The organism is Solwaraspora sp. WMMD937 (assembly GCF_029581175.1).
Taxonomy (GTDB): Bacteria; Actinomycetota; Actinomycetes; order Mycobacteriales; family Micromonosporaceae; genus Micromonospora_E.
This window is the reverse complement of the sequence record NZ_CP120738.1, coordinates 2,533,581-2,764,266: the sequence shown is the minus strand read 5'-3', so window position 1 is coordinate 2,764,266 and position 230,686 is coordinate 2,533,581. Positions and strand designations below refer to the sequence as shown.

The 230,686-nt window shown below is 71.0% G+C and carries 186 protein-coding genes, 1 tRNA gene, 5 pseudogenes and 1 riboswitch (2 of these 193 only partly in view); of the genes and pseudogenes, 87 read left to right on the top strand and 105 right to left on the bottom strand.

Translation table 11 applies throughout. The features are described from left to right. A protein-coding gene (locus O7621_RS12005) for a hypothetical protein (protein ID WP_282234032.1) crosses the window boundary here: on the bottom strand, positions 1-594 show its 5' portion. The gene continues 225 nt to the left of window position 1, outside the view; the window shows 594 of its 819 coding nt (coding positions 1-594); it begins with the start codon at positions 592-594; its stop codon lies beyond the left edge, outside the window. A 198-nt stretch (positions 595-792) separates the two neighbouring features. Between O7621_RS12005 and O7621_RS12000 the strand changes: the two genes are divergently transcribed. Both O7621_RS12000 and O7621_RS11995 read left to right on the top strand, forming a co-directional pair. Then, positions 793-1,644: a hypothetical protein gene (locus O7621_RS12000; RefSeq protein ID WP_282234031.1), complete on the top strand. Its 852-nt coding sequence runs from the start codon at positions 793-795 to the stop codon at positions 1,642-1,644. 131 nt (positions 1,645-1,775) lie between these two features. Then, a complete protein-coding gene (locus tag O7621_RS11995) occupies positions 1,776-3,719 on the top strand; it encodes a galactose oxidase-like domain-containing protein (protein ID WP_282234030.1) in 1,944 nt (647 codons plus the stop codon). A 12-nt stretch (positions 3,720-3,731) separates the two neighbouring features. Here O7621_RS11995 and O7621_RS11990 read toward each other — a convergent pair whose 3' ends face one another. Next, positions 3,732-4,799 carry a glycoside hydrolase family 6 protein gene (locus tag O7621_RS11990; protein WP_282234029.1) on the bottom strand — a complete coding sequence of 356 codons (1,068 nt, stop codon included), beginning with the start codon at positions 4,797-4,799 and terminating at the stop codon, positions 3,732-3,734. A 147-nt stretch (positions 4,800-4,946) separates the two neighbouring features. Between O7621_RS11990 and O7621_RS11985 the strand changes: the two genes are divergently transcribed. Together O7621_RS11985 and O7621_RS11980 are read left to right on the top strand one after the other, a co-directional pair. Next, positions 4,947-6,962 (top strand): glycosyltransferase family 2 protein, encoded by a 2,016-nt coding sequence (locus O7621_RS11985; RefSeq protein ID WP_282234028.1) that lies wholly within the window; start codon positions 4,947-4,949, stop codon positions 6,960-6,962. A gap of 60 nt (positions 6,963-7,022) precedes the next feature. Then, entirely contained in the window at positions 7,023-10,820 is a 3,798-nt protein-coding gene (locus tag O7621_RS11980; protein ID WP_282234027.1) for an RICIN domain-containing protein, read from the top strand. Positions 10,821-10,889: 69 nt separating this feature from the next. On the opposite strand, the gene O7621_RS11975 is transcribed toward O7621_RS11980, so the two are convergent. From O7621_RS11975 to O7621_RS11965, 3 genes are all read right to left on the bottom strand, one after another. Further along, positions 10,890-10,966: transfer RNA gene (locus O7621_RS11975), tRNA-Met, on the bottom strand. 148 nt (positions 10,967-11,114) lie between these two features. Continuing rightward, positions 11,115-14,117, bottom strand: coding sequence for a UPF0182 family protein (locus tag O7621_RS11970; protein ID WP_282234026.1), 3,003 nt, complete (start codon positions 14,115-14,117; stop codon positions 11,115-11,117). Positions 14,118-14,226: 109 nt separating this feature from the next. Continuing rightward, on the bottom strand, positions 14,227-15,252 hold the full coding sequence (locus O7621_RS11965) for a PDZ domain-containing protein (protein ID WP_282234025.1): 1,026 nt from the start codon (positions 15,250-15,252) through the stop codon (positions 14,227-14,229). Positions 15,253-15,356: 104 nt separating this feature from the next. Between O7621_RS11965 and O7621_RS11960 the strand changes: the two genes are divergently transcribed. Then, positions 15,357-16,622 carry a zinc-dependent metalloprotease gene (locus tag O7621_RS11960; RefSeq protein WP_282234024.1) on the top strand — a complete coding sequence of 422 codons (1,266 nt, stop codon included), beginning with the start codon at positions 15,357-15,359 and terminating at the stop codon, positions 16,620-16,622. A 31-nt stretch (positions 16,623-16,653) separates the two neighbouring features. Here the strand turns inward: O7621_RS11960 and O7621_RS11955 are convergent, their stop codons facing one another. Both O7621_RS11955 and O7621_RS11950 read right to left on the bottom strand, forming a co-directional pair. After that, a complete protein-coding gene (locus O7621_RS11955) occupies positions 16,654-17,250 on the bottom strand; it encodes a hypothetical protein (RefSeq protein ID WP_282234023.1) in 597 nt (198 codons plus the stop codon). Positions 17,251-17,306: 56 nt separating this feature from the next. After that, positions 17,307-17,837 (bottom strand): M48 family metallopeptidase, encoded by a 531-nt coding sequence (locus O7621_RS11950; protein ID WP_278167200.1) that lies wholly within the window; start codon positions 17,835-17,837, stop codon positions 17,307-17,309. A 484-nt stretch (positions 17,838-18,321) separates the two neighbouring features. On the opposite strand from O7621_RS11950, the gene O7621_RS11945 reads away from it, so the two are divergent. The 3 genes from O7621_RS11945 (at position 18,322) to O7621_RS11935 (ending at position 21,192) form a co-directional block, all read left to right on the top strand. After that, positions 18,322-18,489, top strand: a complete 168-nt coding sequence (locus O7621_RS11945) for a DUF5679 domain-containing protein (RefSeq protein WP_233606684.1) — start codon at positions 18,322-18,324, stop codon at positions 18,487-18,489. 257 nt (positions 18,490-18,746) lie between these two features. Next, entirely contained in the window at positions 18,747-19,853 is a 1,107-nt protein-coding gene (locus O7621_RS11940) for a hypothetical protein (protein WP_282234022.1), read from the top strand. A 10-nt stretch (positions 19,854-19,863) separates the two neighbouring features. Beyond that, on the top strand, positions 19,864-21,192 hold the full coding sequence (locus tag O7621_RS11935) for an AarF/ABC1/UbiB kinase family protein (RefSeq protein WP_282234021.1): 1,329 nt from the start codon (positions 19,864-19,866) through the stop codon (positions 21,190-21,192). A 322-nt stretch (positions 21,193-21,514) separates the two neighbouring features. Here the strand turns inward: O7621_RS11935 and O7621_RS11930 are convergent, their stop codons facing one another. The 3 genes from O7621_RS11930 to O7621_RS11920 all read right to left on the bottom strand — a co-directional run bounded on the left by O7621_RS11930 (position 21,515) and on the right by O7621_RS11920 (position 24,732). Next, a complete protein-coding gene (locus O7621_RS11930; protein WP_278167197.1) occupies positions 21,515-21,919 on the bottom strand; it encodes a WhiB family transcriptional regulator in 405 nt (134 codons plus the stop codon). Positions 21,920-22,057: 138 nt separating this feature from the next. Then, positions 22,058-22,435 (bottom strand): hypothetical protein, encoded by a 378-nt coding sequence (locus tag O7621_RS11925; protein WP_282234020.1) that lies wholly within the window; start codon positions 22,433-22,435, stop codon positions 22,058-22,060. 92 nt (positions 22,436-22,527) lie between these two features. After that, entirely contained in the window at positions 22,528-24,732 is a 2,205-nt protein-coding gene (locus tag O7621_RS11920; protein ID WP_282234558.1) for an ATP-dependent DNA helicase UvrD2, read from the bottom strand. A 162-nt stretch (positions 24,733-24,894) separates the two neighbouring features. On the opposite strand from O7621_RS11920, the gene O7621_RS11915 reads away from it, so the two are divergent. The 4 genes from O7621_RS11915 to O7621_RS11900 all read left to right on the top strand — a co-directional run bounded on the left by O7621_RS11915 (position 24,895) and on the right by O7621_RS11900 (position 27,209). Next, positions 24,895-25,140, top strand: coding sequence for a mycoredoxin (locus O7621_RS11915; protein WP_282234019.1), 246 nt, complete (start codon positions 24,895-24,897; stop codon positions 25,138-25,140). Between the two features lie 161 nt (positions 25,141-25,301). Next, entirely contained in the window at positions 25,302-26,453 is a 1,152-nt protein-coding gene (locus O7621_RS11910; RefSeq protein WP_282234018.1) for a helix-turn-helix transcriptional regulator, read from the top strand. A gap of 45 nt (positions 26,454-26,498) precedes the next feature. Further along, positions 26,499-26,735 (top strand): DUF397 domain-containing protein, encoded by a 237-nt coding sequence (locus O7621_RS11905; RefSeq protein ID WP_278167193.1) that lies wholly within the window; start codon positions 26,499-26,501, stop codon positions 26,733-26,735. Between the two features lie 234 nt (positions 26,736-26,969). Further along, positions 26,970-27,209, top strand: a complete 240-nt coding sequence (locus tag O7621_RS11900) for a hypothetical protein (protein WP_282234017.1) — start codon at positions 26,970-26,972, stop codon at positions 27,207-27,209. 78 nt (positions 27,210-27,287) lie between these two features. Here O7621_RS11900 and nudC read toward each other — a convergent pair whose 3' ends face one another. From nudC to O7621_RS11875, 5 genes are read right to left on the bottom strand one after another with little or no spacing between them, the layout of a single operon-like run. Next, positions 27,288-28,301, bottom strand: a complete 1,014-nt coding sequence (gene nudC / locus O7621_RS11895; RefSeq protein WP_282234557.1) for an NAD(+) diphosphatase — start codon at positions 28,299-28,301, stop codon at positions 27,288-27,290. After that, entirely contained in the window at positions 28,288-29,670 is a 1,383-nt protein-coding gene (locus tag O7621_RS11890) for a pitrilysin family protein (protein WP_282234016.1), read from the bottom strand. Before O7621_RS11890 ends, nudC begins: the two co-directional genes overlap by 14 nt. After that, a complete protein-coding gene (locus tag O7621_RS11885; protein WP_282234015.1) occupies positions 29,667-30,974 on the bottom strand; it encodes a pitrilysin family protein in 1,308 nt (435 codons plus the stop codon). Before O7621_RS11885 ends, O7621_RS11890 begins: the two co-directional genes overlap by 4 nt. 46 nt (positions 30,975-31,020) lie before the next feature. Then, complete coding sequence (locus tag O7621_RS11880) at positions 31,021-31,968, bottom strand: hypothetical protein (RefSeq protein ID WP_282234014.1); 948 nt, start codon at positions 31,966-31,968, stop codon at positions 31,021-31,023. Between the two features lie 60 nt (positions 31,969-32,028). Further along, a complete protein-coding gene (locus O7621_RS11875; RefSeq protein ID WP_278167188.1) occupies positions 32,029-32,226 on the bottom strand; it encodes a hypothetical protein in 198 nt (65 codons plus the stop codon). A 366-nt stretch (positions 32,227-32,592) separates the two neighbouring features. Here O7621_RS11875 and O7621_RS11870 point away from each other — a divergent pair, with 366 nt between their 5' ends. Beyond that, on the top strand, positions 32,593-34,518 hold the full coding sequence (locus O7621_RS11870; RefSeq protein WP_282234013.1) for a glycoside hydrolase family 15 protein: 1,926 nt from the start codon (positions 32,593-32,595) through the stop codon (positions 34,516-34,518). After that, a complete protein-coding gene (locus O7621_RS11865) occupies positions 34,515-35,915 on the top strand; it encodes a glucose-6-phosphate dehydrogenase (protein WP_282234012.1) in 1,401 nt (466 codons plus the stop codon). Before O7621_RS11870 ends, O7621_RS11865 begins: the two co-directional genes overlap by 4 nt. Positions 35,916-35,997: 82 nt before the next feature. Here O7621_RS11865 and O7621_RS11860 read toward each other — a convergent pair whose 3' ends face one another. From O7621_RS11860 to O7621_RS11835, 6 genes are all read right to left on the bottom strand, one after another. Then, positions 35,998-37,335, bottom strand: coding sequence for a DEAD/DEAH box helicase (locus O7621_RS11860; protein ID WP_282234011.1), 1,338 nt, complete (start codon positions 37,333-37,335; stop codon positions 35,998-36,000). 163 nt (positions 37,336-37,498) lie between these two features. Next, a complete protein-coding gene (locus O7621_RS11855) occupies positions 37,499-37,702 on the bottom strand; it encodes a cold-shock protein (protein ID WP_123605346.1) in 204 nt (67 codons plus the stop codon). Between the two features lie 242 nt (positions 37,703-37,944). Beyond that, entirely contained in the window at positions 37,945-41,295 is a 3,351-nt protein-coding gene (locus O7621_RS11850) for a UvrD-helicase domain-containing protein (RefSeq protein WP_282234010.1), read from the bottom strand. Beyond that, positions 41,292-44,678, bottom strand: a complete 3,387-nt coding sequence (locus O7621_RS11845; RefSeq protein WP_282234009.1) for an ATP-dependent DNA helicase — start codon at positions 44,676-44,678, stop codon at positions 41,292-41,294. The genes O7621_RS11850 and O7621_RS11845 overlap by 4 nt, the downstream gene beginning before the upstream one ends. Positions 44,679-44,760: 82 nt before the next feature. Next, positions 44,761-45,306 (bottom strand): TIGR00730 family Rossman fold protein, encoded by a 546-nt coding sequence (locus tag O7621_RS11840; protein ID WP_282234008.1) that lies wholly within the window; start codon positions 45,304-45,306, stop codon positions 44,761-44,763. A 5-nt stretch (positions 45,307-45,311) separates the two neighbouring features. After that, positions 45,312-46,232 (bottom strand): TIGR00730 family Rossman fold protein, encoded by a 921-nt coding sequence (locus tag O7621_RS11835; protein ID WP_282234007.1) that lies wholly within the window; start codon positions 46,230-46,232, stop codon positions 45,312-45,314. 233 nt (positions 46,233-46,465) lie between these two features. Between O7621_RS11835 and O7621_RS11830 the strand changes: the two genes are divergently transcribed. Next, a complete protein-coding gene (locus O7621_RS11830) occupies positions 46,466-46,618 on the top strand; it encodes a hypothetical protein (protein WP_282234006.1) in 153 nt (50 codons plus the stop codon). A 21-nt stretch (positions 46,619-46,639) separates the two neighbouring features. Here the strand turns inward: O7621_RS11830 and dapE are convergent, their stop codons facing one another. Beyond that, positions 46,640-47,713 carry a succinyl-diaminopimelate desuccinylase gene (gene dapE, locus O7621_RS11825; RefSeq protein WP_282234005.1) on the bottom strand — a complete coding sequence of 358 codons (1,074 nt, stop codon included), beginning with the start codon at positions 47,711-47,713 and terminating at the stop codon, positions 46,640-46,642. A gap of 108 nt (positions 47,714-47,821) precedes the next feature. Between dapE and dapD the strand changes: the two genes are divergently transcribed. Continuing rightward, on the top strand, positions 47,822-48,778 hold the full coding sequence (gene dapD, locus O7621_RS11820) for a 2,3,4,5-tetrahydropyridine-2,6-dicarboxylate N-succinyltransferase (protein WP_282234004.1): 957 nt from the start codon (positions 47,822-47,824) through the stop codon (positions 48,776-48,778). Positions 48,779-48,878: 100 nt separating this feature from the next. Here the strand turns inward: dapD and O7621_RS11815 are convergent, their stop codons facing one another. The 5 genes from O7621_RS11815 to fdxA all read right to left on the bottom strand — a co-directional run bounded on the left by O7621_RS11815 (position 48,879) and on the right by fdxA (position 57,902). Continuing rightward, on the bottom strand, positions 48,879-52,292 hold the full coding sequence (locus O7621_RS11815; RefSeq protein ID WP_282234003.1) for a S8 family serine peptidase: 3,414 nt from the start codon (positions 52,290-52,292) through the stop codon (positions 48,879-48,881). Between the two features lie 154 nt (positions 52,293-52,446). Next, entirely contained in the window at positions 52,447-55,569 is a 3,123-nt protein-coding gene (locus O7621_RS11810; protein WP_282234002.1) for an EAL domain-containing protein, read from the bottom strand. 192 nt (positions 55,570-55,761) lie between these two features. Beyond that, positions 55,762-56,424: an SIMPL domain-containing protein gene (locus O7621_RS11805; RefSeq protein WP_282234001.1), complete on the bottom strand. Its 663-nt coding sequence runs from the start codon at positions 56,422-56,424 to the stop codon at positions 55,762-55,764. Between the two features lie 9 nt (positions 56,425-56,433). Continuing rightward, complete coding sequence (dapC, locus tag O7621_RS11800; RefSeq protein WP_282234556.1) at positions 56,434-57,507, bottom strand: succinyldiaminopimelate transaminase; 1,074 nt, start codon at positions 57,505-57,507, stop codon at positions 56,434-56,436. Positions 57,508-57,575: 68 nt separating this feature from the next. Beyond that, positions 57,576-57,902 (bottom strand): ferredoxin, encoded by a 327-nt coding sequence (gene fdxA, locus O7621_RS11795; RefSeq protein ID WP_233606480.1) that lies wholly within the window; start codon positions 57,900-57,902, stop codon positions 57,576-57,578. Between the two features lie 80 nt (positions 57,903-57,982). On the opposite strand from fdxA, the gene O7621_RS11790 reads away from it, so the two are divergent. Further along, complete coding sequence (locus tag O7621_RS11790) at positions 57,983-59,029, top strand: GNAT family N-acetyltransferase (protein WP_282234000.1); 1,047 nt, start codon at positions 57,983-57,985, stop codon at positions 59,027-59,029. Here the strand turns inward: O7621_RS11790 and O7621_RS11785 are convergent. From O7621_RS11785 to mshB, 3 genes are all read right to left on the bottom strand, one after another. Next, entirely contained in the window at positions 58,998-59,462 is a 465-nt protein-coding gene (locus tag O7621_RS11785) for a hypothetical protein (protein ID WP_282233999.1), read from the bottom strand. The genes O7621_RS11790 and O7621_RS11785 overlap by 32 nt on opposite strands. A 115-nt stretch (positions 59,463-59,577) precedes the next feature. Further along, positions 59,578-60,054: a hypothetical protein gene (locus O7621_RS11780; protein WP_282233998.1), complete on the bottom strand. Its 477-nt coding sequence runs from the start codon at positions 60,052-60,054 to the stop codon at positions 59,578-59,580. Continuing rightward, entirely contained in the window at positions 60,051-60,944 is an 894-nt protein-coding gene (gene mshB, locus O7621_RS11775) for an N-acetyl-1-D-myo-inositol-2-amino-2-deoxy-alpha-D-glucopyranoside deacetylase (RefSeq protein ID WP_282233997.1), read from the bottom strand. Before mshB ends, O7621_RS11780 begins: the two co-directional genes overlap by 4 nt. Positions 60,945-61,022: 78 nt before the next feature. Between mshB and O7621_RS11770 the strand changes: the two genes are divergently transcribed. The 7 genes from O7621_RS11770 (at position 61,023) to O7621_RS11740 (ending at position 71,353) form a co-directional block, all read left to right on the top strand. Next, positions 61,023-63,209, top strand: coding sequence for a prolyl oligopeptidase family serine peptidase (locus O7621_RS11770; RefSeq protein ID WP_282233996.1), 2,187 nt, complete (start codon positions 61,023-61,025; stop codon positions 63,207-63,209). Positions 63,210-63,268: 59 nt separating this feature from the next. Beyond that, positions 63,269-64,705: a TldD/PmbA family protein gene (locus tag O7621_RS11765; RefSeq protein WP_282233995.1), complete on the top strand. Its 1,437-nt coding sequence runs from the start codon at positions 63,269-63,271 to the stop codon at positions 64,703-64,705. 14 nt (positions 64,706-64,719) lie between these two features. Beyond that, the gene (locus tag O7621_RS11760; RefSeq protein ID WP_282234555.1) at positions 64,720-66,111 is read left to right on the top strand and encodes a metallopeptidase TldD-related protein; all 1,392 of its coding nucleotides are present in this window, start codon (positions 64,720-64,722) and stop codon (positions 66,109-66,111) included. Positions 66,112-66,533: 422 nt separating this feature from the next. Next, positions 66,534-67,340, top strand: a complete 807-nt coding sequence (locus O7621_RS11755) for a hypothetical protein (RefSeq protein WP_282233994.1) — start codon at positions 66,534-66,536, stop codon at positions 67,338-67,340. Positions 67,341-67,353: 13 nt separating this feature from the next. Continuing rightward, a complete protein-coding gene (locus O7621_RS11750) occupies positions 67,354-69,291 on the top strand; it encodes a fumarate reductase/succinate dehydrogenase flavoprotein subunit (protein WP_282233993.1) in 1,938 nt (645 codons plus the stop codon). Beyond that, on the top strand, positions 69,291-70,343 hold the full coding sequence (locus O7621_RS11745) for a succinate dehydrogenase/fumarate reductase iron-sulfur subunit (protein WP_282233992.1): 1,053 nt from the start codon (positions 69,291-69,293) through the stop codon (positions 70,341-70,343). Before O7621_RS11750 ends, O7621_RS11745 begins: the two co-directional genes overlap by 1 nt. 227 nt (positions 70,344-70,570) lie before the next feature. Further along, positions 70,571-71,353: a hypothetical protein gene (locus O7621_RS11740; RefSeq protein ID WP_282233991.1), complete on the top strand. Its 783-nt coding sequence runs from the start codon at positions 70,571-70,573 to the stop codon at positions 71,351-71,353. A gap of 20 nt (positions 71,354-71,373) precedes the next feature. Here O7621_RS11740 and O7621_RS11735 read toward each other — a convergent pair whose 3' ends face one another. Next, positions 71,374-72,036 (bottom strand): NAD(P)-binding oxidoreductase, encoded by a 663-nt coding sequence (locus O7621_RS11735; protein ID WP_282233990.1) that lies wholly within the window; start codon positions 72,034-72,036, stop codon positions 71,374-71,376. A 118-nt stretch (positions 72,037-72,154) separates the two neighbouring features. On the opposite strand from O7621_RS11735, the gene O7621_RS11730 reads away from it, so the two are divergent. After that, a complete protein-coding gene (locus O7621_RS11730; RefSeq protein WP_282233989.1) occupies positions 72,155-73,147 on the top strand; it encodes an AraC family transcriptional regulator in 993 nt (330 codons plus the stop codon). A gap of 16 nt (positions 73,148-73,163) precedes the next feature. On the opposite strand, the gene O7621_RS11725 is transcribed toward O7621_RS11730, so the two are convergent. After that, complete coding sequence (locus tag O7621_RS11725) at positions 73,164-73,625, bottom strand: (deoxy)nucleoside triphosphate pyrophosphohydrolase (RefSeq protein WP_282233988.1); 462 nt, start codon at positions 73,623-73,625, stop codon at positions 73,164-73,166. A gap of 155 nt (positions 73,626-73,780) precedes the next feature. Here O7621_RS11725 and O7621_RS11720 point away from each other — a divergent pair, with 155 nt between their 5' ends. After that, entirely contained in the window at positions 73,781-74,092 is a 312-nt protein-coding gene (locus O7621_RS11720; protein ID WP_281553362.1) for a 4a-hydroxytetrahydrobiopterin dehydratase, read from the top strand. An 87-nt stretch (positions 74,093-74,179) separates the two neighbouring features. Next, positions 74,180-74,542 (top strand): PH domain-containing protein, encoded by a 363-nt coding sequence (locus O7621_RS11715; RefSeq protein ID WP_123605368.1) that lies wholly within the window; start codon positions 74,180-74,182, stop codon positions 74,540-74,542. A gap of 333 nt (positions 74,543-74,875) precedes the next feature. Here the strand turns inward: O7621_RS11715 and O7621_RS11710 are convergent, their stop codons facing one another. Further along, a complete protein-coding gene (locus O7621_RS11710) occupies positions 74,876-75,115 on the bottom strand; it encodes a winged helix-turn-helix domain-containing protein (RefSeq protein ID WP_278174364.1) in 240 nt (79 codons plus the stop codon). Between the two features lie 163 nt (positions 75,116-75,278). Between O7621_RS11710 and O7621_RS11705 the strand changes: the two genes are divergently transcribed. Together O7621_RS11705 and O7621_RS11700 are read left to right on the top strand one after the other, a co-directional pair. Beyond that, positions 75,279-75,575 (top strand): hypothetical protein, encoded by a 297-nt coding sequence (locus tag O7621_RS11705; protein ID WP_282233987.1) that lies wholly within the window; start codon positions 75,279-75,281, stop codon positions 75,573-75,575. 139 nt (positions 75,576-75,714) lie between these two features. After that, positions 75,715-76,299 (top strand): Uma2 family endonuclease, encoded by a 585-nt coding sequence (locus O7621_RS11700; protein ID WP_278167158.1) that lies wholly within the window; start codon positions 75,715-75,717, stop codon positions 76,297-76,299. Between the two features lie 54 nt (positions 76,300-76,353). Here O7621_RS11700 and O7621_RS11695 read toward each other — a convergent pair whose 3' ends face one another. From O7621_RS11695 to O7621_RS11675, 5 genes are all read right to left on the bottom strand, one after another. Beyond that, a complete protein-coding gene (locus tag O7621_RS11695) occupies positions 76,354-76,749 on the bottom strand; it encodes a PIN domain-containing protein (protein WP_282233986.1) in 396 nt (131 codons plus the stop codon). Next, positions 76,746-76,985, bottom strand: a complete 240-nt coding sequence (locus O7621_RS11690; RefSeq protein ID WP_123605371.1) for a hypothetical protein — start codon at positions 76,983-76,985, stop codon at positions 76,746-76,748. The genes O7621_RS11695 and O7621_RS11690 overlap by 4 nt, the downstream gene beginning before the upstream one ends. A gap of 111 nt (positions 76,986-77,096) precedes the next feature. Then, complete coding sequence (gene ychF / locus O7621_RS11685) at positions 77,097-78,182, bottom strand: redox-regulated ATPase YchF (RefSeq protein ID WP_282233985.1); 1,086 nt, start codon at positions 78,180-78,182, stop codon at positions 77,097-77,099. A gap of 33 nt (positions 78,183-78,215) precedes the next feature. After that, on the bottom strand, positions 78,216-78,722 hold the full coding sequence (locus O7621_RS11680; protein ID WP_282233984.1) for a hypothetical protein: 507 nt from the start codon (positions 78,720-78,722) through the stop codon (positions 78,216-78,218). 83 nt (positions 78,723-78,805) lie between these two features. Next, the gene (locus O7621_RS11675; protein WP_282233983.1) at positions 78,806-79,276 is read right to left on the bottom strand and encodes a hypothetical protein; all 471 of its coding nucleotides are present in this window, start codon (positions 79,274-79,276) and stop codon (positions 78,806-78,808) included. Positions 79,277-79,588: 312 nt separating this feature from the next. On the opposite strand from O7621_RS11675, the gene O7621_RS11670 reads away from it, so the two are divergent. From O7621_RS11670 to O7621_RS11650, 5 genes are read left to right on the top strand one after another with little or no spacing between them, the layout of a single operon-like run. Next, positions 79,589-80,791, top strand: coding sequence for an MFS transporter (locus O7621_RS11670; protein ID WP_282233982.1), 1,203 nt, complete (start codon positions 79,589-79,591; stop codon positions 80,789-80,791). 55 nt (positions 80,792-80,846) lie between these two features. Further along, positions 80,847-82,307, top strand: coding sequence for an AlkA N-terminal domain-containing protein (locus O7621_RS11665; RefSeq protein WP_282233981.1), 1,461 nt, complete (start codon positions 80,847-80,849; stop codon positions 82,305-82,307). Beyond that, complete coding sequence (locus tag O7621_RS11660; RefSeq protein ID WP_282233980.1) at positions 82,308-82,835, top strand: methylated-DNA--[protein]-cysteine S-methyltransferase; 528 nt, start codon at positions 82,308-82,310, stop codon at positions 82,833-82,835. Positions 82,836-82,865: 30 nt separating this feature from the next. Beyond that, positions 82,866-84,650, top strand: a complete 1,785-nt coding sequence (locus O7621_RS11655; protein WP_282233979.1) for an ABC transporter ATP-binding protein — start codon at positions 82,866-82,868, stop codon at positions 84,648-84,650. Next, positions 84,647-86,623, top strand: coding sequence for an ABC transporter ATP-binding protein (locus O7621_RS11650; protein ID WP_282233978.1), 1,977 nt, complete (start codon positions 84,647-84,649; stop codon positions 86,621-86,623). Before O7621_RS11655 ends, O7621_RS11650 begins: the two co-directional genes overlap by 4 nt. On the opposite strand, the gene O7621_RS11645 is transcribed toward O7621_RS11650, so the two are convergent. Next, complete coding sequence (locus tag O7621_RS11645; RefSeq protein ID WP_282233977.1) at positions 86,616-87,443, bottom strand: class I SAM-dependent methyltransferase; 828 nt, start codon at positions 87,441-87,443, stop codon at positions 86,616-86,618. The genes O7621_RS11650 and O7621_RS11645 overlap by 8 nt on opposite strands. Before the next feature lie 141 nt (positions 87,444-87,584). Continuing rightward, on the bottom strand, positions 87,585-90,992 hold the full coding sequence (locus O7621_RS11640) for an IPT/TIG domain-containing protein (protein ID WP_282233976.1): 3,408 nt from the start codon (positions 90,990-90,992) through the stop codon (positions 87,585-87,587). Positions 90,993-91,353: 361 nt separating this feature from the next. Between O7621_RS11640 and O7621_RS11635 the strand changes: the two genes are divergently transcribed. Continuing rightward, complete coding sequence (locus O7621_RS11635; RefSeq protein WP_282233975.1) at positions 91,354-92,106, top strand: SGNH/GDSL hydrolase family protein; 753 nt, start codon at positions 91,354-91,356, stop codon at positions 92,104-92,106. A gap of 50 nt (positions 92,107-92,156) precedes the next feature. Here the strand turns inward: O7621_RS11635 and O7621_RS11630 are convergent, their stop codons facing one another. Together O7621_RS11630 and O7621_RS11625 are read right to left on the bottom strand one after the other, a co-directional pair. After that, on the bottom strand, positions 92,157-92,774 hold the full coding sequence (locus tag O7621_RS11630; RefSeq protein ID WP_282233974.1) for a hypothetical protein: 618 nt from the start codon (positions 92,772-92,774) through the stop codon (positions 92,157-92,159). 60 nt (positions 92,775-92,834) lie between these two features. Continuing rightward, positions 92,835-93,587: a hypothetical protein gene (locus O7621_RS11625; protein WP_282233973.1), complete on the bottom strand. Its 753-nt coding sequence runs from the start codon at positions 93,585-93,587 to the stop codon at positions 92,835-92,837. An 89-nt stretch (positions 93,588-93,676) separates the two neighbouring features. Between O7621_RS11625 and O7621_RS11620 the strand changes: the two genes are divergently transcribed. Both O7621_RS11620 and O7621_RS11615 read left to right on the top strand, forming a co-directional pair. Further along, positions 93,677-94,897 carry a DNA recombination protein RmuC gene (locus O7621_RS11620; protein ID WP_282233972.1) on the top strand — a complete coding sequence of 407 codons (1,221 nt, stop codon included), beginning with the start codon at positions 93,677-93,679 and terminating at the stop codon, positions 94,895-94,897. A gap of 172 nt (positions 94,898-95,069) precedes the next feature. After that, complete coding sequence (locus O7621_RS11615) at positions 95,070-98,327, top strand: S8 family serine peptidase (protein WP_282233971.1); 3,258 nt, start codon at positions 95,070-95,072, stop codon at positions 98,325-98,327. 136 nt (positions 98,328-98,463) lie between these two features. On the opposite strand, the gene O7621_RS11610 is transcribed toward O7621_RS11615, so the two are convergent. Both O7621_RS11610 and O7621_RS11605 read right to left on the bottom strand, forming a co-directional pair. Next, positions 98,464-98,928 carry a hypothetical protein gene (locus O7621_RS11610; protein ID WP_282233970.1) on the bottom strand — a complete coding sequence of 155 codons (465 nt, stop codon included), beginning with the start codon at positions 98,926-98,928 and terminating at the stop codon, positions 98,464-98,466. A gap of 5 nt (positions 98,929-98,933) precedes the next feature. After that, positions 98,934-99,941, bottom strand: coding sequence for a 4-hydroxy-3-methylbut-2-enyl diphosphate reductase (locus tag O7621_RS11605; protein WP_282233969.1), 1,008 nt, complete (start codon positions 99,939-99,941; stop codon positions 98,934-98,936). A gap of 133 nt (positions 99,942-100,074) precedes the next feature. Here O7621_RS11605 and xseA point away from each other — a divergent pair, with 133 nt between their 5' ends. From xseA to O7621_RS11590, 3 genes and pseudogenes are all read left to right on the top strand, one after another. Next, positions 100,075-101,304, top strand: a complete 1,230-nt coding sequence (gene xseA, locus O7621_RS11600; RefSeq protein ID WP_282233968.1) for an exodeoxyribonuclease VII large subunit — start codon at positions 100,075-100,077, stop codon at positions 101,302-101,304. A gap of 93 nt (positions 101,305-101,397) precedes the next feature. Continuing rightward, the gene (locus O7621_RS11595) at positions 101,398-101,601 is read left to right on the top strand and encodes an exodeoxyribonuclease VII small subunit (protein ID WP_282234554.1); all 204 of its coding nucleotides are present in this window, start codon (positions 101,398-101,400) and stop codon (positions 101,599-101,601) included. A 432-nt stretch (positions 101,602-102,033) separates the two neighbouring features. Further along, positions 102,034-103,590, top strand: a pseudogene (locus tag O7621_RS11590) (carbohydrate-binding protein); the annotation flags it as partial. A 524-nt stretch (positions 103,591-104,114) separates the two neighbouring features. On the opposite strand, the gene O7621_RS11585 reads toward O7621_RS11590, so the two are convergent. Further along, complete coding sequence (locus O7621_RS11585; protein WP_282233967.1) at positions 104,115-104,810, bottom strand: GntR family transcriptional regulator; 696 nt, start codon at positions 104,808-104,810, stop codon at positions 104,115-104,117. Between the two features lie 83 nt (positions 104,811-104,893). Continuing rightward, complete coding sequence (locus tag O7621_RS11580; protein ID WP_282233966.1) at positions 104,894-105,448, bottom strand: DUF4245 domain-containing protein; 555 nt, start codon at positions 105,446-105,448, stop codon at positions 104,894-104,896. 180 nt (positions 105,449-105,628) lie between these two features. On the opposite strand from O7621_RS11580, the gene glpX reads away from it, so the two are divergent. After that, a complete protein-coding gene (gene glpX / locus O7621_RS11575; protein ID WP_282233965.1) occupies positions 105,629-106,663 on the top strand; it encodes a class II fructose-bisphosphatase in 1,035 nt (344 codons plus the stop codon). 12 nt (positions 106,664-106,675) lie between these two features. On the opposite strand, the gene O7621_RS11570 is transcribed toward glpX, so the two are convergent. From O7621_RS11570 to O7621_RS11550, 5 genes are all read right to left on the bottom strand, one after another. Then, positions 106,676-107,323 carry a rhomboid family intramembrane serine protease gene (locus tag O7621_RS11570; protein ID WP_282233964.1) on the bottom strand — a complete coding sequence of 216 codons (648 nt, stop codon included), beginning with the start codon at positions 107,321-107,323 and terminating at the stop codon, positions 106,676-106,678. Positions 107,324-107,468: 145 nt separating this feature from the next. Next, complete coding sequence (locus tag O7621_RS11565) at positions 107,469-108,149, bottom strand: lytic transglycosylase domain-containing protein (protein ID WP_282233963.1); 681 nt, start codon at positions 108,147-108,149, stop codon at positions 107,469-107,471. A 382-nt stretch (positions 108,150-108,531) separates the two neighbouring features. Further along, a complete protein-coding gene (locus O7621_RS11560) occupies positions 108,532-109,974 on the bottom strand; it encodes a PhoH family protein (protein ID WP_282233962.1) in 1,443 nt (480 codons plus the stop codon). 446 nt (positions 109,975-110,420) lie between these two features. Then, positions 110,421-110,777 (bottom strand): hypothetical protein, encoded by a 357-nt coding sequence (locus O7621_RS11555; RefSeq protein ID WP_282233961.1) that lies wholly within the window; start codon positions 110,775-110,777, stop codon positions 110,421-110,423. A gap of 22 nt (positions 110,778-110,799) precedes the next feature. After that, positions 110,800-111,144 (bottom strand): hypothetical protein, encoded by a 345-nt coding sequence (locus O7621_RS11550; RefSeq protein ID WP_278167105.1) that lies wholly within the window; start codon positions 111,142-111,144, stop codon positions 110,800-110,802. A 264-nt stretch (positions 111,145-111,408) separates the two neighbouring features. Here O7621_RS11550 and O7621_RS11545 point away from each other — a divergent pair, with 264 nt between their 5' ends. The 3 genes from O7621_RS11545 (at position 111,409) to otsB (ending at position 113,327) form a co-directional block, all read left to right on the top strand. Continuing rightward, entirely contained in the window at positions 111,409-111,849 is a 441-nt protein-coding gene (locus O7621_RS11545) for an XRE family transcriptional regulator (RefSeq protein ID WP_282233960.1), read from the top strand. A gap of 174 nt (positions 111,850-112,023) precedes the next feature. Continuing rightward, on the top strand, positions 112,024-112,398 hold the full coding sequence (locus O7621_RS11540) for a hypothetical protein (RefSeq protein ID WP_278167102.1): 375 nt from the start codon (positions 112,024-112,026) through the stop codon (positions 112,396-112,398). 104 nt (positions 112,399-112,502) lie between these two features. Beyond that, positions 112,503-113,327, top strand: a complete 825-nt coding sequence (gene otsB / locus O7621_RS11535) for a trehalose-phosphatase (protein WP_282233959.1) — start codon at positions 112,503-112,505, stop codon at positions 113,325-113,327. A 31-nt stretch (positions 113,328-113,358) separates the two neighbouring features. Here the strand turns inward: otsB and O7621_RS11530 are convergent, their stop codons facing one another. The 4 genes from O7621_RS11530 to O7621_RS11515 are packed head-to-tail and all read right to left on the bottom strand — an operon-like array spanning position 113,359 to position 118,153. Beyond that, on the bottom strand, positions 113,359-114,129 hold the full coding sequence (locus O7621_RS11530) for an isoprenyl transferase (protein ID WP_282233958.1): 771 nt from the start codon (positions 114,127-114,129) through the stop codon (positions 113,359-113,361). A gap of 10 nt (positions 114,130-114,139) precedes the next feature. Next, a complete protein-coding gene (locus O7621_RS11525) occupies positions 114,140-115,312 on the bottom strand; it encodes a geranylgeranyl reductase family protein (protein WP_282233957.1) in 1,173 nt (390 codons plus the stop codon). Positions 115,313-115,325: 13 nt separating this feature from the next. Then, positions 115,326-116,285: a hypothetical protein gene (locus O7621_RS11520; RefSeq protein ID WP_348775299.1), complete on the bottom strand. Its 960-nt coding sequence runs from the start codon at positions 116,283-116,285 to the stop codon at positions 115,326-115,328. A 20-nt stretch (positions 116,286-116,305) separates the two neighbouring features. Next, a complete protein-coding gene (locus tag O7621_RS11515) occupies positions 116,306-118,153 on the bottom strand; it encodes a phosphoenolpyruvate carboxykinase (GTP) (RefSeq protein WP_282233956.1) in 1,848 nt (615 codons plus the stop codon). Positions 118,154-118,503: 350 nt separating this feature from the next. On the opposite strand from O7621_RS11515, the gene O7621_RS11510 reads away from it, so the two are divergent. The 3 genes from O7621_RS11510 to O7621_RS11500 all read left to right on the top strand — a co-directional run bounded on the left by O7621_RS11510 (position 118,504) and on the right by O7621_RS11500 (position 120,299). Then, positions 118,504-119,040 carry a GtrA family protein gene (locus O7621_RS11510; protein WP_282233955.1) on the top strand — a complete coding sequence of 179 codons (537 nt, stop codon included), beginning with the start codon at positions 118,504-118,506 and terminating at the stop codon, positions 119,038-119,040. A 68-nt stretch (positions 119,041-119,108) separates the two neighbouring features. After that, entirely contained in the window at positions 119,109-119,792 is a 684-nt protein-coding gene (locus O7621_RS11505) for a GtrA family protein (protein WP_282233954.1), read from the top strand. 9 nt (positions 119,793-119,801) lie between these two features. After that, the gene (locus O7621_RS11500) at positions 119,802-120,299 is read left to right on the top strand and encodes a MaoC/PaaZ C-terminal domain-containing protein (protein WP_278167091.1); all 498 of its coding nucleotides are present in this window, start codon (positions 119,802-119,804) and stop codon (positions 120,297-120,299) included. A 55-nt stretch (positions 120,300-120,354) separates the two neighbouring features. On the opposite strand, the gene O7621_RS11495 is transcribed toward O7621_RS11500, so the two are convergent. The 3 genes from O7621_RS11495 to O7621_RS11485 form a co-directional block, all read right to left on the bottom strand. Continuing rightward, positions 120,355-120,951 (bottom strand): PH domain-containing protein, encoded by a 597-nt coding sequence (locus O7621_RS11495; protein WP_282233953.1) that lies wholly within the window; start codon positions 120,949-120,951, stop codon positions 120,355-120,357. Between the two features lie 95 nt (positions 120,952-121,046). Beyond that, positions 121,047-121,949 (bottom strand): biotin--[acetyl-CoA-carboxylase] ligase, encoded by a 903-nt coding sequence (locus tag O7621_RS11490; RefSeq protein ID WP_282233952.1) that lies wholly within the window; start codon positions 121,947-121,949, stop codon positions 121,047-121,049. Between the two features lie 22 nt (positions 121,950-121,971). Then, on the bottom strand, positions 121,972-122,505 hold the full coding sequence (locus O7621_RS11485; RefSeq protein ID WP_282233951.1) for a hypothetical protein: 534 nt from the start codon (positions 122,503-122,505) through the stop codon (positions 121,972-121,974). A gap of 161 nt (positions 122,506-122,666) precedes the next feature. On the opposite strand from O7621_RS11485, the gene O7621_RS11480 reads away from it, so the two are divergent. Beyond that, positions 122,667-124,259: an acyl-CoA carboxylase subunit beta gene (locus O7621_RS11480; protein ID WP_282234552.1), complete on the top strand. Its 1,593-nt coding sequence runs from the start codon at positions 122,667-122,669 to the stop codon at positions 124,257-124,259. Positions 124,260-124,299: 40 nt separating this feature from the next. Here O7621_RS11480 and O7621_RS11475 read toward each other — a convergent pair whose 3' ends face one another. The 3 genes from O7621_RS11475 to O7621_RS11465 form a co-directional block, all read right to left on the bottom strand. Continuing rightward, the gene (locus O7621_RS11475; protein ID WP_282234551.1) at positions 124,300-125,028 is read right to left on the bottom strand and encodes a M50 family metallopeptidase; all 729 of its coding nucleotides are present in this window, start codon (positions 125,026-125,028) and stop codon (positions 124,300-124,302) included. Between the two features lie 39 nt (positions 125,029-125,067). Beyond that, positions 125,068-125,313, bottom strand: coding sequence for a hypothetical protein (locus O7621_RS11470; RefSeq protein ID WP_282233950.1), 246 nt, complete (start codon positions 125,311-125,313; stop codon positions 125,068-125,070). Positions 125,314-125,384: 71 nt separating this feature from the next. After that, positions 125,385-127,619, bottom strand: a complete 2,235-nt coding sequence (locus O7621_RS11465; protein ID WP_282233949.1) for a serine/threonine-protein kinase — start codon at positions 127,617-127,619, stop codon at positions 125,385-125,387. A gap of 172 nt (positions 127,620-127,791) precedes the next feature. On the opposite strand from O7621_RS11465, the gene O7621_RS11460 reads away from it, so the two are divergent. The 3 genes from O7621_RS11460 to O7621_RS11450 are packed head-to-tail and all read left to right on the top strand — an operon-like array spanning position 127,792 to position 129,370. Continuing rightward, positions 127,792-128,013, top strand: coding sequence for an acyl-CoA carboxylase subunit epsilon (locus tag O7621_RS11460; protein ID WP_282233948.1), 222 nt, complete (start codon positions 127,792-127,794; stop codon positions 128,011-128,013). Positions 128,014-128,053: 40 nt separating this feature from the next. Further along, positions 128,054-128,698, top strand: coding sequence for a Maf family protein (locus O7621_RS11455; RefSeq protein ID WP_282233947.1), 645 nt, complete (start codon positions 128,054-128,056; stop codon positions 128,696-128,698). A gap of 18 nt (positions 128,699-128,716) precedes the next feature. Then, the gene (locus O7621_RS11450; RefSeq protein WP_282233946.1) at positions 128,717-129,370 is read left to right on the top strand and encodes a class I SAM-dependent methyltransferase; all 654 of its coding nucleotides are present in this window, start codon (positions 128,717-128,719) and stop codon (positions 129,368-129,370) included. Between the two features lie 136 nt (positions 129,371-129,506). Here the strand turns inward: O7621_RS11450 and O7621_RS11445 are convergent, their stop codons facing one another. From O7621_RS11445 to O7621_RS11435, 3 genes are all read right to left on the bottom strand, one after another. Continuing rightward, positions 129,507-130,271 carry an ABC transporter permease gene (locus O7621_RS11445; protein ID WP_282233945.1) on the bottom strand — a complete coding sequence of 255 codons (765 nt, stop codon included), beginning with the start codon at positions 130,269-130,271 and terminating at the stop codon, positions 129,507-129,509. Between the two features lie 30 nt (positions 130,272-130,301). Then, positions 130,302-131,261, bottom strand: coding sequence for an ATP-binding cassette domain-containing protein (locus O7621_RS11440; RefSeq protein WP_282233944.1), 960 nt, complete (start codon positions 131,259-131,261; stop codon positions 130,302-130,304). Positions 131,262-131,384: 123 nt separating this feature from the next. Beyond that, complete coding sequence (locus O7621_RS11435) at positions 131,385-132,032, bottom strand: PadR family transcriptional regulator (protein ID WP_282233943.1); 648 nt, start codon at positions 132,030-132,032, stop codon at positions 131,385-131,387. A 107-nt stretch (positions 132,033-132,139) separates the two neighbouring features. Between O7621_RS11435 and O7621_RS11430 the strand changes: the two genes are divergently transcribed. Then, positions 132,140-133,891, top strand: coding sequence for a biotin carboxylase N-terminal domain-containing protein (locus O7621_RS11430; RefSeq protein WP_282233942.1), 1,752 nt, complete (start codon positions 132,140-132,142; stop codon positions 133,889-133,891). Positions 133,892-134,035: 144 nt separating this feature from the next. Here the strand turns inward: O7621_RS11430 and O7621_RS11425 are convergent, their stop codons facing one another. From O7621_RS11425 to O7621_RS11410, 4 genes are all read right to left on the bottom strand, one after another. Next, entirely contained in the window at positions 134,036-134,344 is a 309-nt protein-coding gene (locus tag O7621_RS11425) for a hypothetical protein (protein ID WP_282233941.1), read from the bottom strand. Next, positions 134,341-134,655, bottom strand: a complete 315-nt coding sequence (locus O7621_RS11420; protein ID WP_282233940.1) for a hypothetical protein — start codon at positions 134,653-134,655, stop codon at positions 134,341-134,343. The genes O7621_RS11425 and O7621_RS11420 overlap by 4 nt, the downstream gene beginning before the upstream one ends. Before the next feature lie 578 nt (positions 134,656-135,233). Beyond that, a complete protein-coding gene (locus O7621_RS11415) occupies positions 135,234-135,671 on the bottom strand; it encodes a hypothetical protein (protein ID WP_282233939.1) in 438 nt (145 codons plus the stop codon). A gap of 63 nt (positions 135,672-135,734) precedes the next feature. After that, positions 135,735-146,807 carry a LamG-like jellyroll fold domain-containing protein gene (locus O7621_RS11410; protein ID WP_282233938.1) on the bottom strand — a complete coding sequence of 3,691 codons (11,073 nt, stop codon included), beginning with the start codon at positions 146,805-146,807 and terminating at the stop codon, positions 135,735-135,737. 277 nt (positions 146,808-147,084) lie between these two features. Here O7621_RS11410 and O7621_RS11405 point away from each other — a divergent pair, with 277 nt between their 5' ends. Next, positions 147,085-148,521: a GuaB1 family IMP dehydrogenase-related protein gene (locus tag O7621_RS11405; RefSeq protein ID WP_282233937.1), complete on the top strand. Its 1,437-nt coding sequence runs from the start codon at positions 147,085-147,087 to the stop codon at positions 148,519-148,521. Positions 148,522-148,557: 36 nt separating this feature from the next. Here the strand turns inward: O7621_RS11405 and O7621_RS11400 are convergent, their stop codons facing one another. The 8 genes from O7621_RS11400 to O7621_RS11365 form a co-directional block, all read right to left on the bottom strand. Next, entirely contained in the window at positions 148,558-149,421 is an 864-nt protein-coding gene (locus O7621_RS11400; RefSeq protein WP_282233936.1) for a transglutaminase family protein, read from the bottom strand. Then, positions 149,418-150,371 carry an alpha-E domain-containing protein gene (locus O7621_RS11395; RefSeq protein WP_282233935.1) on the bottom strand — a complete coding sequence of 318 codons (954 nt, stop codon included), beginning with the start codon at positions 150,369-150,371 and terminating at the stop codon, positions 149,418-149,420. Before O7621_RS11395 ends, O7621_RS11400 begins: the two co-directional genes overlap by 4 nt. Beyond that, positions 150,365-151,999 carry a circularly permuted type 2 ATP-grasp protein gene (locus tag O7621_RS11390; protein ID WP_282233934.1) on the bottom strand — a complete coding sequence of 545 codons (1,635 nt, stop codon included), beginning with the start codon at positions 151,997-151,999 and terminating at the stop codon, positions 150,365-150,367. Before O7621_RS11390 ends, O7621_RS11395 begins: the two co-directional genes overlap by 7 nt. 306 nt (positions 152,000-152,305) lie before the next feature. After that, positions 152,306-152,503, bottom strand: a complete 198-nt coding sequence (locus O7621_RS11385) for a hypothetical protein (protein ID WP_282233933.1) — start codon at positions 152,501-152,503, stop codon at positions 152,306-152,308. Continuing rightward, the gene (locus tag O7621_RS11380; protein WP_282233932.1) at positions 152,500-152,763 is read right to left on the bottom strand and encodes a hypothetical protein; all 264 of its coding nucleotides are present in this window, start codon (positions 152,761-152,763) and stop codon (positions 152,500-152,502) included. The genes O7621_RS11385 and O7621_RS11380 overlap by 4 nt, the downstream gene beginning before the upstream one ends. Beyond that, positions 152,760-152,933, bottom strand: coding sequence for a hypothetical protein (locus tag O7621_RS11375; protein WP_282233931.1), 174 nt, complete (start codon positions 152,931-152,933; stop codon positions 152,760-152,762). Before O7621_RS11375 ends, O7621_RS11380 begins: the two co-directional genes overlap by 4 nt. A 298-nt stretch (positions 152,934-153,231) precedes the next feature. Then, positions 153,232-154,443: a helix-turn-helix transcriptional regulator gene (locus O7621_RS11370; protein WP_282233930.1), complete on the bottom strand. Its 1,212-nt coding sequence runs from the start codon at positions 154,441-154,443 to the stop codon at positions 153,232-153,234. Positions 154,444-154,868: 425 nt separating this feature from the next. After that, complete coding sequence (locus tag O7621_RS11365) at positions 154,869-156,272, bottom strand: NAD(P)H-quinone dehydrogenase (RefSeq protein WP_282233929.1); 1,404 nt, start codon at positions 156,270-156,272, stop codon at positions 154,869-154,871. A 133-nt stretch (positions 156,273-156,405) separates the two neighbouring features. Between O7621_RS11365 and O7621_RS11360 the strand changes: the two genes are divergently transcribed. Then, the gene (locus O7621_RS11360) at positions 156,406-156,861 is read left to right on the top strand and encodes a gamma-glutamylcyclotransferase family protein (RefSeq protein WP_278167063.1); all 456 of its coding nucleotides are present in this window, start codon (positions 156,406-156,408) and stop codon (positions 156,859-156,861) included. Here the strand turns inward: O7621_RS11360 and O7621_RS11355 are convergent. Genes O7621_RS11355 through O7621_RS11345 form a run of 3 tightly spaced genes read right to left on the bottom strand, consistent with a single transcriptional unit; the run spans position 156,826 to position 159,276 of the window. Continuing rightward, positions 156,826-157,623, bottom strand: coding sequence for a hypothetical protein (locus O7621_RS11355; RefSeq protein WP_282233928.1), 798 nt, complete (start codon positions 157,621-157,623; stop codon positions 156,826-156,828). The genes O7621_RS11360 and O7621_RS11355 overlap by 36 nt on opposite strands. A gap of 55 nt (positions 157,624-157,678) precedes the next feature. Beyond that, on the bottom strand, positions 157,679-158,635 hold the full coding sequence (locus O7621_RS11350) for a hypothetical protein (protein WP_282233927.1): 957 nt from the start codon (positions 158,633-158,635) through the stop codon (positions 157,679-157,681). Positions 158,636-158,646: 11 nt separating this feature from the next. Beyond that, a complete protein-coding gene (locus tag O7621_RS11345) occupies positions 158,647-159,276 on the bottom strand; it encodes an MBL fold metallo-hydrolase (RefSeq protein ID WP_282233926.1) in 630 nt (209 codons plus the stop codon). A 127-nt stretch (positions 159,277-159,403) separates the two neighbouring features. Here O7621_RS11345 and O7621_RS11340 point away from each other — a divergent pair, with 127 nt between their 5' ends. Beyond that, positions 159,404-160,510, top strand: coding sequence for a DUF4349 domain-containing protein (locus tag O7621_RS11340; protein WP_282234550.1), 1,107 nt, complete (start codon positions 159,404-159,406; stop codon positions 160,508-160,510). A gap of 8 nt (positions 160,511-160,518) precedes the next feature. Here the strand turns inward: O7621_RS11340 and O7621_RS11335 are convergent, their stop codons facing one another. Next, positions 160,519-161,778 carry an amidohydrolase gene (locus O7621_RS11335; RefSeq protein WP_282233925.1) on the bottom strand — a complete coding sequence of 420 codons (1,260 nt, stop codon included), beginning with the start codon at positions 161,776-161,778 and terminating at the stop codon, positions 160,519-160,521. Positions 161,779-162,250: 472 nt separating this feature from the next. Between O7621_RS11335 and O7621_RS11330 the strand changes: the two genes are divergently transcribed. The 4 genes from O7621_RS11330 to O7621_RS11315 all read left to right on the top strand — a co-directional run bounded on the left by O7621_RS11330 (position 162,251) and on the right by O7621_RS11315 (position 169,250). Beyond that, on the top strand, positions 162,251-164,305 hold the full coding sequence (locus O7621_RS11330; RefSeq protein ID WP_282233924.1) for a protein kinase: 2,055 nt from the start codon (positions 162,251-162,253) through the stop codon (positions 164,303-164,305). 667 nt (positions 164,306-164,972) lie between these two features. Then, complete coding sequence (locus tag O7621_RS11325) at positions 164,973-166,697, top strand: phospho-sugar mutase (protein WP_282233923.1); 1,725 nt, start codon at positions 164,973-164,975, stop codon at positions 166,695-166,697. A gap of 56 nt (positions 166,698-166,753) precedes the next feature. Further along, the gene (locus tag O7621_RS11320; protein WP_282233922.1) at positions 166,754-168,730 is read left to right on the top strand and encodes a hypothetical protein; all 1,977 of its coding nucleotides are present in this window, start codon (positions 166,754-166,756) and stop codon (positions 168,728-168,730) included. A gap of 28 nt (positions 168,731-168,758) precedes the next feature. Further along, positions 168,759-169,250 (top strand): 8-oxo-dGTP diphosphatase, encoded by a 492-nt coding sequence (locus O7621_RS11315; RefSeq protein ID WP_278167049.1) that lies wholly within the window; start codon positions 168,759-168,761, stop codon positions 169,248-169,250. 10 nt (positions 169,251-169,260) lie between these two features. On the opposite strand, the gene upp is transcribed toward O7621_RS11315, so the two are convergent. Continuing rightward, positions 169,261-169,893: a uracil phosphoribosyltransferase gene (upp, locus tag O7621_RS11310; protein ID WP_282233921.1), complete on the bottom strand. Its 633-nt coding sequence runs from the start codon at positions 169,891-169,893 to the stop codon at positions 169,261-169,263. Continuing rightward, positions 169,874-171,175 (bottom strand): glycosyltransferase, encoded by a 1,302-nt coding sequence (locus O7621_RS11305; RefSeq protein WP_282233920.1) that lies wholly within the window; start codon positions 171,173-171,175, stop codon positions 169,874-169,876. The genes upp and O7621_RS11305 overlap by 20 nt, the downstream gene beginning before the upstream one ends. Positions 171,176-171,317: 142 nt before the next feature. Between O7621_RS11305 and deoC the strand changes: the two genes are divergently transcribed. The 5 genes and pseudogenes from deoC to O7621_RS11280 all read left to right on the top strand — a co-directional run. Further along, positions 171,318-172,301, top strand: a complete 984-nt coding sequence (deoC, locus tag O7621_RS11300; protein ID WP_282233919.1) for a deoxyribose-phosphate aldolase — start codon at positions 171,318-171,320, stop codon at positions 172,299-172,301. A gap of 5 nt (positions 172,302-172,306) precedes the next feature. Next, the gene (locus O7621_RS11295; protein WP_282233918.1) at positions 172,307-173,737 is read left to right on the top strand and encodes an aldehyde dehydrogenase family protein; all 1,431 of its coding nucleotides are present in this window, start codon (positions 172,307-172,309) and stop codon (positions 173,735-173,737) included. Next, positions 173,730-174,572 carry an aldehyde dehydrogenase family protein gene (locus O7621_RS11290; protein WP_282233917.1) on the top strand — a complete coding sequence of 281 codons (843 nt, stop codon included), beginning with the start codon at positions 173,730-173,732 and terminating at the stop codon, positions 174,570-174,572. The genes O7621_RS11295 and O7621_RS11290 overlap by 8 nt, the downstream gene beginning before the upstream one ends. Positions 174,573-174,827: 255 nt before the next feature. Then, positions 174,828-175,073: a hypothetical protein gene (locus O7621_RS11285; protein ID WP_282233916.1), complete on the top strand. Its 246-nt coding sequence runs from the start codon at positions 174,828-174,830 to the stop codon at positions 175,071-175,073. Further along, positions 175,067-175,153, top strand: a pseudogene (locus O7621_RS11280) (DNA-binding response regulator); the annotation flags it as partial. The gene O7621_RS11285 and the pseudogene O7621_RS11280, both read left to right, overlap by 7 nt. 46 nt (positions 175,154-175,199) lie before the next feature. On the opposite strand, the gene O7621_RS11275 reads toward O7621_RS11280, so the two are convergent. The 3 genes from O7621_RS11275 to O7621_RS11265 all read right to left on the bottom strand — a co-directional run bounded on the left by O7621_RS11275 (position 175,200) and on the right by O7621_RS11265 (position 176,670). After that, positions 175,200-175,484 carry a hypothetical protein gene (locus O7621_RS11275; RefSeq protein WP_282233915.1) on the bottom strand — a complete coding sequence of 95 codons (285 nt, stop codon included), beginning with the start codon at positions 175,482-175,484 and terminating at the stop codon, positions 175,200-175,202. A gap of 29 nt (positions 175,485-175,513) precedes the next feature. Continuing rightward, the gene (locus tag O7621_RS11270) at positions 175,514-175,720 is read right to left on the bottom strand and encodes a ribbon-helix-helix domain-containing protein (protein ID WP_123605452.1); all 207 of its coding nucleotides are present in this window, start codon (positions 175,718-175,720) and stop codon (positions 175,514-175,516) included. Positions 175,721-176,067: 347 nt separating this feature from the next. Continuing rightward, complete coding sequence (locus O7621_RS11265; RefSeq protein ID WP_282233914.1) at positions 176,068-176,670, bottom strand: hypothetical protein; 603 nt, start codon at positions 176,668-176,670, stop codon at positions 176,068-176,070. 166 nt (positions 176,671-176,836) lie between these two features. Between O7621_RS11265 and O7621_RS11260 the strand changes: the two genes are divergently transcribed. The 8 genes and pseudogenes from O7621_RS11260 to O7621_RS11225 all read left to right on the top strand — a co-directional run bounded on the left by O7621_RS11260 (position 176,837) and on the right by O7621_RS11225 (position 181,073). Continuing rightward, positions 176,837-177,691, top strand: a complete 855-nt coding sequence (locus tag O7621_RS11260; RefSeq protein ID WP_282233913.1) for a helix-turn-helix transcriptional regulator — start codon at positions 176,837-176,839, stop codon at positions 177,689-177,691. A 25-nt stretch (positions 177,692-177,716) separates the two neighbouring features. Continuing rightward, positions 177,717-177,914, top strand: coding sequence for a DUF397 domain-containing protein (locus O7621_RS11255; RefSeq protein WP_282233912.1), 198 nt, complete (start codon positions 177,717-177,719; stop codon positions 177,912-177,914). Positions 177,915-177,943: 29 nt separating this feature from the next. Further along, positions 177,944-178,278 (top strand): annotated as a pseudogene (locus O7621_RS11250) (HAD domain-containing protein); the annotation flags it as partial. 110 nt (positions 178,279-178,388) lie between these two features. After that, the gene (locus tag O7621_RS11245) at positions 178,389-178,601 is read left to right on the top strand and encodes a DNA-binding protein (protein WP_282233911.1); all 213 of its coding nucleotides are present in this window, start codon (positions 178,389-178,391) and stop codon (positions 178,599-178,601) included. A 16-nt stretch (positions 178,602-178,617) separates the two neighbouring features. Further along, on the top strand, positions 178,618-179,253 hold the full coding sequence (locus tag O7621_RS11240) for a GNAT family N-acetyltransferase (protein ID WP_282233910.1): 636 nt from the start codon (positions 178,618-178,620) through the stop codon (positions 179,251-179,253). Positions 179,254-179,270: 17 nt separating this feature from the next. Further along, positions 179,271-179,945: a nucleotidyltransferase domain-containing protein gene (locus O7621_RS11235; protein ID WP_282233909.1), complete on the top strand. Its 675-nt coding sequence runs from the start codon at positions 179,271-179,273 to the stop codon at positions 179,943-179,945. A 15-nt stretch (positions 179,946-179,960) separates the two neighbouring features. Beyond that, positions 179,961-180,107: pseudogene (locus O7621_RS11230) on the top strand (RNA polymerase subunit sigma-24); the annotation flags it as partial. Between the two features lie 63 nt (positions 180,108-180,170). Continuing rightward, a complete protein-coding gene (locus tag O7621_RS11225) occupies positions 180,171-181,073 on the top strand; it encodes an ADP-ribosylglycohydrolase family protein (RefSeq protein ID WP_282233908.1) in 903 nt (300 codons plus the stop codon). A 92-nt stretch (positions 181,074-181,165) separates the two neighbouring features. On the opposite strand, the gene O7621_RS11220 is transcribed toward O7621_RS11225, so the two are convergent. Next, positions 181,166-182,029 carry a tetrahydrofolate dehydrogenase/cyclohydrolase catalytic domain-containing protein gene (locus O7621_RS11220; protein WP_282233907.1) on the bottom strand — a complete coding sequence of 288 codons (864 nt, stop codon included), beginning with the start codon at positions 182,027-182,029 and terminating at the stop codon, positions 181,166-181,168. 13 nt (positions 182,030-182,042) lie between these two features. Next, a riboswitch (ZMP/ZTP riboswitch) is annotated at positions 182,043-182,122 on the bottom strand. A gap of 556 nt (positions 182,123-182,678) precedes the next feature. Between O7621_RS11220 and O7621_RS11215 the strand changes: the two are divergent. The 3 genes and pseudogenes from O7621_RS11215 to katG all read left to right on the top strand — a co-directional run. Continuing rightward, positions 182,679-183,785, top strand: a pseudogene (locus O7621_RS11215) (endo-1,4-beta-xylanase); the annotation flags it as partial. Positions 183,786-185,133: 1,348 nt separating this feature from the next. Beyond that, the gene (locus O7621_RS11210) at positions 185,134-185,589 is read left to right on the top strand and encodes a Fur family transcriptional regulator (protein WP_282233906.1); all 456 of its coding nucleotides are present in this window, start codon (positions 185,134-185,136) and stop codon (positions 185,587-185,589) included. Continuing rightward, positions 185,586-187,862, top strand: coding sequence for a catalase/peroxidase HPI (katG, locus tag O7621_RS11205; RefSeq protein ID WP_282233905.1), 2,277 nt, complete (start codon positions 185,586-185,588; stop codon positions 187,860-187,862). The genes O7621_RS11210 and katG overlap by 4 nt, the downstream gene beginning before the upstream one ends. Before the next feature lie 74 nt (positions 187,863-187,936). Here the strand turns inward: katG and O7621_RS11200 are convergent, their stop codons facing one another. The 7 genes from O7621_RS11200 to O7621_RS11170 all read right to left on the bottom strand — a co-directional run bounded on the left by O7621_RS11200 (position 187,937) and on the right by O7621_RS11170 (position 197,919). Continuing rightward, a complete protein-coding gene (locus tag O7621_RS11200) occupies positions 187,937-189,643 on the bottom strand; it encodes an FAD-binding oxidoreductase (RefSeq protein ID WP_282233904.1) in 1,707 nt (568 codons plus the stop codon). Between the two features lie 327 nt (positions 189,644-189,970). After that, positions 189,971-192,007 (bottom strand): beta-galactosidase, encoded by a 2,037-nt coding sequence (locus tag O7621_RS11195; protein WP_282233903.1) that lies wholly within the window; start codon positions 192,005-192,007, stop codon positions 189,971-189,973. Then, on the bottom strand, positions 192,004-192,693 hold the full coding sequence (locus tag O7621_RS11190; protein WP_282233902.1) for a hypothetical protein: 690 nt from the start codon (positions 192,691-192,693) through the stop codon (positions 192,004-192,006). Before O7621_RS11190 ends, O7621_RS11195 begins: the two co-directional genes overlap by 4 nt. Beyond that, a complete protein-coding gene (locus O7621_RS11185) occupies positions 192,686-194,233 on the bottom strand; it encodes a xylan 1,4-beta-xylosidase (RefSeq protein WP_282233901.1) in 1,548 nt (515 codons plus the stop codon). Before O7621_RS11185 ends, O7621_RS11190 begins: the two co-directional genes overlap by 8 nt. 61 nt (positions 194,234-194,294) lie before the next feature. Beyond that, positions 194,295-195,944: an extracellular solute-binding protein gene (locus O7621_RS11180; RefSeq protein ID WP_282233900.1), complete on the bottom strand. Its 1,650-nt coding sequence runs from the start codon at positions 195,942-195,944 to the stop codon at positions 194,295-194,297. A gap of 59 nt (positions 195,945-196,003) precedes the next feature. Beyond that, on the bottom strand, positions 196,004-196,930 hold the full coding sequence (locus O7621_RS11175) for a carbohydrate ABC transporter permease (protein ID WP_282233899.1): 927 nt from the start codon (positions 196,928-196,930) through the stop codon (positions 196,004-196,006). Next, positions 196,927-197,919, bottom strand: coding sequence for an ABC transporter permease subunit (locus O7621_RS11170; protein WP_282233898.1), 993 nt, complete (start codon positions 197,917-197,919; stop codon positions 196,927-196,929). The genes O7621_RS11175 and O7621_RS11170 overlap by 4 nt, the downstream gene beginning before the upstream one ends. 297 nt (positions 197,920-198,216) lie before the next feature. Here O7621_RS11170 and O7621_RS11165 point away from each other — a divergent pair, with 297 nt between their 5' ends. The 3 genes from O7621_RS11165 to O7621_RS11155 all read left to right on the top strand — a co-directional run bounded on the left by O7621_RS11165 (position 198,217) and on the right by O7621_RS11155 (position 202,076). Next, positions 198,217-199,290: a LacI family DNA-binding transcriptional regulator gene (locus tag O7621_RS11165; RefSeq protein WP_282233897.1), complete on the top strand. Its 1,074-nt coding sequence runs from the start codon at positions 198,217-198,219 to the stop codon at positions 199,288-199,290. A gap of 39 nt (positions 199,291-199,329) precedes the next feature. Beyond that, on the top strand, positions 199,330-200,322 hold the full coding sequence (locus O7621_RS11160) for an acetylxylan esterase (protein WP_282233896.1): 993 nt from the start codon (positions 199,330-199,332) through the stop codon (positions 200,320-200,322). Between the two features lie 176 nt (positions 200,323-200,498). Next, entirely contained in the window at positions 200,499-202,076 is a 1,578-nt protein-coding gene (locus O7621_RS11155) for a S8 family peptidase (protein ID WP_282233895.1), read from the top strand. 82 nt (positions 202,077-202,158) lie between these two features. Here the strand turns inward: O7621_RS11155 and O7621_RS11150 are convergent, their stop codons facing one another. Together O7621_RS11150 and O7621_RS11145 are read right to left on the bottom strand one after the other, a co-directional pair. Further along, positions 202,159-203,277: a GDSL-type esterase/lipase family protein gene (locus tag O7621_RS11150; RefSeq protein WP_282233894.1), complete on the bottom strand. Its 1,119-nt coding sequence runs from the start codon at positions 203,275-203,277 to the stop codon at positions 202,159-202,161. A 644-nt stretch (positions 203,278-203,921) separates the two neighbouring features. Continuing rightward, positions 203,922-204,614, bottom strand: a complete 693-nt coding sequence (locus O7621_RS11145; RefSeq protein ID WP_282233893.1) for an ElyC/SanA/YdcF family protein — start codon at positions 204,612-204,614, stop codon at positions 203,922-203,924. 75 nt (positions 204,615-204,689) lie between these two features. Here O7621_RS11145 and O7621_RS11140 point away from each other — a divergent pair, with 75 nt between their 5' ends. Beyond that, on the top strand, positions 204,690-206,072 hold the full coding sequence (locus O7621_RS11140) for a PQQ-binding-like beta-propeller repeat protein (RefSeq protein WP_282234549.1): 1,383 nt from the start codon (positions 204,690-204,692) through the stop codon (positions 206,070-206,072). A 47-nt stretch (positions 206,073-206,119) separates the two neighbouring features. On the opposite strand, the gene O7621_RS11135 is transcribed toward O7621_RS11140, so the two are convergent. The 5 genes from O7621_RS11135 to O7621_RS11115 form a co-directional block, all read right to left on the bottom strand. Next, positions 206,120-207,154 carry an iron-siderophore ABC transporter substrate-binding protein gene (locus tag O7621_RS11135; protein WP_282233892.1) on the bottom strand — a complete coding sequence of 345 codons (1,035 nt, stop codon included), beginning with the start codon at positions 207,152-207,154 and terminating at the stop codon, positions 206,120-206,122. A gap of 73 nt (positions 207,155-207,227) precedes the next feature. After that, positions 207,228-208,283, bottom strand: coding sequence for an iron chelate uptake ABC transporter family permease subunit (locus tag O7621_RS11130; RefSeq protein ID WP_282233891.1), 1,056 nt, complete (start codon positions 208,281-208,283; stop codon positions 207,228-207,230). After that, on the bottom strand, positions 208,280-209,281 hold the full coding sequence (locus O7621_RS11125) for an iron chelate uptake ABC transporter family permease subunit (RefSeq protein WP_282233890.1): 1,002 nt from the start codon (positions 209,279-209,281) through the stop codon (positions 208,280-208,282). The genes O7621_RS11130 and O7621_RS11125 overlap by 4 nt, the downstream gene beginning before the upstream one ends. A gap of 72 nt (positions 209,282-209,353) precedes the next feature. Continuing rightward, positions 209,354-211,573, bottom strand: coding sequence for a glycoside hydrolase N-terminal domain-containing protein (locus O7621_RS11120; protein ID WP_282233889.1), 2,220 nt, complete (start codon positions 211,571-211,573; stop codon positions 209,354-209,356). A gap of 23 nt (positions 211,574-211,596) precedes the next feature. Beyond that, entirely contained in the window at positions 211,597-212,499 is a 903-nt protein-coding gene (locus tag O7621_RS11115; RefSeq protein ID WP_282233888.1) for a nucleoside hydrolase, read from the bottom strand. Between O7621_RS11115 and O7621_RS11110 the strand changes: the two genes are divergently transcribed. After that, positions 212,482-212,808: a hypothetical protein gene (locus O7621_RS11110; RefSeq protein ID WP_282233887.1), complete on the top strand. Its 327-nt coding sequence runs from the start codon at positions 212,482-212,484 to the stop codon at positions 212,806-212,808. The genes O7621_RS11115 and O7621_RS11110 overlap by 18 nt on opposite strands. Positions 212,809-212,860: 52 nt before the next feature. On the opposite strand, the gene O7621_RS11105 is transcribed toward O7621_RS11110, so the two are convergent. Together O7621_RS11105 and O7621_RS11100 are read right to left on the bottom strand one after the other, a co-directional pair. Then, entirely contained in the window at positions 212,861-213,841 is a 981-nt protein-coding gene (locus tag O7621_RS11105) for a sulfite exporter TauE/SafE family protein (protein WP_282233886.1), read from the bottom strand. A 92-nt stretch (positions 213,842-213,933) separates the two neighbouring features. Further along, entirely contained in the window at positions 213,934-215,352 is a 1,419-nt protein-coding gene (locus O7621_RS11100; protein ID WP_282233885.1) for a GH1 family beta-glucosidase, read from the bottom strand. Positions 215,353-215,641: 289 nt separating this feature from the next. On the opposite strand from O7621_RS11100, the gene O7621_RS11095 reads away from it, so the two are divergent. From O7621_RS11095 to O7621_RS11085, 3 genes are all read left to right on the top strand, one after another. Next, positions 215,642-216,010, top strand: coding sequence for a metalloregulator ArsR/SmtB family transcription factor (locus O7621_RS11095; protein ID WP_282233884.1), 369 nt, complete (start codon positions 215,642-215,644; stop codon positions 216,008-216,010). Positions 216,011-216,040: 30 nt separating this feature from the next. Then, positions 216,041-216,727, top strand: coding sequence for a phosphodiesterase (locus O7621_RS11090; RefSeq protein ID WP_282233883.1), 687 nt, complete (start codon positions 216,041-216,043; stop codon positions 216,725-216,727). 205 nt (positions 216,728-216,932) lie between these two features. Then, positions 216,933-218,132: an RtcB family protein gene (locus O7621_RS11085; RefSeq protein ID WP_282233882.1), complete on the top strand. Its 1,200-nt coding sequence runs from the start codon at positions 216,933-216,935 to the stop codon at positions 218,130-218,132. 112 nt (positions 218,133-218,244) lie between these two features. On the opposite strand, the gene O7621_RS11080 is transcribed toward O7621_RS11085, so the two are convergent. After that, the gene (locus O7621_RS11080; protein ID WP_282233881.1) at positions 218,245-219,276 is read right to left on the bottom strand and encodes a glycoside hydrolase family 11 protein; all 1,032 of its coding nucleotides are present in this window, start codon (positions 219,274-219,276) and stop codon (positions 218,245-218,247) included. A gap of 526 nt (positions 219,277-219,802) precedes the next feature. On the opposite strand from O7621_RS11080, the gene O7621_RS11075 reads away from it, so the two are divergent. The 4 genes from O7621_RS11075 (at position 219,803) to O7621_RS11060 (ending at position 222,960) form a co-directional block, all read left to right on the top strand. Beyond that, positions 219,803-220,261, top strand: coding sequence for a hypothetical protein (locus O7621_RS11075; protein WP_282233880.1), 459 nt, complete (start codon positions 219,803-219,805; stop codon positions 220,259-220,261). A gap of 46 nt (positions 220,262-220,307) precedes the next feature. Next, a complete protein-coding gene (locus O7621_RS11070) occupies positions 220,308-221,333 on the top strand; it encodes an ADP-ribosylglycohydrolase family protein (protein WP_282233879.1) in 1,026 nt (341 codons plus the stop codon). Next, the gene (locus O7621_RS29165) at positions 221,273-221,734 is read left to right on the top strand and encodes a DUF397 domain-containing protein (RefSeq protein ID WP_348775298.1); all 462 of its coding nucleotides are present in this window, start codon (positions 221,273-221,275) and stop codon (positions 221,732-221,734) included. Before O7621_RS11070 ends, O7621_RS29165 begins: the two co-directional genes overlap by 61 nt. Before the next feature lie 554 nt (positions 221,735-222,288). After that, on the top strand, positions 222,289-222,960 hold the full coding sequence (locus tag O7621_RS11060; RefSeq protein ID WP_282233877.1) for a cellulose binding domain-containing protein: 672 nt from the start codon (positions 222,289-222,291) through the stop codon (positions 222,958-222,960). A 122-nt stretch (positions 222,961-223,082) separates the two neighbouring features. Here the strand turns inward: O7621_RS11060 and O7621_RS11055 are convergent, their stop codons facing one another. Further along, positions 223,083-226,724 carry a hypothetical protein gene (locus O7621_RS11055; RefSeq protein ID WP_282233876.1) on the bottom strand — a complete coding sequence of 1,214 codons (3,642 nt, stop codon included), beginning with the start codon at positions 226,722-226,724 and terminating at the stop codon, positions 223,083-223,085. Positions 226,725-226,752: 28 nt separating this feature from the next. Continuing rightward, on the bottom strand, positions 226,753-230,686 hold the 3' portion of the coding sequence (locus tag O7621_RS11050) for a hypothetical protein (RefSeq protein WP_282233875.1). Its footprint extends 728 nt past the window's final position; only the last 3,934 of its 4,662 coding nucleotides appear in the window; its start codon lies beyond the right edge, outside the window; the stop codon is at positions 226,753-226,755.

Here is a 230,686-nt window from a genome sequence, read left to right as displayed (position 1 = left end):
CACAGCCGCGATGACCGTCGTGGCCAGCACCACCACTGCGGGCATGTCGGACAGTCGTCGTGCGAGGTCGCGCCCCCGGGGCGGTTGCAACCTCCGAACCGTGGAGGCGGCGAGGACGGCCATCAGAACGGCGTTGAGAATCTGACCCAGCAGGGCTGCGGCCTGGGGCTCGCAGACACCTGACCCATCCGCCGCCCGGAGGGTCGCAATGTCGGACGTACCGTTCACCAGGTAGTAGTAGGCGAGAGCGGGCCCGATCACCACGGTGAAGGCCCGTCCGATCCGCACCAGCAGTCGCCCCATCCGACCTGCGATCAGCAACAGCGTGATGCCTTGGAAGAGCATCACCGCTGCCATGCCGAACGGCACTCCGTCGATCAGTCGCATGCTGTGGGCCCGCTGCGACGCGTCCGCAGGCTCACCTGCCAGCAGCGAGTAGTTCAGGGTCGCCACGACAAGGGCAATGAAGGCGGCGAAGAGCGCCGCCAGGACCGGTTCGTCCTTCCTTCCCATCTCGGCTCGTTCGTCCACCTGGACGGGACTGAGGAGAACCACCATGGCGGTGAACGCGAATCCAGCCAGTACGCCGGTCATCTGCGCGTAGAACCCTGCGATCTGGGTGACGTCGGTGACGGGGCACTGTTGCATCGGCATCTGTTCGCTCTCCTGTCGACCAGCCTGGCAGGTGCTACACACCTAGCTGACGGACCGGTGTTGAGCGATGACACAGCGTCCTGGATGCGGAACTGACCCCGGGCTGAAGCCGGCAGCGACCCGGTGAATGATGGCCGGGTGAGCGAGTACCAGTACTACGACTTCCGTGCCATCGACCGGCCACTTGACGAGCAGCAGATGGCTGAGCTCCGTACGCTGTCCACCCGGGCGGAGATCACCCGTACCAGCTTCACCAACGTGTACCACTTCGGCAACTTCGGCGGCGATCCGCTGGCCATGGTCGAGGAGTACTTCGACGCGCACCTCTACATCACCAACTGGGGCACCCGGCAGCTGGTGCTGCGGCTGCCGCTGCGGCTGCTCGACCTGGGGACCGCCCAGCAGTACTGCTGGGCAGAGCCGGCCGAGGCGTACCAGTCGGGTGACAACCTGATCCTGAACTTCTTCCGCGAGGACCCCGACGGCGTCGAGGACTTCGACCGCGACGGTGAGGGCTGGCTCGCCAGCATCGTCGGCGTCCGCGACCAGCTCGCGGCCGGCGATTACCGTGCCCTCTACCTGGCCTGGCTGTTCCTCATCCAGGACGGGGAGTTCGGCGACGAGGCGACCGAACCGCCGGTGCCGGCCGGGCTCGGTGACCTGACCGGCGCGCTGTGCGAGTTCGCCGAGTTCCTGCTGATCGACCCCGCCCTGATCGCCGCCGCGGCGCAGGGCAGTGCACCGGAGGCCGCGGGCGCCGCCGCTGACCCGGCCCGGCTGGCCGACTGGATCGCTCAGCTGCCCGCCGCCGACAAGGACACCGCGCTGCTCGGCCTGCTGCAGGGCGACGGGCTGGCCGTCACCGCCGAGCTTCGGCAGCGGTTCCGGGCCGACACCGGCACGGCGGCGGCAGACCCTGCCGGTAGCAAACCGCGCACCATCGGCGAGTTGCTCGACGTGGCGGAGACGATCCGGGAGCAGAGCGAGTAGTTCGACCGGGTGTAGTCCCAACGGCCGACCACGACTGGGCCGATGACCCACCGCCGCTGCGGCGGGCGGTCGGGCTCGCCGGCCCGGTCGGCCGCTCCACAGTGGCGATTGGGGCAGCTAGCGTGCAGCGGGTGAAGTGGCCTACCCCCGCAACCCTGCGCCACCGCGTCCTGCTACCCGTACTCGGCGTAGCGATACTACTCAGCGCAAACGTGCCACCACTGTACGGTTTTACCAGTGACTGGCTGCACGAGCGCAAGCTCAACAGCGTCGAGTACCAGCGGGAGCACGGCTACTGGCAGGTCCTCGAACTCCCCGAGGACCAGCGGGTCAACGCGATCCACGCCGCGCTGCTGCCCACCGGCAAGGTGCTGCTGATCGCCGGCTCAGGCAACGACCGGGAGCAGTTCGACGCCGGCACGTTCAGGACCCTGCTGTTCGACCCGGCGACCGAACGGACCGAACTCGTGCCGACCCCGGAGGACCTGTTCTGCTCCGGGCACTCGTTCCTCGCCGACGGCAACCTGCTCGTCGCCGGCGGCACCCAGCGGTACGAGGTCCTCGAACCCGACATCGACCGGGCCGGCGGCACCATGCTGGTCAAGAACGAGTCCCCGGACGGCGGTCCGCGCAGTTTCGTCAAGGGCACCGAGTTCGTCGCCCCGGACGGGCGGCGCTACTCCGCCGGGCACGACTTCGTCGTACCGCCGGCCACCAAGACCGACGGACCGGCGGGCCGGGTCGTCGTCACCGCAAGCGAGACGGAGGTGTGGGTCGACGCTGCCGGGTTCGGCGACGAGTACGTCGTCGAACGGCAGATTCAGTACCGGGTCAACGGCCTGGTCGGCGACGAGGTGCAGGACATCTACGGCCTGGCCGACGCGATCACCATGGACAAGCAGGACTACCAGGGACTCGACGCCGCGTTCGAGTTCAACCCGTGGACCGAACGGTACGAGCGGGTCGACGACATGCACGTCAAACGCTGGTACCCGACGCTGACCACGCTGCCCGACGGGCAGGTGCTCACCGTGGCCGGGCTCGACGGCAGCGGCCAGGTCCTCGACGGCACGCAGCACGAGATCTACGACCCGCAGACCAGGAGCTGGACCCTGCGACCCGACCTGGAACGGTACTTCCCGACGTACCCCAGTCTGTTCCAGACCGCAACGCCCGACCTGCTGTTCTACACCGGATCGAACGCCGGCTACGGACCCGACGACCAGGGCCGCGAACCCGGCCTGTGGGACCTGAGCGACAACACGTTCACCGAGGTCGACGGGCTACGCGACACCGACCAACTGGAAACCAGCATGAGCGCCTGGGCCGGCCCGGTGCAGGAGCAGCGGATCATGGTCGTCGGCGGCGGCGGGGTCGGCGAGTCGGCCCTGTCCAGCGACCGGATCGACCTCATCGACCTGGCCTCGGACAACCCCCGGTTCACCCCCGGCCCGGACCTGCCGGACGGGACCCGCTACCCCAACCTGGTGCAGCTGCCCGACGACACCGTGCTGATCACCAACGGTGCCAGCGACTACCGGGGTCGCGGCCTCAGCGACAACCACACCGCCCGGATCTTCCACCCGGACAGCAACACTCTGACGGTTGCCGCCGACCCCCATGTCGGTCGTAACTACCACTCGGCGGCGTTGCTGCTGCCCGACGGCCGGGTGCTCACCGTCGGATCCGACCCGCTGTTCCGCGACGCCAAGAACAGCATCAGCGGTGAGTTCGAGCAGCGGCTGGAGCTGTACTCCCCGCCGTACCTGTTCGGCGGTGTGCGTCCGGTCCTCGGCAGCGTGCCGGAGCGGATCGAACGTGGCGGCAGCGTCACAGTGATCAGCCCGCACGCCGACCGGATCGACCGGGTGCGGCTGATCCGGCCGGGTGCCGCCACCCACATGCTCAACAACGAGCAGCGGTCGGTGGCGGTCGACTTCACCCCTGCCAGCACGGGACGACTGGAGCTGAGCCTGCCGGAAGAGGCGACGATCCTGCCGTCCGGGCCGTACCTGCTGTTCGCCATCGACACCGACGGGGTGCCGTCGGTCGGCGTACCGGTGATGGTGCGCTGAGCGGGCGGTCACTCACCCCGCCTTGCCGAGCAGTTCGAGGGCGTACTCGGGCCACCACCCGCCGGCGGGCGGCTCGCCCGGCCGGCAGTCGCCGTCGGACTCGCCCGGACGTTTGATCCACAGCAGGGCGTCGACCCGGTCCAGTCCGGTCGTCGTAGTCGGTGATTCCCCCAGTGACCGGCCGGGCGGGTTGCACCAGGACGGACCACCGTCGACGGTGGCACCGTCGACCGGCCCGGCGCCGTTGCGGCTGGTGTCGACGACGAACCTGGTACGCCCGTCGAGTTCGTCGGACAGCCGCCGGCCGTAGTCGACGTTCTCCTGCGTACCGATGAAGTTGGAGACGTTCAGTGCGAAGCCGTCGGCTTGCCCGATCCCGGCCCGGCGCAGCGCGTCGGCCAACCTCGGCAGGTCGGCGACCCAGCGGGCATGGCCGGCGTCGAGATACACCTGGGCGCTGCCGGTCTGCTTGAGCACGGCGACCGCATCGGCGAGCAACGCCAACCGTTCGTCGGCGGAGCCCGCGCCGCAGCTGTCCAGGCTGTGCGCCACAGCGTCCGGTTCGACGATCACCGTGACCGGACGACCGGCGATTCCGGCCGCGAACTCCCGGACCCAGGCCCGGTAGTCGTCGCCGTCGACCGCACCGCCGCCGCTGAAGCTGCCGCAGTCCCGGTCCGGGATGTGGTACGCCACCAGCACCGGCATGCCGCCGGCAGCGTCGGCCCGGGTCAGCACGGTGTCGACGCCGGCCCGTACCGCGGTGGTGCCGCTGGTGACCCAGACCGCTGTCGGCTGCTCACTGATCCGTCGGAGCCGGTCGGCGTCACCGGTGCGGCCGGCCGCCACCCAGGCGGTGACCTGGTCGGCGGCGGCTCCCGTCGGGTCGACGAACAGCTCCGCTCCGGCGAGCGGCACCGCGACCGGCGGGCCGCTGGCGCCAGTGGTGCGGGCATCGGTGATCTGGTCGCCGAGATCACCGGCCGGCTCCGTCGGGGCTGTGCCGCAACCAGCCAGCAACGCCAGGAGCGAGCCGACGGAAAGCGCGGACGTCGCCCGGCGGACCATCGACCACAGCACCGTTCGTCCTCCGTCAGTGGCGTAAAGCACGGCCGAGACTAGCTCAACTGGCTGATTCGGGCAGACTTCCCCGGTGCCATAGGATCGACGAAACCGTCGGTCGGGGCGTGCGGCCGGTGGGCACGACTGCGGGGCGGCTTGCTGCTTGTGGCGGAACCATTCGACATCCCGGTGTACGGCCGGTCCTGGGCTCGACTCGAATCCTATAGCCGGCTCGCTGGTTCGCTGACCGATCCGCCGGAGGGCGTGCCGTACCGGGTCCGCTACCGCAGCATGCATGGAGCGCACGGTAGCCGGCAGATCGTCACCGCGGTACTGATCGCGCTGGCGAACATCTGCTTCGAGGTGTTCTTCTTCGTCTGGCTGCTGCAGCCGGGGCACTTCGCCGACACCAATCCCGGTCCGGTGGCCGAGGCTGCCCGGGTCGCCAATGTCTTCGTCATCTGCTCCATTGCCGTCGTCGAGGCGTTACGGCTGGTCAACGTACTGTCGCTGTCGCTGGCCTCGGTGATCGCGCGGGATCCGGTGCCGGTGGTCCCGCCCCGAGGGCTGCGGGTCGCCTTTCTCACCACGATCGTGCCGAGCAAGGAACCGGTCGCGGTGGTACGCGACACGCTGCGAGCGGCGAAGCGGATCCGGCACCGGGGCGTCTTCGACATCTGGCTGCTCGACGAAGGCGACGACGCCGAGGTGAAGGCGATGTGCGACCAGCTCGGCGTGCGACATTTCACCCGCAACGGCATCGAGCGGTACAACCAGCGGCGCGGACCGTTCCGGGCGAAGACCAAGCACGGCAACTACAACGCCTGGGTCGACGCGCACGGCGACGGCTACGACGTCTTCCTCTCCGTCGACCCCGACCACGTGCCGCTGGCCAACTTCGCCGAACGGATCCTCGGCTACTTCCGCGACCCGGACGTGGCGTACGTCGTCGGCCCGCAGTGCTACAAGAACGGCGAGGCGTTCGTCACCCGGGCCGCCGAGTCGCAGCAGTTCCCGTTCCACAGCGTGATCCAGCGAGCCGCCAACGCGTACGGCACGTCGATGCTGGTCGGCACCAACAACGCGGTACGGATCAGCGCGTTGCGCAGCATCGGAGGGTTGGCCGACTCGATCACCGAGGACATGGCGACCGGGCTGGCCGTGCACACCACCCGCAACCCGTCGACCGGCCGTCGGTGGAAGTCGGTGTACACCCCGGACGTGCTCTCCGCCGGCGACGGCCCGGCCAGCTGGAGCGACTACTTCTCCCAGCAGCGGCGCTGGTCGCGGGGCACCTTCCAACTGCTGGTCGGCCGCTACTGGCTGCGCTTCCCCCGGCTGTCCGCCGGTGGGATGCTGCACTACACCCTGATCACCACCTTCTATCCGTCGATGGCCGTCGCCTGGCTGCTCGGCATCGTCAACGCGGTGCTGTTCCTGGCTCTCGGCGTCAGCGGCATGACGATCTCACCGCAGATCTGGTTCGCCCTCTACACCGACGCCACCGCCTTCTCGCTCTGGCTCTACCTGCACAACCGGCGGTACAACGTCAGCCCGTACGAGGCCCCCGGTTCCCGCGGGCTCAAGGGCATGCTGATGTCGATCATCTCGGCACCGATCTACGCCGGGCAGCTCGTCAGTACACTGTTGCGTCGGCCGGCCCGGTTCGTGGTCACCCCGAAGGGGGCGCACAGCAGCAGCGACGGCTTGTACACGTTCCGGGCGCACCTGGGCTGGTTGGCGGTGCTCGCCGCGGCGGTCGGGGTCGCCGTTGCCCGCGACTACGCCAGCCTGCCGTCGCTGCTCTGGCCCGGCGTGGCGCTGCTGATCTGCCTGCTACCGGTCGCGCTGTGGCGACGGGACCTCCGCCGGCGTTCCCACCCGGTGCCCACGGGTGACAGCGGTAGCGACGGCGGACCACCGACGATCGAGGAGGTACGTGGTCCGGACCGGGCCGGGGACATCACCATGGAGATCCCACGAGCGCTGCTGGCGGCGCATCTGGCCAGCCGGTCGGTCGACGACCAGCCCGACGACGTCTCCGCCACGATGATCCTGCCCCGGATCGAGGTACCCCGGCAGGCCGGTCCGCCCGCCGTCGAGCAGACCAGGCCGCACGCCGTCGAGCAGACCAGGCCGCACGACCGATCGCCTCGGGACGACGACATGGGGAGCCGGTGAGCCGACGGACCGGGACGAACACCCGCAGTCGACGAATGGTGAACATACACCCTGCTACTGATGACTCACGGGCAGTTGCCGGACAAGGCTGGCCGGGTGATGACACCCCGCTTGTTGCTAGCCGCCGCACTCGCGGCCGCGCTCTCCAGTCCGACATGGAGTCCACAGCTGATGGCGCAGGCCGGCACACCGGCGACCGCCACCGGTGCGACCACCGTCAGCGCCGCAGCGACCGCGATCGAGCCACAGTCGACCAGTCGCCCGGACCTCAGCATGTCCAACCGGGTCCGCGGCGGCGTCGACGGACTGCCCGACTGGTCGCGGGTGGGCTACCAGGGCGGACACCCGCTTCCCGGCGAGCACCTGATCACCGCCGACGCGGCCTGCCGCCTCGACCCGAGTCGCCTGGCCGGCGAGTTCGGCGTGGTCGCCGACGACGGCCTCGACGACACTGCCGGCCTGCAGGCCGCCATCGACCACGTCCGCGCCGCCTGCTCGCCGTCGGCCAACTTCCACAAGCTGTCACTGATCAACCTGCCGGCCGGCCGGATAGACGTGTCCCGGCAGATCTACGTCGACGCGAACTTCCTGACACTTCGTGGCCAGGGTTCCGGTGCCGGCGGCACCCAGGTGGTGTTCCGGCCGGACACCGACACCCGCTACGACACCCTCAGCACCGACGGTAGCCGTTGGGATCCGAACGGGATGAGCTACGGCAGCGGCAACGACATCGGCAAGGGCGGCTGGATCTGGCCGGGCCGGGCACTGTTCAAGGTGCAGACCCGCGAGGTAGCGAGCCGCTACCAGAACGAGTGGCAGTCGGCACCGACCAACCGTAAGGACCTGTTCGAGGGCTCCGTCAACCAGCACTGGGTCTCCGGGCAGAAGCTCGCCAGCCGCAGCGACGACCCGGGCTTCTCCGCCCGCTCCGGGCAGAGCGTCATCCACCTGGCCAGCAACACCAACATGTCGAAGTTCTCCCCCGGCGGCTACATCTGGGTCGGCGCAGCCAACAGCGTCAACTTCTACGAACAGCAGGGCGTCACCTACGCCGAACACGCCAGCATGATGGAGAACCTCCATATGCGACAGCAGATGTTCCGGGTGACCCGGGTGGACTCGTCAGCCAAGACGATCACCCTGGACCGACCACTGGAGTACGACCTACCGGTCGACTCGATCTCCGACGGCTCACCGCCGTTGCCGGCCGGGACAACGTTCGCCAGCAAGGTCACCCCGCTGACCGCGGTCGAGGGCGTCGGACTGGAGAACTTCGCCTTCACCCAGGAAATGACCGGGCTGCCCAAGCTCGGCGGCGGCACCTACGCCCTCGACCCGGCCGACGCGGTGCACAACTACGGCAACCTCGCCCCCGAGTACGCCATGAACGGGGTGCTGTTCAAATGGGCGGCCAACAGTTGGGTCCGTGGCCTCACCGGCACGATGACCGGATCCCACCCCATCGTCACCGAGGTCGCCCGCAACCTGCAGATCGAGGACAACACGTTCGACGGGGCCTGGAACAAGGGCAAGGGCGGCAACGGCTACCTGCGCGGCAGCCGCGTCTGGAACTCGCTGTACGCGTACAACACCAGCCGCAACCTGCGGCACTTCACCTTCCAGTGGTCGGCCAGCGGCAACGTGGTGTTCCGCAACGACTTCGACTCCGATCTGAACCTGCACGGCGGCTGGGAACGGTACAACCTGTTCGAGGACAACACCGTGCGGGTGCCGTACGAGCACAGTTCGGGCAGCTGCACCGCCAACTGCGGGGGCGAGGGCGGCCAGGTCGACGAGGGCACCTGGTATCCGATCTGGTGGGCGGCTGGACCCAAGGCGATCAAATGGTCCGGGTCGGCCGGACCGCAGAACGTCTTCTACCACAACGAACTGTCCAAGCAACTCACTCCCGGCGGTCCGTACACAACCTACGAGCCGTACTCGGTCACCGGCACCACCAACCCGTCCGAGACGGTATACCACTTCGGCTCCGACCCGGCCCACCCGCGCCAGTTCCGCCACCTCAGCGCAGCCGGGTCGGTGATCCCCGACTGGTCAGGCCGGGAAACCCTCGACTACACAAGCGGCCAAGGTGTCGTCGCCGTGACCGGGCACCGCCAACCATCACTGTTCCTGACCAATGTCGGGCAGCTCGACCCACGCTTCGAGGAGGTCCGCCAGGCGGCCACCTGGAACATGCAGGGCGCTGGCACGTCCGGCGGCTGGAGCGGCCAGGACGGCGAGTACGAGGACAAGTACGCCAACGGAGTCCTGCCGCTGGCCGTGACCGGCGGTGCCACGGTGATCGCCCTGCAGGAGGCCGGTGCACCACCGCCCAGTGCCGGGCCGCCGACCGACCACCAGCAGGCCGACTTCCAGCGGGCCAACGGGACGTTCCCACCGGTGCGGGAATATCGCCACGGCGGGACCGCCCGCCGCCCTCAGGGCTACCTCTACTGGCTGCACACGGACACCTCGGCGAACGGGCCGGGCCGGGTCAACCTGGCCATCGCCACCCGCAGCCAGGTGCCAGCGGACGGGATATTCGTGGTCGCCTCGCCGATGGGCGGCCGGCCGGCGCTGGGGGTCAACGTGGGCGGCACGGTCTTCTTCACCGTGCACGGCTTCTCCGGCAACGGAAACGACATGCCCGGTCTGCTAGGCGCGATCCGACAGCGGATGCTCACCGCCGGGCCGGGCAACCAGCCACTGGACTGGGTCGCGATGGGCGACTTCAACCGCGATCCGGACAGTCTGGCCAACGCCCTGCCCGCCGGGCAGTTCCGGGTGCACGCCCCGCCTTCACCGACCCACCCGACCGCAGATCCACAGCGGTACCTCGACTACGCGGTCGTACCGGACGCCGGCAACATACCCCGGATCACCGGCTCCGAGACTCTGTCACAGGTCCTGTTGTCGGATCATCTGCCGGCCCGGTTCCGGCTGGTCCTGGAAGCCGCCGCCGACCCGCCGGAACTCGTGGCGCAGCCAACCCCACCCGGAAACGCGGTGCTGCGCAACGCCGGCACCACCAACGTCGCCGACATCGACCCCTTCCGCATCGGCAACGCCATCCTCGACATACCGTTCCATTCGGGTTCCCAGCAGCCGTGGTGGTTGGACGAGAGCACGGAGTTCCCGTCCTACTACCGGCTGGTCCACCCGGTCACCCGCAACTTCATGGGCCAGGAGGGCGGGGCAGCGGACGCGTCGGTGGTGCAGTGGCCCCACGAGGCGGCGGATCAGCTCTGGCGGCCCGACTATCAGGGCGACGGCACGTGGACGTTGCGCAACATGGTCACCCGGCAGATGCTGACGGCGGTGCCCGGCGCACGCTCGGTCGCCGGGCGGGACTGGGACGGCTCTGCCGAGCAACGCTGGTTCTTCCAGACCACGCAGTCCATGTCCGACCTGCGGGAGATCAACCACTTCCCGCCGCTGCAGCAGACCGACCTGGTGGTCGACATCGCCGGCGGAGGCACCGCCAACGGCACACCGGCGATCCTGCACGCTGAGAACGACGGCGACAACCAGCGGTTCAGCGTCATTCCCGCCGGGCAGACCGACGGCCAGAACTGCTCCTATCTGGTCAACTCCGGCGGCTACCTGAGCGCCGCGCCGACCGGGGTGTCCGTCGACGGGGCGGCGGTGGCGCTGCACCACTTCCGGGGCAACACCGACGGCTACCTGTGGTGCGAGAGCCAGCAGTCGATGTCGATGACGCTGGCGAACCGTACCGTCGTGGCCGGGGTGCCACAGGACCTGTACCTGTCCGATCATGGTGTCGGCAATCAGCTCACGGTCGAACAGGGCGACCCGCAACTGATCCAGACGTGGCTGTGGGAGGCGGCAAGCTGATCACCGAGCTGGGCGGGAGTCCGGTACGCGAAACGGCCCGCCAGGGATTCCCTGGCGGGCCGTTCACCGTGGTAGCGGGGACAGGATTTGAACCTGCGACCTCTGGGTTATGAGCCCAGCGAGCTACCGAACTGCTCCACCCCGCGGCGATGAGTTAACCCTAGCGCATACCGTCAGCCCGCCGCAAAACGACCCCCGTACTGACCGACTGACCTCGGTGATCCCACCCTGGTCCACCCACAAAAGCGGACAAGTCGGGATCACCGAGGCCGGTTCGGCGTCAGTCAGTTGGCGTCAGCCGGTCGGTGACGGGTCGGCACTCGGTGACGGGTTGGTGGACGGCGGCTGGGCACCACCCACCCCGGCCGCCTGCTGCGCCGCCTGGAACGCCGTCATCGCGGCGTCCAGCCGGGCCAGCGCCTCCCCGTACCGCTGGAAGTCACCGGCCGCCTGCGCGGCGCGGGCCTCGTCGATCGCGGCGCTGACCTCGGCGGCGGCCGCCTGCAGCTCCGGGGTCACCAGGCCGGGGTCGACCGGGGTCGACGGCGTCGGACTCGGGGTGCCGCCGGGCTCCTCGCCCTCACCCTCACCCTCGCCTTCGCCCTCTGGCGGGGTCGTCGGCGCACCACCCGCCTCCGCCTGCTCGATCAGCTGCCGGATGCCGTCCTGCACGCTGTTGGCCAGCACCACGTACGAGCCGCCGTCACCGTAGGAAAGCAGCACCCGCTGCAGCAGCGGGTACGCGTTGGTCTGGTTGCTCTTCACGTAGACCGGCTCGACGTAGAGCATGCCGTTTCCGAACGGCAGCGACAGCAGGTTGCCGTACTGCACCTGCGCCTGGTTCGACGACAGCAGGTTCAGCTGCTGACGGATGGCCGCGTTGTTGGTCATCCGCTGGTGCACCTGCACCGGGCCGGAGATCGCCGTCTGGTCGGGCAACTCCAGCACCTGCAGCTGCGGTTGCCCGTCGACGTACGACCCGGAGATCAGCGCGGCCAGGTTCTGCCGGCCGGCCGGGGTCACCGCCGAGGTCAGCTGGAACCGTGGCTCGTCCTGCTCCGGCAGCTGGGTCATCAGGTAGTACGGCGGCTGCTTGACCCCGCTGTCCGGCGAGTCCGGGACGTTCGGCACCTCCCAGAAGTCCTGCCCGGAGAAGAACTCGGCCGGGTTGGTGACGTGGTAGCGGGCCAGCAGGTTGCGCTGCACCTTGAACAGGTCCGCCGGGTAGCGGAAGTGGTCGACCAGCTCCTGCGGCGTCTCCGCCTTCGGGATGACCAGGTCACCGCCGAACGCCGCGTTCCACGCCTTGAGCACCGGGTCGTTCTCGTCGAACTCGTAGAGCCGGACGGTGCCGTCGTACGCGTCGACGGTGGCCTTGACCGAGTTGCGGATGTAGTTGACGTTCTCCCGGGCCAGCACGAAGGTGCCCTGGCCGGTCAGCTCGTCGGCGGTCTCCGCCTGCAGATTCACCCGCTCTGAGTACGGGTACGTCGCCGAGGTGGTGTAGCCGTCGACGATCCACTGGATCCGGCCGTCGACCACCGCGGGGTACGGGTCGCCGTCCATGGTCAGGAACGGGGCGACCTTCTCCACCCGGTCCCGTGGGTTGCGGATGTACAGCAGCTTGGAGTTCTCGTTGACCGCCTCGGAGAGCAGGAAGTTGGTCTCCTGCTCCTTGATCGCGTACAGCAGTTTGCGGCCGAACGAACCGACGTCGACCCCGCCGGTGCCGGTGTAGGTGTAGTACTGCTCGCCGCCGCTGGAGGTCGGCCGATCAAACTCGACGTTGCTGTCGCCGGGCGAGCCGACGATGGCGTAGTCGGTGCCGTCCATCTGCTCGCCGTAGTAGATCCGCGGCTGCTCGACCGGAATCTCCTCAGTGGCCGAGGAGCACTGCTCCTGGGCCTGGTCGCCGAGGAAGCCGGAGACGAAGTACGGCTGCCCGCCGCAGACCACCCGGTTGGCCGGCGCGCCGACCATGCCGTACCCGTGGGTGAAGACGGTGTGCCGGTTCAGCCAGTTGCTCTGCTGTTCGGTCAGCTCGCCGTAGTTGATCTCCCGCATGCCGACGACGTAGTCCTGCCTCTCGTCGTCGATGGTGTAGCGGTCGATGTCCAGCTTGGTGCCGAAGTCGTAGAAGCCACGCACCTGCTGCAGCTGGGTGTATGTCTCGGAGACCAGCTGCGGGTCGAGCAGCCGGATGTTGGGCACCACCGCGGTGTCGGTGGCCAGGCTCTCCGGCGGGGTCAGGTTCGTCGCCGGGTACGGCGTCTGCTGGCTGATGTCCAGCCCGAACGCGTCCCGGGTGGCGACGATGCCCCGTTCGATGTACGCCGATTCCTTGTCCCGCAGGCTCGGGTTGACCTCGAAGGTCTGCACCGCCCACGGGTAGATGCCGCCGATCGCCACGGCGGAGATGCCGAGCAGCGCCAGCGAGATGCCCGGCCAGACCAGGTTACGCATCACCGCGTTGGAGAACACGATGATCGCGATCGCCACCACGATCGAGATGTACGCCAGGATCTCCTTCGCCGGCAGCAGCGCGTTGATGTCGGCATAGCCGGCACCGTAGATGCGTGCCTGCTCGTTGTACTCCAGCAGCATGCCGCGCCGGTCCAGCACGTACGCGACCGCCTTGAGCAGTACGAAGACGGCGACCAGGGTGGTCAGGTGGGCCCGTGCGGCGGTGGTCATCCGGTCGCCGATGCCCTGCAGCCGTACACCGCCGTAGAGGTAGTGCACGGCGAGCGCGCCGATCACCGACAGCACCACGGCGGTGAACGCCAGGCCGAGCAGGTAGCGCAGGAACGGGTACTCGAAGACGTAGAAGCCGATGTCGATGCCGAACTCCGGGTCGGTGACGCCGAACTCCTGGGAGTTGCGGAACAGCAGCCACTGGCTCCACCGGTTCTGCGCGGACAGCCCGGCGAAGACACCGACCAGCGCCGCGGCCGCGGTGATCCAGATGCCGATCCGGGGGCTGAGCAGCATCCGGTAGCGCTCCAGGCTGACCTGTTCCGGCGAGTGCGGTCGCAGCGCCGGCCGCAGCCGGTACGCCAACCACAGGTTGGCCGCGACCACCAGTGCCATGGCCAGGCCAACCGCCGCGAACAGCAGCAGCCGGGTGAACAGCACGCCGGTGAAGACCTGGGTGTAGTCGACCTCCTCGAACCACAACCAGTCGGTCCATGCGTTCACCCCCCAGCCGAGCAGGGTGAACAGAAGGAAGATCCCGATGAGTACGCCGACGGTGACCCGGCCACGTCGGCTCATTCCGGGCATTGGGCTGCTACGCATGACCACGACTAGCTACTCCGCACGTTGGTGTGATCCGCTGGGCGATCAGGCACCAAGACTACGGGGTGTGTCCACCTCAAGGCCGGTTGAGGTGGACCTGACCGGGGTGTCAGTCGCTGCCGCAGAGCGTCGGCTTCTCGCCGGTACGCAGCCGGGCCAGCGTGTCGAGCGCCTCGTCGAGGGTGGCCACCCGCAGCAGCGGCAGGTCGGGTACGGCGTTCGCGACCGCTTCGGCGCAGTTGGCCTGCGGGACGAGGAAGGCGACCGCACCTGCTTCCTTGGCGCCGACCAGCTTCTGCGGGATACCGCCGATCGCGCCGACGTTGCCCTCGTTGTCGATGGTCCCGGTCCCCGCGATGATCTTGCCGCCGGTGAGGTCCTCGGGTTCGAGCTTGTCGATGATGCCGAGGGCGAACATCAGCCCGGCGCTCGGCCCGCCGATCTCGTCGAGGTCGATGGTCAGCTCGAATGGCCTGGGCTGCTCCTCGGTGATCTCGATGCCGATCCGGGGTGGGCCGCCGTCGCTGGCCCGGGTGGTGATCTCGGCGGTGGCCGACTGGCCGTCGCGGGTGTATCCGATGGTAAGCGTGCTGCCTTCCGGCTCGGCCCGGATCAGCTCGGTCAGCTGGGTCGCCGAGCTGACCGGCGTGCCGTCGACCGAGGTGATCACGTCGTCGACGTCGAGCAGCCCGACCGACGCCCCGTCCGGGGTGACCGCCCTCACCAGCACCTGCACCGGGTAGCCGAGCTGGCGCAGCGCCGCGGTCTCGGCGCTGGTCTGCGACGCCGCGAAGTCCTCGGCGTTGCGCTCCTCGACCTCTTCCTGGGTCTGCCCTGGCGGGTAGATCACCTCGTACGGCACCACCGCTTCGGCGTCGCTGAACCAACCGGCGACCGCCTCCCGCAGCCCCACGTTGGGGCGCACGCCGACGGTGGTGAGCCGCAGCTGCCCGGCCGAGGTCGAGGTGTCGGTTCCGGTGATCTGGATGACGTCCGCACCGTCGTCGGTGCCGAGTGTGTCGACCGTCGGGCCGGGGCCCAGCACCACGTACGGGACCGGTGCGGCGAGCACGGCATAGGCGAGCAGTGCGGTGAGCAACGCGCCGAGGATGACCGTGACACCGCGACGTCTCATGCGCCTGAGCGTACCGACTGCAGTCGGGCCTGTGACGCGGAGCTTCGCGCTCAGCGCAACGCACCGGCGGCGTTGCGGCCGGTGGCCCGCGTACCGTGGAGGGCGTGCCTGATATTCCGTTCGGCTTCCAGCTCCCCGGCGGCCAGCCTCCGGACCCCAATGACCCACGGCAGATGCAGCAGTTCATGGCTCAGCTGCAGCAGCTGCTCGCCGCCCCGGGCAGCGGTCCCGTGAACTGGGACCTGGCCCGGCAGGTGGCGGCCAGCCAACTCGCCGCCGAGGGTGACCCGTCGGTCAACCCGCACGAGTGGCACACCGTCGAGGAGTCGCTGCGCGTCGCCGATCTCTGGCTTGAGTCGTCGTCGACGTTCCCGTCCGGGACCCGCACGTCGGCGGCGTGGAACCGCAACGAGTGGATCTACCGGACGCTCGACGTGTGGCGCAAGCTCTGCGACCCGGTGGCCGGTCGGATGGTCGGCGCGATGGGCGACCTCGTTCCGCCGGAGGCCCGCAGCCAGCTCGGCCCGATGCACGCCATGATGACCACTCTCGGCGGGGCCCTGTTCGGCGGTCAGCTAGGCCAGGCGCTCGGCTCGCTCGCCACCGAGGTGCTGTCGGCGAGCGACATCGGGCTGCCGCTGGGCCCGGCCGGCACCGCCGCGCTGCTGCCGGCCAACATTCGGGCGTACGGATCCGGCCTGGAGCTGCCCGAGGAGGAGGTCCGGCTGTACGTGGCGCTGCGGGAGGCGGCTCATCAGCGTCTCTTCGAGCATGTGTCATGGTTGCGGGGCCACGTGCTGGCCGCAGTGGAGACCTACGCGTCCGGGATCACCGTAAATCGGGAGGCGATCGAGAACGCCCTCGGCCGGGTCGACCCGATGAATCCGGAGTCGATGCAGGAGATCGCCATGGAGGGGATCTTCACTCCGGAGGACACCCCCGCCCAGCAGGCATCGTTGGCCCGGATCGAGACGGTCCTGGCGCTGATCGAGGGCTGGGTGAGTCACGTCGTCGACAGCGCCGCCGGGGACCGGCTGCCGAACATCGTGAAGCTGGCCGAGGCGTTCCGGCGTCGGCGGGCGGCCGGCGGGCCGGCGGAGCAGACCTTCGCCGCCCTGGTCGGGCTGGAGTTGCGGCCCCGCCGGCTGCGCGAGGCGGCCGCGCTGTGGGCCGCGCTGGACGCCCACCGTGGGGTCGACGGCCGGGACGCGCTGTGGAGCCACCCCGACCTGCTGCCATCGGACGACGACTTCGCTGACCCGGAAACGTTCGCCCAGGCGAAGACCGACTTCGACCTCGGTGACATCGACTTCGGCGGCGACCCGCCGGAGCCGCCGCAGCCGGAGCCGCCGGCCGACGGGCCCCGCTGACCGACCGGCCCGGTTGACCGACCGGCCCGGTTCAGCCGGCGGTCAGCAGTGCACGGGTGGTCTCCCAGCCTTCGACGGCCGGGTTCAGGGCCGCCAGGTCCGCCGGGCCGCGCAGCCGACGCCAGGGTGGCGTGACCGCCACCTGCCCCGGGTGCGGTGCCGCCGCCCGCACGGCCTGCGGATCGGCGGCGAGGTCCAGCGGCGGCAACCAGCTCGGCGCGGGCAGTTGGGCCGCCACGCCGAGCAGTCCCCCGCCGTCACCGCCGGCCGGTGCCACCGCCACCGGCCGGGTGGTGACCGGCCGCAGCAGCTTGCCGATCAGCAGGCCGGGCAGGTCCGGCGCGTCGGCGGCGAGCACCGCAGCCTGGTCGTAGCCGTCTGCTGCGGCGGCGGCCAGCGCCGCGTTGACCGAGATCTCCGGCAGCTGGTGGATCGGCATGTCGGGCCAGGCGATCGACCTGGCCAACGGCAGGTCGGCTGCGGCCGCGGCGATCGCCGGTTCCACCTGGCTCAGGGTGGCCAGCAGGTCGACCAGGTCCTCGGCCAGAGCGGCCCGCCAGGTGGCGGGGTCGGTGCCGGGCGGGGACCAGTCGACCGGGTGCAGGAGGATGACCACGGCGCGGCGCATCTGACCCACTCTAGCGGCGGCGCACTCGGCAGGGTCGGCGCACTCGGCAGGGTCGGTCAGTCGGCCAGGACGAAGCCGCTGGCCGCCGCCACTCCTTCCAGATAGCCGCGGGCCCGTTCCGCCTTGGGGTAGCGGCCGACGAGCTCCCAGAACCGGGCGTTGTGGCTCGGTACGACTAGGTGCGCCAACTCGTGCAGCAGGACGTAGTCGATGACCCAGTCCGGCATTTCCTGGATCCGGTGGGATATCCGGATGGTCCGGTCCGCCGGGGTGCACGACCCCCAGCGGCTGTTCTGGTTGGTCACCCACCGGACGCTCGCCGGGACCACGACCCGGGCGTGTTCCGGCAGGTAGCGGTCGACCAGCCGGCGGGCCCGGCCGATCAACTCACTGTCCGACCGGCGGAGGCGTTCCTCGCGGGCCGCAAGCCGGGCGAGCATCCGGTCCACCCATTCGGTCTCCTCGGCCCGGGAGAACTGGTCCGGGATCAGGATTACGACGCGTTCGCCCTCCCGGTACGCGGACACCGTCCGGCGTCGGCGCTGGCTGCGCCGCACCTCGACGACCGGCTTACGCGCCCCTGCCATCAGCGGCCCGCGCAGCCCCGGGTTTCGCTCACGATGGCACGCTAATCCGTACTGACCAGGGGAACGCAAGAGGCAATACGGCGTAGCGAGGGTGAATCACCCCTTTTGGGGCCGATTGTCGCGAAAAAAGTTACCCACTCGACCGCCGTACGTCGCGCCCGAGCCGCTCAGGGTCACCGTAGGCGATCACGAAGAAGTTTTCACCTCCACCCCCCGGCCCACGATCGCCTGCGGATCTTCTCCCGGCGTGTCACTGCGAATCTGACTTATCCGATCTATTGCGGCATGCACACTCTCGACGTCGACTTACTCACAGTGTCGGTGAATTGTTGACATGGAACCGCCCAGTCCTGGGTAGGGTCCGCGGACCGGCGGTCAACAGTGGCCGCGGAGAAAATCCCAGCGCGCGGCGCCGCCGACGGTCGCCGCGAGCGGGTGCACGCCGGGTCTGCAACCACCCGGCGAGGAGACGAGGAGGGGCACCGTGGCCGACCAGGCCCAGACCTACAACGGTTACTGCGTGAAGTGCAAGGAGAAGCGCGATTTCGAGGGCACCGTCGAGGTGTCGAAGACCGGCATGAACATGGCCAAGGGCAAGTGCCCGGTCTGCGGCACAACAGTCAACCGGATCTTGGGCAAAGCCAAGGTCTGACTCGCGGCGCTGCGTCGAAGGGGCGGCTACGGCCGCCCCTTCGACGCGTGGCCGGCCCCGCCCGACGGCCCACTACTAGGCACCCGACCAACATCGAGTGGTACACCGATCTACGCTGCGTCATGTCCGAGCCGCGACACCACCCCGACAGGGCTGTGGAAAACTCGCCGGAACCTGTGGATAACCGAGGATGTGCGGGGCACAGGCTGTGGATAACGAACCAACGAGCGTTCCGTTACGGTGACAGTCTGTTGTTCATGCCCACCAACCCCCTGCTCAGGCCGACTTTGTTGCCCGGCCTGGCCCGCCTCTGGCGGGACCGCGCCACCCTGCAGCTCGGCTCGGATCCGGCGCACGCCGTACTGCTCGACCTCACCGACCCGGCACAGTCCCGGCTGCTCGACCTTCTCGACGGCAGCCGGTCGACCCGCGCTGTACTGGACCACGCCGCCCGGCTCGGCCTCCCAGCCGACCAGGCCCGGCATCTGCTGGACATGCTGATCGCCCGGGGCCTGATCGTCGGCGCGCACACTCTGCTGCCAGCGAACCTGCCGGAGCACGCCCGGCACCGGTTGACCCCCGAGGCGACCGCCCTGGCGCTGCGCCGCGACGAGCTTCCCGGCACCCCGGCGCAGATCCTGCGACGACGTGCCGCCGCCCGGATCGTGCTGACCGGCCGGGGCCGGCTGGCCCGGCCGCTGGCCGTCGCGGTGGCCGAGGCGGGGATCGGCCACGTAGCCATCGACCTGACCGGTACGCGCGATGCCCGCGACGCCGTCGCCACCGCCGTCAGCCGGGCCGTCCCGGGAGTCGAGACCCGCCCGGTACGACGCGGCCAGGCCACCCTGACGGTGCTGCTCGGCGCCGACCGGCCGGCCAACCTGCTCGCCGCGAGCTACGCCCGGCACCGGCAGGCCCACCTGCTCGTCGACATCCGGGACCGGACGCCGGTGGTCGGCCCGCTCGTGCCGCCGACCGGTACCCCCTGCCTGAACTGCTTGGACCTGCACCGTCGGGACCGGGATCCGGGCTGGCCGCAGCTGGCGTCCCAGTTGTGCGCGATCGGCCCGGCGACGATCTGCGACTCGGCGACCCTGCTGGCCGCGGTGAGTGTCGGGACGGCCGAGATCCTGGCGTTCGTCGACGGTGGGAGCCCGGAGACGATCGGGACGGCGATCGAGGTGCACGCCCCGGCCCGGCTGCGGCGCCGGGCCTGGCCGGCCCACCAGGGTTGCCACTGCCACCGGCGCCGGCCGCGCCGCTGCACACCGGTGCGGAGCCCCGCCGATGGCGTGGGCCACATGCAGGGGGCCGGTGGCATGAGCCACGCTCAGGGAGGGGTCACGGTACGCGATCGTCGGTAACAATGGCCAGGTGACCGAAATCCCGCGCTGGGCCGTGTCCAGGACCGCCAAACTCGCCGCGCTGCCGATCGGCTTCGCCGGCCGCACCGTCCTGGGGCTGGGCAAGCGGGTCACCGGGCTCGCCTCCGACGTGATCTCCACCGAGATCCAGGAACGCACCGCCGAGCAGCTGTTCAGCGTACTCGGGCAGCTCAAGGGTGGTGCGATGAAGGCGGGACAGGCGCTGTCGGTGTTCGAGGCGGCGCTGCCGGAGGAGCTCGCCGCCCCGTACCGCCAGGCTTTGACCAAGCTGCAGGAGGCCGCTCCGTCGTTGCCCGCCGGATCGGTGCACAAGGTGCTGGCCGAGCAGCTCGGCGCCGACTGGCGGGAACGGTTCGTCGAGTTCGACGACCGGCCGGCCGCCGCGGCCAGCATCGGCCAGGTTCACCGGGCGGTGTGGCGCGACGGCTCCGCGGCGGGGCGGCCGGTGGCGGTCAAGGTGCAGTATCCGGGGGCCGGCGACGCCCTGCTCGCCGACTTCAAGCAGTTGTCCCGGCTGAGCACCATGTTCCGGGCTATCCAGCCCGGACTGGACATCAAGCCGCTGCTCAGCGAGCTACGGGACCGGCTGGCCGAGGAGCTGGACTACGAGCTGGAGGCGGAGTCGCAGCGGGCGTTCGCCGTCGCGTACGCCGACGACGACCAGATCATGGTGCCGGCGGTGCTCGCCGCCGCGCCCCGGGTGCTGGTCAGCGAGTGGATCGACGGCGTCCCGCTTTCAAAGATCATTTCTTCCGGTACGGCGGACCAACGCGACCGGGCCGGGCTTCTGATGGCGGTGCTGCACTTCTCCGCGCCGGCTCGGGCCGGGCTGCTGCATGCCGACCCGCATCCGGGCAACTTCCGACTGCTCGACGACGGCCGGCTCGGCGTGGTCGACTTCGGCGCCGTGGCCCGGCTGCCCGGCGGGCATCCCGAGCCGATCGGCCGGCTGGTCCGGCTGGCGCTCGACGGGGACTCCGACGCGGTGGTGGCCGGGCTGCGCGACGAGGGTTTCATCAAACCGGACGACCCGATCGACGCCCCGGCGGTGCTCGACTTCCTGCTGCCGATGCTGGCGCCGCTGGCGGCCGAGGAGTTCCAGTTCACCCGGCAGTGGCTGCGCGACGAGGCGGCCCGGTTGGCCAACCCGAAGTCACCGGCGTACCAGCTGAGCAGGCATCTCAACCTGCCGCCGGCCTATCTGTTGATCCACCGGGTGACGCTCGGCTCGATCGGGGTGCTCAGCCAGCTGGAGGCCCGGGCCCGGTACCGGGACGTGGTGCGGCGCTGGCTGCCGGGTTTCGCCCCGGCCCGCTGACCGCACGGACGGCCGGAGCCGTGGTCAGACCCTGATGGCCTGGTAGACGGATGGTGCCCGGTCCCCGCTGTGTTCAGCGGGGACCGGGCTCGGTCAGCGCCCGCTCAGGCTGCGGGCCCAGAGGTGCCGGGCCTGCATGGCGACGGTGCGGGCGGATCGGGGTGCCTCAGTACGCGCGGTGCCGAACTGAGGCGGTTGCATTCGCGCCCGGGAGAGCGCTTCGTGGAGCAAGTGCATGACGGTTTCTCCTGTGATGGTCGGTGCTGCGGTGTGGGTTGTCTGTGCCGGCGCCCGGCCGGTGGTCGACGTGATTCGATGCATGTCAGGCCGCCAGCCGGACGGTGCCGCGGGAGCCGGCGACCCCGTTGGCCGCCATGCGTGCCTCGACCTCGCCCCGCAGGGCGGCGTCGCGGGCCAGGTCCTCCTTGCGTGGCCGGCCCCGGGGCCGCTTGCGCGGCACGACCGCACCCCGCTCGAAGATCTCGCCGCCCCAGACGCCCCACGGCTCGGCCCGCTCGATCGCCCCGGCGAGGCACTCCACCCGCAGCGGGCAGTCCACGCAGAGCGACTTGGCCAGCTCCAGCTCCGTCGGGGAGTCGGAGAACCACAGGTCAGGGTCGAACTTCCGGCACGGCAGCTCCGCCACGACGTCCGGCTGGCCCGTTGCGGCCGGCCGGCACCCCGGCTGGTAGTCGCTGCGGTCGAGAGTGGCAAACGCCAGACTCATCGCCCGGTCACCTCTTTCTTTCGTTTCGATCTCGTGGATCGCTTCCGACTTGCTCGTACCTGTGCGGCGGCAAAAACTAAGGCCGCGGATCCCGGTTGCGGGTTCCGCGGCCTCGAGGTGAGCCGGTGTGGTCTGGTGTCAGACCGGCCTTCCTCGAGGTGGAACACCGCGGGCAGCATCCATGAACGGCTTCTTGGCCGCCGGGATGGTGGTGCGAACGCTGCCTTCGGAGCTGCTGGTGCCATTGGTCGCCGCGACTACGGACGCACCCCGGAGCCGGACCCAGCCCTGATCGACGCCAGCCCACCCGGTGACCGTGCGGTGCTGCCCGGTCGGACCGGCGGGCACCGTCGTCGGCACGGCGAGCCGGAGCCGGTGGCTCTGCTCGACCTGGATCTGGATCTGGTGCGCCCCTGCCGAGTGACCGATGGGCGCGACGGCGGCCAGATAGCCACCGACCGTCGGAGCGCAGGCAGCGGTCAGCGTCAACGGCACGGAAGTCTCGTAGCTCAGCACCGTCGTCACCTCCTGCCTGGACTCGTCACGGAAAACCCTCCACCCCGGCGGAGCAGCGAGAACGCCCACTGCTCGCGAGGTGTGACCTGAGGCTAAGCCTCTTGCGACGCCGGGGGCAAACCATTTTCCGGGTCGGATTCCGAACTTTTTTGCCACTCAAGATCATCTACGGCCGCGCCGCCCACCAGAGCGTGCACCGACGGACCGTAGAGCCCCAGCTTGCGGGGACCGATCCCGGCGATCGCCAGCAGCTCAGCGTCGCTGCCGGGCCGCCGCTCAGCGATCGCCAACAGGGTCGCGTCGGTGAACACCACGTACGCCGGCACCCGCTGCTCGCCGGAGACCCGCGACCGCCATGCCCGCAGCCGGTCCAGCAGCTCCTCGTCCAGATCCGACGGACAGGTGGCGCACCGGCCCAGCTTGCGGTCGACGCCGGCCAGCAACGTGGTCCCACAGACCCGGCAGGAGACCGGCTGGCCGCGGCGGCGATCGCCGGAGCGGCCCGCCCCCGGGCCGCCGCGCTGAGCACCGCCGGCACCACCGCCCGAGCGGTCCAGCTGCGGCAGGAACCGGCAGGGCCGGCGGGCCCGCCCGCCCGGCGACCGAGCGGCACCATAGGACAGCCACAGCCACTGCCGGGCCCGGGTCACCCCGACGTAGAGCAGCCGGCGCTCCTCCTCCAGCTGCTCGGCGGTGCGGGCGTACGTGGTGGGCAGCGTCCCGTCGGCGAGCCCGACCAGGAAGACCGCATCCCACTCCAGGCCCTTGGCCGAGTGCAGCGACGCGAGGGTGACCCCGGCGACCGTCGGCACGTGCTGCGCCGCCGCCCGCCGCTGCAGCTCCGCGCAGAAGTCGGCGAGCGGGACCGGACGTTCGCTGACCGCCGCCTCCCCCACCGGCACCAGCACCGGCTGGGCGCCGAACTCCTCGGCCAACTGGACCAGCGCGGCGAGCGCCTCCCAGCGTTCCCGCGCCGCCCCGCCGGGCGGCGGCTGGTCCGGGGTCCAACCCACCGCAGCGAGCCCGGCGGTGACCGCCTCGGCCAACGGAGTCTCCCCGGGCGTCGACCGGACCGCCGAGCGCAGCGCCACCATCGCCTGCCGGATCTCGGCGCGTTCGAAGAACCGCTCCGCGCCCTGCACCACGTACGGCACCGCCGCCTCGGCGAGAGCCTTCTCGTACGCCTCGGACTGGGCGTTGGTCCGGAACAGCACGGCGATCTCGGCGGCCGGCGTACCCGCCGCGAGCAGCTCGGCGCAGCGCGCCGCGACCGCCGCCGCCTCGGCCGGCTCGTCGGTGAAGATCCGCACGTCCGGCTCCGGACCGGGCTCACGCTGGCCGACCAGCTCCAGCCGCAGCCGGGCCTCGGTGCCCCGGGCCTGTTTGATCACCGTGTTGGCCAGCCCCACCACCTGCGGCGTCGACCGGTAGTCGCGGACCAGTCGGACCACCACCGCCGCCCGGCGCCGACGGGCGAAGTCGACCAGGTACGCCGACGTGGCCCCGGTGAACGAGTAGATCGTCTGACTCGCGTCGCCGACCACGGTCAGGTCGTCCCGCTCCCCCAGCCAGGCGTCGAGCAACCGCTGCTGCAACGGGTTCACGTCCTGGTACTCGTCCACCACGAAGTGCCGGTACTGGGCCCGGACCTGCTCGGCGACGTCCGGGTGCTCCTCGATGCCCCAGATCGCCGCCCGCAGCACGTCCTCGAAGTCGATCACGCCGTTGCCGCGCTTGATCTGCTCGTACCCGGCGTACACCTCGGCCACCTTGGCCGGCTCGTGCGGTGTCTCCCGCAGCGCCTTCGCCGCCGCGACGGCGTACTCGGACGGCTCCACCATCGACGACTTCGCCCACTCGATCTCACCGGCCAGGTCCCGGGCGGCGGCCCGGTCGGTGCGCACCCCGACCCGACCGGCGGCGAGGGTGACCAGCCGGACCTTGCTGTCCAGCAGCTCCGGCATCTCCCGGCCGCCGAGCAGCCGGGGCGCGAAGTAGCGGACCTGGCGCAGCGCCGCAGCGTGGAACGTCCGTGCCTGCACCCCGCCCACGTCCAGCGCGCCGAGGCGGGCCCGCATCTCGGCGGCGGCCCGCGCGGTGAAGGTGACCGCCAGCACGTGCCGGGCGGCGATCTCGCCGGAGAGCACCCGGTAGGCGATCCGGCTGGTGATCGCCCGGGTCTTCCCGGTGCCGGCGCCGGCCAGGATGCAGACCGGCACGGCCGGAGCGGTCACCGCCGTACGCTGCTCCGGGTCCAGCCCGGCGAGCACTCGGCCTGGTCCTGCGTCTGAGTTGATGTCGGCCGCCACGGGTAGGAATCATCGCAGCCTCGCCCGACGTTGCACCGGCTAGCCCGGGTGCCGCCCGGGCCGGAACTACTGTGCCCTGGGCGCCGCCCGGGGCCGGCGACCCGGCGGGCGAGCGCCCGCCGTGGCCCGACGACCGCGGAGGACCTGCTGATGTTGACCATGTATTCGACCAGTTGGTGTGGTTACTGTCACCGGCTCAAGTCGCAGTTCGACCGGGAACGGATTCCGTACGAGGTGGTCGACATCGAGCAGGACACCGAGGCGGCGGCGTACGTGATGGGGGTCAACGGCGGCAATCAGACGGTTCCGACGGTCCGTTTCCCGGACGGTTCGGCATTGACGAATCCGAGTATCGTTCAGGTTCGGCAGCGGCTCAGCGAGCTCGCGGCGAGCTGAGTCGCACTCACGGTCCGTCCGCCGCCGTGCACAACGTCGCATTTGGCTAACACGCCCACCAGAGGACCCCACCGAGGCAGCAATCGGGCCATACTGTTTCGGGCCGTGACCCACATCGCCGCGACATTGGCGGTCACCAAACGGATCGGGGGTGGTTTCCGGTGCAGCCCGAGGAGCCCGAGCAGCCCATACCGAGCCCGAACCTGCGTCGTCGTCGTCTCGGCGGCGAGCTGAGGCGGCTGCGGGAACACGCCGGACTGACCGGTGAGCAGGTGATCGAACGGGTGAAGTGGGCGTCCGCGTCCAAGCTCTCCCGGCTCGAGAACGGGCGCAGCCGGCCGGGGGTCGGCGACGTGATGGACCTGCTCGACCTGTACGGCGTGACCGGCACCGAACGCGACGATCTGGTCGGCATCGCCCGCGACGCCGGCAACACCAGGGCCTTTCTGAACTCGTACGCGGTGATGACCAGCCTCCAACGGGCGTACGCCGAGTTGGAGGCTGGTTGCACCGAGATCCAGGAGTACGGCGCGGTGATCATCCCGGGCCTGTTGCAGACCTCCGCCTACGCGAAGGTGCGCATCCTCTCGGCGCGTCCGTTGGTGGAGATGGTCGACGAGCGGACCGCCGGACGCCGGACGATCCTGCAGAAGGCGACCAACCACCGGACCGCCAACCAGAAGCGCAACGCCGACGACCCGGACACCGAGGTCGCGGCCCGGCAGTCCCGGCAGTCGATGCTGCTGCGTGGCAACGGGGCACCGAAGTACACCGCGGTGCTGGAGGAGGCGGCGGTCAGCCTGCGCTGCGGCCCGCCCGACGTGATGGTGGCGCAGCTGAAGCATCTGCTCACCATGGCGCAGCTGCCCAACGTCACCCTGCGGGTGCTGCCCCCCAACGCCACGGTGGCCTCCTGGTACCTGTCGGAGACCGCGTTCTCGATCTACCACTTCGCCGACCCGGAGGACCTGAGCGCGGTGGCGATCGAGACGCTCGCCGCCGACATGATCGTCAACGACGTGCCGGTGCTCGAACGGTACGGCCAGGTCTTCGACTGGCTCTGCGAGGCCGCCCGCAGCCCGCAGGAGTCGATCGACTGGCTCAGCGACGCCATCGCCCGGCACGTCGCCGCCGGCGCCACCGAGCTCGACTCCGTGCCCGACGGCACCGCCCCCTCCTCCGCCACCACCCCTGCCCCGCTGTCCCCGCCCACCGCGGGCGGGGCAGGTCCCGGCCGACCGGCCGGGCCGCCGATCCAGCGTGGACCGCACGAGCGGACCACGCGCCGGACCGACCAGGCGATCCCGGACTGACTGACGGTCCACCCGCCCGGTCCGCTTGACCAGCAAGGAGCAGGAATGAACCCAGCAGATCAGTCCAGCGTGCGCGTCCCCGGTCCGACCCCGCCCGCCTGGCGCAAGAGCAGCCGCAGCCAGAGCACCAACTGCGTCGAGGTCGGGGCGATCGCGGGTCATCGCGCACCGGTGCTGATGCGCGACAGCAAGGACCGCAGCGGGCCGGTGCTGTCGTTCGACCGCACCACCTGGCGGGACTTCATCGACAGCGCCAAGGACGGCGAGTTCGACCTGGTCTGACCCGCCGGCACCGGACGGCAGGTCGAGCCGGGTGGCCAGTGCCACCCCGACCCGGCTCGACCCCGGCACCGCCTCCACCGAACGGACATCAGGATCGATCCGTTCGTCAGGTTTGACCGGCCACCACAACGGGTTCTCCTCCTGCGGAGACAACCGATGGAATTCCCAGCAGGAGCCTGTCCGACCTGAGCCATCGGCCGTCCTACCCAGGTCACCGGTTGCTCGGAGTCGTTCATGCGATACCTGATCGTCCGCACGGAGATCCGCGCGGTGGCACACGACGAACTCATCGCCGCGGTCCGCACCGGCCAACGCATTCGCGACGAGCGGACCGCACCCGAGCCGCGCCGGCAGACGGTCTGCGCGGAGAACCTCGAAGCGGCCCTGCACCTGGCCCGTGCACTGTCCACCGTCGGTTCGGTCCGCTCCGGCCGGCAACGGGTGAAGGTAGTGCCAGTCCCGCCCATCGGCTGACCGGCACAGACCCGCCCGGCGCCCCCCCGGCGCGCACCCGACCACGGCACCACACCCCGGCGGAGTCCGGCTCAGCGGTCACCGGCCAAGATCCGGCGCGGTCCCCGCCACCCAGCTGCGGATCAGGAAAGCGGCAATCGACGCCGGTGGCGCGAGCCGGACCCGGTACCCGTCGCCGGAATCGAGCCGCTCACCCGCCAGCCCGGCGGCGACCTCGGCCCGGGTGAACCAGCGCGTCCGGATTATCTCCTCCGGGTCCGGCCGCAGCCGCTGCTCCGGGTCGACCCGGCCCAGGTAGCCCAGCATCAAAGTGCCCGGGAACGGCCAGGACTGGCTGCCGACGTACCGCATCGCGGTCAGCGTCAGACCCACTTCCTCGGCCACCTCGCGGGTGACCGCCGATTCGGCCGACTCGCCGGGTTCCACGAACCCGGCCAGACAGGAGTAGAGCCGGCTGGACCCGTCCCCACGCCGGGCGTGGTGGTTGGCCAGCAGGCACCGCCCGTCCGGGCCGGAACCGCCGTCAGTCAACAGCATGATCACCGCCGGATCGGTCCGAGGCCAGCTCCGCGTACCGGTGTCGTCGACGCGCGACCAGCCACCATCGGTCGCCCGGGTCGGCAGACCGGACGCCGCCGAGTAGCGGTGCCGGGCGTGCCAGCTGACCATCGCCGCGGCGGTGGTGAACAGCCCGGCGTCGCGGTCCGACAGCAGATGGCCGACCTCCCGGACAGTCACCGACCGCAGCTCCGGCTCAGCTACCGACGACACCGCCACGGACGACGGTGGTACGGCGTCGACCGCGAAGACCGGGGTGCCGTCATCGACCGTACCGATGAAAATGCGGTCGTGGACCGCGACGGCGGGTGCCTGGTCCGGACGCACCAGCACCAGGGCGGTCCCGTCGGCGCCGTCGCGCACCAGCGCCCGGCCACCCGCCGCGCCGTCCACCACCAGCACCAGCGAACGTGGCCAGGCCTGCGTCAACCACTGCGGATCCCGGCGGTACGGCGCCGCCCGGTCCATCGCGGCGCGGGCCAGCGGCGGCTGCGTACCAGCGGGCGGTCCGACGGAAATGTCACCCGGCGGCATCGGGGACTGCCGCACCAGGCCCGACTACGCCGGTGACCGACGCGTCGGACGTTTCGACCTCGGTCAACGCGGCGACCGGACCGGCGATCCGCGCCACGTCGCCGAGCACCACCCCCATCGTCAGCGCCGGTGCCAGGTAGCGGGTCGCGGCGGCCGCCACCTCGTCGCGGGTCGCCGAGGCAAGTCGCGCGGTGTGCTCGGCGAGAAACTCCAACGGCAGGCCGAACCCGGCGTAGGTGCTGGCCAGCCCGGCCAACCCGGCCTGCGTCGACATGCCCAGCTGCAGGCTGCCGACCGCGTACTGCCGGGCCTGTTCGAGCTCGTCGGCGTCGGGCGGCAGCACCGCGAGTCGGCCCAGCTCGTACAGGGTCTCCAGCAACGCGGGCGCGGTCACCTCGGTCGCCACGTCGGCGGCGAGCATCAGCGCCGATCCGGCCACCGAGTGTTCGACCATCGAGTACGGGCCGTAGCTGTAGCCCTTGTCCTCGCGGATGTTCTCCACCCAGCGGGACGAGAAGTAGCCGCCGAACACCATGTTGGCCAGTTGCAGGGCGGCGTGGTCCGGGTGCCGCCGGTCCACCGCCGGCAAGGCGATCCGCATCGACGACTGAACCGACCCGGGCCGGTCGACCAGCAGCAACGGGGCCGGACGCGGCGCGGGTGCCGCCGGCAGCGTCAACTGCCGGCCACCGGCCGGCCAGCCACCGAGCACCTGCTCGGCGGTGTCCAACGCCCTGGCCGGTGACACGTCGCCGACCAGCACCAGGTGCGCCCCGGTCGGCCGGACCCGGTCGGCGTGCAGAGCGCGCAGCCCGGCCGGACGGACGGAGCGGACCTGGTCCACCCCGGGCACCGATTCGGCGTACGGGTGCCGGCCGTACATCCGCCGGGACAGCGCGGCGCGGGCCAGGTGCGCCGGCTGGCTCAGCGCCACCTGGATCCGGTCGGTCAGCCGGGCCCGCTCGATGGCCACCTCGTCGGCCGGGTACGTCGCCCCGGTCAGCACCTCGCCGAGCAGTTCGAGCATCCGCCGCAGCCCGGTGACCAGCCCGGCACCGGCGACCAGCAGCCGGTCGGCGTCCACCCCGGCGGACAGACCGCCGCCGACCGCCTGCAGCTCGGCGGCCAACTCCACGCCGGACCGGTCGACGGTGCCGGAGAACAGGGTCTGCGACAGCACCGTCGCCCTGGCCAGCGGGGCCCGCGCGAACGGCACCCAGAGCCGGATCTCCACCAGCGGCACCGACGGCCGGCGGATGGCGATCACCCGCAGCCCGTTGTCCAGCGTCCGCTCGGCCACCTTGGGCAACGGCGGTCGACGGGTCGGTCCGAGCGGCGGCAACGGCCGCCGGGTGGGGGCGGCGGTCACTGGGCTCCTCCGGGGACGACCTCGATCGTGGCACGCCGGTGCGGGCGCAGGGTGGCGGCGGCCGCACGGACCTGTGCCTCGGTGACCGTGCCGAGCATCCGCGGCAACTCGTTGAGCAGCTCGGGGGTGCCCCGCTGCTGCTCCAGCACCGCCATCCGCAGCCCTCGGCCGAGCACCGCGTCGGTGTCGCGCAGCAGGTGGGTCGCCATCCGGGCCTGTACCCGGGCCAGTTCGCCCCGGGCGAAGCCGTCGACGGCGAGCCGGTCGAGCTCCTCGTCGACCGCGCCGAGCACCTTGTCGACGTCGCCGCCGGGCGGCAGGTGCGCCTGCAGGACCAACGCCGACGGGTCCCGTACGTCGAACGGCTCCCCCTCGAACGACAGGTAGCCGCCGAGGCCGGTCACCGTACGGTCGCCACGCACCAGCCGCTCCACCAGCCGGGCCGCGTCACCGTCGGTGAGCACCTCGGCGAGCACCACGTACGGCAGGTAGCCGGCCAGGTCGTCGACCGGGTCCGGCACCCGCCAGGCGGCGGCCACCGCCGGCAGCGGCGCCAGCGGATCGGGGTACGCGGTACGTCGCTCGGTGGTCAGGTCCGGCTCGGCGAAGCTGGGACGGGCCGGCGCCGGCCGGGCCGGGACGTCCCCGAAGTGCCGCTCGATCAGGCCGGTCGCGGTGGTGACGTCGAAGTCACCGGCGACGGCGAGCACCGCGTTGCCGCTGGCGTAGTAGCGGGTGAAGAACTCGGCCGCCTCCCCGACGGTGGCGCTGTCCAGATCGGCGAAGGAACCGTAGCCGTCGTGCGCGTTGGGGAAGGTGTCGAACAGCACCGGCGGCAGCCGCAGCCAGGGAAACCCGCCGTACGGCCGGTTGAGCACGTTGACCCGGATCTCCTCCTTGACCACGTCCACCTGGTTGCGCAGATTCTCCTCGGTCAACTGCGGACCGCGCATCCGGTCGGCCTCCAGGAACAGCGCCCGCTCCAACGCGTTGCTCGGCAGCACCTCGTAGTAGTCGGTGTAGTCCAGGTGGGTGCTGCCGTTGAAGGTGCCGCCGGAGCCCTGCACATGGCGGAAGTGCGCCAGCTTCTCGAGGTTCGCCGAACCCTGGAACATCAGATGCTCGAACAGATGCGCGAACCCGGTACGCCCCGGTGGTTCGGACCGGATCCCGACGTCGTAGACGACCGCGACGCCGACCACCGGCGCGCTGCGGTCGGGCGCCAGGACCACCCGCAGGCCGTTGGGGAGGGTGAACCGCTCCACCGGGTACGCGGTCGCCGGGATCCGCACTGTACGCGCCACGCACCGACCCTAACCTGTCGTCGACAGTCCTCGGCGCACCGCCGGATCATTCGACGCGTACGGATGCGTACAGGTCGTCGACCACCCAGTCGAGCTGGCGGTGGGTGCCGGGAATGGAGACGAACAGCACTGCGGCGGTCGGGCGTCCGACGTCGATACAGGCGACCGCCACCAGTTCGTCGGTGGCCTGCAGGCCGGGCTGGGTGAAGTGCAGCCGGAACACCGTGAGCCAGGCGGGTCGCCCACCGATCGGGGTCCGCTCGTCGCGGATCAGGTCCATCCGGTTGGGCTGCGGGTAGTACTCGGCACGGACGTCGGCGGCCACCTGCCGGCCGACGCACTCCAGGTCGAGGGAGAGCGCGTCGTTGTCGGCGGCCGGTACGGCGGCGGACAGGATCGAGGCGTGGTAGTCGCTGAACCCGTTGTAGTCCGCCTCGGTCACAAAGTGCTGTCCCACTTTGTACGGCACCTGCAGCGCCCCGGCGTTCCACACCGTCGACCACGGCCGCCACGGTTCGCCGTACTCGGTGTACGAGATGCCGGCGTCCGGGTCGACGGTGCGCGGCCCGGACGGTTCGGGCAGCGCGGGAGCCGGCGTCGGGTCGGCCGGCGAGGGTTGCCCGCCCGGTCCTGCACTGGGGCCGGGGCAGAGCTGGGCCAGCGGCGGCCGGACATCCGGTGGCGGGTCCGGGCTGCCGAACGGGTCCGGGTTGCCGCTGAGCACCAGCGCCAGCACGGCGACCAGTCCACCGGCGAGCACCACGGCGGCGGCACCGCCGAACCACCACAGTCGTACCCCGTCCCGGCCGCCGCGCCGTGGGTCGGTCGGCGGTGGCCCCGACCCCCCGGCACCCGGGCCGGTCGGCGGCCCGGTGGGCGGGCCCGCACCGGCACCGGCTGCCGGGTACGGGCGGCCAGACCGGGTGACCGGCCCGGCGGACCAGTCCACGGCGGTCCCGGACGTTGACCGGTCAGACGGCAGCGGAGCAGACATCTCTCCAAGTGAAGCACTTGACGGCGGGAAAACCGGCAGCGCCCCGTCCGGTCCGGTGGGTCAGCGCGGGGCCGCTTCGATGTCGGTGGACCGTACCGGCGGGTCGGGTGCGTGCAGTTCGACGACGACCGGCCCGGCGCCAGCGGTCGGACCGGTGTACCAGGGAGTGACGACAGAGGCCAGGGCCAGCAGCACGCCGAGCATCGCGACGCCGACGACGAGCAGGATCTCCCTCGTCGCGCTGGTCTCGGCTGTCATCTCCACCCGACCTCTCTGCCCGGGGCGTCCCGGCGGCCGTGTGTCGTCCGCCACGCAAAGGATCCCGGCGGCGGGCGCGACGTGCAGTCAGCCATCGGACGAAAAGCGTGGATGTCTCGCGGATGCCGCCGCCCGTACGGACGACCCTGCTCATCCATACGGGCGTCACCGTCCGTCGACACCGGCGGCTCCGCTAGAACGTACGGCCGGCCGCGACGACAAAGGGACGTCGGACGGCGCGGCCACCGGCTCCGTCGCAGGCGTCAACCGGCCGGGCACCGGGTAGAGGGACCCGCGTACCTGTCGGCACCACGGCTCACCGGGGAGAGTGGTGCCGGACGGACCCACCATGCGGAGGAGACACCAGTGACGGACCATCTGGCGGAGATCAAAGCGCTGCCAGTGCCCGAACTCACCGACGGCTATCCGGCCATCGCCGACCACGGCCTGATCGGCGACGGCCAGACCGCCGCGCTGGTCGGCGTGGACGGCACCGTACGGTGGCTCTGCCTGCCGAGATTCGACGGCCCGGCGCTGTTCGCGGCACTGCTAGACGCCGACCGGGGCGGTGCCTGGACGCTGCGGCCGGCCGGCCTGCGCGCCGTCCGGCAGGAGTACCTGCCGGACACTGCCGTGCTGCGTACCGAACTGCACACCGCCACCGGACGTCTAGAGATCCGCGACGCGCTGCTGATCACCGCCGCGTCAAGCGAGCCGGCGGATGAGCCGGCCGACGGGGGCGGCGGGCGGCGCGACGGGGCCGGACCGGTCAGCGACCGGCCGCTCGGCACCGAACTCGGGGCGGCCTGCGGCGAGCTGGGCCGCCTGGTCACCGTCATCGACGGCACGGTCGACCTGGAGATCGGACTGACCGGCCGGGGTGGGCTGCGGACCACCCCCACCGCCGAGGAGATCGGCATCGAGTTCCTGGCCGGGGACGGCGGCGGCCGGCTGCGGCTGACCGCCAGCCGGCCGGTACCCGGCCTGGACCGGCTGGCCGGCCGGATCCGGTTGACCGCCGGCGACCGGCTCGGCCTGGTGCTGCGCTGGGCGCAGGGTCCGACCCGGCACCGCGACGACGATCAGCTCGCCGCCGCGCTGGACCGCACCGCCGCGGCCTGGCGGACCTGGAGCCGCCAGGTCAACTACACCGGACGGCACGCCGACCTGGTCCGCCGCAGCGCCATCACGCTCAAGCTCTGCGACGACCACGACAGCGGGGCGGTGGTCGCCGCCCCCACGTCGTCGCTGCCGGAGGCGATCGGCGGCCGCCGCAACTGGGACTACCGGTTCACCTGGGTACGCGACGCCGCGTACACCGTCTACGCGCTGCGCCGGGTCGGGATGGCCGCCGAAGCCGAGTCGTTCCTGTCCTGGGTGTTGCAGGCCTGCACCCGCGACGGCCGACCGCACGTGCTCTACACCCTGGACGGCACCCGGCCGGCCCCCGAACGGATCGACCCGGACCTGTCCGGATACCGCGGTTCCCGGCCGGTGCGCTGGGGTAACGCGGCGGCCGATCAGGTCCAGCACGACGTGTACGGCGAGATCCTCGACTGCGCCTGGCAGTGGGCCCGGGCCGGCGGTGCGGTCGACGATCGGCGGTGGTCCCGGCTGACCCGGCTGGGCCGCTCGGCGTTGCAGCACTGGCGTACTCCGGACCACGGCATCTGGGAAATTCGCCACGAGGGCCGCCCGTTCACCTACTCGGTGGCGATGTGCCAGGTGGCGGCGGACCGGATGGCCCGGCTGGCGACCGCCACCGGCCGGCGCGACGAGGTCGAGCAGTGGCGGCGGGCGGCCGAGGAGATCCGCTCGGCGCTGCTGACCGAGGCATGGGACGACGACAACGGGCACTTCACTGAACACCTCGGCCAGCCCGGTACCGTCGACGCCAGCCTGCTCGCCCTGCCGCTGCGCCGGGTGGTCGACCCCGCCGATCCCCGGATGGTCGCCACCGTCGACGCCGTCCAGCAACGCCTCGGTGCCGGCGGCGACCTGCTCTACCGCTACCTGCCGGCCGAGTCGCCGGACGGGGTCGGCGGTGGTGAGGGAGCCTTCCTGCTCTGCTCCTTCTGGTGGGTGGACAACCTGGCCGGCAGCGGCCAACTGGACCGGGCCCACGAACTGTTCGAACAGCTCTGCGGCCGGGTGAACCACGTCGGGTTGCTCCCCGAGCAGATCGACCCCGCGACCGGCGCCTTCCTGGGAAACTTCCCGCAGGCGTTCAGTCACATCGGGCTGATCAGCAGCGCGGTCAACCTGGCCCGGTACGGAAGGATGCGGACGTGACAGCGAACGTGATCGTGCTCGGCGCCACCGGCGACCTCACCACCCGTTATCTGTTGCCCGGCCTGGCCCAGCTACGTGAGCTCGGCCGGCCGGCCGGCGGGATGCGACTGATCGGGGTGGCCCGCGACGAGCTCGACGACCGTGGCTTCCGGCACCGGGTGAGCGCCGCGCTGCGCGAACACGCCCCCGGAGTGGCAGCCCGGGCCCGCAGCGAACTCGCCGAGACGGCCAGCTACGTCCACGGTGACGTGACCGACCCGGAGGTGCTGGCGACGGCGCTGCGGATCGCCCGGGACGGCGAGCGGGCCAGTCACGGCGACGACGCGGTGGTGGTCTACCTGGCCCTGCCGCACCGGCTGTTCGAGCCGGTCGCGATCGCGCTGGGCCGCTGCGACCTGCCGGCCGGCATCCGGCTGGTGGTGGAGAAGCCGTTCGGCGAGGACCTGGCCAGCGCCCGACGGCTGAACACGGTGCTGCACCAGGTGCTGCCGGACGACCGGGTGTTCCGGGTGGACCACTTTCTCGCCAAGCAGACCGTGCTGAACCTGCTCGGGCTGCGGTTCGCCAACCGGGTGCTGGAGCCGCTGTGGAGCAACACGCACATCACCGGAGTCGACATCGTCTTCGACGAGACGGTCGACGCCGAGGGCCGGTCCAGTTACTACGACCACGCCGGCGCGCTGCGCGACATGGTGCAGAACCACCTGCTGCAACTGTTGACGCTGGTCGCGATGGAGCCGCCGCTGACCGTCGACCCGGCCGACCTGGCCGTGCGCAAGCTGGACGTGCTGCGGGCGGTCCGCCCGATCCGGGCCGCCGACGTGGCCGACTGCACGGTACGCGGCCGGTACACCGCCGGGGTGGTCCAGGGCCGACGCGGCGAGCAGAAGGTGGCCAGCTACGTCGACGGCACCGGGGTCGACCCGGCCCGGAACACCGAGACGTACGCCGAACTGACCGTCCACATCGACAACTGGCGGTGGTCGGGAGTGCCGTTCAAACTGCGTACCGGCAAGGCGTTGGCCGCCGACCGGCGCGAGATCGTGATCCGGTTCGCCGACGTGCCACACGCGGTCTTCACCAGCCGGAACAGCCCGTGCAACGAGCTGCGGCTGCAACTCGACCCGGACCGGATGTCGCTGCGACTCAACGTCAATGGCATCGGCGACCCGTTCGACCTGGAGCCGGTCGAGATGGTCACCGAACTGGCCCGGCAGGCACCGAGCCCGTACGGGCAGTTGCTGCTGGCCATCATCGAAGGTGACACCCGGCTCAGCGCCCAGGCGCAGGAGGCCGAGGAGAGCTGGCGAATCATCGAACCGGTGCTCGCCGGCTGGGCGCAGGGTCGGACACCGCTGCGCGACTATCCGGCCGGCAGCACCGGCCCACGGCTCTGACCGGCCGGACCGCATCCGGGTCCCGGTCGGGTCGGACCGCATCGAGGTCCGGCCCGGTCCGGGCCTGATCCGGGTCGACCGGTCAGCGGGCCGCCGGCCGGCGGGCCGGGCGACGCCGGCCGCCCGGTCGGCGCCCGGGGCGCCGACCGGTACCGGTGCCACCGGCGGTGCCGGCCGGAGTGTTCTTCGCCGCCACGGCCCGGGTCGGCGTGGGCAGCGTGACCGGCACCCCGGACGGGGTGCGGGCGCCGGTGACCCGGGCCAGCTCCGTGTCCGCCGGGCCGACCGAGCTGCGCTGTGGCCGGATCTTCGCGGCGGCCATCAGGCGGTCCATGTCCCGCCGCTGCTCGGGCAGGACCAGGGTGGCCACCACGCCGGCGGCACCGGCCCGGGCGGTACGCCCGCCCCGGTGCAGGTAGTCCTTGTGGTCCGCCGGCGGGTCGACGTTGAGCACCAGGTCGAGGTCGTCGATGTGGATGCCGCGGGCCGCGACATCGGTGGCGACGAGCGCGGTGACCTGACCGGTCTTGAACTGCTCCAGGATGCGGTTGCGCTGCCCCTGGGACTTGCCGCCGTGCAGGGCCGCCGCCCGTACCCCGCTGGCGAGCAGCTGGCGGGCCAGCCGGTCGGCGCGGTGCTTGGTGCCGATGAACATGATCACCCGGCCGTCCCGGGCGGCGATGGCCGCCGTGGTCGCCGGCTTGTCGGCCGCGCTGACATGCAACAGGTGGTGGCTCATCGCGCCGACGGTGGCGGTGGACGGGTCGACCTGGTGTGACACCGGGTCGGTCAGGAACTCGCGGACCAGCCGGTCCACCCCACGGTCCAGAGTGGCCGAGAAGAGCATCCGCTGCCCGCCCGGCGCGACCTTGCGCAGGATCATGGTGACCTGTGGCAGGAAGCCCATGTCGGCCATCTGGTCGGCCTCGTCGAGCACCGCCACGGTGACGTCGTCGAGCTGGCACGCGCCCCGGTTGACCAGGTCGTTGAGCCGGCCCGGGGTGGCGACGACGATCTCCGCGCCGGAGCGCAGCGCGTCGGCCTGGCGTTGGATCGACAGGCCGCCGACGACGGTGACGCAGCGCAGCCGCACCGCCCGGGCGTACGGCTCCACCGCGGCCGTCACCTGCTGGGCCAGCTCACGGGTGGGGACCAGGACCAGGGCCAGTGGCCGGCCGGGGCGGGCGCGCCGCCCGGCGGTACGGGCCACCAGCGGCAGCCCGAAGGCGAGGGTCTTGCCGGAGCCGGTGCGGCCGCGGCCGAGGACGTCGCGGCCGGCCAACGAGTCCGGCAGCGTCGCCGCCTGGATGGGGAACGGCTCATTGATGCCGTTCGCGGTCAACGCGGCGAGCAGGCTCGCCGGCACACCCAGGTCGGCGAACGAGGGCGTCTGGACGTGAGGAATCGTGGTGGTGCTCATCTGACCGGATCGGCCTTCCGCTAGCTAGGTGGCACGTAGCGAGGAAGGCGCCGGGCGGTGGGGTCGCCAGCAGCGGGTCACAAGCACGAACCAGGGTAGGACTTGCTGCGGTCCGGCTCCCGCCGCTCAGGCGGCGGGAGCCGGACCGTTCGTACCGAACAGCTCAGAGCGGGCGGATGTTGGCCGCCTGCGGGCCCTTCTGGCCCTGGGTGATCTCGAACTCGACCCGCTGGTTCTCGTCCAGGCTCCGGTAACCGGAGGACTGGATGGCGGAGAAGTGGGCGAACACGTCGGCACCGCCCTCATCCGGGGTGATGAAACCAAAACCCTTGTCCGCGTTGAACCACTTGACGGTGCCTACTGCCATGTAACTCTTCTCCTTGATGGAACGATCGGACCCGAGACTGCCTGCGGGCCGATGTGAGATCCGCGCTTACTACGCGGACCGGCGTCGCGGTGCTGATCGCCCCATCCGGAACAGAGCCCGGACACAACAAAGAGCGCCTGGGCCGAGACCCCACAGGCGCTCGCACTGTCACTGTGACCGGCCGGCCGGCGGGTAGCACCGGGGGCGGCACGGGGAACCAATACTGCAACGGCGTCAGGATATCACGAATCCGGCGCGTCACCCAGCAACGGCAGATCACTGATCAGCTTCGCCAGCCCGGCCCGGTCCAGCAGGTCCGCCGGGCGCACGGTGACGCCGTCGCGCACGTAGTGGAACGCCGCCCGGACCTGCTCCACCGGCACCCCGGCCAGGTCCGCCCAGGCCAGCCGGTACGCGGCGAGCTGCACCGCCGCCGCGGCCTCGGCCACCCCGGTCGGTTGCCGGCCGGTCTTCCAGTCGACCACGTCGTAGCGGCCACCCGGGCCGGCGAACACCGCGTCCATCCGGCCACGGACCACCACCCCGGAGATCACCGTGGCGAACGGCACCTCCACCTCGACCGGCACCCGGCCGGCCCACTCGCTGGCCAGGAACCGCTCCTGCAGCTCCAGCAGGGCGTCGTCGGGTGCGGCGTCGGCGTCGGCGGCACCGGGCAACTCGTCGACATCCAACAGCCGGTCCGCGCCGAAGCGCTGCTCCAGCCAGGTGTGGAACGCCGTGCCCCGTCGGGCGTACGGATCCGGTCGACCGGGCAGCGGCCGGCGCAGCGTGCGGGCCAGCCCGAACCGGTCCCGACGCAGGGCCACCAACTGCGACACCGACAACTGGTCCGGCAACGGCACGTCAACCGGCCCGACCCCGTGCGCCAGCCGGTCCCGCTCGGCGAGCAGGATCCGGGCCTCCGCCCACCACCCCGCCGGCGGCCGATCGTCCGGCGGGTCGACCGGCCGGTCCATCGCCTGGCGGACCAGGTTCGCCGCCTCCCACATCCGGGGCCGCTGCGCGCCCAGCGGGTCGGCCGGCCACTCGGCCCGTACCGTCACCTCGTCGACCGGGTTCGCCGCACCCGGCAGCGGCTCCGGTGCCCAGTGGTCCACCACCCCCGCGCCGGCCAGGCAGTCGTCGTAAATCTCCTTGAGGAACACCGACGGCCCGCGGTGCCGTTTCACCCCGGTACCCCACCAGTAGCCGGAGCAGAGCAGCAGCCGGCGCGGCCGGGTGACCGCCACGTACGCCAGCCGCCGCTCCTCCCGCTCGTCGTGCTCGCGCCACCGCTTGCCGAACTCGGTCAGCTCCCGCTCCACCGCCTTCTGGTCCTCGGCGTCGTCGAGGTTCAACGCCGGCAGGCCGTCCGCGTCACCGCGCAACGGGAACGGCAGCACCCCGAGGCCGTACAGGTAGTGGTCCGAGCCACGCACCGCCCCCGGCCAGACGTCGCGGGTCAGCCCGGCCACCGCCACCACGTCCCATTCCAGGCCCTTGGCGGCGTGCGCGGTGAGGATCTGCACCGCGCCGGACACCACGTCGATCTCGCCGGGGCTCAGCCCGCGTTCCTCGTCCTCGGCGGCGTCCAGGAACGCCAGGAACGCCGACAGGGTCGCGCTGTCCGACTCACCGGCGAACCGGGCGGCGACGTCGCCGAGCGCGTCCAGGTGCCCGCGGGCCAGCCCGGCGTCACCGCCGCCGGCCCCGCCGGCCCGCACCGCCACCTCAACGTCCAGGCCAGTGGTCCGCTCGACGTCAGCGATCAGGTCCGGCAACGACTGGTCCAGGCGTTGCCGCAGCAGGGCCAGCTCCCGGCCGTACCCGCGCAGCCGGGCATAGCCCTCCGCCGAGTACAGCTGGGCCGGCCCGGGATCGGCCAACGCCTCGACCAGGCTGGCCTCGTCGAGGCGGTCGACGACGATCTCCGGCTCGGCCGCCCCGGCCCGGGGCAGCTCCCGCCGGGCGTCGGCGATTGCCCGGGCCCGCCGGTGCAGCGCCACCAGGTCCCGGGGGCCGATCCGCCACCGGGCCCCGGTCAGCAGCCGCAGCAGCGCCGCGCCGTCGGTCGGGTCGGCCAGCACGCGCAGCGTACTGACGACGTCGCGGACCTCCGGGGTGTCCAGCAGGCCGCCGAGACCGACCACCTCGACCGGCAGGCCGCGGGCCCGCAACGCCGCCTCGACCGCCGGGATCTGGCTGCGCACCCGGACCAGCACCGCACTGGTCGGCCGGGCGTCGACCGGGATCTCGTCGCCGCGACCCGGCTCGACGCCGGCCGCCCCCCGCCAGGCCGCCAACATGCCGTCGGCGATCCACTCGGCCTCGTCGAGCACCGTTTCCAGCAGCGCGCAGTGCACCGTCCCGGCCGGCGCGCCCCGGGCCGTGCGGCCCGGAATCGGCGGGGCGACCTTCGCGGCGGCGGCCAGCGCCGCCACCCGGGCCCCGGCGGTCCGCAGCGGGCCGGACAGCTGGTTGGCGACGCTGAGGATCTCCGGCCGATTACGCCAACTGGTGGTCAGCGTCAGCGACCGGGCCGGGGTGCCGTCGGCACGGGCGAACTCGCCGGGGAACCGGTCCAGGGTGCCGGCGCTCGCCCCGCGCCAGCCGTAGATCGACTGGCACGGGTCACCGACCGCGACCACCGGATGCCCGCCGCCGAACAGCGACCGCAGCATCACCACCTGGGCGTGGCTGGTGTCCTGGTACTCGTCGAGCAGCACCACCCGGTAGCGGTCCCGCTCCAACTCGCCCACCGCCGGATGGTCCCGGGCCACCTGCGCCGCCCGGGACATCTGGTCGGCGAAGTCCATCGCCTCGAAATCGGCCTTGCGCTGCTGGTACGCCCGGACCAGTGGCAGCAGGCGCAGCCGGATCTGCTGGATGGTCAGCGCCCGCCGCACGTCGGCGTACACCCGGCCGGGCCGGGACTGCACCTCGGCGAAGAACCGGCCGGTCCAGCCGGCCAACTGGTCCGGGGTGACCAGGTGCTCGGCCAGCTCCCCGGCGAGCGCCAGCACCGCGTCGGTGACCGTGCCCGGCGCCCGGTCCACCTCGGACATGTCACCGTCGTAGTTGCGGACCAGGAAGTCGACGATCTGCCAGCGGGACGCCTCGGTGAGCAGCCGGGCCGACGGCTCGTACCCGGCCCGCAGCCCGTGTTCGGTGACCACCCGGGCGGCGTACGAGTGGTAGGTGGCCACCATCGGCTCGCCGGCCAGCGGATCCTCCTCCGCCCGGCGGCCCTGCCGGCCGAGCTGGCGGACCAGCTGTCCCAGCCGGGTCCGGATCCGGTGGGCCAGCTCACCGGCGGCCTTACGGGTGAAGGTGAGGCCGAGCACCTGCTCCGGGCGTACCTGGTCGTTGGCGACCAACCAGACCACCCGGGCGGCCATCGTCTCGGTCTTGCCGGACCCGGCCCCGGCGACCACCAGCAGCGGCTCCACCGGGGCGGCGATGATCGCCGCCTGCTCCGGGGTCGGTGGCGGCAGTTTCAGCAGCCGGGACAGCTCCTGCGGGGTGTAGCGCGGCCCGGCGTCGGGGCGGCGACGCGGCGGCGGAGCGGCGGCGAACAACGACTGCTGCGTCATTCGTGCTCCGCTGGTGGTTCGACGACCTGCCGGCCCTTGCCGGAGACCGGGCAGCTGGTCTTCACCGGGCAGACCCGGCAGCTGGAGTTGGCCACCGCGGAGAACGTCGACGCGGCCATCGTCTGGGCGGTTCGGCGGACCATCGCGCTCGCCCAACCGGCGTCGTCGGTGTCGGCCAGCGGCTCCTGCTGCTGCTCCTTCGCCTCCTTCACCGGGGTACCGAGCTGGACCAGCGCCGCGCCACCGGCGTCGTCGCCGTACTCGGCGAACGCCCCCGCCTCGACCGCCGCCTGGTAGGCGCCGAGCTGCGGATGCTCGGCCAGCTCGGCGGCGGTCACCGAGGTCGACTTACCGGTCTTGAGGTCGATCACCACCAGCCGGCCGTCGGCGTCGATCTCCAACCGGTCCACCCGGCCGGTCAGCTCCACCGGCTGCCGCGGGTCGTCCAGCCGTACGGTGAACTCGTGCTCGATGGCTAGCAGCCGACGCGGGTTGCTGGCCAGCCAGCGCAGCAGCTTGTCGACCATGCCCTCGGCGCGGGCCAGCTCCGGACCAGCCATCCAGCGGGCGGCCAGGTCGATCGCGTCGAACCGGGCGGCGACGTACTCCAGCAGTTTCGCCCGGTCGACGCTGGCGTCCTCGGCGAGCATCGCCGCCGCGTGCACCAGGTTGCCGACGCCGGCAGCCGCGCTCGGCTCGCCCCGACCGCCGTGCCGCTCGAGCAGCCAGCGCAGGCTGCACCGCAGCGCGCTTTCCATGGTCGACGGGGTGACCCGGACCGGCTCGCCCTCGTCGACCAGCGGCCGGTCGTCGGACAGCGGCCGCAGCCCCCACCAGTCATCCGGGTGGGCACCGGGCACCCCGGCGACCGCCAGCCGGCCGAGCACCGCCGCCGCCTCCTGCCGGCGCTGCGGCTGCGCCGTCTGGTCGGCGACCACGGTACGCAGCTCGGCGACCAGAGCCGGCAGGGTGAGCGACCGGGGCGGCCGGCCGACCGGCAGGGTCGGCAGCTCCTCGCCGTCGGCGTCCACCGTCGACACGCCCAGCTCGTGCAGGAACCGGCTCGGCTGCTCCTCGTGGTCCAGCCCGCCGACCCCGGCGGAGGCGACCGCGGTGACCAGCAGCCGCCGGCGGGCCCGGGTCACCGCCACGTAGAACAGCCGCCGCTCCTCGTCGAGCAGCGCCGACGTCTGCGCGACCAGCGACGCGGTGAGCCCGGCGCCGTCGGACCGGCCGGTCAGCACGTCGACCAGCCGTTCCGAACCGAGCAGGCTGCCGCGCAGCCGCAGATCCGGCCAGACGCCCTCCTGCACCCCGGCGACCGCCACCACGTCCCATTCCAGGCCTTTCGCGGCATGCGCGGTGAGCAACCGGACCGCCTCGCCGCGATCGCCGCTCGGCGCCAGGGTGTCGGCCGGCAGCTGCTGGCCGAGCACATGGTCGAGAAAGACCTCGGTCCGGGCACCCGGCAGCCGATCGACGAACCGGGCGGCCGCGTCGAACAGCGCCATCACCGCGTCGAGGTCCCGGTCCGCCGCCGCGGCCCGCCACCGCGCCCCGGCGTCGGTCACCCCACCGACCGGTACGGTGCCGGCCGGCCCGGCCGGCGTCCGGCCGCGCAGAATCGCGCCGAACCACCGGTCGGCCAGCCCGCTGGTCTGCCACACCGCCCAGAGCACGTCCTCGGCGGTCGCACCCGGCCGGGCCGCGGTGTCCCGCGCGGTGGCCAGCAGCGCCGCGACCGCCTGCGCCGGTGCCGCCCAACGGCGTTCGATCGCGGCCAGCTCCGCCGGATCACGCAACGCCTCGACCAGCAGTTCACCGGAGGGACGGCGATCACCGGCGGCCAGCGCCAGAGCCCGCAGCCCTTGCCGCAGCCGCCGCTCGGCCAACGGGTCCGCCCCGCCCAGCGGGGAGTGCAGCAGCGCGACCGCCGCCTCCTCGTCCAGCCGGTCCGGCTCCAACGCGCAGCGCAGCAGCAACAGCAGCGGCGCCACCGCCGGCTGCCGGTGCAGCGGCAGGTCCTCGGCGTGCACCACGGTCGGCACGCCGGTGACGTGCAGCGCCCGCTGCAGCGGCGGCAGCTGCAGCGTGGTCGAGCGCACGATCACCGCCATCCGGGACCACGGCACCCCGTCGATCAGATGCGCCACCCGCAGCGCATGCGCCAGGTAGCCGGCCTCGCTGGTCGACGAGCGGAACACCCGTACCGCCACGGCGTCGCCGCTGTCCGGGTCCGCGCCGTCGGCCGGGGCCGGGCGCAGTTCGCGGTGGCCGGCCGGGCCGCGCAGCCGCCGTGCCACCCGAGCGGTGACCGCCAGCAGCTCCGGACCGGTGCGGTAGCAGACCGGCAGCAGGATCTGCCGGGCGGGCGCGCCCGAGGCGGTCCGGAACCGGTGCCCGAACGCCGGCACGATGCCCGGATCGGCGCCCCGGAACGCGTACGTCGAGGAGTCCGGGTCGGCGAACGCGACCAGCGGCCGCCCGCCCCCGGCGATCAGATCGAGCAGCTCGACCTGCGCCGGGTCCGTGTCGGCCAGCTCGTCGACGTAGACGTAGGACAGCCGGTCCCGTTCGGCCTCCAGCAGCGGCGGATCGTCGGTGAGCAACCCGGTGGCGGCCCGGACCAGCTCGGCGTGGTCGTATCCGATCGAACCCCGGTTGCTGACGTCACGCAGCGCGAGGACCGCGACGTACTGGCGCAGGAAGCGGGCCGCCGCCGGCCAGTCGGCCCGGCCCAGCCGTTCGCCGAGCCGGGCCAGCTCGACCGGCCCGACACCACGTTCGGTGGCCCGCTGCAGCAGGTCGCGCAGCTGGGTGGCGAACGCCCTGGTGGGTAGGGCGGCGCGCAACTCCGGCGGCCAGCCGACCGGGTCACCGATCTGATCACCGGCCGGGCCGGTGGTGGCGGCGGTCGGGCCGTCCAGTCCGGTGGCCCCCGGCTGTGGGCCGGCCACGTCCAGTAGCTCGCGGATGATCAGATCCTGCTCGGGGCCGGTGAGCAACCGCGGCGACGGCTCGCCCCGTTCGGCGGCGGCCCGGCGCAACAGGCCGAACGCGTAGCCGGGAAACGTGCGTACCAGGGGTTCGTGCAACACCCGCCGGGAGCCGGCGGCGATCGCCGCCTCGATCCGTCGGCGCAGTGCGACGGCGGCCCGCCGGTTGAAGGTGAGCACCAGGATCCGCTCCGGGTCGGTCCCCTCGGCGACCCGGGTGGCGACCGCGTCGACCAGGGTGCTGGTCTTGCCGGTCCCCGGACCGCCGACGACCAGCAGCGGTCCGTCGGTGTGCTTGACCACTGCCTGCTGCGCGGGGTCGTCGAAGCGCGCCGGCTCGGCCTGCGCCGGCCGGCGGACCAGCCGGTACGCCTGCACGCCGCTCATCTCACCACGACGATGGGACAGCTGTCGGCAGCCGGGTGGCCGGCACGCCGGCAGGTGGGCACACCGGACGACGCGGACCCGGTCAACCTAACCGGACCTCGATCTCGTCCAGCGCCGCCGACACCGAATCGACGACAATCAGCATCTCCCGGGCCGACCGCCCCACGAACGCCGTCTCCGCCAACGCCGTCAGCCAGTCCAGCAGCCCCTGGTAGAAGCCATCGGAGTCGACCAGCACCACCGGTTTGCGGTGCAGCCCGAGCACCGCCGTGGTCCACACCTCGAACAGTTCGTCCAGCGTGCCGAGGCCGCCAGGGAGGGTGACGAACGCATCCGACTTTTCGATCATCAGCGTCTTGCGGCTGGCCATTCCGTCGGTGACGACGAGTTCGTCGGAGCGGGTGTCGGCCACTTCCAGGTCGACCAGCGACTGCGGGATCACCCCGAGGGTCCAGCCGCCGCCGGCCCGGGCACCGTCCGCGAGCGCACCCATCATGCCGACACAGCCGCCGCCGGAGACCAGGGTGTGCCCACGTCGGGCCAGCTCCCGCCCGGTCTCGGCGGCCAGGTCGAGCCACCGCTGCTCGAGAGTGCGCGACGAGGCGCAGAAGACTCCGATCGCGGCCATCCGTGCTACTCCTCTCCTTCCGCCGGCCGGTGGTACCCGGCCGGTGCCCGTTCACCGGCCTGCCGCTCGGCCTCGATCTGGGCGTGCGCCGTCTGGCGCAGCGCCGCCTGCTCGGCGGCGAGTGCGGCATCCGCGTCAACGATGTGCCGTACCGCCTCGGCGACGTCGTCAGTCAGGCAGAGCAGGTCGAGGTCGGCATCGCCGATCCGACCCTGCGCCTGCATCGTGTCACGCAACCAGTCGACCAGTCCGGACCAGTACCCGGTGCCCATCAACACCACCGGGAACCTGGTCACCTTGCCGGTCTGCACCAGGGTGAGCGCCTCGAACAACTCGTCCATGGTGCCGAACCCGCCGGGCAGCACCACGAACGCCTGGGCGTACTTGACGAACATGGTCTTGCGGGCGAAGAAGTAGCGGAAGTTGATGCCGACCTCCACCCATTCGTTGATGCCCTGCTCGAACGGCAATTCGATGCCGAGCCCCACCGACACGCCGCCGGCCTCGGTGGCACCCCGGTTGGCTGCCTCCATCACACCGGGACCGCCGCCGGTGATCACGGCGTAGCCGGCACCGGCGAGCGCACGGCCCAGTTCTTCGGCGAGCCGGCATTCAGGGCTGTCCGGCGCGCTGCGGGCTGACCCGAAAACACTGACCGCCGGCGGCAGATCAGCGAGAGTGTCGAACCCTTCGACGAACTCCGACAGGATTCGCAGCGCCCGCCAGGAATCCTTGGTCTTCCATTCGCCACGGGCCCGTGAATCGAGCAGACCCTGATCGGCGGTGCTGCGGCGGACCGCTTCCCGGCGCAGGGTCACCGCGCCCCGGTGCCGCTCCGACCCCGGACCGTCGGGTGTCGGGCCGACCCGGTCCGGTCCCGGTCGGGATTGGTCGTCTGGCGCGCGATAGTTGTTCGACTGGTCCATCTGGACAACCGTAGTGGGCGGCGTGCCGTGCTTGACGCGGCCGCCCGCGCGTGTCCAGTGCGGACGCCGAACCGCCCCGCTGCGACGCTAACCCGGCCCACGATGAAAAGGTGATGTCAATCTTGCGTCAGGTGCAACCAAATCGGCTGCGGCTACGTCTTCAATAACAGATACTGGGTGCGCCGGACGGTGGGGAGGACGCCGTCATGGCACCTTCGGGGGGAGGAGTAGTCATGATGACACGTAGCGAACTCATCCGGGTCCGGCGACAGATGCACCGCCGGATCCGTGTCGTGGTGGCCGAGCGCCGGGTTGCCGGCGGACGAGCGCTTCCGGCTGAGCCGGTGGACGACGCCGTCGAGCAGGAGCCGGCGCTGCTGCGGTGACCCGGCCACGGTGATCCCGGTTCACTCCGGCGTCAGCCAACGCCGGAGTGTCTCGGCGCCTTGCTGAATCTTGTCAATCTCCACGTGCTCGTCACGGGCGTGCGCCAGGTTGGGGTCGCCGGGGCCGAAGTTGAGCGCCGGGATGCCCAGCGCGGCGAACCGGGCGACGTCGGTCCAGCCCAGCTTCGCGACCGGCGGCGCGCCGACCGCCGCGAGGAACTCCCGCGCCGGTGCCGATGTCAGTCCGGGCAGCGCCCCGCCTGCGCAGTCGACCACCTCGACGTCGAACCCGGCGAAGACCTCGCGGACGTGCTGCTCCGCCTGCTGCCCGTCACGGTCCGGCGCGAACCGGAAGTTGACCTCGACGTCGCACCGGTCCGGAATCACGTTGCCGGCCACCCCGCCGCCGATCCGGACCGCGTTCAGCCCTTCCCGGTACTCGCAACCGTCGATGGTGACGGTCCGCGTCGCATAGTCGCCCAGCCGGCGCAGCACCTCACCGGCGGCGTGGATGGCGTTCACCCCACGCCAGGACCGGGCCGAGTGGGCCCGGCGGCCGGTGGTGCCGACCACCGCCCGCAGGGTGCCCTGGCAACCGGCCTCGACGACGCCGTGGGTCGGCTCGTGCAGCACCGCGAAGTCGGCCGACAGCCACTGCGGGTGGGCCTCAGCCACCAGACGCAGCCCGTTGAACCGTGAGTCGATCTCCTCCGCCTCGTAGAACAGGTAGGTGACGTCGTACCTCGGCTCGGCGACGGTGGCCGCCAGATGCAACGCGTGCGCCACCCCGGACTTCATGTCCGAGGTGCCGCAGCCGTAGATCAGGCCGTCGACCACCCGGGACGGGAAGTTGTCCGCCAGCGGCACCGTGTCCAGATGCCCGGCGAGCACCACCCGCCGGGAACGCCCCAGCTCGGTCCGGGCCATCACGGTGTTGCCGTACCGCCCGGTGGTGAGCCAGGGCACGACGGACAGTGCCTGCTCCACGCAGTCGGCAATCCGCTGCTCGTTGCGCGACACCGACTCGATGTCGACCAACGCGCGGGTCAGGGTCACCGGATCGGCCAGGACCTCGGGGGTCAGCGGGTTCACCATGGCTGGCACGGTACCGTCTCGGCAGGGTCGACTCGTCCGCTGATCACCCGGATCGCCCGGACGTCGGCCCGGTGGTGACTCGTACCCCGATCGGAAGGCGACAGTTCGGTGACGGTTTCGACGCAGCCCGCCTGGGGCATCGGCCTGGCCACCTGCACGGAGCAGGGGCAGGTGCTGGACACCTGGTATCCGGTCGGCCAGCTAGGGCTCGGCGAGCGTCCGCCGGCCGCGAACGGCAGCACACCGGCCGGGCTGCCCACCGGGGTGGTCGGCCCCCGGGCACTGCCCGGGCTGCGTACCGAGATCGTGGTCGTCGAGATCGGTTCGTTGGCCGACCCGATCGCCGACGCCGCCGACGCGTACCTGCGCCTGCACCTGCTCTCCCACCGGCTGGTCCGGCCGAACGAGCTCAACCTGGACGGCATCTTCGGCCGGCTGGCCAACGTCGCCTGGACCTCCGCCGGTCCGTGCCCGCCGGACCGGGTCGACGAGCTGCGGCTGATCGAGCGGGCCGCCGGGCGGCACCTGGCGGTGTACGGGGTGGACAAGTTCCCCCGGATGACCGACTACGTGGTGCCGTCCGGGGTGCGGATCGCCGACGCCGACCGGGTACGGCTCGGCGCCCACCTGGCGTCCGGGACGACCGTGATGCACGAAGGCTTCTGCAACTTCAACGCCGGCACGCTCGGCACCTCGATGGTCGAGGGGCGGATCGTCGCCGGCGTGGTGGTCGGCGACGGCTCCGACGTCGGGGCCGGCGCCTCGATCATGGGCACCCTCTCCGGTGGCGGCACCGAAAAGGTCCGCATTGGCGAGCGCAGCCTGCTCGGCGCGAACGCCGGCATCGGCATCTCGCTGGGCGACGACTGCGTGGTCGAGGCCGGCTGCTACATCACCGCCGGCTCCAAGGTGACCCTGCCGGACGGCCGGGTGGTCAAGGCCCGCGAGTTGTCCGGCGTCAACGGGCTGCTGTTCTGGCGCAACTCGGTCACCGGGGCGCTGGAGGCCCGGCCGCGTACCGGTGCCGGCATCCAGCTCAACGAGGCACTGCACGCCAACAGCTGACCGCGGACCGGCCGGTGCGGTGAGCCGGTGGCGGCTCCGCCGAGGTCGGCCGGTGCCCCGCCCGCCGCTACGGGGCGGACAGGGCACCGGCCGGCGCGGGTCAGCGCCGCGCGATCCGGTACGCCTGGATGATCGTCTGCCGTGCCGTGTTGCCGGCCCGGTCGGTGACCGACGCCCGCAGCGACACGAAACCGTCCCGGTCCGGATGGTGGACCGTGGCGGTCCAGCCGGCCTTTGCGGACCGTACGTCGGCCGGCTGCCAGGTCCGCCCGCCGTCGTAGGACGCCTCGACGGTCGGCCGACGAATCCCGATCCCGATCACGCCAGGCTGGTGGGTGACGGTGAACGGAATCTCCATCGCCCGCCCGGCGACGGCGGTGTTGCCGGCGTCCACCGACGGGGTGAACCGCACCGCCATCACCGGCAGCGCCGCCACCTGGTCACGGGTCACCGGGCCGGACGGGAAGGTCCACGCCCCGCTTACCGACGTGGAGAAGTCCCCGACGTCGTGCGTCGCCGACACCTCCAGCCGGTAGTCGGCCTGGGCCCGCGGTACCGGGAACCAGCCGTAGCCCGGCTCCGGGCTCTCCCCGATCAGCTTGCCGCTGCGGTACAGCACGGTCCGCGCGGTCTCCGTCACCACCCCGCCGGGGTGGCCCTGCGCGTCGCCGAACATCGGCACCTGGACTTCGACGACGTTGCCCCGCCGGCTGACCCAGGCACCGTGACCCGCGACGGCCGGGAACACCGGCCCGTACGGTGCCAGGTTCCAGGTGTCCAGGGTGCGTTTGCCGGGCTGGTGGCGGCTCGGCGGCGAGACCAGCACGGCGGTGTACTCCGGCCAGAGCTGGCCGTCCACCGCCCGGCCGAACTCCAGGGAACTCTCCCAGGTCGAGGTGCTCGACACGCTGTAGTGCTCCACCCGCACGCTGGGCAGCTCGACCGGGGTCACCAGCGCCCATCCCCCGATGTCCCGCTCGCCGTGGCCGGGGAAGACCAGCCGGTCGGTGCGGTCGCCGTGGCTGACCCCACGGAACCGGTGCCGGACGGTGGCCAGGTCCCGGGGACGGTAGTGCCGGGTGAACCCGGTGGGCAGCCGGTCGGCAAAGAGCTCGCTCAACCCGTAGAAGTACGGGCTGTCGGCGAACCCGTCCGCGCCGTCCGGTCGCAGCCACTGGCTTGCGATGCTGGCCGTGAACTCGCCCGCGCCCGACGGCCCGCCCTCGTGGGCGGCGGTGAGCCCGTCGAAGGTGTCAGCCAGCACCCCGATCCCGGCACCGGCGTGCGGGGTGCGGTACTGGAAGCTGACGTCGACCAGCGCCGGACGCGCGGTCGACTCGGGCACGGTCATCCGGACCGGGCGGGCGGTACGGGCGTCGAACAGTACGGTGCGGTCAGCGTCCAGCCGCAGGTTCGACCGGACCAGGACGGCGAGCTCGTACTCCTGTTCACCGGTCTGGCGTTGAATCACGCTGGACAATCCGTACCGGCCGGCGGGCAGCCGGGTGGTGACCCGGCCGGAGCCGTCCGAGGTCCACGGCATAGCGTCCACCGGCTGGTCCAGGCCGACCGCCACGGTCCAGTAGTCGTCGGTCGCCACGCCGGCCTGGTCGACGTGGACGAAGGTCAGGTCGTAGCTCTCCACCTCGCGGTGGACGCCGAACGGGGTGACGACGCGCTGGCCGGCACCGGTGGCGACCAGATGGCCGGAGTAGTAACCGTCCGGGCCACCGACGCTGGTGTCCGCGGTCAGGGTGACAGCGGCGGTGCCGCCGGCCGGTACGGTCAGCGTGTCGGCACCGGCCCGGAACATCGCCGCTGGCGCGCTGCGGCCGGACGGGCCGACGGCGTCGACGGTGAGGGTCAGGGTCTGCGGCTTGCTGCCGGTGTTGCGGTAGGTGACCTTCTCGACGATCGCCGGGTCGTCGTGGTGCGGCCAGTCGGCGCGGCCGAACGACACGCTGGCCGGTCGGCTGATCAGCTCCTGGATGACGGCGCGGGAGGCGTCCACCCGTCCGGCACCCTGCGAGTACGCGCCGGTGCCGGAGCGTGGTGCGGCCGACGCCATCAGGCCAGCCTTCAACCGCGCGGCGGTCCAGTTCGGCCGGCGCTGGGCGAGCAGCGCTGCGGCTCCGGCCACGTGCGGCGCGGCCATCGAGGTGCCGGAGGCGGCGACGTAGTGCTCGTCGACCGGATCGGCGAGGGTGGTGCCGGCGGCGCGGGCCGCGACGATCCCGACGCCCGGGGCGGTGATGTCCGGTTTGACCGCGTCGTCCCCGGTGCGCGGGCCACGGCTGGAGAAGTCGGCGAGCGTGTCGTCGCGGTCCACCGCGCCCACGGTCAGCGCCGCGTCGGCGCTGCCCGGCGAGCCGACGGTGCGGTCCGCGCCGGAGTTGCCGGCTGAGATCACGAAAAGCGCGCCGGTCTGCGCGGTGAGCGTATCGACCGCCTTCTCCAGCGGATCGGTCTGCGGGGTGTCCGGGCCACCGAGGCTGAGGTTGACGACGGTGGCCCGCTGGTCGGTCGCGGCCCACTGCATGCCGGCCAGGATCGCCGACTCGGTGCACCAGGACGACTCGCACACCTTGCCGGAAATCAGGGTGGCGTCGGGGGCCACCCCACGGTTCGCCCCGCCGGAGGCGGCACCGCTGCCGGCGATGATCGAGGCGACGTGGGTGCCGTGGCCGATCCGGTCGGCCGGGTCCGGATCGTCGGTGAAGTTCTCCGACCGGGCCACCTTGCCGGTCAGATCGGGGTGGTCTGCGTCGACCCCGCTGTCCAGCACCGCGACGGTCACCCCGGCCCCGGTGAATCCGGCGTCGTGGGCGGCCGGCGCACCGATCTGCCCGACGCTGCGGTCGAGCAGTAGCCGTCGTCTGCCGTCCAGCCATACCCGCGCCAGGCCGGAGGCGGTGGCCAGGGTTCCGGCAGGGCCGGTGGCCTCGCCGGGCGCGGCCGGGTCGGTGCCGGTGACCGCCGCCCAGAAGTCGGTCGCCGCGTACTTGTCGGCGGTCAGCGCGGCACCGTCGATCGCCGGCAGGTCCCGGGTGATCCGCACGCCGGCAAGGCCACCGGCGTCGCGGCGGGCGGCGTCGGCCGGGGCGGCGGCGTACTCGACGAGCAGCGGTAGCCGGGCGGTGGCGGCGTCGTGGTAGCCGGACGAGATCAGGTCGGTGACGTTGAACAGTCGCCGGTCCAGCACGCCGGTGCGGATCAGCGGCTGCGCGTCGGCTGGTACGACGTACCGGCCGTCGGAGCTCTGGTAGGTGTGGAACCGCAGGCGGTCGCGGCCTGGGGCGGGTTGGACGGCGGTGCCGGTGCTGGTGACGACGACCCGGTCACCGGTGATCAGGGTGACCGCGGTCGCCGGGTCGGTACGGACCCGGCTGACCGGGTCGTCGGGGGTCGGTGCTGGTTGGGCGGCGGCCGGTCCCGGCCGTCCGACACCGATCAGCGTCGCGGCCAGTACGGCGACGAGAGCGGCGGCTTGGACTATCCTGGATGGATTGGACATCGTGAACCTCCCCGGTAGACGCCGCAGCGGCGTCAGGGTCGTGATTCCGAAGCCCCAGGATTGCATACCTGGTATGCACCGACCCGGCCCGAAACTCGGGGCAATATGGACATGATTTGCACGCTAAGTATCCACCCGACTACTTATAGATCATCTATGGGTGGGTCAACCCGACCGGCCTGCCACCGGCCAGCCAGGCCGCCGCGTCCGCCTCGGCGAGCGGCCGGGAAAACAGATAACCCTGCCCGAAGCCGCAGCCCAGATCACCGAGCAGGTTCCGGTCGGCGACCGTCTCGATGCCCTCCGCCACCACCTGCAGACCGAGCGAGTGCGCCAACCGGATGATCCCGTCCACCAACGACCGCTGCCGTTGCGAGAAGGCCATCTCCGCGGTGAACGAACGGTCGATCTTGAGCACGTCGATAGGCAGCTGACGCAGGTAGCTGAGCGAGGAGAACCCCGTACCGAAGTCGTCGATGGCCAGCCGGACACCGAGCTCGCGCAGCTGCGCCAGGTCCGACCAGACCTGGTCGTCGTTCTGCAGCAGCAGACTCTCCGTCAGCTCCAGCATCACCGAGTCCGCCGGCAACCCGGCGGCGATCAACTCGCGACGGACCTTGCCGGTGAAGCCGGCCACCCGGAACTGCCGGGCGGAGACGTTGACGCTGACATACGGAGCCTCACCCACCGGCAGAGCGGCCCGCCACTGGGTGACAGCGGCGAGCGCCCGGCCCAGCACCCAGTCGCCGATCGGCTCGATCAGCCCGGTCTCCTCGGCCACGTCGATGAACTGGTCCGGCCGCAGCAGCCCCAGGCTCGGGTGCCGCCACCGCAGCAACGCCTCCAGCCCGACGGCGTTGCCGCTGGCCAGCTCGACGACCGGCTGGTACACGACGGCGAAGTCGGACTCCGGCGCCGACCGTTCCAACGCGGTACGCAGCTCCATCCGCCGGATCAGGCTCACGTGCAACGCTGGCTGGTACCGCCGCCAGCGTCCCTTGCCCGCACCCTTGGCGACGTAGAGAGCGAGATCCGCGTGCCGCAGCAGCTCGTCGGTGCCCTCGGCGTCCGAGGTGGTGGCGACCCCGACGCTGACCGCGCCACCGACCATCCGGCCGGCGAGCCGGAACGGCTCGGTGAAGGCCGCCACCACCCGCTGCGCCGTCTGCTCCACCTCGGCCGGGTCGGTCGCATCGTCGACCAGCGCGGCGAACTCGTCACCGCCGAGCCGGGCAGCCGCGTCGGCCGATCCCAGCGTGGCCGCCAACCGGTTCGCCACCGCGACCAGCAACTCGTCGCCGGCCTGATGGCCCATCGTGTCGTTGACCACCTTGAAATCGTCAAGATCGATGAACAGTACGCCGACCGCGTGCCCGCCGCGCTGGGCGCGAGCCACTGCCTGCTGCACCCGGTCGTGGAACAGCACCCGGTTCGCCAGACCGGTCAACGAGTCGTGGAACGCCCGGTGAGTCAACTCCTGCTCCAGCCGACGTCGCTCAGTGACGTCCCGCAGGGTGAGCACCAGACCCCGTACCGCCCGGTCCGACCGCAGGTCACGGCAGCTCACCTCAACCTGCACGGTGCTACCGTCGGCGTGCCGCAGCCGCCAGTCCGGCCAGTCGTGCGGCTCACCTGAGGAGCGGACCAGGGCCAGCCCTTCGAGCACCCGCCCGTGGTCCGGCGGATCGACCAGGTCGGTCAGCGGGCCGCCGTCCGGTGCCCGCCGACCGAGCACCGTCTGCACCGCCGGGCTGGCGTACCGGACCGCGTCGCCGTCGTCGACGATCAGGATGATGTCCACGCTGTTCTGCACCAGGGCCCGGAAGTACACCTCCGCGTCCCGCCGGTTGATCTCGTCACCCAGCCGAATCCGTTCCAACGCCATCGTGGCGTGACTGGCCAGCACCTCGATGGCGTCGCGCAACGCGTTGAGGACGCTGGTCTCGGCCGAGACCAGCAGCACCCCGGCTCGCGGACCGGTCACGTCAGGCCGCGGCTGTGCCGGCACCGGACCAGGTGGCCGCTGCTCCGGCAGCACCAACGGGCAGAGCAACGCGAACGGAAACGACCCGAGCTGGTGGGCCAGCATCGGGGTCAGGGTCGGCCGACGCAGCAGCCGGGTACGCCGCACCGCAGCGGTCGACGGCAGCAACGTGCCGGTGGCCGTCGCCGGCACCGACGGCCCCCAGACGCTGCTGGCCAGCGCTGGTACCCCGCCGGTGCGGTTGAGCACCAGCACCAGGCGGTGGTCTACGCCCTCCGGCACGATCCGGGCGAGCCCGGACCGCACCGCGCGATCCACCTGCGCCGCGTCGGCCGCCGAGACCAGGGCGGCACACGCGTCCCGCAGCCCCTGCTCCCGGCGGACCGTCTGACGGTGTGCCGCGAGCACGTCACCGAACCGGCTGAGCACCAATGCGAAGACCACCGCCGAGGTGATGGCCAGCATGGCCCCGTCGCGGATCCGCCCGGTCATCGCCTCGATCAGCAGAATCGACGGCGAGATCATGGTTGCCAGGACCAGCAGCACCGCCCACGGCCGGCTGATCTTGCCCGGCTCGATGTCCGCCGGCTCGGACAGCTGCGCCATCGACGGATGCAGCCCGGCCGCTCCCCAGGTCAGGTACGTCAGCAGCCAGCCGAGCTCGATCGGCCCGCCGGGCTGCCACTGCTCACCGAGCGTCGTCAGTCCGTAAAGGATGTCGCCGGTGAGCATGCCGGCGCCCCCGACGAGCAGCAACACCAGGGCCGGGGTCCGTGGATTCGTCGCCAGCAGGCGAATCATCACGGCCAGAATCAACAGATCACCGAGGGCGTACGCGGCGAGGATCGATCGTTCGAACGGATCCATCCCGGGAGCGGTGATGTACGGACCGATGATGAAGATCCAGGCCAGAAGCGCGGCGGTGCACAGAAATGTGAGGACGTCGAGCAGCCGCGACCGGTCGCCAAGCATCTGGTTGCCGCGGGTCAGCATGAACAGGCCGACGGCGGTGAGGGCGAATACCGTCAGATAGCACAGCTCGGTGACGATTGAGCCGGGAAGAATCGCGTACGTCGTGTCGCCGGCGGCGAGCATCGCCACTGCGGCGGCGAGACTCCGCCACGCCGCAGCCCGTTTCGGCCGGTAGCGCCGGATACCGAAGAAGATTCCACCGGCGCTCATCGCACCGAGCCCCGGCCACAGCACCGGATGCCAGCCGGGGGCGAGAAGGATCCCGGCGGACAGCAGGATCATCACCGTGGCATATCCACTGGTGAGCTTCCGGACCGACACGGGCCTCCCCTCAGGCCGGACGTCAACGCGTGGCAACGCCTACAACTGACCCGTCGACGCCCGAGCGATCCATTCACCGCCGGGCAACACATCCACCGCTCGGTTTACCAGTCCGACAACGCGTTGGCCATACTTCTGCCGGGCAATGGTCGGCAACGATGAGACGTCGATCCGGATCGGGCAGTTCGCCGGTCACGTTGGACGCAGTACCGCCGGAGCAGAGATGGTGAATCGGGCCTCCACGACCGCCTGCACCGTCTGCACCTGCGGGTCGAGGTCGAGCTGCGGCGCGGAATCCGCCATCTCGGTCGCGGCGAACGCCCGGGGGGCGCCGCGCAACATCACCGGCTGCGGCGCGGACATTCCGTGGTCGGCCAGCTCCACCAGGCCGGTCACCTCCGCCCCGAGCGCGTCGGCGTAGTCGCGCGCCCGGGTGATCGCTTCGGCGATCGCTGCCCGACGGGCCTGGCCCAGCTCGGGGCTGGTCGGCCGCAACGACCACCACGGACCACTGACCTGGACCTGGTCCTGGCCGGCCAGCCGCATCATCAGCTCACCGAGCACAGTGAAGTCAACAACCGTGACGGTGGTGGTGACGCTGGCGTGGTAGGCGACGACCCGTTCCCCGGAGCGTCGCCACTCAGGCCGCACCAGCAACGCGCCGGACTCCCGACGCTCGATTGCCGGCCCGTACCCGTCGATCAGGGTACGAACCGCGTCGCCCCGCTCGGCGAGCCGGGCGAGGGTGCCGGAGCGGTCCTTGCCCCGGGCGACGGCGGTCACCCCGAACCGGGCCAACTCGGGTGGGACCTCCCGGGTCACCTCACCGCGCACCGACACCACCGGAGCATCCATCCGGCCAGCCTAGTCGAGCCGGGCGACCGCCGCCGCCACCCGCTCGTCGGTGGCGGTCAATGCCACCCGCACATGGCGCTGCCCGGCCGGGCCGTAGAAGGCACCCGGCGCGACCAGGATGCCGCGGGCGGCGAACCAGTCGGCGGTCGACCAACTGTCCTCGTCCCGGCTGGCCCACAGATAGAGACCGGCGGTCGAGTGAGAGATGGTGAAGCCGGCCGCGGTGAGCGCCGCCCGGAGCCGCTCCCGGCGGGCAGCGTACCGCCGACGCTGGTCGGCCACGTGCCGCTCGTCGGTGAGCGCTGCGACCATCGCCGCCTGCACCGGAGCCGGCACGATCATGCCGGCGTGCTTGCGCACCGCGAGCAGGTCGTCGACGAGCCGCGGCTCACCGGCGACGAACCCGGCCCGGTAGCCGGCCAGGTTGCTTCGCTTGGACAACGAGTGCACAGCGAGCAGACCGGTCGGATCACCGCCGCAGACGTCGTCGCTGAGCACCGAGACCGGCTGCGCCTCGAAGCCGAGGGTCTGGTAGCACTCGTCGCTGGCCACCACCGCCCCGCGCTCGCGCGCCCAGTCGACGACCTTGCGCAGATGCCCGCTCGGCAGCACCTGGCCGGTCGGGTTGCCCGGCGAGTTGACCCAGACCAGCCGGACCCGGCTGGACGGCCCGAGCGCGGTCAGCGAGTCGGTCCGTACCACCTCGGCCCCGGCGAGCCGGGCGCCCACCTCGTAGGTCGGGTAGCAGACGGCCGGCACCACCACCACGTCGCCGGGACCGACCCCGAGCAGGGTGGGCAGCCAGGCGACCAGTTCTTTGGACCCGACCGTCGGGAGCACACCGATCCGGTCGCCGACGGCACCGCACTCGCGTACGCACCAGTCCCGGATGGCCTCGCGCAGTCCCGGGCTGCCGGCCGTCATCGGATAACCCGGGGTGTCCGTGGTGGTAGCCAGCGCATGCTGGACCACGGCCGGCACCGGGTCGACCGGCGTACCGACCGAGAGGTCCACGATGCCGTCGGGGTGCTGGGCGGCACGCTCCTTGACCGGGGCCAGCCGGTCCCACGGAAAGTCCGGCAGGCCGGCGGCCGGTGACCCGCCGCCGGTCGGCGCGGACCGCCCGGCGGCCAGGCCCGCCCGCGCCCCGGTCAGTGCGCGTCCCCGCGCGCCGGCTGGGCCGCGACGAACGGGGTGTCCTTCTCGATCTTGCCGACCTTGGAGGCACCGCCCGGTGAGCCGAGATCCTCGAAGAACTCGTAGTTCGCGGTGGTGTACTCCTTCCACTGCTCCGGCACGTCGTCCTCGTAGAAGATCGCCTCCACCGGGCAGACCGGCTCACATGCACCGCAGTCGACGCACTCATCGGGGTGGATGTACAGCATCCGATTGCCCTCGTAGATGCAGTCGACCGGGCATTCCTCGATGCACGCCTTGTCGAGCACATCGACGCACGGCTCGGCGATGATGTAGGTCACTGGCCTTCCTTCCCGCACGACATGCCGCGATCGCCCGCGGCACTGACGAGCCTAGTATCTCGCCGGGGAGGGGGTCGATCGTGCTCCGGCCACAAGATGTGGGACACCGCGTGGTAGTCCGAAAAATTATAGGTGTTGGCGGAGATCGTCCGCTCTATACCGACCTACTCGGCCTGCTGGCCGAGCTGACCGAGACCGAACTCACGGTGCTGACCCGCAACGGGCCGCGCCGGGTCGCCCTCGCCGACGTGCACCGCAGCAAGCTGGTGCCGCCGACCGCCAGTCCGGCGGCCCGTCGGGCGGCGGACCGCGAATCCGCTGCCGTCGCCGAGCTGGAACGGGCCGCGAACCAGACCTGGGCGGCGCCGGTACAGCAGCGGCTCGGCGACTGGCTGCTGCGCGCCGCCGACGGCTGGACCGGCCGGGCGAACTCGGCGCTGCCGCTCGGCGACCCCGGCTGCCCGCTGCCGGCGGCGGTGGACGCGGTCACCGCCTGGTACGCCGAGCGTGGCCTGCCGGCACAGGTCAACGTGCCGCTGCCGGCTGCCGCCGAGGTCGCTGGCGAACTCGCCCGCCGGGGTTGGCGCAGCGGACCGTTGGTGCTGGTGCAGACCGTGCCGCTGGCCGGCCTGCTGGCCCGTACCGCCGGGCTGGGCGAGGACGCGGCGGGCGGTTCACCCGGCGGCGAGCCGCCGGTACGGCTGGACCACGCGCCGTCGCCGGAGTGGCTCACCCTGGTAGCGGCCCGCAAATCGGCCGGTGACCCGCTGCCGGCCGCCGCCCACCGGCTGCTCACCGACGCACCGCAGGTGCGCTTCGCCCACCTGTACGTCGACGGCCAGCTCGCCGCCATCGCCCGGGGCGCTGTCGACGCCGACCACCGGTGGTGTCAGATCGCGCTGCTGCAGGTGCAGCCGGCGGCCCGGCGGCGGGGGCACGCCACCCGGGTGCTGCGGGCCGTCGGCCGGTGGGCCGCCGACGAACTGGCCGTGCCGGCCGCGTTCCTACAGGTCGAACAGCACAACCCGGCGACCGCCCTGTACGCCCGGCTCGGCTTCACCACCCACCACGTCTATCTGCCGTGGCAGCCGGCGGTCAGCGACGGACCACCCGACGGGGCTTGTTGAGCTTGGTCTCGGCGTACCGTTCCAGCGACTTGGACCGGTGGTCCCAGCCGAGTGTGATCAGCACCAGATAGCCGAGCAGCACCCCGCCGGTGGAGAAGCCGGCGTACAGCCACACCTGGGAGAAGAACGCGCCCGCCCCGGCCGAGAATGGATGGTCGCCGCTGACGAACGGCCCGACGAAGACGGTCAGCACCAACGCCGCCAGGATCGCCGCCGCGGCGTCACCGCTCCACCGCTCGACCGGCCGGTCCCGCCCCCAGACAAAGGCCACCGAGCCGAGCACGACGCCGATCACCACGAACATCGCGAACGAGAGCCGGTCCTGCGTCTGCGGGTCGGTGTCGGACCCGAAGCGGACCACCAGCCGGGCCACCACATTGACCGCGAACAGCACGCCGGCGAGTACGCCGACCGGCAGCCAGCGCTGCCTCATCTCCACCTCCCGCACCCAGACCCGCACCGCGTCCACGGCACGCCGGACCGCGCGGGTGTGTCCTCCGGACCACAATTTTCGTACCGAGGATTGTAGGAGCCGACACCCGGTCGCGTCAGCCTCCGTCACTGCGGCCGGCCGGCTGGGCCAGGATCATCCGGAACGCGAGTACGGCGAAGGCGATCGCCCCGGTGAAGATCACCGCGAAGCCCACCCAGTTGTCGCCGGCCAGCAGGATGTCCCCCTCGGTGGTGCCGCCAGCGGCCAGCACCATCACCGCGAACCAGGCCGCCGCCGGCAACGTCATCGCCCACCGGGCACCCACCGCGCGGATCGCGAACCAGCTCACCAGCACGTTGCCGGCGATCGCCAGCAGCACCGACACTCCGACCAGGTGCCCGCCGACCCGTACCGTGGCCAGCAGCAACTCCAGGACCGCGGACAGCACCGCCGCGACCGCCGCGACCACCCCGCCGACCGTCCGCAGCCCCAGGTCCACCAGCTCACGCAGGCGGGTAGGGGCCGGAGCCGTCGCCACCGGCGGCGTCGGCTCCACCGCCGACACCTGACCGGAGACACCGGGCGAGGTCACGACAGCGGCACCTCGGCGGCCGGCAGCCCGGCGAACAGGTCGGTCTCCCAGCCGTACGGGCCGTCGCCCGGACCCGGTCGGCCGACGCCGAGGACGAAGTACTCGTAGCCCATGAACTCGCCGCCCACGTTGCCGGCGAGCGCGTACAGCCACGAGTCGGCCGGGATCTGGCTGGCATGCGCCCGCATGGCGGCCTGCTTCGCCTGGTAGTGGGCGGTGCCGTCGATCCGCGCCGCGATCTGCGGATCGGGGGTGCCGAACGGCAGGTCGTCGACGTGTTCGACGCCGGCGAACGGGTTGTTCGACGCGCCCCGGAACGCGTCGATGCCGGCGGCGAGCACGCTCTTCGGCATCGCGGTGAAGTAGATCTTGTCGGGGGCGACACCCTCGGCGGCGGCCAGTTCGGCGGCGCGCATCGTCACCCGGTGGGCCTGGATGTGGTCGGGGTGACCGTAAAAGCCGTTGTCGTCGTAGGTGACCACCACCTGCGGCCGGGTCTCCCGCAACACCTCGAGCAGCAACCCGGCGGCCTCGTCCAGGTCGGCCTGCCAGAACGCCCGTGGGTGGTCGTTGGTGGGCAGGCCCATCATCCCGGAATCCCGGTACCGGCCGGCACCGCCGAGGAACCGGTGATCGGTCACTCCGAGCGCCGCACAGGCGGCGTCGAGCTCGGCGATCCGGTACCCGCCAAGCTGGTCGGCCTGATCAGGGGCCAGCCCGGCGAGGCGCGGCAGGTGGATCTCACCTTCCTCGCCGAGGGTGCAGGTGACCAGGGTGACCTGCGCTCCGGCGGCGGCGTACCGGGCCATCAGGGCACCGGTGCCGATCGTCTCGTCGTCCGGATGGGCATGAACCAGGAGGAGCCGTCGCGCGGCGGCGGGGTCGGTCACTCGGGCAACTTTACGCCGGATGGGCACCGGAGTGGATTACCGGTCTCATCGCTGATCAGCCGGTTCTACGATCCGGGAGTGGAATCTCCGGAACCAGCCGCCCGTACCCGTGGACCCGTCCGGGGCGCCCCGCACGCGGTGACCGTGGGCGCCGACGGCGCCCGGGTGGTGTTCCTGCGCTCCACCGGCCCGCACGACCCGGCCGCCGGTCTCTGGTCGTTCGAGGTCGACGGCGGCGAACACCGCCGGATCGCCGACCCGACGGTCCTGCTCGGCGCCGGGAACACCGCCGGTGCGGGGATCACCCGGTACGCCACCGACCCGGCCGCCCGGGTCGCCGTGTTCGTTCTGGCCGGCCGGCTGTTCCGGGCCGACCTGGTGACCGGCGACGTGATCGAGGTACCGGTGGTCGGCTCGGTCACCGACGCCCGGCCGGACCCGACCGGCAGCCGGATCGCGTACGTGTCGGACAGCGACGCCGACCCGGTCGGGCCGGCCGGCGCGACCGGCGGATCCGGCCGCGATGAAACGGCCCACGACGGATTCAGCGGCAACTGGTCGGGCGGCGACCCGGACCGCGACGGTGCCGGCAAGCTCCGGGTCGTCCACCCGGACGGCCGCGACGTGCTGCTCGCCGGCGAGGACGGCGACATCAGCTGGGCACTGCCCGATCCGGCGGCGGTCGACTTCGGCCGGGATCGTGGCTACTGGTGGTCACCGGACGGCCAGAGCATCCTCGCCGCCCGGGCCGACCGTACCCGGCTGCCCCGCTGGCAGTACGCCGACCCGGCGCGGCCGCAGCTGCCGGCCCGCAGCCGGCCGTACCCGATGTGCGGTGGTCCGAACGCCGAGGTGACCCTGCACCTGCTCGACCTCGACGGCGGCTGGGTCGACGTGCACTGGGACCGGGAGACCTACCCGTACCTGGTGTCGGTCGACTGGTCCGACGGCGGTCCGCTGATCACCGTGCTGCGCCGGCTGCAGCAGCACGGTCTGGTGCTGTCCATCGACCCACGCACCGGCGAGACCCAGGTGCACGCCGAGCTGGCCGACCCCCGGTGGGTGGAGCCGATCCCCGGCACCCCCTGCCACCTGTCCGACGGCCGGGTGCTGGTCGGCGGGGAACTCGCCCACGACGGGTACGACGCCCGCTGCCTGTTCGCCGACGGCACCCTGCTCACCCCGGCGGCGCTGTACGTACGCCGGGTGGTCGGCCGGCTGCCCGGCCGGCACACCAGCCCGGACCTGCTGATCGAGGCGAGTGACGGGGAACCCAGCGAACAGCACCTCTACCGGGTCCGCACCGCGGCCTCCTCGGGTGGCCTGGACGCGGTCCGGCTCACCAGCAGTCCCGGCTGGCATGTCGCCGCGGTCGGCGGTGCCGTACTGGCCGTCGGTTCGGCCACCCTGGACCAGCCCGGGGTGCGTTGGACGATCTACCGGGACGACGCCGAACTCGGCGTGCTGCGGAGCCTGGCGGCCACCCCGGCGGTGACTCCCCGGCCCACGCTGCAACGGGTAACCGACCGCCGGCTGCCGTCCGGTGTGCTGTACCCGCAGTCGCATGTCGCCGGCCGGCGGCTGCCGGTGCTGCTGCAGGTGCACGGCGGACCGGGCCACCAGCAGGTCCGGGCCGAGCGGGCAGGCTGGCTGGCCGGGCAGTGGTGGGCCGATGCCGGCTTCGCCGTGGTCACCGTCGACAACCGGGGTACGCCGGGCATCGCGCCGAGTTTCGAGAAGGTGGTGCACCGGCGGCTGGCCGACGTGCTGCTCGCCGACCAGGTGGACGCGCTGACCGCGATCGCGGAGAAACATCCCGACCTCGACCTGGGCCGGGTGGCGGTGCGGGGCACCGGGTTCGGCGGCTGGCTGGCCGGGCTGGCCGCGCTGCGCCGTCCGGACGTGTTCCGGGCCGCCGTGGCGCGCGACCCGGTCACCGACTGGGCGTTGCTGCGCAGCGGGTACGCCGAACGGTTCCTCGGCCTGCCCGAGGAGGGCGGCGAGATCTATCCGCACCACAGCCTGGTGGAGATCGCCGCCGAACCGGTGACCGGCAGCGACGAGCTCCGCCCGCTGCTGCTGGTGCACGGGCTGGCCGACGGTGCCGTGCCGGTGGCGCACACCCTACGGTTGTCCGCCGCGTTGCTGGCCGCCGGCCGACCGCACGCGGTGCTGCCGTTGGCCGCCGGCACCGACCCGGACGCGGCCACCGTGCTGCGCGCCGAACTCGCCTTCGTCCGGCAGGCGTTGGGACCGCTCGGCTGAGCGGCCGCCAGCGGGCGTCGGGATCGCCCGGTCGAGCCGATGTCGCATAAGGTCACAGGGTGACCCAGTTCGAGGTGGCGACGGCCGCCGTGCAGGCGGCACTCGACGCCGGCGCCCGGTACGCCGACGCGCGGGTGATGCACCGCCGTTATGAGTCGATGACCGCACGCAACGGTGAGATCGAGGCGCTGGTTCAGCACAGCGACGCCGGTCTCGGCGTCCGCGCACTGGTCGGTTCCAGTTGGGGCTTCTACGCCGTACCGGATCCGTCGCCGGCGGCGGCGCGGGCCGCCGGTGGTCGGGCGGCGAAGATCGCCGCGGCCAGCGCCCAGGTGCCAGGGCCGCCGACCGACCTGGTGCCGGCCGGGGCCGGCACCGCGAGCTGGGCCAGCCCGTGCCGGGTCGACCCGTTGTCGGTGCCGCTGCCGGACAAGGGCGATCTGCTGGTGTCGGCGACCCGCACGATGCTCGACCACGGCGCCGACCTGGCCGAAGGGCTGTACCAGATCTGGGACACCGAAAAGTGGTTCCTCTCCAGCGAGGGGCACCGGATCGACCAGCGGATCCGCGAGTGCGGTGCGGGGCTGTCCGCGACGGTGATCGGTGACGGGGAGACCCAGCGCCGTTCCTATCCGAGCCACCGCGGCCAGTACGGCACCAGCGGCTGGGAGCTGATCGACGACCTGGACCTGCCGGCGCACGCCGCGCGGATCGCCGAGGAGGCACGGGCGCTGCTCACCGCGCCGGCCTGCCCATCCGGGGAGACCACGCTGATCCTCGGCGGGGAGCAGATGGCGTTGCAGATCCACGAGTCGGTCGGGCACGCCATCGAACTGGACCGGATCCTCGGCTGGGAGGCCGCCTTCGCCGGCACGTCCTGGCTGGACCTGGCCCAACTCGGCAGCCTGCGGTACGGATCCGAACTGATGAACGTGACGATCGACCCGACCATCCCGGGCGCGTTGGGCAGTTTCGGGTTCGACGACGAGGGCAGCCCGGCGGTCAAGCGGGACGCGGTCCGGCAGGGCCGGTGGGTCGGCGTACTGGCCGGGCGGGACTCGGCCGCCGTCGCCGGCCTGGACCACGGCGGCAGCGTGCGGGCGGACGGCTGGTCACGGCTGCCGATGGTCCGGATGACCAACGTCGGTCTGGAGCCGGGGCCGCACACGTTGGACGAGATGATCGCGGCGACCGATCACGGGGTGCTGATGGACATCAACCGGTCCTGGTCGATCGACGACAATCGGCTCAACTTCCAGTTCGGCTGTGAAATCGGCTGGGAAATCCGCAATGGCAAGTTGGGGCGGATGCTGCGCAACCCGACGTACACCGGAATTGGCCCGGTGTTCTGGCGGTCGATGGACATGCTGTCGTCGGAGAGCGTCGCCTGGGGGACGCCGAACTGCGGCAAGGGCCAGCCCGGTCAGGTCGGGCACACCGGGCACCCGGCGGCGCCGGCCCGGTTCACCAACGTCCGGGTGGGGGTACGCGGGTGAGTCTGGACGCGGGGCTGACCGGCGCGGCGACGTCGCCCGCCGAGACCGATCTGGCCCTCCGGGTGGTGGCGGCGGTCCGCCGGGCCGCCGGGCCGGGTGCGCAGGCCGAGGCGTACGTCAGCCACCGGGCGCTGGCGCTGACCCGGTTCGCCAACTCGTTCATCCACCAGAACGTCGCCGAGGCGGTCACCACAGTGTGGCTGCGGCTGCACGTCGACGGCCGGACCGCGATCGGTTCGACCACGCTGACCGGTCCGGACGGGTTGGCCGACCTGGTCGAGCGCACCTTGGCGGCGGCCCGGCTCTGCCCGCCGGATCCGGCCTGGCCGGGGCTCGCCGGACCGGCGCCGCTGCTCGCGGCCGGGTCGTGGGACGAGGCGACCGCGCAGGCCGGCCCGGCGGAGCGGGCTGCCCGGGTGCGGGACTTCGTCGCGGCCGCCGGCGGTCTGGAATGCGCCGGGTTCTGCCGTACCGTGCACCGGTCGACGGGGTTTGCCAACAGCGCCGGGCAGACCGCCGGCGGCCGGGCGGCGGAGGCCGCGATGGACGGGATCGCCCGGACCGACGGCGCCGACGGGGTGGCCCGGCAGGCGGCCGACCGGCTGGCCGAGATCGACGGCACGGCGCTGGGTGCCCGGGCGGCGGTGAAGGCCCGGGCCGGCCGGCACCCGGTCGATCTGCCGCCTGGGCGCTACCCGGTGGTACTCGAACCGACCGCGGTGCTGGATCTGTTGCAGATGCTGGCCCGGCACGGCTTCGCCGGCAAGGCACACCACGAGCGGCGGTCGTTCGTCCGGCTCGGCGAGGCCCAGTTCGACCCGGCCATCACGCTGGTCGACGACCCGGCCACCGGCGGCGGGCTGCCGTTCGACGCCGAGGGCACCCCGACCGGCCGCACGGTGCTGGTGGACGCCGGCCGATCGACGGCGCTCACCCACGACCGACGGACCGCGGCGGCAGCCGGCACCGCTTCGACCGGACACGCGGCACCGGGCAGCGTCGCGTGGGGGCCGGTGGGTCAGCATCTGCGGCTGCTTCCGGCCGGCGGCCGGCAGTTCGCCAGCGACGACGGGCCGGCGGCTGGCGGCAGTGCGGCGCTGCTCGGCGGTGTGCAGCGCGGTCTGCTGGTGACCGACCTGTGGTACACCCGGATCCTCGATCCACGCAGCCTGGTGGTGACCGGTCTGACCCGTAACGGTGCGTGGCTGGTCGAGTCAGGCGAGATCGTGGCGGCGGTCCGCAGTCTGCGGTTCACCCAGTCGTATCCGCAGGCACTCGCGCCCGGTGCGGTGCTGGGTCTGGGCTCGGAGTTGCGCCGGCTGCCGGACAGTTGGGACGACACCTCCTGGCACGCGCCGGCTCTGCACCTGGCGGACTGGCAGATCACCGGCGGCGCCGCGGGCTGACCCGGCGAATTGCGAGATTGACGACGCTACGCGGATTACTTAGGTTAGGCATACCTCATTCCTGAGGGTCAGCGACGGGCGGTGCGGGCTGGTCGACCGCGCCGCCCGTCACCCCTGACGACGCGTTCGCTGTCAATCTGTGACCGACGCCGCTCGGGATCCAGTGAGCTTCTGCACATCCACCCCCATAGCGGCGGGCCGGGCTTTCGTAACCGACGCGATACCGGCGAGACTCCCTTGCGCATACGGCCGCCGGTACTGGGCGTAACGTGTGCACCGGACCAGCGCCCGCCGATGCGTGTGGTGCGGGTTCCGGAGCACGCGGTCGCACGGCAATCTGGGCTCTGCCCTGCTACGCCACAGACCGGCCGAAGATATCCGGGTCCACCCTTGCGCGGGTCGGGCCCCGTCAGGGAGACAGGATGACGACTACGGCAACGATGCCGGGGCAGGCGCGGGCGCGCGCCGCCATCGCGGCGAAGACGTTGCGCACCGACCGGTGGTGGCTACCCCCGCTGATCACCGTGATCGGACTCGGTGCCTGGGTCACCTACGCCACTGTCCGTGTTTTCATGCACGACTTCTACTGGGTCCAGGAGCACCACTACCTCACCCCGTTCTACTCACCGTGCGTCACCGAAAGCTGCGTACCGGAGGCGGCCCACTTCGGGCGGTTCCTACCCGGCTGGTGGTTCATCCCCGACGCGGCGATGACCCTGCCGTTCCTGCTGCTGTTCCGGCTGACCTGCTACTACTACCGCAAGGCCTACTACCGGGCGTTCTGGCTCTCCCCGCCGGCCTGCGCCGTCCCGGACGGCCACCAGCGCTACACCGGTGAGACCCGCTTCCCGCTGATCTTCCAGAACGCGCACCGCTACGCCTTCTACGCCGCGGTGATCATCTCGCTGATCAACAGCTGGGACGCGGTGCTCGCCTTCGACGGGGAGAACGGTTTCGGTGTCGGCCTGGGCAACGTCATCCTGCTCGGCAACGTGGTCATGCTCTGGGCGTACACCCTGTCCTGCCACTCCTGCCGGCACATCGCCGGCGGCCGGCTGAAGCACTTCTCCAAGCACCCGGTGCGGTACCGGGCCTGGACGTTCATCTCCAAGCTCAACGTCCGGCACATGCAACTGGCCTGGATCACGCTCGGCACCCTGGCGCTGACCGACTTCTACGTGATGGCGCTGTCCGCCGGCTGGTTCAGCGACCTGCGGTTCTTCAACTGAGGGCTTGGACGATATGACTACCCGAATCGAACGACACCACTACGACGTCGTGGTCATCGGTGCCGGCGGCGCCGGACTGCGGGCGGCGATCGAGGCCCGACTGGCCGGCAAACGCACCGCGATCATCTCCAAGTCGCTGTTCGGCAAGGCGCACACGGTGATGGCCGAGGGCGGCGCCGCCGCCGCGATGGGCAACGTGAACAGCCGGGACAGCTGGCAGGTGCACTTCCGCGACACCATGCGCGGCGGCAAGTTCCTGAACAACTTCCGGATGGCCGAGCTGCACGCCAAAGAGTCACCGCAGCGGATCTGGGAGCTGGAGACGTACGGCGCGCTGTTCGACCGTACGAAGGACGGCAAGATCTCGCAGCGCAACTTCGGCGGCCACGAGTACCCGCGCCTGGCCCACGTCGGTGACCGCACCGGCCTGGAGCTGATCCGCACCCTGCAGCAGAAGATCGTCTCGCTGCAGCAGGAGGACAAGCGGGAGTACGGCGTCCACGACGCCCGGATCAAGGTCTTCGCCGAGACCACCATCACCGAGCTGATGCTGGAGGACGGTCCGGACGGTCCCCGGGTCGCCGGCGCCTTCGGTTACTACCGGGAAAACGGCGAGTTCGTCCTGTTCGAGGCGCCGGCCGTGGTGCTGGCCACCGGCGGGGTCGGCAAATCGTACAAGGTCACCTCGAACTCCTGGGAGTACACCGGCGACGGGCACGCGCTCGCCCTGCGGGCCGGCGCCACCCTGATCAACATGGAGTTCCTGCAGTTCCACCCGACCGGCATGGTCTGGCCGCCCTCGGTGAAAGGCATTCTGGTCACCGAGTCGGTCCGGGGCGACGGCGGCGTGCTGCGCAACACCGACGGCAAACGGTTCATGTTCGACTACGTACCCGACGTGTTCCGCAAGCAGTACGCGGAGACTGAGGAGGAGGCGGACCGCTGGTACACCGACCCGGACAACAACCGGCGTCCGCCGGAGCTGCTGCCCCGTGACGAGGTCGCCCGCGCGATCAACAGCGAGGTCAAGGCCGGTCGCGGTACGGAGTCCGGCGGCGTGCTGCTGGACATCGCCAGCCGGCTGCCGGCCGAGGAGATCCGCCGCCGGCTGCCGTCGATGTACCACCAGTTCAAGGAGCTGGCCGACGTCGACATCACCAGGCAGCCGATGGAGGTCGGGCCGACCTGCCACTACGTGATGGGTGGCGTCGAGGTCGACCCGGACACCGCTGCGGCGGCCGGCCGGATCAGCGGCCTGTTCGCCGCCGGCGAGGTCTCCGGCGGTATGCACGGCTCCAACCGCCTCGGCGGCAACTCCCTGTCCGACCTGCTGGTCTTCGGCAAGCGGGCCGGTGAACACGCGGCCGCGTACGTCGGCGGGCTGGACCGGCGGCCGAAGGTCTCGGCCAACGAGGTCGAGCAGGCGGTGGACCAGGCCCTGGCACCACTGTCGCGCGACACCGGGGAGAACCCGTACGCCCTGCAGCAGGATCTGCAGGCGGTGATGGGCGACCTGGTCGGCATCATCCGGCGCGAGGGTGAGCTGGCGGATTCGCTGGTGAAGCTGGCCGAGCTGCGCGAGCGGGTGGCCAAGGTCAGCGCCGCCGGCGGCCGGCGCTACAACCCGGGGTGGCACCTGGCGCTGGACCTGCGCAACATGCTGGTGGTGTCGGAGTGCACCGCCAAGGCCGCGCTCGAGCGCACCGAGTCCCGGGGCGGGCACACCCGCGAGGACCACCCGACCATGGCCCCGAAGTGGCGCACGGTCAACCTGGTCTGCTCGCTGGACGGCGACTCGGTCAAGCTGGAGCACAAGCCGCTGCCGAGGATGCGGCCGGAGCTGATCAAGCTCTTCGACCGGGCGGAGCTGGCCAAGTATCTGACCGACGAGGAGTTGGCGGAGTTCGACGCGCTGGCGCAGGACGCGCTCGCTGAGGAGGCGGACAACTGATGGGCACCAAGCGCCACTTCAGGGTGTGGCGGGGCGACGAGACCGGCGGCGACCTGCAGGACTACCAGGTGGAGGTGAACGAGGGCGAGGTCGTCCTCGACGTCATCCACCGGCTGCAGGCCACCGAGGCTCCGGATCTGGCCTGCCGGTGGAACTGCAAGGCCGGCAAGTGCGGCTCCTGCTCCATGGAGATCAACGGCATGCCGAAGCTGGGCTGCATGACGCGGATGTCGACGTTCGAGGAGAACGAGACGATCAGCGTCAGCCCGCTGCGGACCTTCCCGGTGATCCGCGACCTGGTCACCGACGTCTCGTTCAACTACCAGAAGTCGTTGGAGACGCCGGCGTTCAGCCCGCCGGAGGACCTCGCGCCGGGTGAGTACCGGATGCAGCAGGTCGACGTGGAACGCTCGCAGGAGTTCCGCAAGTGCATCGAGTGCTTCCTCTGCCAGAACACCTGCCACGTGGTACGTGACCACGAGGACAACAAGACCGCTTTCTCCGGTCCCCGGGTGTTCATCCGCGCCGCCGAGCTGGACATGCACCCGCTGGACACCAGGACCGACCGCAAGCAGTACGCGCAGGCGCAGCAGGGGCTGGGCTACTGCAACATCACCAAGTGCTGCACCGAGGTCTGCCCCGAGCACATCAAGATCACCGACAACGCGATCATCCCGATGAAGGAACGCGTCGTCGACCGGCGGTACGATCCCCTCGTGTGGCTCGGCAGCAAGATCTTCCGGCGGGGGCAGAACGGCGCGGCGGCGAGTGGACCGGCGCTCGGTGAGTCCGGCCTGGACCAGCCGGCCGGTACGGCGGCCGGGCTGCCGGCCGACGGTGACCACAGCGCGGTGGCCGACGCCGAGCGCGGGGTCAACTGGCACCGCCAGGTGCCCCGCCCGCAGGCGGCGGCGGTGGACGAGAAGGGCCACCTGCCGATCAGTGAGCTGGCGTTCGACAAGCCGGCCGCGCCGTCGCCGTTCGGCGAGGACGTCACTTTCCCACTGCCGGACAAGTCACTCAACTACCACCACCCGGACCAGGACCGCTAAGCCGGTATCACGCCCGCTGACCGCCCCTCCCGGTGCTTCCTGCGCCGGGAGGGGCGGCTTCTATCCGTGGTCGCCGGGGTTGCCCGCCATCCATTGACGGTCGTAACATCCTTCGCGGAGCCGGGAACGGGACCTTGTCCACCGTTTCCGTCGTGGGGCGGCGTCGGGCCGCCGGACCCACGACACCAGCCTGTACTGCGGGCTGCTCGCCGAAGGACTCCCCCACCATGATCCCGCTCCGGCTCCGGCGCCACCGCCTGCCCGCACTCGTCGTCACCGCACTCGTCGTCGCCGGCGTGACCGTCGTCTGGCTGGCACCGGACGCCGACGCCAGCGAACTCTGCGGGCGGGCCGACACGATCGACATCACCGACAAGCGGTACGTGGTGATGAACAACGTCTGGGGTGCGGACACTCCGCAGTGCCTGACGGTCGAAGCGGCTGGCCGGTTCGAGGTGACCCGCACCGAGCACGACAAGCGGGACGGCTCCGCCGCCGCCTACCCGACCATCTACCAGGGCTGCCACTGGGGCAACTGCACCGTCGGCAGCGGCCTGCCGATCAAGGTGCGGCAGTTGCGCACCGCCCGGTCCGACTGGACGATCGACACCCAGGACGCCACCGGCCGCTGGAACGCCACGTACGACCTGTGGTTCCACACCGACGCCAACGCCCACCGCTCCCCCGACGGCGCCGAACTGATGGTCTGGCTGGACCGGGCCGGTGGGGCCGAGCCGGCCGGGACGCTGGTGGCGCGGGGAGTGCCCCTGGCCGGGGCGACCTGGGACGTCTACTACGCCGACTGGCACTGGAACTACGTGGCGTACGTGCGTACCACGCCGGTCGACGAGGCGCGGGACCTGGAGTTGGCGGCGTTCACCCGGGACGCGGTGGGCCGCGGCTACCTCGACCGGGACTGGTACCTCAGCGGGGTCGAGGCGGGCTTCGAGATCTGGCACGGCGGCGCCGGGCTCACCTCCCGGTCGTTCCAGGTCGCGATCAACCTCTGATCGGCCGTCGCGCTGTCGGGTCAACCGGCCGAGAGGGAGAGCGTCGCGCCGATGTGGTCGTCGTTCTCGACCGACTCCGCCAGGAGCCACGCGACCTGCCCACGAGCCACTTTCATGCTGCGGGTCGCACCGGTGGTCGAGACGAACGGCGGCTCGGTCGTGTCGTCGTCGGTGAGGTTCACCGGTTGAACTGCGGTCCAGTCCAGGCCGCTGGACCGTACGATCCGCTCCTGCCGCTCGGTGTCGACGATCTGCGGTCGCAGAAGCGCCCAGAAGACCAGTCGTTGGAGCATGGGCAGGTGCGTTCGGGTGGGTCCGACGCCGTACGACGTCTGCACCACCAACCGGCGTACGCCGTGACGGCGCATCGCCTCGACAACGACACCGGTCCCCCGGGAACGGACATCCAGCGACGTGTGCGCCGGACCACGCAGCCGGACCCGCACCGGGTTCTCGCTGATACCGAGCGTGACGATCACCGCGTCCTGACCACGCACCGCATCGTCGACATCGCCAGGGTCGGTGGCGTCGCCGTTCAACCCGCGCAGCGAGCCGCCATCGACCGGACCGGCCACAGTCGACGCGTTTCGCGAGAACGCGGTGACCTCGTGACCCCGGCGGCCAAGTTCCCGTACCGTGGCACGGCCGGACCCACCGGACGCACCGACCACCAGTACCTTCATCGTTTCTCCCCTTCGTCGCTGCCGCCAGCGAGCGGCTCCCCATCGACAAAATCAGTTCGGGGCCGGCGAGGATATGATCGGGAAACGCGAAAGTGTGCTCGATCGTCCAGGGACCGCGATGGCGAAACTCGAGGTCGATGCGCCGTGGGTGTCGGTGGACCCGGTCGGGGAAGCGCTGCACCTGCTGCGGATGACCGGGATCTTCTACTGCCGGACCGAGGTCAGCGCCCCATGGGCGCTGGAGATGCCGCCGTTCGGTGATTGTCTGAGTTTCCATGTCGTGACGTCCGGTGGCTGCTGGCTACGTGTCGGGGACGCACCACCACGACAGCTGAGCGCCGGTGACCTCGCGCTCGTGCCGCATGGCCGTGGACATCTGCTGCTCAGCAGCCCACAGGCCGGACAGGCTGGACGGGCCGGACGGGTCGATCTGCTGCCACAGGAGCATCTCAATGCGCACTACTCGATACTCCGTCACGGTGGCGGCGGCGAGACGTCCACGCTGGTCTGCGCAGTGGTGTCGTTCGAGGGGCCGGCCGCTCACCAACTCGTACGGCTGCTGCCACCGGTCATCCATGCGACCGGGTCGGACCCGCGGACCAGTGGCTGGATCGGTGCCACCCTCGCGTTGCTGACCAGCGAGGTGTCGGACCCTCGCCCGGGCGGGGAAGCCGTCACCACCAGACTCGCTGACATCCTGGTGATCCAGGCGATCAGGTCATGGATCGACAGCGACGACCCGCAGGCGCGAGCCGGATGGCTCGGCGCGCTGTCAGACCCACTGATCGGGCGGGCCATCGCGGCGATCCACCGCGAACCCAGCCGTACCTGGACCGTCGCCTCGCTGGCGCGCGTAGCCGCGATGTCGCGGTCGTCGTTCGCGGCCCGGTTCACCCGGCTCGTCGGTGAACCGGCACTCCGGTACGTCACCCGGTGGCGGATGCACGTCGCGCTCGCCAGGCTCGAACAGGGCCAGACGACGGTCCGCGAACTGGCCGGCCAGTCCGGCTACGGATCGGAAGCCGCCTTCGGCCGGGCGTTCAAACGCATGATGGGAGTCGCTCCAGGCTCGGTCCGCGGTAGTCGCGACCCGAGTGCCGGCCCGCGCTGAGCCACAGCACCCGGCATCAGCCGTCATTCGATCTGCTGCCGGCGAACAGCAACGGACGGAGCTCGGCGACGATCGGCCGATCCGCGGGCAGCCAGGTGACCTGGTCGAGTTCGTCGGCCGCCAACCAGCGCAGAGCGGAGTGCTCCAGCGCGGTCGGCTGCGCCGGCCCGAGCAGCCCGGCCAGGTAGACCCGCAACACAGACCGGCCGTGACCAAGCGGGCGATCGGGACCAATGCGGTCACCCACCGTGATCGCAACGCCGAGTTCCTCGCGGCACTCCCGGATCAGAGCATCGGTCTCGGTCTCGCCGCTCTCCACCTTGCCGCCGGGAAATTCCCACTTGCCGGCCGCCCCCGGTGGATGGGTCCGGGCACATGCCAGCACCCGACCGTCGAGGACGATCGCCGCCCCGACCACCACCTGACGCCTCACCTGCCCGCTCCGCACAGCAGATGAGCCTGCCAGATCAATCAGCATTTCGGGTAACCCTGCTGACTGCTAGGACAGCAGATGACGGAAGGGTGGACGTGGACACACCAACCAGTTAGCGGCCAGACTGGGGACCACCGACCAAGACACAGGATGGCGACGATTTGGCCACAAGCCGGCAACGACGCCTGGGAGGTGTGGCTTTGCGAGCACTCTGGTCCAGCCGGACCGGCCGCGACTACCTTAGCGATGCCCTTACCCAACTGGACGGGTGGACGCAGGACGGCCAGCAGCTCCGGCGAACCCTGCTGCTCGACGACAGCCAGCACGCCGAGCTCACCGAGCGGATCAAGGTAGCAGCCGACGCCCTGCACCTGCGGCCCGACGTACGCCGGGCCGACGGACGGACCCAGATCCGGCTCGGCTCCCCCGACGGCGACAAGATCACCGACGGCGACGTCGCACTCGCGGCCCGCATCGAGGACGCCTACCGTACGGTCGTCGACCTTCGCTGACCCCGCATCCTGCGCTCGGATCACCGCTGGCCGCAGCGACCTCGCGCTGCGCTGGCGTGGTTGTGCCCGCCGCCTACCCTCGGACGCATGGCGAACGTGGCGTACGACCGGCGGGAGCAACTTCGGCAGATCGAGAGCGGGCTGCTCGACGGGGAGCAGGTGATCGCGGTCTACGACGCGATCGGCACCGGCACCGGCTTCATCGGGCTGACCAACCGCCGCGTGATCATCCAGGACAAGTCGTTCGTCGGCAAGAAGGTCGCCATCACCAGCATCCCGTACTCGAAGATCACCAGCGTGAGCGTGGTGAGCAACAAGTCCTGGGGCGGCTCGTACTTCTCCTCCGGCGCCATCGCGATCAACGTCGGCACCCACACCTACGAGGTCGAGTTCCGTGGCGACCAGAAGTCCCACCACGTGCACAACGTGATCCTGCACTACATCTCGTGACCGACTGCGGGACCGACAGCCAGCAGGGCTGACCGCTCGATCATGTCCACCCCGCGCTCGACCTAAGCGGTTTCCGGCTTCTCCGGCTCGACACCGCCGGCTCGCAGGATCCGCCGGACCTGTTCCCGGCCGTAGCCAGTCACCCGAGCGATCTCGCCCACGCGGGCACCGCCTCGGTACGCAGTCACGATTGCGGCCGCAAGCCGCTTCCGTACCTGTGGCACCTCGGCACGCGCTGAAGCGACCTCCGCGAGCCCATCCTGCACGCGTTGGAGCGCAGCCCGGTACGCCTGCGCTGCCGCCTCAAGGTCACCTGCCACGGCGGAAGGTGCCTCAGGGCTTCGGGTCTGGCGTGACGAACGTGCCGCGACCGGCGAAGGTGACCACTCGGCCTTCCTCGCGTAGCACGTCGAGCGCGGCCCGCACGGTGCCACGCGCCACGCCGTACGTCTGCGCCAACGTCACCTCACCAGGCAGCTTGCGCCCCGGCAGCCAATCGCCGCTATCGATCTTCGCCTTGAGCGCATCGGCCACCTGCTCGGCAAACGAACGCGGCGACCACGGGTCGACCATGCCCACAGGCTGCCACCTGTCCAGCCGACCGATGCTGTCCATTCAGTTCACTTGGTGGACAGGATGAACCTGGTGGACTAGCGTTGGATCGGCAGACAAAGGCGGCCCTCGGCTCGCGTGGCAGCGCTCGCCGAGGGCCTTGACGCGAAGCGAGGTCGCGCCCGTGAGTATTTTGCCCGAGACACCGCCACCCGACGACCAGCCCAAGACCCACCCGCACCGCGAATCCCCAGGCGAAGCGCTCGGCGGAGCGACGACTCCCCAGGAGCCGGGGATCCTGGTGGTCGGTCCGAGAGTGCTGCCGGGGCACGGGACGGTGCAGATCTGGGCCGACGCCGGCTCAGGCGGGACCGGTCAGCGGGTGGATGTTGCCGTCGACCGCCTCCGGTTGGCCAATATCGACTCCGGCGAAGGCGTCATGGCCGTATACCAACTGGAGCCGTTCCACCGCCGAGGCTGACCCCTCCGTTCAGCGTCGAGGTGAGGCTCACGCACCTCAAAACCGCCTCGGAAGGTGTCTGAGCCTCACCTCGATGCGGTGCAGACATCGAGACTGAACGACGGTAGGTCAACAGAAGCCGGATGTTACGGTGAGGAACATGACCGCAGTGCCCGAGTGGATGCGGCCGCCCCGCCCGGAAGGGTGGTACGCCGACGACCTCGACCAGCTCCCGCAGGCGCCGCGTCACACCGAGCTGATCGACGGAGCGCTCGTCTTCATGATGTCCCCCCAGCGGGCTTGGCACGGCCGAGCTGTCTCCGCTTTGCTCTTCGCTCTCATGGAGCAGGCGCCAGCAGGCGTCGAGATTGAGCGGGAGATGACGATTCGGCTCGACGAACGGAACCGCCCCGAGCCCGATCTCCTCGCCACGCGGGCTCCCTACTACGACCCGGACTGCACCTTCTACACACCCGACCAGGTGCTGTTGGTCGTCGAGGTGGTGTCGCCGGAGTCGGCCCACCGCGACCGGACAGTCAAGCTGCGCAAGTACGCGGAAGCCGGCATTCCGCACTACTGGCGCGTCGAGGACGAGGGTGGATCACCGGTGGTCCACGCATACGAGCTCGACGAGCCCACCCGGTCGTACGTCGCGACCGGGATCCACCGCCACGAGCTGCACACCACGACGCCGTTCGAGCTCAAGCTGAATCTGGACGGGCTTGTGCCCGGTCGCAAGAGCTGAGCCGGGCAGCCGCTCAACTGCCTGACGCATCTCTGCCACGGCCGCAGGGCCGGCCTACAGCCTGATGACCCGAACCCGATGCCCGCACAACCTGGTCATGTCGTCGACATCCGACGTCAAGACCGCGACCGGCGCGGGTAGTCGTAGCGCCATCTCGGCGACCATGGCATCGATGGCGTACTTGTGCCCGTGCAGCCCCGCCGCCTTCAACAGCCCCGCACTGCGACGGGCGCTCTCTTCCGTCACCGCCTCCACACGAATGCGGGACAACAGCCAGGTCAGCCGAGCGGTGTCCACGCCGGTGTGGGAAACCTCGATGATCGTGGCAGCCGACATGGCCAGATCAGCCCCGTCACGCTCCGCCTGCTCCAGCAGTCGCATCACCATGCGATCCCGGCCGATCCATCCCGAGAAGCCTTGCGAGTCGAGCACAAGCGATTCGAGGCTCACGCCGCCCGGTCCGTCTCCCTGGTTCCGTACAGAAGCGCCTGGGCCTCGGCCATCTCCTGATCGGTGAACGCCCCGGACTCAGCTTGATAGCGGTCCAACTCCTCCCGGAGAAGCCTCCGCCGTTCAGCCCGCTCGGCCAGCTCGGTGAGGTAGCCGGAGACGTTGTCGGTGTGCGACTTCATGCTCTCCAGCAGCTCCACCGGCAGCGTGATCGTGACCTTCCTCGTCCTCGCCATCCAGCAACCATACCACGGTATTACCGCGAGCTGGGCACAGCTGCTACCCCCTCGCAGACACCGCGAACCTTGGGACACGCCACATGCCGGCTCGTGCCCAGCATGCCGAAATCAGACGTTGAAGCGGAACTCGACGACGTCGCCGTCCTGCATGACGTACTCCTTGCCTTCCATCCGAACCTTGCCGGCCGCCTTGGCCGCCGCCATCGTGCCGGCCGCGACCAGGTCGTCGTAGGAGACGATCTCGGCCTTGATGAAGCCGCGCTGGAAGTCGGAGTGGATCACCCCGGCGGCCTCCGGCGCGGTCGCCCCGACCGGGATGGTCCAGGCCCGCGCCTCCTTCGGCCCGGCGGTGAGGTACGTCTGCAACCCGAGCGTACGGAATCCGACCCGGATCAGCTGGTTGAGCCCCGGCTCGCTCTGCCCGGTCGACTCCAGCAGCTCCATCGCCTCGTCGTCCGGCAGATCGATCAACTCGGACTCGATCTTGGCGTCCATGAAGACCGCCTCGGCCGGGGCGACCAGCGCCCGCAGCTCGGCGAGCAGCTCGGCATTGCCCAGCTCGTCCTCGTCGACGTTGAAGACGTACAGGAACGGCTTGGTGGTGAGCAGGTGCAGCTCGCGCAGCTCGGCGACGTCGATGCCGGCGGCGGCCGCACCCGCGTACAGCGTGGTGCCGCCGTCGAGCAACGTGGCGGCGGCCTTCGCGGCGGCGTGGATCGCCGCCCGGTCCTTGCGCAGCCGGGCTTCCTTCTCCAGCCGGGGCAGCGCCTTCTCCAAGGTCTGCAGGTCGGCCAGGATCAGCTCGGTGTTGATCGTGGCGATGTCGTCACCCGGGGAGACCTTGCCGTCGACGTGCACCACGTTCGGGTCGGAGAAGACCCGCACGACCTGGCAGATCGCGGCGGCGTCGCGGATGTTGGCCAGGAAGGCGTTGCCTCGGCCCTGCCCCTTGGACGCGCCCCGCACCAGACCGGCGATGTCGACGAACGACACCGGCGCCGGGATGGTCTTCTCCGAGCCGAAGATCTCCGCCAGCCTGCCCAGCCGCCCGTCCGGCAGCCCCACCACCCCGACGTTCGGCTCGATCGTGGCGAAGGGGTAGTTCGCCGCGAGGACGTCGTTCTTGGTGAGCGCGTTGAACAGGGTGCTCTTGCCGACATTGGGCAGGCCGACGATGCCGATGGTGAGACTCACGTCGGTCGAGTCTACGCAGCGTCCGGTGGCGGGTCAGGCGCAGGCGGTCTTCAGCTTCTCCGCCAGCTCGGCCAGGCGACCCTCCACCTGTCCCATCGGGGTGTTGTCGTCCGGGTCGACGATCTGGGCGGCGAACTCGGACGCCTCGGTCAACGCCTGCTGCACGTCGGCGTCGACCGGGTCGGCGGCGAGCGACTCCAGCATTGCCGAGAGGTCGGTGAACTTGGCCCGGAACTCGGCGTCGGCGGTCTCCGCAGCCGTCCCGCCCTCAGCCACTGCGGCGATGAGGTCGGCGAAGTACGCCTCGATGGTCGATGCAGTCTCCTCGGCGACCGGTACCGCCGTGTCGCATGCCGTCTTGGTGGCCGCGGCGGCCCCGCCCTCGGCGGAGGCGGCCGACTCCGCGTCGGCCGACGCGGTCGCCGTCGGCGATGACGTCTGACCGGCGGCGGTGTCGGTTTCGCTGTCGCCACCGCCGCAGCCGGCCAGGGTCAACGCGAGCGCCGTCGCAGCGGCGGCGGTGATCAGGGTACGTCGCATCGAAGATCCGTCCATTGAGAGGCGAGCAAACTGGACCAGGCTAACGGACGTCTGCTCCCGGCCCGCCCGGCCCCTCGTGGACGTCACTCGCAGACGGCGCGGAAATCTTCTGGGATCGCCACCACGGCGGCGACCTGCTCGTCGCTGAGCGGAGTCTCACCGATCTCGGTGGCGGCCTCGATCGCGGCCGTACTCTCGGTCAGCACCGCCCGCAGTTCGTCCGACACCGGGCCGGTGGCCAGTGAGGTGAGCGTCGCCGACCAGCCGCGCATCTGCGCCTCAAAGTTGTCCTTCGCGTCCGCCGGCGCCTCCGCGCTGGCCGTCGGGTCGGCGAACTGGTTGACGTCACGCTGGAAACCAGCGGCGAAGTCGCTGCTCATCGATACCGCCTGATTGCAGGCGGCGTTGGTGGCGGCGAGGATGTCGGCCTCACTGGCGGTGGTGCTGCCGACGGTCGGCGACGGCGCGCCCGTCGGCGGCGGCTCGGTGCCGCAGCCGGTGAATCCGAGGATCAGGGCCGAGCCGAGGACGGCGCTGGCCAGTAGGCGACGCATGATATCTACCGACTCCTTTATCGAGGTGCACCAAACTGTGCCACTCTATCGATCCAGGAGCCAGGTCGCCGAACGGAGCCTATCGACCGACGCAGATGGTGAGAGCGCCGCTGCCAGCAGTTGATGGTGAGCATCGTCATGTTACCTACCAGTGACGCGTGCTCTACCGTCTGCGCAGGGCCACGGCGCCGCGTGCCCAGCGCGGCCAGACCCGGCAGCACCGGGCGGTACCCGCTGCGGACGGCGTACCGTTGCCGCCCGGACGGACGTCCGGGTGGACGGCAAGGTCCGGGCGAGCGGGGAGTGGGTGGCGTGGTGGCGAACGGGGCGGCGACGCTGGCGCGGCCGGTGGTGGAACGGGCGCGGATCGCGGTCGCGATCGCGTTCGGAGTCAGTGGTCTGGCGTTCGCCTCGTGGATCTCCCGTACCCCGGCGATCCGCGACGCCCTCGATCTGACCAACGCCCAGTTCGGGCTGCTGCTGTTGTGCACGTCGGTGGGCGCGGTCAGCGCGCTACCGCTGTCCGGTCCGCTGGTACACGCGATCGGGCCCCACCGGACGGTGCTGCTGGGTGCCTCGGCCGTGACCGTCGGAATGCTCGCTGTCGCGGTCGGCGTGGCGGTCGTCTCACCGCCACTGGCCGGCGCCGGGCTGCTGCTGACCGGCACCGGGTTGAGCAGCTGGGACGTGGCGATGAACGTTGAGGGTGCCGACGTCGAGCGCCGGCTCGACCGCCCGCTGATGCCCCGTTTCCACGCCGGCTTCAGCCTGGGTACGGTGACCGGCGCGCTCCTCGGGGCCGGATGTGCCTGGCTGGCGGTGCCGGTCGACTGGCAACTCGCCGTCACCGCACTGCTGGTGATCGCCTCAATCGCCGCAGCCGTACGGATGTTCCTGCCGGTCCCGGTGCGGGTGCCCGGCGCGGCAGCACCCCGGTCCGGGGTGCTGCGTGCCTGGCGGGAGCCGCGCACCCTGCTGATCGGTCTGCTGGTGCTGGCCTTCGCGTTCGTCGAGGGGGTGGCGAACGACTGGCTCACCCTGGCCGTGGTCGACGGCTACCGGGTCGGTGACGCGGTCGGCGCGGTCGCGTTCGGGGTATTCGTCGCGGCGATGACCGCCGCCCGGATGGTCGGCGGTACGGCGTTGCAACGCTGGGGACGGGTGACGGTGCTGCGGGCGACGGCGGTGCTGGCCCTGGTCGGCCTGGCCCTGGTGGTTCTCGGGCCGACGCTGCCGCTGGCGCTGCTCGGGGCGCTGCTGTGGGGCGCGGGGGCGTCGCTCGGTTTCCCGGTCGGGATGAGCGCGGCCGCCGACGAGGCCGACCGGGCGGCGGTACGGGTGTCGGTGGTCAGTTCGATCGGCTACACCTCGTTCCTGGCCGGTCCACCACTGGTCGGTTTCCTGGCCGAGCAGGTCGGCATCCTGCGATCGCTGCTGGTGGTGCTCGGGGCGTTGGCGATCGGCCTGCTGGTCGCCGGCGCTACCCGCCCGGCCGGCACGGACCAGGGCTCGTGACTGCAGGTCCGATTCCCGCCAGCCGACCGGGCCCGCAAGCGGGCAGGATCGACCCATGGAGCTCGACTTCGAGCGGTGCTACCGAGTGGTGGACAGCCGCGACCAGCGTTTCGACGGCTGGTTCTACACCGGCGTGACGTCGACCGGGATCTACTGCCGGCCGTCCTGTCCGGCGGTTACCCCGAAGCGGCACAACGTCCGGTTCTTTGCCTCGGCGGCCGCTGCGCAACAGGCCGGGTTACGCGCCTGCCGGCGCTGCCACCCCGACGCCACCCCGGGCTCGCCGGACTGGGACCGCCGCGCCGACCTGGTCGGACGGGCGATGCGGTTGATCGGCGACGGGGTGGTGGACCGCGACGGCGTGCCAGGGCTGGCGCGCCGGCTCGGCTACACCGAACGGCATCTCACCCGGGTGCTGACCGAGCAGGTGGGGGCCGGCCCACTGGCGTTAGCCAGGGCGCAGCGTGCGCAGACGGCCCGGATCCTGGTGGAGCGGACCGCCCTGACCGTCGCTGAGATCGCGTTCGCGGCTGGGTTCGGCAGCCTACGGCAGTTCAACGACACGTTCCGGACGGTGTACGGCGGCCCGCCGTCGACGCTGCGCGGCCGCGTGCGGCCCGGTGCGCCCGACCGGGCCGGGGTGATCACCGTACGGCTGGCGTTCCGTCGGCCGATGGCGGTCGACGCCGTACTCGGATTCCTGGCCGACCGGGCGGTGCCCGGCGTGGAGTCCGCCGACGGCGGCGGATACCGGCGTGCGCTGCGGTTGCCGTACGGTGCCGGTGCGGTGGCGCTGACCCCGCACGACGGTTTCCTCGCCGCCGCGTTGCGCCTCGCCGACCTGCGTGATCTGGCACCGGCGGTGTCCCGCTGCCGCCGGCTTTTCGACCTGGACGCCGATCCGGCGGCGGTGGACGCCGTGCTGGGTGCCGATCCGGCGTTGGCCGCTGCTGTCGCCGCCGAGCCCGGGGTCCGGGTGCCGGGCGCGGTGGACGGCTTCGAACTGGCGGTACGGGCCGTGGTCGGGCAGCAGATCTCGGTGTCCGCCGCCCGCCGGGTGCTGGCCCGCCTCTGCGCGACGACCGCGTCGCGAACAGCCCCGCCTGCGGACGGTCTGGCGCCGTTCCCGGGCCCGGCCGAACTGCTCGCCCTGCCCGACGACGCCTTCGCGATGCCAGCCGCCCGGCGCGGCACGCTGCGCGCGTTGGCCGCCGGGGTCGCCGACGGCGACATCGGGCTCGACCCGGGCAGCGACCGGGCCGAGCTGTCGCACCGGCTCACCGCACTGCCCGGCATCGGCCCGTGGACCGCCGGTTACGTGGCGATGCGGGCGCTCAGCGACCCGGACGTGCTGCTCGGCACCGACCTGGGGGTACGGCGCGGCGCGGCGGCGCTCGGCCTGCCCGCCTCCCCCGCAGACCTGACCACCCACGCTGAGCTCTGGCGGCCCTGGCGGTCCTACGCCAACCTGCGGCTGTGGCGGTCCGCCACGCCAATGAAATCTACATCGGAGTGAATGATGACAACGTCTTCGACATTGGACGCGAGTACGGTCGCCACGGCGGTCGGGCCGCTGACGCTGATCACCGACCCGGGCGGGGCGCTACGGGCCGCCGGGTTCACCGCCGACCCGGACGACCTGCTCGCCGTGGTCCACCCCGACCTACGCGGGCCGGTGCGCCGCCGGGCCGACCTCGGCGACGTCACCCGCGCCGTACGGTCCTATCTGGCTGGTGACTTCACCGCGATCGACCGGCTACCGGTATGCCAGCACGGCGGCCCGTACCAGCACACCGCCTGGTCGGCGCTGCGCGAGGTGAAGCCCGGTGAGCCGGTCAGCTATACGGCGTTCGCCCTGCGGTCCGGCCGGCCGGCTGCGGTCCGGGCGGCGGCCGGTGCCTGCGCCCGCAACGCGGTCGCGCTGGTCGTCCCCTGTCACCGGGTGCTGCGCGGCGACGGCACGCTGGGCGGCTACCGATGGGGTCTGCCGATCAAGAAGTGGCTGCTCGACCATGAATCGCAGGTGACCTTCGCGGGGCGGTGAACCGGTGCCGGCACCGGCTACCGTCGTGGTGTGGACGCCGTACCCGACCGATCTCCGCCCCGGCGGCGCGCCGTCCACAATCTCTGGCGGCTGCGCCGCTACCTGCGCCCGTACCTCGGTCAACTCGGTTGGCTGCTGGCGGCCGCTGCGGCGGCGACCGGAGCCGGCATCGCCATCCCGCTGGTCATCGCCGAGGTGGTGGACGGCCCGGTGGCCGCCGGTGATCCCGCCGGTCTGCTGCTCCTCGGTGGACTCGCCCTGCTGCTCGGCGTCGTCGAGGCGGTGCTGATCTTCATCCGGCGGTGGGCACAGAGTGCCTCGTCGATCGGGATGGAAGGCACCATCCGCGACGACATCTACACCCACCTGCAGCGGCTCCCGGTCACCTTCCATGACCAGTGGCAGTCCGGGCAGTTGTTGTCCCGGGCGATCAGCGATCTGTCGGTTATCCGACGCTTCCTCTCCTTCGGTCTGCTGTTCCTGATCCTCAACTCGGCGACCTACCTGACCGTGGTGGCGTTGCTGCTGCACCTGTACTGGCCGTTGGGACTGGTGGTGGCGGCCAGCGCCGTACCGCTCTACCTGTTCAGCCGCCAGTTCACCCGCGCCTATCTGCGGGTGTCCCGACGGATGCAGGACCAGCAGGGTGACCTGGCCACCCTGGTCGAGGAGTCCGCGCAAGGGCTGCGGACCATCATCTCGTTCGGGCGCGGGCCGTACCTCACCGCGCGCTTCACCGACCTGGCCCGCGAGCTGCACGACACCGCGGTCGGCAAGGGCCGGCTGCTCGCCCACGCGTCGGCCCGCTACGACCTGGTGCCGAACGCGAGCCTCGCGGTCGTGCTGGTCGCCGGGGCCGGCGCCGTCGCCGACCAGCAGCTCACCATCGGTCAACTGGTCGCCTTCGTCACCCTGCAACTGATGCTGATCTGGCCGATCAAGTCGCTGGGCTGGATCATCTCGCACGCCCAGGAGGCGATGACCGCCGCCGACCGGATTCAGGAGGTGCTGGACACCTCGCCGTCGATCGTCGACCGACCGGACGCCGTCCGGATCCGGGTCGGTGAGGTCCGCGGTGAGTTGCGTTTCGACAACGTCACCTTCGGCTATCCGGGGACGCCGGAGCCGGTGCTGCGCGGCGTCGACCTCACCGTACGGCCGGGTGAGACGCTGGCCATCGCCGGCCTGACCGGCAGCGGCAAGACCAGCCTGGTGTCGCTGGTGCCGCGACTTTACGACGTCACCGGCGGACGGATCACCCTGGACGGTCATGACCTGCGTGACCTGCGCCTCGACGAGCTGCGCCGGTGCGTGGGCGTGGCGTTCGAGGACCCCACCCTGTTCTCGATGTCGGTCCGGGAAAACCTGACCCTCGGCCGGCCGGACGCCACCGACGCCGAGGTGCACGCCGCCGTCCGGTTGGCGCAGGCCGACTTCGTCCACGACCTGCCCTGGGGGTTGCGGACCCGAATCGGCGAGCAGGGGCTGTCACTGTCCGGCGGGCAGCGGCAGCGGCTGGCGCTGGCCCGGGCGGTGCTGGGCCGGCCCCGGGTGCTGGTGCTCGACGACCCGCTGTCCGCCCTGGACGTGCACACCGAGGCGTTGGTGGAGCAGGCGCTGCGCCGGGTGCTGGTCGGCACCACCGCGCTGCTGGTGGTGCACCGGCCGTCCACGGTCGCGTTGGCCGACCGGGTGGCACTGCTGGACGCGGGGCGGATCGCGGCCGTCGGCACCCACACCGAACTGCTCGCCACCGTGCCCGCCTACCGGGCCGTACTCTCCGCCGACGGACCCGGCCTGGTCAGGTCCCGGTGAACCGGACCGACGATGCCGGCGGCACCGCGGACCGTGACGCGAGCAGGTCCGACGACGCTCAGCCGGACTGGCGCGGGGTCTCCGACCGGGCGGCGGACGAGGTCGGCGGCGCAGGCAACGGCGGTCCGGTCTACAACGCCCGGGTCCGGGCCCGCAGCCGGGCGCTGCTCGGCTCGCTGACCCGGCCGCACCGGCGGATGATCGCGGTGGCGGTCGGCCTGCTGCTGCTGCAGAACGCCGCCGCGATGGCCGGTCCGTACCTGGTGATGCTGGGCATCGACCGGGCCATCCCGCCGCTGACCGACGACGGCGACGCGGGGCCGCTGGTCGCGATCGCCGTCGCCTTCGCGGTCGCCACCGTCGCCGAGTACGTCGGCAAGCGCAGCTTCCTGATCCTGTCTGCCCGGATCGGTCAGGCGATCCTGCTCGACCTGCGTCAGCGGGTGTACCGGCACTTTCTCAACCTGTCGGTCAGCTTCCACGAGCGTTACACCTCCGGCCGGGTGGTGGCCCGGCTGACCAGTGACATGGACTCGATCTCCGAGCTGGTCAACGGCGGCATCGACGATCTGGTGCTCGCCGGGCTGTCGGTGGTCTCGGTGGCGGCGATCCTGCTCTGGTTGGACCTGCCGCTGGCCCTGGTGACCCTGCTGGCGTTCCCGTTCCTGGTGTGGATGTCGATCTGGTTCGCCCGCGCCTCCACCGTCGCCTACCGGCGTACCCGGGAGACCGTGGCGCTGCTGATCGTCCACTTCGTGGAGTCGCTCGGCGGGGTCCGGGCCGTGCACGCGTTCCGGCGCGAGCCCCGCAACCAGGAGATCTTCGCCGAGGTCAACACCGGCTTCCAGCGGGCCAGCCTGCACGCGTTCCGGCTGATCGCGATCTACTCACCGAGCCTCAAGGGCATTGGCAACGTGGCTGTCGCGATGGTGCTCACCTTCGGCGGTTGGCAGGTGCTGCAGGGCCGCACCGAGATCGGCGTACTCGCCGCGTTCCTGCTGTACCTGCGCCGGTTCTTCGAGCCGATGCAGGAGCTGAGCCAGTTCTACAACTCGCTGCAGTCGGCGACCGCGGCGCTGGAGAAGCTCTCCGGCGTGCTCGACGAGCGGCCGGACGTCGCCGAGCCGGTGCGGCCGCGTCCGCTGCCGCAGCCGGTACGCGGCGCGGTGCGGCTGCATGCCGTCTCGTTCGGCTACCGGCCGGACCGTCTGGTGCTGCCCGAGCTGACCCTGCGGATCCCGGCCGGGCAGACGGTCGCGCTGGTCGGGGCCACCGGGGCCGGCAAGTCGACGATCGCCAAGCTGGTGGCCCGGCTCTACGATCCGGTCAGCGGGTCGGTCACCCTCGACGGCGTCGACCTGCGTGAGATCGCCGGCCGCGACCTGCGGCGAAACGTGATCATGGTTACGCAGGAGAACCACCTCTTTGCCGGCAGCGTCGCGGACAACATCCGGTTCGGCCGCCCGGACGCCACCGACGCCGAGGTGGAGGCCGCGGCGCGGGCGATCGGCGCGCACGAGTTCATCTCCGGACTTCCCGACGGGTACGCCACCGACGTGCACCGGCGCGGCGGGCGGCTGTCCGCCGGGCAACGGCAGTTGGTCGCCTTCGCCCGGGCGGTGCTGGCCGACCCGGCGGTGCTGATCCTCGACGAGGCGACCTCGTCGCTGGACGTGCCGACCGAGCGCCTGGTGCAGCGGGCGTTGCAGACCATGCTCAACGGCGGCCAGAACGACGATAGCCAGAACTGCGGTGGCCGCAACGGCGACGGGCCGGTGGCCAACCGCTGGCCGACCGGCCACGGGCGCACTGCGCTGGTCATCGCGCATCGGCTGTCGACGGTGCAGATCGCCGACCGGGTGCTGGTCCTCGACGACGGCCGGATCGTCGAGGACGGCCGGCCTGCCGACCTGATCGCCGACGGCGGTCGGTACGCCGTGCTGCACCACCAGTGGCGCGACAGCCTCAGCTGAGCCGGACCGCCTGCAGGGTGTAGCTGAGTGGGAACCGCTCCGGTCGTTCGGTCAACCGCCACTCGCCGTCATCGCCCTTGGCCATCCGGCCGGGCAACGCGTTCCACGGCACGCTTTCGTGCTCGACCAGCATCGTCACCTGCATCCCGACGCCGGTGAGCGCGGTGAAGATCTCCCCGATGCCATGGTTCCACGCGTGGGTCAGGTTGTGGGTGAAGCTGACCTCGGTGTCGACGTACGTGCCGTCCTCGTTCCACACCAGCGGCCGGTCCGTCTCGAAGTACGGCAGGTCGAGCACGAGCAGGCCGTCCGGGCGGGTCTCGTCGACCGCCCACAGCGCCGGGTGCCCCTCCCGCAGGAACAGCCGGCCGCCCGGCCGCAGCAGTGCGGCCACCGTCTCCGCCCATCGGGTCACGCTCGGCAGCCAGCAGAGCGCACCGATCCCGGTGAAGACGAGGTCGAACCCGCCCGCGCCGAGCACCTCCACGGCGCGGTAGACATCGGCTTCGACGTACTCGATCGGGGTCTGTGCGGCTGCGGCGATCCGCCGGGCCTCGGCCAGGGACGCGCCGGAAAGGTCCAGGCCGGTCATGGTCGCGCCCAGCCGGGCCAGCGACAGCGTGTCGGTGCCGATGTGGCACTGCAGATGCACCCCGCGTACGCCGGTCAGGTCGCCGAGCCTCGGCAGGTCGAAGCGCACCACCTCACTGAGCAGCGCCGGGTCGGCGATCAGCTGCGCCACCCGGTAGTCCGGCGATGCGGCGTGTGCCGGCGCGCGCTCGTCCCAGCTGGCCCGGTTGAGCGCCAGATAGTCGGTCATGCCGCCGACCATCGCATGATCCGACGCCGCTGGCACCCCGTTATCGTCCGGTCGGGCTCCGGCCCGGTGAGTCTGGTAACGGCGGGTGGCCCCGGTCGCTCATGCGCTCCCGGGGCCACCCGCTTTCTCAGTTGTTACGTGTCACGCCCTGTTCGCCCGACGGCGGGTGAGCAGGAGCAACGAGATTCCCAGCACCACGAGCGCACCGCCGCTGGTGATCAGGTTCGTGGTCGCGCTGCCGGTGACCGGCAGCCCCACGTACCGGAACGCGATCTCGTTCGAGGTGCCGTTCGGTGTCGTCACCGTGATGGTTGTGTGCTTGACGTCGCACGGCGGAGTGACGAAGGTCAGCGAGGTCCCGGAACTGTTGACCGTGACCTTGTTCGCTGGAATCGTCTTGCCGCAGATCGTCACGGTCGTCTGGCCCGGGATGAAGCCGCTGCCTCCGACGACCACTGTGGTCCCGCCGTTGGCCGGTCCCTGTCCAGGGTCGACCGAGTCGATCACCGGTGCCGGGCCACCCGAGTAGGTGAAGCCGTCGGGAGCGACCGCGTCATCACCCGGCAACACCACCACCACATCAACCGGACCCACCGGCCCCGGCGGCGTCACCACCGTCAACGACGTACCCGACGGATCCACCACCAGATCAGTCCCCGGCACACCACCGAACGTCACATCAGTCGCCCCGGTGAACCCGGAACCCGTGACCGTCACCGTGGTACCACCCGTGTTCGGACCCGAATCCGGAACCACCGAATCAATCGTCGGCGGCACATAGGTGAAGATCCCCGCATCCGCAGTACCAGCCGGGAACACCAACACCACATCAGCCGGACCAGCAGCACCCGGCGGAGTCACCACCGTGATCTCCGTACCAGCCGGATTCACCGCGAACCCCGTACCCGCCACGCCATCAAACGTGACACCGGTCGCCCCAGTGAAACCCGAACCAGTAATCGTCACCGTGGTACCACCAGACGTCGGCCCGAAATCAGGATCCAGACCCGTCACCACCGCATCCGAACCATCAGCCAGATACGTGTACGCCAACGGATCAGTCGAACCACCATCAGTGGTCACCACCACATCCACCACACCAGGCGCATGCGCCGGAGTCACCGCCGTCAACGACGTACCCGACGGATCCACCACCACATCAGTGGCCGGCAACCCGTCAAACGTCACCGCCGTGTCACCCGGCACAAAACCCGAACCAGTGATCGTCACCGTCTGACCACCAGACTGCGGACCAGAATCCGGATCAATCGACGACGCAGTCGGCGGCGCGACCACATAAGTGAAGCCGTCGGGAGCGACCGCGTCATCACCCGGCAACACCACCACCACATCAACCGGACCCACCGGCCCCGGCGGCGTCACCACCGTCAACGACGTACCCGACGGATCCACCACCAGATCAGTCCCCGGCACACCACCGAACGTCACATCAGTCGCCCCGGTGAACCCGGAACCCGTGACCGTCACCGTGGTACCACCCGTGTTCGGACCCGAATCCGGAACCACCGAATCAATCGTCGGCGGCACATAGGTGAAGATCCCCGCATCCGCAGTACCAGCCGGGAACACCAACACCACATCAGCCGGACCAGCAGCACCCGGCGGAGTCACCACCGTGATCTCCGTACCAGCCGGATTCACCGCGAACCCCGTACCCGCCACGCCATCAAACGTGACACCGGTCGCCCCAGTGAAACCCGAACCAGTAATCGTCACCGTGGTACCACCAGACGTCGGCCCGAAATCAGGATCCAGACCCGTCACCACCGCATCCGAACCATCAGCCAGATACGTGTACGCCAACGGATCAGTCGAACCACCATCAGTGGTCACCACCACATCCACCACACCAGGCGCATGCGCCGGAGTCACCGCCGTCAACGACGTACCCGACGGATCCACCACCACATCAGTGGCCGGCAACCCGTCAAACGTCACCGCCGTGTCACCCGGCACAAAACCCGAACCAGTGATCGTCACCGTCTGACCACCAGACTGCGGACCAGAATCCGGATCAATCGACGACGCAGTCGGCGGCGCGACCACATAAGTGAAGCCGTCGGGAGCGACCGCGTCATCACCCGGCAACACCACCACCACATCAACCGGACCCACCGGCCCCGGCGGCGTCACCACCGTCAACGACGTACCCGACGGATCCACCACCAGATCAGTCCCCGGCACACCACCGAACGTCACATCAGTCGCCCCGGTGAACCCGGAACCCGTGACCGTCACCGTGGTACCACCCGTGTTCGGACCCGAATCCGGAACCACCGAATCAATCGTCGGCGGCACATAGGTGAAGATCCCCGCATCCGCAGTACCAGCCGGGAACACCAACACCACATCAGCCGGACCAGCAGCACCCGGCGGAGTCACCACCGTGATCTCCGTACCAGCCGGATTCACCGCGAACCCCGTACCCGCCACGCCATCAAACGTGACACCGGTCGCCCCAGTGAAACCCGAACCAGTAATCGTCACCGTGGTACCACCAGACGTCGGCCCGAAATCAGGATCCAGACCCGTCACCACCGCATCCGAACCATCAGCCAGATACGTGTACGCCAACGGATCAGTCGAACCACCATCAGTGGTCACCACCACATCCACCACACCAGGCGCATGCGCCGGAGTCACCGCCGTCAACGACGTACCCGACGGATCCACCACCACATCAGTGGCCGGCAACCCGTCAAACGTCACCGCCGTGTCACCCGGCACAAAACCCGAACCAGTGATCGTCACCGTCTGACCACCAGACTGCGGACCAGAATCCGGATCAATCGACGACGCAGTCGGCGGCGCCGGTGCGGCCGGACGTTCACAGGTGGCCTCGGCGATGATGACTTCACCGACCGGGATGACCACCGGGAACCCGAGGAGCAGACCCGAGAGTGAGGCGGTGAGCACGATGGTGGCCGCCGCCGCGCTGTCGGCGGTGACGGTCTCGATACGCGACAGTGAGACATCGAGCATCGCTCCGACCAGACCCGGCACCGTCACCGCGGCGCTCACGTCAAGGCTCGGCCCGTTCGGGATCAGGACCTCCGCCAGGCCGAACACGGTAAGCCCGGTCAACGTCGTGTCGGCAGTCTGCGGACCGACGAAGGGGCAGCTGACCGCGGCCTCGACGGCCGATGCGGTCAGCACGTTCACGCCGAGGATGTCCAACGACACGTCGGCGACCGAGGACGAGGCGGACGACGAGATCGGGCCCCTGGTAGCGCTGACCTCCAGGACGGTGCCGTCGGCGGCGACGCCGATGGCTCCCGGCAGGGTGATGTCGAGCAGGGTCTCGGTGTCGGTGCCGCCGGCGGGTGGGGCGTCCACCGACCCGATCACCGCACTGGCCTCGATCACCGGAATCCCGAGGACCTCAGCCGAGAGGTCGACGATCACCCCCCTCGCATGCGCGTCTCCGGGAGCTGCGTAGGCGGGTGCGGCCGTCACCGCCAACCCGCCAGCGGTGCCAAGTAGCGCGGCCAGCGAGACGCTGGCCACCCGTTTCAACGTTGACTGCACTTTTCCCCCGTCTCGTCTTCTGCGTGAGCCGGACAGGCCGGTGTGCCCATCCGTCACAAACGAGAACGACAACAAATAGGGCAAGTCGTGCAAAACTACCAGAGGTCCAGCTCACACGACACCCATGTCCGACGCGGCGTGGCCGGCCAGACGGGACGGCGTCCGCTGAACGGATCCACTTCCGCCGTTCGTCGGACGTGCCCACAGGTTGATCCCCTAAGCTCACTCAACTGGCCCCGGACGGGCTGCCCGGCCAGGAAGCATTGCCCGCCAACCGTCAGAGCGGGATCCGCGTCACAGCACCAGTCGGTACCGGGAGGTAACTTGGTGCCGCTGGTCATGCGGGACGGGGAGGTCGCGGGTGCGGTATGTGGCGATCGGGGACAGTTTCACCGAAGGGCTCGGCGACGAACTACCGGACGGCGCCGTACGCGGCTGGGCTGATCTGGTCGCCGCCGGCCTCGCCGCCGCGAACGGCGGCCCTGTGCAGTACGCCAACCTGGCGATCCGGGGACGGCTGCTGGAACCGATAGTCACCGAGCAGCTCGACCGGGCGTTGTCGCTGTCCCCACTCCCGACGATGATCACACTCAACGGCGGCGGCAACGACATGATGCGCGCCGGCACGGACCTGAGCCGGTTGGTCGCGCTGACCGAGGGCGCGGTACGCCGCTGCGCCGACGCCGGCGTACGGCTGGTGCTGCTCAGCGGCGGCGACCCGAGTGCCCGGCTGCCGTTCGGCGCGACGATGCGGCGACGCGGGCTGGCGCTGACCGCCGCCACCGCCGAACTCGCCACCCGGCACGGTCTCGACTTCATCGACGTCTTCAGCGACGTGGAGATCCGCCGCGAACAGTACTGGTCGCCCGACCGCCTGCATCTCAACTCGGCCGGCCACCGCCGGGTCGCCAGCCTGGTGCTGGACGGGCTGGGCCACCCGACCGAGGCGCACGTGGTCGACCCGGCACCGGTCGGCCGGCGCAGCCTGCTCGCCGAGGCCCGCTACTACCGGGAGTTCGTGGTGCCCTGGGTGCACCGCCGGCTGCGCGGCCGCTCGTCCGGCGACGGGCGGACCGCGAAGTACGCCGACTGGGTGCCGGTCCAGGCCGGCTGACCGTGTCGGATCGGACCCGTTCGCCGGCTGATGGTCCGCCGGTGCCTGCGTCACCAGCCACGCAGGAAGCGCAGGCCGAGCAGGAAGGCCACCACCGACGGCCCGACGAACAGCGTCACCGCCTGCAGCCGATACGGCATCCGGTGCCGGCCGAGTTCGAGTGCGTTGGCGAACACCACGGCGGCGGCGAGCATCATGAAACCGCCCCACCAGCCGGTGTCTCCGGCGTCGACCAGACCGGTCACGATCAGTCCGAGGGTGACCCCGACCCCGGCACCGGTGACGGCCAGCAGGGCCACGGTGCGGTGCAACCCCCGGGCGAGTGGATGGTCCGGACGCCAGCCGTAGGTACCGGCCACCGCCAGGCAGGGCAGCACGACGAGCAACGGCCAGCCGTCACCCATCAGCCCCAGCATGAGCAGTGCGCCCACGGTGAAGACGATCGCGCCGATGCCGGCGACGACGTACCCACCGAAGGCGCGGCCGCCACCGCGGGCCAGCAGCGGGCCACCGGCGGCGGCGATCAACGCACCGGGTACCAGGATGAACCCGGCCCACCAGTGGAACCGCCCGGACGACTGGGCGGCGGCGGTCGCCGCCCCGGTGGCCAGGGCTGCCGCGCCGAGACCGGCGAGCCAGCCGCGCTGAATCTGTCGCTTGGTCTCCACGGTGACGAGCCTGCCCGCTCACTGGTCGACGGACCATCCGGGTAGCCCTACTTCCGAAGGTCAGAAATCCCCGAATCCGCCGAAGTCGCCGCCACCGAAGTCGCCACCACCGAAGTCCTCGCCGCCGGAGAAGTCCTCCCCGCCGGAGAAGTCCTCGTCACCGCCGCCGTCTTCCAAGCCGGCGGCGTACCCGGCGTCGTAGCCGGGGTCGCCGAACGCCGGAGAGAACAGCGCGCTGAAGACCAGCATGCCGCCGATCGCACCGGCCGCACCGGCCAGCGCCGGCTTCCACAGCGGTTGGGAGTACCAGCCGGCCGGCACCGGCCGACCCTGGTGGTAGCCGCCCGGGTAGTAATGCGGTGTCTGCGGGCCGGGGTTGGGCCCGGCCCGGAAGGTCTGCCCCTGGACGTCGACCTCCCGCTCCTTGGTCAGCTGCCCGGCGCCCCGGGCTGCGGCCAGCGGGGGCAGCTCGGGACCGGGGTCGATGCCGAGCGCCACCCGGGCCGCCCGGACGTAGGCCAGGCCCTCCAGGGCGGTCTCCCGGGCCAGCTCGAACTGCTTGACGCTGCGGGCCTGCTCCAGCTGGGAGCCGGCCGCAGTGTAGCGCTCGCCGGCGTCGAGCAGCGACTGCCGGACCGCCGGCTGGTCACCGTGCAGGTTCATCACCTGGCCGCCGAGCCGCTCGTACCAGCGCTGTGCTTCGGCCCGGGCGTCGGCCAGCGCCCGCTCCTTGCGGGCGGCGCTCTCCCCCCGCCACCACAGCAGGCCGCCGGCGAACAACGCCACCAAGACCAGGAGCAGAAGAAATTCCATGGCTACGACGGTAGCCGCACTGATCCACCACCAGCCACAACGACGGGCGGTGCGCGGACGTCGGCGGGCGGGCGGCGTACCTGTTTGACATGCTTTCCGGCGTGGATGTCGCGACGGTAGTGGTGGTGATCGTCTGTCTCGGTTTCGGCGCGGCGCTCGGCTGGCTGGCCGCCCGGGCCCGGTCGGCGGCCGAGATCGCCCGGCTGGACGCGACGCTGCGCGCCACCCGCGACGGCGAGGGCCGGTTGGAGCAGTCGATGCGGGCGCTGTCGTACGAAGCGACCGCCCAGTCGCAGGAGGCGGTGGCGCGTGCGGTGGCACCCCTGCACGACGCGTTGCGCCGCTACGAGCAGCGGGTGGCCGAGCTGGAGCACGACCGGGTAGACGCGTACGCCGAGCTGCGCGAGCAGGTCCGGGCGATGGGTGGAGTCTCCGCTGAACTGCGTACCGAGACCAAGCAGCTGGTGGCGGCGCTGCGCGCGCCCCAGGTGCGCGGCCGGTGGGGTGAGCACCAGCTGCGGCGCATCGTCGAGGCGGCCGGGATGCTGGAGCACTGTGACTTCGCCGAGCAGGTGACCGCGCGGACCGAGCAGCAGACGGTCCGCCCGGACCTGGTGGTCCGGCTGCACGGCGGGCGCAGCGTGGTGGTCGACGCCAAGGCGCCGTTCGACGGCTACCTGTCCGCGATGGAGGCCCGCGAGGAGCGCAGCCGGGACCAGCACCTGGACAGTCACGCCCGGCAGCTGCGAGCCCATGTGGACGCGCTCGCCGCGAAGCAGTACTGGTCCGCGTTCGATCAGACGCCGGAGTTCGTGGTGCTGTTCGTGCCGGCCGATTCGTTCCTGGATGCCGCGTTGCAGCGCGACCCGGCTCTGTTGGAGCACGCGTTCAGCCGGGACATCGTACTGGCCACCCCGGCGACGCTGGTGGCGTTGCTGCGCACGGTCGCGTACTCGTGGCGGCAGGAGGCGCTGGCCCGCAACGCGGTGGCGGTGCACGGACTGGCCCGCGAACTGTACGGGCGGCTGGCCACGCTGGGCGAGCATGTCACCAAGCTGGGTAACGCGCTGGGAGGTGCGGTCACCGCGTACAACCGCGCGGTGGGATCACTGGAGGGGCGGGTCCTGGTGAGTGCGCGCAAACTCGCCGATCTCGGGGTCTCCGGCACTGAACTGACGCCCCCGCCACAGGTCGAAGTGGCGCCCCGTCAGGTGCAGGCGCCAGAGCTGGAATCGCCGTCGGCCGGCGATGACCGGGCGCATCGGACACGTCCCGAGTGGACCGGGTTGAGCTGGGAAAACCCCGAATAGACATCACTCATTGCAGGCATTTCACTACGACCACGCCACCCATTCAGGGAAGTGCATGTCACGGGCTGGTCACAACGCTTGGCTAGGTAGTGACAGCGCTCCACCGGAACACAAAGGATGCGGTCACACGTGCCCTGCACCACAGGGCCCAGTTCTTCCGGAGGAAGAGAACGTGAGTAAACCCCGCATCTGGAGACGGCGAACCTCTGCCGCGCTCCTGGCATCCGTCATGGTGGCCGGTGCCGTGACGCTGGCGGGTGGTGCGTCCACCGCGAGCGCCAACCCGTCGACCAAGGCCGACGTACTGAAGGACACCCCTACCGATACGTTGGGGTCACACGATCTCGACCTGCTCGCCGAGGCGGAGGCGAAGAGCGAGCAGAGCGTCACCTTGCTGGTCGCCACCGAGCAGGGCCAGGCACCGAAGGTCGCGGCCGAGCTGAAGAAGCTCGGCGGCGTGATCGGCAACCAGGTCGACGAGGTCGGCTACGTCCGGGCCCGTGTGCCGGTCAAGAACGTCGTCGCGGCGTCGAAACTGCCGGGGGTCTCGGCAGTCGACCTCAACGAGACGATCCCGATGCCGGACCCGGTGCCGGAGAGCATGGCGGCGGCTTCCTCCGTGGCGAGCGCGACTACCGGCCCGGGGCCGGACACCGGCGCGGTCAACCCCTACATGCCGACCGGCGAAACCGGCGCGGTCTCGTTCAAGAAGAGCCACCCGCGCTGGGACGGCCGCAACGTCGTCGTCGGTATCATGGACTCCGGGATCGACCTGGACCACCCCGCGTTGCAGACCACCACCACCGGGGAGCGGAAGGTCATCGACTGGGTCACCCCGATCGACCCGCTGTACGAGAATGACGGCACCTGGCGGCCGATGCTCACCAGCGTGAGCGGCCCGAGCTTCAGCTACGCCGGGGTCAGTTGGTCCGCGCCGGCCGGCGACTACATGATCAACCTGTTTTCGGAGTCGATCACCGCCGGCGGGGCGGCCGACGGTGACGTCAACCGCGACGGCGACACCAGCGACCGATTCGGCGTGCTGTACGACCCGGCCACCAACGACGTACGGGTCGATGTCGACCAGGACTTCGACTTCACCGACGAGCCGGTGATGCGCCCGTACCAGGAGAATTTTGACATCGGGCACTTCGGCGCGGACGACCCGACGACCCCGATCGCCGAGCAGGTACCGTTCGTCGTCGAGTTTCGTACCGACGTCGACACCGCTCCGGTCGGCGGTCCTGGCCTGATCGACTACGTCAACATCGGCCTGATCTCGTCGTCGCACGGCACCCACGTGGCAGGCATCGTGGCCGCCAACGACATGCTCGGCAACGAGGACTTCGACGGTGCGGCGCCCGGCGCGAAGCTGGTCTCCTCGCGGGCCTGCACCTTCGCTGGCGGCTGCACCGCCGCCGCGTTGACCGACGGCATGATCGACCTGGTGATCAACCGGGGCGTCGACATCATCAACATGTCGATCGGTGGTCTGCCGGCGCTCAACGACGGCAACAACGCCCGTGCCGAGCTGTACAACATCCTGATCGACGTGTACGGCGTCCAGATGTTCATCTCCGCCGGCAACTCCGGCCCGGGCACCAACACCATCGGTGACCCGTCGGTGGCGTCCAGCGTGGTTAGTGTTGCCGCGAGCGTGAGCCGGGACACCTGGCTGGCCAACTACGGCTCCGAGGTACGCACCCGCAACTCGCTGTTCCCCTTCTCGTCGCGCGGTCCGCGTGAGGACGGCGGGTTCAAGCCGAGCATCAGCGCCCCCGGCGCGGCCATCTCCACCGTCGCCGGCTGGGAGGAGGGCGGCCCGGTCCCTGAGGCCGGCTACCCGCTGCCGCCCGGCTACGCCATGTACAACGGCACGTCGATGGCCGCCCCGCAGGCCACCGGCGCGGTTGCCCTGCTGATGTCGGGCGTCAAGGCCAAGGACCTCGACGTCACCCCGATGCAGCTGCGTCGGGCGCTGTACAGCGGTGCCCGCTGGATCAACGGTGCCTCCGCCCACGAGCAGGGCAACGGCATGCTGCACGTGGCCGACACCTGGAAGCTGCTGCGCGAGGGTATCGAGGTCAACGGCTACGACGTCAGCGCCCCGGTCTGCACGCCGATCTCGGAGTACCTGGCCACCCCGCACAAGGGCACCGGCGTCTACAACCGGTGCGCCGCCGACGCCGGTGGTCACCGGCCGGGCCAGTTCAAGTCCTACCCGGTCACCATCACCCGGACCAGCGGCCCGGACGTCGACCTGCTGCACAAGCTCAAGTGGGTCGGCAACGACGGCACCTTCGCCGCCCCCGGCCAGGTGGTGCTGCCGCTGAACGAGGCCGTCACGTTCAACGTGCGGGCCACGCCGGACGCCGGTGTGCACAGTGCCATCCTCCGGGTGGACAACCCGTTCACCGCCACGGTCGACTTCGAGATCATGAACACGGTGGTGGCATCGACCGCGATGAGCAGCCCGGAGTACGAGTTCAACACCTCCGGCAAGGTGACGCGTAACGCGTACACGTCGTTCTTCGTCACGGTGCCCGAAGGCGCGACGGCGCTGCAGGTCAGCCTGTCGGGCATCGCGGACGGATCGCAGACCCGGTTCATCGCGATCGACCCGTACGGCGTACCGCTGGAGAGCTCCAGCAGTCTGCGCTGCTACACCAACTTCTCCGACCCGAGCGTCTGCAAGCCGGACGAGCGGGACTACCAGGACCCGCTGCCTGGGGTCTGGGAGATCGAGGTGGAGTCGCGGCGGACCTCGCCGATGCTGCAGAACCCGTTCGAGTTGACCGCCCAGGTACAGGGCGTCACCGTCGACCCGGCCAGCACGGTGCTCGAGGACGTCACCCTCGGTGAGCCCACCCCGCTCAGCTGGACGGTGGAGAACGTCTTCGGCCCGGTTACGGTCTCCGGGCAGGGCGGCTCGCTCGGCTCGGCGAGCAGTGACCGGCCGACGATCGCCGACCTGGAGGTGCAGACCTTCCAGGTGACGGTCCCGGCCGGGGCAACCCGGTTGTTCGCGAAGATCGGCAACACCAGCGATCTCAGCGCCGACCTGGACCTGTTCGTCTACCGGAACGGTTCGCTGATCGACTACACCGCCGACGGCGACTCCGAAGAGGCCGTCACGATCGACAACCCGGCACCCGGTGTCTACGACATCGAGGTCGACGGGTACTCGGTGCCGGCCGGCACTACCGAGTACGACTACCTGGACGTGTTCTACTCGACCGGGTTGGGCACCATCTCGGTCGAGTCGGGCTCGACGGAGCTGGCCAACGGCGCAAGCGCCACGCTCAGCGGCAGCGTCACGGTGGACGCCACTCCGGAGGCGGGCCGGGAGCTGTTCGGTGAGATGCTCGTCGTCACCGAACAGGGCGCGGTCGTCGGCCGCGGCGGAGTCTCGGTCAGCTCGGTGAGCTGACCTACGGCTCGGCCGTACGACGGTAGAGGGGCCCACCCCGAGTCGGGGTGGGCCCCTCGCTGTTGTCCTACGGGCACCGACGCAGGCACCAGGGTCGTCGCTCGGCGCAGGTCAGGGTCGGTGGTCGCGCCGTCGGTCAGGCGGGCTCGATCCGCTGCACCATGAACGGGGTGCCCTGCTGGCAGGTGGTCATCAGGTCGGCCTGGACGTGACCGGTGACGCTCAGCCGGGCACCCGGACGGATCAGGTCACGCGAGCCGCCGACCAGCAGATAGCCGTCGAGCAGGTAGCAGTCGTGCTCCACCCCGGCCTCGACGGTGCCGGTCAGGGTCATCGGCCGCGACGACCCGATCGACTTTCCCGGTCCCGGGGTGCCCCCCGGCACCGAGGTGGGCAGGTCTTCAGGCGGTCCAGGGGTCTGCGGTGCTGTGCTCACCGTGGCACCTCCGCTCGGTGATTCGGCTGCCGGCGGCGTGGACGGCGCGACCGTCACGGTCGGCACCGGGTCGGGGTCGGGCTCGGTGGTGGGTTCGCCGGTGCCGCACGCCGGCAGCGCCAGGCAGGTCAGCAACAGGGGTACGCCGATCCGAGTGACTCTCATACCGGCTAGGACGCGGTGGCCGGGACGTCCGTTCCCGCCGCGGCTGCCTTCATGTCCCGACGCAGCTCCGACGGCAGCGAGAAGGTGATCGTCTCCTCGACCGTGGTGACCTGCTCGACGTCGGTGAAACCCCGTGCGGCGAGGTGGTCGACCACCTGGTGCACCAGTTCGTCGGGAACGCTGGCACCGGAGGTCAGCCCGACGGTGGTCGCGTCGGCCAGCCAGGCGTCGTCGATCTCGTGGGCGAAGTCGATCAGGTAGCCGGCGCGGGCCCCGGCGTCGATCGCCACCTCGACCAGCCGCACCGAGTTGGACGAGTTACGGGAACCCACCACCAGCACCACGTCGCACTCGGCCCCGATCTGCTTGATCACCTGCTGGCGGTTCTGGGTGGCATAGCAGATGTCGTCCGTCGGCGGCGACTGCAGCATCGGCAGCCGTCGCTTGAGGCGGCCGACCGTCTCCATGGTCTCGTCGACCGACAAGGTGGTCTGCGACAGCCAGACCACCTTCTCCGGGTCCCGTACGGTGATCTTGTCGGCGTCGTCCGGGCCGTCGACCAGTTGGATGTGCGCTGGGGCCTCGCCGGAGGTGCCGACCACCTCCTCGTGGCCCTCGTGGCCGATCAGCAGGATGTCGTAGTCCTGCGCGGCGTACCGGCGGGCCTCCTGGTGGACCTTGGTCACCAGCGGGCAGGTGGCGTCGATAGCCTTCAACGACCGGGCCTTCGCCTGCCGGTGCACCTCGGGAGCGACGCCGTGTGCCGAGAAGACCACGGTCGAGCCGTGCGGGACCTCCTCGTTCTCCTCGACGAAGATCGCGCCCTTGGCCTCCAGGGTCGAGACCACATGCTTGTTGTGCACGATCTGCTTGCGTACGTAGACCGGGGCGCCGTACAGCTTCAGCGCCTCCTCCACGGTCTGCACCGCGCGGTCGACGCCGGCACAGTAGCCACGGGGGTTGGCCAGCAGCACCCGCTTGCGGTGGACCGGTTTCGCGTCAGGCTCGCTCACCCGGCCGAGTCTACGTGCCGTGGACCACGACGGCAGCGTGGCCGACCGGCGGGACCGGACCGGGACCAGCCGGCGTTCGCCGACCGGCGGGGCGAGCGGCGATGGTGTCACCACCCGCCCGTACCCTTGCCGGGTGACCGACACCGACGCGACGCCGCGCAGCAGCGCGGACGAGCCGTGGCCGGTCCGGGTGGTCAGCCAGAAGATCAGCGCCTGGATCGGCCGACTCGGCTGGGTGTGGGTCGACGGGCAGGTCGCGCAGATCAGCCGGCGGCCCGGCGCGACCACCGTGTTCCTGACCCTGCGTGACCCGTCGGCCGATCTCAGCCTGACCGTCACCACCAACCGTGACGTGCTCGACCTCGGCGCGCCGGAGCTGACCGACGGCGCCCGGGTGGTGCTGCGCGCCAAGCCGGAGTTCTACCCGGCCCGGGGCACGCTCAGCCTGCGCGCCGACGAGATCCGCCAGGTCGGCCTCGGTGAGCTGCTGGCCCGGCTGGAGAAGCTGAAGAAGCTGCTGGCCGCCGAGGGGTTGTTCGACCGGGCCCGCAAGCGCCGCCCGCCGTTCCTGCCGCAGCGGATCGGGCTGATCACCGGCCGGGCGTCGGCCGCCGAACGGGATGTGCTGACCAACGCCCGCCGACGCTGGCCGGCGGTCGACTTCCGGGTGGTCAACGTCGCCGTGCAGGGCTCCGGCGCGGTGCCTCAGATGATCGACGCGCTGGCGGTGCTCGACGCGGATCCGTCGATCGACGTGATCGTCATCGCCCGGGGCGGCGGGAGCGTCGAGGACCTGCTGCCGTTCTCCGACGAGGCGCTGTGCCGGGCGGTGTTCGGGTGCCGTACCCCGGTGGTCAGCGCCGTCGGTCATGAGACCGACGCACCACTACTCGACTACGTCGCCGACGTACGGGCGTCCACGCCGACCGACGCGGGCAAACGGCTGGTGCCGGACCTGGCCGAGGAGCTACGGCTGATCGCCCTGGCCCGGCACCGGCTGGACCGGGCGGTGACCGGTCTGCTCGACCGGGAGACACACCGGCTGGAAATGGTCCGGTCCCGGCCGGTGCTCGCCCGGCCACAGGTGCTGCTGGACGGGCGGGCCGGCGAGGTCGACGCGCTGCGGGACCGGGCCACCCGCTGCCTGGCGCACCGGTTGTCCGCCGGCACCGCCGAGCTGGGACACACGCTGGCCCGGCTGCGCGCACTGTCACCGGCCGCGACCCTCGACCGGGGGTACGCGATCGTGCAGGACGCCGCCGGCACGGTGGTCCGCTCCCCCGCCGACGTCGCGGCTGGCGACCCGCTGCGGCTGCGACTGGCCGGCGGCGAACTGCCGGCCGTCGCGGCCCGACCCGAATGAGTGAGGCATCAGGTGACCACGAAGAAGGCAGCTGACCGCGGTACGGCGACCACGTCGGCGAAGGTTCCGGCGACTGAGCCGGCGGGTGGGCCGCTGGCGGCGGACTCGCTGAGCTACGAGCAGGCCCGCGCCGAACTGGCCTCGGTGGTGGATCGGCTGGAGTCCGGCGGCACCACGTTGGAGGAGTCGCTGGCGCTGTGGGAGCGCGGCGAGCAGTTGGCAGCCGCCTGTCAGCGCTGGCTGGACGGGGCCCGCCAGCGGCTCGACGCCGCCCGTGGCGCCCGAGCCACCGGCTGAGGGTGACCCCAAGACGGCATTTCGCCACAATCCGGCTACGATCTTGCAAGTTGATGGACATCGACCTATCCTTCGAGGAAAGCGCTTTCCAAAGTCAGGGCAAGGTGTGCTGCAGCACACCGGCGGCGGGGACGTGAGGACGGTCCGGGTGACCTCGCGCCCGCAGCGCTGACGGCCACGCGTCCGGGGCCCGGCGAGCCGCCGACTCGTCCACAACACCAAGAACACCGCACCTGGGTCGAGGCGTCCCTGCCCCAGCCCTCGCCGTCGTGGGCCGATGGCCGTCCGTCGACGGCCGGGCAACGGCCACACCGGCGCTGCAGGCAGGTTGACCACGGGCTGCAACCACGCGCCGCACCAGTTCACCGGGGCGGCACGAATCCTCCAGCAGTCGAACCGATTCCAGCAGTCAAAGACGAAGGCGAGACAACGATGAGACGACCAGTCGCACTGCGACTCCTCGCGGGGCTGGCCACCACGGCCGTGGCCGGAACGGTCGGCCTGGCACTGGCGATCCCGCAGGCCTCGGCGGCGACCGGCAGCGCCACCGGCTTCGCGACCCAGAACGGCGGCACGACCGGCGGCGCTGGCGGCCAGACCGTACGGGTCAGCACCGGTACCGCCCTGCACGCGGCGCTGTGCAACCGGGCCAGCAGCAGCACCCCGATCGTCATCGAGGTCCAGGGGACGATCAACCACGGCAACACCAGCAAGGTCTCCGGCGACAGCTGCAACACCGCCGATGACGTGATCGAGCTCAAGCAGATCAGCAACGTGTCGATCATCGGCGTCGGTAGCGGAGCGGTCTTCGACCAGATCGGCATCCACATCCGCGAGGCTCGCAACATCATCATTCAGAACGTGACGGTTCGTAACGTCAAGAAGTCGGGCTCGCCGACCTCCAACGGCGGCGACGCCATCGGCATGGAGGCCGACGTCCGCAACGTCTGGGTCGACCACGTGACGCTGGAGGCCTCCGGCGGTGAGTCGGAGGGCTTCGACGGCCTGTTCGACATGAAGAACAACACGCAGTACGTGACCCTGTCGTACAGCACCCTGCGCAACTCAGGCCGGGGCGGCCTGATCGGGTCCAGCGAGAGCGACCGGTCCAACGGCTACGTGACCTTCCACCACAACCTCTACGAGAACATCGACTCCCGCACCCCGCTGCTGCGCGGCGGCATCTCGCATATCTACAACAACTACTACGTCGACCTGCACGAGTCCGGCATCAACTCACGAGCCGGCGGACGCGCCAAGGTGGACAACAACTACTTCGAGGACTCGAAGGACGTACTGGGCACGTTCTACACCAGCGAGGCCGGCTACTGGCAGGTCAGCGGGAACATCTACGACAACGTGACCTGGTCCAGCCGCAGCGGCGACAACCAGCCGGCCGGACCCAACCCGACATCGAACACCAGCATCAGCATCCCGTACTCCTACCCGCTCGACGGGGCCAACTGCGTGCCGAACCTGGTCCGTCAGCTGGCTGGCGCCAACAAGGGCAACCGCGTCTCGGACGGCAGCTGCTCGCCGACCTCGCCGCCGCCGTCGAACCCGCCGAGCCCCACGCCGACCGTGCCGCCGACGCCCGGCCCGGACGGACGCTACGAGGCGGAGTACTCGCCGGCCTCGTGTGACGGTGAGATCGAGTCGGAGCACTCCGGCTACTCCGGCAGCGGGTACTGCAACACGGAGAACACCTCGGGTGCGGCGTCGCAGTTCCTGGTCAGCTCCAGTGGCGGCACGACGAACCTGACTATCCGGCACGCCAACGGCGGCTCGGGCAACCGACCGGCGAACCTGGTCGTCAACGGCTCGACTGTGCTGCAAGGGGTCGCGTTCAACCCGACCGGCGGGTGGACCAGCTACTCGAACGTCTCGGTCTCCGTAGCGCTCAACAGCGGCACCAACACGATTCGGCTGGTGGCCGCCACCGGTGAGGGCCTGAGCAACATCGACTACCTGCAGGTCTCCGGCGGCACCGGCCCCAGTCCGACCCCGAGCCCGACGGCGCCGCAGCCGACCTCGACCCCGACCCAGCCCGGTGGCACCAACCTGAGCATCGGCGCCGGATCGGACGGTTCGAGCAAGGGCAGCGGCACCAGCTACGGCGACGTGCGGGACGGCGACATGGGCACATACTGGTCGCCGAGCGGCACCACCGGTCGAATCTCGATCAAGTGGGACGCTGACACCACCGTCTCCTCGGTCAACATCCGGGAGGCGTCGGGTGCCGCAGGTGCCATCGGTTCGTGGCGGCTGTACAACCACGACACCGGTGCCACCCTAGCCTCCGGCAGCGGTGCCGGCGTGATCAGCTTCTCCTCGACCACGCTCCGCAAGATCAGCTTCGAGATCACCGGCGCCTCGGGCACGCCGCAGATCGCCGAGTTCGAGACGTACGCCTGACGAGACGTACGGCTGATCGGCGGCTGGACAGCCACCGCCGCCACTGATCAACTGCACGCCCCAACGAGCCGAACACCAGATACCTTTCCGACCCCGGATCAGGTATCTGGTGTTCGGCTTGAGCCGTCGGAGCGCCGGTAGGTACGGGCACCGTGCTCGGCCAACTCCCGGTGCACCTCGGCCGGATTCCCGGCTTCAATCGCGGCCAGCAGCCGCTCGTGCCGGTGCACCCCGTCGACCGGCTGCGCCACCTCCGCCTCCCGCCGCAGGTTGATCGCCATGTACAGCTGGAGCTTCAACAGCACCGACTCGTAAACCCCGGTGAGCTGCCGGTTACCGGCCAGGGCGACCAGCTCGACGTGGAACCGCCGATGCGCCTCGGCGACTCGCAGCCGGTCACCGACCGTGGTCGCCAGCCGCATCTGGTCGACCGCAGCCCGCAGGCCACCGAGGGCGGTATCCCGGCGCACCGGCAGCACCGACTCCACCGCGTGCCGCTCCAGGAGGTCGCGCACCGCGTACAGCTCCTGAACGTCGCGGTCGGACAAGGTCGCCACCCGCACGCCACGCCGGGGCACGTGCTCCACCAGGCCCTGCTCGGCGAGGAGCCGTAGCGCCTCACGCAGCGGTGCCCGGCTGATGCCCAGCCGGCGGGTCAGATGCTCCTCGACGAGTCGTTCCCCCGGGTCGGTCTTGCCGCTGAGGATCTCGCGACGCAGCCGCCGCACCGCCAACTCCACCAGGCTCAGGCTCTCCAGCTCACCATCCACCGACGATGCGGCCACGTCGCTCACCCCGTCGAGTCTGCCATCCGCAGCCCGGTAACCGGATTTCCGGCCCGGGCAACCGCCCTGGACGGGCCGGACCCGCCGACGGATCAGCGAGGGGTGAGCGCCTCGGCCATCAGCCGCAACTCCTGGGAGTCGGCCGTGCCGACCACCAGCACACTGTGCTGCGGCGCCAACCACACCAGTGCGCGTTCGCCGGGCCGGGCCGCGTACCGCTGCCAGGTCGTCGCCCCGATCGCCACACCACCCTGCGGCTGCGCGGTCGTGGTCAGCTCTGCCACCAGCAGCTCCGGTGCCGGCCGTGAACTCTGCACCACCTGGACGGCGGCGCCGGCCGGGGTGACGTAGCCCAGCCGCAGCGTCGGACCGTCCGCCGCCGACACCGGCCGGAAGACCGCACTCACCGTGACCCAGTCCGGTCCGAGACCGTCCGGCGCGCGCACGGGGAACTCGCCCGCCGCACCGGCCTGCTCGTACGCCGGCCCGGGATCCACCGCCACCGGGTCGTCGGCGCCGAGGAAGACCCGGTAGAACCCGAACACCAGCAGGATCGGTACCAGCAGGACGAGCAGCGACAGGGTGATGTCCCTCGGGGTGCGTTCGGCCCGGTCGCGCGCCGGCCTCGCCGGCCCGGTCGTCTCCATCCGCCCATCCTCCCAGCTCCTCGGCGCGGACCGATACGCGGACCGGCCTGCGGCCGGGTCACTCCGCGACCACCCCGCGACTACCTGGCACCGTCGTGACGTGCCAGGATTCACTCAGGACCGGAGCCGGCGACGCTGTGCTCCGGGATGCGCCCCGCACCGTCGCGAGGAGGAGCACCGATGACTGGAACCGGCACCCGCAGCCCGCAGAATCTCGACCGTAACCTGGCCCTGGACCTGGTCCGGGTGACCGAAGCCGCGGCGATGGCCGCCGGCCGGTGGGTGGGTCGGGGAGACAAGGAAGGCGGCGACGGCGCCGCGGTCGACGCGATGCGCAAACTGATCAACTCGATCCAGATGCGTGGCGTCGTCGTGATCGGCGAGGGCGAGAAGGACAACGCCCCGATGCTGTTCAACGGTGAACGGGTCGGTGACGGCTCCGGGCCGGAGGTCGACGTCGCCGTCGACCCGATCGACGGCACCACCCTGATGAGCAAGGGCATGCCGAACGCCCTCGCGGTGCTGGCGGTGGCGGAGCGGGGCGCCATGTTCGACCCCAGCGCGGTCTTCTACATGGAGAAGCTGGCCGTCGGCCCGGACTGCGCCGACGTCATCGACATCGAGGCCGGGGTGCGGGAGAACCTGCAGCGGATCGCCCGGGTCAAGAAGTCGAGCGTCTCCGACGTGACGGTGAGCATCCTCGACCGGCCCCGCCACACCGAACTGGTGCAGGAGATCCGCGACGCGGGTGCCCGGATCCGGTTCCTGTCCGACGGTGACATCGCCAGTGCGATCTCGGCGGCCCGCGAGGAGTCCGACGTCGACGTGCTGATGGGCATCGGCGGAACCCCGGAGGGGATCATCGCCGCCTGCGCGTTGAAGTGCATGGGCGGCGCGATGCAGGCCAAGCTCTGGCCACGCGACGACGCGGAGCGGGACAAGGCCGTCGCGGCCGGGCACGATCTGGGCCGGGTGCTGCGCACCGACGACCTGGTGACCGGCGACAACTGCTTCTTCGTCGCCACCGGCGTCACCTCAGGAGACCTGTTGCACGGGGTGCGGTACCGCTCCGGTGGGGCGTACACCCAGTCGATTGTGATGCGCTCCAAGAGCGGCACGATCCGGGTGATCGACTCGCATCACCGGCTTGAGAAGCTGGCGCTCTACTCGGCGGTCGACTTCGACGGACGGCCGATCGCCGAGCTCGGTCTCTGACCCAGGGCGCGGTCAGGGCATGGTGAGCGGGTCCGGATCGTACGGATCGTAGTCGCGCCGGCGGCGGAACAGGATCGCGGCGAGCACCCCGCCGACGAATCCGAAGAGATGGCCCTGCCAGGAGATCAACGCGTCGGTCGGCAGGATGCCGACCAGCTGCCAGCCGTAGAGCAGGCCGACCAGCAGGACGACGCCGAGGTTCCACCAGGTGCGCTCGACGATGCCGCGCATCAGCACCAGACCGAGGTAGCCGAAGACGACACCGCTGGCGCCGACCACGACGGTGTTCGGCGCGCCGGCGAACCACACGCCGAGCCCGCTGACCAGGATGATCACCAGGGTGGAGTAGAGGAACCGGCGGACCCCGGCGGCCAGGACGAAGGTGCCCAGCAGGATCAACGGAACGCTGTTGCTGTAGAGGTGGTCGAAGCCGTGGTGCAGGAACGGGGCGAAGAACACCCCGTCCAGCCCGTCGATGCGCCGGGGGATGATGCCGGCGGCCAGATCAAAGCCGGCGCTCAGCCAGACGTCGAACGCCTCGATGACGAACAGCACCGGGACGACCGCGCACATTGCGACGAACGCCCGGCCCAGCGAGGCGTAGAAGGCCTCGGTGCCGAAGCGGTTCGGGTCACCACCGGAGGTCCCCATGTACGCCATCTCCAAGTAGCTATCAGGTCCGCGCAACCGACGCCAGCCGACAGCTGGCGAAACCGCACAAAAACACCGGCGGCGGTACGGACGATCAGGTCCGTACCGCCGCCGGTGACGAGTGCGACAGGTGCTGCCGACAGTCCGGACCGGATCAGTACCAGCCGGCGTTCTGTGACTGCTGCCACGCGCCGCACGGGGTGCCGTAACGGCCGCTGATGTACCCGAGGCCCCACTTGATCTGGGTCGCCGGGTTGGTCTGCCAGTCGGCACCGGCCGAGGCCATCTTGCTGCCCGGTAGCGCCTGGGGAATACCGGTGGCGCCGGAGGCCGCGTTGTAGGCCTTGTGGTTCCAGCCGCTCTCCTTGTTCCACAGCTTGTTCAGGCAGGCGAACTGGTCGAGACCCCACCCCTTCTCCAGGGTAAGGGCGCAGCCGATCGCCCGGTTGCCGCTGAACTCGTCGCAGGACTCCGGAATCTCGCCGGTGAAGGGCACCGTCGCCGCCGGCGGCCGGGCCGCCGCCTCCTGCTGCTTCTGCTGGGTCACCTGCTCTGCCCGCTTGGCCTTGGCCGCCTCGGCCTTGGCCGTGGCGAGAGCCTTCTCCGTGGCTTCCCGTTCGGCGGTACGGCGTTGCACCGTCATCCGCTGGTGTTCGGCCCGGCGCTGGCGCAGCAGTTCGAGCTCGACCTGCTCGGCCTCGGCGGCCAGGCGGGCGTCGCTGATGCGTTGCTGGGTCTCCCGGTCGCTTTCCAGGTAGAACCCGCCGGCGACGCCTGTCACGAGCAGGCCGACGGCGAGTGCCCGGACACCGAACCGGCTCCACAGCCGACTCACGAAGTGGTCCCTTCGTCGGGGGCAAGGACACGGCGGGCCGGGCTGGTCGGCACCGCTCGCGCCCGCGTGCCCGGCCGACTGAACGGCCGGCTCGCGGCGGCCGCCGCCAGGTGCGGCGCGACCGTCACGTGCGGGTGCGGCGGTGCGGCTGGTCCGAGCACGCCGTGAGCGCCCGACCGGGTTGGTCGCGCGTCGGCCGGCCGCGATGGTGGTCGGCTGACGCACCACCACCGACGACCCGGATATCGGTCGTCGCCGGTGCGCGCGCTCGTCGACCACCATCGCTCACGGTGAGGCCGTTGGGAAACGCGGGACTTTGAATGTGATACTGGTCACGCCAATTTTCACCCTAAAGTGGGGCATAGACCCGCACCGGGCGAGGTCAACGTGGGATGTCCTCCAACAGATCAGTAACCATTTCGGCGATGGGAGAACGCTCCGAACGGGTCAGCGTCACATGGGCGAACAGCGGATGGCCCTTCAGCGCCTCGATCACCGCGGTCACCCCGTCGTGCCGGCCCACCCGCAGGTTGTCCCGCTGCGCGACGTCGTGGGTGAGCACCACCCGGGAGCCCTGTCCGATCCGGGACAGCACGGTCAGCAGGACATTGCGTTCCAACGACTGGGCCTCGTCCACGATCACGAAGGCGTCGTGCAGGCTGCGGCCCCGGATGTGGGTCAACGGCAGCACTTCCAGCATGCCGCGGGCGAGCACCTCCTCCATCACGTTCTCGTGCACCACCGCGCCGAGGGTGTCGAAGACCGCCTGGGCCCAGGGCGACATCTTCTCCGACTCGGATCCGGGCAGGTAACCGAGCTCCTGACCGCCGACGGCGTACAGCGGACGGAAGACGACGACCTTCTTGTGCCGACGCCGTTCCATCACCGCTTCCAACCCGGCGCACAGCGCCAGCGCCGACTTGCCGGTGCCGGCCCGACCGCCCAGCGAGACGATCCCGATCGACTCGTCGAGCAGCAGGTCCAACGCGATCCGCTGCTCGGCGGAGCGACCACGCAGCCCGAACGCCTCCCGGTCGCCGCGTACCAGCCGTACCGTCTTGTCGGCCATCACCCGCCCGAGCGCGGCGCCGCCGGTGCCGTGCAGCACCAGGCCGGTGTGGCAGGGCAGCCCGGCGGCGCTGTCCAGGTCGACGGCCTCGCCCGCGTACAACTGCTTGACCTGTTCGTCGGTGGACTCCAGCTCGGCCATTCCGGTCCAGGTCGGGTCGCTGGCCTGGCCGTGCCGGTACTCGTCGGCGACCAGACCGACCGAGGCGGCCTTGACCCGCAGCGGCATGTCCTTGCTGACCAGAACCACGTCCCGGCCCTCCGCGCCCATGCTGAGCGCGACCGACAGGATCCGGGTGTCGTTGGACTCGTTGCGGAACCCTGGCGGCAGTACGTCGGTGTCGGCGTGGTTGAGCTCGACCCGCAACGTGCCGCCCGACTCGTTGGCCGGCACCGGCTGGTCCAACCGGCCATGGCGGACCCGGAGTTCGTCCAGCATCCGCAGGGACTGCCGGGCGAACCAGCCAAGCTCCGGATGGTGCCGCTTGCCTTCCAGCTCGGAGATCACCACCAGCGGGATCACCACCTCGTGCTCGGCGAACCGGTGGAACGCCCCTGGGTCGGACAGCAGGACCGAGGTGTCCAGGACGTACGCGCGGGCGGTGACTGGCGGCTCCGGTTGGGCTGGGCCGGCGGACCGGTCGGCCGACTCGGACGCGGCGGCGTCCGGGGCTCGGCGGGTCCGGCTACGGCTGGACGGGACAGCGGCGGCGGTCGGGCTCTGATCGGCCCCGGGGGTGGTACGTCGACTCGTCACAGGCCTGCTCCGTCGGGCGTGCACCCGATCCGCCCGCGATCCGGCTCCACCGGGGCCCGAAGGCACGGGTCGGATGCGGAACCCATGCGACTGCAGGTCCGGACCGTCCGGCTGGCCCGGGACGACCCCGGACCATGACTAGACGCTAGCCGCCGGATCCCGACCTCGGCTAGGCGTCAGAGCCGATCTTCGGCCCACACACCGGAGGTGAGCGGGGCAACCGGCGATCCGTACCCAGGTCCGACACACACCGGTCACGCGACGGACACGTCAGAACCGCGCAGGCGGCCGGCCGGGATGCGCACCCCCTGCACGCATCCCGGCCGGGAGGAACTCCGGCGCGGTGACGCCGGGTTCCCAGGCGGTGTCGCGTCCGCCTCAACACGACACCGCACTCGGGTAAAGCTCATCGCTGCGGCCGACATCCCCTGACCGGCTGCGGCCGGTCAGGGATGTCGGCCGGCCAGCAGTTCCGTCGAGTGCCGGCCACCGGTCCCACCGAAGCCAGGCCCACCAAGGCCAGGCCCACCGACGACGGCCGCGCCGGTGTACGTGGTGCCCGGACGGACCGCCAGATCGACTCCGGTGGCCACCGGACGGGCTGGTTCCGGCAGCACCGACGCGATCGCGGCCCGGGTCTCCCGGCGCCGCCGGGTCCACGCACCGCGGTCACCGTCGAAGTACCCCTGCCGGTAGCCGAACCGGTAGCCGATTCGGTAGCTGAGCTGGCCGTGCAGCCGGCCGGCGGCGTAACTGGCCGAGGCCAGCAGCAACACCAGGAAGACCGCGAAGAACGAGCTCATCCGGTCGCCCCGATCTCTGGGATCATGTCTCCTCCGACTCGAACGACGTCGGGTCGTCGGTGAGCAGCCGATCGATATCGTCGGTCCTCACCTCTTCGACCAGTTCGACGCTGATCCGGCAACCGCCCAGCACCACCTCGGCCACCGAGGCCCGCCGGATCTCCCCTCCGGCGTCGTAGACCCGCACACTCAACTCCGGACAGCCGAGGTGCGCCCGCCACGCGTTCCACTCGGACCGGTCCCCCACGTTGAGCGACAGGTGACGACACCCCCGGGCCAGGTACAGCCGCCACGGCGCGGTCAAACCGCCGGCGACGGCGTCCGCGATCAGGCCGAAGGCCTGGGCCCGGGTCGCGAGTTCGGTCACCGCACCGTCTCCGTCACGTGTAAGCGACAACTCCACTCACTCAGCGTCTCAGGCACGTGACGTAGAGTAAAGCGTCACGCGCAAGTGACAGCATCGTCTTTTCGGGTGATTAGCGCCACCCCACTTCGCCCTTAGACTGCACCCGTGGCACCCCTCGTGACAAGGGAAGATTTCCCGACAGAGATTCACAAAGCTCTGTCACAAACGCAGTACAGACGGCTTCCTGCCCCCAGGAAAAGCGGTGATTCGCCGTACCGTCGGCCGGTGCCGGACAGCTCCGCCGCGCGGAAGATCGCCTTCGCCGCCTTCGTACGCAAGGCGCTCGCCGACGCACGCGCGACCCGAGCCTGGACCGGCTCGGAGGTCTCCCGGCGCACCGGCGTGTCCCGCCAGACCATCAACCGATGGGTACGCGGCGAGTGGTCCAGTGATCCGGAGGCCGAGCGGGTGGTCTCGTTCTGCGAGGGACTGGGGATCAGCCCGACGATCGCGTTCGGCGTACTCGGCTGGGACCGCGCCACCAGCGCCCGACCCGCACCCTCGGCGCCGCCGATGGACCCGGACGTGGAGGCACTGCTCCGCCGGCTGGTCGACCCAAACGTTTCAGATGCGGAGAAATTTCACATCAGGGAGACGATCCGCTATCTCGCCTATCGACCCCCACTGCCCGTCGAACCTCGCAAAGGACCCAAGCGGGCAGGGTAGTTCTCAGATGGCGAAAGAAAGCCGATCAAGCGGCCCGATTCTGCCCCACTTGCACGCTGAGTCACGATAGCGTTCCTCTCCGTACTGCTTGGGCTCGTCATCCACGGGGGACGGGACAAGGCCGGACACAGCCCGGACACAGCCCTGCGGGACAGGAGGGAGGGTCGATACCCGATGACCCTCAAATGGTCGGCAGTCGTGATCGCGGCCGTCGCGATCACGCTTTACGGCACCACGAATATCGTGGTCGCCGTCCTGAGTAGCGGCGAGGTGCCAGCGGTGGTGAACCTGTTCGTCATCGCCTGCGCGTCCGTCGCCACGCTGGTGGCGGTCATCGCGCACCTCAACGACCGGCAGCAGGGACGGCTGACCGCGCTCACCGAATTTCTCGTCGCCCGGCTCAATGAAGTCGATTCACACGTCGCAGACCGCAACTCCGGCTTCGTCGAGGGCTATTTGCTCCGGCAGGGGCAGCAACACGACGCGGCAGTCGTGCAATTTCCACCGCGGATGCACGGTCGGCGACTGATGAGCGGCGGTGACGACTGACCCGCCGGGTGGTTCGCGGACCGTAGTCACCAGCGCCGACGTCCCCGAACGTTCACCCGCCGGGAGGTCTGGCACCTGCGGCGGCAGCAGGTACGCTGACGCCCGTGCGGCCGTTCGAGGTAGGAAACCAGCGCTTGGCCCGTCCGCTGACCGCGGAGCAGGCATGGCGAGCCACCATCGATCGCGCCGACCGGTGCGTGCTGTTCTTCGACTTCGACGGCACCCTCGCCCCGGTCGGTGACGATCCCACGTCGGTGCAGCCCGCGCCCAAGGTGCTGGCGGCGATCGAGTCGCTCGCCGGGGTGGTGCAGCGGATAGCGATCGTGTCGGCCCGACCGGTCGACTTCCTCCGGGCCCAGTTCGCCACGATCAGCGAGGTCGACCTGTACGGGCTGTACGGGCTGGAGCACAGCCACGGATCCGGACCGACGGTCACCGAGCCGGCCGCGCTGCCCTGGGTCCCGGCGATGCAGGAGCTGGCCGACCGGGCCCGCGCCGAGCTGCCCGCCAGCGCACTGGTCGAATACAAACGGCTGTCCGTCGCGCTGCATTACCGGACCGCGCCCGAGCTCGCCGAAACCGTCGAATCGTGGGGGCAGGCCCAGGCCGAACAGCTCGGCCTGCGGGTGCAGAGCGGGCGAATGGTCATCGAGATCAAGCCGCCGGTCGACCGCGACAAGGGCATGGTCATCGGCGACGCGGTCGGCACCGCCGGCTGCGCCTGGTACTTCGGTGACGACGTCTCCGACATCAAGGCCTTCGCCGCGCTCCGGGCACACGCCAGCGCCAACCCTGACTTCTTCGGCGTCTGCGTGGCGGTGGCCAACGCCGAGACCGGGCACGATGTGTCAGCGGCCGCCGACCTCACCATCGACTCGCCGGAAGCGCTCGGCGATTTCCTGACCTCCGCCGTGCACGCCCTGGACTGACACCACCCGGCAGGGACGGCCCCGGGGGTCGTCAGGCGCCGTACCGGCGTTGCCGGTTCGCGTACGACCGCAACGCCCGCAGGAAGTCCACCCGACGGAAGTCGGGCCAGTTCACGTCGCAGAAGTAGAACTCCGAGTGCGCCGACTGCCACAGCAGGAAGCCGGAGAGCCGCTGCTCACCGCTGGTCCGGATGACCAGGTCCGGGTCCGGCTGACCACGGGTGTAGAGGTGCTCGGCGATGTGGTCGACGTCGAGCACCTCGGCCAGCTCCTCCAGGGTGCCGCCGGACTTGGCGTGCTCGTGCAACAGCGAGCGGACCGCGTCGGCGATCTCCCGGCGGCCACCGTAGCCGACCGCGATGTTCACCTGCGCGCCCTCGGACCGGGTCTGGGTACGCTCCTGCGCGGCCTTCAACGCCGTCGCGGTGGAATTCGGCAGCAGGTCCAGCGCACCGACGATGCGCAGCCGCCAGGGGTTGCCCTCCTCGGCCAGCTCGGTGACCAGATCCTCGATGATGCTCAGCAGCGGATCCAGCTCGCGGGCCGGCCGACGCAGGTTGTCGGTGGCCAGCAGGTACAGCGTGACGTGACCGATACCGGCCTGGTCACACCAGTTCAACAGATGTTTGATCTTCGCTGCGCCGACCCGGTGCCCGTCGTTGGGATCCACGAACCCCATTTCCCGGGCCCACCGGCGGTTACCGTCGCACATCACGCCCACGTGGCCGGGCACCGGCTTGCCCGCCAGTCTCGCCATGAGCCGTCGCTCATAGACCGAGTAGAGCAGCTCCCGCAGAGTCATCAGAAGCAGACTAGCGACCGGAGCGCCGTCGCGCGGTATCGGCCGCCCGGCGGATCGTCAGTTGCGCGGCGAGCCGGCGCACCGTGACCGCGTCCAGCCGGCCGTCGCCGAGACCGAGTTCGACGATGGTGTCGAAGACGCGCCGGTCCCGCGCCGCCGCCGCGACGGCGGCGTCCACCGTCGTCGGCCGCCGGGCCAGCCAGGCGCCGACGGCGCTGTGCCGCAGGTGCCCGCCGAGGCGTCGGCGCAACGCCTGCCGGTAGCGGCGGGCGGCGAGCGGCGGCGTACCGGCCGCCGCCGCACCGGCCAGGGCACCGGACAGCACCGCGTAGAAGATGCCCTCGCCGGTGAACGGGTTGATCAGCGACAGCGCGTCGCCAGCCAGCACCAGCCGACCCGCACCCACCGGCGGCCGCCGGGTGGACAGCGGTAGATGATGCGCCCGCAGATCGGTGACCTGCGCCACGTCGGTGCCGGGCAGCAGCGCGCACAGCCGGTCCAGTAGTCGGGCCCGGGTCAACGGTCGGCCGCGCAGCACCTCCCCGTACCCGATGTTCGCCCGCCCGTCACCGATCGGAAAGGCCCAGGCGTACGCCGGCCAACCGGCCGCTGTGGTGACGATCCGCTGTTCGCCGGGTCTGGTGACGGCCCCGACCGGCGCGTAGCCGCGAATCGCCAGGGCCAGATGTCCGTCCGGGTTGGTGCCGTGGCCCAACGCCCGGCGTACCACTGATCCCGCGCCGTCCGCGCCGACCACCGCCCGCGCCGCGATCTCGCCGTCGAGCAGCACTAGGTCGTCGCGGACCGTGACCCGCCGTACGGTGTGCCGGCGCAGCCGCGCGCCGACGGCGACCGCAGCGGCGACCAGCCGGGCGTCGAAGACGGCCCGCGGCACCGTGTACGCCGGACGGACCAGCTCGGCGGCGACCTGCCCGCCGTGCGGAGCGACCAGCCGGAGCCGGTTGACCGGGGTGAACCCGTCGACCGGGTCGGGCACGTCCAGCCCGGCCAGCACGTCGAGGGCGTGCGGTGCGATGCCATCGCCGCACGGCTTGTCGCGGGGAAAGTCGGCCCGATCCAGCAGCAGCACCCGGGCACCGGCCCGGCGGGCGGCGATCGCGGCGGCGGCACCGGCCGGCCCGGCACCGACCACCGCGACGTCGACGACCGACGCACCGTCCACCTGGACCTCCTCGTCAGGCCGGTTCGGTGCCGGCGACCGTCCGGCCGGGCTCGGAACCGACGGTCCCCCGGCCGGGCTCGGCGCTGCCCGCCGCCCGGCCACCCTCGACGCGACCGGCCCGCCACACACCGTAGAAGGCCAGCACCACCGCCACCACCAGCGGCGCGCCGTCGCGGACCAGACCGTCCACGCCGAGCAGCCACCAGCACAGCGGCAGGTCGATCGCGAGCACCCCGAGGCTGACCAGGACCAGCAGCCAGCCTGCCCAGCGTCGACCGCGCAGCATGAAGAACGACACCAGCAGCACCAGCCAGCTGGTGGCGGTGGCGACCGCGATCCAGGCCACCACCGCCGGGGTGGCGACCAGTCGGCCGTCGAGCAGCACCCCGATCGAGACCAGCGCCGGCACCAGCATCAACGGTGGGTAGGTGAAGGCCGAGACGCGGGCGACGAGCAGCCAGGCGGCGACCGGCGGCCGCCGGGGCGGGGCCTCGCGCCAGGTCAGCCGCCGGCCGTCGCGGACCAGCCGGGCCGGGTGCCGGGTCAGCTGCGCACCGACCGCCGGGGACCGGTACAGCAGGCACACCACGGCCAGGCAGAGCCCGGCGACCAGGCCGAACCCGACCACCCCGGGCAGCGGCGGTACGCCGGAGCGCGGCACCACCAGCCGGCCGAGCGCGAAGACGGTGGTGACCGCCAGGATCAGCCCGAACGGTCGGGCCCCGGCCCGGCCCCGGCGTACCTGCCGGATCAGGACCAGGAAGCCGAACGCCCGCAGCAGCGCCCAGCCGGAGCGGACCGCCACACCGATGTCCCGCTCGGCGGCGTACCACCAGTTGAGCAGGTCGACCACGACGGTGGCCGCGGCGGTGAGGGCGAGCAACCCGACCAGCCGGCGGACCGGCGGCGGCAGGCGGGGCACGGCCGGGCGGACCGGTCCGGCGCGGCCCGCACCGGGATCGACTGCCGCCACCGGCGCAGGCTATCCAACGGTCAGTCGGCAACGTCCAACCGGGCCCGCAGCGCGTCCAGCTCCGCCCAGAGCACCCCGGGCAGTTTGTCGCCGAACCGCTCGAACCATTCGGTGATCTGCGGCAGTTCCGCGCGCCACTGCGCCGGGTCGACGGCGAGCGCGGCGGCCACGTCGGCCGGGTCGACGTCCAGGCCGGACAGGTCGAGCGCGTCGACGGTCGGTACGTTGCCGATCGGGGTCTCCACCGCCGTGCCGGTGCCGTCCAGCCGCTCGACGATCCATTTGAGCACCCGGGAGTTCTCCCCGAAGCCGGGCCAGAGGAACCGGCCGTCGTCGTCGCGGCGGAACCAGTTGACGTAGAAGATCCGGGGCAGCTTGGCGGCGTCGCCGTCAGTGCCCTTGCCCATCTCGATCCAGTGCCGGAAGTAGTCCCCGGCGTGGTAGCCGATGAACGGCAGCATCGCCATCGGATCCCGCCGGACCACCCCGACCTTGCCGGCCGCCGCAGCGGTCGTCTCCGAGGAGAGGGTGGCACCCAGGTAGACGCCGTGCACCCAGTCGCGTGCCTCGGTGACCAGCGGCACCGTGGTGCGTCGCCGGCCGCCGAACAGGATCGCGTCGATCGGTACGCCGCGCGGGTCGTGGTACTCGTCGGCCAGGATCGGGCACTGGGTGATCGGGGTGCAGAACCGGCTGTTCGGGTGGGCGGCGTCGGTACCCCGGTCGGGGTTCCAGTCCTCGCCCCGCCAGTCGGTCAGGTGCGCCGGTGGCTCGCCCATCCCCTCCCACCACACGTCGCGGTCGTCGGTCAGCGCGACGTTGGTGAAGATGGAGTTGCCCCGGTCGAGGGTCCGCATCGCGTTGGCATTGGTCCGCCAGTCGGTGCCGGGCGCGACGCCGAAGAGCCCGTACTCGGGGTTGACCGCGTACAGCCGGCCGTCGTCACCGAACCGCATCCAGGCGATGTCGTCGCCGATGGTCTCGACCTTCCAGCCGGGGATGGTCGGCTCCAGCATGGCCAGGTTGGTCTTGCCGCAGGCGGACGGGAACGCGCCGGCGACGTAGCGGACCTGCCCGTCCGGCGTGGTCAGCTTGAGGATCAGCATGTGCTCGGCGAGCCAGCCCTCGTCGCGGGCCATCACGCTGGCGATCCGCAGCGCGTAGCACTTCTTGCCGAGCAGCGAGTTGCCGCCGTAGCCGGATCCGTACGACCAAATTTCCCGGGTCTGCGGAAAGTGCGAAATGTACTTGGTCTCGTTGGCCGGCCACGGCACGTCGGCCTGCCCTGGCTCCAGCGGGGCGCCGACCGAGTGCAGGGCCGGTACGAACTCGGCGTCGTCGCCCATCGCGGCGAGCACCTCGGCGCCCATCCGGGTCATGATCCGCATCGAGGCGACGACGTACGCACTGTCGGTGATCTCCACCCCGAACATCGGCTCCGGGGCGTCCAGCGGGCCCATGCAGAACGGGACCACGTACATGGTCCGGCCGCGCATGCACCCCCGGTACAGCTCGGTCATCACCCGCTTCATCTCGGCGGGGTCCACCCAGTTGTTGGTCGGGCCCGCGTCGGCCTCCTCCGGGGAACAGATGAAGGTACGTTCCTCGACCCGGGCCACGTCGGTCGGGTCGGTGCGGGCCCAGAACGAGTTGGGACGGCGTTCGCTGTCCAGCCGGACCAGGGTGCCGGAGTCGACGAGTTCGTCGGTGAGCCGGTGCCATTCGGCGAGCGAACCGTCGGCCCAGACGACCCGGTCCGGTGTGGTGAGGTTGGCGATCTGACGGACCCAGTCGAGCAGGCGGGCGTGGCTGGTCGGGGCGGGGCCGGGGACGTTCGACGGTACGGACGCGGTGGCCGTTGCAGTCATGGCGATCTCCTCGTGGTCGGCGCTGACCTCGTTCCTGGAGTGCACGGCACCGGCGGATGGTCGGGCCCACCCGCCGGGATACAAGTCCGGGAGTTGGACTCAGGGTAAACCGATTGATCGTTCAGGGCAGCCGAGGAGCTTGTGAAGAAGTGCACAAGTTGTCGACGCATGCAATCTGACGAGCTATTTCTCGCTCCCACGCGCAGTTGCACGCAAGATCTTCCGGCACTCGACCAATCCCAGCCTCAGTTACCCTACGTGTTCACGACTCGAGTGGCGAAAGCGTGGCGCGGCCGGAACTCGGGCGGTGCCGACACATCGGCGGGCGGGAACCCGCTACGCTCGACCACGTGCCCGTCCACGCCGCCGGCGAGCCGACCGCGCCCGCCTCCAGTCCGGGGTTGATCCGCCGGCTCCGGGACCGGTTCGGTCTGCTGGTCCGCGAGATCGGCAAGTTCGGGGTGGTCGGCGGGATCGCCTTCATCGTCGACATCACCCTGTTCAACATCGCTTCAAGCCTGCTCGGGATGGGCCCGCTCAGCGCCAAGACGCTGTCGACAGTGATCGCTGCCTCGGTGGCGTTCGTCGGCAACCGCTTCTGGACCTGGCGGCACTCGGTCAGGTCCGGACTGGCCCGCGAGTACGGCCTCTACTTCTTCTTCAACGCCGTCGGCCTGGGCATCGGTCTGGCCTGTCTGGGGATCAGCCACTACGGGCTGGGCAGCATCTGGCCGGGGGTGTTCCAGACGCTGCTCGCCGACAACATCGCGGCCAACATCGTCGGCGTGGCGGTCGGCACCCTGTTCCGGTTCTGGGCGTACCGCAGGTTCGTGTTCACCGTCGCGGCACCCGCCGTGGTGGCGACCGCCACCAGCGACCGTGACTAGCCCCACCCGGTGCCGCCCTACCCGCCAGTCGACCCGAACGGCCCGTCGACCTGCCGTATGGTGATCTGATGCGAATACTTCGCCTTCTGCCCGAGCGCTGGCAGAGGTTCATCCGCGAGGCGCTGAAGTTCGGCACCGTCGGTGGCATCAACACCGCGGTCAACTTCGCGGTGTTCAACGCTCTGGCACTGACCGTGCTCGCCGACGGTCAACTGAAGGCGACTGTCGTCGCCGCGCTGGTGGCGACCACCAGCTCGTACTTCATGAACCGCCACTGGACCTACCGGGACCGGCCGAAGTCGGCCATCCGGCGGGAGTACGTGCTCTTCTTCCTGTTCAACCTCACCGGCCTGGCGATCGAGGTCGGGGTGCTGGGGCTGGCCAAGTACGGCTTCGGCATCAGCGGGCTGCTGGCCCTGAACATCGTCAAGATCATCGGACTGGTGCTCGGCACCATCTTCCGTTTCTGGGCGTACCGCACGTTCGTCTTCCGCCCGGCACCCGCCGCCCACCCGACCACCGGGACCGGCCCGACCACCGGGACCGGGACCGAACCGGCGGCGCGCGGCCCGGTCCCGCAACAGATCCAGCGGGACGGGCAGCCACCGACCAGCCAGTCGATGCAGGCCCCGGACAGCACGGCACCTCTGGCCAACCAGCTCGACGCCGAACTCGCCGCCGAGCTCGACGCGAAGATCACCGCCGAACTGGACGCGGAGATCGCCGCGGCGACCCGCCCGGCCAGGCGCTGACCGACGGCCGTGCGCTCCGGCACCGGTGCTGACGCCGACCTGTTCTTCGAGGACCTCGCCCCGGGCGGTTCCTTCGACCTCGGCATCACCACCGTGGACGGCGTCGAAATGGTCAGCTTCGCCGAACGCTTCGACCCGCAGTGGTACCACGTCGAGCCGGACCTCGCCCAGGCCAGCCCGTACGGCACCGTGATCGCCAGCGGATTCTTCACCGTCAGCCTGTTCATGCGGGCGTACGTGGACGCGGTGCTGTCCCGGGCCGCCGCCGACACCTCCCCCGGCCTGGAGGAGCTGCGCTGGCTGGCCCCGGTGTACGCCGGTGACCGGCTCGCGGGGCGGCTGGACGTGCTCACCAGGAAGCTGTCCGACGCCCGGCCCGGCCTGGGCACGGTCACCCTGCTGGGGTCGTTGACCCGGCTCGACACCTACGACCGGCCGGAGCGCGAGGTGCTGCGCACCCGGTTCCGTGGCTGGTTCGCGCTACGCGGCGCCGGGCCGACGACCTGACCCGGCTGGCCAGCGGGCCAGGCCGGCTCGGTAGTGCTGGCCAGCCGTCGCCCGGTCAGCGGCCGGGCGAGGCGTTGTCCGGTCGCGTCGGGGCTGCCTGGTCCGGCCCGGTGCGTGCCTCGTCGAGAATTTCCCGCAGCTCGCCGTCGCCCAGGCTGTGCAGATCGTGGTGCGCCTCGACCAGCTCGTAGAGCTGCGTCTGCACCTGACTGACCCCCGGAAGGTCGGGCAGCACGGTCTGCCCGCGTTCACCGGCCGACTCGATGGTCAACGTCCCGCAGCCGAGCAGCCGCTCGCTGAACCGCTGCGTCATGGAGTGGTCGTTGACCCGGTTCAACGGGATGTCCCGGCGCTCCCGGGAGAACACCCCGTGCTGCAGCACCACCCGCTCGTTGGTGAACACGTAGTGCGTACTGCGCCAGACCGCGAACGGCCGGACGGCGAACCAGAGCACCGCGACCAGCGCAAGCGCGAGAATCACGTACCACACGACGGTGGCTGCGGTGCTCTCCGGCAGCAGCAGGAACCCGGCCACCACGGCGGCGACCGCCAGCACCGTCACCGCCACCGGCCGGACCAGCGCCTTCCAGTGCGGGTGCAGGTGCAACACGACATGCTCGTCCGCGGTGAGCATGTCTTCGGGAAATGCCACGGCAACCTCCTAGCCCGGGCCGGGCAGGGGACCCGGCCGGCGGTCCGTACACCGGCCGCCGGGGTGACCGTAGCGGTTGACCGCCACCCGTACGGTCAACCGGGCGTACCGTTTCCCGGCGCGTCGCCGGACCGGACATGCGTCACGTCCCCGGCTGCGACCGGCAGATCGCCGCCGGCCGTACGGACCACCAGGCGACCGTCCTCGTCGACCGTGTCGACCAGCCCGGTGTGCGCCGCTCCGGACGGCAACGAGACCCGCACCTGCCGGCCCACCGTCACGCAGTGCCGCAGGTACGCCGCCCGCAGACCGGACGCGACCGGATCACCGCCGGCGGCCCGCCACCGCCCGTACCAGTCGGCCACCCCGCGCAGCACGGCCCGCAGCAACGGGTCCCGGTCGGTCGCCGCTGCTCCGGCCAGCTGCAGCGAGGTGGCGCGCAGGCCACTGCCGGGCGGCGGCAGCTCGTCGGCGCGCAGCGTCACGTTGAGCCCGATGCCCAGCACAACGGCCGGTCCTGCCGCCCCGTCCGGGGCCGCCTCGGCAAGGATCCCGGCGCACTTCGCCTCGTCGATCAACAGATCGTTGGGCCACTTCAACCCGGCTGGCAACTCGGCGAGCCGGGCCACCGCCTCGGCCAGCGCGACGCCGGCCAACAGCGGCAGCCAGCCGTACCGGGACCCCGGCACCGCCGGCCACGACCGGGTGGGCCGAGCCGCCGCCGGCTGCAGCAGCACGCTGACGGCGAGGCCGGCCCGCGGCGGCGAGGTCCAGTCGCGGCCGAGCCGCCCGCGCCCGGCGTGCTGCTGCTCCGCCGCGATCACCAGCCCTTCGGTGGCACCGGCTCGCGCGGCGGCGAGCACGTCCGCGTTGGTGGAGCCGGTCTGCGCCCGGACCTGCACGTCGGTCCACAGGCCGTCGGGGACGACCAGCGCGCGACGCAGCCCACGCTCGTCCAACGGCGGACGGTCCAGATCGGTGTACGGTGAGCCGGCCATCCGCCCACCCTACGGCGGCTGACTACCGATGGTCGTACCGCTGCGGCACCGGTGCCACGCCACGGTACGGGTGCCCGGTGACGGTCGTACCGACCACCGGCACCGCTGCCGGCGGATCCAACGCGGGGACGGCCGGGTCCGACGTGGGAACGGCCCGGTCCGACGCTCGTACGGGTTGTGCGTAGGCGTCCGTCGGCCGGTCGAACCAGTCGAAATCCTCGTCAGCAGCAGCCGGCGGCGCGGCAACCGGCGGCACAACGACGGGCGGCACAGCGGCCACCGGCGGCTCCGGCAGCACGACGGCGGGTCGACCACCCCGACGTTGGCGCGGCACGGTCACGCCGACCGTATGGCGTCCACCGGGCGTCGCCCGGCGACGGAACAGCCCGGTACGGGTGGCCCGACGTCGCCCCCGCCCTCGACGGCGCCGATGCGGAGCGGCGTCCAGACTTCCGGCCCTGCGGCTGCCGACGGTGGCCGCCCGCGCCGGCCAGAGCGTCCGCCGCATCACCAGCAGCACCGTCAGACCGGACGCGATCAGCGCGACTCCCAACACTGTCACATGGTGGTAACGAATCGGGCAACAGGCAGGAAACGTCGTCCCGGGGTCGATCGACCCGAGCCAGGGCCGGCCCGACGGCGGGCGTACTGAGGGAAACCGCACACCGTCGGCCCCTGACCGGCGGTCGCGACGTCGATAGCATCCGCGGTGTGGGCGTGACGAGCGAGCAGTCCGGGACCGGAACCGACCTCCACAGCACCGCCGGCAAGCTGGCGGACCTGGAGCGCCGGGTCGACGAGGCGGTGCATGCCGGCTCGGCCCGCGCGGTCGAGAAACAGCATGCCCGGGGGAAGAAGACCGCCCGGGAACGGATCGCGATGCTGCTCGACGAGGGTTCCTTCGTCGAGTTGGACGAGCTGGCCCGGCACCGGTCGACCAACTTCGGGTTGGAGCGCACCCGCCCGTACGGCGACGGGGTGGTGACCGGCTACGGCACCGTCGACGGCCGGCAGGTGTGCGTCTTCGCCCAGGACTTCACCGTCTTCGGCGGCTCGCTCGGCGAGGTCTTCGGCGAGAAGATCGTCAAGGTGATGGACCTGGCGATGAAGATCGGCTGCCCGGTGATCGGGATCAACGACTCCGGCGGCGCGCGCATCCAGGAGGGCGTGGTCAGCCTCGGCCTGTACGGCGACATCTTCTTCCGCAACGTCCGCGCCTCCGGCGTCATCCCGCAGATCTCCCTGGTGATGGGGCCGTGCGCAGGTGGTGCGGTGTACTCCCCGGCGGTCACCGACTTCACCGTGATGGTCAACCAGACATCGCACATGTTCATCACCGGCCCGGACGTGATCAAAACGGTCACCGGCGAGGACGTCGGCATGGAGGAGCTCGGCGGCGCCCGCACCCACAACGCCACCAGCGGAAACGCCCACTACCTGGCGACCGACGAGGAGGATGCCGTCGACTACGTCAAGGCGCTGCTGGCGTACCTGCCGAGCAACAACCTGGACGAACCGCCGACGTTGCCGGCCGAGGCGGAGCCGGCCGACATTGAGACCGACCGCGAGCTGGACACCGTCATCCCCGACTCGGCCAACCACCCGTACGACATGCACCGGGTGATCGAACACGTCCTGGACGACGGCGAGTTCCTGGAGATCCAGCCGCTGTACGCGCAGAACATCGTGATCGGCTTCGGCCGCGTCGAGGGCCGGCCGGTCGGGGTGGTCGCCAACCAGCCGATGCACTTCGCCGGCTGCCTGGACATCAAGGCCTCGGAGAAGGCCGCCCGGTTTGTGCGCACCTGCGACGCGTTCAACATCCCGGTGCTGACCTTCGTCGACGTGCCCGGCTTCCTGCCCGGCACCGACCAGGAGTGGGACGGGATCATCCGGCGCGGCGCGAAGTTGATCTACGCGTACGCCGAGGCGACCGTCCCGAAGGTCACCGTCATCACCCGCAAGGCGTACGGCGGCGCGTACGACGTGATGGGGTCGAAGCATCTCGGCGCGGACCTGAACTTCGCCTGGCCGACCGCGCAGATCGCGGTGATGGGCGCACAGGGCGCGGTGAACATCCTCCACCGCGCCGAGCTGGCCGCCGCCGACGACCCGGCAGCGGCCCGGGCGCAGCGGATCGCCGAGTACGAGGAGCGGCTGGCCAACCCGTACGTGGCCGCCGAGCGCGGCTACGTCGACTCGGTCATCGCACCGTCGCAGACCCGGTTGCAGGTGGCGCGCGGGCTGCGGATGCTGCGTGGCAAGCGGGAGACCCTGCCGCCGAAGAAGCACGGCAACATCCCGCTCTGACCGGTCCGGGTCGCAGGGGTAACAGTCGCAGTGGTACGGGTCACCCGCCCGGTGGCGTCGGCAGGTCCAGGTCGGCCAGCCACGGGCTGGCCAGCAGCAGTGCTCCGATGAACAGCGCCGCGAGGTTGATCAGGCCGAAAAATCCCACCCAGACCAGGCCGGGCACCCGCGTCAGCCAGGCGAGCTGGTCGGCGTCCGATTCCGGCGAGCGGCCCTGGGCACGCAGCCGCTGCAGCTCACCGACCGGCCGCACCCCGCCGATCAGCAGGAACCACACACCGGTGTACGCGAACGCGGCCTGCACGTCCGGACCGGCGAACCACGAGACGGCGAAGACCACACCGCCGGTGACCAGGATGGACACGATCCCGAAGAGGTTGCGGATCATCACCAGCATGGCGAGCAGCAGCGCCACGGCGATCCAGAGCAGCAGGGTGATCCGGTTGCCGCCGAGCAGCAGGGCACCGGCCAGCCCGACCAACGACGGCGCGACGTAGCCCGCCAGCAGGGTGAGGATCATGCCCAGCCCGGTCGGCCGGCCAGCCGACAGGGTCAGCCCGGAGGTGTCCGAGTGCAGCCGGATCCCCTTGAGTTTGCGGCCGGTGAGCAGGGCGATCAGCGCATGCCCACCCTCGTGGGCGATGGTGATCGCGTTGCGGCCGATCCGCCAGGGCAGCCGGGTGAGCACCGCGGCCAGCGCGACGGCGGCGGTGACGAGCACGAGCAGTGGCGGCGGGTCGGTCTGGGCCGTGAAAAGGCGGTCCCACATCTCCGTCAGCCCGGTGATCGACACAGCCAGCGAGCCTACTCACCGCTCGCCCCGCCCACCAGACCACCGTCCACCGGCAGGCAGGACCCTAGCTTCGGCGCTGGCCCGCTCACTGACGGTCATGCGGTACGCGGCCACAGCGGCGACCGTCACGGCTGTGCCGCCGGACAGCACCAGCAGTACGGGTATCAAACCGACGCTGGCGACCAGCAGGGCCGCATCGGCCACGGCCACCAGCATCCACAGTGCAACGCTCGGCTTGGCGATCCGTCGACGGTTGACCATGTCGCACCCCTCCTTCCGTCGCGCTCCGGTTGTACCCGGAAGATCGGAAGTTCATGCGGGTGAGTCGTGGCTCAGCTCCCGGCGGGCTGGAACCTGCTCGCCATCAGCTCGAAGTAGACCAGGTCCTGCTGCCAGCGTTCGGCCGTGGTCGACCAGTAGATGGAGTACGCCTTGTCCGGTGCGGTGACGAACCCCCGGTTGCGCACCTGCAGTCGGTTGCCCTGGTTGCTGGTGTAGCGGAACTCCCAGTCGGCGGCGTCGAGGAAGTAGTCGACGGCCTCGATCCGTACCCGCTCGTAGTTGTTGTAGGTGCCCCGCCGCGCCTGCTCCTGGTTCTGCCAGTCGGCGACCGGATCCGGCTTCGGGTTGTCGGTCTGGTCGATGATGATCAGCCGGCCGAGCTGACCGTTCTCCCGAAACTCCACCCGGGTCCGTTCGCGGCTGACCGACCAGCCTTCCGGCACCGGCACCGAGAACCCGGTCTGGTCCTCGTGCAACCGCCATCCGTCGGGCAACGGCGACTGCGGGTCCGGCGGCTGGGGCGACTCATCGCTCTGCGGCGGCACCGCCGGCACCTCGGGCGACGTCTCGCCCGCCGGCGAGCTCGGCTCGACACTCGGTTCGACACTCGGCGCGCCGGAGGTAGCGGCCGGGGCCGACGGCGTGGCCGAGGCGGCCGGACCGGTGCCGAGCTGTCCGTCGGGCTCGTCCTCGTCGCCGGCGGCCAGCAGCACGACGGCCACCAGCAACACCAGTACGACGACAGCGGCAACACCGCTGATCAGCCAGGTACGCGGCAGCTTGGTGACGGGCTTGACGGCCCGCGCGGCGCGGTCGAACAGCAGGGCCGGCGCGGACCGGTTCCGCCGGTCCGACGCGCTGGCGGCCGGCACCTGCTCGGGTTGTTCCTGGACCGGTGGCCGCTCGGCGGGCTCGGCGACCGTCGGCTGCTTCGTCACCGTCGGCTGCTCTGTCGCCTTCGCCGCCGCTGGCTGCTCAGCCGCCTTGGCAGGCTCGGCGGCCTTGGCAGGCTCGGCGGCCGGGGACCGCTCGGCCGTCCTGCCGTCCGGCGCAGTCTCCTTGCGGCCCGGCACCACCTGGGTGCGCTCTGCCTGGGGCGGCACGGTGGTCTCCGACGCCGGCTCACCGGATCTGGTCGGCAACACACTCGTCTCGGCTGCGCCCGCAGCGGCGGTCGCAGCGCCAGCGGGTTGGCCGGTCGGCGGCACCACCCTGGTCGGGTCCGCCGAGTTGGTCGGGCGGGTGACCGGCGAGCCGTACTTGGCCGGGCCGGGTACCACCGGCAACGCGGTCGGCAACGGGGCCACCGGCGGCGACACCGGCGGCGACGGGACCGGAGTGCGTGGTGCCCCGCCGCGCGGACCGGGCACGATCCCCGACCGGGACTCGCCGGGGCGGACCTCCCGGCTGCCGTACGGGCTGGGTCGGCGTACCCCGTCGAGCAGTGAGCGACCGCGACGCGGACCGCGCCCGGCGGCGCGGGTCAGTAGCCGCTCCGCCTCGTCGGCCTTCATCCGGGTGTACGGATCCTTGCGCAGCAGCCCGGCCAGCACCGGCTTGAGTGGGCCGGCCCGGCGGGCGGGCGGTGGCGGCTCGGTGGCCAGCGCGGACAGCGTCGCGATGGCGGTCTGCCGGGCGTACGGCGACTGCCCCTCGACGGCCGCGTAGAGCGTCGCGCCGAGCGACCACAGGTCGCCTTCCGGGCCGGCGCTGCCGGTCCGGGCCCGCTCCGGGGCGATGTACGCCGGTGAGCCCAGCACCAGCCCGGTACGGGTGACGTTGGGGTCGCCCGGCACGGTGGCCAGGCCGAAGTCGGTGAGCACCACCCGGCCGTCGTGGCCGAGCAGTACGTTGCCGGGCTTGACGTCCCGGTGCATCACCCCGGACAGGTGGGCGGACCGGAGCGCGCCGAGCACGCCGAGACCGATCTCCGCGGCCCGGGTCGCCGGGACCGGGCCGTTCTGGGCGAGCACGTCCTGCAGCGACCGGGACGGCACGTACTCCATCACGATCCACGGGTCGCCGTCGGTGCGCAGCACGTCGAAGACGCGTACCACGTTGATGTGGTTGAGTCGGGCGATCGCCCGCGCCTCGCGCAGCGAGCGCTCCCGCATCTCGCGGCGTTCCTGGTCGGTGAGGCCCGGTGGCGGCACCAGCTCCTTGATCGCCACGTCCCGGTGCAGCACCTCGTCGCGGGCCTTCCAGACCCGGCCCATGCCGCCCTGACCGAGCGGCTCTACCAGCCGGTAACGGTCTGCAACTAGTTGCGGGGGCACAGCGGACATCCAAATGACCGTACCCGGAAGGTTTGGGTGCCACACGATCGGCACGCGGCCGGTGTGAGCCGCGCGTCATATGGTACCGGGGTGGCAACCTGACGCCGACGGTAGCGCGCCAGTAATGATCACCACTCGCCGCCGGTCGCCGGCCGGCCCGGTCGGCACGTACGCTCGGCCGATGAGTGACGCGGAGCCGGCCTGGCGGATCGTCCGGGGCACCCCGACCCCCGAAGAGTTGGCGGCGCTGGTGGGCGTGATCGTCGCCCGTACCCGTCCGGTTTCCGACAGTGGCACCGATCGGCCGGCACCGTCGCGGTGGGCCCGCACCGCTCGACCCAAGCCGGGTTTCCCCGGCCGGCTCGGTCCGGACGCCTGGCGGGCCAGCGCCCTGCCCCACTGATCATCGGTACCGGGTACGACGGCCGGTAGCCTGACCATCCGTGGCTACCTCTCTGCGTCCGCGCCTGGTGCTCGCCTCGGCGAGCCCGGCCCGGCACAAACTGCTGCAGGCCGCCGGAATCACCCCTCAGGTGCTGGTGAGCGGCGTCGACGAGGAGTCGGTGACGCTGGACCGGGCCGACGAGTTGTGTCTGGAGCTGGCCCGGCGCAAGATGGCCGCCGTCGCCGATCGGCTCCGGCCGGACTTCGCCGACGACGGCACCGACCTGCTGGTCCTCGGCTGCGACTCGGTGCTCGACTTCGACGGGGAGATCCTCGGCAAGCCGGCCGACGCCGCCGACGCGACCGCGCGGTGGCGGCGGATGCGCGGGCGGTCCGGGGTGTTGTACACCGGCCACGCGCTGACCAGTCTGGCCACCGGGGGGTGGGCCTGCGCCGCCGCCGCAACCGTGGTGCACTTCGCCGAGGTCACCGACGACGAGGTCGCCGCTTACGTGGCGACCGGCGAACCGCTGCAGGTGGCCGGATCGTTCACCATCGACGGGTTGGGCGGGCCGTTCCTGGAGCGGATCGAAGGGGACCACGGCACGGTGGTGGGGTTGTCACTGCCGCTGCTGCGCCGGCTGGTCACCGAGGTCGGCTATCGAATCACGGATCTGTGGGGCGAGCCCGACGCCGGCCGGTAGTCGGACTACCGTCTGCCCATGACCACCAAGACCTTGCCGATGACCGACGCCCTGCAGGCGTACGTCATCGCCCACGGCACCCCGCCGGACGAGATCGTCAGTGACCTCATCGTCGAGACCGCCAGCACGCTGCCGGAGAACGCGCAGATGCAGGTCGCGCCGGAGCAGGCGGCGCTGATGACCCTGCTGACCCGGCTGGTGAACGCTCGCCGGGCGGTGGAGGTCGGCACCTTCACCGGGCTGTCCGCGCTGGCCATCGCCCGTGGTCTACCGGCGGACGGGCAGTTGATCTGTCTGGACGTGTCGGAGGAGTTCACTGCGGTGGCCCGGCGCTACTGGCAGCGGGCCGGAGTCGACGGCCGGATCGACCTGCGGATCGGTCCGGCGGCCGACTCGCTGCGGGCGTTGCCGGGCGAGCCCCACCTCGACCTGGCATTCATCGACGCAGACAAGATCAGCTACCCGGTCTACTGGGGTGAGCTGGTGCCCCGGATGCGGCCCGGCGGGCTGATCGTGGTCGACAACGTGCTGCGGCACGGTCGGGTGCTGGCCCCGCAGAGCGAAGAGGACGAGGCGATGGTCGCCTTCAACCAGCAGGTGGCCGCCGACGACCGGGTGGACGTGGTGATGCTGGCGATCGCCGACGGGCTGACCCTGGCCCGGCGCAGGTGACAGCGGGCCGGCCGGTCCGGCGGTAGCCTGGAGCGGCTGCCCTCTGTGCCGTTGCCGTGCGCAGAGGGCAGCCCTGTTGGCCGGGCCGACCGCCGCAGGCGCTGCGGGCGTGTCCCCGTGCCGGCTGACGGACGGCCTACCGGACACTGCGGGCGAAGGCGCGGGCCGCCCAGGTGACCGCGAGGCTGGCCAGCGCCAAGGTGATCAGCAGCCCCTGCCAGACCGCGTCGTCGCCGAGATTGCCGGCGAACAACGCCCGGGTGCCGTCGACCGCCCAGGAGAACGGGTTCCACTGCGCCACCCGCTGCAGCCACAGCGGCGCGAAGGCCAGCGGCAGCAGAATGCCGGAGAGCAGCAGCACCGGCTGGGCCACCGTGTTCATCAGCGGGGCGAGCGCGTCCTCACTGCGGACCAGCAGCGCCACGCCGTACGACACCGCCGAGGTCATCAGCGCGATCAGGGCGAGCAGCAGGTACGCCAGCAGCAGGTTACCCAGCTGCACGGTGAGCCCGAACGGGATCGCCAGCACCGTGATGATCACCGCCTGCATCAGCAGCGAGATCACGTCCCGTAGGCTGCGGCCGAGCAGCAGGGCGAGCCGGCTGACCGGGGTGACCCGGGACCGCTCGATCACCCCGGCGCGCAGCTCGGCGATCAGGCCGAAGCCCTGGAACAGGCCGCCGAAGATGGCCAGCAGCACCAGCAGGCCGGGCACGAAGATGCGGTAGATCTCCGCGTCGCTACTCGCCCCAATCGGGGCCAGCGCCGGCTTGAGCAGTGGGGCGAACAGCACCAGATACATGATCGGCTGGAACACCCCGACGAAGATCCAGACGGGGTTGCGGATCAGCAGCAACGCCTGCCGCTGGAAGATCAGCCAGGTGTCGCGGGCGAATTTCATCGTACGGTCTCCGTCATCGAGGCGGCCGGCTCAGGACTCGCGCAGCGAGCGGCCGGTCTTGGTGAGGAACACGTCGTCCAGGCTGGGGCGGTGCAGCTCGATCGAGCCCAGCTCCAAGCCGGCGCCGTCCAAAGTGCGCAGGATCTGCGGGATGGCGGTGGCTCCGTCGTCGACGAAGAGCCGTACGCCGCCGTCGTCGGGGGTCTCCAGCTTGCTGACGTACGGCTGGCTGTCGAGCAGTTGCGCGGCGGCGGCCGACTCGTCCGGGCGCAGCCCGACGGTGACAACCTCGCCGGCGACCTCGCGTTTGAGCGCGGCCGGGGTGCCCTCGGTGACGATCTCGCCGTGGTCCATGATCGCGATCCGGTCGCAGAGCGCGTCCGCCTCGTCGAGGTAGTGGGTGGTGATGAAGACGGTCATGCCTTCGGCACGCAAGCGGCGAATCTCGTCCCACATGTGTGCCCGGCTCTGCGGGTCCAGCCCGGTGGTCGGCTCGTCGAGGAAGACCACCTTCGGCTCATGGATGATGCCCAGCGCGATCTCGACCCGGCGGCGCTGGCCACCAGAGTAGGTCTTGCACTTGCGGTCGGCGTACTCGGTCAGCTGGAAGGCGGCGAGCGCCCGGGTGGCCCGTCGTTGCGCCTCGGCCTTGCCGATGCCGTACATCCGGGCGTGCATCACCAGTTCCTCGCGACCGGTGACCTCGTCCCAGGTACTGCCGCCCTGGGCCACGTAGCCGATCCGCCGACGGACCTCGCCGGGGTTGCGCAGCAGGTCGGCCCCAGCGATGACGGCCTCCCCGCCATCCGGCTCGATCAGCGTGGCGAGCATCCGCAGCGTGGTGGTCTTACCGGCGCCGTTGGGCCCGAGGAAGCCGAAGATCTCCCCCTGCTCGACCAGCATGTCGACGCCACGGACCGCGTCCACGGTCTTGGTGCCGCGCCCCTGTCGGGAGCGAAACGACTTCCGCAGCCCCTTGGTCTCGATCATGAAGTTTTCTCCTGCTCGGCTTGCCGGGCCGGCCGGTCACCGGCCGCTCTCCCCCGTGGGCATGCCGGGCCGCCCAGCTCCCCACGCTGCGTCTGGCACGCTAGACCCCGGCGATCGGGCTAGTCAACGTTGATTATTGCCCGGTGATCCAGCCGACTCCCGGTCGGCGGCGTCCAGGTCAGCCTGCCACCCGGCCCAGGTGCCGTCAGCCGGCTGCTCCGCCGGGTGATACGCCGCGCCCGACTCGATCAGCCCGGCGATCCGGTCACACCAGGCGATCTCCCCGTCGACCCGGGCGATGGTCAGCTCCAGCATCCAGCCGACATACGACGGTTTCTGCCGCAACCATCCTGCGGCCAGGTCGTGACGGGCCACCGCGTTGCCGGCCCGCAGCATCGCGGCCCGACCCCGCAACGCCGCGACCGCTTCCGCACGGGACAGCGCCGGCAGAAAGGCGAAGGCGCTGAGAAACGGATCGGCCGACGGCCGACAGTCGCGCCAGTGCTGCCGCAGCAACGAGTCGAACTCGTCGACCCCGGTGGGGGTGATCTCGTAGCTGGTCCGGGCCGGTCGGGCACCCACCTGGGCGGTGCCGACCTGGCGGAGCAGCCCTTCCTCGGCGAGCTTGCGCAACGCGTGGTATATCGACCCCGGTGCGATGTTGGCCCAGCTGTCCGCCCGCCAACTGAGCAGCTCACGACGCACGTCGTAGCCGTGCACCGGTTGCATCCATTTGACCAGACCGAGAATCATCATCCGGGTGGCAGACACATCCGGAGCCTAATCGCCAGTGTGCCATCCCACACTGAGCGCCGGTTTAGTTGATCAAGCAGGCCGTTAGACTTCCGGCTTGGTCCGTGAGCAAAGGAGAACAGGGCGTGCGCAAAGTTCTCGTCGCAAACCGGGGCGAAATCGCGGTCCGGGTGATCCGTGCGTGCCGGGACGCCGGGCTGGCCAGCGTCGCCGTGTACGCCGACCCGGACCGCTCGGCGGTGCACGCCGGGCTGGCCGACGAGGCGTACGCCCTCGGCGGGGAGACCGCCGCCGACACGTACCTGCGGATCGACAAACTGCTCGACGCCGCCGACCGGTCCGGCGCCGACGCCGTCCACCCCGGCTACGGGTTCCTCTCCGAGAACGCCGACTTCGCCGCCGCGGTCATCGACGCCGGCCTGACCTGGATCGGGCCGAGCCCGCAAGCGATCCGCGACCTCGGCGACAAGGTCACCGCCCGGCACATCGCCCAGCGGGCCGGCGCGCCGCTGGTGCCCGGCACCGCCGACCCGGTCGCCGGCCCGGACGAGGTGACCGCCTTCGCCGAGCAGTACGGTCTGCCGGTCGCGATCAAGGCCGCGTTCGGCGGCGGTGGGCGCGGGCTGAAGGTCGCCCGCGAGATGGCCGAGATCGCCGACCTGTTCGAGTCGGCCACCCGCGAGGCGGTCGCCGCGTTCGGTCGCGGCGAATGCTTCGTCGAGCGCTACCTGGACCGGCCCCGGCACGTCGAGGCGCAGGTGCTCGCCGACCAGCACGGCAACGTGATCGTGGTCGGCACCCGGGACTGTTCGCTGCAACGCCGCCACCAGAAGCTCGTCGAGGAGGCACCGGCGCCGTTTCTCACCGACGCCCAGCGCGCCGAGATCCACACCAGCGCCAAGGCGATCTGCCGCGAGGCCGGCTACCACGGTGCCGGTACCGTCGAGTACCTGGTCGGCGTCGACGGCACCATCTCCTTCCTGGAGGTCAACACCCGACTGCAGGTCGAGCACCCGGTCACCGAGGAGACCGCCGGCATCGACCTGGTCCGCGAGCAGTTCCGGATCGCCGTTGGCGAGCCGCTGCGGTTCACCGACGACCCGACCCCGCGCGGGCACTCCATCGAGTTCCGGATCAACGGCGAGGACCCGGGCCGCAACTTCCTGCCCGCGCCCGGTGCCATCACCGCGCTGCGCCTGCCCACCGGCCCCGGCGTCCGGGTGGACACCGGCGTCACCGCCGGCGACGTCGTCAGCGGCAACTTCGACTCGCTGCTGGCCAAGCTGATCGTCACCGGCGAGACCCGCGCCGAGGCGCTGGAACGCGCCCGGCGGGCACTGGACGAGATGGTCGTCGACGGGATGGCCACCGCCCTGCCGTTCCACCGCCTGGTGGTCCGCGACCCGGCGTTCACCAGCGAACCGTTCACCGTGCACACCAGGTGGATCGAGACTGAGTTCGACAACACCGTGCCGGCGTTCACCGCGCCGGCGGCGGCCCCCGACGCCCCCGAACCCCGCGAGACCGTTGTGGTCGAGGTCGGCGGCAAGCGGCTCGAGGTCAGCCTCCCCGCCGGCTTCGGCGGCGGTACGCCGACCGGGCCGACCGTCGCCCGCCGGCCGGCCCGCCGCCGGGGCGGTGCCAGCGCGACGGCCGCCGCCAGCGGCAACGCCCTGGTCTCGCCGATGCAGGGCACCATCATCAAGATCGCGGTCGCCGACGGTGACCAGGTTGCCGAGGGCGACCCGGTCGTGGTGCTGGAGGCGATGAAGATGGAGCAGCCGCTCAACGCGCACAGGGCCGGTACGGTCAGCGGTCTGGCCGCCGAGGTCGGCGCGGTCGTCGGAGCCGGCGCGACGATCTGCCTGATCAGCTGACCTCACTCACCGGCCTGACCTTCCGACCTCCGGCTCTGCACGATATGATCGCCTGTCAGCCGCCCGAGCAGGTCAGCGTCGACACGACCGCGCCGTGCACCGGGGACCGCTTGCTCACCTGCGGCGGCAGGCTGGCCGTCATGGTCAGTTCCAGCCGGGGCGCGTACGCCCGTTGCCGTAGTTCGCCGAGGTGAACCTCGCCCCGGCTGCCGGGAACTGCTCGTCGTCGATCAGCGCCAGACCGAGATTCGGCTGACCGAGCGCCCACCCCGAGATCAGGTCCCGGACGTCGACCTCGGCCAGCTCCATCGTGACGGCCGCCGACCGCGCCGGCAGTCCGGTCTTCGCGTCCACCGACGAGTCCTGCAGGTACGCCGGCGGGATCGACGCCACCACCGCGCCGGCGTCATCGACCAGCTCGACCGACCCCACCGGCCCGCTGCGGGCCGTCACCCCTGCATAGCCAGCGGGAACACCCACGCCGACCCGGCCTGCGGCGACGCCAGGATCAGCGTCTCCTTCACCCCGTCCGGACGGGCCACCAGCTCCAGGTCCGTGCCCGGCAACACCTGCCGGTACGTCGCCGTCGCGCCGTCGACCACCGGGGTCACCGCCGCCGCACCGGCCAGGCTCCACCCGAGTACGCCCCCGCCGGGCAGCGGCAACTCGACCAGCGGCTCCCCCGCCGCCGTACCGGATGCCGCTGCCCCCGCCCCGGACGCCGCAGCAGCCGTACCGGATGTCGACCCCAGCGACACCCCCATCGGGTTGTCGGTGACCCCCCCACCGGTCGCCCCGACGCACCAGGGTCGGATCGATCGGCCGCCACGAACCGTCCGCCGCCCGGTAGTTGACCTGACCGGTGCTCAGCTGCGCCGTCGTCGAACCGTCGGCGTTGTCGTACACCGTCATGGTCGACCGTGACGACCGGGCGTTCCGGCGACTCGTCGCCGGGTCGTGGCGGGCCGCCGTCACCGGCGTCACCGACGATGACAACCCCACCAGCGCGGCGGCCACCACCGCGACCCCACCGGCGCACCGCCGCCACCGGGCGAACGTCCGGGTGGTCCCTGTTCGACGACGGCGGTGTGGCTCCTGGCTCGTTCCCATCGGTCGCGGCCTTTCTCACTGCGGTACGCCGTTCGCCCAGCTAGGACCGGGGACAAATCTTGCCGGCTCGGGGCCGCCGAGTACTGAGGAGAATCTGAGGAAGACGTTGGGGAATGTCAGGGGAGCACTGAGCGCGCGTCAGCAGCCGGCCAGGCATGATGGACAGAGTGCGTGGTGCCGGCGGCGATGAAGCTGGAGCAACCAATCGACGCGCCCAAGGCGCATCCACTCATCAGCGCTGCCTGCGTCTCCACTCGCGGCCGTTCGCCGCACGTAGCAGGGTCGGTGCCGAGTCGGCTCCGATCCGCAGGTGGATCGCCCTGAGGTACTCGGCCTGCCCGGTCAGGGCCTTCCGGACGCTGGTCAGCGTATGCGCGGACTGCGGGACCTGGTTACGTGGGCCGAGTTCCGCGGCCGCGACGAGATCCGGCAGGTCGGCGACCAGAGTCTTGGCGCCGACGTCCATCGCGACCTGGGTCAGCACGAGCTTGTCGGCCGGGTCGAGCATGACGGCGTACCGGGCCACCGGCGAGGTGAACGTGACGGTCTGCAGGACGACATCGTCGTACACCGGTCCGACCAGCCCGAACTCGTCGCCGAGGAAGCTGAACGCGGTTCCCGCTTCCTCGGCGAACGACTCATGGACGGTGACGAACCCCTTACCAGCCACCGCACGTCCACCTTCCACCCCGGTCACCCCGACCGGGACTGTCTCCCACGGTTGGACCGTCTCCTACGGTCGAACCTTGGTGACCAGCCAGTGGTCACCCACGGGCGCCCACCCGTAGCCCTTGTCCCGAAGGTACTTCAACTCCCGCTGGAACACGTTTCCACCCGCATAGTTGGGAACAGCAGGGTTGGTCACGATCCGCACCTCGTTGCCGTTGGCGAAAGCGTCGTTGATGAACCGCTTGTTCCGCGTCCAGTTCCAGCCACCCACGCCGCCCTTGCCGTTGTTCAACGTCCCCCTGATGTTCAGGAAGTCCGCGTCAAATGCCCCGCTGGGCCGATCGAGCATGTACCGCTTGATGTCCGCGAACCGGCCGAGCAACGTGGTCTTCCGACTGCAGTTGTGCACCAGCACCGGCCGGTCGGCCGCCACGACATAGTAGGTGTGTACGCCGCCGACGGTGAGGTCGTTCATCCACTTCAGGCCGGTCCACACCCGTACCGCCGCGACCTGTTGGCTGGTTTCGCCGTCCGGGCTGCGCAACCGGTCACCGGGCCGCAGGTCGGCGGCATCGGTCCACCGCCCGGTGGTGGCGTTCCAGAACGGGTGGTGCGCGGTCGTCTCGACGACCGTGTTCTCACCGGTGTCCGTGTTGGTGACCGTGACGTCGGTCAGCTCACGGTCGGCGTGGCGGTGCAGCAGCCGCACCGGCCGGGCGGAGCTCCGCCCCGTCTGCGGGTCGGTCGCCAGCACCTCGTCGCCGAGCTCCACCTCGGCGATCGGCTTGCTGGTGCCGTCGGCCATCCGCACCCGGGTGTCCGGGGCGAAGCTGTGCAGCATGCAACTGCCGGCCCCGTCCGCCACTTCGTCGGCGTCGTCGACCCGGCTGCCACCAGTCCGGCCGGCATCGTCGACCCGGCTCCCGCCGGCGCGGGCGGCGTCATCGGTGTGTTCGGCGGCTTCCCGGGTGGACCGGCTGGAGCCGCGCGACACCGCCCGGGACGCGTCGTCGGCCCTGCGGCTGACCGCCCGACTGAACGACCGGGCCCCGGCGGCGGCCTTCGCGCCGACCCGTGCGCCGGCCTTGCCGAGACCTGTGCCGGCGACCTTCTTGATGCCGCTGGACGCGGCCTTGCTCAACGCCTTGCCGGCGACCGGGCCCATCATCGGCAGGGCAGCACCGAGACCACCGGCAAGACCGCCGATCACCGCGTCCTGAAGCAGATCCATGCCGGTTCTGCCCTGCATGCCGCCGGTGACCAGAGCACCGGTGATACCGCCGACCATGCCGCAGGCGACCACGCCGACACCGGTCCAGCCGATCGCGACCAGGCAGCCGGCCTCGACGACCATGCCGACGATCGCGCCGACGATCTCGGCCTTGTGTTCGACGATCCAGTCCCGGGCCGTACGGGCCCACTGGCCCACCTGTTCGGCGGCGGCTATCAGCGCCTCACCGGCCTTGATCAGATCCTGATAGTTCTGCTCCACCGTCTGCCTGATGACGTTGCCCGCCTCGACGAGCTGCTCCTGCGTCCACCTGTTGGCCGCCCCCAGGCCGTCGCCGACCCAGTCGGTGAAGTCTTCGAACCGGTCGCCGAACCAGTCGACGGCGCCGTGGTAGGCGTCCTCGATGTCTTCGTACCGGTCGCCGACCCAGTCGGTGAAGTCGTCCCACGACCTCGCGTACGGTTCTCCGACGTGGCCGGTGGGGTCGACCACGGTCAACGGGTTCCCGTCGCCGTACTGGTACCGGTTGGCGCGGATCGAGTCCGGCACCGGCCCGACGGTCAGGCTGTCCCGGGCACCGAACTGTGCCGTCACCGGGTCGTACCAGCGGGCATGCATGTTGACCTGCCCGCTACGCACGTCGGTCCACTCCGACTGGTAGCCGAGGTCACCGAGCATGCCGCTGTCCGCGGTCACCTCACCCAACGGTGAGTACGTACGGCTGCCGGTCACCGACGCCCCGGCCGGGTTCAACTGGGCGACCACGTCACCGTGCAGATCCGTCCACACCAACCGGCGCGTGTTGTTGTGCCGCGCCCCGACCACACCACCACCCGGATCACGGGTGAAGAACGCGTTGGAACTGTCCCGGGCGAGGTGGTTACCGAGACCGGTGTACTCCCAGCCGTCCCGGAACGCCCGACCCAACGCGTCGTAGTCGAACACCCGGGCGTTACCGCCGGCCGGGGTGTGCTCCACCACCTGGTCGAACGCGTCCGACACCGTCGTCGCCCCACCGGCCGCGCTGCGGGTGCCCCGCGCCGTGTACTGGTAGCCGACACCGGTGCTGTCCGAGATCAGCCGGTTACGGGCGTCGTAGGCGTAGTCGACGTCGCCGACCCCGGTCCGGTTGCCCGCCCTGTCGTAGCGGTAACCGACCGTCGTGTTCCCGTCGTCCCACGAGGTGAGCCGATCCGCCAGATCGTAGCTGTACGTGTTGCGGACCGTCGACGAGCCACGGGTGACGGTCCTACTGGTCTCGTTGCCGTTGGCGTCCCAGCCGTAGGTGATCGACGCGATCGTCGACCCACCCGACGACACCAACCGGTCACTGGTCAACCGGTGCAGATCGTCATAACCGAACACCCGCCGGTTCCCCGACGTCCCGAACGTCATCGACGACACCGCCGACATCTGGTCGTACGTGTAGCCGATCGCGGTGCCCATGTCCGTGTTGTTCACCGACGCAAGCCGGCCCGCACCGTCATAGCCGTACTGCGTCAACCCGGCCGCGTCGTCGCGCGACTCCAACAACCCGTCCGCCGTGTAGGTGAACGCCGCGTCCCCCGACGGGCCGGTCACCGACAACGGCAACCCCCGGTCGTCGTACCCGACCTGATTGCTGCGACCCGGCGCGGAGAACTCCACCAGCCGACCCGCGGCGTCGTAGCCGTACGTCCGATCCGTGGTGGCCGCCTCCGCACCGGAGCCGGACTGGCGGACCAGCCGGCCGGCGTCGTCGTAGAACAGGGTGCGCGCCACCCCGCCCGGCGCCCGCTGCGACACCGGCTGACCGGCCGCGTCGTACACCGTGGTGAACGTCCGGTCCGCCGCGTCCGGGTACGCCGCCGTCGCCGGCTCGATCCGCGACTGCGGCAACCCCCACACCGTGTACGTGGTCCGGAACGCCCGCCCCTCCCCGTCGGTGAACCGCGTCGGATTCCCCGCCAGGTCATACCCGAACGACGACTCGATCGTCGTCGCAGCGTCCACCGGCTCGGACTGCGTCCGCAACAACCCCGTCGCGTCATAACCGAACCGGGTCGTCGTGCCCCGCGCGTCCGTCACCGACACCACGTTGCCCGCCGCGTCATAGGTCGAGGCAGCCGTCGCCAACGCCGCCCCACCACCGGCCGCGTACGCCGCCGCAGACACCGGCCGCGACAACATGTCGTAACCCGTCGTCGTGTACGTACCGTCGGGATTGATTTCCTTCACCGGCCGGCCCAGCCCGTCGTAGACGACACCGCGGGTCTGCCCCGCGCCGTCGACCACACCCGTCACCTCACCGGCCGCGTTGTACCCGTACCCGACCGTCACCCCCGCCGGCGACCGCAGCGACGACAACCGACCCGCCGCGTCGTAGCCCACCGTCGTGGTGTGCACCTGACCGGTCTGCCGCACCGCCTCACTCACACTCGTGACCCGGCCCAGGAAGTCGTAACCACTACCGGCCACCGCACCTGTCGGATCCGTCGTCGCCAGCAGATTGCCCATCAGGTCGTAGCGCGCCGTCGTCGTGCCGTCGTCCGGCGCCACCTGGGTCACCACCCGACCCAACTGGTCATAGTCGAACTCCGTGACCCGACCCAGCGGATCCGTCTGCGACACCACCTGACCGAGGCTGTCGTACACCGCCGACGCGACCGGGGTCACCGGCGTCGACCCGCCCGGCGGCGTGTACGCCGGCAACCGGACCTCCACCGGCCGACCCACCCGGTCCACCCCGAACGTCGTCACCGCCCCGTTCGCATCCGACTCCGAGACCACCTCACCGAACGTGTTGTAGCCAACCCGCTCCACCGGCCGGGCCGTCACCACCGGACCATCCAACTCACCCGACTCCGACTGCACCGCCGGACCCGTTGTCACCACCGGACGATCCGCCTCGTCATACTCCACGAACGTGGCGTGACCCAACGGATCCAGCACCGACGTCGCCAGACCAGCGTTGTCGACCACGTAACTGGTCCGCGACACCCCCGCGTCCGCCGCCGGCACCGTGCCCGCCATCACCCCGGCGGCCCAGCCGTCGTCGCCCGGCACCCCCTGATACACCTGCAGATCAGAGATCGCCCCCTTGAGGCCCGAGCCGATCCGCACCCCGCCAGCCGCCACGCTGTGGAAGCTGCTGCCGGTGAAGTCGTCGACTTTCTCGCCGTCGAGGAACACGATCCACCGGCCGGCCTGCGGGTCCACGCCCACCGCCAGGTGCTGCCACTCGCCCGCCTGTGTCGAGCCCTGCCCGAAGGTGCGGCGGCGTTGTAGTACACCGCCGCCTTTGAACACGAGTTGCTCGTTCGTCAGCGCCCGCCATGCGCCGTCGGTGTGGTCGTAGTTGAGCACGAACGCCGGTGCGCCCCACCCGGACACGCTCGTCCGGGCGCGGCCGGGCATCGCCAGCACCGAGACGGGCGCCCGCAGATCGTCCAATCGCACCCAGACGGCGACCGTGTACGGCCGGGTGGTGTCCACCACCGGCGCATCGGTCGTGATCAACGACGACGAACCATCGAACGACGCGACCCGACCCCGCTCGGGATCCGACGCCCAGGCCACGTCCGTGGCCCTACCCGGACTGTTACCCGCCGAGTCAGCGGCCGTCGTCCCACCCGTCTCGTCCAACCGCCACCGCGCCACCGGCGTCACCGACCGGTCCGCCGACAGGTAACCCGTCTGCGACACCGGACGACCCAACACGTCATACGCGTAGTCGACGACCGACAACGCCTCCCCCGCAGCGTCCCGAGCCACCCGCGACAACACCCGGTCGGCCGGCGACAACGCCACCTCGGTCACCCGCGCCAGGCCGCCCGGATCCAGCACACTCCGCACCTGCCGACCCGCAGCGTCGTACTCGAACGCCGTCACCGTCGCACCGTTGTCGGTGACCTGCTCGACCAGGTTCCCCGCCTCGTCGTAGCCGTTGCTCTCCAGCAGGAACGAGCTGTCCCCGTCCGAGCGGGTCACCGACGCCGTCCGCCCGTCGTCGGTGTACGTGTAACTCGTGACGTGGCCCATCGCGTCGGTGCTCGACGCCAACCGACCCGCCGGGTCGTACACGTTCGATTCCACCACCAGATCCACCGGATCCGCCGGATCATTCGGATCCCCGGTGAACCCCTTCACCGTCCGCGACAACACATTCCCGTTGACATCCACCTCGTAGGCGTTCACCACCCCGTCCGGATCGGTCTGCTCCACCAGGTGCCCGTACACGTCATAGCCGTAACCGGTCACCGCCCCCTCGGCGTCCACCGACCCCGACCGACGACCACCCCCGTCGTACGACCAGGTGCTGACCCGGGCCACATCCCCGCCGGACGCGTCACTGACCCGCTCCTCCACCAGGAACCCGTCCACGCTGTACGAGAAACGGGTCACCGCCCGGTGCTCCGCACCCGACACCCGGTCCGTCACCGCCGGACCCGTCCGCGTCACCACCCGACCCACCGAGTCGTACGTGAACGACGTCGTCCGCCCCTGCGGAAACGACGACGTCACCACCGTCTCCGTCAACGTCCGGCCCAACCGGTCGTACGTGAACGTCGTCTCCGCCCCCGCCGCGTCCGACACCTTCGCCACGTCACCCGCCGAGGTGTACGTGATTGCCATCCACCCCTTCGACGGATCCAACACATTCCACGGCAGGCCGGCCGGGGCGCGCCCGCCGTCGACCGCAGGCACATTCGTACCGTCGGTGTATTCGATCTCCGTCTCCCGGCCGAGCGGGTCCGTCACTCTGCGCAGGTTGCCGGAGTTGTCATATATGTACGTCGTAAGGTAGGTGTTGTCCTGGGCGCTCTGCGAGCCCGGCCCCCGCACGTGGGTCAGCCGGTCGCTCTGCGGGTGCGTCGGGTCGCTGCTGTACAAGGTGTAGGTGTGGTAGCTGCTGGAACACTTGTCGGCGGCCTGGTCCTGGCAGGTCACCTCCTGGAGGGTGTTGCCCCGCTCGTCCTGCACCGACCGGGTCACGATCCCGTTCGGGTCGTACACCAGACTCGTGAACCCGCCCGTGTCATAGCCGTACAACGTCGTCTGGCCCAACGCGTCGATCTGCGACACCTTCCGCCCGGACACCAGGTCGTACGAGTACGACACCTCGTTGCCGCCCGGGTCGGTCACCGACACGATCTTCACCGGGTTCGACACCGTCGTCGTCTGCACGTGCTCCGCCGCCTCGTCGACCTGCACCGCACCCGGCGGCAACGCCTCAACCGGCAACCCACCCGCCGCCGTCTCCGACAACCGGGCTTCGGCAGCCCCGTCACCCGCCGCGGTCACCACCAACGGCACGGTCCGACCCACCGACTGGTAGTGCAACGCCACCTCGTCCGCGCTCAACGTCCGGTCGTAGAGCGCGACCTCCGCCAACGAACCCGCGTAGTACGCCGTCGATTCCGCGGGCAGCCCCGGCCAACCGTTGCCCGTGTACCCCGCGCCCAGATACCCGTGACTGAGCCTTTCGACCCCGCCGGCCAGGGCGCCGGTGCTGGACTGCACCCGCACCCCGTCCAGGTACAACGCCTGGACGGTGTCGTCGCCGGCGGCGGTCTTGGTCAGCACCGCGTGGTGCCACTTGCCGTCGTTGACCGGCGCCGCCGACACCAACGCCAACGCCCACTGCTGGTTCGTCTGGTCGTTGCAGTTGCGGATCGCCAACTGGGTACCGTCCGTGGCCGACGAGCCGGGCACCTCCAGGCACCGGCCCGCCCCCGAGTTGCGCCAACCGTTCCCGGACGTTTCCCACTTCTGGTTCGCGCTGCTCGAACAGGTCTGCGCCTGGACCGGGGTGCCGTTGCTGGTCGCCTGACCTGCCAGGCCCAGACACTTGTCACCGCGACGCAGCTGCCGGCTGCTGCCGACGTAGCGCCAGCTCTGCGCCGTCGCACCGTCGCAGGTGCTCAGTTGCACCTTCGTGCCGTTGGCCGCCAACTCGGCGCACTTACCGGCGAGCCCCGACGTCAACGGCGCGGTCGGGTCCACCGACGCGGACAGCCCCCGCAACCGGCCGTCGGAGTCGATCCACAACACCGGCGATCCCACCGACGGCGTCCCGTCCACCGCCGCGTCCTGCGCCCCCGCCAGCACATCGCCGGTCCCCGTGGTCCTGAACCAGAGCTCCTGGGACCGCGTCCCGGCCGGCGCCAACCGCTCCCCCGGCACCGACACCAGCGACGATGACCCGTCGAACGACACCGACGTGCCGTCCGCGAACGGACCCGCCGCTCCCAACGTCACCGAATTGAACGTCGCGGTGGTCTGCCAGGTCTCGTTGACCGCTTGAACACCGGCCGCGTCCCGCAACCGCCAGTAGTCCGTCGGCGCCGACCCCAGCACCGCCGCCGCGTACACCCCGCTCGTCCCCGCCACCCGCGGCGTCCCCAACGCCCAGGTCCCACCGTTGCTGTCGGTCACCGACGCCAGCTTCCCGGTCACCGAATCCATCGACAACGACGCCAGCGTCCTGCCTTCCTGGCTAATCACCTTCGACAACTGCCGGCTCTGACCCCGCGCCGTCGCGTTGATCTCAGTGACCTCGGTCGAGGTCAACGTCCGGTCGAAGAACGCCACATCGGCGATCTGCCCGTCGAAGAAGTTCGCCTGCCCGTGGTAGTTCGGCGAACCATGATGCGGCTGGTCCGGCCAGTTCCCCCCGACGAACCCCGCACCGACGTACTCATGCGCCGACCCGCCCACGTCGAACATCTCGATCAGGCCGGTACGGGTCGCGTGCCGCAGCCCGTCCACATACAGCGCCTGACTCGAGCCGGCCCCGGCCAGCACCACGTGATGCCACTGCCCGTCGTCCACCCGGCCGGGCGACTGCATCGTCGTCGAGTTGCCGTCGTAGAACTTCGCGTGCAACTTCCCACTCGACCCGACGTAGATCGACGGCGTGTAGTTCCTCGACGTCGTCCCGTCCGAGATCGGATCATGCTGGTACGAGAACAACACCCCCGCCCGGGACGCCGTCCCCGTCCGGAACCACAGACTGACCGACTGGTATGCGCTGTCGTTGACCAGCCCGCTGGGCAGCCGCACCCGCGACGACGTGCCGTTGAAGGCGGTCGACGTCGACGTCGATCCCGGCCACACCCCCGGTGTCGGGCCCGGCGTCGTACCCTCGTAGAACGCCACGTCGGTGCCGCCGTTGTCCAGCACGCTGCTGGCCGCCAGGGTCGATCCGGAAGGTTCGTTCAATCGCCAGAACGACGACGGCGCGTGGTTGCGCACCGCGTTCGCCCCCTGGTTGGCGCTGTTACCCCAGGTGTACGTGGTACACGACGCCGTCGGCGGACACACCTTCGTCAGGCGGTCATGGCTGCCGTACGTGTACTGCCACACGTACCCACTGCCACCGGTGGTCGGCGCGTCCGTCGTCACCTTCGTCACATGCGACCCGACCGACGGACTCGCCGTCCCCGCCCAGGTCAACGTCAACGACCGCCCCGACGCGCTGGTCAACTTCGACACCAGCCCACTGCCGTTGTACGTCAACGTCAAGGTCTGGTCGTTGGCGTCCGCCACCGACGTGACCTTGAACGCGCCATCCCCGGCCGCGCGGGAGAACACGTACGTCGTCCCGTGCTTGACGGTCAACCGGTACCCGGTCACCGACGAACCGGACTCCACCGCGGTCAACACCTCGTACCGCCCCGGCGGCGCCACGAACGACCCGTCCCTCCTCGGCCCGAACACCGCCTCCGACCCGTCCGGATACCGCACCACCACACCCAGCACCGCACCCGCCGAGTTGGTCCGCTCGGTCACCCGCGCGTCCAGCAGACTCGACCAGCCCTGCCCGAACGCCCCCGACCGACGGGTGTCCAACGTGTTGTACGACCGGGTGATCTCCAACGCCGGCCCCACCCCCGCCACCTGCGCGTCCGTCACCGCCGACGTGTAGTTGCCGATCTCCGGGTGGTAACCCACCCCCGGGTTCTGCACCAGCCGGGATCCCAACGCCGGCTGCGGCATCCGCGTGTAGAACACGTACTTCGGATACCGGGCGCCGTAGACAGCCCCGTCGAACGGCTGCACCGCCCACGAGTACTGCTTGTTCGTCTCCAACAACCCGACCGGGACGTCGTAGTACGACTTGGTGCCCTCGTTGACGTGGATGAGGGTCCCGGCGTTGTCGTAGATCCAGACCTTGTAGCGCACGGTGCCGGACTCGTCGAAATCGCGACCCCGCACGTACAACCGGGGCGTCAACGTCGACACCACCGCACCGTGGGCCGGTGCCCGCTGGTCCACCTGCGGCGGCAGGTTGTTCGACAAGGTCAGCTGCAACCGCGGCGCGTAGTCACCGCCGGCATAGTTCGCCGAGGCGAACAAGGCCGCCGCCGCCTCAGACAAGTCCTCCTCGTCCAACAGCGCCAGACCAAGATTCGGCTGACCGAGCGCCCAGCCCGAGATCAGGTCCCGGACATCGACCTCGACCCACTGGCCGACGGACGGATTCGCGTTCGGATTCTCACACGCCCGCCCGTTGTCGGTGTAGTACCTGTAGTGGTTCGGTCCCAGATCGATCTTCGGGCCTGGATGGGCGGCGGTCCGCAGATCACCGACCGTCCACTCCTCCTCGACCAGCCCGACCTTGATCCGTTGGACGTCACACCTCGCCCGGTAGTTCAGGTAGAGCCTCAGGTTCGCCGAGGAGATGAACCAGCCCGACTTCGCAAGCTCCGACGGGATGGTGAACTTGAGAAACGTCCGGGACAGGACGCCGTCCCGGTTGCCGATCGCGAGACGGTCGCCGTTCTGCACGGCGGGGCCGGTGTCCGGATCGGTGTCGACGAACACGTCCCCACTCGTCGAGATCAGCGCGCCCACGTCCGCCCGTGCCGGGAACACCCGCGCCGGATCCGTCAACCACTCCCGGTCGGCGACCAGCTTCAGCGCCGGGGCACCGTCGACCTCGATCAGCTCCATCGCGACCGCCGCCGGCCGCGCCGGCAGCCCCGTTTCCGGATCGACCGACGAATCCTGCATGACCGCCGGGGGGATCGACCCCACCACCGAACCGGCGCCGTCGAGCACTTCGACCGACCCACCGTCACCGGCCCGGACCGACACCTCGTCCAGCATCAGCGGGAACACCCACTCCGACCCGGCCTGCGGCGACGCCAGCACCAGCCCTTGCTGCACCCCGTCCGCCCGCGCCACCACCTCCAGATCGGTGTCCGCGAACACCTCCGGGTACGTGGCCGTCTTGCCGTCGACCGCCGGAGCCACCGCCGCCGCACCAGCCAGACCCCAGCCCACCGACCCATCACCGGGCAGCGACAACTCCACCAACGACTCACCGGCGGCAGCGCCCGCCAGCGACAGACCCAGCGAGTTCTCCGTCACCACCCACCGGTCACCCCGACGCACCAACGTCGAGTCCACCGGCCGCCACGAACCATCCGCTGCCTCGTAGTTGACCTGCCCCGTACTCAACTCCGCCGTCGTCGAACCATCCGTGTTGGCGTACACATCGGCATTCGGCCCCGACGCCACCGCGTCCCGCACACTCGTCTGCGGATCGAACCGGCCCACCGTCACCGGCGTCACCGACTCGCCCACCACCGGCTCCCCGGCGTACCCCGACAGACCGTTCACCAACCGCTGCGCCGAACCCGCCCCACCCGACGCCCGCGTCGCCGCCGACCCCACGTACCCACCCGAACCGGCACCGTCACCGACCCGCGCCGCCGGCAACTCCACCGCCGGCCCGCCCCACGGCAACCACCCCGACCGACCGGTGAACCACGACGACAACCACCCCACCGGGAACTCACCGTCCGTCGGCACCGCACCCGGCGGCACCGACGACGACAACCCCACCAGCGCCGCGACCACCACAGCGACCCCACCGGCCCACCGCCGCCGCCGGACGAACGTCCCCGCTGTCCTCAAGCGACGCCGACGGTGAACAGCACGACTCGCAGACATCAGCGGCTACCTCTTCCCACCTCGAAACATTCGGTCGCACAGCGGTCGACCGTCAGGAATCATCTACGGAGGACGATGCCGGAACTTGAGGGAATGCTGAGGATCGCCTGGGGATTCGCTTTCAGAAGTTCTGAGGAAACGTCTCCGGCTCTTGATCGCCAGGGCATGACCTGGACCTGCTGCGCTCGCGATCGGCTCCGGAACCGCCGCGCCGGGATGCCCGGGAGGGCATGATGGCCGGGTGCGGTTCACTTCCGACGTGCCCGGCGGGCACGAGTTCACCTACAACGACGTCTTCCTGGTGCCCAACCGCTCCGACGTGGCGTCCCGCCTCGACGTCGACCTGGCCACCACGGACGGCACCGGCACCACCGTCCCGATCGTCGCCGCCAACATGACCGCGGTGGCCGGCCGACGGATGGCCGAGACCGTCGCCCGGCGGGGCGGCCTGGCGGTGATCCCGCAGGACATCCCGATCGAGGTGATCGCCGAGGTGGTCGCCTGGGTCAAGCGACGGCACCTGGTGCACGACACGGCCCTGACCCTGGCCCCCACGGACACCGTCGGCGACGCCATCCACCTGCTACCCAAGCGGTCCCACGGCGCGGTGATCGTGGTCGAGGCCGGGCGTCCGATCGGCATCGTCACCGAGTCCGACTGCGCCGGCGTCGACCGCTTCGCTCAACTGCGGGACGTGATGTCCCGCGAGCCGTTGACCGTGCCGGAGACCACCGACCCACGTACCGGGTTCGACCTGATGGCGCAGGGCCGGCGGCGGGCCGCACCGGTGGTCGACGACGCCGGCCGGCTGGTCGGGGTGCTGACCCGGGCCGGCGCGCTGCGCGCCACCCTGTACCGGCCGGCGGTCGACGCCGCCGGCCGGTTGCGGGTGGCCGCCGCCGTGGGCATCAACGGCGACGTCACCGGCAAGGCCACCGCGCTGCTCTCCGCCGGGGTGGACACCATAGTGGTGGACACCGCGCACGGCCATCAGGAACGGATGCTGGCCGCGGTACGCGCGGTACGCAAACTGGACCCGGCGGTGCCGGTGGTGGCCGGCAACGTGGTCACCGCCGCCGGGGTCGACGACCTGATCGACGCCGGTGCCGACATCGTCAAGGTCGGCGTCGGACCGGGCGCGATGTGCACCACCCGGATGATGACCGGGGTCGGCCGGCCGCAGTTCTCCGCCGTGCTGGAATGCGCGGCGGCGGCCCGCCGACGCGGGCGGCACGTCTGGGCCGACGGCGGGGTGCGGCACCCGCGCGACGTGGCGCTCGCCCTGGCCGCCGGTGCGGCCAACGTGATGATCGGGTCCTGGTTCGCCGGCACCTACGAGTCGCCCGGCGACATGTACACCGACCCGGACGGCCGCCGCTACAAGGAAAGTTTCGGCATGGCGTCGGCCCGGGCGGTCAGCGCCCGCACCGCCGACGACAGCCCGTTCGAGCGGGCCCGAAAGGCGGTCTTCGAGGAAGGGATCTCGTCGGCGCGGATGTTCCTCGACCCGGCCCGGCCCGGCGTCGAGGACCTGATCGACGAGATCGTCGCCGGGGTACGCAGTGCCTGCACCTACGTCGGGGCGGCGACCCTGGCCGAGTTCCACGACCGGGCGGTCGTCGGGGTGCAGAGCACCGCCGGCTACACGGAAGGACTGCCGGTAGCCGGCAGCTGGTGACCGTAGTACGGCGGTCGGGCTCGGCAGCGGGCCGGTTCAGCGCAGCCGGGTGATCGCCACCTCGACGCCCTGACCGGTGTTCGCCGGACCGGCGTACACCCCTTTGAGCGGGGGCACGTCCCCGTACTCCCGGCCCCGGCCGACCACCACGTGCCGCTCGCCGACCGGGATCCCGTTGGTCGGGTCGAAGGCCGTCCACCGGCCGGCCCACCACTCCACCCAGGCGTGGCTCTGCCCGACCACCCGTTCACCGATCGCCGCGTCCGGGCTGGGGTGCAGGTAGCCGGAGACGTACCGGGCCGGCGTGCCGACGACCCGCAGCAGCCCCACCACCAGGTGGCTGATGTCCTGGCAGACACCTTTGCGTTGCCGCCAGGCGTGCACCGCGTCGGTCTGCACCCCGGTCGAACCCGTGGTGTAGGCGACCTGCTCGCGGACCTGCTCGCAGATCGCCAACGCGGCGGCGTGCGGGGTCGGGTGGGCGGCCCGCACCGACTCGGCCAACGCGGTCAGTTCCTCGTCCACGGCGGTACGCGGAGTGGGCAGCAGGAACTCGTGCCACTGGTCCACCTGCTCCGGTCGGGCCAGGTCGGCCCAGCCGGCCGAGTCCGCCGCGTCGAGCAGATCCCCCGGCGGCAGGGTCTCCACTGTGGAAATTGCGGCGACCTCCAGCGCCTCGTGCGGGGTGTGCAGGTCGAAGGCGGTCACCCCGGTGCCCCAGTAGTCCTCGTACCGGTAGGTGCGGGCCGGCGGGAAGACCTCGACCCGGGCCTCCAGCACCGCCTGGTGGGCCTCGTTGCGCGGCGACATCCGGGCCTCGTTGTACGACGACCCGACCTGGCCGGCGTAGCTGAACCCGGTGCGGTGCTCCACCTTCAGCCGCCAGGAGTGCACGCTCACGCCACCGCCTCCGGGAGCCAGAGCACCGCCGCGGTCTGCCGGAAGTACCGCCGGGACACCGCCTCGTTGAGATGCGAACAGGTGCGCTCCAGGCTGTCCAGTACGGCGGCGAGGTCGGCGAGGAGTTCGTCGGCGCCGCGGAACTCCAGGTTGGTCCGGGCCCGCCCGATGATCCGCTGCGCGTCGGTGACCGCTCCCGTCCGGCCGGTCGACCCGGTGCCGGCGGTCCGTTCCAGCTCTGCCAGGCAGGACTCGGCGGCGGCCAATGCGGCGAACACCGACCGGGGGAAGAGCCGGTCCAGCAGCAGGAACTCGGCGGCGTGCTGGTCGTCCAGGGAGCCACGGTAGGTACGCAGGAAGGTCTCCCAGGCACCGCAGGAGCGCAGCAGGGTCAGCCAGGACGGGATGCTGCCGCCGGCCCGCACGTGGGTGGAGAGCAGCCGGGCGGTCATGTCGACCCGTTCGATGTTGCGGCCGAGCACCAGGAACAGCCAGCCCTCGTCGCGGCTCATGGTGGCGTCGGTGAGCCCTGCCATCAATGCGCAGCGTTCCCGGGTCCAGCGGAAGAATGCGTGCACCCCCTGCTGCTCGACCCGACGACGGGCGTCCGGCAGCCCGTGCCAGGTGGCGTTGAGGCACTCCCACATCTCCGATGAGATCGTCTCCCGGGCGCCACGGGCGTTCTCCCGGGCGGCGGCCAGCGACCCGACGACCGAGCTGGCGTTACGTCCGTCGAGGCCGAGCAGGCCGACCAGCCGCGCCGACGACACCGGCTGGTCATCGACGTCGACGCCCATCACGCCAAGGAGCGACCGGCAGGCGGTCTCCTCGGCCACCCACGGATCGGAGATGATCCGGTGCAGGTGTACGTCGAGGATGCGGGAGGTGTCCTCGGCCCGCTCCACGTACCGGCCGATCCAGTAGAGCGACTCGGCGATCCGGCTCAGCATCGACCGCCCTCCCCGCGTGCCTGTCGTCCTTGTTCTTGCCGTTGTTCCTGCTGTTGCTGTTGTTGCTGCTGTCGGGCGGAGGTCCCGGCGATGCCGGGGCCGGCGTCCGGGGTCGGCGCGGCCGGCGACTGGTCGACACCGCCGACGGTCAGGTCGGCGAGCACCGGCGCGTCGTCCGGGTGCGGCGTCGCGGTCGGCGACGCCAGCACCCAGGTGTCCTTCGAGCCACCGCCCTGGCTGGAGTTGACCACCAGGGCGCCTTCGGGCAACGCCACCCGGGTCAGGCCGCCGGGCAGTACCCAGACCCGGTCGCCGTCGTTGACCGCGAACGGGCGCAGGTCGACGTGCCGGGCCCGCAGCCGGTTGCCGATCAGCGTCGGCACCATCGACAGCGCCACCTCGCGCTGGGCGATCCAGCCACGGGGGTCGATCAGGATCCGCTCCCGGACCTGAGCCAGCTGCTCGTCACTGGCCTGGGAACCGATCACGATGCCGGCGCCGCCGGAGCCGTCGACCGGCTTGAGCACCAGCTGATCCAGCCGGTCGAGGACGTGGTCGAGCACATCCGGGCCGTCGTCGAGGCGGTACGTCTCGACGTTCGGCAGGATCGGCTCCTCGGCCAGGTAGTAGCGGATCAGCTCCGGCACGTACGTGTAGAGCAGCTTGTCGTCGGCGACGCCGTTGCCGACCGCGTTGGCGATGGTGACCCGGCCGGCGCGGGCCGCGTTGAGCAGCCCGGCGACGCCGAGCACCGAGTCGGCCCGGAAGTGCACCGGGTCGAGAAACTCGTCGTCGATCCGCCGGTAGATGACATCGACCCGCTGCTCACCGCCGGTGGTGCGCATCGCCACCTCGTTGCCGACACAGACCAGGTCGCGCCCTTCGACCAGCTCAACGCCCATCTCCCGGGCCAGCAGTGCGTGCTCGAAGTAGGCCGAGTTGTGCACCCCGGGGGTGAGCACCACCACCGTCGGGTCGACGACGCCGGCCGGTGCGGCGGCCCGCAGCGCCCGCAGCAGTTGCGCCGGATAGGACTCCACCGGCTGGATCCGGGTCGAGGCGAAGACCTCCGGCAGTACGTGGGCCATCGCCCGCCGGTTCTCCATCACGTAACTGACCCCGGACGGCACCCGTACGTTGTCCTCCAGGACCCGGAAGGTGCCCTGCTCGTCGCGGATCAGGTCGACTCCGGCGACATGGATGCGCACCCCGTTGTGCGGCATGATGCCGGCCGCCTCGCGGTGGAAATGGGCGCTGGTCACCACCAGCCGGCGGGGTACCACGCCGTCGGCGAGCACCCGGGCCGGACCGTAGATGTCGGCGAGGAACGCCTCCAACGCGCGTACCCGCTGGGCGACTCCGGCCGAGACGGTGCGCCACTGGTCGGCGGCGATGATCCGGGGCACGATGTCCAGCGGGAACGGCCGCTCGACGCCCTTGAGCGCGAAGGTGATGCCCTGGTCGAGAAAGGCCCGGGCGAGGACGTCGGCGCGTACCTCCAGCTCGGCGCTGGACAGGGGCTGCAGAGTGGCGTGCAGGGCCTCGTAGGTCTGCCGCGGCATGCCCGGCTCGCCGAACATCTCGTCCCAGCCGGGGCCGAGGTGGTAGTCCTCGAACAGATCGGCCATCGGCCAGCCCCGCCCTTCATCCGACGACTGCGGTCTGCTCCCTGTCCCCGATGGTTATCACACCTGCCTGCATCGCACCACGGAGCGCGGCCGCCTGCATCTTCACGGTTCCCGCACGGTACGCGTTGCTCGTTGCGTACGAGTAACGCGACCGGACGCCCGGTGAGGGAACGGGCCGCCGGTCCCTCGCGATTCCGGTGCCCGCAGCTGGCTCCGGGAACCAACGAGTTACACAGCGTTGCCTCGTCTGGTCGGGGTGTCCGACTGACCTTGATGCCACAGGTGCATCAAGATGCACCTGTGGCATCAGCCTTGAAAAGCACCATGGGTGTGGCGGTACTCGGCAGCGGCCCGGCGGGTACGCGCCCACGACAACTGCCGGCAGTCGGTGGTGCCGGGGCAGCCGGTGTGGCAGCGGCGGCCGGCGTCGTGGGCCTGCACCGCGCTCGCCGCCGCCTCGTCGAGGTCCCGGTCGGTGACCGGCCCGTCGTCCATCGCGGTCACCGACCGGCCCTCGCCGAGTCAATCCAGGTCCATGCCACGAACCGCTCGTACAGTTCGCGCGGATCGGTGATACCCGCCTCGGCGGCGGCGAGCGGCAGCATCCCACCGATGTCGACCGACAACGCGAGTGGCTCACTGGCGTACGCCTCGGCCAGCTGAACGCGGGCCGGCGGGCATGGCCACGGGGTGTCCACCGGGCAGACCGCGCACGTCCAGGACGGGCGCTGCGGGGTGTGCACCGGCCCGGGTCGGCCGGTCACAACAGGTAGTACCGGCCGCCGTTGCCGCCCCGCCGGTCGGCCCGGTCGGTACGGGTCGCCGGCCGACCGGTCCCGGGCCGGGTCGGCTGGTCGGCGTACCGGCGACGGCCGGGCACCGGACGGACGACGTCGACCACGGCGTCGACCCGGAGAAACCACTTGCCGATCATCTTCGCGCTCCTCTGTCAGCGGGGGCGGCGGCCCGGCGGGCACGGGGGAACCCGGCCGGACCGCCGCCGATCTGGGTGGCCCGGCCCCGCGGATCCCGCGCGAGGGCACACGCGGGGTACCGGGCAGGACCGGGCCGTACGGGCGCTGCGCGGACCGGCCCCACCTACCTCTCGGACCACGCATGGATGCGCTCCGCACACACACTGTCACCGCACGACCAGTAGCGACATGTACAGGAAGGGACAATTCGACGGACGCTCAAACGTGAACTGACCCGCTACGGGGCAGCGGTCCTGGTCAGGTGATGTCCAGGAAGTCCGCTAGGTCGCGCAGTTTGCGCGGCACAGTTCTGGAGTTGGCATGCAGCAGACGATCAGTCAGGCGATGGGCGTACCGCTGATAGCGCAGCCACTCCGGCGCCGCTTCACGCAGTTGCAGGAGAATCGCCAAAGCCTCGTCCCGGTGACGGCGATCGATCGCGGCAGCGGCGACGTCCAAGCGGAACCGCTGATACGTCACGGCCGGCCGCGCACCGGGTGGAACGGTGCGCGCAACCCGGGTCGCGCGGCCGGCGTCCCCGGTCACCATCGCCAGCTCGACCTCACGCATGGCCACAACCGCCGGCGCGAACGTGGTCCAGTGCGCGACGTGCGGCGAGATGTAACCAGCGGCGACGTGCGCGGCCGCGTGCGCACGGCGAAGGGCGTCTGCGGCCACATCCATCCGGTTGTTGCGGGTGGCGGCAGCCGCCGCACCGAGGTTCAGCCACCCCCACACCGCGACCTGGCTCGCCGGTGACTTCGTCAGACTCGGTTCGATCTGTTCCGCAGTGTCGAGCGCGGCGCGTTCGGCGTCGTCGAACCGAGCCTGGCGGGTCAGTAGCCACCCCTCGCTGCACACGACGGAGGCCGTCAGGACATCGTCGCCAGCGCGGCGGCCAGCGTCCATCGCCAGCCCGAGCGCGTGATAGGCGAGATCGTCCTTCCGCAGCTGGGTCAGCACCAGAGCGCCGGTCTGGTAGACCTGCGCAAGCTGACCCCACATGCTGTGCTTCTGCTGTTCGTCAGCCTCGGCCACACCAGTGCGGGCATGACTGATGGCCATGGGAAGTGCCGCTACGGCACCGGCGTAGTCGCTGTCCCGGAACATGCCGTTGATCTCGCGCACGGAATCAACGACATCGTCGAGGCTCGGCGGAGCATCGTCTGCCAGGGCAACCAGGTCACCGGTGGCAGTTCTGGCTGGCTGCAACATTCGGCGGATCTGGTAGAGCTCGTCACGGTCGTCGGTCGGCGGTTGCATCTGGACCGGTCCGGGGTGGAACAGGTCGACTGTGGTCACACCGAGTGCGGCGGCGAGGCGGCGCAGGGTCGGAAGCGAGGCGGAGTCCCGGTCGCCGCGTTCCAGCTTGCGAATCACGGAGGTGCTGACGCCGCTTCGTTCCGCGAGGCCTTCCTGAGTGAATCCAGCCCGTCGACGCTTCCGAGCCAGAGCCTCCCCGATGTTCATCGTCGCCCTCCCGCACGAGGGTTGTCGGCTGGCCACTGCACCGGCCAGCGCCCTCATCGCGACGGTACGCCGGACCGGCCACCACGGCTACGCTGCTCGGCAGGGGTCGGCCTGCACACCGGCCCCACCGTCTCGTCTGCGTGCTCGCCAGTTGATTCGGGCCGTCGAGGGAACCGTCATTGTCGTCAAAACGGGCCCGAGACAACAATGTGGGTTCCCTCGGCGCATGGCCACGCGACGCAGGCTCGCCCTCGCCGGTTCGGCCAGCGCCGCGAGGCAGGGGGCGGGCTGCCGGCACGGGACCTGCCGGCAGCCCGGGCGTAGTCCGCGACCGCCGGGAACGGGATCCGGAGGTAGCAGATGTTGCCGTGTCAACCGTACGCCTTCCTGGCCGATCCGCGCCGCCCCCGAAAGTTCCTAGTCAATCACTCTTCGTCATGCCACATGAGCTGACGTGCGGCTTCAGCGATTGATCCGGACAACGAGGGATAAATTGTGATTGTGTGCGCCAGCTGGCTCACCGTCATGTGGTTCTCGACCGCGACGGTGATCGGCATGATCAACTCGCTGGCCCTGGGAGCCACCACCACCCCGCCGATGATCTGCCCGCTGGCTGGCCGGCAGAACAGCTTGACGAAGCCGTCCCGCAGGTCGGCCATCTTCGCCCGGGCGTTGCCGGCCAGCGGCAGCATCACCTGCCGGGCCTGTACCCGCCCGTCGTCCACCTCGTCCTGGGACACCCCGACGGTGGCCAGCTCCGGATCGGTGAAGACGTTCGCCGCGACGGTACGCAGCCGCAGCGGCACCACCGCCTCGCCGAGCGCGTGCCACATCGCGATCCGGCCCTGCATCGCCGCGACGCTGGCCAGCGGCAGCACGCCGGTGCAGTCGCCGGCCGCGTAGATGCCCGGCACATTGGTACGCGACACCCGGTCCACCGGCACGTGCCCACTGTCCGCGACGGTCACCCCGTACTCGGCGAGCCCCAGGTCCGCCGTGTTCGGCACCGAGCCGACCGCGATCAACGCGTGCGAGGCGGTCACCGTACGGCCGTCGCTGAGCCGCACCTCGACGCCGTCGCCGACCCGGGTGACGGCGTCGGCACGCGAGTTGTTCAGAATCGTCATGCCCCGGGCCCGGAACACCTGCTCGATCGCCATCGCCGCGTCGGCGTCCTCGTGCGGCATCACCCGGTCCCGGCTGGAGACGAGGGTCACCGGCACCCCCATCGCCAGGTACGCGCTGGCGAACTCGGCACCGGTCACGCCGGAGCCGACCACCACCAGGTGTTCCGGCAGCGCCGGCAGGTCGTACACCTGGCGCCAGGTCAGGATGCGTTCGCCGTCGGGCACGGCGGTGGGCAGCTGCCGGGGCGTGGCACCGGTGGCGACAAGTACGGTCGACGCCTCAATCGGGTACTCAGCGTCACCGTTGTCGGGGCTGACGAGCACCCGGTGGGTGTGACCGAGCGTGTCCTCACCGAGTCGGGCCCGCCCCGCGACGAAAGTCACACCAGCTTTGACGAGTTTGCTGTGCACGTCGGCCGACTGGGCCAGCGCGAGCCGCTTGACTCGGGCGTGCACTGCGGTCGCGTCGACGGTGACCGCCTCCAGCCCGTCGGAGTCGATGCCGAACTCCTCGGTGTCCCGGTACCCGGTGACCACCTCTGAGCTGGCGATGAAGGTCTTGGATGGGACACAGTCGGACAGTACGCAGGCGCCGCCGGCCCCGTCCGCCTCGACCACCGTGACGTCGGCCCGCAGCTGCGCCGCGACCAACGCCGCCTCGTAGCCGGCCGGGCCACCGCCGATTATCACTATCCGCTTCAAAACGACTCTCTCCCCAAACTTGAACTTATGCTGATGAACCACCCGGCTGGCCACGGCCGCCGACCGGTTGCCCGACACGCGACACGCTCACTCGTATTCTCCCCCACCCCTCTGCCGGGCTATCGTCATCGCCGTGCGTCACTACGCCGCGTATGGCTCAAACCTCGACCCTGCCCGGATGCGTGCTTACTGTCCGCATTCGCCGATGGTGGGCACCGGCTGGCTGGAAGGCTGGCGGCTCACCTTCGCCGGTGAGGGGGTGATCGGCTGGGAGGGAGCGGTCACCACCATCGTGGAGTCACCGGGCGACCGGGTCTTCGTCGCACTCTACGACGTACATCCGTGGGACGCCGCGCAGCTCGACGAGGTCGAGGGCGCGTTGTCCGGCACCTACCGGCGGCTGACCGTCCGGGCTGTCACCCTGGACGGGGCGGTCACCGCCTGGGTCTACGTCTTCGACGGGTACGAGGGCGGGTTGCCCACCGCCTGGTACCTGTCGGAGATCGCCAATGCCGCCGAGAAGGCTGGCGCGCCGGACGACTACGTCGCCGAGCTACGGAAGCGACCCACCCGTACCGCCACCGCCTGACCTGCCTTCCACCGGCCGACCGGTCGCCGGCCGTACGTGGGACAGCGCAGCGTGCAGCAACTCGACGAGTTCCCGCCGGTGCTCCGCACCCAGCGCGGCGAACGCCTGACCGGTGATCCGGTTGGTAACCCGGTCCGCCCACAACCGGCGGCGGATCAGCGGGCCGACCGGCGGCCACGGCGGCGACCACCCGGCCGCGACCGCGGCCTTCGTCCCGTCCGGGCCGCCCAGCAGCGCCTCCACCGGCGTCAGCCCGGCCACCCGTACCGCCATCAGGTGTGCCCCGGAGCGGTGCTCGGCGAGCAGTCGCACCGCGACGGCGGCCCGCGCCCCGGCCGTGTCGTCCGGCCGGGGCATCGCCCGCCAGGCGGCGAACAGCGGCATCGCGGTTGCGTCCGCCGCCCCCACCACCGCCTCGGCCAGCTCGACCAGCCGGTCCACCTGCGGGCAGTCGCCAAGCAGCTCGACACCCCACCGGCAGCATTCGGCCATGCTCACCGCCGCCACCTCGGTCGGGTCTATCACCGCGCTGGCGGCCTGCCAGCCGTCGGCCACCGCGTCGGCGGCGATGAACCCGAGCACGGCCGCGACCGTTTCGGCCGGTACGCCGCCGAGCACCCCGGCCCGGCCGGCGATGTGGAACGCCCAGCCGCTGAGCCCCAGTTGGCGCGCCCGGCTCAACGTGCGCGGACACTCCTGGTAGGCCGTACTCAACTCGTGCAGGCTGCGCCGGCACGCGCTGGCCGCCTGATCGGGATTCACCGCGTCATCGCCTTTCGCCCACCCGCCCGGCCGGTCGCCGCCACCGACTTTCCGGTCAGCGGTCGGTCTGCGGCCCGGGCAGGTCCTCCAGCGCGGCTGCCACGTCGCCGGCGTACCGTCGGGCGGCAACGGCTGCCCGTTCCGCAGTCTTGCGCGCCACCTTACGACGGGCATGCTCCCGCTCGGCTGCTGAGCGTCGCCGTTCCCATTCGGCCAGTTGACGCTGCGCCTCGGCGACGGCGTCGGCCGCGGCCTGCTCGGCGGCGACGGCCCGGTCGAGTTCGGAGCGGGCGGCCCGCTGGCCGGCCTCGGCTCGGTCCAGCTCGTCGACCAACCGCTGCCGGCGGGCGGCCAGCGCCCGAGCGGCCTTGTCCGCCGCCCGCTCGCGCTCCCGCTGCGCCGCCTGCGAAGAGTCCGCCGCCCGCGAAGACTCCCCCGCCCGCGCGGGCTCGGCCGCCCGGGGCGGCTGATCGGCGGCGGCCACCTCGTCGTCCGGGCCGACCAGCCGCAACCGGGGCCGCGGGACCTCGCCGAAACCGGCGTAGTCGACCGCGCGGACCAGCCGGCCGGACCGCACCTGGGCGGCGATCTCCTCGTCGGCGAGGGCGGCGGACAGGGTCGCCTCGACCTCGCCCAACGGCAGCTTCGTCGACGCCACCGCCGGGTCCTCCGCGACGGCCAGCTCCCGACACTCGGCCACCAGCCCGTCGACCAGCGCCCGCCGCCGGGTCGACAGCTCCCGCAGGGCAGCACCCCGCAGCTCCCGCTGGGCGGCGCGCAACTGCCCGGACAGCTCCACCAGACCGTCGAGCAGGTCGGCTCGGCGCAGCGCGAGCAGGTTGACCAGCCAGGCGGCCACCGTCGGTTTTCGGAGCTTGCCGATGGCCCGGGCGGTGTCCGGGTCGCTGCCCCGGGCGGTCGAGACGGCCTCGGCACGGGCCGCGACGAACCGCGCGGGCGGTACCGCGTACAGCCGTCGCACCACCTCGGCGGGCACTGCGCTGCCGGTCACGGCGGCCCGGCTCAGCGTACCGAGGTGCCGGCCGGCAGCCGGGCGTAGTCGCAGCCGGCCAGCTTGGTCATGTTGCCGTCGGTGACCTTGTGCCCGGCGTCGTTGAGCAGCCCGTCGTGCAGGGCGAGCGCCCGGCGCGGGGCCACCGCCCGGACGAACCCGACCGCCTCGGAGAGCTTCAGCCAGGGCGCGGAGACCGGCACGAACAGGATGTCCACCTCGGCGTCGGACGGCACGTCGAACGAGTCGCCCGGGTGGTAGACCGAGTCGGCGATCAGGAAGCCGAGGTTGGGCACCCGGGGCAGGTCGGGGTGGATCTCGGCATGCCATCCCCCGTACGCCCGGACCGGGATGCCGGCGGCCTCGAAGCGCTCCCCGGACTCGACGGCGGTCGCCACCTCGCCGAGCTCACCCAGCTTGGACACCACTGAGGGATGAGTGTGGATGGTCACCGAGGGTCGTCGGGCGAGCGCGTCGGTCAGCTGGCCGACGTCGAGGTGGTCGAAGTGCTCGTGGGTGACGAGAACCGCGTCGACGCCGTCGAGCGCGGCCGGCTCGCTGAACGCGCCCGGGTCGATCACCAGCACCGCGCCGTCGTGTTCCACCCGTACGCAGGAATGCCCGAACTTGGTCAGTCGCACCGTGACCCCCTGTGAGCCGAATCGTGATCTGCCGCCTCGCAGTCTGCCGGAACCGGCCGGCTCGCGCCGCGCGTCTGAACGACACCTGGTGAACGCGTATGACGATTCCGAGGAGCACCCCTTGACTGTGAACAACGCAAGACGAGGCCGGTGGCGCACCGGTGGCCGGCGCGGCGCGGCGACCGGCACGGCGGCCCTGCTCGCCCTGCTGATCCTGACCGGCTGCTCAGGGTCGGAGGACTCCGGTGTCAGCAGCTCCGCCGACATGCCGCAACGGGCCGAACCGGCCCCGGCGGGTGGCGCGCCGGGCGACGGCGGACTGACCGGCGGGGACGACGCGGGAGGCGAGGAGGCTGCCGGTGCGGACACTGCCGGCGGCGGTGAGCGGGGCGGCCAGGCCGACCGGCCGGACGGGACCTCACCGGTCGACCTGGCGGTGGGCAACCGGTCGATCATCTACTCCGGGTCGATCACCGTACGGGTGACCGATGTGCCGGCGAAGGCCGGCGAGGCGGCGACGATCGCGACCTCGGTCGGCGGGTTCGTCGGGCGAGACCAACGCTCCGAGTACGAGTCGTACGGCCGGGCCACGCTGGAGCTACGGGTGCCGGCGGAGCAGTTCGACCGGGTCGTCGACCGGCTGTCGAGCCTCGGCGAGGAGGTCAGCCGGGAGTTGAGCACCCAGGACGTCACCGAGGAGGTGCTGGACCTGGACGCCCGGATCACCACCCAGCAGGCCCGGGTGCGCAGCGGCCGGGCCCTGCTGGCCGAGGCGGAGACCCTGGCCGATCTGGTGATGCTGGAGTCGGAGCTGGCCAGACGGGAGGCGGACCTGGCGTCGTTGGAGGCCCGCAAACGTGGCCTGGACGACCTGGTGACGCTGTCCCGGATCACCATCGAGCTGGTCGGTCCGGACGCGACGCCACCGGTCGACGACGAGTCGGAGCTGGGTTTCCTGACCGGATTGGGGGCCGGTTGGCGGGCGTTCGTCGGATCCATGCAGGTACTGGTCACCGTGCTCGGCGCGCTGTTGCCATGGCTGATCGCTCTCGGCGTACCCGCGTTGGGGGTGTTCTGGCTGGTGCGGACGTCGCGGGGCCGGTCCCGGCCGGTTCCGGCCGCCACCGCACCCGCTGGCGGCGCACCGGTGCCGGCACCGCGAGGTGACCACGGCGGTACGGAAGGCGACCGCACGGACGACGACCGGGTCGCCGGCGACGCGACGGCCGGCTGATCCGCCGGTCAGTCGGCCTCGGCCAGCTGCAGCACGGTGTGGACGAGCAGGCGGACGCCGACCGCGATCGCCCGCTCGTCCACGTCGAACGAGGCGCGGTGAAGGTCACTGCCGGCCTCGGCGCGGCCGACTCCGAGGCGGGCCAGGGCACCCGGCACGTACTCCAGGTACCAGGAGAAGTCCTCGCCACCCATGCTCTGCGGGGTGTCGGCGACGGCGGCGGGGCCGAGGGCCGCTGCGGTGGCGGCGGTGAGCGCGCCGATCGCGGCGGCATCGTTGATCACCGGTGGTCGACCACGCAGGTACTCGATGTCGACCGTCGCGCCGGTCGGGGCGACCACTTCCCGGATGATCTGGGTGACGATGTCCGGTGCGGCGTCCCAGGTCGGCCGGTCTAGCACCCGCAAGGTGCCGGCGGCGCTGGCCTCGTTGGGGATCACGTTGTACTGGGTGCCGGCGGACGCCTGACCGAAGACCAGCAGCAGGCCGGCGTTGGCCGGCACCCGCCGGTTGACCAGCGCGGGCACCTCGGTGACCAGCCGGCCGAGGGCGTTGACCAGGTCGACGGTCAGGTGCGGGCGGGCGGTGTGACCGCCCGGACCGGACAGCCGCACGCTGATGTTGTCCGCCGCTGCGGTGATCGGGCCGACCCGCAGCCCGACCCGGCCGACCGGCAGGTTCGGGTCGCAGTGCAGCGCGAAGATCTGGGTGACGTCCTCGAGCCCGCCGGCCGCGACGACCTCCAGCGAGCCGCAGGGCAGGATCTCCTCCGCCGGTTGGAAGATCAGCCGGACCCGCTGGCGCAGTTCGCCGCGGTCGGCGAGCTGCGCGAGCAGCATCGCCACGCCGAGCAGTACGGTCGTGTGCACGTCGTGCCCGCAGGCGTGGCAGACGCCCGGCACGGTCGACCGGTACGGCACGTCCTTGACGTCGGCCAGCGGCAGCGCGTCGATGTCGGCGCGCAGCGCGACCACCGGGCCGTCGGCGGGGCCGGCGTCGATGTCGCAGATGACGCCGTTGCCCTTGGGCAGCAGCCGGGCGGTGAGCCCCATCCTGGTGAGCTGGTTGGCGATGAACGCGGCCGTCTCGAACTCGTGGCCGGACAGCTCCGGGTGGGCGTGCAGGTGCCGCCGGATCGCGGTCAACTGCCGCCCGCGGGCATCGAGCAACTGGTCCAGCCCGGCCGGCAGGGGTTGGGCACCTGGCAGTGGATCGGGCCAGGACGACGCCATCTCGCTGCCGGTGGGCAACGTCAACGCACTCGTCACGTCAGATTCTCGATCACTGTGGATGGGATGGGACTCCGACAGCCTAGACCGGGGACGGTAACGCTGCGCAACGTCATTCGGGTAGTGGCCGCATCGCGTATTGTCATGGAATGCCTGGTAGAGGCGATCGGACCGCTGCGGTCCGCCCCGAATGTCACCATCGTAGGCAGCCATGGGTCCCACACCTCCTACGCCGAGTAACGAGCCACGTAGCGACCCGGCTGCCGGTTCGGCCAAAAACTGACAGATATCTGACTGTCGCGACACCCCCCAGTCCGGGCGTGCCATCTGATAACGACACCGTGACGGGTTGCGCACCTAGAGTCCGATCCGGTGTACATTGGGCTACCACACAACGACACAGAGTGGACTTCTCACCAACCTCGGCGCGTAGCTTTCGTTCCGCCGAGCGACCCAGCAAGATAGAGGGGTTGGTTCCCCGGCCCCTCAATTTCTCTCGGCGGCATTTCCTGTGACTCAGATTCCGACGTGGAGTGGCGGACCAGTCAGCTCTACCAGCGCACGAGCGGCACCCGGCGCCACCATCGGTGGCCGGTACTCGCTGCGTGCCGCGGTCGGGCACGGTGGCATGGGCACCGTCTGGCGCGCCACCGACACCCTGCTCCGACGCGACGTGGCGGTCAAGGAGGTCGTCCTCCCCCCGGGGCTGGCCCCCAGCGACCGCGACGCGATGTACGAACGCACCCTGCGGGAGGCCCGCGCGGCGGCCGCACTGCAGCACCCGGCCGTGGTCCAGGTCTACGACGTGGTCACCGAGGGTGGCCGCCCGTGGATCGTGATGGAGCTGCTGGACGCCCGCAGCCTCGCCGACATGGTCATCGAGGACGGCCCGGTCGCCCAGCGCGCGGTCGCCAAGATCGGCATCGCGCTGCTCGGCGCGTTGGAGGTCGCCCACGCCATCGGCGTCCTGCACCGCGACGTCAAGCCGGCCAACGTGCTAATCTGCACCGACGGTCGCTGCGTACTCACCGACTTCGGTGTCGCCCGGATGCCCACCGACGTCCAGCTCACCACGCCCGGGATGGTGCTCGGCTCGCCGCACTTCATCTCCCCGGAGCGGGCCATGGGCCAGGACTTCGGGCCGCCGAGTGATCTGTTCTCCCTCGGCGTCACGCTCTACACCGCCGTCGAGGGGCGCCCGCCCTTCGACAAGGGCGACCCAATCGAGACCATGCACGCCGTTGTCGAGGACCCGCCCGCCGCCCCGGTGCGCTCCGGCCCGCTCACCGAGGTGCTCTTCGGCCTGCTGGAGAAGGACCCGGCGCGACGCTTCGACGTACCGACCGCCCGGAGCATGCTGCGCGAACTGCTCGCCGGGCCGTTGGCCAGCAAGGCCCCGGCCAACCTGGTCACCGACCCGTACGCGGTGGTCTCGGTGCAGCGACCGCCCAGCTGGCAGCAGCAGGCCCGACCAGCACCGCCGGCGCAGCCCCAGCCGAGTGGCAAGATCGGCGGCCGGGCGATGATCGGCCCGGACGAGTCGCTCACCGACCGCCTCGCCGAGCTGCGCAAGGCCGGTCGGCAGATGCCGAGCGCGGCGCAGTGGTCCGCCGCCGGGCTGGACAACGCCAACCCGACCTCGCCGGCGGCCGGAGCGACCGCCGCGATACCGATCAGTCAGGCTGGCGTACCCGGTCCGCGTGGGCAGCAGCCGGGTCGGCACGGCCACGGCCCGCAGAGCGGTCACGGCCCGCAAGGTGGCCAGGGCCAGCAGGGCGGCCAGGGCGGTGCGCTGCTCAGCCCGACCGGGGCGATGCCGGCACCGAGCTGGGGCGACGGACAGCAGAGCTGGGACCAACCGCCGGCCGGTCGGCCGGCACCGGGAGGTGCCACCACCGCCGGGGCGATGCTGGACAAGGCGATCGCCGGGCTCCGGCAGGGCACCGGCAGCGCCGTCGAGAAGGTGAAGAGCTGGGACCGGAAGGTGCAGATCGGCGCGGCGGCCGGTGCCACGCTGCTGATCCTGCTGCTGTCCGTGACGCTGTTTAGTGGCGACGACGACGCGTCACAGACCCCGTCCATCGTTGCGCCTGTCAGCACTGAACCGCCAGGCCCATCATTCGAGACGCAGACCTACGTTGAGCGCGGCATTTCGGTTGAGGTACCCGACGGCTGGGCCAGGACAGAAGCTGGGGTCTGGGTCGATTACACCGACCCAGAGGAAAGTGGGCGTCGCGTTCGACTCCTTGTCGAGAACGCAGGTCCCTCCACTCAGCCGCTGTCCTTCCTCAGAGCCGCAGGCGACCGGTTGTCGAATAATCGCGGCAGTTGCGATGAGCCGTATCAGGAAATCAGACTGGACGAGTCCAAGATCGCAGACCAGCCATCAGCTGAACTGGAGTACACCTGCGGCGAAGGACAGGAACAACGGCACGGCATCTGGCACGCCGTGGTCGCCAACGGAAAGGCGTACTCGTTCTTCCTGACGACCCCAGACGCCCGATTCGAGGAGAGTAAGCCGATCTTCGACGAAATGGTACGAACTTTCTCTTTGACGAGCAGTTGAAGTATGGACCTCCTGCCCGAGGACCGGCACCCCTTCTCCAGGGCGTACCGGTCCTCGGGCAGCGCAATCTACAAGATCTCCACCTGGCCACTCACCAGGTAGTCTCCAGAGTTCTGCGAGCAGTAGGCGCCTGACGTCGGCGACGAGGTCGAACTGTAAAAGACGATCTGCCCCAGAGCTTGGTAGTTGTATGCCGGGATACCACCGCCACCTGGGTAACGGCAGTTCGCAAGGGCACGCTGGAAGCCATAGTCGCCCGACACGGTCATCCAACACCAACTCGCATAGAACGGAACCCCATTCAGCGTTCCACTCGTAGTGTCGCAGGAAGTAGCCAATGCCGCAGAAGTTGAGGAGGAACGCTTCCCCACCTCAGCACCCTGACCAGCAGAGGCAGGAACAGCTAGGACTGATGTGAGAAGAAGGCCCACTGAGGCAAGCCCCGCGATCGATCCCGCATTACTCAGCATCCGGGAAGCCCTGAAACCTGCAACTCTTCGAGACATGACAAAACTCCCCACTAAGATGATCCCGCTGGCGACACCAGGTGAGGAAGTGCCATCACGAAAACGAGACAGCACGGCCAAAGATTGACTTACATTAATATGCGACATTATCGACAGCTACTCAAAGCGTCAAGACGGATACACTAACTCGGAAGTGGTTCATGTCACAGCCCGCAACCTCGCCAATAGACGGCAGCTCATCCAACTACGACGGTCCTGGTCTCCAGACTCTGCGTACGCGGGTGGCGGCCTGGCTCGGCGACGAGCCGGACCCGGCCGCCCACGCCGAACTGCAGAGCCTGCTGGACCAACTGCCGGGCAGCGCGGTCGAGCTGGCCGACCGGTTCGCCGGGCCGTTGACGTTCGGCACCGCCGGGCTGCGCGGCCCGCTGCGGGCCGGCCCGAACGGCATGAACCTGCAGGTCGTCACCAGGGCCGCCGCCGGGCTGGTGAGCTGGTTGGCCGAGCAGGGCGGCTCCGGACCGGTGGTGATCGGCTACGACGCCCGGCACGGGTCACGGGCCTTCGCGGTCCGCACCGCCGAGGTGGTCACCGGCGCCGGGCGGGACGCCTACCTGCTGCCCCGCCCGCTGCCCACCCCGGTGCTGGCCTACGCGGTCCGCGCGCTCGACGCGGTGGCGGCAGTGATGGTCACCGCCAGCCACAACCCGCCGCAGGACAACGGCTACAAGGTCTACCTCGGTGCCCAGCTCGGCGGACCGGCCGGTGCCGGCGCGCAGATCGCGCCGCCAGCCGACCAGCAGATCGAGGCGGCGATCCGGGCGGTCGGAAAACTGGTCGACGTGCCGCTCGGCGGCCCCGGCAAGACGCTGGACGACGAGATCGTCGCCGGCTACCTGCGGAGTGCCGTGGCGGTGGTGGACCGGGCGACCCCCCGGGCGCTGACCGTGGCGTACACGCCGCTGCACGGCGTCGGCGGCGCGGTGCTGCGGGAGGCCTTCACCGGTGCCGGATTCCCGGCACCGCTGGTCGTCGCCGAGCAGGCCGAGCCGGATCCGCAGTTCCCGACCGTGGCGTTTCCCAACCCGGAGGAGCCGGGCGCGATGGACCGGGTCGTCGCGCTGGCCCGGGCACACGGAGCCGACCTGGCGATCGCCAACGACCCGGACGCCGACCGGTGTGCCGTCGCGGTGCCACACGGCGACGACGGATGGCGGATGCTGCGCGGCGACGAGCTGGGAGTGCTGCTCGCCGACCAGCTGATCCGGCGCGGCCGGCACGGCCGCTACGCCACCACCATCGTCTCGTCGTCGCTGCTCGGCGCGCTGTGCGCGGCGCGCGGCGAGCCGTACGCCGAGACCCTCACCGGCTTCAAGTGGATCGTCCGGGCCGGCAGCGACCTCGCGGACACCCCCGAGGTGCCGCTGGTCTACGGCTACGAGGAGGCACTCGGCTACTGCGTGGCACCCGACCAGGTACGCGACAAGGACGGCATCACCGCCGCGCTGCTCCTCGCCGAGCTGGCCGCCGAGCTCAAGGCGGCCGGTCGGGGTCTGGCCGACCGGCTCGACGAACTGGCCTGTGAGTTCGGGGTGTACCAGACCGACCAGCTCGCCGTGCGGGTCGACGAGCTGAGTGAGATCGCCACCGCGATGGCGTACCTGCGGGCGAACCTGCCGACGACGCTGCTCGGCGAGCCGGTCACCGCGGCGCAGGATCTGCTGCCCGACGCCGACGTGGTGATCCTGCGTACCGGCACTGCCCGGGTCGTGGTCCGTCCTTCCGGGACGGAGCCGAAGCTGAAGGCGTACCTGGAGGTGGTCCAGCCGGTGCCGGGCAGCGATCCGGCTGCGGCCCGCGAACGGGCCGATCGGGCGTTGGCACAGCTGCGGGCAGAGACATCGGCCGCCCTGAACATCAAATGATGTCCGTTTCACCCGTTAGGCGCGACCAATTCATATTGCTGATCGTTTAGCTGGTTATGCTGGCTAGCCGCTGCTTCGCCTACCTGACCGCCGCGACGCACCGGCGGTACGCGCTGCTCCCCTTCCACCGGCAGACTGCCCTGTTCCGCCTGACCCGTCGGCCCGGCCAGGCCGCCCGATGCTGGCTGGGCCGACGTCTGCGGCCGGCCCGCCCGACCGCCGCCGGTCTCCCCCGGCGATGGTCCGTGCTGGACGGACGCCCCGTCATGGCCGTCGTCGTCGTCGACGACGACGACACGATCAGCCCGCTCAACGCCCACCGGCGCAACCTGCACCTCGTCACCGACGCACTGGCCCGGGCCGGGGTGGACCACTTCGTCATCCCGACCGCGTCCGGGTTCAGCAGCCGGGTCGGGGTGCCGGCCGGCGAGCGTACCGCCGCGCTGCGGGCCCTCGGCCGCGTCGACGGCCTGGCCGTGGCACGTGCCGGACACCGGTACCGGCGACTGCCGGCCCGGCCCGACTGGCGGCTGCGCCGGACCCCGGTGATCCGGGTCTTCCAGCCGGTGACCGGCGTCAACGGTCAGCTGACGTACGGCGGGCAGGCCGCCTGCGAGATCGAGTTCTGGGCGGTCGACGGTGACCGGCTGCACGCGCCCCGCAGCAACGACGTCACCGCCATCGTCCCGGCCCGGTCGGCCCCGGTACGGCTGACCGAGGCCGAGGCCTGCTGCTTCGCGCCGGAGGACCGGATCGCCCGGCACGTGACCCGTACCCCGTTCACCCGTCGGCCGGCGACCTGGCCCGACTTCCCAGTCGACCTGGTCTGCTGCTGGACCGACCCGACCGACCCGCGGTGGCGCTCCCGCCGGCAGCGGGCCATGGCCCGCACCGCCGGTCCGGTGCCGGCCGCCCGGCGCGCCGACCGGCACCGCCACCGCCACGGTGCCGGCCCGGCGGACCCCGCCGGCAACGAATGGATCGGCTGGGACGGCACCGAGGAACTGCGCCACCTGCTCCGCTCGGTGCACCTGCACGCGCCCTGGATCCGGCGGATCTTCCTGATCACCGCAGACCAGGTGCCGGGCTGGCTCGACGTCAACGATCCGCAGTTGACCGTCGTCGACCATCGCGACCTGCTCGGTGGCCACGCCGTGCTGCCCACCTTCAACCCGTACGCCGTCGAATCCGCAGTGCACGAGATCGACGGCCTGGCGGAACGGTTCCTCTACCTGCCCGGCAACGTCTTTCTCGGCCGGCCCGTCGACCGGACCACGTTCTTCGAGCCCAACGGAATCCCCAAGGTGCCGCTCGGCCCGCCGCCCGGGCCGGGCCGGGGAGCCGGCCGGCTGGCCCGCTCGGGAGACACCCCGGCGGAGGCCGCCGCGCGGCGCGTCTTCGCCGACCAGTTCGACCGCCTCGTCGACCCGGGCGTCCAGGTCGGCGTACCGTTGCCGGTGCGCCGCTCCACACTGGCCGAGATCTGCACCAGCATTCCCGAGGTGGTCGCCCGGATTCGCGGTCACCAGATCCGGCATCCGGACGACGTGTCACTGATCCGCTCGCTGCACCCACACTGGTCGTACCTGCGGGGCACCGCAGTCCCCGGGTCGCTGCGCCGGCGCCACGTCGACCCGGCCGCCCCCGACGCCGCGCTGCGGCTGCACCGGCTGCTCGACCGGCGCGACGCCGACGCCTTCGGGCTGGACACCGAACTCACCGACGCGGTCGACTCCGTCGCCCGCCGGCTGCGGGTCGAGTTCCTCAACCGCTACTTCCCGACCCGGTCACCGTACGAGGTCGACGCGGAGACCGCGGCGGCCCGCGCCCCGTTCACCGCGACCGAACTGGCGCAGCGCCTGCTGCGCCCGCCGGTCGGCCGGTTCCCGGTCGGTCCGCAGCTACGGCTGGCCGCCGCGCCGCAGCAGCAGACCCGCCACCGCGACACCGGGTACCCCGCACAGCCGGACCCGCTGTCGGCGGCCGACCCGGTCCCGGCCACCGAGGTGCTGGTGGGACACCGCTGCGGCTGACCGGCCACCGGGTACCTATGGTGACCAGGTGCAGGCGATCATCGCGACCCTCGGCTACGTACTCTCCCCCGACGGACGTCAGGTGCTGATGCTGCGCCGCGACACCCGGCCGGACGACATCCACTACGGCTACTACAACGGGTTGGGCGGCAAGCTGGAGCCGGGCGAGGACGTCATCGCCGGCATGCGCCGGGAGATCCGGGAGGAGTCCGGGTTGGAGTGCGGGCGGGTCGAGCTGGCCGGGACCATCTCCTGGCCAGGCTTCGGCCGGCACAGCGAGAACTGGTTCGGATTCCTGTTCCGGGTGCCGACCTGGTCCGGCGAGCCCCGGCCGGACTGCCCGGAAGGCACCCTGGTCTGGACCGACCTGGCCGACGTCCTCGCCGGCCGGGTGCCGATGTGGCCCAGCGACCGGCACTTCCTGCCGCTGGTCTTCGCCGAGCAGCCGACCGTCTTCCACGGCGTGATGCCGTTCACCGACGGCGTGGCGACCAGCTGGAGCTGGACCGCCGCCAGCTGACCGGTACCCGTCAGAAGCGCGGCATCCCGCCGAACTGGCGGTCACCGGCGTCACCGAGCCCCGGCACGATGAACATCTTCTCGTTGAGCCGTTCGTCGATCGACGCGGTCACCAGTCGCAACGGCAGGCCGGAGCGGTCCAGCCGGTCGATTCCGGCCGGCGCGGCGAGCACGCACAGCACGGTGATCTCGGTGGCGCCCCGGTCGGCGAGCAGCCGGCAGCAGTGCTCCAGCGAACCGCCGGTGGCCAGCATCGGGTCGAGCACCAGCACCGGGATGCCGGCCAGGTCGACCGGCAGCGACTCCAGGTAGGCCCTGGGCTCGTAGGTCTCCTCGTCACGGGCCAGCCCGACGAAGCCCATCGACGACTCCGGCAGCAGCGCCAACGCAGAGTCGGCCATCCCGAGCCCGGCGCGCAGCACCGGCACCAGCAGCGGCGGGTTGGCCAGCCGGGTCCCGTCGGTCGGCGCCACCGGGGTGGTCACCGGGAAGGACTCCACCGGGAAGGATCGGGCCGCCTCGTACACCAGCATGGTGGTGAGTTCGTGCAGCGCGGCGCGGAACGCCGCCGAGTCGGTCCGGGCGTCGCGCATCGCGGTCAGCCGGGACTGGGCGAGAGGGTGATCAACGACGAGTACGTCCACGGTCGTTGAACCTACTCGCCAGCCCGGCGGCCGACGCATACACCTCACGGATCGCCTCGGCGTAGCGGGCCGGGGTGTGTTCGGCGCAGCGGGCCGCCGCTGCGGCCGCCTGCCGGCGGGCCGTGTCCGGGTCCAGCAGCAGCCGCAGCACCCCGCCGGCCAGCGCACCCGGCTGCGGCTCGGTGCGCAGTGCGGCGCCGGCAAGCGCGCCGTGCGCGTGCAACGCCCGGTCGACCAGTACCACCGGCACCCCGGCCAGGCCGGCTTCCTGCAGGACCAATGCCTGGGTGTCGGTCTGCGAGGCAAACGCGAACACCTCGGCGGCCCCGTACGCGGCAGCCACCACCTCTGGGCCCTGCTGGCCGGTGAGGGTCATCCGGGCAGCCACCCGAGGGTCGATGGTGCGCAGCAGCCCGGCCAGCCAGCGCGGCTCGTACAGGGCACCGACCAGCACCAGCCGGGCGGTCGGGCAGCCGACCAGCACCCGCTCGAACGCGGTGATCAGCAGGTCGATGCCCTTCTCCCGGTTGATCCGACCCACGTAGAGGACCACCCGGTCACTGGGCGTGATGCCATGGCCGTACCGGAATGCGTTGATCTCGTCGGCGGTGGTGCGGCGGGCCGCGACCCCGGTCGGCACCAGGTGCACCCGGTCGGCGGGCACCGGCAGGTGGATCCGGTCCAGCACCGCCCGGGTCGGCACCACCACCGCGTCGGCGCCGCCGAGCAGCAGGGTGTTGGTGGCGTCCATGGCGGCCCGGCGGCGGGCGACCGCGCCGCTGGCCATCGGCCGGTGGTCACGGGCGTGGCCGGCCGGCGCCGCCGCCGGGCGGGGTACGCCGAGCCGGCGGGCGTAAAGCCGGACGCCGGCGCTGAGCGCGCGGGCCGGCACCCGGTACGCGTCGGCGTACGCGTGCAGGTCGGTGTGGTAGGTCTGGACCAGCGGCAGACCGAGCCGGCGGGCGGCGAGGACGCCGAGCAGCCCGACCGGTCCGGGGGTGTGCACGTGCACCACGTCCGGGGCGTGGGCGGCGATCTCGGCGATGGTGCCGGTGGCGGCGGCACCGCGCAGCAGCCACGGCGACAACCGCAGGTCGGCGACTCCGCAGGGCAGCGCACGTAGCCGCAGCACGTCCGCCTCGGTCGGCTGGTCCGGATGCCGGGGCACCACGATCAGGCCGGGATGCCCGGCGGCGGCCGACGCCGCCGCGAGAGTCCGCAGCGAGGTGACCACCCCGTCGCGGCGGGGCAGGTACGTGTCGGTGAAGTGCACTGCTCGCACGTCAGGCACGGTGGGTCACCGGGGCCAACATGATGTAACGGTAGGCCAACAGCGCCGTTAAGTCTGCTCGTCCGATCAGCCGACGGCCAAGATCGTGAACTCGCTGGCGACGTAGACTCGCGGACATGACAGGACTCGTGGCATGACCGGACTCGCGGGCAGGACAGCGGTGAGCACCCCGGCACCCGCGCGCCACGATCTGGCCGAGGTGGGGCGGAACGCGGCAACCCTACGCGCCTTCCTGCACGGGCTGCCCGGCGTCGACGAGGTCGGGGCGCGGCAGCGGGCCGCGACGCTCGGCACCCGGTCGATCAAGACGACCGCCAAGGCGTGGGCGATCGACCTGGCCATCCGGATGGTCGACCTGACCACCCTCGAAGGCGCCGACACCCCCGGCAAGGTACGCGCGTTGTGTGCCAAGGCCCGCCGCCCCGACCCGGCCGACCCCGGTTGCCCACCGGTCGCCGCGGTCTGCGTCTACCCGTCGATGGTGCCGACCGCCGCCGAGGCGCTCACCGGCTCCGGCGTGCACCTGGCCAGCGTGGCCACCGCCTTCCCGTCCGGGCAGGCGCCGCTGGAGGTGAAGCTGGCCGACACCCGGGCGGCGGTCGCCGCCGGCGCCGACGAGATCGACATGGTGATCAACCGGGGGGCGTTCCTCGCCGGCCGCTACGAGCAGGTGTACGCCGAGATCGTCGCGGTCAAGCAGGCCTGCGGCGACGCCCACCTCAAGGTCATCCTGGAGACCGGGGAGCTGGCCACCTACGACAACGTGCGCCGCGCCTCCTGGCTGGCGATGCTGGCCGGCGGCGACTTCATCAAGACCTCCACCGGCAAGGTGCCGGTCGCCGCGACCCTGCCCGTCACCCTGATCATGCTGGAGGCGGTCCGGGACTTCCACGCCGTTACCGGGCGGCGGATCGGCGTCAAACCGGCCGGCGGCATCCGCACCACCAAGGACGCGATCAAGTACCTGGTGCTGGTCAACGAGACCGCCGGCGACGAGTGGCTCACCCCCGACCTGTTCCGGTTCGGCGCTTCCACCCTGCTCAACGACCTGCTGATGCAGCGGTCGAAGCTGCACACCGGGGTCTACTCCGGTCCCGACTACGTCACCCTGGACTGATCAGCGTGTTCGACTACGCACCGGCACCCGAGTCCCGCTCGGTCGTCACCATCCGCGACTCGTACGGCCTGTTCATCGACGGCGAGTTCGTCGACCCGACCGACGGCGAGGCCCGCAAGACCGTCAACCCGGCCACCGAGGAGGTCCTCGCCGAGGTCGCCGAGGCCGGCCCCGGCGACGTGGACCGGGCGGTTGCCGCCGCGCGGGCCGCGTACCAGCGGGTCTGGGGTCCGATGCCCGGCCGCGACCGGGCCAAGTACCTGTTCCGGATCGCCCGGGCGCTCGCCGAACGCAGCCGCGAGCTGGCCGTGCTCGAGTCGCTCGACAACGGCAAACCGATCCGCGAGTCCCGTGACGTCGACCTGCCGCTGGCGTCGGCGCATTTTTTCTACTACGCCGGCTGGGCCGACAAGCTGCCGTACGCCGGTTTCGGCCCGGACCCGCGCCCGCTCGGCGTCGCCGGGCAGGTCATCCCGTGGAACTTCCCGCTGCTGATGCTGGCCTGGAAGATCGCCCCTGCGCTGGCCGCCGGCAACACGGTGGTGCTCAAACCGGCCGAGACGACCCCGCTGACCGCGCTGCTGTTCGCCGAGATCTGCCAGCAGGCCGACCTGCCGCCGGGTGTGGTCAACATCGTCACCGGTGCCGGCGCCACCGGGCAGGCCGTCGTCGCCCACCCGGATGTCGACAAAATCGCCTTCACCGGCTCCACCGAGGTCGGTCGGCAGATCGCCCGCGCGGTCGCCGGCAGCCGCAAGAAGCTGACCCTGGAGCTGGGCGGCAAGGCCGCCAACATCGTCTTCGACGACGCCCCGATCGACCAGGCCGTCGAAGGCATCGTCAACGGCATCTTCTTCAACCAGGGCCACGTCTGCTGCGCCGGTTCCCGGCTACTGGTCCAGGAGTCGATCGCCGAGCCGCTACTGGAGTCGTTGAAGCGGCGAATGGCCCGGCTGCGCGTCGGCGACCCGCTGGACAAGAACACCGACGTCGGGGCGATCAACTCGGCCGCCCAGCTGGACCGGATCCGTACCCTGGCCGCCGCCGGCACCGACGAGGGCGCGCAGGCCTGGTCGCCGCCGTGCGACCTGCCGCAGCAGGGCTTCTGGTTCGCGCCGACCCTGTTCACCGGGGTCAGCCAGGCGCACCGGATCGCCCGCGAGGAAATCTTCGGGCCGGTGCTGTCCGTGCTGACCTTCCGCACCCCGGACGAGGCCATCGCCAAGGCCAACAACACACCGTACGGGCTGTCCGCCGGCATCTGGTCGGAGAAGGGTTCCCGAATCCTGTGGGCCGCCGACCGGCTGCGCGCCGGAGTGGTGTGGGCGAACACGTTCAACAAGTTCGACCCGACGTCGCCGTTCGGCGGCTACCAGGAGTCGGGCTACGGCCGCGAAGGCGGCCGGCACGGGCTGGAGGCGTACCTCGATGTCTGACAGTGGCGGCGTCACTACCCGGGTTGCTGTACGCAAGACGTACAAGCTGTTCATCGGCGGGAAGTTCCCGCGCAGCGAGTCGGGACGGACGTACCAGGTGCAGGACTCCAACGTGGCGCTCGCCTCCCGCAAGGACCTCCGCGACGCCGTCGTCGCCGCCCGGGCGGCGGTGAAGGGCTGGTCGGGCGCGACCGCGTACAACCGGGGTCAGATCCTCTACCGGGTCGCCGAGATGCTGGAGGGCCGACGCGAGCAGTTCGTCGCGCTCGGCGAGCCGGCCGGCGAGGTCGACGCGGCGATCGACCGCTGGGTCTGGTACGCCGGCTGGTCCGACAAGCTCCCCCAGGTGTACGGCGGCGTCAACCCGGTCGCCGGTCCGTACTTCAACCTGTCGACACCGGAGCCGACCGGCGTGGTCGGGGTCGTCGCGCCGGTCGAGCCGTCGCTGCTCGGCCTGGTCAGCGTCGTCGCCCCGGTGATCGTCAGCGGCAACACGGCGGTGGTGCTGGCCTCGCCGGCCCGCCCGCTGGCGGCGGTCACCCTGGCCGAGGTGCTGGCCACCAGTGACCTGCCCGCCGGGGTGGTCAACGTGCTGACCGGCAGGATCACCGAGACAGCGCCGTGGTTGGCGTCGCATCTGGACGTCGACGCGCTCGACCTGACCGGGGTGGTCGATCCGCAGTTGGCCGTCGAGTTGGAGCAGGCCGCCGCCGGCAACCTCAAGCGGGTGCTGCGGCCGGCTGTCACACCGGTCGACTGGTCCGCCGACCCGGGCACCCGGCGGATGACCACGTTCCTGGAGACCAAGACCGTCTGGCACCCGAAAGGCAACTGAACCCGCCACGGGTGGTTGCCGGGCAAGGTACGCGGACGGCAGACGCAACGTGTCGGATGGGTGACCGTCCGGCCGGTCAGGGCAGCGGCAGTGGCCGGCCGCCGGGCAGGCTACGCCGGTGTCCCGCGCCGCCAGTGTCCCGAACCAGCTGAGTTTTCTCCCGTTCTCCGGTAGCCACGCCGTCGCCGCCGGCCTGCGGGCTCAGTGCCGCGTACCTCTGGGGAGTCGACCTGCTTCCCCGGCGCAGCCCGTTCCATGTCGTACTGTACCGCCTTCGACCTGGGACACACGTTGCCGCGCCCGGACGCGGTCGCTGCCGTCGACGCACTGCTGCACCGCCGGCTGCTGCTGCACGACGCCGGCCTGCCCCGACCGGTGCCGCAGCACAAGGTCGCGGATCCGCAGGGGCGCTTCATCGGCCGCGTCGACCTCGCCTACCCGCAGTGGCGGATCGCCATCGAGGATGGGGGTGACCATCATCGGGGTAGGGCCACATGGTGAAGCTCGGTGCCCGGGACCGCGCCCAACTGGTCGTGTTCGCGTACGAGGCCGGCCTGGTCCGCCCCGGCTGGTTACCCTGACCCGCCGCGCTTCTGACCCGCCGCGCTTCTGACCAGAGCGCGCCCGTTACAAGCCAAGAAGGCGACGAAACCCCTGATCGACTTTGGCAGCGAGCGCGGGAGTGATCCGGCCATGTCGGTGACCGATCGCTTCGGGGTCGGCGAATCGGATCCGGGACAGATCGATCGTGCCGCCACCGGCCAGGTCGTTGGGCAGCGGCAGGAGGATGCCGGGCACGTCTCCGTCAGCGCGATCGTGGATCAACACGATCACTGGGTACCTACGGGTATAGACGTCGGCGCTCACCACCAGCACTCGGATCCGTCGGCTACCAAGGGTGTAGTCGACCACGTCACCCCGTACGGGCACGCCTGCTGTGGCTACCACGCGGCGTTGAATTCCGCGAACGCCGCAGCATCCTCGCCGGTGAGGGAGGCGTGCCAGGCAGCAGCGGCGTCGACGGCACGACGATCGAGGTATTCGCGGATTGCCTGAGCGACCAGAGCCGACCGGTTGCCACCAGCGACGGCGGCGACAAGCTCCTCGCCGAGATCGTCGTCAAGGGTGATCGAGATGCTCATGGTCATGCCGCCGACACTACCAACAATCGTGCCCGGAGCAGGATCACCGATCGCATCTGCGTGTTGGGAGTCTGCTCGATCCAAGGCTGCCGCCAGTGATCCTGGTCGCGTACGTGACCGGCCTGGTCCACCCCGGGCTGGCAACTCTGACCGCCGCACGGTCCCGCGCTGTTCGGTGTACCAGGCGGGCGGTTCGGGTGCGGCGGTGGTGGCGGTGATCCCGCCCCAGCGGTCGCGGCAGACGTACGACAGGTCGGCGTGAATCCAGACGCCGTCGTTGTCGCGCAACACCGGCCGGCAGCAGTGCCGGCACGGCGCGACCCTCGGGTACGGCGGCGTGACCGGGGTGCCGGTCACGGCAGTGTGCCGTCAGCGTCGCCGGTGCCACTGGCGTCGCCGTCGCGGTCGCCCCAGCACAACCCGCCCAGCCCGGCCGCCCGGTGGAACCCCGGGTGGTAGCGGACCTCCGCGCACACCTCACCGTCCGGGCCGCGTACGCCACAGAACAGGGGCTCGTTGAAGTTCCACGCCTCCGCCCAGGACAGCAGCGGTGCGTGCTCCCCCAGCTCCGGGCACAGGATGGCGAGCCCTTCGGCGTACGCGACGGCCTGCTCCCGCGCTTCGTCGAAGTCGGCGGCGGCGGACGTCAGGTGCAGCGTGTACCGACCGCGCCGGTCGTACCGTAACCAGTCCGGCAGGTTGCCGATCCCACCCGGACCGTCGCCGCCGCCGTTGACCTGAGCCGCCGGCCGGCGGCGCTCGCGCTCGTTGAGGTAGCGGTTGACCAGCGCTTCGGCGTGCCCGGCCGGGCCGGCGGCGGGTCCCAGGGCGTGCGCCACAGCGGCCCGCGCCGGTTCGGACAGGTCAGCCCGATCGAGTACGGCGAACAGGTCCCGGTTTCGCTGGGTCGGATCGAGGGTCGGGTCGGTCCAGCATGCTGAACGGTTGTCGGTCACGGACACCTCCAAGGGCAGTGGCGACGGCATCATCCACCCTCAGCATGCATCTATGCCCATAGAAATACAACGTCGCAACAAACTTCCGTTCGGAAGATCTGTCGTACATACTTCGTCCTGACTCACGTCGCCGCTGCCAGACCCGCATGTCCCCGGAGGTGTTCTCGTGGCACAGGTTCCGAGCCCGACAATCCGCGCTCGCCGGTTACGTCGGGAGCTACGTCGCCTCCGCGACTCGGCCGGTCTGACGGCCGAGGAGGTCGCCCGCCGCTTGGGCTGGCACCGCACCAAGGTCATCCGGCTCGAACACGGACACTCGCGGATAACACTCAAGGACACTGAGCAGATGCTGGCGCTCTATGAGGCGTCCGATGAGGACCGCGAGTCGTTGACCGCGCTCACCAAGCAGGCCCGGCAGAAGGGCTGGTGGAGCGCGTACGGTGACGTGCTGCCCGACGACTACGTCGGCTTCGAGGCGGAAGCGACCGCGATCAGCACGTTCCAGAGCCTGTACGTGCCCGGATTGTTGCAGACCGAGGAGTACGCCCGCGCCATCATCCACGCCGGCCGCAGCACCGCCGACACGGACGAGATCGACCGGCGGGTCGCCGCCCGGCTCGCTCGCAAGTCGCTGCTGTCGCGGGATGTGCCGCCGAAGCTCTGGATCGTCCTCGACGAGGCGGTGATCCGACGGGTCGTCGGCGGCCCAAAGGTGATGCGTAACCAGCTCACCCGGCTGATCGATGCCTGCGCCCAGCCGTCGATCGAGCTGCAGGTCGTGCCGTTCAACTCGGGTGCGCACGCCGCGATGGCCGGCCCGTTCACCATTCTTGGCTACGCCGACCCGATCCTCGACCCGCCAATCGTCTACATCGAGAACGACGCGAACACTCTGCTGCTGGAGGAGGACGCCCAGGTAGCGCGATATAAACTCGTGTTCGACCACCTGTGCGCCAAGGCACTCGACCCGGACGAGTCCGGTCGGTTCCTGGCTCGGGCGGCAGAGGAGCTTCCCGACTGACCCGGCCGATCAGAGGAGACGCGGGATGACCGCACCAGACCTGTCCCGCGCCCACTGGCGCAAGAGCAGCCGCAGCAGCGCCAGCGGGTCAGACTGCGTCGAGGTGGCCACGCTGCCCGGGGGCACCATCGGCGTCCGCGACTCCAAGGACCCACACGGCCCCGCACTCCTCTTCCCCACCAGCACCTGGACGGCGTTCCTCACCACAGTGTCCAGCCGCTGACCCGTCCGGTCGGCCTTCCGACGACGCCCATGCCCACCGACCGCCCGTACGTCTTCCTCGACGTCGACGGAGTGCTGATCCCATTCGCCGCCCGTGCGACCGGTCGTTCGCCCTCGCCTGTCGCCGCTGCCGACCTTGATGCCATCGGTAATCCGCTACTGGAGCGGCTCGATCCAGCGGACGGGCGCCGACTGCTGGCGCTCGACTGCCAGCTCGTCTGGGCAACCACGTGGATGGCCGAGGCAACGACGTCGTCGCGCCGCTGCTCGGCCTGCCGGAGCTGCCGGTCGTCCCGTGGCCGGACTCCGACGACGAGCACTCACGCGGCGTGCACTGGAAGACGCCGTTCCTCACCCGGTGGGCGTGAGGTGGGCGACGGACAGGTCAGCGACCGGCCCGCCAGCATCGACCCGGCCACGCTCATCGCAGCAGTATTCGACGAACTGCAATGAGATAGTGGACTACGGTGGGCGGATGAGCACTCGCCATCTGCCCGCCCAGATCGGTGACCTGCCGCCGATCGGACGGCCGGCCAACAGCGCCCTGCTCGCAGCCGGCGTCACCACCCTCGCCCAGGTTGCCACATACCGCCGGGACGACCTGCTGGCCATGCACGGGATCGGCCCGAAGGCCGTCGGCATCCTCGCCACCGCCCTGGCCGAACGCGGCCTCACCTTCGCCGACTGACCAGAGGAGACGCCGGATGACCTCGCCTGACGGTGCCGGCGTCCCGCACTCCCATGATCACTTGATGCTCTGCTGGGAGAATGTCGGCGTGTCGCCCAGCAGAACGTCAAGTGATCATGGCGAGCCGCAGCCGGCATCGGCCCACGTACACGAAGCCACGCTCGCCGATGTCGATCAGCTGACCGAGGTGCACACGCAGGCCCGCACCGCCTACTACACGGCGGCAGGTGGGCTCGACCCAGCCGACCCGCCGCTGTCGTCGCCCGAGGCGTACGCCGAACGCCGTGCCGCCTGGGCGAACGCGGTCACCTCGCCGAAGCTGTTCACCGTAGCCGCCGTCCTCGATGGCCGGATCGTCGGCTGCGCCGCGATGGGACCAGCCCTCGCCGGTCACGTCGACCCGGCCCACGTCGGTCAGCTGTACCAGATCCACGTACTCCCCGACTGCTGGGGTCGAGGGATCGGCGGGCTGCTGCATGACGCATTCGTCACGTACCTGCACCGGACCGGTCGGTCCGGCGGGGTGCTGGAGGCGTGGGAGCGCAACGCTCGGGCCCAGCGGTTCTACGCCGCCCGTGGCTGGCGGGCCGATGGCCACAGCCGCCCCGGCCCGGCCACCACCCGTTATCTCTACTACCAGCTGCACCGGTGAGCGGTAACGTGCCCGGCGTGAGCGAGCTCGTCGAGCGGCACACCGTCCTCGCCGTCGTCGTCGGATCCCGGGCGTACGAGCTGCACGGACCGGACTCCGACCACGACCGGCGCGGCGTGTACGTCGCCCCGACCCGCTCGTTCTGGCATCTGGACAAGCCGCCCACCCACCTCGACGGGCCGGCCCCGGAGCAGTTCTCCTGGGAGTTCGAACGCTTCTGCACCCTGGCGCTGCAGGGCAACCCGACCGTCCTGGAGGTGCTCTGGTCCCCGCTGATCGAGACGCTGCGCGAGGACGGCGAGCAGCTGGTGGCGGCTCGGCAGGCGTTCCTGTCGACGCGACTCGCCCAGACGTACGGTGGCTACGCCCGCGACCAGCTCGACCGGGTGGCGGCCCGCCGGGAACGCACCGGCGAGACCAACCACAAGCAGGCGATGCACATGATCCGGCTGCTGACCGCCGGTGTGCATGTGCTGCGCACCGGGCAGGTCCTGGTCGACGTGGGACCGTTGCGGGACCGGCTGCTCGCGGTCCGGCGCGGCGAGCTGCCGTGGGCGGTGGTCACCCGCTGGGCGGCGGACCTGCTGGCCGAGCTCGACGACGCGGCGGCCGGCACCGCGCTACCAGACCAACCTGACCGGGCCGCCGTCGACCGGCTGCTCGTCGCCGTCCGGGAGAGGAACCTGCGGTGACCGGCGCGCGGAGTCGTCGCGGCACACCTGCACGAGCGCGACGGGGATCCGGCGACCGCGGCACGGCTGTACGCGCAGGCCGCCCGGTCAGCGCCCAACCTGCCCGAACGCGACCACCTCACGCGACAGGCCGCCCGGCTCAACGCGCAGCTGCGAAGTTGACGGTGACCCGCAGTGGCTCCGGCCTTCCCGACGGCCGCCGCAACTGGCAGAGTCTGCTGCGACATGACGATGCTCGACCTCTGCTATGACAGTCTTGACGGCCTTTCCGTCGGTGACGCCCTCGGCGCCCAGTTCTTCGTCCCCGGCACCAGCTCCGCCGCGCTACCAGATGGTGACCCACCGGCCGGGCCATGGCCGTGGACCGACGACACCGAGATGGCCTGCTCGATCGTCGCCGAGCTGCGCGAGCGCGACGGTATCGACCAGGACCGCCTGGCGGCCCGGTTCGCGGGGCACTTCGAGGCGTACCGTGGCTACGGTGCCGGCGCGGTGGTCCTGCTACGCCAGATCCGGCAGGGCGTCGCCTGGCGGGACGCGGCAGGTGCGGCGTTCGACGGCCAGGGGTCGATGGGCAACGGTGCGGCGATGCGGGTCGCCCCACTCGGCGCCTTCCACGCGGGCGACAACCGTACCGCCGCTCTGCAGGCCTGGCGGTCGGCGGAGGTCACCCACGCCCACCCCGAGGCGATCCTGGGTGCGGTCGCGGTCGCCGTCGCGGCGGCGGAAGCCGGCTGGTCCCGGCTGACCCGGTCCCGGCCCGAGCCGGCCGAGCTGCTCGACGTGGTGCTGGGCCATCTAATCGACGGCCGGCTGATGTCCGGCATCGTCCGGGCCAGGCAGCTGCTGGGGGTCGGCGTCGCCGAGGCGGCGTACGAGTTGGGCAACGGCTCGCAGGTGCTGGCCTTCGACACCGTTCCGTTCGCGCTGTGGGTCGCCGCGACCCGACTCGACGACTACCCGGCGGCGATCCACGCCTGTGTCGAGGCCGGCGGTGACGTCGACACGACCGCGGCGATCGTCGGCGGCATCGTGGCCGCGTACACCGGCTCCGGACCGGGCGGGGTCCCGGCGCAGTGGTTGGCCCGCCGTGAGCCGCTCCCCGACAAGGTACGCCCGACCCGGTAGCACCGCCACAGCTCCACGGCCATGGTCGAGGCACGTCCGTCACGCCGGAGCAGAAGCCGGCGAGCAGCCCGGTCGGCCGGCCGGGTCGGCTGCTACCTGGTCGCGCGTTCGGCGCTGTGCACGGCGTTGCGGAACAGCATGGCGACGGTGGTCGGTCCGACGCCACCGACCCGTGGGGTGATCGCGGACGCCACTTCGGCGCAGGTCTCGTCGACGTCCGGCAGAAGGCGACGGCCGGCATAGCGGACACCGGCGCCGATCACGACCGAGCCGGGCCGGACGTGCTCGGGCTGGATGATGCCGGGTACGCCGGCCGCCGCGATCAGGATCTCGGCGCGCCGGGTGTAGCGGGGCCAGTCGGCGACTCCGGTGTGGACCACGGTCACGGCGGCGTTTGCGGTGGGACGTTTCTGGGCCAGCAGCATCGCCAACGGTCGGCCGAGGGTGGCGCCCCGGCCGAGGATGACCACCTCCCGGCCGGCGATTGGGACCCGGTGATGGTCCAGCAGCGCCTCGATCCCGGCCGGAGTACACGGCACGGGTCCCGGCAGGCCGACGGCGAGGCGACCCATGTTGAGCGGGTGCATCCCGTCAACGTCCTTGTCCGGGTCGAGGCTCTGCAGGGCGGCGTCGTAGTCGAGGTGGCCCGGGATCGGGTACTGGATCAGGACGGCGTGCACCCGGCGGTCGGCGTTGAACCCGGCGATCACCTTGAGCAGGTCGTCCTGGGTGGCGTCGGCGGGCAGATGCCGGTGCGGCGAGTCGAAGCCCAACTCGGCGGCCTGTCGCTGTTTGAGGCGGATGTAGCCGGCGCTGGCGTCGTCGTCGCCGACCAGGATGGTGGCGAGGCTGGGCGTGACACCGCGTGCACGCAGGGCGGCCACCCGCCGGGTGACATCGGCGAGTACGGCTTCGGCTACCGGCGCGCCGGGCAGCAGTCGAGCATCCGCAGGCATAGGAGTCCCTTCGGACGGGAGCCCAGGCGGTCGACTCCCGTGGCCGGCTCCCCGATGGTCCACCATCCCGTGCCGCCAGTCGCACTGACGACGAGACTACCGCGACGGGGCACCTGGCCCCTCCTCGGCGCTCGGGCCGGCTCAGATCCGGCGGGCGTCCCACCGGCTGCCCATGCTCCTCATCGAACCTGGTACCGAAATTCTTCCGGAAACAAGCAATCAGTCCACATCGGCTGCTTTGACTCACTGTCGTCGCCTGCCCGGGCAGCGACGACCTCTTCGACTCGGTCGGACCGGTCTTCCTGCGCATCATCCCGTACTCGACATCGAGGCACGGCACCGAAATTCTTCCGGAAGTTCGCCGGAACTTGTTGACGCCAGAGGTGTTATCGCTCACAGTCTATGGATGCAGGGAGGGCAGGCACCCCTGCAACCTGGTCGTCCACCAGGAGCCGGGCACCCACCGCCACGCCACCCACGCGCGCGCTAACGCTCACACGCGTGGCGTTCGGCGCAGCTTCCGTCCATCCCGGGCAGCGGCTCGATTCGACGCTGCCTGTCCAACGACGACCGGACCACATGCGCGGCCCCGAACCACGCCTCGACAGGCGTGGCCCAACTTCTGTCAGAAGGGAAGGTCATGTATCCCATGGCAAGACCCGTCGGACGCCGTCTGGCGTTCGGACTGTCGGCCGCCGCAGCCGTGCTCGTCGCGGCCGTGGCCGCATTGACTGCGACCACGCCGGCACACGCCGACGAGGCCACCCTGGGAGCGGCCGCTGCCCAGTCCGGCCGCTACTTCGGCACCGCCGTCGCCGCCAACAAGCTCAGCGACTCGACCTACGTGAACATCCTCAACCGGGAGTTCAACAGCGTCACCGCCGAGAACGAGATGAAGCTCGACGCCACCGAGCCGCAACAGAACCAGTTCAACTTCACCAACGGCGACCGCATCGTCAACCACGCCATCTCCCGCGGCATGACCGTCCGCGGCCACACCCTCGCCTGGCACTCCCAGCAACCCGGCTGGATGCAACAGATGGAAGGCAACCCCCTCCGCCAGGCCATGCTCAACCACGTCACCCGCGTCGCCTCCTACTACCGAGGCAAGATCCACACCTGGGACGTCGTCAACGAAGCCTTCGAAGACGGCAACTCCGGCGCCCGCCGCAACTCCAACCTCCAACGCACCGGCAACGACTGGATCGAAGCCGCCTTCCGCGCCGCCCGCGCCGCCGACCCCGACGCCAAACTCTGCTACAACGACTACAACATCGACAACTGGTCCTGGGCCAAGACCCAGGCCGCCTACAACCTCGTCCGCGACTTCAAACAACGCGGCGTACCCATCGACTGCGTCGGCCTGCAGTCACACTTCAACTCCCAGTCCCCCTACCCCTCGAACTACCGCACCACCCTGTCCAGCTTCGCCGCCCTCGGCGTCGACGTACAGATCACCGAACTCGACATCGAAGGCTCCGGCAGCAGCCAGGCCAACGCCTTCCGCGGCGTCGTCAACGACTGCCTCGCCATCACCCGCTGCACCGGCATCACCGTCTGGGGCATCCGCGACAGCGACTCCTGGCGCAGCTACGGCACCCCACTACTGTTCGACAACAACGGCAACAAGAAGCAGGCGTACGACGCGACCCTCGCCGCGCTCAACGCCGGCGGCACCCCGGTCAGCCCGTCCCCGTCGGTCTCGCCGACCAGCGGCCCGTCGCCCACCACCAGCCCGTCACCCAGCCCACCGCCGGGCGACAACCCGTACCAGCGCGGCCCGGACCCCACCCGCGACAGCGTGGCGGCCAACCGAGGCACCTTCGCCACCGCCGAGATGAGCGTGTCCCCCGGCAACGGATTCAACGGCGGATCGATCTACCATCCCACCGACACCAGCCAGGGCACCTTCGGTGCGGTTGCGATCGTGCCCGGCTACACCGCGCGGTTCGCCGACGAAGAAGCCTGGATGGGCCACTGGTTGGCGTCCTTCGGCTTCGTCGTCATCGGCGTCGAGACCAACAGCACCAACGACTTCGACACCGCCCGGGGCACCCAGTTGCTCGCTGCTCTGGACTGGCTCACCAACAGTAGTCCGGTCCGAGACCGGATCGACGCCAGCCGTCAATCGGTGATCGGCCACTCGATGGGCGGCGGTGGGGCACTCCACGCGGCCGGTACGCGGTCCTCCCTCAAGGCCGCCATCGGGCTCACCCCGTTCATGCCGTCGGGAACCCCGGTCAACAACCAGGTGCCGACGTTGCTCATCGCCGGCACCAACGACACCGTGGTCGCCCCGTCGTACGTCACCGACCTGTACAACGCTCTGCCGTCCACGACGGAGCGCGCCTACATGGAGTTCGTCGGTGCCGACCACCTCTTCCCGACCCGGCCCAACAACCTCGAAATGCGGATCCTGATCCCCTGGCTGAAGACCTTCGTCGACAGCGACTCCCGTTACACCCAGTTCCTGTGCCCGCTGATGGACTCCAGCGGCATCGCCGGGTACCGCAACAGTTGCCCGCTGCTGCCGGATCAGCCGACGCCACCTCCCACCCCGACGCCCAGCCCGACGACGCCCACCCCCGACCCGACGACGCCGGGCCCGGGGACCTGCACCGCGACGATGTCGACCGGTCAGGTCTGGGGCGACCGCTACAACACCTCGGTCACGGTCACCGGGACCAGCAACTGGACCGTCGTGGTGGCGATCACCCCACCGCAGCGCATCTCGGCCACCTGGAACGGCGACCCCACCTGGGACTCCAGTGGGAACGTGATGACCATCCGCGCCAACGGCAACGGCAACGTCTTCGGCTTCACCACCATGTTCAACGGCAACTCCTGGGCCCGGCCTCAGATCAGATCCTGTACGGCCGGATAGTAGGCAAGCGCTAGCCGCGGCGGACCGCGGATCGCCATCGAGCGATCCCCGGTCCGCCGCGTCGCAGCACCGCCCTGCCGAAGCGCCGGCAGGTCCGTCATTCCCAGCCTGACAGGTCCGCCCCCCCGGCCTGACCTGCAGGTCTCCGCCCTTCGTGACACCCGCGCGGCCCACAGCACAGAAACTTGAATGATTCCAGAAAACGGCCTATCGTGGCCCGGTGACATCCGACCTCGAGGCGCAGCTGAGGGCGGCCTCGTTGCGGGTGACCCGGCCGAGGCTGGCAGTCCTCGCGGCGCTACACGACCGCCCGCACGTCGACACCGACACGGTGCTCGACCTGGTGCGCGCCGACCACCCCACGGTGTCCCACCAGGCGATCTACGATGTGCTGCGGGTTCTCACCGACGCCGGTCTGGTACGGCGTATCCAGCCCGCCGGCGCGACCGCCCGCTACGAGCGGCGGGTCGGGGACAACCATCACCACCTCGTCTGCCGCTGCTGCGGCGCGATCACCGACGTCGACTGCGCCGTCGGCTCCGCCCCCTGTCTCACCGCCTCCGACGACCACGGCTTCGTGGTCGACGAGGCGGAGGTCGTCTACTGGGGCACCTGCCCCGGTTGTACGGCCACAAGCGCTCCCTCGTCATCGACCAATCCGGAAGGGAACAGATGAGCGACATGCAGGACAACGCTCCCACCAGCGCCCAGGGTGTGGAAAAGATGTCGGCGGCCGGCTGCCCGGTCGCCCACGACTCGGTCACCTCGCACGGCAGCGAAAGCGAGAACCCGGCGATCGACTCACCGACCCCCAAGACGGGCGGGCGGCCGCGTACCAACCGGGACTGGTGGCCCAACCAGCTCGACCTGTCGGTGCTGCACGCCCACTCGCCCAAGGGCAACCCGCTCGGCGCGGACTTCAGCTACGCCAAGGAGTTCGCCAAGCTCGACGTCGAGGCCCTCAAGCAGGACATCACCAAGGTTCTCACCACCTCGCAGGACTGGTGGCCGGCCGACTTCGGCCACTACGGCGGGCTGATGATCCGACTCAGCTGGCACGCCGCCGGCACGTACCGGATCGAGGACGGCCGGGGCGGCGCCGGCGACGGCGGGCAGCGCTTCGCCCCGCTCAACAGCTGGCCGGACAACGCCAACCTGGACAAGGCCCGCCGGCTGCTGTGGCCGGTCAAGGCCAAGTACGGCCAGAAGATCTCCTGGGCCGACCTGCTGGTGCTGGCCGGCAACGTCGCCCTGGAGTCGATGGGCTTCAAGACCTTCGGCTTCGCCTTCGGCCGGGAGGACGTCTGGGAGCCGGAGGAGATCTTCTGGGGCCCGGAGGACACCTGGCTCGGTGACGCGCGGTACCTCTCCGAGAAGGAGATGGCCAGCGGGGTCGGCGCGACCGAAATGGGCTTGATCTACGTCAACCCGGAGGGCCCACGCGGCAACGCCGACCCCCTCGCGGCGGCCCACTTCATCCGGGAGACGTTCGCCCGGATGGCGATGAACGACGAGGAGACCGTCGCGCTGATCGCCGGCGGCCACACCTTCGGCAAGACCCACGGTGCCGGCGACGCCGACGCCCACGTAGGCCCGGAGCCGGAGGGCGCGCCAATCGAGGCGCAGGGCCTGGGCTGGCTGAGCACGTACGGCAGCGGCAAGGGCGCCGACGCGATCACCAGCGGCCTCGAAGTCACCTGGACCGACAAGCCGACGCAGTGGAGCAACCGCTTCTTCGAGATCCTGTTCGGGTACGAGTGGGAGCTGACCACCAGCCCCGGTGGGGCCAAGCAGTGGGTGGCCAAGGACGCCGAGGCGATCATTCCGGACGCGCACGACCCGGCGAAGAAGCACAAGCCGACGATGCTCACCACCGACCTGTCGCTGCGCTTCGACCCGACGTACGAGCAGATCTCCCGCCGGTTCCTGGCCAACCCGGACGAGTTCGCGCTGGCCTTCGCCAAGGCCTGGTACAAGCTGCTGCACCGCGACATGGGCCCGGTCAGCCGGTTCCTCGGCCCGTGGGTGCCCGAGGCCCAGCTGTGGCAGGACCCGGTACCGGCCGTCGACCACGAACTGGTCAGCGACGCCGACGTGGCCGCGCTCAAGGCGAAGGTCCTCGACTCCGGGCTGAGCACCGCGCAGCTGGTCAGCACCGCTTGGGCGTCGGCGGCGAGCTTCCGCTCCACCGACAAGCGTGGCGGCGCCAACGGGGCCCGGATCAGGCTCGAGCCACAGCGCAGCTGGGAAGTCAACCAGCCGGAGCAGTTGGCCACGGTGCTCAGCGCCCTGGAGGGTATTCAGCAGGAGTTCAACGCGTCCGGCGGCGCGCAGATCTCGCTCGCCGACCTGATCGTGCTGGCCGGCTCGGCCGCCGTCGAGAAGGCGGCGCACGACGCCGGGGTCAAGGTGACCGTGCCGTTCCACCCGGGCCGTACCGACGCCAGCCAGGAGCAGACCGACGTCGAGTCGTTCGCGGTGATGGAGCCGCGGGCCGACGGGTTCCGTAACTACCTGCGGCCGGGCGAGAAGACCCAGCCGGAGGTCCTGCTGGTCGACCGGGCGTACATGCTCGACCTGTCCGCCCCGGAGATGACCGTGCTCATCGGTGGTCTGCGGGCGCTCGGGGCGAACGTCGGCGGCGCGCAGCACGGCGTGCTCACCGACCGGCCCGGCGTGCTCACCAACGACTTCTTCACCAACCTGCTCTCCCCGGGCACCCGGTGGAAGGCGGCGGAGTCCGGCGAGCACGTCTACGAGATCCGTGACCTGGCCACCGACGAGGTGAAGTGGACCGCGACCGCGGTCGACCTGATCTTCGGCTCGAACTCGCAGCTGCGTGCCCTCTCCGAGGTGTACGCCAGCAGCGACGCCGGCGAGAAGTTCGTCACCGACTTCGTCGCCGCCTGGGTCAAGGTCATGGAGCTGGACCGGTTCGACCTGTCCTGAGCCGGCATGTTCGACAGACGTGGCCCCGTTGGCCGGTACCGGCCAACGGGGCCACGTCGGGTTCCGGTCCGAGGTCAGCGGGGACACCACTGGTTGGCGTAGCCGTCGACGGCGCCGCAGGACCCGATGCCCTGCGGGTAGGTGAAGAAGCCGGTCGGGTCGTACTTGCGCTTGACCTCGACCAACCGCGGGTAGTTCCCGCCGTAGTAGGCGTGTCGCCAGTCGGCCAGGTGGGGATCCGGGAAGTTCTGGTACGCCCCCGCCGGAGGGTGGCCGGCGAACACCTCGTCGAAGAACTCGGTCAGCCAGAGTTCGTTGGCGACGGCGACCTCCGGCGGATCGTCGTCTGCCCAGGTCGCCTCGGCGGCCATGATGAAGGTGACGTCGCGGTGCACGAACGCGGTGGCGTCCGGCTGTACCTCGTTCACCTGCCCGCCCAGGCAGAACAACGCGATCCCGGCCCCGTCCGGGTTGCGGCTGCCCGGCCACCGGTGCAGGCCGTCGAGCACTGCCTGCAGTTGCCGCCGGTTCAACGACTCGGGCAGCGCCGCCGACTTGACCGCGAACTGCTGCGCCGGGGTGTTCGCCGACAGCAACACGCTCGCCTCGGCCGGCGACACCGCCCGGACGCCGTCCCGGTTGGCTTCACGTTCGGCCGGCGTCCCGACGCGCAGCACCGGCTCGAGGATCTCGGTCAGCTCGTCGACGGTCCCGTAGAACTGGCCGAGCGCGTCGGCGTACACCTGCTGCTCGCCGGCGGCCAGCGTGGTGCCGGCACCGATGCGGCAGTCCAGGCGCCGATCGCCGCGGTAGGCGGTCGCGACGTCCTGCAAGGCCAGCATGGCCGGGGTGACGCTGGCCGCCGACCAGCGGAACCGAAAGAACGACACCAGACCCTGCAGCTGTACGTAGCGGAAGGTGAACGAGGTGTTGACGCCGAAGTTGTTGCCGGCGCCGCCCCGGCAGGCCCAGAACAGGTCCGGATCGTTGGTCTCGTCGCAGGCCGTCACCGTGCCGTCGGCCAGCACCACCTCGGTCGATACCAGCCGGTCGCAGGTCAGGCCGAACATCTTGTCGCTGAAGCCGATCCCGCCGCCGAGCACCAGCCCGGCCACACCGACCGTCGGGCACCGTCCGGCGGGGACGAAGACACCCTGGTCACGCAGGAGCGGCAGCAGGTCGGCGTTGACCACGCCGGCCTGCACGGTGATGGTGCCGGCATCGTCGGTGACCTCGATCGACCCGTACCGCCGCGGCGGTGCCGGCCAACGGTTCGGCGTGACCTCGATCCCCCGCAGCCGGCTCATCACCATCAGCAGGCCGGTCGTGGTGGAGTAGCCGGCGTAGTTGTGGCCGAGGCTGGACCGGGGCACCAGCGGCATCCCGACATCATGTGCCCAGCTGACCGCCACCGCGACGTCGTCGGGTGTGCCGGGTGTCAGGATCGCGGCTGGTTGCACGTTGGCGTACCGGTGGTTGTACGGGATGCTGAGTGCCTCGTAGCTCGCCCCGCCGGGGCGGTACAGGGTGGCATCCGCCGACAGCTGCCCCTGCAGCTCCACCCACTGCCGGTCCGGCAGATCGCGCCACGGGTCGGCGTCCCGGCCAGCGCCGGGCCCGATGTCCGGGTCCTGGGGCCTGACCTGCGTCGGTTGTTCGGCCGGGGTCCGGGTCGGCTCGTCGGCCGGCGACGGTAGGGCCGTGGCTGGTCGCCCGATCAGTCCGACCGCCGGGACCAGCCCGGCGACCGCGCCTGCCCGCAACGCTGTACGTCTGCTCACCATTGTCCGTGCTCCCCCGCTGGCACCGTCCGGATCAGCCGGTCGGTTCCGCCCCGGCCACCGCACCGACCCTGCCACCGGTCAGGCGCCACTCAGGTCCCTCGGGCATACGTCACCCGTCCGGCGTACACCGGTCACAGCCGATCTGATGATCCACAGCGCTTCAGCTGACCGAGCCTCGGCGAGCTGGTCCGACTGAGCGTTGTGAACCATGGGTCACGGTGCCGGCGCGGCGGGTGGAGGGTGGTGCACCCTAGCTGGCGCGATAGGGTGCACCACCTTCGACCCGCCGCGTGACACGACGTCCCGACGGACGGCGGCGCGGCGTCAGGCGTCCTCGCGGAGCACGAGTACGCCGTACCGGTCCAGGCGCAGCGGCGCACCGGCGGTGACCCGGTCCCCGGTCAACAGGTCGACCCCGGCGGCGCAGGCCGGCAGCTCGACCGGCTCCTCACCGTGGTTGAGCAGGAACCGGATCCGGGTGCCGTCCGGCGCGACCCGTACCGCCGACTCCAGGTCCGGCACGTGCGCGTACGGGCCGAGCAGTCCGTGCCGGTCCAGGATCCGGCGTACCACCCAGTTCACGCCCGCCTGGTCGAGCCCGGCGGCCACGTACCACCCCTCACCGGCACCGAACCGGTTGCGGGTCACCGCCGGGGTGCCGGCGTAGAAGTCGGCCTGGTAGGTGCCGATCACCTCGGCGCCCTGCGGGATGACCAGCTCGAACAACAGCGTGGCGGCGGAGACGACCGACCGGACACCGTCCGCCGCCAGGGTGACCGGGTTGACCACGTCGGCCTCCCGGGCGTCCCATTCGTCGATCCGGATCCCCATCAGCGGGGCCAGCGGCCCCGGCACATCCGCCAGGAACACCTGATCGCTCTCGTCGACCCGCCCGGAGAGATACGTTGCCAGCACGGTGCCACCCCGCTGGGCGACCCCCTCCAGGCGGGCGGCGAGATCGTCCTTGACCATGTGCAGCGCCGGTGCGAGCACCACGTCGTAGCCGGTCAGGTCGGCGGTGACCGGGACGACGTCGACGTCGATGCCGGCGCCCCACAGCGCCCGGTGGTAGCCGAGCACCACCTGCTGGTAACGGACCAGCCGGGACGGGCCGTCGGAGATCTCCAGCGCCCACCAGCTGTCCCAGTCGAACAGCACCGCCACCCGGGCCGGGGTGCGGGCACCGAGCGTCACGCCGCCGAGCCGCGCCAGCTCCGCGCCCAGCTCGGCGACCTCGGTGAAGACCCGGGTGTCGGATCGGCCGGCGTGGCCGATGACCGCCCCGTGATACTTCTCGCTGGCTCCCCGGCCGGCACGCATCTGAAAGAACAGCACCGCGTCGGCGCCGTGCGCCACCGCCTGCCAACTCCACAGCCGCATGACCCCGGGCCGCTTCAGCGGGTTGACGTCACGGCAGGCCGTGACACTCGGCGTCTGCTCCATCAGCCAGAACGGCTGGCCGCCTTTCAGCCCGCGGATCAGGTCGTGGGTTAGCGCCATCCGGGCCGCCGACCGGTCGTCGGGTGGGTAGTTGTCCCAGGAGGCGAAGTCGAGATGCTCGGCCCAGCGGTGGTAGTCGATTGGCCGGTACATGCCCATGAAGTTGGTGGTCACCGGGGTGTCCGGGCTGGACTCGCGGATCGCCGCCTTCTCGTCGACGAAGTTGGCCAGCATGGCGTCCGACATGAACCGCAGGTAGTCGAGGGTGATGCCCTGGAACGCGGTGTGGTCGGGCCCGCGCCAGTGTTCGGTCAACGCCGACGGCGGCTCGATCTGCCCCCACTCGGTGAAGGTGTGCGACCAGAAGGTGGTGTACCAGGCGGCGTTGAGCGCGTCGAGGCTCCCGTACCGCTCGCGCAGCCAGAGCCGGAAGTTGGCGGCGCACAGCTCGCAGTAGCAGGCACCGCCGTACTCGTTGTTGACGTGCCAGGCGACCAGGCCGGGGGTGCGCGCGTAGCGTTGCGCGACGCGCCGGGCCAGCTCCGTGGCGAGTCGGCGGTACGTCGGCGAGTTGGGGCAGGAGTTGTGCCGTTGGCCGAACCGGTGCCGGCGGCCGGAGAAGTCGACGCGGGTCACGTCGGGGTGGGCGCGGGCCATCCAGGCCGGATGTGCGCCGGTACCGGTGGCCAGGCAGATCTGCCGGCCCTCGACGACTGCCCGATCGACGATGCGGTCCAGGGTGGCGAAGTCGTAGACGCCGGGACCGGGCTGGGTCAGACCCCAGGTGAAGACGCCGACGGTGACGGTGTCGATCCACGCCGCGTCGAACAGCCGGTAGTCGTCCTTCCAGACGTCCTCGGGCCACTGCTCCGGGTTGTAGTCCCCGCCGTACGGGATCTTCGCGACGTCGGGCAGCGTCACCTGGTGAACTCCTTCTCGATCGCCGTGATCATCGGTCGGCTGGTGCGCAGCAGCAGCAACGCCAGCACCGAGCCGGCCAGCGCCAGCACCACCTCCGAGGTGTACGCGGTGATCCCGGCCGCCACGACCCCGAGCGCCAGCACACCGAGGGAGGTGCCGGGCGTACGGGTCAGGAAGTGCGCGGCGAGCCGGGCCACGTCGCGGGCGCGGAACGCGAACAGCGAGGTGATCACCAACGCGGTGCCGCCCCAGACAGTCGCCGCGACCGCGACGAGGACCAGTAGCGCTGCCCACCAGCGCGGCACCCCGGCCGCGTCGAAGTAGGCCAGGTTGACCGCGACGACGGTCAGCCCGGCCAGCAGCGGCAGCCAGATCCGCAGCACCCCACCGAGGTTGGCCCGGTAGCCGCGCCGGAAGTCGACGGCCGGGGTCAGGTCGGTGATGTCGGGGCGGTGCCGGGCGACGGCGTACAGGGCGGCGGACAGCGCCGGGCCGACCGGGATGGCGCAGGCGGCGTAGAGCGGGATGTTGCTGGCGTCCCGGGACAGCAGCAGCGCGGGCACCAGACCGGGCAGTACGCCAGCGAGCAGCAGCAGCTCGACGACGGTCAGCCGGTAGACGATCGCCGCGACCCGCGACAGCGGGCCGGTGCCGAACTGCCGCTGCGCGGCGGCCAGGTCACTCATCACGACCGCCCTGTCCGAGCAGCCGCCGGTCGTCGGACCATGGCGGCGTCTCGTCGACCACCGGGGTGATCTCGACCAGGGTGACCTCGTGCCGGGCCAGGGTCAGGTCGACGTCGACCCGGCCGTCGACGACCGGCAGCGCACGGTGGCTGCGGGCCGGTTCGGCGGCGGTACGCAGCGCGTCGAGTTGCGCCGGCCGGGGTGACCGGGGGCGGCCGAGTTCACACCAGGCCCGCCAGGCGTTGCCGGCGTCGTCGCTGACCGACGAGCGCAGCAGGAACGCCGAGCCGGCCGGGGCGGTGACCGGGACCGACAGCGAAACGACGTGCCGGTCCGGGGTGGCCGTGACGTCGGTGACGTCGACCGGCGCCCAGGCCAGCACGGTTACCCGGCCGGTGTCGTCGTCGCGGGTGACCAGGTGGTCGGTGCCCCGGGCGAGCACCTGGCGGCCCATCCGGGCCATGAACGCGTACAGATGGTAGGTGGGTTTTCTGATCTGCCGGTGGGTGAGCAGACCGAAGCCGCCGTGGAAGATCGCGGCCGGGATGCCGACCTCCTCGAAGACGTCGCTGAACGTCCAGTAGGAGAACGAGTCGACCAGGTCGCCGCCGGCCGCGACGACCGGGGCCAGGTACGCGGCGTGGAACGCGGTGTCGTGGACCGGGTTGTCCGGCCGGTAGGAGGAGTTGAACTCGGTGATGTGCACCGGCAGGTCGGCCAGGGCGGTGCCGGCCAGGTGCTTGCGCGGGCTGGCGAACTGTTCCAGCAAATGGTCGGCGGGCTGCAGGGTCTGGTGGGTGCCGAACGGCACGTGCTGGGCCGGCCCCGAGGTGTACGCGTGCCGGCTGACGAAGTCGACCGGTGCGCCGCGGTCGGTGACGTACTCGGCGAACGGCACCAGCCACTCGTCGGCACCGGGCGAGATCGCCGGCCCGCCGACCTGCAGGTCGGCGTCGACCTCCTTGACGGCGTGCGCGGTCACCTCGTACAGCCGGTGGTAGGCGGCCTGGTCGGCACCTTGCCAGAAGATGTCCAGGTTGGGCTCGTTCCACACCTCGATCGGCCAGCCGCGGACCTGCGCCAGGCCGTACCGGTCGACGAGGTTGCCGATAGTGGCACGGACCAGGTCGGCCCACTCGGACTCGCAGCGGGGCGGGGTGACGTTGCCACGCCACCAGAAGACGGTCTGGTCGCCGGCGGCGAGTGCTTCGGGCATGAAGCCGAGCTCGATGAACGGGGCGATACCGAGATCGAGGTAGCCGTCGACGATCTGGTCGGCGTAGGTGAACGAGTGGTGCACGCCGCGTCGGCCGCCGTGTTCGTACGGCCGGTGGATACCGACGCCGTCGCTGAGCAGCCCGTGCCCCCGGATGTAGCGGAAGCCGATTTCCTGCTGCACCAGGGCGAGGGACTCCTGGTAGTCGCTGCGCAGCGCGAGGTCGAGCCGGCCGGTGCCGACGCAGGCCCGCCAGGCGTCCGGCAGGGCGCCGGCGCCCTGCTGCGGTACGACGATCCGGGTCAACTCTGCTCCGCTCCTCATGATGCTGCCGGCTGTGCCGGTCGCGTCCCTGCCACGGACGCGACCGGCACCCCCCAGGTGGTCAGCCGTGCTCTTCCTGGTATCGCTGGTACGCCCCGTTGACCAGGTCGATGTACTGCTGGGCGTTCTTGCCCTCGACCTCGGCGACGTAGGCGTCCCATTCGGACAGGTCACGTTGGCCGAGGATGAACTGCAGGGTCTGCTGCTGGACGTAGTCCTTCAGCGGGGTCTCCCAGAGCGTGGCCTGCTCGCGCTCCTCCTCGGTGAACGGCCTCGGCGGCGACACCGGCAGGGTCTCCTTCTGCCCCATCGCCTCCTGGAACCTCAGCTCCTCCTCGGAGAAGGTCGACTGCAGCAGTTCGGTGGTGCCGCCGTAGGCGAACACCCCGTTGCTGAAGCCGAAGTCCTTCTGCAGGTGCTTGCTGGCGTCGGGGTTGATCCCGATGAAGTCGATGTCGGAGTCGAGGATCCACTTGCCGTCGGCGTCCTTGGTGTAGGTGACGCCTTCGACTCCCCACTTGGCGAACTCCTGGCCTTCGTCGGAGTACCAGAGCCAGTCGATGAACTGCATCATCGCGACGAAGTTCTCGCTCTCCCGCGCCTTGCTGGAGATCATGATGCCGTTCTCCAGGCGGGAGCCGGCCTTGACCGAGCCGACCGGGCTGTCCGGCCGAGTGATCTTGGCGATGGTGGCGTTCGGGTTGTTCTGCGCCAGCGCCGGCCGGTAGTCGTTGACCAGGGTCTGCGCGTTGGTGCTGATGACGAACGACTTGCCGGTGGCGAGCTTTTGGATCGCGGTGTCGTCGTCCTGGGTCACGCTCTCCGGGTCGAAGAGACCCTCGGCGACCAGCGAGTGCAGGAACTCCACCATCTCCTTGTACTCCGGCATGGTGCCGGTGAACACGAACTCCTGAGCCTCCCGGTTGAACGAGGCGTTCTGGTAGCCCCAGCCGCCCATAGTGTCGTAGCCGTACGACGGGCCGATGATGTTCTGCAGCGCGCCCAGCGGGGTGGGAATGCTCCACCGGTCCGACATCGGGTAGACGTCCGGGTACGCGGCCTTCATCGCCCGCAGCATGTCCCGGAACTCGTCCCAGGTGGCCGGCTCATCGAGGCCGAGTTCGGCGAGGATGTCGGTGCGTACGGCGATGGTGTAGTCGGTCCAGACGTCCTCGTGCAGTCCGGGCAGCAGGTAGTACTTGCCGTCCTGCTGGCGCAGCGAGTCGATGTCACCCTGCAGGTTCCACTTGGCGACCTTGTCCTGGAAGTGCGGCATCAGGTCGACGTAGTCGCTGATCGGCAGGATCGCGCCGCTGGAGACGTACGCCGATTCCTGGCCGGGATAGGTCTTCGGGATGATGAACGGCGCGTCGCCGGCGCCGATCAGCAGACCACGCTTCTGCTCGTAGTCGCTCAACGGCACCTCGACCGTTTCGAGCGACACGTTGGTGCGCTCGGTCAGCTCCTCCCAGAACATCCACTCCTTGTCGATCTGATAGTTGGGATGGTTGTTGTAGAGCAGGGAGAAGCTCAGCGCCTCGGTGGCGGTGAACCGGTCACCGATGCCGTAGCTCTCCATGGCACCGACCCTGTTGCCGTCCAGGTCCTCCGCCTCGGTTTCGCCGTCGCTGCCACAGGCGGCGATACCGAGTGTGAGGGCAAGGACACCAGCGGCGACCGCTGCGCGGCGGTGCCGGGATCGTTGGAACATCGGGCTTCCTTTCGTGTGCGGAAGGCATTCGATTGAATGGGGCGGACCTGTCCGCAGCGCTACCCCTTGACCGCGCCGAGCATGATGCCCGACACGAAGTAGCGCTGAATGAATGGATAGACCATGATGATCGGCAGTACGGTCAAGATAATCGTGACGGCCTGAATGTTCGCGGCCGCCTGGGCGAGGCTGTCGCTGCTGCTTCCGGTGGAGGTCGCGGTGGTTGCCCCGGCGATCAGATTGCGCAGGTAGACGGTCACCGGAAAGAGTTCGGAGCGGTCCATGTAGAGGAACGCGGTGAACCACGAGTTCCAGAACGAGACCGCATAGAAAAGCACCATCGTGGCGATGATCGCCTTTGACAGCGGGATGACGATGCGCCAGAGGATGCCGTACGTGTTGAGCCCGTCGACGGCGGCAGCTTCCTCCAACTCGGTTGGCAGGCTTTCGAAGAAGGCCTTCATGACCAGCAGGTTGAACACGTTGATCGCGTTCGGCAGCACGATCGCCCAGATGCTGTTCTTCAGCCCGAGGCTGGTGATCAGCACGTAGTTGGGGATCAGGCCACCGGAGAAGAACATGGTGAAGACGGCGATACCGACCAGCGCGCCCCGACCCTTCAGATCCTTCTTGGACAGGACGTAGGCGTAGCAGGTGGTTAGCACGATTGAGATGACGGTGGCGGTGACCGTGTAGACGATGGTGTTACGGTAGTTGGTCCAGAACATCGAGTCGGACATCACCAACCGGTAGGTGTCCAGGTTGAACCCGCGCGGGATGATGTTGACCTGGCCGGATCGGATGTAGCCCTCGTCGCTGAGCGATCGGGCGATGATGTTGGCGAACGGGTAGAGCGTGACGATCACGACGCCGGTCAGGATGATGCCGTTGACCGCCCGGAAGATTTGGTAGCCGCGGGTGTCGTCGGGCCGTCGGGGGCGGCGTCGGGTCGGTTGGAACAGCTTGCGGGAGGCGTCGACGGTCACCACAGGCTTGTCCCCACCGTGCGACGGGCGATCAGGTTGGCGGACAGCACCAGGGTCAGCCCGATCAGCGCCTCGAACAGGCCGATGGCGGCGGCGTAGCTGAAGTTGCTGGAGACGACACCCATCCGGTAGAGGTACGTCGATATGACGTCGGCCGTGGGGTAGGTGAGCGGGTTGTACAGCAGCAGGATCTTCTCGAAGCCGACCGCCATGAAGGTGCCGATGTTGAGGATCAGCAGGGTGATCATGGTAGGCCGGATGCCGGGCAGCGTCACGTGCCAGGTCTGCCGCCACCGGTTCGCCCCGTCGATCCGGGCCGCCTCGTAGAGGTCCTCGTCGATCGTCGTGAGGGCCGCGAGGTAGAGGATCGTTCCCCAGCCGACGGTCTGCCACACCTCGGAGGAGACGTAGATGGTGCGGAACCAGCCCGGCTGCTGCAGGAACGGAATCGCATCACCGCCGAACGCCCGGATGATCGAGTTGACCGTGCCGTCGACGGAGAGGATCTGCATCACCATCGCCGCGACGATCACGATCGACAGGAAGTGTGGCAGGTAGGACACCGATTGGACGAACCGCTTCATCCGGCGGGCGCGGACCTCGTTGAGCAGTAGGGCGAGCACGATCGGCAGCGGGAACACCACGACCAGAGTGAGCGTGCCGAGGATCAGGGTGTTGGTGAAGACCTGCCAGAACGTCGGGTCGGCGAGGAACATCCGGACGTAGCGCAGGCCGACCCAGTACTCACCGAAGACGCTGCCACCGGGCTGAAACCGACGGAACGCGATGACGTTTCCCAGCATCGGCAGATAGCGGAAGATCAGGAAGAAGACCAGCGGCAGGACGACCAGCGAGTAGAGCTGCCAGTCGCGGCGCAGCGCCCGCCGCCAGGTACGGGTCCGGCTCCGGCCGCGTCGCGGTAGGTCGCCGACCGGCGGCAAGGGCACCTGCGCCTGCGGCGACGCATCGACCGTGCTGGGTGTGCTCATCCCAGTTGCCGCCCCTCACGTCCGGCCCGCCACCGGCCCCCTGCCGGCAGCAGGGAACGCCTCGCGGGACACATCCCTCGAAACTTTCGGAAATATGTGCGTTACCTTGCGGGGAACCTAAACTCCCCGGCATGGTGTGTCAAGGGTCACCGAACCGGACCTTCAACTGCATAGAGTGCGCTTGACGACGCTCAGACGTCACCAAAGCCCTACTCATCGCCACCCCTGACACACGCTGACCCCGGGTTACCAGCAGGTTCAGCACCGGAAGTTTCGGTTACCTTTCGTGAGGTACGCATGACAGAAGCGCCGCCACTGCCCCCAGCACCGTCGACTCCCACACCCGTCCCGACCACCGACCCGCCGTCTCCGACGACCATCGCCACCATCGCCGACGAGGTCGGCGTCTCGATCACCACCGTATCCAAGGTTCTCAATGGTAAGGCAGACGTGGCACCGCAGACCCGGGCGCGGGTGGAGGCCAGCCTGGCCCGGCACCAGTACCGGCGGCGGGCCCGACGCCCGCCGATCCGCCACGACCAGATCGACCTGGTCTTCCACGAGTTCGACTCACTCTGGGCGATGGAGATCATCCACGGGGTGGAGACCATCGCCAGCGCCGCCGGCATCGGCCTCAACCTGACCCAGCTCGGCGGCCGGCACAGCCCGCCGGAGGACTGGCTCGACGGCACGGTGGTCCGGCGCCCGCTCGGCGTGCTCTTCGTCCTGTGCCACCTCACCGAACGGCAGCAGGAACTACTCGCCCGCCAACTCATTCCCTTCGTGGTGATCGACACCGACAGCGCCACGTCGGCGTCGGTGCCGACCGTCGGGTCCAACAACTGGAACGGCGGGCTGATCGCCACCCGGCACCTGCTGCAGCTCGGGCATCGACGGATCGCCATCATCTCCGGGCCACGGGACGTGCTGTGCGCTCAGGCCCGTACCGCCGGGTTCCGGTCGGCACACGACGAGGCCGGCCTGTCGGTCGCGGCCGACCTCGTCCGGCACGGGGACTTCTACGTCGATGCCGGCTTCGCGCACGGGATGGCGCTGCTGGACCGCCCGGACCGGCCGACCGCGATCTTCGCCGGATCCGACATGCAGGCGCTGGGCGTACTCCGGGCCGCCCGCCAACTCGGCCTGGACGTCCCGCACGACCTGTCGGTGATCGGGTACGACAACGTGCCGGTCGCCGCCTGGACGGTGCCCGCGCTGACCACGGTCAACCAACCGCTGCGCGACATGGCCGGCACCGCCGCGCAGATGTTGCTGGACCTGGCCCGCGGCGCCGAGTTGTCGACCAGTCGCATCGACCTGGTCACCGAATTGGTGATCCGGGAGAGCACCGCCCCGCCACTGCCCGCCTGAGCAGCTGTCCACCGTGCACTTGTTTACCTGGGAGATTCAGTGCCCTCGTTTGATCTGCCGTTGCCGCAACTTACGACGTACAGCCCGGCTGTGGTCGAACCAGCTGACTTTGCGACATTCTGGGAGTCGACCCTGGACGATGCCGCCAGCCGGGAGGTGCTCGTTGACGTCCGTCCGGAGCCAACGGACCTGCGCCTACTGGACACCTGGCAGGTGACGTTGCGCGGGTTCGGCGGCGACCCGGTCAACGCCTGGTACACCCGCCCGGCCGGGGTCGACACGCCGCTGCCGGCGGTCGTCGAGTACCTCGGCTACGGGCGCGGCCGGGGCCTGCCACACGAGCGGCTGACCTGGTCGGTCGCCGGCTACGCGCACCTGCTGATGGACGCCCGCGGCCAGGGCGACCAGTACGGCAACGGCGGGGACACCCCCGACCCGCACCTCACCGCCGCCGGTGGCCCCGGGCCGGTGACCCGCGGGATCCTCGACCCGGCCGACTACTACTACCGCCGACTGATCACCGACGCGGTCCGCGCGGTGGCCGCGGTCCGCGCGCTGCCCGGCGTCGACCCGGCCCGGGTGGTCGCGGCCGGCAACAGCCAGGGCGGCGGGCTCGCCCTGGCGGTCGCCGGCCTGGTCGACGACCTGGCCGCGCTGATCTGCACCGCGCCGTTCGGCTGCCACTGGCAGCGGGCGATCGAGATCACCGACAACGAGCCGTACGGCGACGTCGCCCGGTACCTCGCCGTGCACCGCGACGCCGAGCCGGCGGTACGCCGTACCCTGTCCTACTTTGACGGGGTGTCGTTCGCCCGCTTGGCAGTGGCACCGGCGCATTTCGGCATCGGGCTGCGCGACACCACCTGCCCACCGAGCACGGTATTCGCCGCGTACAACCAGTACGGTGCCGGAAATGGGCGCCCGGATCCACCGGACCGGGAGATTCACCCGTATCCGTTCAACGGCCACGAAGGCGGCGAGGCGGAGCAGGTCCGCCGGCAGTTGCGCTGGCTACGCGAACTAATCCCCTGAAACGCCACTGGCCCGAACCAACAACTCATCTCCGGACCTCTGCCGCCATGTCGACACTGGACAGCAACCATTAATGTAAGTTAATGTCCTGCTGTCCAGTGCACTAAGCCCGAGCAGCGGTAGCTGCCGCCTGCCCGCGTTTTCTCCGCAGGCAGGTGACCCAGAAGGGATCGAAGATGAGTGGACCCGGATCGTCCTGGTTCCGCAGGACGGCCACCAGCGGCGTAATGGCCGCGGCAGCGGCCCTGCTGCTGTCGGCAACCGCCTCCCCCGCCTCCGCCGCCCCCGGCGAGATTCTCGGAGCCGACAGCCCGGACGCCATCGCCGGCAGTTACATCGTCGTCTTCTCCGACGGCTCGACCGCGAGCAGCCAGGCGCGCACCACGGACCTGGCGGCGCGGTACGGCGCGAAGGTCAGGCACGTCTACTCGCACGCGCTGCGCGGTTTCGCCGCGACGATGAGCGAGTCGGCGGCCCGGCGAATCGCCGCCCGACCCGACGTGGCCTACGTCGAGCAGGACGGCGTGGTCCGTACCGTCGCCACCCAGACCAACCCGCCGTCGTGGGGTCTCGACCGGATCGACCAGCGCGATCTGCCGCTGGACAACCGTTACACCTACCCGACGACGGCGCCCACCGTCCGCGCGTACGTCATCGACACCGGGATCCGCACCAGCCACAGCACGTTCGGCGGCCGCGCCAGCTGGGGCACCAACACCACCGGGGACGGCAACAACACCGACTGCAACGGCCACGGTACGCACGTCGCCGGCACCATCGGCGGATCGCAGTACGGGGTCGCCAAGGGCGTCGCGCTGGTCGCCGTCAAGGTGCTCAACTGCGCCGGATCGGGTTCGTTCTCCGGGGTCGCCGCCGGAGTGGACTGGGTCACCGCCCACCACGCCCCCGGGGTGCCCGCCGTGGCGAACATGAGCCTCGGCGGTCCCGGGAGCAACACCACGGTCGAGAACGCGGTCCGCAACTCGATCGCCGACGGGGTGGTCTACGCGATCGCCTCCGGCAACAGCAACGCCAACGCCTGCAACTACACGCCGGCTCGGGTCGCCGAGGCGATCACCGTCAACGCCAGCACCCGCACGGACGCCCGGGCATCGTTCTCCAACTACGGCAGCTGCACCGACATCTTCGCCCCCGGCGAAGGCATCACCTCGGCCTGGCACACCAGCGACACCGCTACCAACACGATCAGCGGCACTTCGATGGCCGCACCACACGTGGCCGGCGCGGCGGCACTGATCCTCGCCACCACCCCTAACATGTCCCCGGCGCAGGTGGCCAGCACGATGTTCGCCAACTCGACGTCGAACAAGATCACCAACCCGGGCAGCGGCTCGCCGAACCGGCTGCTGTTCGTCGCCCAGGGCGCACCGTCACCGACCGCGGTCCTCTACCGCTTCTGGAACGGCCGAGACCACGTCAGCTCCACCGACACGTCGTTCTCCGGCTACCAGCGGGAGGGTGCGCTGGGCACAGTACGGACCAGCCCGGTTTCCGGCACTCGGGCGCTCTACCAGTGCCGGGTCGGCGGCTGGGACTACATGACGTCGCTCGACGCCAACTGCGAAGGGCAGCAGGTGATCGGGCGTATCGGCTACGCCTACACCTCACCGCCGTCCGGGTCGTACCGGACGCTCTACCGGTGCCGGATGTCCAGCGGCGACCATTTCGACTCCATCGCCAGCAACTGCGAGGGACAGATCGTCGAAGGCCGCCTCGGCTACCTGACCGGTTGACCCCGACACGGCGGGTGCCACGGCCGTCGTACGGCTGTGGCACCCGCCGGTCGCGGCGCAGGACAGGGCCGCGACGGGTGGCTCAGCTTGCGGTGCAGGACGGGGTCATGCCGGAGCCGCTGCCGGTGCCCTGGAAGCCGAACTCGGTCGACTGTCCGGCACCGACCCGGCCGTTGTAGCTGACGTTGCGGAACTGCACCGGGCCGCTGTTGCCGCTGCGGTCGGCGTTCCATGCGTTGGTGACGGTGGCACCGCCGGGCAGGGTCATCCCGACGGTCCAGCCGGTGAGTCCGGCCGAGCCGGCGGTGACCCGGACGGTCGCCACGAACCCGCCGGGCCACTGGTTGAGCGAGACGGTGGCGGTGCAGCCACCGCCCGGTGGCGGGGTGGTCGCGGGCGGTGGAGTGGTGGCCGGTGGCGGTGGAGTGGTGGCCGGTGGCGGCGTGGTCGGCGTCGGTGACGTGTCCGGCGTGGTGGTCGGGCTCGGGCTCGGTTCGCCGCCGGGGTTCAGACTTCCGGGTACGGACAGCAGCGCGTCGTACCACTTGGTGGCCATCTTGCTGTACCCGGTGGCGTTCGGATGCACGCCGTCGGCCAGGTCGGCGGTGGTGAGCGCCGAGTACATGTCGACGAGGTGCACCCGGCGGCCGGCGTTCGCCCGGCTCTGCACGATCTGCGGAATCGCCGAGTTGTACGCGCGGAACTGGGCGTCGCTGAAGCTGGCCGGGATGATCGTGGCGACGAACAGGTGGGCGTCCGGTGCGGTGTTGGTGATCTTGTCGATCAGCGCGGCGAGCCGGTTCGGCGCGTTCGGCAAGTCCCGGTTCTGGGTGATGTCGTTGGTGCCGATGTGCAGCAGGATCGTCTGCGGGTCGGAGGCGTTCAGCCAGTTGACGATGTTGGCGTCGATCTGGTCGATCCGCCAGCCCGAGTGGCCCTGGTGGTTCCGGTCGGGCAGGCTGGCCGGCCCGTTGGACTGGGATCCGACGAAGTCCACGGTGTGCCCACCGGCCTGGAACTTCTGCCACAGGTCGATGCGGTAGCCGCCGGGCACGTTGAAGCCGTCGGTGATCGAGTCGCCGAGCGGCATGATCCGCACGGCGGACGCCTGGGCGTTGGCGCCGTTGCCGATCGCGAGCGCGACGGCGACCAGCAGCGCGGCCGCCAGCGCTGCCGTACATCGACGGACGGTCGAGGTCATGGAAAGACTCCCTCCAGCGAACATCTACGAACATCAATGTATATGCCCATCGGAGGACCGGTCCGGCACGCACCGGAGCCCCGGCGGCGAACGGCCGGCACGCTGCGCCGAACGGCACGACCGCCAGGGCCGACGTCAGGCGACGACGCTGGTAGCCCCGGAAAGTCCCGCAACTCCGAATCCTGACCGAGCCGTACCCCAGTGTCTGAACCGGCTCATCGGCTTCCGGTAGATGCGGACGGACACGCCTGTTGACCGATCACCCGCGCCACCAGCTGCGGCTCGCGCTGCCACCAACCGAGCAGAAAGTCGTCAGGGCCGGCGGAATCCGCCGGGAGGAGTTGGGTCTGGAATAGGGAATCTGGTCACTCCTGGTCGACCGGCACGATTGCCACGCCCCTCCCAAAGGCAAGCACCTGCACCAGACGCGCGGATACCTCGCGCGCCGACCCGAAAGCTCCGTCTCGATGCCGTCGCGAACCAGCGCCAGCTCACGTCCCTCGGCCGTCTCGAGCAGATCAGCAAGTCGCGCCAGCTCCGCGCGCTCGTCCAGACCGGGCACAATCGCATCCCCGTTCATGGCCCTCCTCTACGCTCTCACACGAAAGCGCAAGAAGTGCAGCCAAAAACCGACATATATGCCGTTAGTCGCGCAGGGCGTCGTCGAGGCTGGTCTCGGGTGGGCCGGGCAGCGCCGGATCCCGGCCCACCAGCACGTCGTACGCGGCCTTGACCGCAGCGAACCGCTCCCGGAACGCGCCCCAGCGCCAGGCCCGCTCGAAGCGGCGTACCGAGTCGTCGCCGACGCCGACCGCGTCCACGCCGACCCGCCGGCAGACCGTGACCGCCCGCTCGATGTGGAAGCTCTGCGTCACCACGATCGCCTGCTCCACACCGAAGACGCGGCGCGCCCGCAGGCACGAGTCGTAGGTGTCCAGACCGGCGTGGTCCTGCACGATCCGGTCCGCCGGCACGCCCCGGTCGATCAGCCAGCGCCGCATCGCGCCCGGCTCGTCGTAGTCCCACTCCCGGTGGTCGCCGGAGACCAGCACCGCCCGGACCAGGTCGGCTTCGACCAGCCGCCGGGCCACCTCCAGCCGACCGGCCAGGAACTCCGACGGCGTACCGTCCGGCCGGACCTGCGCCCCGAGGACCAGGGCGACCGGCGCGGCCGGCACGCTGGCCAGCTCGTAGACGTGCTCGGCCGCCGACGCCCGGACCCAGTAGCCGCTGCCGGTGACCAGCAGCGCGACCGCGACCGCCGCAGCGGCGCTGGCGGCCAGTTTGCGGCGCAGCCACCGGGTTCGACGGGACGGATGAGCCAGGGCGTCGTCCATGCCGTAATTATGGTCGACGGGCACCTCGCGCCCGGCCGCTGGACACCGGCAGCGACAGGAAAGAGTGTGGAGCGCATGGTCATCGAGCTGGGTCTGGCCAGCCACCCCGAGGTGCCACCCTCGCCACCGGCTGGGCGGTGGTGGCGGTCACCGCGGCGGGTACGGCTGGCCGCCAACCGGATCCGCCCGCTCGCCGCCGTCGTCGGCCTGGCGCTGCTCGCCGGCCTGGCCGGCGCGGCCCCGCCCAGCGGTCCGCTGCTCATCCAGGTCGCCAGCCATCAGGTGAAGGCCCGGGACATCGTGCTCGCCGGGGACCGGCTGCTGGTCACCTCGGCCGCCGCGCAGGGCGCGGCGACCACCTGGCAACTGTCCGCGTACGACGTGCTGGACGGCGAGCTGCGGTGGACGGTGCCGTTCGACGCGGCGAGTTGGCGGCTGCGGCAGGTACGCCAGACCGGTGACGTAGTGCTGGTCGGCCCGAGGTCCGGTCCGGGCACCGGCTCGACGGTGGTTCTGGACGCGCAGACCGGGCAGACCCGGTGGGTGGCACCCGACGGGCTGGTGCTGACCGACGACGGGCGTACCGCGCTGATCGACGAGCCGGACGGCGCCGGCGCTACCTCGTCGACGCTGCGCGCCGTCGACCTGGCGACCGGCGACGAGCTGTGGCGGGCCGATCTGGCCGTGCCGACCGAGGTGCTGGCCGGGTCCGCCGGGCAGGCGCTGTTGGTCGGCACCGACGGCCGGGCGCAGGTACGCGACGGGCGCGACGGCACGGTGCTGCGGACCGCCGATCTGGGTGAGGTGTCCCGGCCGGACAGCATGGCCGGCACGCTGCTGGTGCGTCAATGGCGCGGCGGTGAGCTGGGAGTCACCGGCTACGACCCGGCGACGTTACGGCAGCTGTGGCACCGGCCGGTGCGGTACGGACCCGGCCGGATCACCGGGTGCGGCGCCCTGATCTGCTTTCCGGACGACACCCGGATCGAGGCGGTCGACCCGGTGACCGGCCGGACGGTCTGGCGGGTGCCGGCCGACCTGGTGGTCGACTTCGACAGTTATCTGGTGGCGTACAGCGTGTCGCCCGACGGCGGGTCCGGCGCCGCGGCAGACGGCGACGGTCGCGGATATCCCGCGTCGGCGGCGGTGGCGGACGCCAGCGCCGACGCGGGTTCGGGCAGCGGGCGGATCATCGACCCGGGAACCGGGCGGACCCTGCTGCCGTTGAGCGCCTGGGAGACCGAGTTGGAGGGGCGCGGCGACGCCACGTTCGTCGGCTACCGGCAGCCGACCGAGACCGGACCGGCCTGGCTCGCGGTGCTGGCGCCGGCCGGTCCGGAAACGGTACGCATGGTCGGTAGCGTTCCCGGACCGGTCGGCGGCTGTGTCGGCGACCGCAGCACGATCGTCTGCCGGCTGGGTGCCGACGCGATCAGCATCTGGCACTACGAACTCTGACCCGGCCCGAACCGGCTCGGTCGAGCCGGGTCGGGTCGGGTGGTCGTTCAGGAAGCGGCGTCGACCTTGTCGGCGGCTTCGGCGAGTGCGGCGACGTACTCGTCGAGGCCCCAGGTGACCGACAACGCGGTGGGCGGCGACACCGAGGCGATGAACTCGGCACCGACCAGCGAGGCGACCGCCCCGGACTGGATCTGCGGCATGGTCTGCGCGGCCTGCGAGGACAGGAACGCGTCCTGTTCTTCCTGAGTGGTGGCGAACGACACCAGCACATCCGAGGTGAGCTGGTCGAGCTGCTCGTAACTCATGGTGAAGTAGAACGTCGACTCGTCGGTGCCGAGGGCGTTGACGCTGGGCGCGCCGGTCATCCCGAGGTTGAGGGCGAACTCGACCCGCGGGTCGGCCTCCTTGTAGACGTAGAAGGTGCCGGCGGAGTCCCAGACCATGGCGACGCTCTTGCCGGCCAGCTGCGGATTCTCCTCGGCCTTGGTGGCGATCTGCGCGTCGATGTCGTCCAGCAGCGTCTGCGCCTCGTCGCTCTTGCCGAGCGCGGTGCCGACGGTGGTGATCAGGTCACGCCACGGGGTGGCCCACGCCTCACCCGGGTAGGCGACCGTCGGCGCGATCTGGCTGAGCAGGTCGTACTGTTCCTGGTCGATACCGGAGTAGACGGCGAGGATCAGGTCCGGGTCGGCGGCGGCGATCTCGTCGAACGGCGGTTCCTGGGCATCCGGCAGGACGGTGGGCACCTCGGCGCCGGTCTCGTCGAGCTTCTCGGCGATCCACGGCAGTACGCCGTTGGCGTCACCGCCGTAGCTCTGGAACGGGATGGCCACCGGCACCACGTCGAGCGCGATAGCGGCGTCGGCGCTGCCCCAGCCCCAGGCGACCACCCGGGTCGGAGCGTCCTCGATAGTGGTCTCACCGAGGGCGTGCTCGATGGTCACCGGGAACCCGGCCGAGCTGCCACCGGTCGCGGCATCATCGGTGCTGGAGTCGTCACCGGAACCGCACGCGGTCAGGCCGATGGTGAGGGCAAGTGGGGCGGCGAAAAGGACGCGGCTGAGTTTTCTGCTAATCACTGTCTCTCCTACGAGCGCGGGTCGTCCGCGAAGGTCAGCACATGCAACCACGGGCAAGTTAGGTTTGGCTAGCCTATGTAATCCTGGTTACCGAGCCGTGATTCCGGCCGGCGGTGGCGAGCAACCACAGCAGGTACGGCCCGCCGATCACTGCGGTGACGATGCCGACCGGAGTCTTGATGTTGCCGGGCAGCAGGTGCTGGGCGACCAGGTCCGCCCCGGTCACCACCACCACTCCGACCAGAGCGGCGGGCAGCAGCACCGGGGCCCCGGAGCGCATCATCCGCCGGGCGATCGGCATGGCGACGAACGCCACGAACGCGATCGGTCCGGTCACCGCGGTCGCCACTGCCGCGAGGGCCACCGCGATCGCCAGCAGACTGATCCGGCTGCGTTCCAGCCGCACCCCCAGGCCGGTCGCGGTGTCGTCGCCGAACTGCAGCAGCCCGAGCGCCGGACGCAACGCCAGCAGCACCGGGGTCAACACGCCGAGCAGCGTCGCCAGGACGACGATCTCCGGCCAGCGGGCGCTGCCCAGGCTGCCGACCATCCACGACAACGCCGTCTGCGCCTCGCGGACCTCTCCCCGGGTCAGCAGGTAGCCGAGGACACCGTGCGCCATGAACGCGGCGGCGATGCCGACCAGCACGAAGCGGTACCCGGTCAGTCCGCCCCGCCAGGAGAGCAGGTACACGGCGGTCGCCGTACCGGCCGCGCCGACGAACGCCGCGACCGACACGCCGAGGCTGCCAGCACCGAGCGAGACCAGTGCGAACACCGCGGCGGCGCTGGCCCCGCCGGTGACGCCGATGATGTCCGGGCTGGCCAGCGGGTTGCGCAACAGGGTCTGGAAGATGCCGCCGGCCAGGCCGAACGCGGCACCGGCCAGAATCCCGGCGAGCAGGCGGGGCAGCCGCAGGCTGAGGATGATGAAATCGTCGCGGCCGCTACCCTGCCCGATCAGCGTGCGGAGCACCCCGTCCAACGAGATCTGGTAGGCGCCGAGACTGAGGCTGAGCAGGGCGAAGATCACGACGACCCCAGCCAACCCGGCCAGCACGACGGTGGCTCGGCGGCGTCGGCGACGCCGCAACCGGCCCAGCGCGGGAAGCTCGAGACCAGCGGTCACACGCTGGCCAATCGGGAGCGGCGGACCAGGGCGATCAGCACCGGTGCGCCGAGGAACGCCACGACCAGGCCGGCCTCGACCTCGCCGGGCGGCGCGATCAGCCGGCCGAGCACGTCGGCCGCGACCAGCAGGGCGGCACCGAGCACCGCGCTGTACGCGAGAATCCACCGGTAGTCCGGCCCGGTCACCCAGCGGGCGGCGTGCGGCACGACCAGCCCGACGAAGACAATCGGTCCGGTGAGCGCCGTCGCCGAGCCGCAGAGCAGCACGGTCGCGGTCATGATGACCGCCCGGTCCCGAACCACGTGCTGGCCGAGTCCGTGGGCGACGTCGTCGCCGAGGCTGAGCGCGTTGAGCACCCGGCCGGAGACCAGCGCCAGCAGGATGCCGACGGCGATGAACAGCAGCACGGTACGGGCGGTGTCGAGGTCCCGCCCGACCAGCGAGCCGACCTGCCAGAACCGGTAGCGTTCCAGAGTCTGCAGGTTGGTCAGCAGCACCAGGGTGATCAGCGAGGTGAGCACGGCGGTGAGCGCCGAGCCGGCGATGGCGAGTTTCACCGGGGTCGCGCCGTCGCCGCCCATCGATCCGATGCCGTAGACGAGCAGCGCGGCGAGGGTCGCCCCGCCGAACGCGAACCAGATGTAGCCGGCGGTGGTGCCGATGCCGAGCCAGGTGATCGCGACGACGACGGCAAGTGACGCGCCAGCGTTGATGCCGAGCAGGCCGGGGTCGGCGATCGGGTTTCGGGTCAGTCCCTGCATGAGCCCGCCGGACAGGCCGAGCGCGAGACCGGCGAGCAGCCCGATCACGGTTCGGGGCAGCCGCAGGTCCCAGATGACGACGTGGTCGTTGACCGCCGGGTCGCGGTCGACCAGCGCCTCGACCACCACCGGCAGCGCGATGTCACGGGATCCGAGGGCGAGGCTGGCGAAGACGGTCAGGGCCAGCAGCAGTACGGCGACCAGCAGCCCACCAAGCCGCCGACCAACAGTCACCCCTCCAGCACTTTGGGTCACATCTTGTCCGACGCGCTCACCCCGACCGGCCCGGAGTGAGGTAAGCATCGCCTAAGTATGCAGGGAAAGCTCCACCGGCTCATCGGCGGGCAGGTCCACCGCCCTCGCACCGTACGGGCTGCGTACCGTCACCTGTTGGGTGAGTGCCGAGCGGAGCCGGACCCGCAGCGTCGTGGCGTCCCAGGTCAGCTCCTCGACGGTGATCCGGCCCCGGCAGGTCACCCCGCGCAGGGTGCCGCCGGGCAGCTCGACCGGCCAGGCCGGCAGCAGGTGCAGCGACCCGGGGCGCGAATCGACCAGCATCTCGATCAGGACGCCGGGCAGCGCGTGCACGGCGTCGGCGTTGTAGGTCTGCAGACTCGGATTGTGGGCGCTCATCAACGACCGGAAGAACATGTCCGAGCAGAGAATCTTCCGCAGGTTGGCGGCTGCCAGGTCGGCGTCGCGCAGCCGGGCGGCGACCAGCGCCCGGTGCAGGCTGCCGTGCGCGGACAGGTTCTCGTCGCCACGTACCGCCAGGGCCCGGTGGGCCGCGCGGGCCAGCTCCGGGGTGCCGTCCGGGGTGATCTCGTGCAGCGGCCAGACCGGGTAGAGGTGGCTGACGTGCCGGTGGTCGTCGTCGGCGCGGTAGCCGGGCCAGGCCCACTCGGCCAGCGCGCCCCGCTCGTCCACCAGGTACCCGGGCAGCCGCGCGGCCAGGTCGGCCCACCGGGACGCACCGGTCAGCCCGCCCGCGACCCGCATCGCGTGCCGGGCGGCGGCGATGTCCGTGGTGGCGTTCACCGCCGGGTAGACCGGCTCGTCGTGCTCGTCGCGCGGCCCGGTCTCGGCGGAGAACGACGGCACGATCACGTACCGGCCGTCGTCGCCGACCCGGGTGAGGAAGTCCTCGAAGAACTCGGCCGCCTCGACCAGCCAACCGGCCGCCTCCCCCAACGGCTCCCCGGTGACCAGGTGGTGCTCCCACAGCGGGTACAGCAGCCAGTGGGCGCCGGGCAGCCAGGCCGGCCAGGGCCACTCGTCGCAGAAGTGGAACAGGTGCCCGTGCTCGCCGTCGGTGCGCCCCGGCGCGAGCAGGCCACGGCCGCCGTACACCGCCCGCGCGTTGCGCCGCCAGTCGTCGATCTGGCCGGCGATCAACCGTCGGTGCGCCGCCGTCACCTCCGGCAACGCGCCGATGTTCGCCCCGGCCAGCTGCAGGTTCAGATTGGCGTCGGTGGTGAAGTCGCCGGCCCAGGCGGCGTCCCAGGAGCCGAGCCAGAGCCCGGTCAGCCGGGGCGGCAGCACCCCGCTGGAGCTGATCAGCAGGTACCGGCCGGCGTGGAACAGCCGTTCCAGCAGCGGGGGGAGCAGCCGCTCGCCGTCGGCGCGCTGGTCGTCGAGCAGTTCACCGACCGGACGACGCCGGTCGGCCTCGTCGACCCGCAACCGCAGCTCGACCCGCTGGTACATCGGCCGGTGCAGGGCGACGTGCCGGGCCAGCAGCCGCTGGTAGTCGGCGTCGGCCAGCCCGGCGAGTCGGGCGTGCAACGCCTCGGCGCCCCAGCCGGGCGCGTCGTAGCGGTCGAGCACGGTCAGCGCCAGCGCGTCCCCGCCGATCAGAATCCGGTCGCCGACGATCTCGGTGTCGCCAGTCACCAGGGTCAGCCCTTCGAAGCCGTACGCCCCGAGGCCGGTTGGATAGCTGCCCCGGACCCGCAGGAACGCGTACCCGTCCCGCCGGTAGGCGGTGATGTCGTAGGTGACGTCGGCCGGCCGGCCGGGCAGGTCGCCGGTGGCACCGAGCAGGCATTCGCCAGCGGCGAGCCGGACCACGGCCACCCGGTCCGCCCGGGAGACGAAGGCTCGCCGGGTGCGGTCGCCGGCCCACCGCACGGTGACCTCGCCAGTGGTGAAATCCGTGGTACGCAGGTAGTCGGCGGACAGTGGCGCCGGCTCGACATGGCGGCCGGCGATGGTCGGATCGTCAACGGTCAGCGCGTAGCCGGGGTGGAACGACTGGGTCCACTCCAGCTGCCGGCCCCCGGCCAGCAGCCGGCCGGCCTCGGCCCGTTGGCCGGCCAGGATCAGGTCGCGGACCTGCTCGATGACCCCGGCCAGCTCCGGTGGCCGCAGGTCGCGGGTGCCGTTGGGCAGCACGAACCGGTGGTGGTCGACCACGATCCGTTCGGCGGTCGGGTCGCCGTGCACCATCAGCCCGTACTCACCGTTGCCGGTGAGGAAGGCGTCTTCCCAGCGCGCCGCGGGCGCCGTGTCGTCGATCCGGTGCATCGGATCGACCTTAGCCAACGTCTTCAGCCGTACGCGAGGGTCAGCTTCGCGTACAGGTCCTCCAGCACGAACCGGGAGTCTACGCGGTCGTAGACCCGGATCGTCCGCGAGCGGTCCTGCCGCTGCTGATAGCTCAGATCAGGCCGGACGATCGGTGCCGGAACCTGGCGGTGATCCATCCAGTGCTCGTCCAGCAGCACCCCGACGGCCGGGGAGTCGCCGAGGACCCACGACTCCCCCGCCGGCCAGTTCGCATTGCCACCCATCACGTCGTTGAGTTCGACGAGTTGCCGGAACAGGTACGCACCGACCGGCCCACGTGGCGCCACCCGGACCGCAAGTTCGCTGAGACCGACCCGCATCATGCCGTACGCCGCATTGGGGATCTGCCACAGCTCCACCTCGGACTCGAACACCTCGTTGGCGGCGTCGACGTCGTTACCCAGGTTGAACTCGGCACCGCCGTCCGGGTACGGGCCACCGCCGATCCAGACGGCGGTCAACCGCCCGGCGATCCTCGGCTCGACGCGCAGCGCTGCAGCGAGGTCGGTCAGCGGCCCGAGAAAGGCCACGAACAGCGGCAGCGGATCGTCGCGCATGGCTTCGGTGACGATCAGGTCGACCCCGGGTGCTCCGCCGATCGCGTCCCGCAGTGGACGGCTGACCCCAGCGGCCACCGGGGGCGGAGCCGGCAGTCGCATCAGCTCCAGCAGGTGTTGGATCTCGGCAACGCTGGCGGCAGCGGTGTCCAGGCCATCTCGGACGCCGAAGTGCGCGCCGACCAGCCCGCGCACGTCGAACCGGGGGGTGAGCAGTGCGTGCACGATCGCGTACTGGTCGTCGGCCTCATTGCACGCGTCGCTGTCGACCACCAGCCGGATCCGCTTGGACCGCGGCACGGTGAGTGGATGTCGCCAAGAGTCCATCTGGACATAGTGTCAGCCGGCGGCCCGAACCGAAACGGGTGCGGCACCGCACCGGCGGAGCCACTGTGGCACCCGCCGGGCGCGGCCGGCGGGCAGGTCGCCGCCGCCGACGGTACGGGGTTCGCCGACCGGCTGTGCGGGCAGGTCGGGCCGGCCACGGCCGGCGTCTTCTCCTGCCGGTTCGGCACCACCGTCATGATCAACCTGCGCCGCTGGCTGCAGGGCACCGATCTGGGCGGCTGCCGGCCGAACCCGTACCCGTTCGACGAGGACGGCCGGTTCGTCAGCGGCCCGTGGCAGCCGTCCTGACCGTCTCGGTCCTGACCGTCACGGAGTCCCGACCGTCACGGGGTCCCGACCGTCACCGGCCGCCGACCCGCAGCGGTTCGGCCCGGTCGGCTGGCCGGTCCGGTTCGCGCAGCTCGGTACGGGCCAGCGCGGGCAGGCCGTGCCGGCGGCGGGCCGCCATCCAGCCGAATGACCCGGCGACCACGACGGCGGCGAGCGCCACCAGCAGCGGGATGTCCGGCACGCCCAGCAGTTTCATGGCGCTGGCCAGCAGGACCAGGGTCAACGCCCGACGGACCAGGCCACCGGGTGCCCGCGACGACAGCTGTGCGCCGAGCCACGCCCCGGGCACCGCGCCGAGCAGCAGCGAGGCGGTCAAATCGAGGCGGAAATCGCCGAACAGCAGGTGCCCGACCGCTGCCGCGATCACCAGCGGCACCGCCTGCACCAGGTCGGTGCCCACCAGGAAGGCGGGCCGCAGCAGCGGGTAGAGCATCAGCAACGCGATGATGATCAGCGAACCGGAACCGACGCTGGTCATCCCGACGATCAGACCGCCGACGGCACCGATCAGCACGGTCGGTGCCGGCCGGGCCCGCAGCGCAGGCTCAGCCGGCGCGGTGTCGCTGCCGGACAGGCCGGCGGTGCCGGTCCGGCGGCGGGCGGCGTGCTCGGCCATCCGGGTGTAGGTGCGGAAGACCAGGCCGGCGGCGGCCAGCACCAGCGCCACCCCGAGCGCCACCTTGATGCCCTGCTGCAGTCGCTCGCCGTCGCCGAGCGAGCGCAGTAGCAGGACGCCGGCGAACGCGCTCGGCACGCTGCCCAGGCAGAGCCAACCGACCAGCGACCAGTGCACGGTCCGCCGCCGGATGTGCACCAGCCCGCCGACCGGTTTCATCACCGCGCTGACCACCAGGTCGCTGGAGACGGCGGCGAGCGGCGGTACGCCGAAGAAGATCACCAGCATCGGGGTCATCAGCGCCCCGCCGCCCATGCCGGTCAACCCGACGATGATCCCGATGCCGCAACCGGCCAGCACCAATACCCAGTCCACCCTGTCGAGGGTGCCGGACCGGACCGGCAATGTCTAGCATGTCGATCGGAATTATCAGGTCGATAGGTGAACCGAATCCGGGCAGTTCGCGGTCAGCGGGCGGCCGGCAGCGCGTTCGCGGCCACCACCCGCCGGTACCAGTGCGCGCTCTCCTTCCAGGTACGCCGCATCGTCTGCCGGTCGACGTGCACGATGCCGAACGTCTTGCCGTACCCGTGCGCCCACTCGAAGTTGTCCATCAGCGACCACACGAAGTACCCGCGCACGTCGGCGCCGCCGTCGATCGCCGCAGCCACTGCGGTCAGGTGTCGGTGCAGGTAGTCGACCCTGCGCGGGTCACGGACCCGGCCGTCGTCGTCGAGCACGTCGTCGAACGCCGCCCCGTTCTCGGTGATCATCATCGGCAGCCCCGGGTAGTCGCGGTGCAGCCGCAGCAGCAGCTCGGTCAGCCCGGTCTCGTCGATGTTCCAGCCCATCTGGGTGTACGGGCCGGGCTGGGTGACGAACTCGACGTCGGTGACGCCGATCCACGGCGAGGCCGCCCCGTCGGCGTGCCCGTCGGCGGTCGACCGCGGCGACACCCCGTCCCACTGGCGGACCAGCACCGGGTTGTAGTAGTTCACCCCGAGCAGGTCCAGCGGGGCGTGCGCGGCCGCCTCGTCGCCGTCGTGCACGAACGACCAGTCGGTCACCGCGGCGGTGTCGTCGATCAGGTCCCGTGGGTACGCCCCGTCCAGCATCGGCCCGAGGAAAGCCCGGTTGGCCAGCGCGTCGATCCGGCGGACCGCCTCGGCGTCGCCGGGCGACTCGCCCCGCACGTGGTGCAGGTTCAACGTCACGCTCACCCGGGCCGCCGGGTCGATGCTCGCCCGCAGCGCGCGTACCGCCAGACCGTGCCCGAGGTTGAGGTGGTGCACGGCGGCGAGCGCGGCGGCCGGCTCGGTACGCGCCGGGGCGTGCACCCCGGAGCCGTAGCCCAGGTACGCCGAGCACCACGGCTCGTTGAGGGTGATCCAGGTGTGCACCCGGTCGCCGAACACCTCGCCCATCCGGCCGGCATATTCGGCGAACCGCTCGGCGGTGTCCCGGTGCGGCCAGCCGCCGGCGTCCTCCAGCTCCTGCGGCAGGTCCCAGTGGTAGAGGGTGGCGACCGGTGCGATCCCCCGGGCCCGCAGCCCGTCGACCAGCGCCGAGTAGAAGTCCACGCCCCGCTGGTTGAGCTGGCTGCCGCCGCCCGGCAGCACCCGGGACCAGGAGATCGAGAACCGGTAAGCGCCGACGCCGAGCTCGGCGAGGATGTCCAGGTCCTCCTCCAGCCGGTGGTAGTGGTCGCAGGCCACGTCACCGGTGTCGCCGTTGGTGACCAGACCGGGGGTGTGCGCGAAGGTGTCCCAGATGGAGGGCGTCCGGCCGTCCACCGCGGCGGCCCCCTCGACCTGGTACGACGCGGTCGCCGTACCCCAGAGGAAGTTGCCGGGGAAGACCGGGCCGGACGGTGATGATACGGGCATGTCGGGATTCTCCTTACGCGCTGAGCACGATCTCGATCTGGCTGTGCCCGGGTCGGCGGTGACCCGGACGCCCGCCTCGGTGGCCTCCGGGCAGGGCACGTACCGGACACCCACGTCGGCTACGCCGCACGATCAACAGGCTCCAGCATGCCTGCCGGTCGCCGATCCGACGCGGCCGGACCCGGCGATGGACCCGGTCGGCCGGTGAGCGCGGCAGCTAGCGGCCACCGGTGGCCTGGGCTGACCCGGCACCTTTGCTTATATAAGTCACCACGGATAGATTCGACCGGTGCACGCGTTCGACGTCCTCGGCGACCCGGTCCGTCGCCGGATCCTGGAGCTGCTCGCCGACGGCGAGCGCTCCGCCGGTGACCTCGGCGCGGTCGTCCAGGCCGAGTTCGGCATCTCCCAGCCGGCGGTGTCGCAGCATCTGCGGGTGCTGCGGGACAACGGGTTCACTACCGTACGCGCCGCCGGCACCCGGAGGCTGTATGCCGTGGATGTCACACCGCTGCGGGAGGTCGACGAATGGATCGGCCGCTACCGGCACTTCTGGGCTCAGCGGCTCGACGCCCTCGCCACCGAGCTGGTCCGGGGACGCCGGGAACAGCGCCCGGAACCACAGCAGAACGGCACCGACGCCGACCATCGGCGGTAGATCACCCCGAACCTGGGTACGCCTTACGCCGTGACCTTCGGAGCCTGGCTGGCGCACGTACGAGGCGGCCGGCTGCTGCACCCGCGCGGCTGCTCGTTCACCGGCGCGGTCCAGCTCTGGGGACCGCTCGCCGAATGGTTCCTGCCGGCGGGGCGCTGGCCGGCCGTCATCCGCTTCTCCCGGGGCACCCCGACCCCGCCCGGCTGGCCGGACATCCTCGGCCTTGCGGTCCGCGTCCACGCCCCGGACCGCCCGGTCGACCTGCTGGTGTCCAGTGCCGGCCGAGCACCGGTACTGCGTCACCTGCCACTGCTCCGGCGCGACTTCGCCACCACGTACGGCAGCATCCTGTCATTGCGGCACGGTCGGCACCGGATCTACCTGGCCGTGTCGCCGGCCACCCCGGGCCGCCTCGGCGGCGCGGTCGAGCAGCTAGCCGATGTCGCCGCCCGTCGCCCGATCGCGCTGCGGCTGGCGGCGGCCACCGGCACCGGTCACTGGCGGACGTTCGGTCGGATCGACGTCGGCGAGCCACTGCCGTCCGCTGTCGACGCCGCGCTCGCCTTCGATCCGACCGGTCACCCTCCGCTGCGGCTGCGCACCGGCGGGCTGATCCAACGGCTCCGTACGGTCACCTACGCCGCCTCCCGGCGCGCCCGGGGCGCCCGCACCGACGACAATCCGATTGCCGCCACCGGCCAGCGGCCTTTAGCGTGATCGGCACCGTGACGATCGAGGAGCCACCGATGCGAGCGCTGGCGAGACCCGCCACCACCCGACGCGGCTGAGCCGCGCCCACCAGCAGTCCCGCAGGTCCTCACCGCTGTCCCGCTGATCCTCGCCGATCAACACCGGCCTTTCCCGGTACCGCAGCCGGCACCGGGTCACCGTCGCGCTCCCCGTACCGAACCCAGGAGTTTCCATGACTCATACGCTGCTGCCCGGCACCCGGGCCCCGGTCAAGGTATGGACCGATCCGGCGACCATCGAGCCGCAGGCCAGCCAGCAGCTGCGCAACATCGGCACGCTGCCGTGGGTGCACGGCGTCGCGGTGATGCCCGACGTGCACTACGGCAAGGGCGCCACCGTCGGCTCGGTGATCGCGATGCGCCAGGCGCTGGCCCCGGCGGCGGTCGGCGTCGACATCGGCTGCGGCATGTCCGCGGTGCGGACCAGCCTGACCGACGCGCAGCTGCCGGACGACCTGGGCGCGCTGCGTACCGCGATCGAGGCCGCGGTCCCGGTCGGCTTCCAGGCCCGCGACACCCCCGTCGACCCGCGCCGCGTGCACGGCCTGCCCACCGCCGGCTGGGACCGGTTCTGGTCCGGCTTCGCCGACCTGCACCCCGGGGTCGCCGCGCTGGAGTCCCGGGCGCAGCGTCAGCTCGGCACGCTCGGCGGCGGCAACCACTTCATCGAGGTCTGCGTCGAGCAGGGCGGTCCGGGCGCCGGCCGGGTCTGGCTGATGCTGCACTCCGGCTCCCGCAACATCGGCAAGGAGCTGGCCGAGCGGCACATCGCGGCGGCCCGGAAGCTGCCGCACAACGCCGACCTGCCCGACCGCGACCTGGCGGTGTTCCTCGCCGACACGGCGGAGATGGCGGCGTACCGGCGGGACCTGACCTGGGCGCAGGAGTACGCGGCCCGCAACCGGGCGGTCATGCTGGCGCTGCTGTGCCGGGTGCTGCGCACGGCGGTGCCGGCGGTCCGCTTCGACAAGCCGATCTCCTGCCACCACAACTACGTGGCCGAGGAGGTCTACGACGGGGTGCCGCTGCTGGTGACCCGCAAGGGGGCGATCCGGGCCGGGCGGGGCGAGCTGGGCATCATCCCCGGGTCGATGGGGACCGGGTCCTACATCGTGCGGGGTCGGGGCAGCGAGGCGGCGTACTGCTCGGCGTCGCACGGCGCGGGTCGACGGATGTCGCGGTCGAAGGCGAAGAAGACCTACACCGTCGACGACCTGGCCGAGCAGACCGCCGGGGTGGAGTGCCGCAAGGACGCCGGTGTGGTCGACGAGATCCCGGCGGCGTACAAGGACCTGGACCAGGTGCTCGCCGAGCAGGCCGACCTGGTCGAGGTGGTGGCGCACCTGCGGCAGGTGGTCTGCGTCAAGGGTTGACCACCGGACAGGCGACCGGGACGCGCACCGGGGCGGGCCGACCCTCCCCGCAGGGTCGACCCGCCCAAGATGTGCCCTGTCGACAGTGGTTGCTATCGACGGTCGGTCAGGGTCATGTTCGACAGGTGACGGTCGGCCAGGTCCAGTTGCCGCCATGCATGATCGTCACTCCGAAGTTGTTACCGCTACCGTTCGGCCTGGCGGTGATGTTCCCGGTCGTGCCGCTGACCGAGGCGTTCCAGCTGTTCTGCAGGCTCTGTCCGCCGTGCAGGCTGAGGGTCACCGTCCAGTTGCTGACGTTCTGCACCGAGACGTTGAGGTTGAACCGGTCGCCGAACTGCTGGCCGGCCGACAGCACGGCGGTGCAGTTGCTCTGGCCCGGGTTGCCGGGGTTACCGGGGTTACCGGTCGGGGACGGTCCGGGGTTGCCGCTGCCGCCCTCCCAGACGTTGATGTCGGAGCTCCCCTGGCTCTGGTAGCCCTCGGTCGCCATCACCTGGTAGCTGTGGTTGGAGCCGAGCTGCATCCCGGCGCGCGCCCAGGCGTCGAAGTGGTTGGCGGTGGTGATGGTGCCGCCGGTGCGCTTCTGCTGCCGGACGCTCCAGTACTGCCAGAACGTCTGGGTGCCGTCGATCGACGGCGCGTTGACCCGCTGGCTGCGCAGGATGTCGTAGACACCGCCGTCGGTGGTGACCGAGCCCATCCGCTGCGCGCCGCTGCTCGGGTTGTAGCTACCGAAGTTCTCGACCACGTAGTACTCGATGAGCTGGTTGCGCGTCCACCCGTACAGGGCGAGGTAGGTGTTGTTGTTGCCCGGGTTGTAGCTGCCCGAGTAGCTGACCGTCCGGCGGGTACCGGTGGCCCAGCCCTTGCCACCGACCCAGTTGTTGGTGCTGCGGTCCCACGAACTGGAGTACCGGCCGTTCTCGCGCAACGTCATGCTGGCGTTGCCGCTGTCCTTCCAGAACGAGAAGAAGTATCCGTTGTGCGTACCGGTCTGGTTCGAACTGAGGTACCGGTCGGCCTCGGCGTGCGCGCTGGGGGCGATCACCATGCCGCTGACGACCAGCGCAGCGGCGCACGCGGTGCCGATCAGCAGCCGCATGCGGCCGCGCCTTCTCGGCTTGACGACAGTGTCCTTCATGTAGGTGTTTCCTCCTCTTGAAGGCTGGCGGGAGCCAGCGGTGCGGTACGACCCGACAGCCTGTCGTGGACGGTGACCGCCGCCGGGGATCGGCGCCGTACCGCGCGGTGGTGGGGATCGACGATCATAGAGATAAGTCGATGGGACGACGGTATGAGGCAGTCGGCTACTTGTCAACAACTTTCGGAAACGTTACGGAAACACGGCGCCGGCCGGTCCACCTGCGGCGGGGTAGGCGTTCAAGCAGGCCAACGGTCCTGCCTGGCCGATCGGCAGGTCGGCCCGGTCGTCGCCTACTCCCGCCGCACGGCGCCTCTGGCCGCTCGCCGGCCACCCCGAGCTTCCGGAAGTATTTCGGAGCACGGCCGGAGTAGCCGAGGACTGCCGGCGGCCGACCCGCGTCCGGCCGGCGGAGTGGCTGCGTACTCTCGAACTGCTCGACGAACTGCTTCCGGCATCGCCGGCCAGGATCCTCGACGTCGGCGGGGCCGACGCGACGCTGCTCCTCGGGCCGCTCTACCATCTGGTGAACCGCGACGACCGGGTCACCGCGCTGGCCGAGGCGGTCCGGGTGACCCGACCGGGCGGTCTCGTCGTCGCCGCCGCGATCTCCCGCTTCGCCGGCCCGCTCCACTTCGCCGCGACCCGCCGGTGGGCCGAGCCGATCACACGAGAGGCGCCCACGCTGCTCACCGACGGGCGCAGCAACCCCGGGATCGGCTTCACCATGGCTTACTTCCACCGCGTCGAGGAGCTGGCCGACGAGTTCGAGGCGGCAGGTCTGACGCGGGTCACCGTACAGGGGATCGAAGGTCCGGAGTGGACGACGGCCGAGGCGACGGCCGACGCACCGGACGCGGACGTCGTGCTCGACCACGCGTTCGGAATCGCCCGGATCTACGGCCGGGAGCCGGCGCTGCTCGCCGCGCATCTGCTGGCGGCCGGTGTCGTGCCGGGTGCCGAGGGTGGGACGCGCGCCGGTTGACCGGCCCGACTAGCCTGCCGACCGGGGCGAGACGGGGGAGGTCGCGGTGGATGGTACGGCGGTGGGTGGTCACCGGGCGGTGGATGACCGGGCGTCCGGGTGCCTGTTCGGGCTGGCGTACGGTGACGCCCTCGGCAAGCCGACCGAGTTCCTGACGGTCGCCGAGATCCACCACCGGTACGGCCTGGCCGGGCCACGTGAGCTGGTCGGCGATCCGGCGCTGGTCACCGACGACACCCAGATGACCCTCGCAGTCGGCTGGGCGCTGCACGACGCCCCGGCCGCCACCCCGGACGAGCTGGAGCCGCTGCTCCGGGCCCGGTTCCTGGCCTGGGCGGCCAGCCCGGACAACAACCGGGCCCCGGGAATGACCTGCCTGCGGGCCTGCGGCGAACTGGCCACCGGGGTGGCCTGGCAGCAGGCCACCGTCGCCGGGTCGAAGGGCTGCGGGGCGAACATGCGGGTCGCCCCGGTCGGCCTGGTCGACGCCTACGACGACGACACTGTGGCCGGTATCGCGCAACTGCAGGCCGGGCTGACCCATGGACACCCGACCGCGCTGGCCGCGAGCGAGTTGACCGCCGTCGCGGTCCGGCTGCTGCGCGCGGGTACGCCACTGCCGGCGCTGCCGGGCCTGCTGCGTGAGCACTGTCGCGGGCAGCGGGAGGTGTACCGCGACGACTGGCTCGGCCCGCTGTGGCAGCGGCCGGGAACGGACAGTCCGACGGGGTTCATCTCGCGGGGCTGGGACGAGTGTCTCGACGTACTGGACCGGCTCGACGCGGCGTTGGCCGCCGGGGACGACGGCGGCGACGCCTGCCGGGTCACCGGGGAGGGCTGGATCGCGGAGGAGGCCCTGGCCACCGGGCTGCTCTGCGCGCTGTGGCACGCCGACGACCCGGTGGGCGGGTTGGCCCGCGGGGCGGCCACCTCCGGTGACTCGGACTCGATCGCCTGTCTGGCCGGGGCCTTCCTCGGCGCGGTGTACGGAACGGCGGCCTGGCCGACGACGTGGCCGGACCGCGTCGAGTACGCCGACCAACTGCACACCCTCGGCCGTGCCTGGGACTGACCGGGCCGTCGGCGAGTCGTTGGCAACCCGCGACGCCTCTGCATGCCGCAGCGCGATGTCCAACTCGGTCGACACCGCTTCGAGGCGATCGGCAGCAAGATGCATATGCGTACGCCTGTACCTCGGATGTTCGATATCGAGCGGTATTCAGATCGGCGAGGCGACTCCCGCTGACCGACGGATCCGCACGGCGGCGGGTGTGTCTTCGCAGAACGAGGGGAGGACCCGTGCCGCAGTCACCACCACCGCCCAGTTGGCGCAAGAGCAGTCGCAGCGGTAGCGGAGAGTGTGTCGAGGTAGCCCGAACCGAAACCCGCGTTCACGTCCGGGCTTCGAAGACCCGTGATCGCAGTCTCCAATTCGATCACGAACGGTGGAGAGCCTTCCTCTCGTCATTGTGATCATTTGAGCAACAAACACTATCGACGGTCCGTACGCCCGCCGCGGCCCACGCACGGTCCGGCTGCCAGTCGGGTGCGGCCGGTGGCCAGCGCCCGCCCGTCGCCGTGGTGGGCATCGTCGGGCGCGCCCGAACCGCAGCACGCGGAGACCGGCAGAGTCCTGTTAGCGAGAACATCTGCTTCATCCAGGTCAGCCCGTCCACCGCTCGGCCACCCTCTGTGGACAACGACAGGCACCCAGGCTACTCGGGGGCCATCGATGGATTGCTGGTGTTATCGATAACAGCTATCCTCGGTCACGGGAGCGAAGGGCACGCTTCGACGCACCGTACCGCGCCGTATGTGCGGCAGGTGGCACGGACGCGTCGACAGCATCGCTCCACGTCGTCCGGGCACCCTCGCATCATGACCAGGTGATTGTCCCGACTGCCGGCATCGTCCGCCGGCAGTCGGCCTGGTTGGCCTCCACGCACCCGTCAGAGCTCCAGCGAGGAGTCACCTTGACAAGAACAAGACGCAACCGCGCCATCGGTTTCGTCGCGAGCCTGCTGTGCGTGGCGACTATCCTCATCGCCACCCCCGCCCGGGCCGACAATCCGATCGTGCAACTGACCACGTTCAGCTGGGCCAGCGCCGACGCCCGGGCCGGCCACGTCATCGAACGCAATGGCAGGTTCTACTGGTACGTACCGGTGAAGGCCAGGGCGACCAGCTCGACGGCGATCGGAGTCGCGGTGGCGGACAGCCCGACCGGCCCGATCCGCGACGCGCTCGGCCACCCGCTGGTGGCCAACGGCGAGATCGACCCGCACGCGTTCACCGGTGGCAGCGGCTACCTGGTCGACGTCGACTGGTGGCAGTTCAGCACCGGCGCCGCCTCGCCGCCGACCACCGCCCCGCCGACCACACCTGGGTCGTCCTGCACGGCCACCCTTTCGGCACCGGCGTCCTGGCCGGGCGGTTACGAGGGGCGGCTGACGGTCACCAACAGCACCCCCACCTCCACCGCCATCGACGGCTGGCGGGTGACCTTCGCCCTGCCCGCCGGGCAGACCGTCGCCCAGGGCTGGAGCGGAACGTTCAGCCAGCAGGGCAGCCAGGTGACGGTGACCAACGCCAGCTACAACGGCCGGCTGTCCGCCGGATCTTCGACCACCGCAAGCTTCATCACGTCGGCCAGCGGTGCGAGTCGGCTACCCGGCAACGTCACCTGCACGGCGGGCTGACCACGAGCCAGCGGAGTCCCCGGGCCGGGCAGTCGACGCCGACGGCTGCCCGGACCCGGGGACTCCGCTCCTACCGGATCGGCACGCCCCGCCTCGCCGCCTGCCCTGGCGGCCGGTCGGCGTCACGGTACGCAGCAGTCGCGGTCGACGGCGGACAGCGGCGACGTCCGCAGGATCCGGACCTGGCCCAGGTCGCCGCCGAGCGGGTCGGCGAAGCTCCCGTTCGGCTCCGGCAACACCTCGACGACGAGCACGCTGACCGGTAGCCCGGACGGTAACCCGGCCGCCTCCAGCGCCGCCCGCACCTCCGCCCCTGACCAGGTCGTCTCCCCCTCCACCGGCAACGGCACCGAACGCGGACCGACCTGTCGTCGGGGTATCCACAACGGACGCAGGTCGACCTGCACGTTGCGCCGGGTACCCGCGTCGGCCTGCATCACCCGGGCGTAGAGCACCGCCCACAGCTGGGTGTTCGGCGGGTCCGGCAACACCCGGCGCAGCCCGACGTACGGGACGGCGTACGGGGCCCGGACCCGCACCGCACCGTCCGGTTCGGCGAGCACCGTGGCGGCCAGCTCCGGTGCCGGATGCGCCACCCCTTCCAACGTCAGTGGCTCGCCGTACCGGCCCTGGGCGGTGGACCAGAGCGGATCGTCGAGCGGGCCACGGTCATGGCCGACGCGGATCTCGTAGGTGTAGAACGAGAACAGCTCCGGCGAGCCGGGGTCGGTGTTCGGCGGCAGCGGCACCAGGAAGTGCCGGTCGCTGTCGGCCGCCGGTTCGAGGCGCTGCATGGTGGCGTATCCGGCCAGGTCCTGCACCTGGCCCGGGGTGATCACCCGGACCGGTTCCGGGTCCAGCGGCAGGGTCGGCACGGCGGCCGGGTCGGCGACCGGCTCGGTGCCGGGCAGCAGCATCGGGTCCGGGGTGACGGTCAACGGCCGGACGAAGTAGGCGTCACGCGGGTCGGCCAGCGGTTCGGCGAACTCCAGCCAGAGTCGCCGGATCCGGGGCGTGGTCGCCGCGTACGACGCGTCGGTGCTGTACGGGGTGAGCGCGATGCCGGCGGCGACCACCCGGGGCACCTGCCTCGGCGCAGTGACGATCGGCAACGTCGACGAGATCACCTGTCGCACCACGTCGCCGGTTCCGAGGCGGAACTCCAGGTCGTAGTCGACCTGTGGCTCGTACGGCAGCCCGTCCGGACCCAGCGGTGCCGCCACCGCGTCGAGGAAGACCATCCGGACGAAGCCGCGGTCGGTGTCGCCGGTGGTGGCCTGCACGTTGACCGAGTCGACGAGTTCGATCACGCCGACGTCGGTGACGGTCTGCGGTGCGTCGGGGGCGTCCGGCAGTCGCACGGTGCGCCGCACCGTCAGCGTCGGTGAGCCGGCGCCGCGCCACGTCCAGTCCCGGTCCACCACCGTGGATACGGCGTGCAGCCACCGCCCGGCGAGTTCGGTCGGATCGGCGAACTCGACGCTGCCGCCGTCCGGGGCGAGGTGGTGACCGAGCCCGGCGCAGCCGAACACCACCCGCTCCCCCGGCACGCCGAGCAGAGTCGTGCCGTCGGCGACCAGGTCGAGCGCGCCGGCCAGCCGGCCGAGCAACGCCGGGGTGGGTGCGGTCTGGGCGGCGACGGCCGCCACGGCCGCCGGCGTGCCGGCCGGGTCCGGGCGCAGGAACACCGACCGAAGGCTGTCGGCCGGCGGCAGCGGACGCAGCAAATCGGCTTCGCTCGCCGGGTCGGCCGTCCCGTGCAGGTCGATGAGCTCGGCCGGGCCACGCCGGGCGGCGTCGCTGCCGAAGTAGCCGAGGTCGTCGCGGCCCATCGCCCGGACCTCCAGCCGCAGGTCCCGCCCGGTGACCACGGTGACCGGGCCGGTCACCAGCCCGTCCGGGCCGAGCTGGTCGGCAACGTCGACCGACCGGTAGTCACCGGCGTCGACCCAGGTCAGGTCGAGGTCGAGCGCGGCGGTGGCGTCGTCGGGGAACAGCCGGGTGGTGGTGTACCACTGGACGTACCCGTCGGCATCGGCGGCCGGGTCGAACGCCGGGGCCTTCAGCAGCACCCGGACCTGCAGCAGTACGGCGTCCGGGTCGGCGACGCCCGGCACGGTCACCGCTTCCGGCGGGGCGGCGTCGTTGGCGGCGATCTGGGCGAGCAGGTCGGTACGGGCGGCCGGGCCGACGGCGTACACCGCCTCCGGGTAGCCCAGGCGCGGCCGGTGCACCCGCAGCGCCGCGACGGTGCCGTCCGGTTCCACGGTGTAGGGGTCCAGCCCGACCCGGGCCGGCGGGCGGTGCCGACGCAGGTGCAGCAGCGCGACCGGTGCCTCGCCGACCCGGCCCGGCGCGGCGTCGACCGGCGGGCCGCCACCGGTGAGGTCGGCGAGCCGGACCCGGAACTCGTACGACTGGCCGTAGCGCAGCGCCACGGTGTCGGCGTCGACCGGCACCGCCTGCTCCGGTGGGCCGGGCGGCACCTCCATGAGCCGTTGCTCGTCGTCGGTGTCGACGACGAGCGACCCGCCGCGCCAGCGGACGAACCAGGCGGGTAGCCAGAGCTGGCCGCTGTGTTCGGCCGGGGCCACCTCGGTCCACCGTTCCTCGCGGGCCGCACCCAGGTCGACGCCGACGGCCAGCGGGGCATCCACCAGGGACAGCGAGGTCCAGTCGGTGCCGCCGGCCGGCCGGACGTCGACCCGGTAGCCGAGCACGCCGCGGGGGGCGAGCACCGGATCCTCACCGTCGGGTGGGGCACCGAGCGCCCGGTTCTGCCCTTCGAGGATGTCCTCGTCGTCCCAGCCGAGTTGGACACCTTCGTCGCGGGCGATCGGCGCGCCGTCGCCGGTCTCGTCGAGCAGGTCGGCGCTGACCGGCTGCCGGGCGTGCACGATCTTGGCGAAGCCGTCGTCGAAGCGCAGCGTCTCGGCGAAGACCTTGTCGTAGTTGCCGAGGGTGCCGGCCTCGGCGGCGTCGGCGCTGACCGGGAACGCCACCGGCGTGAAGACCGGCCGGGTGTCGGCGGCGGGCAGCGGCGGTACCCGGGTGGCGAAGGCACGGACCAGCCCCGGGTCGGCGCTGGCAGCGTCGGCATAGTCGCTGTGGGCGGCCAGGTCGACCCAGAGCCAGCCGCCGGCGGCCAGGCGTGGGTCGGCGTCGATCGGCACGTCGAGGGTGACGACCAAGCCGAGGGCTTCGGCGAGCCGGGGGCGACGCAGCGCGTACGCGATCGCCTCGCCCCAACCGATCACCGTCGGCGGCACCGTCGGCGCCGGGTCCGGCGGGCAGGTCATCAGGCAGTGGTAGCTGGCGTCGGTGACGGCGAGCGAGGTACGCGGGCGGACGAACCCGAACGACCGGCGATAACTGCCCGGCAGGTACTTGCGCAGCTGCCGGGTGGCGTCGCGGTGCTGCGGGGCGAACGTGTCGCCGGCCGGGCCGGGCGGGATCTCCAGTGCCGCGCCGATCGCGGTGAAGATGCTCCGGGCGTGTGGGGCGTGCAGCGTCGCCGGGGCGGCGGGCATCACGACGGTCTGGTCGACCCGGTCGCGCTGCGGCAGCGCCCCGACGGTGTCCGAGAGGGACACCGCGAATGCGAGGTGTGCGTCGGCGAAGGCCGGCACGCCGGCCGGGGCGGCGAGCAGCGGTGCGAGCGGGTCGGTGGCCGGGGCGACCAGCAGCCGTACGGTCAGCGTCCGCCCGGTGTGGTCCCACCGCTGCAGGTACGGCACCAGGGTGAGCTTGTGCGAGGTTGCCATCTGTCCGCCTTCTTCGCCACCCTGGTCGTCACAGGGCAGCGGTCTCGGTGACCTGGTAGGACGCGCTGATCGAAAGGATCAGGAAGAGATCGACCTGGATCTTGACTGATCCGGAGTAGTCGCACTTGGTGGTGCCGGCGTCGTCATACACCAGGCCTCTCAGCTCGGCCCGGATCTTGACCTTGACGACCTTCAGGTCCACCCCGGCTTCCAGCGCGACCAGTCCGCCGTACTTGGTCTTGCCGGCGATCGCGTCGTAGACGAGCACGAAGCCGATGCCCAGGAACGCGTACGCCTTGAACGGGCCGATCTGGCCCTGCACCCCGACGCCGGCGAACGCGACCAGTTCCAGCTTTTCGCTGGTGACCGTGCCGGAGATGAGGGCGATGGAGAAGGTGACGCTGCCGGAGACGATGACGAAGACCTTCGCCACGCCGACCGACAGCACCGGGATCTTGCCTTCGAGGGCGATCCCGAGGCTGGCCCCTCCCTTGGCCTTGCCGTCGGTGAGGCTCACCCCGGCGCGCAGCGCCACCGCCAGGCTCAGCTTGAAGTAGTCGCCGAGCGGCACGACCGTGTCCGGCAGGTCGAACTTCAGCTTCGTCTCGAACTTCAGCTCGTGCTTGGCGTTCGCCGCCGCCAGGTCGATCGGGCCCTGCACCCCCCGGTCGCCGACGAACGGCAGGTACTGCAGGATCTGCTCGATCTCGGTGAGTAGCAACGACCGCAGCTGGGCGACCTGCGGCCGCTGGTCGGTGCCGCCGACGATGTGCAGTTCGGACCCGGTCAGCTCGGCCAGGCCGGCCACGTCGGTCCAGACCCGCAGTCCGGCGAAGTCGGCCGACCAGCGGTCCTCGGTGACCTCCAGGCGTAACGTCGCGGCGTCGTAGCGAAGCGCCGACCCGTGCCCGGGGGTGCCGCCCAGTTGTAGCGCGGTCGGCGGGTTGGTGAACGTCACCGGGGCGCTGAACGCCAGCGTGCCGCCCGCCCCGACGTCCAGGTGCACCGCGCCGGGCGCGGTTTCCAGGGTGTTCGGCGGCGGCGGGAACGCCCCTTTGGATGTCGACCGGGCCAGGACGTCGGCCAGCGCGGGCCGGTGCCGCGACTCGATGCGCGGCACGCCGGGTGCCGGCACCACCGGCCGGGGAAACAGGAACGCGTGGGTCGCGGTGGTCTGCACGAAGGCGTACTCGGTGGCCGGATCGGTCGTGCGCAGCAGGTCGGCGGCGTCGGCGAACCGGTACTCCCCCGGCGTGCCGGCCAGCGGCGGCTCGCCGATCGGCAGTTCGTTGGCCGGGTAGCCGACCGGGTAGCGGCGAATCAGCGGCGTACCACGGGTGTCGGCGACGGCGGTCGCCTCGCCCCCACCGGCCGGTGCGCCGACGACCGGACGGACCACCATGGACCAGGAGCCGGTACGGGGCAGTCGCGGGGTGCCACGGACGGTCGCCACGAACACCGGGGTGCCGGCGTCGTCGGCGAGGCCGACCTCGATCCGTTGGGCACGCATCGGCAGGCCGCTGCCGCCGACGTCGACGACGGTGTCGATCGGCCCGCCGACCGGCCCTTGCGTCTCGATCAACGCGCGCAGCGCGGCCGGGGCGGCCGGCGCGCCGCTCGGCTCGACCTGCAGCCAGCCGAGCACCCCGGCCGCCGGTGTCGTCCCGGCGGCGCCGTCGAGGGCGAGGTCGGCGTCGAAGTGGTACGGCACCAGCCGCGCGCCGCCGTGGCCGAACTCGGCACCTGGTGCCGGCCGGATGTTGCGCACGTCGAACAGGCCCCGGAACACCCCGGCGTCGAAGACGTACGGGGCGACGGAGATCGTTCCCGCGTCGAGGTAGCGGTAGTCGAACAGGCCGGGGGTGAACGGTTGCCAGCCGCTGTCGCGGCGGATCACCCCGCCGCCAGGACGGCGTTCCACGGTGACCGAGCGGGTCACCCGGATGCCCCACGGGTGCAGCACGCTGTTGACCTTGACGACCTCCAGCGCGGTCCGGCCGATCATCACCCGGAACTGCACCTTGGCCGCCTCGGCGAACGCGGCGAACGGGTTGTTCCAGTCGCTGAAGCTGGAGCCGCCGTAGCCGGACAGGTCGATCCGGGTGACCGGCACCCGGGGGTCGGTGGCCATGTCGGTGTTGAAGACAGTCTCCACACTGCCGGTCGGGTCGGCGGTGGAGCCGAGCACCGACAGCCCGAGCGGAGCACCGCTGGCCAGGTCCACCCCGTTGATCAGTTGCCGCATCCGGCCGGCGAAGGTGGCCGACACGCCGCCGTCGTCGGGCCGGCCGCCTTCGGCCCGCGCGGTGATCTGGATGCCGCCCCGGGTGTCACCGAACTCGGGGCGGGTCAGCCCGAGCAGGTCCGCCGGGCGCGGCCCGTCGTCGTACGGCTGGACCAGCACCGCCGCGATCAGGCCGAACGGGAAGGTGGTGCGCACCCCGACCGGGGTGCCGCCGCCGAACGCGTCGAGGGTGCCGGCCACGGCGTCGGCGGGCACCACCGGGACGAGCCGCTGGGACCAGGCACCGAGCGAGGTGGCGCCGCCGTCGGTGGCCGAGGCGAGCGGGGTGGGGAACCAGCCGAGGGTGATGATGTCCTGGTCGGTGTCGAGGGTGCGCACCGGTTCCCACTGCACCTGCGGCAGCGCCGTCACCCGCAGCGCGCCGACCTCGGCCCGGGTGGCCAGCCCGGCAACGGCGTACTCGGTGTCCGGGTGGTTCGGGCCGACGCCGAGCCCGACGCCGAGCAGGTCCTGGTTGGTGGAGACGTCCAGCAGCAGCAGGTTCGGTGGCCGGCCGACCACCTCGGACAGGTAGCCGTCGACCATCGAGGTGGACGTGGCGTCGGACCGGGCGGCGGCCTGGATCCGCTGGCCGCGCAGTTCCAGCTCCAGCCGGCGGGCGGAGTCCCACTGCGCGTCGGTCAACTTGTCCAACCCGATGCGGCCCTGCTCGACCTGGCTGAACCCGATGTCGGGTCCGGACGACTTCGGCGGCGGCTGCGGTGTGCCCGGTGACGCCGGCCGGCCGGTGACCGCCACCGCCGGCCCGAGCTGGCCGTCGAACTCGACCCGCACGTCGGCCGGCGCGGTCCAGACGACCCGGCAGACCAGCGCCGCCGGTGGCGGTTCCCGGCCGATCCGGGGGCGGGCGAGGGCACCGTTGGACACGTACGGGTCGGGCAGCGTCGGTGCCCAGGCGTGCAGCCCGAACGCCAGTTGGGCGGTGCCGTTGTCGACCGGCAGCGGTCCGTCGGCGGTCGGGCCGGCCGGCCCGGCGAGGGTGCCCCGGACGTAGACGAACGCCGGGACGGTGGTCCACAGCAGCGCGTTGCGCAGCGCGAACTGGTGGTGGCTGCGGGCGTCGGCCGGGACCGCCGCGCCGAGCAGCACGGTGGTCTCGCCGTCGCGGCGGTGCAGCAGCAGAGTGCCGACACCACCCGGGGTGGGCACCGGCTGCCCGGCGGTGGTCACCGGCCGGTCCAGGGCCACCTCGCTGCGGCCGGTGACCATCAGATGCTCGCCGTCGACGGCGTGGCACCGGTAGAACAGCCGGAACGGTTCGTCGTAGGTCTGCCGCCAGGGCAGCCGGTGCCCGCCCCCGCCGGCGATCGCCCATAACTGGATGTCATGGGCGACCGGCGGCCCCAGCGGGGTGACCGGGTCGGCGAGTACCGTCGCCGCAGATGCACCGATCACCATCCACGCGCTGTCCAGCGGGTGTTCCCGCAGGTCCGGGGCGTACCAGCGGGCGGCCAGGCCGGTGACCCGCAGCAGCCAGGTCGCCGCAGTGGACGCCTCGCCGAGAATCGCCGGGTCGGTGACGACGACGACCGGCAGGCCGAGCCCGGCGTCGCGGATGGTGCCGGTGCCGGTGAAGTCGGTCAACGGGTTGCCGGCCGGGTCGGCACCGACTTCGGTGGCGTCCACGGTGGTCGGTTCGACGATGTAGCCGAGCATC

Excerpts from the sequence above, each read along its gene's own strand:
- O7621_RS11930 (WP_278167197.1), bottom strand. The coding sequence starts at position 21,919 with ATGAGTCTGGCGTTTGCCACTCTCGACCGCAGCGACTACCAGCCGGGG.
- O7621_RS11610 (WP_282233970.1), bottom strand. The coding sequence starts at position 98,928 with ATGAGAGTCACTCGGATCGGCGTACCCCTGTTGCTGACCTGCCTGGCG.
- O7621_RS11965 (WP_282234025.1), bottom strand. The coding sequence starts at position 15,252 with ATGAGACGTCGCGGTGTCACGGTCATCCTCGGCGCGTTGCTCACCGCA.
- O7621_RS11845 (WP_282234009.1), bottom strand. The coding sequence starts at position 44,678 with ATGAGCGGCGTGCAGGCGTACCGGCTGGTCCGCCGGCCGGCGCAGGCC.
- O7621_RS11580 (WP_282233966.1), bottom strand. The coding sequence starts at position 105,448 with ATGGAGACGACCGGGCCGGCGAGGCCGGCGCGCGACCGGGCCGAACGC.
- O7621_RS11325 (WP_282233923.1), top strand. The coding sequence starts at position 164,973 with ATGTCACAGCCCGCAACCTCGCCAATAGACGGCAGCTCATCCAACTAC.
- O7621_RS11120 (WP_282233889.1), bottom strand. The coding sequence starts at position 211,573 with ATGCACCGGATCGACGACACGGCGCCCGCGGCGCGCTGGGAAGACGCC.
- O7621_RS11805 (WP_282234001.1), bottom strand. The coding sequence starts at position 56,424 with ATGGATGCTCCGGTGGTGTCGGTGCGCGGTGAGGTGACCCGGGAGGTC.
- nudC (WP_282234557.1), bottom strand. The coding sequence starts at position 28,301 with ATGCCGCCGGGTGACATTTCCGTCGGACCGCCCGCTGGTACGCAGCCG.
- O7621_RS11450 (WP_282233946.1), top strand. The coding sequence starts at position 128,717 with ATGACCACCAAGACCTTGCCGATGACCGACGCCCTGCAGGCGTACGTC.
- O7621_RS11815 (WP_282234003.1), bottom strand. The coding sequence starts at position 52,292 with ATGTCCAATCCATCCAGGATAGTCCAAGCCGCCGCTCTCGTCGCCGTA.
- O7621_RS11950 (WP_278167200.1), bottom strand. The coding sequence starts at position 17,837 with ATGGCAGGGGCGCGTAAGCCGGTCGTCGAGGTGCGGCGCAGCCAGCGC.
- O7621_RS11830 (WP_282234006.1), top strand. The coding sequence starts at position 46,466 with ATGATGACACGTAGCGAACTCATCCGGGTCCGGCGACAGATGCACCGC.
- O7621_RS11110 (WP_282233887.1), top strand. The coding sequence starts at position 212,482 with ATGTCGCCAAGAGTCCATCTGGACATAGTGTCAGCCGGCGGCCCGAAC.
- O7621_RS11835 (WP_282234007.1), bottom strand. The coding sequence starts at position 46,232 with ATGGACCAGTCGAACAACTATCGCGCGCCAGACGACCAATCCCGACCG.
- O7621_RS11955 (WP_282234023.1), bottom strand. The coding sequence starts at position 17,250 with ATGCGCCGCGCCGTGGTCATCCTCCTGCACCCGGTCGACTGGTCCCCG.
- O7621_RS11515 (WP_282233956.1), bottom strand. The coding sequence starts at position 118,153 with ATGACTGCAACGGCCACCGCGTCCGTACCGTCGAACGTCCCCGGCCCC.
- O7621_RS11220 (WP_282233907.1), bottom strand. The coding sequence starts at position 182,029 with ATGCCTGCGGATGCTCGACTGCTGCCCGGCGCGCCGGTAGCCGAAGCC.
- O7621_RS11420 (WP_282233940.1), bottom strand. The coding sequence starts at position 134,655 with ATGGGGGTGTCGCTGGGGTCGACATCCGGTACGGCTGCTGCGGCGTCC.
- O7621_RS11180 (WP_282233900.1), bottom strand. The coding sequence starts at position 195,944 with ATGTTCCAACGATCCCGGCACCGCCGCGCAGCGGTCGCCGCTGGTGTC.
- O7621_RS11745 (WP_282233992.1), top strand. The coding sequence starts at position 69,291 with ATGGGCACCAAGCGCCACTTCAGGGTGTGGCGGGGCGACGAGACCGGC.
- O7621_RS11785 (WP_282233999.1), bottom strand. The coding sequence starts at position 59,462 with ATGAGGCAGCGCTGGCTGCCGGTCGGCGTACTCGCCGGCGTGCTGTTC.
- O7621_RS11290 (WP_282233917.1), top strand. The coding sequence starts at position 173,730 with ATGTCTGACAGTGGCGGCGTCACTACCCGGGTTGCTGTACGCAAGACG.
- O7621_RS11540 (WP_278167102.1), top strand. The coding sequence starts at position 112,024 with ATGACCCTCAAATGGTCGGCAGTCGTGATCGCGGCCGTCGCGATCACG.
- katG (WP_282233905.1), top strand. The coding sequence starts at position 185,586 with ATGAGCGACATGCAGGACAACGCTCCCACCAGCGCCCAGGGTGTGGAA.
- O7621_RS11140 (WP_282234549.1), top strand. The coding sequence starts at position 204,690 with ATGGTCATCGAGCTGGGTCTGGCCAGCCACCCCGAGGTGCCACCCTCG.
- O7621_RS11740 (WP_282233991.1), top strand. The coding sequence starts at position 70,571 with ATGATCCCGCTCCGGCTCCGGCGCCACCGCCTGCCCGCACTCGTCGTC.
- O7621_RS11880 (WP_282234014.1), bottom strand. The coding sequence starts at position 31,968 with ATGTCTGCTCCGCTGCCGTCTGACCGGTCAACGTCCGGGACCGCCGTG.
- O7621_RS11165 (WP_282233897.1), top strand. The coding sequence starts at position 198,217 with ATGACAGAAGCGCCGCCACTGCCCCCAGCACCGTCGACTCCCACACCC.
- O7621_RS11155 (WP_282233895.1), top strand. The coding sequence starts at position 200,499 with ATGAGTGGACCCGGATCGTCCTGGTTCCGCAGGACGGCCACCAGCGGC.
- O7621_RS11055 (WP_282233876.1), bottom strand. The coding sequence starts at position 226,724 with ATGGCAACCTCGCACAAGCTCACCCTGGTGCCGTACCTGCAGCGGTGG.
- O7621_RS11735 (WP_282233990.1), bottom strand. The coding sequence starts at position 72,036 with ATGAAGGTACTGGTGGTCGGTGCGTCCGGTGGGTCCGGCCGTGCCACG.
- dapE (WP_282234005.1), bottom strand. The coding sequence starts at position 47,713 with ATGGTGAACCCGCTGACCCCCGAGGTCCTGGCCGATCCGGTGACCCTG.
- O7621_RS11625 (WP_282233973.1), bottom strand. The coding sequence starts at position 93,587 with ATGGAATTTCTTCTGCTCCTGGTCTTGGTGGCGTTGTTCGCCGGCGGC.
- O7621_RS11940 (WP_282234022.1), top strand. The coding sequence starts at position 18,747 with ATGCCCACCAACCCCCTGCTCAGGCCGACTTTGTTGCCCGGCCTGGCC.
- deoC (WP_282233919.1), top strand. The coding sequence starts at position 171,318 with ATGACCGGACTCGCGGGCAGGACAGCGGTGAGCACCCCGGCACCCGCG.
- O7621_RS11440 (WP_282233944.1), bottom strand. The coding sequence starts at position 131,261 with ATGATCGAGACCAAGGGGCTGCGGAAGTCGTTTCGCTCCCGACAGGGG.
- O7621_RS11645 (WP_282233977.1), bottom strand. The coding sequence starts at position 87,443 with ATGACCGACTATCTGGCGCTCAACCGGGCCAGCTGGGACGAGCGCGCG.
- O7621_RS11715 (WP_123605368.1), top strand. The coding sequence starts at position 74,180 with ATGGCGAACGTGGCGTACGACCGGCGGGAGCAACTTCGGCAGATCGAG.
- O7621_RS11700 (WP_278167158.1), top strand. The coding sequence starts at position 75,715 with ATGACCGCAGTGCCCGAGTGGATGCGGCCGCCCCGCCCGGAAGGGTGG.
- O7621_RS11915 (WP_282234019.1), top strand. The coding sequence starts at position 24,895 with ATGTTGACCATGTATTCGACCAGTTGGTGTGGTTACTGTCACCGGCTC.
- O7621_RS11875 (WP_278167188.1), bottom strand. The coding sequence starts at position 32,226 with ATGACAGCCGAGACCAGCGCGACGAGGGAGATCCTGCTCGTCGTCGGC.
- O7621_RS11170 (WP_282233898.1), bottom strand. The coding sequence starts at position 197,919 with ATGAGCACACCCAGCACGGTCGATGCGTCGCCGCAGGCGCAGGTGCCC.
- O7621_RS11620 (WP_282233972.1), top strand. The coding sequence starts at position 93,677 with ATGCTTTCCGGCGTGGATGTCGCGACGGTAGTGGTGGTGATCGTCTGT.
- O7621_RS11490 (WP_282233952.1), bottom strand. The coding sequence starts at position 121,949 with ATGGCCGGCTCACCGTACACCGATCTGGACCGTCCGCCGTTGGACGAG.
- O7621_RS11115 (WP_282233888.1), bottom strand. The coding sequence starts at position 212,499 with ATGGACTCTTGGCGACATCCACTCACCGTGCCGCGGTCCAAGCGGATC.
- O7621_RS11270 (WP_123605452.1), bottom strand. The coding sequence starts at position 175,720 with ATGACCATGAGCATCTCGATCACCCTTGACGACGATCTCGGCGAGGAG.
- O7621_RS11185 (WP_282233901.1), bottom strand. The coding sequence starts at position 194,233 with ATGAGGAGCGGAGCAGAGTTGACCCGGATCGTCGTACCGCAGCAGGGC.
- O7621_RS11190 (WP_282233902.1), bottom strand. The coding sequence starts at position 192,693 with ATGAGTGACCTGGCCGCCGCGCAGCGGCAGTTCGGCACCGGCCCGCTG.
- O7621_RS11755 (WP_282233994.1), top strand. The coding sequence starts at position 66,534 with ATGACGACTACGGCAACGATGCCGGGGCAGGCGCGGGCGCGCGCCGCC.
- O7621_RS11675 (WP_282233983.1), bottom strand. The coding sequence starts at position 79,276 with ATGCGTCGCCTACTGGCCAGCGCCGTCCTCGGCTCGGCCCTGATCCTC.
- O7621_RS11660 (WP_282233980.1), top strand. The coding sequence starts at position 82,308 with ATGATGACAACGTCTTCGACATTGGACGCGAGTACGGTCGCCACGGCG.
- O7621_RS11530 (WP_282233958.1), bottom strand. The coding sequence starts at position 114,129 with ATGACTCTGCGGGAGCTGCTCTACTCGGTCTATGAGCGACGGCTCATG.
- O7621_RS11470 (WP_282233950.1), bottom strand. The coding sequence starts at position 125,313 with ATGGTCAACCGTCGACGGATCGCCAAGCCGAGCGTTGCACTGTGGATG.
- O7621_RS11285 (WP_282233916.1), top strand. The coding sequence starts at position 174,828 with ATGTCGTACTGTACCGCCTTCGACCTGGGACACACGTTGCCGCGCCCG.
- O7621_RS11445 (WP_282233945.1), bottom strand. The coding sequence starts at position 130,271 with ATGAAATTCGCCCGCGACACCTGGCTGATCTTCCAGCGGCAGGCGTTG.
- O7621_RS11150 (WP_282233894.1), bottom strand. The coding sequence starts at position 203,277 with ATGACCTCGACCGTCCGTCGATGTACGGCAGCGCTGGCGGCCGCGCTG.
- O7621_RS11395 (WP_282233935.1), bottom strand. The coding sequence starts at position 150,371 with ATGCTGAGCCGGATCGCCGAGTCGCTCTACTGGATCGGCCGGTACGTG.
- O7621_RS11725 (WP_282233988.1), bottom strand. The coding sequence starts at position 73,625 with ATGCTGATTGATCTGGCAGGCTCATCTGCTGTGCGGAGCGGGCAGGTG.
- O7621_RS11505 (WP_282233954.1), top strand. The coding sequence starts at position 119,109 with ATGCGAATACTTCGCCTTCTGCCCGAGCGCTGGCAGAGGTTCATCCGC.
- O7621_RS11085 (WP_282233882.1), top strand. The coding sequence starts at position 216,933 with ATGACTCATACGCTGCTGCCCGGCACCCGGGCCCCGGTCAAGGTATGG.
- O7621_RS11710 (WP_278174364.1), bottom strand. The coding sequence starts at position 75,115 with ATGGTCGACCCGTGGTCGCCGCGTTCGTTTGCCGAGCAGGTGGCCGAT.
- O7621_RS11970 (WP_282234026.1), bottom strand. The coding sequence starts at position 14,117 with ATGCGTAGCAGCCCAATGCCCGGAATGAGCCGACGTGGCCGGGTCACC.
- O7621_RS11245 (WP_282233911.1), top strand. The coding sequence starts at position 178,389 with ATGAGCACTCGCCATCTGCCCGCCCAGATCGGTGACCTGCCGCCGATC.
- O7621_RS11375 (WP_282233931.1), bottom strand. The coding sequence starts at position 152,933 with ATGATCGGCAAGTGGTTTCTCCGGGTCGACGCCGTGGTCGACGTCGTC.
- O7621_RS11555 (WP_282233961.1), bottom strand. The coding sequence starts at position 110,777 with ATGAGCTCGTTCTTCGCGGTCTTCCTGGTGTTGCTGCTGGCCTCGGCC.
- O7621_RS11855 (WP_123605346.1), bottom strand. The coding sequence starts at position 37,702 with ATGGCAGTAGGCACCGTCAAGTGGTTCAACGCGGACAAGGGTTTTGGT.
- glpX (WP_282233965.1), top strand. The coding sequence starts at position 105,629 with ATGACTGGAACCGGCACCCGCAGCCCGCAGAATCTCGACCGTAACCTG.
- O7621_RS11255 (WP_282233912.1), top strand. The coding sequence starts at position 177,717 with ATGACCGCACCAGACCTGTCCCGCGCCCACTGGCGCAAGAGCAGCCGC.
- O7621_RS11850 (WP_282234010.1), bottom strand. The coding sequence starts at position 41,295 with ATGACGCAGCAGTCGTTGTTCGCCGCCGCTCCGCCGCCGCGTCGCCGC.
- O7621_RS11860 (WP_282234011.1), bottom strand. The coding sequence starts at position 37,335 with ATGAGCACCACCACGATTCCTCACGTCCAGACGCCCTCGTTCGCCGAC.
- O7621_RS11680 (WP_282233984.1), bottom strand. The coding sequence starts at position 78,722 with ATGCGACGTACCCTGATCACCGCCGCCGCTGCGACGGCGCTCGCGTTG.
- O7621_RS11980 (WP_282234027.1), top strand. The coding sequence starts at position 7,023 with ATGACTCACGGGCAGTTGCCGGACAAGGCTGGCCGGGTGATGACACCC.
- O7621_RS11320 (WP_282233922.1), top strand. The coding sequence starts at position 166,754 with ATGCTGGCTAGCCGCTGCTTCGCCTACCTGACCGCCGCGACGCACCGG.
- O7621_RS11905 (WP_278167193.1), top strand. The coding sequence starts at position 26,499 with ATGAACCCAGCAGATCAGTCCAGCGTGCGCGTCCCCGGTCCGACCCCG.
- O7621_RS11900 (WP_282234017.1), top strand. The coding sequence starts at position 26,970 with ATGCGATACCTGATCGTCCGCACGGAGATCCGCGCGGTGGCACACGAC.
- O7621_RS11570 (WP_282233964.1), bottom strand. The coding sequence starts at position 107,323 with ATGGCGTACATGGGGACCTCCGGTGGTGACCCGAACCGCTTCGGCACC.
- O7621_RS11080 (WP_282233881.1), bottom strand. The coding sequence starts at position 219,276 with ATGAAGGACACTGTCGTCAAGCCGAGAAGGCGCGGCCGCATGCGGCTG.
- O7621_RS11665 (WP_282233981.1), top strand. The coding sequence starts at position 80,847 with ATGGAGCTCGACTTCGAGCGGTGCTACCGAGTGGTGGACAGCCGCGAC.
- O7621_RS11370 (WP_282233930.1), bottom strand. The coding sequence starts at position 154,443 with ATGAACATCGGGGAGGCTCTGGCTCGGAAGCGTCGACGGGCTGGATTC.
- O7621_RS11465 (WP_282233949.1), bottom strand. The coding sequence starts at position 127,619 with ATGTCCGCTGTGCCCCCGCAACTAGTTGCAGACCGTTACCGGCTGGTA.
- O7621_RS11750 (WP_282233993.1), top strand. The coding sequence starts at position 67,354 with ATGACTACCCGAATCGAACGACACCACTACGACGTCGTGGTCATCGGT.
- O7621_RS11240 (WP_282233910.1), top strand. The coding sequence starts at position 178,618 with ATGACCTCGCCTGACGGTGCCGGCGTCCCGCACTCCCATGATCACTTG.
- O7621_RS11730 (WP_282233989.1), top strand. The coding sequence starts at position 72,155 with ATGGCGAAACTCGAGGTCGATGCGCCGTGGGTGTCGGTGGACCCGGTC.
- O7621_RS11460 (WP_282233948.1), top strand. The coding sequence starts at position 127,792 with ATGAGTGACGCGGAGCCGGCCTGGCGGATCGTCCGGGGCACCCCGACC.
- O7621_RS11390 (WP_282233934.1), bottom strand. The coding sequence starts at position 151,999 with ATGGCCGATCTGTTCGAGGACTACCACCTCGGCCCCGGCTGGGACGAG.
- O7621_RS11145 (WP_282233893.1), bottom strand. The coding sequence starts at position 204,614 with ATGGACGACGCCCTGGCTCATCCGTCCCGTCGAACCCGGTGGCTGCGC.
- O7621_RS11225 (WP_282233908.1), top strand. The coding sequence starts at position 180,171 with ATGACGATGCTCGACCTCTGCTATGACAGTCTTGACGGCCTTTCCGTC.
- O7621_RS11690 (WP_123605371.1), bottom strand. The coding sequence starts at position 76,985 with ATGGCGAGGACGAGGAAGGTCACGATCACGCTGCCGGTGGAGCTGCTG.
- O7621_RS11475 (WP_282234551.1), bottom strand. The coding sequence starts at position 125,028 with ATGTGGGACCGCCTTTTCACGGCCCAGACCGACCCGCCGCCACTGCTC.
- O7621_RS11840 (WP_282234008.1), bottom strand. The coding sequence starts at position 45,306 with ATGGCCGCGATCGGAGTCTTCTGCGCCTCGTCGCGCACTCTCGAGCAG.
- O7621_RS11100 (WP_282233885.1), bottom strand. The coding sequence starts at position 215,352 with ATGCCCGTATCATCACCGTCCGGCCCGGTCTTCCCCGGCAACTTCCTC.